The sequence below is a fragment of the Roseomonas marmotae genome (assembly GCF_017654485.1).
In the GTDB taxonomy this organism is placed as follows: Bacteria; Pseudomonadota; Alphaproteobacteria; order Acetobacterales; family Acetobacteraceae; genus Pseudoroseomonas; species Pseudoroseomonas marmotae.
This window is the reverse complement of the sequence record NZ_CP061091.1, coordinates 2108370-2332444: the sequence shown is the minus strand read 5'-3', so window position 1 is coordinate 2332444 and position 224075 is coordinate 2108370. Positions and strand designations below refer to the sequence as shown.

214 protein-coding genes, 2 pseudogenes and 1 riboswitch (1 of these 217 only partly in view) are annotated in these 224075 nt (G+C 68.4%); of the genes and pseudogenes, 118 read left to right on the top strand and 98 right to left on the bottom strand.

Annotated features, from left to right (window positions below; all coding sequences use genetic code 11):
• The first annotated feature begins 40 nt into the window (after positions 1-40).
• The 3 genes from IAI58_RS11040 to IAI58_RS11030 are packed head-to-tail and all read left to right on the top strand — an operon-like array spanning position 41 to position 2123.
• Complete coding sequence (locus tag IAI58_RS11040; RefSeq protein WP_207446080.1) at positions 41-316, top strand: phosphonate C-P lyase system PhnL family protein; 276 nt, start codon at positions 41-43, stop codon at positions 314-316.
• Positions 313-1449, top strand: coding sequence for an alpha-D-ribose 1-methylphosphonate 5-triphosphate diphosphatase (locus IAI58_RS11035; protein WP_207446079.1), 1137 nt, complete (start codon positions 313-315; stop codon positions 1447-1449). Before IAI58_RS11040 ends, IAI58_RS11035 begins: the two co-directional genes overlap by 4 nt.
• The gene (locus IAI58_RS11030; RefSeq protein ID WP_237182841.1) at positions 1446-2123 is read left to right on the top strand and encodes a DUF1045 domain-containing protein; all 678 of its coding nucleotides are present in this window, start codon (positions 1446-1448) and stop codon (positions 2121-2123) included. The genes IAI58_RS11035 and IAI58_RS11030 overlap by 4 nt, the downstream gene beginning before the upstream one ends.
• Here IAI58_RS11030 and phnN read toward each other — a convergent pair.
• Positions 2120-2677 (bottom strand): phosphonate metabolism protein/1,5-bisphosphokinase (PRPP-forming) PhnN, encoded by a 558-nt coding sequence (gene phnN, locus IAI58_RS11025; protein ID WP_207446078.1) that lies wholly within the window; start codon positions 2675-2677, stop codon positions 2120-2122. The two genes, IAI58_RS11030 and phnN, sit on opposite strands and share 4 nt — an antisense overlap.
• A 97-nt stretch (positions 2678-2774) precedes the next feature.
• Here phnN and IAI58_RS11020 point away from each other — a divergent pair, with 97 nt between their 5' ends.
• Positions 2775-4556 (top strand): gamma-glutamyltransferase family protein, encoded by a 1782-nt coding sequence (locus tag IAI58_RS11020; protein ID WP_207446077.1) that lies wholly within the window; start codon positions 2775-2777, stop codon positions 4554-4556.
• A 39-nt stretch (positions 4557-4595) separates the two neighbouring features.
• On the opposite strand, the gene IAI58_RS11015 is transcribed toward IAI58_RS11020, so the two are convergent.
• The gene (locus IAI58_RS11015; protein ID WP_207446076.1) at positions 4596-5672 is read right to left on the bottom strand and encodes an AI-2E family transporter; all 1077 of its coding nucleotides are present in this window, start codon (positions 5670-5672) and stop codon (positions 4596-4598) included.
• 118 nt (positions 5673-5790) lie between these two features.
• Between IAI58_RS11015 and otnI the strand changes: the two genes are divergently transcribed.
• Together otnI and IAI58_RS11005 are read left to right on the top strand one after the other, a co-directional pair.
• Positions 5791-6570: a 2-oxo-tetronate isomerase gene (otnI, locus tag IAI58_RS11010; RefSeq protein ID WP_207446075.1), complete on the top strand. Its 780-nt coding sequence runs from the start codon at positions 5791-5793 to the stop codon at positions 6568-6570.
• A gap of 159 nt (positions 6571-6729) precedes the next feature.
• Positions 6730-7602, top strand: coding sequence for a helix-turn-helix domain-containing protein (locus IAI58_RS11005; protein ID WP_207446074.1), 873 nt, complete (start codon positions 6730-6732; stop codon positions 7600-7602).
• Here the strand turns inward: IAI58_RS11005 and IAI58_RS11000 are convergent.
• From IAI58_RS11000 to IAI58_RS10940, 13 genes are all read right to left on the bottom strand, one after another.
• Positions 7599-10247, bottom strand: coding sequence for a bifunctional acetate--CoA ligase family protein/GNAT family N-acetyltransferase (locus IAI58_RS11000; RefSeq protein WP_207446073.1), 2649 nt, complete (start codon positions 10245-10247; stop codon positions 7599-7601). The genes IAI58_RS11005 and IAI58_RS11000 overlap by 4 nt on opposite strands.
• A 48-nt stretch (positions 10248-10295) precedes the next feature.
• The gene (locus tag IAI58_RS10995) at positions 10296-11276 is read right to left on the bottom strand and encodes an ATP-grasp domain-containing protein (protein ID WP_207446072.1); all 981 of its coding nucleotides are present in this window, start codon (positions 11274-11276) and stop codon (positions 10296-10298) included.
• Between the two features lie 119 nt (positions 11277-11395).
• Complete coding sequence (locus IAI58_RS10990; RefSeq protein WP_237182312.1) at positions 11396-11917, bottom strand: cysteine dioxygenase family protein; 522 nt, start codon at positions 11915-11917, stop codon at positions 11396-11398.
• Positions 11918-12592 (bottom strand): GntR family transcriptional regulator, encoded by a 675-nt coding sequence (locus IAI58_RS10985; protein WP_237182311.1) that lies wholly within the window; start codon positions 12590-12592, stop codon positions 11918-11920.
• 144 nt (positions 12593-12736) lie between these two features.
• Positions 12737-13540: a cold-shock protein gene (locus IAI58_RS10980; protein ID WP_237182310.1), complete on the bottom strand. Its 804-nt coding sequence runs from the start codon at positions 13538-13540 to the stop codon at positions 12737-12739.
• A 190-nt stretch (positions 13541-13730) separates the two neighbouring features.
• A complete protein-coding gene (locus IAI58_RS10975) occupies positions 13731-14525 on the bottom strand; it encodes an FAD binding domain-containing protein (protein ID WP_207446069.1) in 795 nt (264 codons plus the stop codon).
• Between the two features lie 18 nt (positions 14526-14543).
• A complete protein-coding gene (locus IAI58_RS10970) occupies positions 14544-15047 on the bottom strand; it encodes a (2Fe-2S)-binding protein (RefSeq protein WP_207446068.1) in 504 nt (167 codons plus the stop codon).
• 191 nt (positions 15048-15238) lie between these two features.
• Positions 15239-16309, bottom strand: a complete 1071-nt coding sequence (locus IAI58_RS10965; RefSeq protein ID WP_207446067.1) for an ABC transporter ATP-binding protein — start codon at positions 16307-16309, stop codon at positions 15239-15241.
• Positions 16306-17295, bottom strand: a complete 990-nt coding sequence (locus IAI58_RS10960) for an ABC transporter ATP-binding protein (RefSeq protein ID WP_207446066.1) — start codon at positions 17293-17295, stop codon at positions 16306-16308. The genes IAI58_RS10965 and IAI58_RS10960 overlap by 4 nt, the downstream gene beginning before the upstream one ends.
• 4 nt (positions 17296-17299) lie before the next feature.
• Complete coding sequence (locus IAI58_RS10955) at positions 17300-18214, bottom strand: ABC transporter permease (protein ID WP_207446065.1); 915 nt, start codon at positions 18212-18214, stop codon at positions 17300-17302.
• Positions 18211-19152 (bottom strand): ABC transporter permease, encoded by a 942-nt coding sequence (locus IAI58_RS10950; RefSeq protein WP_207446064.1) that lies wholly within the window; start codon positions 19150-19152, stop codon positions 18211-18213. The genes IAI58_RS10955 and IAI58_RS10950 overlap by 4 nt, the downstream gene beginning before the upstream one ends.
• 10 nt (positions 19153-19162) lie before the next feature.
• Complete coding sequence (locus IAI58_RS10945) at positions 19163-20764, bottom strand: ABC transporter substrate-binding protein (RefSeq protein WP_207446063.1); 1602 nt, start codon at positions 20762-20764, stop codon at positions 19163-19165.
• Between the two features lie 171 nt (positions 20765-20935).
• Positions 20936-22528, bottom strand: a complete 1593-nt coding sequence (locus IAI58_RS10940) for an ABC transporter substrate-binding protein (protein ID WP_207446062.1) — start codon at positions 22526-22528, stop codon at positions 20936-20938.
• A 128-nt stretch (positions 22529-22656) separates the two neighbouring features.
• Here IAI58_RS10940 and IAI58_RS10935 point away from each other — a divergent pair, with 128 nt between their 5' ends.
• From IAI58_RS10935 to IAI58_RS10920, 4 genes are all read left to right on the top strand, one after another.
• The gene (locus IAI58_RS10935; protein WP_237182309.1) at positions 22657-23133 is read left to right on the top strand and encodes a GtrA family protein; all 477 of its coding nucleotides are present in this window, start codon (positions 22657-22659) and stop codon (positions 23131-23133) included.
• A gap of 258 nt (positions 23134-23391) precedes the next feature.
• Entirely contained in the window at positions 23392-25158 is a 1767-nt protein-coding gene (locus IAI58_RS10930; RefSeq protein ID WP_207446061.1) for a type I secretion system permease/ATPase, read from the top strand.
• On the top strand, positions 25155-26528 hold the full coding sequence (locus IAI58_RS10925; protein ID WP_207446060.1) for an HlyD family type I secretion periplasmic adaptor subunit: 1374 nt from the start codon (positions 25155-25157) through the stop codon (positions 26526-26528). Before IAI58_RS10930 ends, IAI58_RS10925 begins: the two co-directional genes overlap by 4 nt.
• Before the next feature lie 15 nt (positions 26529-26543).
• Positions 26544-26822 (top strand): hypothetical protein, encoded by a 279-nt coding sequence (locus IAI58_RS10920; RefSeq protein ID WP_207446059.1) that lies wholly within the window; start codon positions 26544-26546, stop codon positions 26820-26822.
• A 22-nt stretch (positions 26823-26844) separates the two neighbouring features.
• On the opposite strand, the gene rfbA is transcribed toward IAI58_RS10920, so the two are convergent.
• The gene (gene rfbA / locus IAI58_RS10915) at positions 26845-27744 is read right to left on the bottom strand and encodes a glucose-1-phosphate thymidylyltransferase RfbA (RefSeq protein WP_207446058.1); all 900 of its coding nucleotides are present in this window, start codon (positions 27742-27744) and stop codon (positions 26845-26847) included.
• The gene (locus IAI58_RS23290) at positions 27726-27860 is read right to left on the bottom strand and encodes a hypothetical protein (protein WP_272874815.1); all 135 of its coding nucleotides are present in this window, start codon (positions 27858-27860) and stop codon (positions 27726-27728) included. The genes rfbA and IAI58_RS23290 overlap by 19 nt, the downstream gene beginning before the upstream one ends.
• Here IAI58_RS23290 and mepA point away from each other — a divergent pair.
• The gene (gene mepA, locus IAI58_RS10910) at positions 27859-28689 is read left to right on the top strand and encodes a penicillin-insensitive murein endopeptidase (RefSeq protein ID WP_207446057.1); all 831 of its coding nucleotides are present in this window, start codon (positions 27859-27861) and stop codon (positions 28687-28689) included. The genes IAI58_RS23290 and mepA overlap by 2 nt on opposite strands.
• On the opposite strand, the gene IAI58_RS10905 is transcribed toward mepA, so the two are convergent.
• A complete protein-coding gene (locus IAI58_RS10905) occupies positions 28690-29427 on the bottom strand; it encodes a glycerophosphodiester phosphodiesterase (RefSeq protein ID WP_207446056.1) in 738 nt (245 codons plus the stop codon). It lies immediately after the preceding gene.
• A gap of 300 nt (positions 29428-29727) precedes the next feature.
• Here IAI58_RS10905 and IAI58_RS10900 point away from each other — a divergent pair, with 300 nt between their 5' ends.
• Positions 29728-30654 (top strand): TRAP transporter substrate-binding protein, encoded by a 927-nt coding sequence (locus IAI58_RS10900; protein ID WP_237182840.1) that lies wholly within the window; start codon positions 29728-29730, stop codon positions 30652-30654.
• A 1-nt stretch (position 30655) separates the two neighbouring features.
• Positions 30656-33586, top strand: a complete 2931-nt coding sequence (locus IAI58_RS10895; protein ID WP_207446054.1) for an ATP-binding protein — start codon at positions 30656-30658, stop codon at positions 33584-33586.
• Here the strand turns inward: IAI58_RS10895 and IAI58_RS10890 are convergent.
• Entirely contained in the window at positions 33583-34509 is a 927-nt protein-coding gene (locus tag IAI58_RS10890; protein ID WP_207446053.1) for a nucleoside hydrolase, read from the bottom strand. The genes IAI58_RS10895 and IAI58_RS10890 overlap by 4 nt on opposite strands.
• Positions 34506-35684, bottom strand: a complete 1179-nt coding sequence (locus IAI58_RS10885; RefSeq protein WP_237182307.1) for a M20 aminoacylase family protein — start codon at positions 35682-35684, stop codon at positions 34506-34508. Before IAI58_RS10885 ends, IAI58_RS10890 begins: the two co-directional genes overlap by 4 nt.
• Before the next feature lie 123 nt (positions 35685-35807).
• Here IAI58_RS10885 and IAI58_RS10880 point away from each other — a divergent pair, with 123 nt between their 5' ends.
• Positions 35808-37379, top strand: coding sequence for an ABC transporter substrate-binding protein (locus IAI58_RS10880; protein WP_207446052.1), 1572 nt, complete (start codon positions 35808-35810; stop codon positions 37377-37379).
• Between the two features lie 17 nt (positions 37380-37396).
• Positions 37397-38224, top strand: a complete 828-nt coding sequence (locus IAI58_RS10875) for a FadR/GntR family transcriptional regulator (RefSeq protein ID WP_207446051.1) — start codon at positions 37397-37399, stop codon at positions 38222-38224.
• On the opposite strand, the gene IAI58_RS10870 is transcribed toward IAI58_RS10875, so the two are convergent.
• Positions 38218-39507, bottom strand: a complete 1290-nt coding sequence (locus tag IAI58_RS10870) for a M20 family metallopeptidase (RefSeq protein WP_207446050.1) — start codon at positions 39505-39507, stop codon at positions 38218-38220. The genes IAI58_RS10875 and IAI58_RS10870 overlap by 7 nt on opposite strands.
• Before the next feature lie 200 nt (positions 39508-39707).
• Positions 39708-41366, bottom strand: coding sequence for a DEAD/DEAH box helicase (locus tag IAI58_RS10865; RefSeq protein WP_207446049.1), 1659 nt, complete (start codon positions 41364-41366; stop codon positions 39708-39710).
• A 434-nt stretch (positions 41367-41800) separates the two neighbouring features.
• On the opposite strand from IAI58_RS10865, the gene IAI58_RS10860 reads away from it, so the two are divergent.
• From IAI58_RS10860 to IAI58_RS10845, 4 genes are read left to right on the top strand one after another with little or no spacing between them, the layout of a single operon-like run.
• Complete coding sequence (locus tag IAI58_RS10860; protein WP_207446048.1) at positions 41801-42883, top strand: methionine ABC transporter ATP-binding protein; 1083 nt, start codon at positions 41801-41803, stop codon at positions 42881-42883.
• A gap of 2 nt (positions 42884-42885) precedes the next feature.
• Positions 42886-43551: a methionine ABC transporter permease gene (locus IAI58_RS10855; RefSeq protein ID WP_207446047.1), complete on the top strand. Its 666-nt coding sequence runs from the start codon at positions 42886-42888 to the stop codon at positions 43549-43551.
• 23 nt (positions 43552-43574) lie between these two features.
• Positions 43575-44387 (top strand): MetQ/NlpA family ABC transporter substrate-binding protein, encoded by an 813-nt coding sequence (locus IAI58_RS10850; protein ID WP_207446046.1) that lies wholly within the window; start codon positions 43575-43577, stop codon positions 44385-44387.
• A gap of 18 nt (positions 44388-44405) precedes the next feature.
• The gene (locus tag IAI58_RS10845; RefSeq protein ID WP_207446045.1) at positions 44406-45218 is read left to right on the top strand and encodes a MetQ/NlpA family ABC transporter substrate-binding protein; all 813 of its coding nucleotides are present in this window, start codon (positions 44406-44408) and stop codon (positions 45216-45218) included.
• On the opposite strand, the gene IAI58_RS10840 is transcribed toward IAI58_RS10845, so the two are convergent.
• Positions 45219-46475: a D-amino acid dehydrogenase gene (locus IAI58_RS10840; protein ID WP_207446044.1), complete on the bottom strand. Its 1257-nt coding sequence runs from the start codon at positions 46473-46475 to the stop codon at positions 45219-45221.
• A 129-nt stretch (positions 46476-46604) separates the two neighbouring features.
• Here IAI58_RS10840 and IAI58_RS10835 point away from each other — a divergent pair, with 129 nt between their 5' ends.
• A complete protein-coding gene (locus tag IAI58_RS10835; RefSeq protein ID WP_207446043.1) occupies positions 46605-47096 on the top strand; it encodes an Lrp/AsnC family transcriptional regulator in 492 nt (163 codons plus the stop codon).
• Here the strand turns inward: IAI58_RS10835 and IAI58_RS10830 are convergent.
• Complete coding sequence (locus tag IAI58_RS10830; RefSeq protein ID WP_207446042.1) at positions 47093-47935, bottom strand: squalene/phytoene synthase family protein; 843 nt, start codon at positions 47933-47935, stop codon at positions 47093-47095. The genes IAI58_RS10835 and IAI58_RS10830 overlap by 4 nt on opposite strands.
• 151 nt (positions 47936-48086) lie before the next feature.
• Between IAI58_RS10830 and IAI58_RS10825 the strand changes: the two genes are divergently transcribed.
• Positions 48087-48725: a superoxide dismutase gene (locus IAI58_RS10825; RefSeq protein WP_207446041.1), complete on the top strand. Its 639-nt coding sequence runs from the start codon at positions 48087-48089 to the stop codon at positions 48723-48725.
• An 80-nt stretch (positions 48726-48805) separates the two neighbouring features.
• Here IAI58_RS10825 and yajC read toward each other — a convergent pair whose 3' ends face one another.
• Positions 48806-49147 (bottom strand): preprotein translocase subunit YajC, encoded by a 342-nt coding sequence (gene yajC, locus IAI58_RS10820; RefSeq protein ID WP_207446040.1) that lies wholly within the window; start codon positions 49145-49147, stop codon positions 48806-48808.
• Between the two features lie 183 nt (positions 49148-49330).
• On the opposite strand from yajC, the gene IAI58_RS10815 reads away from it, so the two are divergent.
• Together IAI58_RS10815 and IAI58_RS10810 are read left to right on the top strand one after the other, a co-directional pair.
• On the top strand, positions 49331-50140 hold the full coding sequence (locus tag IAI58_RS10815) for an ATP-binding protein (RefSeq protein WP_237182323.1): 810 nt from the start codon (positions 49331-49333) through the stop codon (positions 50138-50140).
• The gene (locus IAI58_RS10810) at positions 50137-51162 is read left to right on the top strand and encodes an MBL fold metallo-hydrolase (RefSeq protein WP_237182306.1); all 1026 of its coding nucleotides are present in this window, start codon (positions 50137-50139) and stop codon (positions 51160-51162) included. Before IAI58_RS10815 ends, IAI58_RS10810 begins: the two co-directional genes overlap by 4 nt.
• On the opposite strand, the gene IAI58_RS10805 is transcribed toward IAI58_RS10810, so the two are convergent.
• Positions 51159-51626, bottom strand: coding sequence for a DUF192 domain-containing protein (locus IAI58_RS10805; protein ID WP_207446038.1), 468 nt, complete (start codon positions 51624-51626; stop codon positions 51159-51161). The genes IAI58_RS10810 and IAI58_RS10805 overlap by 4 nt on opposite strands.
• Positions 51627-51634: 8 nt before the next feature.
• On the bottom strand, positions 51635-52762 hold the full coding sequence (locus IAI58_RS10800) for an acetoin utilization protein AcuC (protein WP_207446037.1): 1128 nt from the start codon (positions 52760-52762) through the stop codon (positions 51635-51637).
• A gap of 74 nt (positions 52763-52836) precedes the next feature.
• Positions 52837-52947, top strand: a riboswitch (TPP riboswitch).
• Between IAI58_RS10800 and IAI58_RS10795 the strand changes: the two genes are divergently transcribed.
• From IAI58_RS10795 to IAI58_RS10785, 3 genes are all read left to right on the top strand, one after another.
• On the top strand, positions 52943-53686 hold the full coding sequence (locus IAI58_RS10795) for an ABC transporter ATP-binding protein (protein ID WP_207446036.1): 744 nt from the start codon (positions 52943-52945) through the stop codon (positions 53684-53686). It overlaps the preceding riboswitch by 5 nt.
• Positions 53683-54435 (top strand): ABC transporter permease, encoded by a 753-nt coding sequence (locus tag IAI58_RS10790; protein ID WP_207446035.1) that lies wholly within the window; start codon positions 53683-53685, stop codon positions 54433-54435. Before IAI58_RS10795 ends, IAI58_RS10790 begins: the two co-directional genes overlap by 4 nt.
• Positions 54432-55412, top strand: coding sequence for an ABC transporter substrate-binding protein (locus tag IAI58_RS10785; protein ID WP_207446034.1), 981 nt, complete (start codon positions 54432-54434; stop codon positions 55410-55412). Before IAI58_RS10790 ends, IAI58_RS10785 begins: the two co-directional genes overlap by 4 nt.
• Before the next feature lie 18 nt (positions 55413-55430).
• On the opposite strand, the gene prpB is transcribed toward IAI58_RS10785, so the two are convergent.
• Positions 55431-56354, bottom strand: a complete 924-nt coding sequence (prpB, locus tag IAI58_RS10780; RefSeq protein WP_207446033.1) for a methylisocitrate lyase — start codon at positions 56352-56354, stop codon at positions 55431-55433.
• Positions 56355-56495: 141 nt separating this feature from the next.
• Between prpB and IAI58_RS10775 the strand changes: the two genes are divergently transcribed.
• From IAI58_RS10775 to acpS, 10 genes are all read left to right on the top strand, one after another.
• Positions 56496-57281, top strand: a complete 786-nt coding sequence (locus IAI58_RS10775) for an SRPBCC family protein (protein WP_207446032.1) — start codon at positions 56496-56498, stop codon at positions 57279-57281.
• A complete protein-coding gene (locus tag IAI58_RS10770; protein WP_207446031.1) occupies positions 57274-58191 on the top strand; it encodes an AAA family ATPase in 918 nt (305 codons plus the stop codon). Before IAI58_RS10775 ends, IAI58_RS10770 begins: the two co-directional genes overlap by 8 nt.
• Positions 58192-58286: 95 nt before the next feature.
• A complete protein-coding gene (locus IAI58_RS10765) occupies positions 58287-59348 on the top strand; it encodes a vWA domain-containing protein (protein ID WP_237182839.1) in 1062 nt (353 codons plus the stop codon).
• On the top strand, positions 59345-59665 hold the full coding sequence (locus IAI58_RS10760; RefSeq protein ID WP_207446030.1) for an XdhC family protein: 321 nt from the start codon (positions 59345-59347) through the stop codon (positions 59663-59665). Before IAI58_RS10765 ends, IAI58_RS10760 begins: the two co-directional genes overlap by 4 nt.
• Positions 59662-60360: an XdhC family protein gene (locus IAI58_RS10755; RefSeq protein ID WP_207446029.1), complete on the top strand. Its 699-nt coding sequence runs from the start codon at positions 59662-59664 to the stop codon at positions 60358-60360. The genes IAI58_RS10760 and IAI58_RS10755 overlap by 4 nt, the downstream gene beginning before the upstream one ends.
• Entirely contained in the window at positions 60357-62003 is a 1647-nt protein-coding gene (locus IAI58_RS10750) for an NTP transferase domain-containing protein (RefSeq protein WP_207446028.1), read from the top strand. Before IAI58_RS10755 ends, IAI58_RS10750 begins: the two co-directional genes overlap by 4 nt.
• The gene (folK, locus tag IAI58_RS10745; protein WP_207446027.1) at positions 62004-62495 is read left to right on the top strand and encodes a 2-amino-4-hydroxy-6-hydroxymethyldihydropteridine diphosphokinase; all 492 of its coding nucleotides are present in this window, start codon (positions 62004-62006) and stop codon (positions 62493-62495) included.
• Between the two features lie 69 nt (positions 62496-62564).
• Positions 62565-62957: a DNA-directed RNA polymerase subunit omega gene (rpoZ, locus tag IAI58_RS10740; RefSeq protein ID WP_207446026.1), complete on the top strand. Its 393-nt coding sequence runs from the start codon at positions 62565-62567 to the stop codon at positions 62955-62957.
• Positions 62958-62973: 16 nt separating this feature from the next.
• On the top strand, positions 62974-65256 hold the full coding sequence (locus tag IAI58_RS10735; protein ID WP_207446025.1) for a RelA/SpoT family protein: 2283 nt from the start codon (positions 62974-62976) through the stop codon (positions 65254-65256).
• A gap of 15 nt (positions 65257-65271) precedes the next feature.
• Positions 65272-65682 (top strand): holo-ACP synthase, encoded by a 411-nt coding sequence (gene acpS / locus IAI58_RS10730; RefSeq protein ID WP_207446024.1) that lies wholly within the window; start codon positions 65272-65274, stop codon positions 65680-65682.
• Here the strand turns inward: acpS and IAI58_RS10725 are convergent.
• A complete protein-coding gene (locus IAI58_RS10725) occupies positions 65679-66071 on the bottom strand; it encodes a YraN family protein (RefSeq protein WP_237182304.1) in 393 nt (130 codons plus the stop codon). The two genes, acpS and IAI58_RS10725, sit on opposite strands and share 4 nt — an antisense overlap.
• A 67-nt stretch (positions 66072-66138) precedes the next feature.
• On the opposite strand from IAI58_RS10725, the gene IAI58_RS10720 reads away from it, so the two are divergent.
• Positions 66139-68568, top strand: a complete 2430-nt coding sequence (locus IAI58_RS10720) for a penicillin acylase family protein (RefSeq protein ID WP_207446023.1) — start codon at positions 66139-66141, stop codon at positions 68566-68568.
• A 69-nt stretch (positions 68569-68637) separates the two neighbouring features.
• Entirely contained in the window at positions 68638-69384 is a 747-nt protein-coding gene (locus IAI58_RS10715) for an arginyltransferase (protein WP_207446022.1), read from the top strand.
• Here the strand turns inward: IAI58_RS10715 and epmA are convergent.
• Complete coding sequence (epmA, locus tag IAI58_RS10710; RefSeq protein ID WP_207446099.1) at positions 69369-70430, bottom strand: EF-P lysine aminoacylase EpmA; 1062 nt, start codon at positions 70428-70430, stop codon at positions 69369-69371. The two genes, IAI58_RS10715 and epmA, sit on opposite strands and share 16 nt — an antisense overlap.
• A gap of 37 nt (positions 70431-70467) precedes the next feature.
• Here epmA and IAI58_RS10705 point away from each other — a divergent pair, with 37 nt between their 5' ends.
• The 7 genes from IAI58_RS10705 (at position 70468) to IAI58_RS10675 (ending at position 76375) form a co-directional block, all read left to right on the top strand.
• Positions 70468-71556, top strand: coding sequence for a lysine-2,3-aminomutase-like protein (locus IAI58_RS10705; RefSeq protein ID WP_207446021.1), 1089 nt, complete (start codon positions 70468-70470; stop codon positions 71554-71556).
• 82 nt (positions 71557-71638) lie between these two features.
• On the top strand, positions 71639-72664 hold the full coding sequence (locus tag IAI58_RS10700) for an LLM class flavin-dependent oxidoreductase (protein WP_207446020.1): 1026 nt from the start codon (positions 71639-71641) through the stop codon (positions 72662-72664).
• 92 nt (positions 72665-72756) lie between these two features.
• Positions 72757-73515, top strand: a complete 759-nt coding sequence (lepB, locus tag IAI58_RS10695) for a signal peptidase I (RefSeq protein ID WP_207446019.1) — start codon at positions 72757-72759, stop codon at positions 73513-73515.
• Positions 73467-74177, top strand: coding sequence for a ribonuclease III (rnc, locus tag IAI58_RS10690; protein WP_207446018.1), 711 nt, complete (start codon positions 73467-73469; stop codon positions 74175-74177). The genes lepB and rnc overlap by 49 nt, the downstream gene beginning before the upstream one ends.
• A 9-nt stretch (positions 74178-74186) precedes the next feature.
• The gene (era, locus tag IAI58_RS10685; protein WP_207446017.1) at positions 74187-75116 is read left to right on the top strand and encodes a GTPase Era; all 930 of its coding nucleotides are present in this window, start codon (positions 74187-74189) and stop codon (positions 75114-75116) included.
• A gap of 9 nt (positions 75117-75125) precedes the next feature.
• On the top strand, positions 75126-75857 hold the full coding sequence (gene recO, locus IAI58_RS10680; RefSeq protein WP_207446016.1) for a DNA repair protein RecO: 732 nt from the start codon (positions 75126-75128) through the stop codon (positions 75855-75857).
• Entirely contained in the window at positions 75854-76375 is a 522-nt protein-coding gene (locus IAI58_RS10675) for a mismatch-specific DNA-glycosylase (protein WP_207446015.1), read from the top strand. The genes recO and IAI58_RS10675 overlap by 4 nt, the downstream gene beginning before the upstream one ends.
• Here IAI58_RS10675 and IAI58_RS10670 read toward each other — a convergent pair.
• Positions 76372-76836, bottom strand: a complete 465-nt coding sequence (locus IAI58_RS10670; RefSeq protein WP_207446014.1) for a DUF3597 domain-containing protein — start codon at positions 76834-76836, stop codon at positions 76372-76374. The genes IAI58_RS10675 and IAI58_RS10670 overlap by 4 nt on opposite strands.
• Before the next feature lie 208 nt (positions 76837-77044).
• Between IAI58_RS10670 and parC the strand changes: the two genes are divergently transcribed.
• Positions 77045-79279, top strand: coding sequence for a DNA topoisomerase IV subunit A (parC, locus tag IAI58_RS10665; protein ID WP_207446013.1), 2235 nt, complete (start codon positions 77045-77047; stop codon positions 79277-79279).
• A 15-nt stretch (positions 79280-79294) separates the two neighbouring features.
• Here the strand turns inward: parC and IAI58_RS10660 are convergent, their stop codons facing one another.
• The 3 genes from IAI58_RS10660 to IAI58_RS10650 all read right to left on the bottom strand — a co-directional run bounded on the left by IAI58_RS10660 (position 79295) and on the right by IAI58_RS10650 (position 81829).
• Positions 79295-80557, bottom strand: a complete 1263-nt coding sequence (locus tag IAI58_RS10660) for an MFS transporter (protein ID WP_207446012.1) — start codon at positions 80555-80557, stop codon at positions 79295-79297.
• A gap of 104 nt (positions 80558-80661) precedes the next feature.
• Positions 80662-81180, bottom strand: a complete 519-nt coding sequence (locus tag IAI58_RS10655) for a glutathione peroxidase (protein ID WP_207446011.1) — start codon at positions 81178-81180, stop codon at positions 80662-80664.
• On the bottom strand, positions 81173-81829 hold the full coding sequence (locus IAI58_RS10650) for a sulfite oxidase-like oxidoreductase (RefSeq protein ID WP_207446010.1): 657 nt from the start codon (positions 81827-81829) through the stop codon (positions 81173-81175). Before IAI58_RS10650 ends, IAI58_RS10655 begins: the two co-directional genes overlap by 8 nt.
• An 83-nt stretch (positions 81830-81912) precedes the next feature.
• On the opposite strand from IAI58_RS10650, the gene ggt reads away from it, so the two are divergent.
• On the top strand, positions 81913-83634 hold the full coding sequence (gene ggt, locus IAI58_RS10645) for a gamma-glutamyltransferase (protein WP_207446009.1): 1722 nt from the start codon (positions 81913-81915) through the stop codon (positions 83632-83634).
• A 10-nt stretch (positions 83635-83644) separates the two neighbouring features.
• On the opposite strand, the gene IAI58_RS10640 is transcribed toward ggt, so the two are convergent.
• Positions 83645-85336: a thiamine pyrophosphate-dependent enzyme gene (locus IAI58_RS10640; RefSeq protein WP_207446008.1), complete on the bottom strand. Its 1692-nt coding sequence runs from the start codon at positions 85334-85336 to the stop codon at positions 83645-83647.
• 73 nt (positions 85337-85409) lie between these two features.
• Positions 85410-86651 (bottom strand): MFS transporter, encoded by a 1242-nt coding sequence (locus IAI58_RS10635; protein WP_207446007.1) that lies wholly within the window; start codon positions 86649-86651, stop codon positions 85410-85412.
• Positions 86652-86744: 93 nt separating this feature from the next.
• Between IAI58_RS10635 and IAI58_RS10630 the strand changes: the two genes are divergently transcribed.
• Entirely contained in the window at positions 86745-86999 is a 255-nt protein-coding gene (locus IAI58_RS10630) for an Lrp/AsnC family transcriptional regulator (protein WP_207446006.1), read from the top strand.
• Between the two features lie 107 nt (positions 87000-87106).
• Positions 87107-87418, top strand: coding sequence for a hypothetical protein (locus tag IAI58_RS10625; protein WP_207446005.1), 312 nt, complete (start codon positions 87107-87109; stop codon positions 87416-87418).
• Positions 87419-87424: 6 nt separating this feature from the next.
• On the opposite strand, the gene IAI58_RS10620 is transcribed toward IAI58_RS10625, so the two are convergent.
• A complete protein-coding gene (locus IAI58_RS10620) occupies positions 87425-89152 on the bottom strand; it encodes an ABC transporter ATP-binding protein (protein ID WP_207446004.1) in 1728 nt (575 codons plus the stop codon).
• Between the two features lie 193 nt (positions 89153-89345).
• On the opposite strand from IAI58_RS10620, the gene IAI58_RS10615 reads away from it, so the two are divergent.
• The 4 genes from IAI58_RS10615 to IAI58_RS10600 all read left to right on the top strand — a co-directional run bounded on the left by IAI58_RS10615 (position 89346) and on the right by IAI58_RS10600 (position 93122).
• Entirely contained in the window at positions 89346-90557 is a 1212-nt protein-coding gene (locus tag IAI58_RS10615) for an NADP-dependent isocitrate dehydrogenase (RefSeq protein WP_207446003.1), read from the top strand.
• Positions 90558-90660: 103 nt separating this feature from the next.
• Positions 90661-91356, top strand: coding sequence for a DUF599 domain-containing protein (locus tag IAI58_RS10610; protein WP_207446002.1), 696 nt, complete (start codon positions 90661-90663; stop codon positions 91354-91356).
• A 139-nt stretch (positions 91357-91495) separates the two neighbouring features.
• Positions 91496-92512, top strand: a complete 1017-nt coding sequence (locus IAI58_RS10605; RefSeq protein ID WP_207446001.1) for an ABC transporter substrate-binding protein — start codon at positions 91496-91498, stop codon at positions 92510-92512.
• A gap of 67 nt (positions 92513-92579) precedes the next feature.
• Positions 92580-93122 (top strand): hypothetical protein, encoded by a 543-nt coding sequence (locus tag IAI58_RS10600; RefSeq protein ID WP_207446000.1) that lies wholly within the window; start codon positions 92580-92582, stop codon positions 93120-93122.
• 26 nt (positions 93123-93148) lie between these two features.
• Here the strand turns inward: IAI58_RS10600 and IAI58_RS10595 are convergent, their stop codons facing one another.
• Positions 93149-94627, bottom strand: a complete 1479-nt coding sequence (locus IAI58_RS10595; RefSeq protein ID WP_207445999.1) for an ATP-binding protein — start codon at positions 94625-94627, stop codon at positions 93149-93151.
• A gap of 83 nt (positions 94628-94710) precedes the next feature.
• Between IAI58_RS10595 and IAI58_RS10590 the strand changes: the two genes are divergently transcribed.
• The gene (locus IAI58_RS10590) at positions 94711-96198 is read left to right on the top strand and encodes an amidohydrolase family protein (RefSeq protein WP_207445998.1); all 1488 of its coding nucleotides are present in this window, start codon (positions 94711-94713) and stop codon (positions 96196-96198) included.
• 169 nt (positions 96199-96367) lie between these two features.
• Here IAI58_RS10590 and fusA read toward each other — a convergent pair whose 3' ends face one another.
• From fusA to IAI58_RS10560, 6 genes are all read right to left on the bottom strand, one after another.
• On the bottom strand, positions 96368-98461 hold the full coding sequence (fusA, locus tag IAI58_RS10585) for an elongation factor G (RefSeq protein WP_237182321.1): 2094 nt from the start codon (positions 98459-98461) through the stop codon (positions 96368-96370).
• Positions 98462-99037: 576 nt separating this feature from the next.
• Positions 99038-99451, bottom strand: coding sequence for an RNA polymerase-binding protein DksA (dksA, locus tag IAI58_RS10580; RefSeq protein ID WP_207446098.1), 414 nt, complete (start codon positions 99449-99451; stop codon positions 99038-99040).
• 207 nt (positions 99452-99658) lie between these two features.
• Complete coding sequence (locus IAI58_RS10575) at positions 99659-100633, bottom strand: beta-ketoacyl-ACP synthase III (protein ID WP_237182303.1); 975 nt, start codon at positions 100631-100633, stop codon at positions 99659-99661.
• 43 nt (positions 100634-100676) lie between these two features.
• On the bottom strand, positions 100677-101699 hold the full coding sequence (gene plsX, locus IAI58_RS10570) for a phosphate acyltransferase PlsX (protein WP_272877188.1): 1023 nt from the start codon (positions 101697-101699) through the stop codon (positions 100677-100679).
• Between the two features lie 113 nt (positions 101700-101812).
• On the bottom strand, positions 101813-102016 hold the full coding sequence (rpmF, locus tag IAI58_RS10565) for a 50S ribosomal protein L32 (RefSeq protein ID WP_207445996.1): 204 nt from the start codon (positions 102014-102016) through the stop codon (positions 101813-101815).
• A gap of 121 nt (positions 102017-102137) precedes the next feature.
• Positions 102138-102878 (bottom strand): GntR family transcriptional regulator, encoded by a 741-nt coding sequence (locus IAI58_RS10560; RefSeq protein WP_207445995.1) that lies wholly within the window; start codon positions 102876-102878, stop codon positions 102138-102140.
• 474 nt (positions 102879-103352) lie between these two features.
• Here IAI58_RS10560 and IAI58_RS10555 point away from each other — a divergent pair, with 474 nt between their 5' ends.
• Positions 103353-104840 carry a SulP family inorganic anion transporter gene (locus tag IAI58_RS10555; protein ID WP_207445994.1) on the top strand — a complete coding sequence of 496 codons (1488 nt, stop codon included), beginning with the start codon at positions 103353-103355 and terminating at the stop codon, positions 104838-104840.
• An 18-nt stretch (positions 104841-104858) separates the two neighbouring features.
• On the opposite strand, the gene msrA is transcribed toward IAI58_RS10555, so the two are convergent.
• The gene (gene msrA, locus IAI58_RS10550) at positions 104859-105416 is read right to left on the bottom strand and encodes a peptide-methionine (S)-S-oxide reductase MsrA (RefSeq protein ID WP_207445993.1); all 558 of its coding nucleotides are present in this window, start codon (positions 105414-105416) and stop codon (positions 104859-104861) included.
• Here msrA and IAI58_RS10545 point away from each other — a divergent pair.
• Together IAI58_RS10545 and IAI58_RS10540 are read left to right on the top strand one after the other, a co-directional pair.
• Positions 105415-106602 (top strand): serine hydrolase domain-containing protein, encoded by a 1188-nt coding sequence (locus IAI58_RS10545; RefSeq protein ID WP_237182302.1) that lies wholly within the window; start codon positions 105415-105417, stop codon positions 106600-106602. The two genes, msrA and IAI58_RS10545, sit on opposite strands and share 2 nt — an antisense overlap.
• An 80-nt stretch (positions 106603-106682) precedes the next feature.
• On the top strand, positions 106683-107699 hold the full coding sequence (locus IAI58_RS10540) for a dipeptidase (RefSeq protein WP_207445992.1): 1017 nt from the start codon (positions 106683-106685) through the stop codon (positions 107697-107699).
• On the opposite strand, the gene IAI58_RS10535 is transcribed toward IAI58_RS10540, so the two are convergent.
• Together IAI58_RS10535 and IAI58_RS10530 are read right to left on the bottom strand one after the other, a co-directional pair.
• Positions 107700-108539, bottom strand: coding sequence for a GNAT family N-acetyltransferase (locus tag IAI58_RS10535; RefSeq protein WP_207445991.1), 840 nt, complete (start codon positions 108537-108539; stop codon positions 107700-107702). It lies immediately after the preceding gene.
• Complete coding sequence (locus tag IAI58_RS10530; RefSeq protein ID WP_207445990.1) at positions 108536-109915, bottom strand: formimidoylglutamate deiminase; 1380 nt, start codon at positions 109913-109915, stop codon at positions 108536-108538. Before IAI58_RS10530 ends, IAI58_RS10535 begins: the two co-directional genes overlap by 4 nt.
• Before the next feature lie 77 nt (positions 109916-109992).
• Here IAI58_RS10530 and hutC point away from each other — a divergent pair, with 77 nt between their 5' ends.
• The 13 genes from hutC to IAI58_RS10465 all read left to right on the top strand — a co-directional run bounded on the left by hutC (position 109993) and on the right by IAI58_RS10465 (position 124033).
• Positions 109993-110709 (top strand): histidine utilization repressor, encoded by a 717-nt coding sequence (gene hutC / locus IAI58_RS10525; protein WP_207445989.1) that lies wholly within the window; start codon positions 109993-109995, stop codon positions 110707-110709.
• Between the two features lie 13 nt (positions 110710-110722).
• The gene (gene hutU, locus IAI58_RS10520) at positions 110723-112399 is read left to right on the top strand and encodes a urocanate hydratase (protein ID WP_207445988.1); all 1677 of its coding nucleotides are present in this window, start codon (positions 110723-110725) and stop codon (positions 112397-112399) included.
• A complete protein-coding gene (gene hutH, locus IAI58_RS10515) occupies positions 112396-113898 on the top strand; it encodes a histidine ammonia-lyase (protein WP_207445987.1) in 1503 nt (500 codons plus the stop codon). The genes hutU and hutH overlap by 4 nt, the downstream gene beginning before the upstream one ends.
• Positions 113899-113901: 3 nt before the next feature.
• Entirely contained in the window at positions 113902-115119 is a 1218-nt protein-coding gene (gene hutI, locus IAI58_RS10510) for an imidazolonepropionase (protein WP_207445986.1), read from the top strand.
• A 251-nt stretch (positions 115120-115370) separates the two neighbouring features.
• On the top strand, positions 115371-116411 hold the full coding sequence (pdhA, locus tag IAI58_RS10505; RefSeq protein ID WP_207445985.1) for a pyruvate dehydrogenase (acetyl-transferring) E1 component subunit alpha: 1041 nt from the start codon (positions 115371-115373) through the stop codon (positions 116409-116411).
• A gap of 1 nt (position 116412) precedes the next feature.
• The gene (locus IAI58_RS10500; protein WP_207445984.1) at positions 116413-117828 is read left to right on the top strand and encodes a pyruvate dehydrogenase complex E1 component subunit beta; all 1416 of its coding nucleotides are present in this window, start codon (positions 116413-116415) and stop codon (positions 117826-117828) included.
• 14 nt (positions 117829-117842) lie between these two features.
• Positions 117843-119147 (top strand): pyruvate dehydrogenase complex dihydrolipoamide acetyltransferase, encoded by a 1305-nt coding sequence (locus IAI58_RS10495; RefSeq protein WP_207445983.1) that lies wholly within the window; start codon positions 117843-117845, stop codon positions 119145-119147.
• Positions 119144-119632, top strand: a complete 489-nt coding sequence (locus IAI58_RS10490; RefSeq protein ID WP_207445982.1) for a GNAT family N-acetyltransferase — start codon at positions 119144-119146, stop codon at positions 119630-119632. Before IAI58_RS10495 ends, IAI58_RS10490 begins: the two co-directional genes overlap by 4 nt.
• A 15-nt stretch (positions 119633-119647) precedes the next feature.
• The gene (gene lpdA / locus IAI58_RS10485) at positions 119648-121042 is read left to right on the top strand and encodes a dihydrolipoyl dehydrogenase (RefSeq protein ID WP_207445981.1); all 1395 of its coding nucleotides are present in this window, start codon (positions 119648-119650) and stop codon (positions 121040-121042) included.
• 104 nt (positions 121043-121146) lie between these two features.
• On the top strand, positions 121147-122160 hold the full coding sequence (gene lipA, locus IAI58_RS10480) for a lipoyl synthase (RefSeq protein ID WP_207445980.1): 1014 nt from the start codon (positions 121147-121149) through the stop codon (positions 122158-122160).
• A complete protein-coding gene (locus IAI58_RS10475; protein ID WP_207445979.1) occupies positions 122160-122639 on the top strand; it encodes a type II toxin-antitoxin system RatA family toxin in 480 nt (159 codons plus the stop codon). Before lipA ends, IAI58_RS10475 begins: the two co-directional genes overlap by 1 nt.
• A 41-nt stretch (positions 122640-122680) precedes the next feature.
• Entirely contained in the window at positions 122681-122908 is a 228-nt protein-coding gene (locus IAI58_RS10470; protein ID WP_207445978.1) for a hypothetical protein, read from the top strand.
• A gap of 57 nt (positions 122909-122965) precedes the next feature.
• Positions 122966-124033: a threonine aldolase family protein gene (locus tag IAI58_RS10465; RefSeq protein WP_207445977.1), complete on the top strand. Its 1068-nt coding sequence runs from the start codon at positions 122966-122968 to the stop codon at positions 124031-124033.
• A 76-nt stretch (positions 124034-124109) separates the two neighbouring features.
• On the opposite strand, the gene IAI58_RS10460 is transcribed toward IAI58_RS10465, so the two are convergent.
• Both IAI58_RS10460 and tpiA read right to left on the bottom strand, forming a co-directional pair.
• Entirely contained in the window at positions 124110-125507 is a 1398-nt protein-coding gene (locus tag IAI58_RS10460; protein WP_207445976.1) for a dipeptidase, read from the bottom strand.
• Between the two features lie 59 nt (positions 125508-125566).
• A complete protein-coding gene (gene tpiA, locus IAI58_RS10455) occupies positions 125567-126301 on the bottom strand; it encodes a triose-phosphate isomerase (RefSeq protein WP_207446094.1) in 735 nt (244 codons plus the stop codon).
• A 130-nt stretch (positions 126302-126431) separates the two neighbouring features.
• On the opposite strand from tpiA, the gene IAI58_RS10450 reads away from it, so the two are divergent.
• From IAI58_RS10450 to lexA, 8 genes are all read left to right on the top strand, one after another.
• Positions 126432-128339 (top strand): peptidylprolyl isomerase, encoded by a 1908-nt coding sequence (locus IAI58_RS10450; RefSeq protein WP_207445975.1) that lies wholly within the window; start codon positions 126432-126434, stop codon positions 128337-128339.
• Complete coding sequence (gene trpE, locus IAI58_RS10445) at positions 128336-129844, top strand: anthranilate synthase component I (protein WP_207445974.1); 1509 nt, start codon at positions 128336-128338, stop codon at positions 129842-129844. The genes IAI58_RS10450 and trpE overlap by 4 nt, the downstream gene beginning before the upstream one ends.
• A 49-nt stretch (positions 129845-129893) precedes the next feature.
• Positions 129894-130496, top strand: coding sequence for an anthranilate synthase component II (locus tag IAI58_RS10440; protein ID WP_208775927.1), 603 nt, complete (start codon positions 129894-129896; stop codon positions 130494-130496).
• A complete protein-coding gene (gene trpD, locus IAI58_RS10435) occupies positions 130496-131515 on the top strand; it encodes an anthranilate phosphoribosyltransferase (protein ID WP_207445972.1) in 1020 nt (339 codons plus the stop codon). Before IAI58_RS10440 ends, trpD begins: the two co-directional genes overlap by 1 nt.
• A gap of 56 nt (positions 131516-131571) precedes the next feature.
• Complete coding sequence (gene trpC, locus IAI58_RS10430) at positions 131572-132378, top strand: indole-3-glycerol phosphate synthase TrpC (RefSeq protein WP_207445971.1); 807 nt, start codon at positions 131572-131574, stop codon at positions 132376-132378.
• Complete coding sequence (gene moaC / locus IAI58_RS10425; RefSeq protein WP_207445970.1) at positions 132379-132891, top strand: cyclic pyranopterin monophosphate synthase MoaC; 513 nt, start codon at positions 132379-132381, stop codon at positions 132889-132891.
• Positions 132891-134096 carry a molybdopterin molybdotransferase MoeA gene (locus tag IAI58_RS10420; protein WP_207445969.1) on the top strand — a complete coding sequence of 402 codons (1206 nt, stop codon included), beginning with the start codon at positions 132891-132893 and terminating at the stop codon, positions 134094-134096. The genes moaC and IAI58_RS10420 overlap by 1 nt, the downstream gene beginning before the upstream one ends.
• A 104-nt stretch (positions 134097-134200) precedes the next feature.
• The gene (lexA, locus tag IAI58_RS10415) at positions 134201-134920 is read left to right on the top strand and encodes a transcriptional repressor LexA (RefSeq protein ID WP_207445968.1); all 720 of its coding nucleotides are present in this window, start codon (positions 134201-134203) and stop codon (positions 134918-134920) included.
• Here the strand turns inward: lexA and IAI58_RS10410 are convergent.
• Complete coding sequence (locus tag IAI58_RS10410; protein WP_237182300.1) at positions 134914-136983, bottom strand: ComEC/Rec2 family competence protein; 2070 nt, start codon at positions 136981-136983, stop codon at positions 134914-134916. The two genes, lexA and IAI58_RS10410, sit on opposite strands and share 7 nt — an antisense overlap.
• 265 nt (positions 136984-137248) lie before the next feature.
• Here IAI58_RS10410 and gltX point away from each other — a divergent pair, with 265 nt between their 5' ends.
• The 3 genes from gltX to IAI58_RS10395 all read left to right on the top strand — a co-directional run bounded on the left by gltX (position 137249) and on the right by IAI58_RS10395 (position 140677).
• Positions 137249-138640 carry a glutamate--tRNA ligase gene (gltX, locus tag IAI58_RS10405; RefSeq protein ID WP_207445967.1) on the top strand — a complete coding sequence of 464 codons (1392 nt, stop codon included), beginning with the start codon at positions 137249-137251 and terminating at the stop codon, positions 138638-138640.
• A gap of 18 nt (positions 138641-138658) precedes the next feature.
• Positions 138659-139852, top strand: coding sequence for a M20 aminoacylase family protein (locus IAI58_RS10400; RefSeq protein WP_207445966.1), 1194 nt, complete (start codon positions 138659-138661; stop codon positions 139850-139852).
• A 66-nt stretch (positions 139853-139918) separates the two neighbouring features.
• Entirely contained in the window at positions 139919-140677 is a 759-nt protein-coding gene (locus IAI58_RS10395; protein ID WP_207445965.1) for a DUF6065 family protein, read from the top strand.
• Here IAI58_RS10395 and IAI58_RS10390 read toward each other — a convergent pair.
• Positions 140674-142014 carry an ATP-binding protein gene (locus IAI58_RS10390; protein ID WP_207445964.1) on the bottom strand — a complete coding sequence of 447 codons (1341 nt, stop codon included), beginning with the start codon at positions 142012-142014 and terminating at the stop codon, positions 140674-140676. The genes IAI58_RS10395 and IAI58_RS10390 overlap by 4 nt on opposite strands.
• 7 nt (positions 142015-142021) lie before the next feature.
• Entirely contained in the window at positions 142022-142768 is a 747-nt protein-coding gene (locus IAI58_RS10385) for a response regulator (RefSeq protein ID WP_207445963.1), read from the bottom strand.
• Between the two features lie 105 nt (positions 142769-142873).
• On the opposite strand from IAI58_RS10385, the gene IAI58_RS10380 reads away from it, so the two are divergent.
• Together IAI58_RS10380 and IAI58_RS10375 are read left to right on the top strand one after the other, a co-directional pair.
• Positions 142874-143518, top strand: a complete 645-nt coding sequence (locus IAI58_RS10380; protein ID WP_207445962.1) for a DNA-3-methyladenine glycosylase family protein — start codon at positions 142874-142876, stop codon at positions 143516-143518.
• Between the two features lie 22 nt (positions 143519-143540).
• Complete coding sequence (locus IAI58_RS10375; protein ID WP_207445961.1) at positions 143541-144728, top strand: aminotransferase; 1188 nt, start codon at positions 143541-143543, stop codon at positions 144726-144728.
• Between the two features lie 128 nt (positions 144729-144856).
• On the opposite strand, the gene IAI58_RS10370 is transcribed toward IAI58_RS10375, so the two are convergent.
• The 5 genes from IAI58_RS10370 to IAI58_RS10350 form a co-directional block, all read right to left on the bottom strand.
• Positions 144857-145090 carry a hypothetical protein gene (locus tag IAI58_RS10370; protein ID WP_207445960.1) on the bottom strand — a complete coding sequence of 78 codons (234 nt, stop codon included), beginning with the start codon at positions 145088-145090 and terminating at the stop codon, positions 144857-144859.
• A 109-nt stretch (positions 145091-145199) separates the two neighbouring features.
• Positions 145200-146513, bottom strand: a complete 1314-nt coding sequence (locus IAI58_RS10365) for an aspartate aminotransferase family protein (RefSeq protein ID WP_207446092.1) — start codon at positions 146511-146513, stop codon at positions 145200-145202.
• A 2-nt stretch (positions 146514-146515) separates the two neighbouring features.
• Entirely contained in the window at positions 146516-147577 is a 1062-nt protein-coding gene (locus IAI58_RS10360) for a phosphotransferase (RefSeq protein ID WP_207445959.1), read from the bottom strand.
• Positions 147578-147729: 152 nt separating this feature from the next.
• Positions 147730-149322 carry a PhoX family protein gene (locus tag IAI58_RS10355; RefSeq protein WP_237182298.1) on the bottom strand — a complete coding sequence of 531 codons (1593 nt, stop codon included), beginning with the start codon at positions 149320-149322 and terminating at the stop codon, positions 147730-147732.
• The gene (locus IAI58_RS10350) at positions 149319-151616 is read right to left on the bottom strand and encodes a molybdopterin-dependent oxidoreductase (RefSeq protein WP_207445958.1); all 2298 of its coding nucleotides are present in this window, start codon (positions 151614-151616) and stop codon (positions 149319-149321) included. Before IAI58_RS10350 ends, IAI58_RS10355 begins: the two co-directional genes overlap by 4 nt.
• Before the next feature lie 137 nt (positions 151617-151753).
• Here IAI58_RS10350 and IAI58_RS10345 point away from each other — a divergent pair, with 137 nt between their 5' ends.
• A complete protein-coding gene (locus IAI58_RS10345) occupies positions 151754-152989 on the top strand; it encodes an O-antigen ligase family protein (RefSeq protein WP_207445957.1) in 1236 nt (411 codons plus the stop codon).
• A gap of 4 nt (positions 152990-152993) precedes the next feature.
• Here IAI58_RS10345 and IAI58_RS10340 read toward each other — a convergent pair whose 3' ends face one another.
• From IAI58_RS10340 to IAI58_RS10320, 5 genes are read right to left on the bottom strand one after another with little or no spacing between them, the layout of a single operon-like run.
• Entirely contained in the window at positions 152994-153818 is an 825-nt protein-coding gene (locus IAI58_RS10340; RefSeq protein ID WP_237182838.1) for a creatininase family protein, read from the bottom strand.
• A 37-nt stretch (positions 153819-153855) separates the two neighbouring features.
• On the bottom strand, positions 153856-154830 hold the full coding sequence (locus IAI58_RS10335; protein ID WP_207445956.1) for an ABC transporter ATP-binding protein: 975 nt from the start codon (positions 154828-154830) through the stop codon (positions 153856-153858).
• Positions 154827-156686, bottom strand: coding sequence for a dipeptide/oligopeptide/nickel ABC transporter permease/ATP-binding protein (locus IAI58_RS23285; protein WP_207445955.1), 1860 nt, complete (start codon positions 156684-156686; stop codon positions 154827-154829). The genes IAI58_RS10335 and IAI58_RS23285 overlap by 4 nt, the downstream gene beginning before the upstream one ends.
• Entirely contained in the window at positions 156683-157633 is a 951-nt protein-coding gene (locus tag IAI58_RS10325) for an ABC transporter permease (RefSeq protein WP_207445954.1), read from the bottom strand. Before IAI58_RS10325 ends, IAI58_RS23285 begins: the two co-directional genes overlap by 4 nt.
• Positions 157633-159147, bottom strand: coding sequence for an ABC transporter substrate-binding protein (locus tag IAI58_RS10320; protein ID WP_207445953.1), 1515 nt, complete (start codon positions 159145-159147; stop codon positions 157633-157635). The genes IAI58_RS10325 and IAI58_RS10320 overlap by 1 nt, the downstream gene beginning before the upstream one ends.
• A 390-nt stretch (positions 159148-159537) precedes the next feature.
• On the opposite strand from IAI58_RS10320, the gene IAI58_RS10315 reads away from it, so the two are divergent.
• The gene (locus IAI58_RS10315) at positions 159538-159933 is read left to right on the top strand and encodes a VOC family protein (RefSeq protein WP_207445952.1); all 396 of its coding nucleotides are present in this window, start codon (positions 159538-159540) and stop codon (positions 159931-159933) included.
• Between the two features lie 15 nt (positions 159934-159948).
• Here the strand turns inward: IAI58_RS10315 and IAI58_RS10310 are convergent, their stop codons facing one another.
• Together IAI58_RS10310 and IAI58_RS10305 are read right to left on the bottom strand one after the other, a co-directional pair.
• On the bottom strand, positions 159949-160884 hold the full coding sequence (locus IAI58_RS10310) for a dihydrodipicolinate synthase family protein (protein ID WP_207445951.1): 936 nt from the start codon (positions 160882-160884) through the stop codon (positions 159949-159951).
• 34 nt (positions 160885-160918) lie between these two features.
• On the bottom strand, positions 160919-161902 hold the full coding sequence (locus IAI58_RS10305; protein ID WP_207445950.1) for a Gfo/Idh/MocA family protein: 984 nt from the start codon (positions 161900-161902) through the stop codon (positions 160919-160921).
• Between the two features lie 126 nt (positions 161903-162028).
• Here IAI58_RS10305 and secD point away from each other — a divergent pair, with 126 nt between their 5' ends.
• The 3 genes from secD (at position 162029) to IAI58_RS10290 (ending at position 165978) form a co-directional block, all read left to right on the top strand.
• Entirely contained in the window at positions 162029-163615 is a 1587-nt protein-coding gene (gene secD / locus IAI58_RS10300; protein ID WP_207445949.1) for a protein translocase subunit SecD, read from the top strand.
• A gap of 14 nt (positions 163616-163629) precedes the next feature.
• Entirely contained in the window at positions 163630-164586 is a 957-nt protein-coding gene (secF, locus tag IAI58_RS10295; RefSeq protein WP_207445948.1) for a protein translocase subunit SecF, read from the top strand.
• Positions 164587-164793: 207 nt separating this feature from the next.
• Positions 164794-165978, top strand: coding sequence for an EAL domain-containing protein (locus IAI58_RS10290; RefSeq protein ID WP_207445947.1), 1185 nt, complete (start codon positions 164794-164796; stop codon positions 165976-165978).
• 9 nt (positions 165979-165987) lie between these two features.
• Here the strand turns inward: IAI58_RS10290 and IAI58_RS10285 are convergent, their stop codons facing one another.
• Positions 165988-167160, bottom strand: a complete 1173-nt coding sequence (locus tag IAI58_RS10285; RefSeq protein ID WP_207445946.1) for an iron-containing alcohol dehydrogenase — start codon at positions 167158-167160, stop codon at positions 165988-165990.
• Positions 167161-167278: 118 nt separating this feature from the next.
• Between IAI58_RS10285 and IAI58_RS10280 the strand changes: the two genes are divergently transcribed.
• Both IAI58_RS10280 and bluB read left to right on the top strand, forming a co-directional pair.
• Positions 167279-167608, top strand: a complete 330-nt coding sequence (locus IAI58_RS10280) for a YnfA family protein (protein WP_207446089.1) — start codon at positions 167279-167281, stop codon at positions 167606-167608.
• A 55-nt stretch (positions 167609-167663) separates the two neighbouring features.
• Positions 167664-168323 carry a 5,6-dimethylbenzimidazole synthase gene (bluB, locus tag IAI58_RS10275; RefSeq protein WP_408906192.1) on the top strand — a complete coding sequence of 220 codons (660 nt, stop codon included), beginning with the start codon at positions 167664-167666 and terminating at the stop codon, positions 168321-168323.
• Positions 168324-168330: 7 nt separating this feature from the next.
• Here bluB and IAI58_RS10270 read toward each other — a convergent pair whose 3' ends face one another.
• Positions 168331-169596, bottom strand: coding sequence for an MFS transporter (locus IAI58_RS10270; RefSeq protein WP_207445945.1), 1266 nt, complete (start codon positions 169594-169596; stop codon positions 168331-168333).
• 27 nt (positions 169597-169623) lie between these two features.
• Here IAI58_RS10270 and IAI58_RS23035 point away from each other — a divergent pair.
• Positions 169624-169893 (top strand): annotated as a pseudogene (locus IAI58_RS23035) (helix-turn-helix domain-containing protein); the annotation flags it as partial.
• A gap of 230 nt (positions 169894-170123) precedes the next feature.
• Here IAI58_RS23035 and IAI58_RS10260 read toward each other — a convergent pair.
• Positions 170124-171343, bottom strand: a pseudogene (locus tag IAI58_RS10260) (IS256 family transposase).
• A 66-nt stretch (positions 171344-171409) separates the two neighbouring features.
• On the opposite strand from IAI58_RS10260, the gene IAI58_RS10255 reads away from it, so the two are divergent.
• On the top strand, positions 171410-171952 hold the full coding sequence (locus IAI58_RS10255; RefSeq protein ID WP_272877175.1) for a LysR family substrate-binding domain-containing protein: 543 nt from the start codon (positions 171410-171412) through the stop codon (positions 171950-171952).
• Here IAI58_RS10255 and IAI58_RS10250 read toward each other — a convergent pair.
• Together IAI58_RS10250 and IAI58_RS10245 are read right to left on the bottom strand one after the other, a co-directional pair.
• Positions 171949-173112 carry a hypothetical protein gene (locus tag IAI58_RS10250; protein WP_207445944.1) on the bottom strand — a complete coding sequence of 388 codons (1164 nt, stop codon included), beginning with the start codon at positions 173110-173112 and terminating at the stop codon, positions 171949-171951. The two genes, IAI58_RS10255 and IAI58_RS10250, sit on opposite strands and share 4 nt — an antisense overlap.
• A 114-nt stretch (positions 173113-173226) precedes the next feature.
• Positions 173227-174696: an MFS transporter gene (locus IAI58_RS10245; protein WP_207445943.1), complete on the bottom strand. Its 1470-nt coding sequence runs from the start codon at positions 174694-174696 to the stop codon at positions 173227-173229.
• A 126-nt stretch (positions 174697-174822) separates the two neighbouring features.
• On the opposite strand from IAI58_RS10245, the gene IAI58_RS10240 reads away from it, so the two are divergent.
• A complete protein-coding gene (locus tag IAI58_RS10240) occupies positions 174823-175497 on the top strand; it encodes a DNA-3-methyladenine glycosylase family protein (protein ID WP_207445942.1) in 675 nt (224 codons plus the stop codon).
• Here the strand turns inward: IAI58_RS10240 and IAI58_RS10235 are convergent.
• The 5 genes from IAI58_RS10235 to IAI58_RS10215 all read right to left on the bottom strand — a co-directional run bounded on the left by IAI58_RS10235 (position 175494) and on the right by IAI58_RS10215 (position 181134).
• Positions 175494-176279, bottom strand: coding sequence for an alpha/beta fold hydrolase (locus IAI58_RS10235; protein ID WP_207445941.1), 786 nt, complete (start codon positions 176277-176279; stop codon positions 175494-175496). The two genes, IAI58_RS10240 and IAI58_RS10235, sit on opposite strands and share 4 nt — an antisense overlap.
• Before the next feature lie 17 nt (positions 176280-176296).
• Entirely contained in the window at positions 176297-177169 is an 873-nt protein-coding gene (locus tag IAI58_RS10230) for a DMT family transporter (RefSeq protein WP_207445940.1), read from the bottom strand.
• Entirely contained in the window at positions 177166-178182 is a 1017-nt protein-coding gene (locus tag IAI58_RS10225; RefSeq protein WP_207445939.1) for an NAD(P)H-quinone oxidoreductase, read from the bottom strand. The genes IAI58_RS10230 and IAI58_RS10225 overlap by 4 nt, the downstream gene beginning before the upstream one ends.
• A gap of 278 nt (positions 178183-178460) precedes the next feature.
• The gene (locus IAI58_RS10220) at positions 178461-179441 is read right to left on the bottom strand and encodes a Bug family tripartite tricarboxylate transporter substrate binding protein (protein WP_207445938.1); all 981 of its coding nucleotides are present in this window, start codon (positions 179439-179441) and stop codon (positions 178461-178463) included.
• Between the two features lie 502 nt (positions 179442-179943).
• A complete protein-coding gene (locus tag IAI58_RS10215; protein WP_237182836.1) occupies positions 179944-181134 on the bottom strand; it encodes a diaminopropionate ammonia-lyase in 1191 nt (396 codons plus the stop codon).
• Between the two features lie 360 nt (positions 181135-181494).
• Between IAI58_RS10215 and IAI58_RS10210 the strand changes: the two genes are divergently transcribed.
• The 3 genes from IAI58_RS10210 (at position 181495) to sugE (ending at position 184081) form a co-directional block, all read left to right on the top strand.
• Positions 181495-182064 (top strand): fasciclin domain-containing protein, encoded by a 570-nt coding sequence (locus IAI58_RS10210; RefSeq protein ID WP_207445937.1) that lies wholly within the window; start codon positions 181495-181497, stop codon positions 182062-182064.
• A gap of 132 nt (positions 182065-182196) precedes the next feature.
• Positions 182197-183621 (top strand): amidase, encoded by a 1425-nt coding sequence (locus IAI58_RS10205; RefSeq protein ID WP_207445936.1) that lies wholly within the window; start codon positions 182197-182199, stop codon positions 183619-183621.
• Between the two features lie 142 nt (positions 183622-183763).
• Complete coding sequence (sugE, locus tag IAI58_RS10200; protein WP_237182296.1) at positions 183764-184081, top strand: quaternary ammonium compound efflux SMR transporter SugE; 318 nt, start codon at positions 183764-183766, stop codon at positions 184079-184081.
• Positions 184082-184133: 52 nt separating this feature from the next.
• On the opposite strand, the gene IAI58_RS10195 is transcribed toward sugE, so the two are convergent.
• From IAI58_RS10195 to IAI58_RS10180, 4 genes are all read right to left on the bottom strand, one after another.
• The gene (locus IAI58_RS10195) at positions 184134-184718 is read right to left on the bottom strand and encodes a YcbK family protein (protein WP_207445935.1); all 585 of its coding nucleotides are present in this window, start codon (positions 184716-184718) and stop codon (positions 184134-184136) included.
• Positions 184718-186292: a L,D-transpeptidase family protein gene (locus IAI58_RS10190; protein WP_207445934.1), complete on the bottom strand. Its 1575-nt coding sequence runs from the start codon at positions 186290-186292 to the stop codon at positions 184718-184720. The genes IAI58_RS10195 and IAI58_RS10190 overlap by 1 nt, the downstream gene beginning before the upstream one ends.
• A 129-nt stretch (positions 186293-186421) precedes the next feature.
• Positions 186422-186955: a YceD family protein gene (locus IAI58_RS10185; protein ID WP_207445933.1), complete on the bottom strand. Its 534-nt coding sequence runs from the start codon at positions 186953-186955 to the stop codon at positions 186422-186424.
• Positions 186952-187497 (bottom strand): ubiquinol-cytochrome C chaperone family protein, encoded by a 546-nt coding sequence (locus IAI58_RS10180; protein WP_207445932.1) that lies wholly within the window; start codon positions 187495-187497, stop codon positions 186952-186954. Before IAI58_RS10180 ends, IAI58_RS10185 begins: the two co-directional genes overlap by 4 nt.
• Before the next feature lie 170 nt (positions 187498-187667).
• Here IAI58_RS10180 and IAI58_RS10175 point away from each other — a divergent pair, with 170 nt between their 5' ends.
• The 6 genes from IAI58_RS10175 (at position 187668) to IAI58_RS10150 (ending at position 190793) form a co-directional block, all read left to right on the top strand.
• The gene (locus IAI58_RS10175) at positions 187668-188204 is read left to right on the top strand and encodes an outer membrane protein assembly factor BamE (protein WP_207445931.1); all 537 of its coding nucleotides are present in this window, start codon (positions 187668-187670) and stop codon (positions 188202-188204) included.
• 148 nt (positions 188205-188352) lie between these two features.
• On the top strand, positions 188353-188607 hold the full coding sequence (locus IAI58_RS10170) for a hypothetical protein (RefSeq protein WP_208775926.1): 255 nt from the start codon (positions 188353-188355) through the stop codon (positions 188605-188607).
• A 62-nt stretch (positions 188608-188669) separates the two neighbouring features.
• Positions 188670-188867, top strand: a complete 198-nt coding sequence (locus tag IAI58_RS10165; protein ID WP_207445929.1) for a hypothetical protein — start codon at positions 188670-188672, stop codon at positions 188865-188867.
• Between the two features lie 51 nt (positions 188868-188918).
• Positions 188919-189305, top strand: coding sequence for a DUF2171 domain-containing protein (locus IAI58_RS10160; protein WP_207445928.1), 387 nt, complete (start codon positions 188919-188921; stop codon positions 189303-189305).
• Between the two features lie 11 nt (positions 189306-189316).
• Positions 189317-189502: a hypothetical protein gene (locus IAI58_RS10155; RefSeq protein WP_207445927.1), complete on the top strand. Its 186-nt coding sequence runs from the start codon at positions 189317-189319 to the stop codon at positions 189500-189502.
• Positions 189503-189581: 79 nt separating this feature from the next.
• Positions 189582-190793 (top strand): MFS transporter, encoded by a 1212-nt coding sequence (locus IAI58_RS10150; protein ID WP_207445926.1) that lies wholly within the window; start codon positions 189582-189584, stop codon positions 190791-190793.
• A gap of 53 nt (positions 190794-190846) precedes the next feature.
• Here the strand turns inward: IAI58_RS10150 and thiL are convergent, their stop codons facing one another.
• Genes thiL through rpiB form a run of 10 tightly spaced genes read right to left on the bottom strand, consistent with a single transcriptional unit; the run spans position 190847 to position 198606 of the window.
• On the bottom strand, positions 190847-191815 hold the full coding sequence (gene thiL, locus IAI58_RS10145) for a thiamine-phosphate kinase (protein WP_207445925.1): 969 nt from the start codon (positions 191813-191815) through the stop codon (positions 190847-190849).
• A gap of 57 nt (positions 191816-191872) precedes the next feature.
• Positions 191873-192376 (bottom strand): transcription antitermination factor NusB, encoded by a 504-nt coding sequence (gene nusB / locus IAI58_RS10140; protein ID WP_207445924.1) that lies wholly within the window; start codon positions 192374-192376, stop codon positions 191873-191875.
• On the bottom strand, positions 192373-192855 hold the full coding sequence (gene ribH, locus IAI58_RS10135) for a 6,7-dimethyl-8-ribityllumazine synthase (protein WP_207445923.1): 483 nt from the start codon (positions 192853-192855) through the stop codon (positions 192373-192375). Before ribH ends, nusB begins: the two co-directional genes overlap by 4 nt.
• Positions 192852-193997, bottom strand: coding sequence for a 3,4-dihydroxy-2-butanone-4-phosphate synthase (gene ribB / locus IAI58_RS10130; protein ID WP_207445922.1), 1146 nt, complete (start codon positions 193995-193997; stop codon positions 192852-192854). Before ribB ends, ribH begins: the two co-directional genes overlap by 4 nt.
• Positions 193994-194596 carry a riboflavin synthase gene (locus IAI58_RS10125; protein WP_207445921.1) on the bottom strand — a complete coding sequence of 201 codons (603 nt, stop codon included), beginning with the start codon at positions 194594-194596 and terminating at the stop codon, positions 193994-193996. The genes ribB and IAI58_RS10125 overlap by 4 nt, the downstream gene beginning before the upstream one ends.
• A 3-nt stretch (positions 194597-194599) precedes the next feature.
• A complete protein-coding gene (ribD, locus tag IAI58_RS10120; RefSeq protein WP_207445920.1) occupies positions 194600-195673 on the bottom strand; it encodes a bifunctional diaminohydroxyphosphoribosylaminopyrimidine deaminase/5-amino-6-(5-phosphoribosylamino)uracil reductase RibD in 1074 nt (357 codons plus the stop codon).
• A gap of 43 nt (positions 195674-195716) precedes the next feature.
• Positions 195717-196316, bottom strand: a complete 600-nt coding sequence (locus IAI58_RS10115) for a GNAT family N-acetyltransferase (RefSeq protein WP_207445919.1) — start codon at positions 196314-196316, stop codon at positions 195717-195719.
• Positions 196317-196325: 9 nt separating this feature from the next.
• Complete coding sequence (gene nrdR, locus IAI58_RS10110) at positions 196326-196796, bottom strand: transcriptional regulator NrdR (RefSeq protein WP_207445918.1); 471 nt, start codon at positions 196794-196796, stop codon at positions 196326-196328.
• A gap of 24 nt (positions 196797-196820) precedes the next feature.
• The gene (gene glyA, locus IAI58_RS10105) at positions 196821-198125 is read right to left on the bottom strand and encodes a serine hydroxymethyltransferase (protein WP_207445917.1); all 1305 of its coding nucleotides are present in this window, start codon (positions 198123-198125) and stop codon (positions 196821-196823) included.
• 4 nt (positions 198126-198129) lie between these two features.
• On the bottom strand, positions 198130-198606 hold the full coding sequence (rpiB, locus tag IAI58_RS10100; RefSeq protein WP_207445916.1) for a ribose 5-phosphate isomerase B: 477 nt from the start codon (positions 198604-198606) through the stop codon (positions 198130-198132).
• Between the two features lie 158 nt (positions 198607-198764).
• Between rpiB and hemB the strand changes: the two genes are divergently transcribed.
• Positions 198765-199763: a porphobilinogen synthase gene (gene hemB / locus IAI58_RS10095; protein ID WP_207446084.1), complete on the top strand. Its 999-nt coding sequence runs from the start codon at positions 198765-198767 to the stop codon at positions 199761-199763.
• Positions 199764-199978: 215 nt separating this feature from the next.
• Positions 199979-200386, top strand: coding sequence for a DUF302 domain-containing protein (locus IAI58_RS10090; protein WP_207445915.1), 408 nt, complete (start codon positions 199979-199981; stop codon positions 200384-200386).
• A 4-nt stretch (positions 200387-200390) separates the two neighbouring features.
• On the opposite strand, the gene IAI58_RS10085 is transcribed toward IAI58_RS10090, so the two are convergent.
• From IAI58_RS10085 to IAI58_RS10065, 5 genes are all read right to left on the bottom strand, one after another.
• On the bottom strand, positions 200391-201236 hold the full coding sequence (locus tag IAI58_RS10085) for an alpha/beta fold hydrolase (RefSeq protein WP_207445914.1): 846 nt from the start codon (positions 201234-201236) through the stop codon (positions 200391-200393).
• Entirely contained in the window at positions 201229-202431 is a 1203-nt protein-coding gene (locus tag IAI58_RS10080) for a CaiB/BaiF CoA transferase family protein (protein ID WP_207445913.1), read from the bottom strand. The genes IAI58_RS10085 and IAI58_RS10080 overlap by 8 nt, the downstream gene beginning before the upstream one ends.
• A 32-nt stretch (positions 202432-202463) precedes the next feature.
• Positions 202464-203783, bottom strand: a complete 1320-nt coding sequence (locus tag IAI58_RS10075; RefSeq protein ID WP_237182835.1) for an SLC13 family permease — start codon at positions 203781-203783, stop codon at positions 202464-202466.
• Positions 203784-203837: 54 nt separating this feature from the next.
• Entirely contained in the window at positions 203838-205310 is a 1473-nt protein-coding gene (locus IAI58_RS10070) for a malonyl-CoA decarboxylase (protein ID WP_207445912.1), read from the bottom strand.
• Positions 205311-205424: 114 nt separating this feature from the next.
• A complete protein-coding gene (locus IAI58_RS10065) occupies positions 205425-206075 on the bottom strand; it encodes a GntR family transcriptional regulator (RefSeq protein ID WP_207445911.1) in 651 nt (216 codons plus the stop codon).
• Positions 206076-206191: 116 nt separating this feature from the next.
• Between IAI58_RS10065 and IAI58_RS10060 the strand changes: the two genes are divergently transcribed.
• From IAI58_RS10060 to cuyA, 4 genes are all read left to right on the top strand, one after another.
• The gene (locus IAI58_RS10060) at positions 206192-207703 is read left to right on the top strand and encodes an aldehyde dehydrogenase family protein (protein WP_207445910.1); all 1512 of its coding nucleotides are present in this window, start codon (positions 206192-206194) and stop codon (positions 207701-207703) included.
• A gap of 64 nt (positions 207704-207767) precedes the next feature.
• The gene (locus IAI58_RS10055; RefSeq protein WP_207445909.1) at positions 207768-209048 is read left to right on the top strand and encodes an AmpG family muropeptide MFS transporter; all 1281 of its coding nucleotides are present in this window, start codon (positions 207768-207770) and stop codon (positions 209046-209048) included.
• Positions 209049-209152: 104 nt separating this feature from the next.
• Positions 209153-209842: a CBS domain-containing protein gene (locus IAI58_RS10050; protein ID WP_207445908.1), complete on the top strand. Its 690-nt coding sequence runs from the start codon at positions 209153-209155 to the stop codon at positions 209840-209842.
• A 164-nt stretch (positions 209843-210006) separates the two neighbouring features.
• Positions 210007-211017, top strand: coding sequence for a D-cysteate sulfo-lyase (cuyA, locus tag IAI58_RS10045; RefSeq protein ID WP_207445907.1), 1011 nt, complete (start codon positions 210007-210009; stop codon positions 211015-211017).
• 43 nt (positions 211018-211060) lie between these two features.
• On the opposite strand, the gene IAI58_RS10040 is transcribed toward cuyA, so the two are convergent.
• The 4 genes from IAI58_RS10040 to dapA form a co-directional block, all read right to left on the bottom strand.
• Positions 211061-212251 (bottom strand): GAF domain-containing sensor histidine kinase, encoded by a 1191-nt coding sequence (locus IAI58_RS10040; protein WP_207445906.1) that lies wholly within the window; start codon positions 212249-212251, stop codon positions 211061-211063.
• 61 nt (positions 212252-212312) lie between these two features.
• Positions 212313-213248: an AEC family transporter gene (locus IAI58_RS10035; RefSeq protein ID WP_207445905.1), complete on the bottom strand. Its 936-nt coding sequence runs from the start codon at positions 213246-213248 to the stop codon at positions 212313-212315.
• A gap of 50 nt (positions 213249-213298) precedes the next feature.
• On the bottom strand, positions 213299-213793 hold the full coding sequence (gene smpB / locus IAI58_RS10030; protein WP_207445904.1) for an SsrA-binding protein SmpB: 495 nt from the start codon (positions 213791-213793) through the stop codon (positions 213299-213301).
• Between the two features lie 7 nt (positions 213794-213800).
• Positions 213801-214679, bottom strand: coding sequence for a 4-hydroxy-tetrahydrodipicolinate synthase (dapA, locus tag IAI58_RS10025; RefSeq protein ID WP_208775925.1), 879 nt, complete (start codon positions 214677-214679; stop codon positions 213801-213803).
• A gap of 174 nt (positions 214680-214853) precedes the next feature.
• Here dapA and IAI58_RS10020 point away from each other — a divergent pair, with 174 nt between their 5' ends.
• The 9 genes from IAI58_RS10020 (at position 214854) to IAI58_RS09980 (ending at position 222959) form a co-directional block, all read left to right on the top strand.
• Positions 214854-216902, top strand: coding sequence for a lytic transglycosylase domain-containing protein (locus tag IAI58_RS10020; protein WP_207445902.1), 2049 nt, complete (start codon positions 214854-214856; stop codon positions 216900-216902).
• A complete protein-coding gene (locus IAI58_RS10015) occupies positions 216899-217399 on the top strand; it encodes a phosphatidylglycerophosphatase A family protein (RefSeq protein ID WP_207445901.1) in 501 nt (166 codons plus the stop codon). The genes IAI58_RS10020 and IAI58_RS10015 overlap by 4 nt, the downstream gene beginning before the upstream one ends.
• 2 nt (positions 217400-217401) lie before the next feature.
• Positions 217402-217917, top strand: coding sequence for a CinA family protein (locus IAI58_RS10010; protein ID WP_207446082.1), 516 nt, complete (start codon positions 217402-217404; stop codon positions 217915-217917).
• Positions 217918-217940: 23 nt separating this feature from the next.
• Complete coding sequence (secG, locus tag IAI58_RS10005) at positions 217941-218321, top strand: preprotein translocase subunit SecG (RefSeq protein ID WP_207445900.1); 381 nt, start codon at positions 217941-217943, stop codon at positions 218319-218321.
• A gap of 168 nt (positions 218322-218489) precedes the next feature.
• A complete protein-coding gene (locus tag IAI58_RS10000) occupies positions 218490-220118 on the top strand; it encodes a CTP synthase (protein ID WP_207445899.1) in 1629 nt (542 codons plus the stop codon).
• Between the two features lie 156 nt (positions 220119-220274).
• Positions 220275-220661, top strand: a complete 387-nt coding sequence (locus tag IAI58_RS09995) for a DUF6152 family protein (RefSeq protein WP_207445898.1) — start codon at positions 220275-220277, stop codon at positions 220659-220661.
• Between the two features lie 7 nt (positions 220662-220668).
• Positions 220669-221139: a DUF2214 domain-containing protein gene (locus tag IAI58_RS09990; protein WP_207445897.1), complete on the top strand. Its 471-nt coding sequence runs from the start codon at positions 220669-220671 to the stop codon at positions 221137-221139.
• 96 nt (positions 221140-221235) lie between these two features.
• Positions 221236-222513: a phosphopyruvate hydratase gene (gene eno, locus IAI58_RS09985; protein WP_207445896.1), complete on the top strand. Its 1278-nt coding sequence runs from the start codon at positions 221236-221238 to the stop codon at positions 222511-222513.
• Positions 222514-222635: 122 nt separating this feature from the next.
• Positions 222636-222959: an FtsB family cell division protein gene (locus tag IAI58_RS09980; RefSeq protein ID WP_207445895.1), complete on the top strand. Its 324-nt coding sequence runs from the start codon at positions 222636-222638 to the stop codon at positions 222957-222959.
• Positions 222960-222963: 4 nt separating this feature from the next.
• Here IAI58_RS09980 and IAI58_RS09975 read toward each other — a convergent pair whose 3' ends face one another.
• A complete protein-coding gene (locus tag IAI58_RS09975; protein WP_207445894.1) occupies positions 222964-223845 on the bottom strand; it encodes a LysR substrate-binding domain-containing protein in 882 nt (293 codons plus the stop codon).
• A gap of 105 nt (positions 223846-223950) precedes the next feature.
• Between IAI58_RS09975 and IAI58_RS09970 the strand changes: the two genes are divergently transcribed.
• Positions 223951-224075, top strand: partial view of a YeiH family protein gene (locus tag IAI58_RS09970; RefSeq protein ID WP_207445893.1) — the start only. The gene runs 922 nt beyond the window's last position; only the first 125 of its 1047 coding nucleotides appear in the window; its start codon is at positions 223951-223953; its stop codon lies off the right edge, out of view.

The window sequence follows — 224075 nt, the reverse complement described above, 5'->3', positions numbered from 1 at the left end:
CCTCTGATGGCCAAGGGCAGCCGAGGCCTCGCGGGAATGGATGGCGGAGAGGCCGACGCGCCTGAACCTGCCGCCCGCCACCATCTCCGCCGATGAGCGGCGGCGGGTGAATCTTGCCCATGGCTTCGCTCCCGGCTACCCCATCCTGCTGCTGGATGAGCCAACCGCCAGTCTTGACGACGCCGACCGCAAGGTGGCGATCACGTTGATCGCCGGGGGCAAGGCCGCCATCATCGGCACCTTCCGCGATCTGGACGCGCGGAACCGCGCCGCCGACTGCCTTTTCGAAGCTTTGCCCATTCAGGACGCCGCATGACCACTGAGACCATCCTGACCAATGCCCTGCTGGTCCTTCCGGACACGATGCAGCCCGGTACTCTGGTGCTGCGGGAGGGCCGGATCGCGGATCTGCAGCCTGGTCGCAGCCATGCTCCGGGTGCCATCGACCTGGACGGGGACCATCTCATCCCCGGCGTCATCGACGTCCATACCGATAACCTGGAGCGACAGGTACAGCCGCGTGCCACGGCGCGGTGGCCCTCCCGCTCGGCCTTTCTGGCGCATGACGCGCAGACGGCGGCGGCGGGCGTGACCACGGTGCTGGACGCGCTCTGTCTTGGCGACCTCGGCTTCGATGCGGAGCGGACGGAAACCTTCCTGAACGGCGTGAAGGATCTGGATGCGCTTGCCCCGACCGGGCTGCTGAAGAGCGAGCACTTCCTTCATCTGCGCTGCGAACTTCCGGCTGCCGACCTGCTGCCTTTGCTGGAGACGGTGGCCGACCACCCGGCGGTGCGTATGGTCAGCCTGATGGACCATTCGCCCGGCGTTGGCCAGTACGTGGATATCGAGCGATACCGCAAGATGCGCGCCCGCTCCATGCCGCTGCCTGAGGTCGAGAAGCGGATCGACAAGCTGTTGACCCAGCGGGAGCGCCTGCGCGGCCCGCAGCGCCGCGCGCTGCTCGAACGAATCGCCCACCGCAACCTGCCACTGGCCAGCCATGACGACTGGCGGGAGGACGAGATCGCCGAGAATGCAGCCGAGGGCATCATGATCTCGGAATTCCCGGTGTCGTTGATGGCGGCGGAGGCGGCGCGCCGGCATGGCATGCAGATCATCGGCGGCGCCCCCAACCTGGTGCGTGGCGGAAGCCATTCGGGCAATGTCGCGGTGGTGGATCTGGTTCGGTCCGGGCTGGTCGATGTTCTCGCCAGCGACTATGTGCCGCCGGCCATGATTGAGGCCGCCTGGCGCGCCGCGGCCGACACCGGCATCTCTCTTCCGGCGGCGGTGGCCACCATCACCGCCACACCGGCGCGCATGCTGAAGATGGAGGATCGCGGGCGCATCGAGGTTGGCCGCCGGGCCGATCTGGTTCGCATCCGCCCCCTGGGCCAGATGCCCGTCGTCCGTGCCGTCTGGCGCGCCGGAGAGCGCGTGGCGTGACGGCGCGCCTCGCCCTCTACTGGGCGCCTGAGCTGGCCGACCCGCTGCATGAGGCAGCCTCCCGCTGGCTGGGGCGCGATGCGGAGACAGGCGCGGCCTTGCCGCAGCCCGCCCTGCCCGGCCTCAATATCGCCGAGTTGACGGCCGATGCGCGCCGCTACGGCTTCCATGCCACGCTGAAACCGCCTTTCCACCTCCTCACCTCCTATGCGGCGGCACGTGCGACGGCGGAGAAACTGGCGGCCGCGACGGCACCCTTCGAGCTTCCGCCGCTCGAGGTGGCCGACCTGACAGGCTTCCTGGCCTTACGGGAAAGCGTGCCCTGCCCGGCCCTGCATACCTTCGCCGATGCCTGCGTCACGGCGCTGGATGCGCATCGCGCACCGGCCACCGAGGCTGAGATCGCCCGCAGGCGCCCGGAGCGCATGACCGCGCGGCAGCGGGAGATGCTGGACCGCTGGGGATATCCCTACGTTTTCTCGGAATGGCGCTTCCACCTGACGCTCTCGCGCAGGCTTTCGGAGCGGGAGAAGGACATCATGATGCCGGCGGTGCGGGAAGCCGTCTCCGCGGCGGCGGACAAGCCGCGGATGGTGCGGGAACTCTGCCTCTTCACCCAAGCGGAGCCGGGCGCGCCCTTCCTGATCGCGGAGCGGCTGCCGCTGGGCTGTTAACCGGCGACGGCGCGGAGCACCTGCAACAGCCGCGCCGCGCCTTCCTCCGGTGTCGAGTCATTGGTGATCCGCACGACATCCAGCCCCGGCGGCAACTCGGCCGAGCGGGACAGGCGCTCGATGATTTCCTCCGCCGTCTCTCGCCCGCGCCCGGAGAGGCGCTGCGCCAGCACCGCCGGCGGCGCAGTTACCAGGATCACCCGCAGCCGGTAGCGCGCATGCGCCTCCGCCAATACGGCACGGGAGAGATTCGCGATCACGACCCGCCCCGCGTCGAGGTCGGCCTCGATGCCCCGGGGAACTCCATATCGCAGCCCATGCGCCTGCCAATGCAGCGCGAAGACGCCCCGGTCCCGCGCGGCGGCGAATTCCGCCTCGCTCATCGGCAGGTGGTCCTCGGTGCCGGCATGGTGGCTGGACTCGGCCGGGCGGGTGATGGCGCGGCGGGCGAAGACGAAGCGCGAGTCCCCCTTCAGCTCGGCGCGGGCAGCGCCCAGAAGGGTGTCTTTTCCGGCCCCTGAAGGGCCTACGACCGTCACCAGCCAGCCGGGCATCGCCATCCCTCGATTGACCACCCGCTTTTCCGCGCGCAGAGGAAATGACGCAAGCCGCTAAGGCGTATTTTGCCCGCCCTTCGCCTGGAGCAACCGAATGTTCACCACTCGCCCTGAAATCGCCGGCACTTTCGGCGCCGTCGGCAGCACCCACTGGATCGCCAGTCAGGTCGGCATGGCCGTGCTGGAACGCGGGGGCAACGCCTTCGACGCCGCCGCCGCCGCCGGCTTCACCCTGCAGGTGGCGGAGCCACACCTGAACGGCCCCCTGGGCGACTGCCCGATCATCATCCACGATGCCAGGACCGGGCAGCAGAAGGTCATCTGTGGCCAGGGCGTGGCTCCGGCCGGGCTGAGCGTGGCGAAGGTGAAGGGCGAACTCGGGCTGGACCTGATTCCCGGCACAGGCCTGCTGGCCGCCATGGTGCCGGGCGCCTTCGATGCCTGGGCCACGATGCTGCGGGACTGGGGCACCTGGACGCTGGCGGATGTGCTCTCCTTCGCCATCGGCTATGCGGAGCGCGGCATCCATTACGTCCCGCGCATCTGCGCCACGATCCAGACCGTGAAGCCGCTCTTCGAGGAGGAGTGGAAGAGCTCGGCCGCGCTCTGGCTGCGCGATGGCGGGCCGAAGCCGGGCGCCCTCTGGGCCAATCCGACGCTCGGCGCCACCTATAGCCGCGTGCTGAAGGAAGCCGCCGCCGCCGGCTCCGACCGCGTGGCGCAGATCGATGCCGCCCGCCGCGCCTGGTACCAGGGCTTCGTGGCCGAGGCGATCGACCGCTTCTGCCGTGAGAATGAGGTGATGGATGCCTCCGGCCGCCGCCATCGTGGCGTGCTGACGGGCGAGGACATGGCGCGCTGGCAGGCGCCGGTCGAGGCGCCGCTGTCCTATGACTATCGCGGCACGACCCTGCTGAAATGCGGCCCCTGGAGCCAGGGCCCGGCCATGTTGCAGACGATGGCCATCCTGGCCGGCTTCGACATCGCCGCCATGGACCCGGTGGGCGATGAATTCGTCCACACCGTCATCGAGGCCATGAAGCTCGGCTTCGCGGACCGCGAGGCATTCTACGGTGACCCGGACTTCGTGGATGTGCCGATGGAGGCGCTGCTCTCCGAGGCCTACAACATCGAGCGGCGCAAGCTGATCGGCCCGCAGGCTTCGATGGAACTGCGCCCCGGCAGCGTGAACGGGCGCACCCCCTGGGTGGACCATGCGGCGGAGGAGCGGCTTTCCATGCTCGGCGCCGCCGGCGCGGGCGAGCCGACCGTCTCCCGCCTGGGCGTCTCCGGTGCCGATACCTGCCATGTCGATGTCATCGACTGCTGGGGCAACATGGTCTCGGCCACGCCCTCCGGTGGCTGGCTGCAATCCTCGCCGGCCATTCCGGAACTCGGCTTCGCCCTGGGCACCCGTGGGCAGATGTTCTGGCTGGACGAGTCGCTGCCCAATGGCCTGAAGCCGGGCAAGCGGCCGCGCACCACGCTCTCTCCCGGCATGGCCCTGCGCGACGGCAAGCCCTGGATGGCCTTCGGCACCCCGGGCGGAGAGCAGCAGGACCAGTGGCAGCCGATCATGATCGCGCGCATGCTCGACCACGGGCTGAACATCCAGCAGGCGATCGATGCGCCCGCCTTCCATAGCGAGCACTGGCCTTCCTCCTTCTGGCCCCGCGTGGCGCGGCCGGGCAAGGCGGTGCTGGAAGGCCGCCTCGGCAAATCGGTGCTGGAGGCCATGCTGGCGCGCGGCCACAAGGCCGAGCTTGGCGGCGACTGGTCCGAGGGCCGCCTTTCTGCCGCGCGGCAGGAGCCGGATGGGCAGATCTTCGCCGGCGCCAACCCGCGCGGGATGCAGGGCTACGCCGTCGGGCGGTGATGCCGGGCGGGCCTGGTCAAGGCCAGGCCCGCCACGGGATCAGCGCAGGATCGGCGGCTCCTCCTCCGCCCAGTCGCGGAGGAGGGTGAAGCCGACTGCGAGAAGCACCGGCCCCAGGAAAAGACCCAGGAAGCCAAAGGCGAAAACCCCGCCCAGGGCACCCAGGATGGTCAGCAGCAGCGGCAGGTCGGCGCCACGGCTGATCAGCCAGGGACGGATGACATTGTCCACGCTGCTGATACCCAGCGCGCCGTAGAGCAACAGGGCGATGCCCCAGAAGGTCGAGCCCTGGAACAGCAGCCAGAGCGCCGCGGGCAACCAGACCACGGGCGCGCCCACCGGAAGGATGGAAACGATCCCCGCCAGCACGCCGAAGAGCACCGGCTGCGGCACGCCCGCCACCCAGAGGCCCAGCGCCGTCAGCACGCCCTGGGCGACAGCGGTTCCCAGCAGGCCATAGACCACGCCGACCGTGACCGCCGCCGTCAGCTGCACCAGCCGCTTTGCCTGCTGGCCCGCGATCCGCCCCACCAGCGAATCCAGCACCCGCGCCATGCCGGGGCCGTCCCGGTAGAAGAAGAAGGAAAGCAGGATGGCGACGACCAGTTCCGCCAGCCCGGAAAGCACCGCGAGCAGGAAGCCCAGCAGATTCTGCGCGATGATTCCCGCGTAAGGCCGCAGCAGATTCGTCAGGGGTGAGAAATCGAGTTGCAGCGCCGTCCAGCGATCCTGCAGGAAGCCGCCGATCAGCGGGATATAGGCCAGCTTATCGCCGATGCCCGGCATGCCCCCGGCCAGGAAGCCTTCCACCGAACTGCGTAGTCCCTCGATATCCTCAGCCCGGGTTGGCGTGGCGAAGAGAATGGGCAGGCCGACCAGCAGCATTTCGGCCATGACCATGACCAGCGCCGCGAGGGTGGGTGAGAGGCCGACTCTCTCCCGCAGCATCCGGCAGAGCGGCCAAGTGCAGTAGGACAGGATGGCCGCCCAGAGCAGCGCCGAGATGAAGGGGCGCAGCACGAGCAGGCAGCCGACCATCAGCGCCGCCAGCGCGGCGAGGCCGAGCAGGCGCGCGGGCCGTAGCGAATGATCGTCCGGGTGCGAGGAGGGGCTCATCGCGGTAGCTTGCCCGAGCCGCCTTTCCTCCGCCAGCACCGGGCTTTGCTGTTCCAGAAGGCGTGTCTAGCCTGCCAGTGGATGCGGCTCCCGCCGCCAGGCCCTGAGGAGAGGAAGCATGCCGCGTTTCGCCGCCAACCTGTCAATGATGTTCCAGGAGCTGCCCTTCCTGAGCCGCTTCGCCGCCGCCCGCGCGGCCGGCTTCGCGGCGGTGGAGTTCCTCTTTCCCTATGAGTTCCCGGCTGCCGAGATCGCCCGGCGGCTGGCGGATGAGGGCTTGTCCCAGGTGCTGTTCAACGCGCCGCCGGGAGACCCTGAGCGCGGGGAGCGCGGCACCGCGTGCCTGCCGGGGCGCCAGCAGGAGTTCAGAGACGGTGTACTGAAGGCGCTGGAATATGCTGCCACCCTCTCCTGCCCAAGGCTCCATCTGATGGCGGGCCTGGCCCCAGCGGGCGTGGCCCGGGACACGCTGACAGGCACCTACGCCGCCAACCTGGCCTGGGCCGCGGAGGAATGCGCGAAAGCCGGCGTGAAGCCCCTGATCGAGCCCATCAACCACCGCGACATCCCTGGCATCTTCCTCAACACCACAGATCAGGCCGCGGCCATCATCGCGGCGGTCGGGCCGGAACGGCTCGGGCTGCAATTCGACCTCTACCACTGCCAGGTGACAGAGGGGGACATCGTGAAGCGTGTGGAAAAGCACCTGCCGATCATCACGCATATGCAGGTCGCGGATGTGCCGGGCCGCAATGAACCTGGCACGGGCGAGGTGAAATGGCCTTTCGTATTCAGCCGGATCGATGCACTGGGCTATCGGGGATGGATCGGCTGCGAGTATCGCCCGGCGGGGGAGACGGTGGCGGGCCTTGGCTGGTTCGCCCCCTACCGGAACTGAACCACAGGCGGGAGCGCCAGAAGCGCGATCTTCACCGGAGATTGGACAACACGATCGTGTGTTGCCTTTCTCGGCCCGTGAGCCCATTTTTCAGTCCGTGTCTGATTCACGAGACACTTCTCCTGCGGCGTTCAGCCCCTACCACGGCCGAGAGGTAACATGCGTTTCGCTGATATCGGTCAGCAGTTGCGGGCTTACCGCCTTGAGTCCGGGATGCGCGCGGAAGAAATCGCCGCACGCCTCGGCGTTTCTCGCGCGGCCCTTTATCGCTACGAGAAGGGCGAAGTCATCAAGCTGGACACGATCCGGCGGCTGGCGGAGCTTCTCAAGATCTCTCCCCTGTCGCTCCTTGGGATCGGCGTTGAATATTTCTCCCGGCCGCTCGCCTTTCAGGAGCGGCTGCGGCAGGTGGAGGAGCAGGCCGACCAAATCCTGCAGGTCGGCGGCGCCATCTGCTACCAGACCAGCACGGAAGCCTTTGACGGCGCGCTCGCGGAAGCCTGGGCAGAAGCCGCGGATCAGGCGCAGGAGCGGATTGCCGCCCGCGCCGCGGCCGATCAGGCCATGGGCCTTCTGGCGGCCAGAAAGAAGCTGCATCAGACACGCCGCGCCAACATCATCGCCATGCTGTCCGAAGCGGCGCTGCGGCGCATGTTGACGGAAGGTGTGGCCGCAGGCCTGGGCTCATCCGAGCGCACCCGTAACCGTTGCCGCCTGGCCGCGCGGGCAGAGGCGGAAAGCATCGCCGTGCTGATGGAAAGCGTACCAATCGGCTTGCAGCTCGGCCTGCTGTCCTCCGAACCGGCTGGCAATTTCCTGGTGCTCCGGGGGCGGGAGCGCGCGCATGTCTGCACCAGCCCCTTCGCGCCCGAAATGACGGCGGGGGGTGGAATCGGCGTGGGCAGCATCACCGCGGCGGATGAAGCCGTGGCCGCGCACCAGCGCGTGGCCGAGGCTGCCTGGCGGGATGCGCTGAAGGGTGCTGCCGCAGCCAGCCGCGTACGGGATCTGCTTCGCGAAACCGCGCATTAAAGCAGCAGCTGCGCCTCCATGACCTCCTCGTCATCGGGGGAACGGCGCAGGCTGAAGCCCAGTGCGCGCGCAAAGCCGATCATCGGCCGGTTATCGGACAGGATCTGTCCGATAACCGCATGCAGTCCCTGCCCCCTCGCCCAGTCAAAAAGGCTTTCCATCAGGTGGCGGGCGAGCCCCTGTCCCTTCCAGCCCGGCAGGGTCACGACGGCAAATTCCCCCCTGTCGCTGCCGGGCTCGCGGATCAGGCGCGCGGTGCAGACGATGTGCTCGCCCCCATCCTCCCGCTGCTCGACGGCGACGAGGGCCATCTCGCGATCGTAGTCGATATGCGTCATCCGCACGATCTGCTCCGGCGGCAATGCGCGCAACTGCGTGAAGAAGCGCCAGCGGACATCCTCCGGTGTCAGCTGGCTGAAGGCTTCGGCCTGAGCCGCCGCATCCTCAGGCCTGATCGGGCGGATCGTCAGCTTCTGCCCCTCCCGCGTCGTCCAGCCATGGGTCATTTCGGCCGGATAAGGTGGAATCGCGAGGAAAGAACCCTCCCTTCCCGGCCGCAGGCGGAGCGAGGCATCCAACACCACGACTTCATCGCCCCTTGCCATCAGCGGGTTGATGATCAGGTCCTCGATCTCGGGAAAATCGACGGCGATCTGTGAGAGCCGGACCAGGGTATCCACCACCCTTTCGAGATCGACCGCTGCCAGATCGCGAAAGCCCTCAAGCAGGCGGACGCCCCGGGTGCGGCGGATCATCGCCAGCGCCAGGATGCGGTTCAGCGGCGGCAGGTCAAAGGCGACATCGGGTTCGAAATCGGAGGTGGTGCCGCCGCGCCCAAAGCCGATCCAGGGACCGAACATCGCGTCGTCGCCCAGCCTCAGCCGCAACTCATGGGCCTTCGGCATGCCGAGGCCGAGCATGGGTTGCACCAGGAAGCCCTGCACATGGGTCGCCGGGAAGTCCCGCCGCACCCGCTCCAGCATCCCGGCTGCCGCCTGACGTACCGCCCTGGCATCCGGTAGGTTCAGAACCACCCCACCGACATCCGTCTTGCGCGGCAGATCGGGGCTGGAGAGCTTCAGCACCACAGGAAAGCCGATCCTCTCCGCCACTCTCGCGGCTTCAGCCGGATCGGCTGCCGTCTCTCCGGGCGCCACCGGTTGGCCATAGGCCGCGAGGATGGAAAGCGATTCCTGCTCGGTCAGGCTCAGCCGCCCCTCGGCGCGGGCAAGATCCAGCACCCGCCGCACCACCGCGCGGTCCGGGGTCAGGCGCAACACGCTGCTGGGCGGCAGCTCGGCGGCAGCGGCACGGTTTCGCCGGTCCATCGCGAGGTGCAGCGCCCCACGCACGGCGGCTTCCGGTGATGCGAAGACCGCTACCCCGGCCTGCCCCAGCTTATGCCGTGCAGGACCGGCACTGGCCTGGCCAAGCCAGCTGACCAGAACAGGCGCCCCACGGGTCGCCTTGGCGGCAGCAGCCATGGCAGCCGCCGCCACCCCGTTATCGTCATGCGCCGAGGGTGAATGGATGGCGACGACGGCATCCACCTCCTGCAGGGCCGCCAGCATGGAGGCAGCTTCGGCGAGGCGATGGCTCTGGCCGGACGGCAACAGCAGGGGATTGGTCCCGCTCGCATCCGGCAGAGCCAGGGACAAGGCCCTGTCCGCGGCCTCATTCCAGCGTGCCAGCCGGGCGCCGCCTGCCACCACCGCATCCGCCGCCAGCTGCGCCGGCCCCTGCGCGTTGGAGACGATGGCGATGCGGTCGCCTGCCATGGCGTCGGGCCCGGCGCGACGGGCAGGCCGTGTCCGCGCCAGGGTCTCGGCGGCCGCCAGAAGATCTTCCAGGCCACTGACGCGCAATACGCCGGCACGGCGCAGCGCCGCCTCCATCACCGCGTCGCTGGTGCCGGTGGCATCGCTCTGCCGGCCGCCTGGCCTGATAGCGACGACCGCACGGGTGCGCGCCGCCGCGCGCGCCGCCGAGATGAACATGCGGCGGTTCTTGATACGGCGGATATCCAGCAGCACAGCCCCGGCCAGGGCATCCCGCGCCAGCCAGTCCAGCACCATGGCGAAGCCGGCACCCTGATTGGTGCCGATGCCGACGATATGGCTGAAGCCCAGATTCTCGCCCGCCGCCCAGTCGATGATCGTACGGGCCATGGCCCCCGACTGACACAGCAGCGCCAGCCGCCCTGGCTGGGGCTGAAGATGGGAGAGGCTGGCGTTCAGCCCGATGGAAGGCAGGCACAGGCCGAAGCTATGGGCGCCGAAGGCGTGAACCCCGGTGGCGGCAGAGACTGCCGCGAGATCGGGAGAGGCGACCGGCACGATCGCCGCGAAGCAACCTTTCGAAGCCAGGGCCGTCATGGCGGCCTTTTGTTCGGCAGGTGGCAGGCAGAGGACCGCCAGATCCGGTGCCTCCGGCAGTTCCTCGATGCCTGAGGCCGGGACCAGGCCATGCTGCTGGCAACCAACGCTGTAAAGCTGGCCCTGAAATCCGCCAGCCGCGAGATTGCGGGCGAGAATGGCCGTCTCGTCCAAAGCCGCGTCGCCCAGCAACACCACGGAGCGCGGACGGAACAGGGACGCCGCGCGGAACCTGCGTTGTGGCTGGGAGATCGGGATCGGCAGGGTCATGGCATCAGAGGATGCCGCGCCCCTGCCCTCACCCGCAACTGTTGGTCGTCAGGCAGCCAGCCGCTGCGCGCCTGTCAGTTCGCTGGCCAGGAAATCAGCCAACGCGCCAGGGCCGGATCGGGGCGTCCCCGCCACCCCTGCGACCTCCTCCGCCGCGGCATTGTAGTTGGTGTTGGTATTGACGTCGTAGACCAGCACGCGCCCGGCCTCATCCTGGATGAATTCGATGCCCGCGACGTCGATGCCGCTGCGGGAGAGGAAGTTCTCAAGCAGACCGCGAAGACCGGCATCGATACCGCCCGGCAGAATGCTGAAGCGCGGCGCGGGCGCCGTGACCTGCGTGCCGACGGGGCAGACAGCATCACCAATCGCGCAGACATCGGCCGGGCAGAGTTCGAAGCCCGCGGTGGTATCGACTTCCACGGCATAGACGAAACGGCCGCCCACGAATTCGGCGCGAGTGATCACCGGACGCGGCGCGCGGATGTATTCCTGCAGCAGCCAGATGCCATCCACCGGCGCTTCATCGGCCGGCAGCGTATCCAGCTGATCGGCCAGCGCCTGGGGCGAGCCGAAGAACCGGACGCCGAGCCCCTTACCGCCGCGATTGGGCTTCAGGATGACCGGGCCGCCACCGAAGTGACGGTGCGCGGCTTCAATAAGGGCGGCGGTGTCATCCTGCACCAGCACGGTGCGCGGCACGGTCACCCCTGCTGCTTCCAGAGCGGCATACTGGCGGACCTTGCTGATCTCCAGGTCCAGCGCGGCAGGCCCGTTCACGACACGGCGGCCATGCCGCGTCAACCAAGCCAGCACAGCCGCTGTGAGTTCAGCGGAATAACGATGGCCACGCGTATGAGACGACGCACTCATCCGGTTGTAGTAGACGCCTTCCGGCGGCACCGCGGAGAGATCGAATACGCCACGGGAAAGATCGAGTTCCGCCCAGGGAAGGCGGATGCGGTCAAAGGCTTCCGCCAGTGGCGGCAGCCAGGCCGGATTCTCGTGGATCACATGGACCTTGCTCATGGCACTTCCTTTTCCAGCCAGATGCACTGGCATCGCCGCGCGTCACGTCGGATATAACGTAATGCGCGGTAATTTCGAGTGGAAAAGAACGTGTCCGAGATATATCCCATTTCTGTTCGCTAAAATATGTGATTCACCTCCTGACCGAAGCGGTCAAAATCCGCGCCGTAGACATGAATGGAGATGGCTTCGCTGCTTCCCAGGTTGGCGAGGCGGTGAATGAGATGGAGATCAGCCGGGCCGTGAGAGGTGGAGCCGACAGGCTGCAGCCGGCATTCCTTGTGCCGGGGCAGCTCATTCCCCTCTGGAGGTTCGTAGAATCCCTCCGTAAGTACACCGTGATGCACCCCTAGTGCACACCAAGTCAGGTGTGCATGGACCGGGCTCATCTGTCCGGGGCGCCAGACCAGGGCGACCACGGCGTAATGCTGCTTCGGGTTCGCGTGCAGCAGATGCCGGATATATCCCTGTGGGCAGCTTCGGCGGACTTCCAGCGGCAGCAGGTCTGGACGTCCCAGATAAGGTTGCAAGGCAGCGGCAATGCGCCTGGGGCGGTCATGGCCACCGGCAGTCACGGCATCCTCAATATCATTCAACATCGCCGAGAGGCCGGGGGTGGACGGGGCGAGGCTGTTCATCATCTATACCGCCGTCCTGGCATCGGGCGCCGTCAGCGCCGTGAGCACCATGGCGCGCGAAGCAGCCACCTGCTCCTGCATAATGGCTGCGGCGTCATCCGCATGGCCAAGGGCCAAGGCTTCGATCAGGCTGTGGTGCTCATGCGCCATTTCTCCGGTTCGGTCCCGGCGCCGCAGGCCCAGGGTCAGCATGCGCGTGCTCTCATCCAGCAAGCGGTCGATCTGCCTCGCCAGGCGGCCATTGCCGGAGAGTTCGGCCAGCGCGACATGGAAGGCCTTGTTCGCCGCGAGAAAAGCGTAAGTGCTGTCCTCATCATCCGGCTGGTAGCCACAGGCACAAATCGCATCGAGCCGCCGCAGCAACTCGGCATCCACCCGCCCGGCAGCGAGCCGCGCGGCCTCCGGCTCCAACAAAAGGCGCAGTCCAAAGACTTCATGAATATCGCGGATGGTGACAAGGGAGACTGTCCAGCCGCGACGTGGCACCGCCTGCACCAGGCCTTCCTCCGCCAGGCGCGCCAGCGCTGCCCGCACCGGCGCCTTCCCGAGACCCAGTTGCTGGGCGAGCGTGGCTTCGCTCAGCGTTTCGCCCGGCGCCCGCCTTGTACTCAGGATCTCCCGGCGCAACTGGGCGGCGGCCTGCTCCGTCAATGAAGGAGGCGCCTCCGCGAGGCTCATCAATGACATCGTTCTGACCTATCTCTGACATGTCAGATACTATTGGGCTGCGGCTCACGCCGCAAGCGTAACCAAATACCCAAAAGAAAACCCCCGGCGCCAAAGGCGCCGGGGGCTCTCAAAACCATTCACGAAGTGTGAAGGTTAGTCCTTCATCACCACGGCCTGACGGCCACGCTGACCGTCCTTGACCTCAAGGGCCACCTTCTCGCCCTGCTGCACTTCCTGCTTACCGGCGCGCTGCAGCACGGAGGAATGCAGGAACACGTCCTGTCCACCATCATCCGGCGTCACGAAGCCAAAGCCCCGCACCTGGTCGAACCACTTGACCGTGCCGTTGACCGAGTAGGTCGGGCCACCCTCATCACGGCCGAAGTCACGGCGCGGGCGGTCGCCGAAGGCGCGCGGCGCGCCGAAGCCACCGGGGCTGCCGAAGCGGTCACCACCACCGGGGCCACCGAAGCGGTCGCCACCACCGAAATCGCGGCGCGGCGGCGGACGATCGCCGAAGCCACCACCACCGAAGCGGTCGCCACCACCAAAGTCGCGGCGCGGCGGCGGACGATCGCCGAAGCCACCGGAGAAGCCACCGGCACCGAAGTCACGGCGCGGTGGGCGGTCGCCACCGAAATCGCGGCGCGGCGGGCGGTCACCGAACCGGTCGCCACCGAAGTCACGGCGCGGCGGACGGTCGCCGCCGCCCGGGCCAAGCTTACGCTCAAAGATCTTGATGACCAGCCGGCGGCCCTGCCGATCCGAGCCAATCTCGCAGACCAGCTTGTCGCCGGTCTCAGGGGGTTCAATTCCTGCTTCGGTCAGTGCCGATGCGTGGAAGAACACATCCTGGCCATCAGGGCCCAGCACAAAGCCGAATCCCTTCCGACCATTGTACCACTTCACCTCGGCCTCAATCGGCCCGGTGCCACCCTGCGAATCGTTGTCCGGCAACACTTCGTCTCGTATCCGTAAAAAGCACACGGCCCGACGGGATGCAGGACCGGCACCATCATCCTTGCACCACACGGGGCTGAATGCCAGCCGAATCGATAGGATTCCCGTCACTCAACTCGTTTTTCAGCCCCTCGCGCCAGCAGCGGGGAGGCCTCGCCTCCCCGTCTTCAGCTTGGCTGTCCGGGGCTTAGCCAGCGTCGGCCAGGGCGCGCTTCGCCATGACGCCCACGAGATGTGCGCGGTACTCGGCGCTGCCGTGGATATCGCTGTTCAGATCGTTCGGCGACTGCTTCACACCATCCAGTGCTGCGGCCGACCAGTTGGCGGACAAGGCTGCTTCCATCTCGGTCTGACGGAAGGCGCAGGGGCCGGCGCCATTCACACCGACGCGCACGCCCATCGCTCCGTCCGCCACGAAAACACCCGCCATGGAGTACCGGCTGGCAGGGTTTCGCAGCTTCGCGTAGCCGGCTTTCCGAGGGATCGGGAAAGACACGGCCACCAGCAGCTCGTCCGGCTCCAGCGCCGTCGTGAACATGCCCAGGAAGAAGTCATCGGCGGGAATGCTGCGGCGATTGGTGATGAAGGTCGCGCCCAGCGCCAGGGCTGCAGCCGGGTAATCCGCCGCCGGATCGTTGTTGGCCAGGCTGCCGCCAAGGGTCCCGCGGTTACGCACCTGCGTATCGCCGATGGTCGCGGCCATTCTTGCCAGCGCTGGGATGCCTTCCGTCACAAGCGGGTCGGTAGCAACCTCGTAATGCGTGGCCATCGCGCCGATGTCCACCGCATCCCCTTCCCGCTTCACGCCCCGCAGCTCCGCGATGCCCCCCAGGTCAACGAGGGCGCTCGGCTTATTGAGGCGGTGCTTCAGCGCCGGCAGCAGCGTCATGCCGCCGGAGATCGGCTTGGCATCAGGGTCCGCCGCCAGGATCTTCACCGCGTCGGCGACACTTGTGGGCCGGTGATATTCGAAATCATACATGTTGCGCGCTCCTGTCCGTCAGCCAGCAGCCGGCGCCAGTTCGGCGCGCTTGCCATGCATCACTTCCGCCGCGGCCCCGATGGCCTTGACGATGTTATGGTAGCCGGTGCAGCGGCAGATATTGCCGTCCAGCCCCTCCCGGATCTCGTGTTCCGTCAGGCCCTGGGGGTTCTTCTGCACCAGGTCGATGGCGCTCATCACCATGCCTGGCGTGCAGAAGCCGCACTGCAACGCATGATATTCGCGGAAGGCCTCCTGCATCGGGTGCAGGGTACCGTCCGGTTGGGCCAGCCCCTCGATGGTCGTGATCGCCGCACCTTCCGCCTGGACCGCCAGGATCGTGCAGGCCTTCACGCTGTCGCCATCGATATGGACCACGCAGGCGCCACACTGGCTGGTATCACAGCCGACATGGGTTCCGGTCAGGCGCAGCTTCTCCCGCAGCAACTCGACGAGCAGCGTGCGGCCCTCGACCTCGACCTTATGGGTCTGGCCGTTTACGGTCAGGGTGACCTGCGGCATGGCACATCCTCCGAAGCGAATACGCCGCGACGCGCGGCGACTTGAGGCAGCAAGCCTCATCCAAGCCTATGCTAGCCGTCAAGTCGGGCCTGCGGCCGGAACTTCCTTTAATCTCCCGAAGTATTTGCGATTGCGATGCGTTCTCAAGAAGAAGGCCAAGAGAAGGGGCCGAAGCCCCTTCCCTCCACAACTCAGGAATACTGAGGTGCGTTGCGCGCCAGCGGGTTCTGGCTCTCCGGCAGATCATGCAGGTGGCAGGCGGCCCAATGGCCCGTGACCGTCTGCTGCAGCCGCGGCTCATCGGACTTGCAGCGGTCGAAGGCATAGGGGCAGCGGGTATGGAACCGGCACCCACTGGGCGGCCGGATTGGACTCGGTACATCACCCTTCAGGATGATGCGTTCGCGCGCCGCGCCGGGCTCCGGCACCGGCACCGCCGAAAGCAGCGCCTCGGTATACGGATGCTTGGGTGCGGCGAAGAGGCTGCGCTTCGGTGCGATCTCCACGATCTTACCGAGGTACATCACCGCCACGCGGTGGGTCATATGCTCGACGATGGCGAGGTCATGGCTGATGAAGAGAAGCGCCAGCCCCAGTTCCCGCTGCAGATCCTGCAGCAGATTGACGATCTGCGCCTTGACCGAAACGTCGAGGGCGGAGACCGCCTCATCGCAGATGATGAGTTCGGGCTCCCCTGCCAGAGCGCGTGCGATGCAGATGCGCTGCCGCTGCCCGCCGGAGAATTCGTGCGGAAAGCGGCTCACCGCGTCGCGCGGCAACCGCACGGTGTCCATCAGCTTGCCCAGCCGCTCATCCAGATCGGCGGAGTTCTTCGCCAGGCCGTAGTTGCGGATAGGCTCGGCCAGCAGGTCCCGCACGCGCATGCGCGGGTTCAGGCTGCTGAAGGGGTCCTGGAACACCACCCCGATGCGGCGGCGGACAGGGCGCAGAGCGCTATTGGAAAGGTCGTCGATGCGCTGCCCGTCCAGCACCACCTGTCCCCCCGTGGGGTTGTAGAGGCGCAGGATGGTCTTGCCGACGGTCGATTTGCCGCAGCCCGATTCACCCACCAGCGAAAGTGTTTCGCCCTTGTCAACGTGGAATGAAACGCCGTCCACCGCATAGACATAGCCGGTGGTGCCTCCGAAGAAGCCGGCCTTGATCGGGAAATGCTTCTTGAGGTCGTTGACCTCAAGAAGCGGCCGCCCGGCCTGGGCAGAATGGCCTTCGGCGGGACGATCGATGGTCGCGCTCGTGCTCATGCCGCGACGGTCTCCTTTACCGCGTAATGGCAGGCGGCCGTATGGCGAGGCGCCTTTTCCTCCAGTGCCGGCGCGATTTCCAGGCACAGTTCGGTCGATTGCGAGCAGCGGCTGGCGAAGACGCAGCCCTGGATGCGCTTCTTGAGGCTCGGCACCAGGCCCGGGATCTCAGCGAGGCGCGTGCTCTCCCCATCCAGTGACGAGCCAAGCTTCGGCACCGCGCCCAGCAAGCCGCGGGTATAGGGGTGCTTGGGATTGCTGAAGAGTTCGCGAACCGGCGCCTCCTCCACCTTGCGGCCGGCATACATCACGATCACCCGCTCCGCGACCTCGGCCACCACGCCGAGATCATGGGTGATCAGGACGATGGCCGCACCGACACGACGCTTCAGATCGCGCATCAGGTCGAGGATCTGCGCCTGGATCGTCACGTCGAGCGCGGTCGTCGGCTCATCCGCGATGAGCAGCTTCGGGTTGCAGGCCAGGGCGATGGCGATCATCACGCGCTGCCGCATGCCGCCGGAGAGCTGGTGCGGGTAGTCCTTCACACGCTTCTCGGGCGCGGGGATGCCGACGAGGCGCAGCATCTCCACCGCCCTTGCCTCAGCTTCCCGCTTGTTCAACCCCTGGTGCAGGCGCAGTGCCTCACCGATCTGCTGGGCGACGGACAGCACCGGGTTCAGCGAGGTCATCGGCTCCTGGAAGATCATGCTGATCTCGTTGCCGCGGATGGCGCGCATCTCGCGCTCTGAGAGCTTCAGCAGGTCCTTGCCATTGAAGCGGATGGAGCCGGCGATTTTGCCCGGCGGCTCCGGGATCAGCCGCAGGATGGACATGGAGGTGACGGATTTGCCGCAGCCGGACTCACCGACGATGGCGACCGTCTCCCCCGCCTCCACGGAGAAGGAGAGGCCATCCACCGCACGGTTCACACCGTCGGCGGTCGCGAAATGGGTCTGGAGGTTTTCGACTTCGAGCAGAGCCATCAGATCACACCCGCTTGGCAAGGCGCGGGTCGAGCGAATCCCGCAGGCCATCGCCCAGCAGGTTCACCGCCAGCACGGTGATGGAAAGGAAGATGGCGGGGAAGAAGACGATATACGGCTTCACCTGCCAAAGGGCCCGGCCCTCGGCCATGATATTGCCCCAGGAGGGGATGATCGGCGGCGTGCCCGCGCCGATGAAGCTCAGGATGGCTTCGGCGATCATGGCGCTGGCGCAGATATAGGTTGCCTGCACCGTCATCGGCGCCAGGGTATTGGGCAGGATGTGCCGCCAGATGATAACGGGCGTGCGGGTGCCGGAGGCGACGGCGGCCTCCACATAAGGCTGCTCCCTCAGGCTCAGCACGACGCCACGGACAAGGCGGGACACGCGTGGAATCTCAGCCACCGTGATGGCGAGGATAACATTGCCGACCGAGCCCCGCGTCAGTGCCATCAGCGCGATGGCCAGCAGGATGGACGGGATGGACATCAGCCCGTCCATGATCCGCATGATGATGCTGTCAGCCACGCGGATGAAGCCGGCCACCAGCCCGATCGCCAGCCCCACGATAGAGGACGCGATGGCGACACCGAAGCCCACGGTGAGCGAGACGCGGGCGCCGTAGAGGACGCGGGAATAGACGTCACGCCCCAGCATGTCCGTGCCGAACCACCAGCGCCCGGAGGGATCGCGCGTACGCATCGCCGGCGCCAGGGCCGTGGGGTCCTTGGTCCAGAGGTAGGGGGCGAAGATGGCGACGGCCACCATCAGCAGCAGCAAAAAGCCACCGATGGCGATGGTCGGGTAGCGCATCAGGAAGCCGATGGCACCCTTTCGCGCACGGCGATCGGGCAGGATGTCCGGCAGTTCTGGGGCGGCCGCGGGGATTCCCCCGGGAGGAAGGGCGCTGGTGCTCAATACCGGATCCTCGGGTCGAACAGAGTGTAGCTCAGGTCAATCAGCAGATTGACCAGCACATAAACGAAGCTGAACAGCAGGATCACGCCCTGGATGACCGGATAGTCCCGCCGCAGGATGGCGTCCACCGTCAGCCGGCCCAGGCCGGGGATGGCGAAGACGCTCTCGGTCACCACCGCACCACCGATCAGCAGCGCCACGCCGATGCCGATGACCGTGACGATGGGCACCGCGGCATTCTTCAGCGCATGCAGGAAGAGGATGGTGCGCTGCCCGGCGCCCTTGGCGCGGGCCGTGCGGATATAGTCCTGCTGCAGGATTTCCAGCATGGTCGCGCGGGTAATGCGGGCGATCAGCGCGATATAGACGCCGCCGAGTGCCACAGCCGGCAGAATCAGATTCTGCAGCCACGGCCAAACGCCGTTGGAGATGGGCGTGTATCCCTGCACCGGCAGCCAGTCCAGTTGGAGCGCAAAGATATATGCGAGCAGATAGCCTACCACGAAGACCGGCACGGAGAAGCCGAGGACGGCAAAGCCCATGACCAGGCGGTCCAGCCAGGAGCCCGACTTCCAGGCCGCCAACACGCCCATCGGCACGGCGATGCCCACGGCCAGGATGAGCGTCACGACCATCAGCGACAGGGTGGGCTCGATCCGCTGCGCGATCATCCGCGTCACCGGCAGGTTGGTGAAGATCGACAGGCCGAGGTCGCCTTGCAGGATCCGCCAGGACCATTCGCCAAAGCGCACAAGGAAGGGACGGTCCAGGCCGAGGCTTGCCCGGATACGCTCGACATCCGCGGGCGTCGCCTGGTCACCGGCGATCACTGCCGCAGGGTCGCCTGGCGCCAGATAGAGCAAGCTGAACACAAAGAGCGCGACGATCGCCATGACTGGGATCGTCGCCAGAATACGTCGGATGATATAGGCGAGCATGAGGATCCGATCAGGTTTTGGAGACGCCCCAGAAGAAAGGCGCCGGCGCTTTTACCACACCAGATATGTTCTTACGCCATGCCTGATACGACAAGAAGAATCCCGTCGGCGCAAAAAGTCCGAAATCTGCCGCCGCAGCGTTCATTTTATCCACCGCCGCCCGCTCGGCCGGCAGATCTTCGGCTGCGAACCATGCGTCCCGCGCAGCCTCGACGGCATCGCTCTTGGGCCAGCCGAACCAGGCATTCTCGCCATTGGCGCGCAGGGCTGTGTAGGGGGCGGGATTGATGCAATCGGCCCCGGCGTGCCAGGTGTGGAAGATATGCCACCCCCCCTGGGACGGCGGAGACTTGACGGCGCGGCGGGCGCCGACCGTGCCCCAGTCGGTTGCCACGAAATCCACCGTCATGCCGATACGCTTCAGCAGGTCGGCACTGACATCGCCAAAGGCCTTGGTGATCGGCTGATCCTGCGCCACCAGGATGGTGATGGGCTGGCCGTCGTAGCCTGCTTCGCGCACCAGCCTCCTGGCGCCATCGATGTCGCGGCGGCCCTTCAGGATCTCGCCGCCGGCTTCGCTGTAGAGAGGGGTATTGGGCGTGAAGAACCCGCCCATCACCTTCCAGAGCCTCTCATCGTCACCGACCAGCGCCCGCATGTAGTCCTCCTGATCCAGCGCCATCAGGACGGCACGGCGGGCGCGCGGGTCATTGAAGGGCGGATGGAGGTGGTTCATCCGGAAGCTGCCGACATTCCCGAGAGGGTCGGCGATGTCCACCTCGATGTTGCGGTTCGCACGGAGCATCGGAACCAGGTCGGCGATGGGGTTCTCCCACCAGTCCACCTCGCCGTTCTGCAGGGCGGCGGAGGCTGTGGCAGGGTCGGGCATGATCATCCATTCCACCCGGTCCACCATGACGCGCTTGCCGCCTGCCAGCCAGCTCGGCGCCTCGTCGCGCGGCACGTATCCGTCGAATTTGGCGAAGACGGCCTTGGCCCCGGGCACCCATTCTTCCCGCACGAAGCGGAAAGGTCCGGAACCCACATACTCCGTGATCTGCTGGAAAGGATCGGTGCGGGCGATCCGCTCCGGCATAATGAAGGCACAAGGCGCGTTGTTCTTGCCCAGTGCGAGCAGAAGCTTCGGATAAGGCGCCTTCAGCGACCAGCGGAATGTGGTGTCATTGACCGCGACCAATTCGTTCTGCAGGCTGCGGATCATCTGCCCCATGGGATCCCGCACCGCCCAGCGGGTCAGGCTGGCGACAACATCCTTCGCCAGCACAGGTGTATTGTCGTGGAACTTCAGGCCGGGGCGCAGCCTGAAGACCCAGGTGAGGCCGTCGGCCGAGACTTCCTCGGATTCCACCATCTGCCGCTGGGGCACGATATTGGCGTCGACACCGTAGAGCGTGTCCCAGACCAGCAGTGAGGCATTCCGCACCACATACTGCGTGCCCCAGATCGGATCGAAATTGGCCAGGTTGGCCTGAGGCACGAAGCGGAGCGTCCGCGCCGCGGCGCCTTGCGACAGGGCCGGCATCGCGACACCCCCCGCCGATGCCGCCACCCCGCCAATGACTGCCGCCTTGAGAAAAGTCCTTCTCTCCATGGTCGTACGCTCCCTGCCGAAGCCCCTGCGCCATGCGAAATGCATGGCCGGTGTCACGATGGCCAAGCACAGGCCGTGCCAGGAGACAGCATTGCGGAGCTTCAACGAAGCAGAGGGGCGGCTCCGCTAAGGAGCCGCCGTCACTGCCCACGGAAACGGCAAAGCCGTGGCTCAGGCGCGGCGAACGTTCCAGAACAGGGGCAGGCCCTTCAGGACGCCAGTCAGGTCCCGCCGATAGGCCGTTGCCTGGAAATATTGCCCGACGGGCAGATAGGGGACGTCCTGGAAGGCCTGCAGCTGGATCTGCCGGCCCACCTCTTTCTGCGCCTCCGGGTCTGGGGCCTCGAACCAGGCGGTGCGGAGCTCTTCCAGCTTCGGTGCGGTTGGCCAGCCGAACCAGGCCGCCTGCCCATGGCCGCGCAGGGCCTGCTGGACGCCGGGATTGAACATGTCCAGCCCGGACCAGAAGGTGAAGAACATGCTCCACCCGCCCTTCTCCGGCGCCTCCCGGCTCGCGCGCCGCTGGACCACCGTGCCCCAGTCGGCGGTGATGAAGTCCACATTCATGCCGGACTTCACCAGCATGTCGTTGCCGACCTGCGCCAGGGCGTTCAACGAGGGGAAGTCGCTGGCCGCGATCAGCACCACCTTCTCGCCGTTATATCCGGCAGCGGCCAGATCCCGCTTGACCTTCTCATAGTCGCGCGGGCTGGTCAGCGCCTCCATCCCGGCATCGCTCGCCAGCGGCGTCTCCGGCGGGAAGAAGCCCACCTGGTCGCGCCAGAGGCTCCGGTCGGTGCCGATCACCGCCGTCATGTAGTCTTCCTGGCTGACCGCCCCCAGCAGAGCCCGGCGGATCGCCGGGTTATTGAAGGGCGGGTGCAGGTGGTTGAAGCGCGCCATACCGCAGAGCCCGGTCGGGTCCGGATTCTCCAGGACGATGTCGCGGGAGCGGCGCAGAACCGGCTGCAGGTCGCCTGTCGGCTGCTCCCACCAATCGAACTCCCCGCTCTGGAGCGCGGCGGCGGCCGTCGCGGCATCGGGTATCACATGCCACTCGACGCGGTCGAAATGCACGTGCTTCGGCCCGGCGGTCCAACTCGCCACCCCATCAGCGCGGGGCACATAACCGGCGAATTTCTCATAGACGATGAGGCTGCCGGGGACCCGCTCATTATGGTTGAACCGGAAGGGCCCTGAGCCGACGACCTCCGTGACCGGGGTTCCAGGGTCGCTCTTCGCCAGCCGCTCCGGCATGATGAAGCAGACGGGGGTCGAAGGCTTCGCCAGCGCCTCGAACAGCAGCGGGAAGGGCCTCCTCAGGCGGAACAGGATGGTCCTGTCGTCGGGCGCCGAGAGTTCGTCCAGTACCGAGAACAGCACCTGGCCCAGCGCGTCCCGCGCGCCCCAGCGGCGGATCGAGGCTACCGCGTCGCGCGCGCGCACCGGCTCCCCGTCATGGAATTTGAGCCCGTCGCGCAACGTCATGGTGACGCGCCTGCCGTCCTCATCGACGGTATGGCCATCCACCATCTGCGGCTGGGGCCGGTAATTCTCGTCGAAGCCGTACAGCGTGTCCCAGACCATATAGGCATGGTTCCGGCTGACATAGGCGGTGGTCACGATGGGATCGACCACGGCCAGATCGGCCTGCGCGATGAACTTCAGCGGCCTCGTATTGGCGCGCTGGGCGATCGCGAAGCGAGGGAGGGCCGAGCCCATGGCGGCGCCGGCGGCGCCGGTAAATAACTGCCGTCTCAACATGTCCGTGGTCTCCCCCCCGGGGCTCTGCCGAATCTGTGAAGAGGGAAGCCGAGCCCCCAGGCAGGCGCAAGAGGGAATCGGCCCCTCCCCCTCTTGGCAGCACGGCCATCAGTGCCTATGCGCCGGGCATGCCCCTGCCCGCCCTTCTCTCCCGCCTCCCGCCACGCCATGCGGGCTTGTTCGGAGAACTCTTCCGTTTCGGCGTGGTCGGGACCCTGGGCTTCCTGATCGACACTGTCACGCTCTACGCGGCGCTCTCGCTCGGCGCCGGTCTCTATCTGGGCCGGGCGCTTTCCTACCTGACGGCGGCCTCGGCCAATTGGGCACTGAACCGGGCATGGACATTCCGTGACGCCGACAGGAGCAGCCGCGGCCGGCAATGGGCCATGTTCCTCCTGGTCAATCTTTTTGGTTTCGTCATCAATTACGGCACTTACAGTCTGCTGGTGAGCACCTGGGCGCTGGCCCATACGCATCCCGTCATCGGCGTCGCGGCCGGCTCAATCGCCGGCCTGGGCGGCAACTTTTTGCTAAGCCGGCGCTTTGTCTTTCGGTCCGGCAGGGCAGCACCCGGCCCCGCGCGAGATGACACGACACCGATTTGAGAAATGCAGGTCTGGCTTTGCGGCTTTTTCCATTATCAGACGCGTGCTTATTTGCCCGCGCCCGGCAACCAGACAACTGCCGCCAGAATTCCTGCTCCACTCCGTAGCAGCACTGATAAAGCTCCGGAGATTTACATGATCTTTGAAAGCCGCGGTCCATGATATACCTCGCCGCGGTCCATGGAGTTCCCAGACGCATGACGACGCACCACCGCTCCGCTGACGCCGGGCGCCAGGGCTGATACGGCCGAGACCACGATGGCCGTATTCCGTCAGCCTGGCACCGAAGGTGCCTCCGACACTCTCCTCTCCCGCGCCATCCGGGCGTGCCGGCGTGAGTTCGTGGCCGTTGGCCTGTTCAGCGGTGTGGTGAACCTGCTGCAGCTTACCGTGTCACTCTATATGATGCAGGTGTTCGACCGCGTCCTGGCGACCCGCAGCCTGGACACGCTGATCTTCCTCACCATCATCGCCGTCAGCGCCGTCCTGCTGCTGGCGGTGCTGGAGGCGGTCCGCGGCCAGGTGATGCAGCGGGTGGCGGGCTGGATCGAAGCCCGTGTCGCGCCGGAGGGCTTCGAGCGCGCGCTGGAATCTCAGTTGCGGGGACGCCCCTACCGGATGGAGGCGCTGCGGGACCTTGCGGTCTGCCGGTCCTGGCTGGGCTCCCCAGGCGCGCTGGCGGTCTATGACGTGCCCTGGGTGCCCATCTATCTCGGCGCCATTTTCCTGCTGCATCCCCTGATGGGCTTCGTCGCCCTCGCGGGCGCGGTGATGCTGTTCGGCCTGACGCTCCTCAATGAGTTCACCACCTCCTCCCTGCTGCGGCAGGCCAGCACGGCGGCCATGGCCAGCCAGCGGCGGGCCGATGCGGTCGCCCGCAATGCCGAGGTGATCGACAGCATGGGCATGAGCAACGCTGTCCTGCGGCATTGGCGGGAGGGCGTCGCCCAGGTCACGGCCCCGCAGCAGAAGGCGGCGGACCGGGCGGCCATCCTGCTCTCCGCCACCAAGTTCTTCCGCCTCGCGGTGCAGCTGGCCGTGCTGGGCATCGGTGCCTATCTTGTGCTGCGGCAGGAGATTACCTCCGGCGCCTCCATCGCAGGCTCCATCATCATGGGGCGGGCGCTGGCGCCGGTGGAGCAGCTGATCGGCGGCTGGAAAGGGCTGGTGCAGACGCGTCAGGCGCTGCGGCGGCTGAACATCTTTCTCGCCCTGCCGCGCATCCGGCCACCGGGCCTGGCCATGCCGGAGCCTACCGGCCGGGTCGCGGCCGAGCGGGTGACCTACGGCGTCCCCGGCCAGCCGATGGCCATCATCAAGGGCGTTTCCTTCGGGCTGGAGCCGGGGGAAAGCCTGGCCGTCATCGGCCCCTCGGCCGCCGGCAAGACCACGCTGATCCGGCTGATGATCGGCACCCTCGCGCCCAGTTCCGGGAACGTCAGGCTCGATGGCGCCGATGTCTATACCTGGAAGCGTGAGGATTTCGGCCGCCATGTCGGCTACCTGCCCCAGGATGTGGAATTGTTTGACGGCACTGTCTTCCAGAACATCGCCCGCATGGCGGATGCCGAGCCGGAGGCTGTCTTCGCCGCCGCCCGCCTCGCGGGCTGCCACGAGATGATCCTCCGCCTGCCGCAGGGCTATGAGACCGAGATCGGCGAGGGCGGCCAGCACCTCTCCGGCGGGCAGAGGCAGCTGGTGGGCCTGGCCCGCGCCATGTTCGGCAATCCGAAGCTGGTGGTCCTGGATGAACCCAACTCGAACCTGGACGGTGATGCCGAGGCCGCGCTGCAACGGGCCGTGGACACCCTGAAGAGCCGGGGCACGACCGTGGTGCTCGTGTCCCACCGCCCCACCCTGGTCCAGGGCGTCGACAAGGTCCTGCTGCTGAAGGACGGCGCCGTGGAGATGTTCGGCCCGCGGGCCGAGGTGCTGCGCCGCTTGATGCCGCAGCCCCGCCCGGCCGCGGCCCCCGCCGTGGCTGCCACCGCCACAGGCCGTCTCGCACCGGGAGGTAACGCATGAGCATCACGACCGCTCCGGCCGGCTCCCCTCCCGCTCCGGTGGGCCAGACGGGCATGCCGCCGCTCGCCCCCGGCCAGTTGGATACGCCACGCCCCCGCACCAGCGGAGCCATGTGGCTGGGCATCCTGGCCATCCTCGTCTTCTTCGGCGGCTTCCTGCTCTGGTCGGCGCTGGCACCACTGGCAGAGGCTGCCATCGCCCCTGGCCAGATCCGCAGCGAAGGGAGCCGTCGCACCATCCAGCACCTGGAAGGCGGGATCGTGCGGGAAATCCTGGCCCGTGACGGCGACAAGGTGAAGGCAGGCCAGGTCCTGATGCGGCTGGATGATGCCCAGTCCGCCGCCAGCCTGGAGATGCTGCGTGGGCAGCACTGGGCGCTGATGGCGCAGTTCGCCCGCCTGGAAGCCGAGCGGCACGGCGCGAGCGAGATCACCTTCCCACAGAAACTGCTGGAAGCGGGCGATCCGCGGTCGCTGGAGGCGATGACGGGGCAACGGACGCTTTTCGCCGCCCGTCAGGCCAGCCTGATCAGCCAGATCCAGGTGCTGGAGGCCCGTATCGCCCAGCATGAAGCCACCGCATCCTCCGCCCGCGCCCAGATCGGCAGCCAGCAGCGGCAGCTGGAGCTGATCAAGCGGGAGGAGCAGGACGTCCGAACCCTGGTCGCACAGGGGCTGGAGCGGATGCCGCGCCTGCTGGCCCTGCAGCGCAACGTCGCCTCCCTGGAAGGCAACATGCAGGACCTGATCGGCCAGACCGAGCGGGCCGCCGCCGCCGCCGCGGAAGCGCGCAGCCAGATGCAGCAGGTGCGTGACCAGCGCCTGGCCGATGTATCCACTGAATCGCGCGAGGTGCGCAGCAGGCTCAATGAGACGGAGGAGAAGCTCGGCGCTGCCCAGGACGTGGTGACGCGCCGGGAAATCGTGGCGCCGGAGGATGGCACGATCCTCGGCAGCCGTTTCTTCAACCTCGGGGCGGTGGTGAAGCCCGGGGAGCCCGTCATGGAGCTGGTCCCGAGCCGCGACCGGCTGGTGGCGGAGGTCGAGCTATCCCCCACTGACATCGACGTGGTCTATCCTGGGCTGGAGGCCGAGGTTCGCCTGCCTGCCTTCAAGCAGCGCCTGGTGCCCTTCCTGCACGGACACGTCACCTATGTCGCCAGCGACGTGACAGTGGATGAGCGCACGCGCGCCAGCCATTATCGCGTGCAGATCGTGGTGGACGAGGACCAGTTGGCCAAGCTGGAGAATGTGGCCCTGCGCGCGGGTATGCCTGTGGAAGCACAGATCCAGACCGGCAGCCGCAGCTTCCTTCGCTATATGATCCAGCCGGTGCTCGACAGCTTCCACCGCGCCTTCCGCGAACAATAAGGACCTAGGAACGCAATGCCCGACCAACCCACCGTCTTCGCGGACGGCATCCTGGACGCGAACGTCAATTTCGGCGTCGCGCGGCTGACCCTGGTGCAGACGAAGCCGGACGGCACGCCTGCCCCCTGCGGCCAGCTGATCATACCCGTGGTCCAGCTGCCTACCTTCACCAACGGCATGGTGACGCTGCTGAAGCAGATCGAGAGCAAGATGAAGCAGGCGCAGCAGGAGGCCGCTGCCCCCGCGTCGGACGCTCAGCCGATACCGGGCGCCTTCCGCTTCTCCGGAAGCTAGGGCGCCCCGGGCCGCGCCAGACTTACGGGCCCTGGCGCGGCAGGCCCTCGAGATAGGCGCCGTAGCCGCTATTCCGGAGCGGCACGGCCAGCGCCATAAGCTGCGCTTCGTCGATGAAACCCATCCGCCAAGCCACTTCCTCGACGGCGGCAATCTTCTGGCCTGTCCGTTTCTCGATGGCCCGGACGAACTCACCGGCCTCCAGCAGGCTGTCATGCGTGCCCGTGTCCAGCCAGGCAAAGCCACGGCCCAGTTGCAGCACGCTGAGCTGCCCTTCCTCCAGATAGCGGCGGTTCAGGTCCGTGATCTCGATCTCACCCCGCGCCGAGGGTTCGAGCTGGCCTGCCAGGGAGGATGCCCGGCCGTCATAGAAGTAAAGTCCCGTCACCGCCCAGTCCGATCGCGGCAGCTTCGGCTTCTCCTCCAGGCTCAATGCGCGGTTGGAGGCATCGAACTCCACGACACCGTAACGCTGGGGGTCCGCCACCCGGTAGGCGAAGACAACCGCCCCCGCCTCGCCTTTGGCCAGGGTTTCATGTGCGATGGCAAGGTGCCTGTCCAAGTCGTTGCCATAGAACATATTATCGCCCAGTATCAGTGCCGCCGGGCTACCGTCCAGGAAGGTTTCCGCGAGGGTCAGGGCCTGCGCGATGCCACGCGGCCGATCCTGCTCCGCATAAGTAAAGGAAAGACCCCATTGCCTGCCATCACCCAGAAGGCGCCGGAACAGCGGCAGGTCGTGAGGGGTGGAGATGATCATGATCTCCCGGATGCCCGCGAGCATCAGCACGGAGAGCGGGTAATAGACCATGGGCTTATCGTAGACCGGCAGAAGCTGCTTCGATATCGCCAGGGTCGCGGGATGCAGACGCGTGCCGGCGCCGCCGGCTAGCAGGATACCCTTCAAACCACCATCTCCCATGCATGCCGCACGCCAAGGTTGCGGCAGCCTTGACTGTGCAGTTTCCCCAGGAACATGGCGGCGGAATGGCGGCGCGCCGCTGTCGCCACGCCCAATCCGAGCAGGATACCGAGCATGCGCCTGTTTCGCGTCCTCCATTGTCTTGTTCTGCTGCCGCTGGCCTTCCCGGCCTCCGCCGCCGATACCAGCGCGCCAGGCTGGGCGGCGGCGGGCCATCCGACGGTTGAGGCGCCCCGTGTGATTGGCAGCCACGGCCTCGGTTGCATCGCCGGCGCGGTGGCCATGCCGCCCGAGGGGCCGGGGTGGGAAGTGGTGCGGTTATCCCGCAATCGCTTCTGGGGGCATCCGGCGATGATCGACACGCTGGCATCCCTCGCTGCCGCGGCAACCGGGGCGGGACTGCCGCCGATCTGGATCGGCGATGTCAGCCAGCCGCGTGGCGGGCCGATGCCCTGGGGCCACGCCAGCCACCAGATCGGGCTGGATGCCGATGTCTGGCTGGATGTGGCGCCCCGTCCCGCTCGGCCCCGGCCTGCGCGGGAGAGGCTCAACGTCCCCTCCCTTGTGCGACCGGACGGTCAGGATATCGATCCCGACGTCTATTCGCCGGGGCACGAGGCACTCATCCGGTCAGCGGCCCAAATGCCAGAAATTGACCGCGTGCTCGTGAATCCCGCCATCAAGCGCGCATTGTGCCGCAATCATGGTGGTGAGGCGTGGTTGCGGCGCATCCGTCCCTGGGCCGGACACGACTCCCACATGCATCTGCGCCTGCGCTGCCCGCGGGGCCAGGCAGGCTGCCAGGATCAGGCCCCCGTTCCCTTGGGCGACGGCTGCGATGCCAGTCTGGAGTGGTGGTTCAGAGGGGAAGCCAGGCGCCCTGCCCCTGCCCGCCCGCCGCGGCTGCTGCCGGCTAACTGCGCGGGGGTCTTGGCCGCGCCATAGTCAGGCACGCAGACGAAGCGCCAATACGGGATCGTCAGTAGCCACCGCATCCAGGCCAAGTCCGAAGGCCTTGGCCAGAGCATCGGCCCGACTGGCGCCCCAGGCTCCCAGCCGAAGCCCGGCCTGCCGGAAGCGCGAACAGAGTGGCGCATCCAGCACGTCGATTTCCGTCTCGATCATCTTGAAGCCATGGTCCAGGGCCAGGGCAATCACGCCATCGACGCCGACATGCTCCAGCAGATGTCGCTCGAAGAGCCAGATCACCCCTGCCAGTCCTCCAGCCACCTGGGCATCGGCGGCTATGCCGGCATCGAAGGCGATGATGTGGGACTGGCCGCGAATCCCCGCGGCATCCAGCACGGCCAGGCTGCGGTTCAGCGCCGCGGGTCGGGATCCGTCCTGCGGCCCGCCCTTGATTTCAACCTGAAGTTGTGTCAACTTGCCCGAGAACAGCGCCGCCACCTCGGCCAGGGTCGGGACAGAGGCATGCGGCGCATGACGCAGCCGCAGCTGCGACAGTTCCCGCGCGGTCAGGGCGGAGACCGCCCCTTGCCCCAGGGTGGTCCGCTGCACCGTATGGTCATGGATCACCACGGGCACGCCATCGGCGGAGAGACGCACGTCGCATTCCACCTGCTCGACGGGAAGCGCAAGGCTGTTCCGAAAGGCCTCCAGGCTGTTTTCCGGCCAGAGTAGGGCGCCCCCGCGATGGCTTACGATATCAGTATGCCCGACCATGGCCATCGTTCCGCATCATCCTCTGCAGAATTAACGAAAGAGCGCCTGGAATCAGCGAACGATGCCTCTGCGGTTGGTTCCGCGCACAAGATCTTGTAATCTGCTATCTCGATATCTTACGGCCGATGCGGCGAGAGGATTGAGGCGATGTTTGCAACCCTGCCGGTCCGCATGCGTCCTTGGTGCCATATTCTCGGAGCCGCCGGTATCCTGGCGGCACTCCTGTTGTCATCCGGGGCCAAAGCAGAAGAGCCGCTTCGGCTGAAGGTGGTTGGAGGCCTGGCAGACGTCTCCCAATATGTGCGCTACGAGGAGCCGTTCTGGCGCAAGCGCATCTCGGAGCTGACCAACGGCCGCGTGGTAGGCGAGATCGCGCCGTTCGACCGCGCGGGTTTCCGGGCCGAGGAGATGCTGCAGCTGATGCGCCTGGGGGTCGTGCCCTTCGGCACCGCTCTGCTGGCAATCGTCTCTTCCGAGGAGCCGGAATTCAATGCCGTCGACCTGCCGGCCCTGAACCCGGATTTCGCCAACCTGCGCCAGACCGTGCGCCTCTACCGCCCGCATCTGAAGCGGCTGTTGCAGGAACGCTACGGGACGGAACTCCTGGCGGTCTACACCTACCCGGCCCAGGTCACCTGGTGCCGCCGGCCTTTCACGGGCCTCGCGGACCTGGCGGGCCGCCGAATCCGCGCCTCCTCCGTCGGTCAGGCGGAGATGTTCGAGGCGCTGGGCGCCACCCCGGTGGTCATTCCCTTCGCCGGCATTGTCGAAGCCATGAAGGCAGGCGTGGTCGAATGCGCTGTCACCGGCACATTATCCGGCAATGCCGTCGGGCTGCAGGAAGTGACGTCGCATATCCATTCCATGGCCCTGACATGGGGGGTCTCGGTGTTCGGTGCCAACCAGGAAGCCTGGCGAGCCTTGCCCCAGGATATTCGCGAGGTCATCCAGAAAGGCCTCACGGATCTGGAGGAGAGCATCTGGGAAGCCGCGGCGCGCGAGACGGGCGAAGGTCTGGACTGCAGCGCCGGCAAGCCGGGCTGCACGACTGATGCGCGGGGCAGCCTCACCATCGTACCGGTGACCCCCGCCGACGATGCCCGCCGGCGCAGCCTGCTGGTACAGACGGTCTTGCCGCGCTGGGTGGATCGCTGCGGGCCGGATTGTGCCGATGCCTGGAACCGGTATCTGGGTCCCACGCTGGGCATCCCGGCCTATGCGCATTGAAATGCTGCATTCCCGGCGTCTGCGGCTTGCTGTCATTCTGGGTGCCGCCGTGCTGCTGGCGGCGCAGTGGGTCACCACCGGCCTTCTGGTAAGCCGCGCGCGGGAGGCGGCGATGACAGCCGCTTCCGAGACGGTCCAGCGGATCGCGCGCGCGGTGGAAGCCTCGCTCAATCGCAACCTCGTTTCCGTGGACGCCATGCTCGCGGGCATGCCGGCGATCCTCGCGCCGCTCTCGGCGCGTGGCTCGCTGGATATGCAGCAGGTCGAGAAAGTGCTGCGGGAGCTGAACAACCAGAACTTCACCTTCCGCGACGTGCTGCTGGTGAGGCCGGATGGCATCCCGGTGGCGACCGGCCTCGCCGTCTCCCGCCGGCGGCCTCTGCCCTCCTCGCTCACGGCGGCCTTTTTCGACAGCGGCTCACGCGCGGGGGCCGTGATGATCGGCGGCCCCTTCCGCAACCCGGCCACGGGAGAATGGGCGCTGTTCATGGCACGCCGGATCACGCTGCCGGAAACCGGGCCGCTGGTCGCGGTGGCGGAGGTGCCGGTTCCCGTCATCAGCACGCTTCTGGCGGTCAGCGGCGAAGGCGGCGGGCTGCGCATCAGCCTGGAGCGCGACGACGGCACGCTGATGGCCAGCCTGCCGCATGACGAGACGCTGATCGGGCACAAGCTGCTGCCGCCGTCCTTCGCGCGCCTCTCCCGCCCCGATGGCACGGAGATCTTCCAGTCCACCAGCCGCTTCAACGGCGACAACATCATCTCGGCCGTCCGGCCGACGCTCTATCCGACCCTGTCCCTCGCCGTCAGCATGCAGCTCGACGCGGCACTGGCGGGGTGGGAGAAGGAGCGCACCCGCGCCTACATGATTTCCGCCGGTTTCGCCGTGCTCGTCATGGTGATCGCCGCCACGTTGATCCTGGCCCTGCGGCAGCGGGAAAAGGTGGAGGCCGAGCGCAGCCGCTGGCGCTCCATGCTTGAAAGCGCCATCGATTCGATGACCGATGGCTTCGTCATGTGGGATGCGGACGACCGGCTCATCGCCTGCAACAGCCGCTACAAGGATTTCTATCGCGCCAGCGCACCGTTCATCAAACCCGGCGCGCATTTCGACGACATCATGCGGGAAGGCTTCAAGCGCGGCCAGTATCCGCAGGCTGGCAACGACGTCGACACCTTCCTGGAAGAGATGCGGCTCTGGCACCGGGGCGAGAACCGCCCGATGGAGCGCCTGCTGCCCGATGGCCGCTGGGTGCTGGTGACGGAGCGTGCCACGCCCGGCGGCGGCACCGTCGGCATCCGCACCGATATCACGGAGATCAAGCGCACCATCGATGATCTGGCGGCCGCCCGTGACGCCGCCGCCGCCGCCGGTGAGGCCAAAAGCCAGTTCCTGGCACGTATGAGCCACGAGCTACGCACGCCCCTGAACAGCATCCTCGGCTTCGCGCAGGTGTTGCTGAACGACCCGCGCGTGACAGCAGACCAGAAGGAACAGTTGCAGACGCTGCATGACGCGGCCCGGCACCTGCTGGATCTGGTCAATGGTTTGCTGGACCTTTCCAAGATCGCCGCCGGTCGGCTGGAGATACGCCCGGCGCCCACCGAGTTGCGCCCGCTGCTGGAACGCTGCGTGACGCTGATGGGACCGGAGATCGTCCGCAAGCAGCAATCCTTCCATATGGATGTGGAGATCGGCACGCCGGAAGCGGTGCTGGTCGACCCCATGCGGCTGCGCCAGCTATTGCTGAACCTGCTCTCAAACGCCGTGAAATTCACGCCCGAGCGTGGCGAGATCTGGCTGCGCGCGGGGCCGCTTCAGAACGACAAGGGCCTGCGGCTGGAGGTGCAGGACAGTGGCCCGGGCGTGCCGCCCGACAAGCAGCACATGCTGTTCCAGGATTTTGTCCAGCTCGCCGCACCCACCACCGGAAACGATGTCGGTACTGGCACCGGGCTCGGCCTGGCCATCGCTTCGCAGCTGGCGGCACTCATGGACGGCCGCATCGGCTATGACAGCCCGCCCGAGGGTGGCGCATTGTTCTGGGTCGAGCTGCCGCTGCCGGAGGCGGAGCTGCCCTGGCCGGCCAAGTCCGGCGCGCCCGGCAAGGAGCTGGAGCCACAGCCCGCCTCCCTCCCGCCGCCTCTGCCGGCGCGGGTGACGCCTCTCCGGGTGCTGGTGGTGGACGATGTGGCGGCCAACCGGCTGGTGGCCCGCGCCATGCTGACCAGCGCGGGCCATCATGTCACCCTTGTCGAGGACGGCGCCGCGGCACTGGCCGCGGTGCAGGCCGAGGATTTCGACCTGGTGCTGATGGATCTGCAGATGCCGGTGATGGATGGCCTGGAATCCACCCGCCGTATCCGGCAGTTGCCGCCGCCCCGCAACCAGGTTCCGATTGTCGCCGTGACGGCCTCCGTGCTGCCTGAGCAGGTCGCGGCCTGCACCGCGGCCGGCATGAACGCGCATCTTTCCAAGCCGATCGACCGCGAGAACCTGCTGCGGGTCGTTATCGAATTCGGCGGGGCGGCGGCATCCTCCGCCTCCGCCGCGGCGGTGCTGGCACCCGCGCTGGACATGGCAGCGTTCGAGGCGCTGACCCGTGACCTGGGTGCGGCCGCCCCGGCGGTGATGGCCGAGTTTGTTGTCGAGCTGCGCCGTGGGGCCGAAACCTTGGCGGCCATGAACAGCACGACCGATGCCGCGCAGCTCCGCGCCCTCGTGCATCGGCTTGCCGGCGTGTCCCGCACACTGGGCGCCACGCGCCTGGTGCGGGCGCTGGAGGCACTGAACCGAAGCGTCATTGCCGGCGACCATGTCGAGGACACACTGGAACAGGCCCGGACGGCGTTGCAGGACACCCTGCCCGAGATCCTGCGCTGGCTGGACGCGTTACCGATGATGGAGACGGCCCGGGAGGCCGAGACCTAGGGAAGGCGCGTCAGCCGCTCGCCGAGAAGCGCGAAGAAGCCGTCAGGATCGATGGTTTCCAGCAACCGGGCATGCGGTGGGACGCCGCTGCGGCCCCAGCGGTCGATATGGGTGCGGCCACGTCCGGGCCCGGTGCCGCATTCCACCTGCACCGCGACATCCCGTGCCGTGAAGAGCCTGGGCGCGATGATCCAGGCCACTGCGCAGGGGTCGTGCAGAGGATGCCCCCGGTGATTCAGGCGCCGCGAGGGTGGCACGGCGTCCATGATGTCGCAGCAGGCCGCCAGGCAGAGCCCGCCTTCCAGGGACCGCAGGGCCGCGATGCGTTCCTCTGTCACCAATGCCTGGGCGGTCAGTTCCAGTGTCGTCAGGGTGACGGGGCGGCCGGACGCCAGCAGGATGGCCAGCGCCTCCGGGTCCATGGCTGCGTTGAACTCGGCACCCGGGGTCCAGTTTCCCTCGCCCACGGCTCCCGTCATCAGCACGATCTCCTCCACCCGGTCGGCCAGGGCCGGCTCTGTGGCGAGAGCAAGGGCCAGGTTCGTCGCGGCGGCGATGCCCAGCAAGGTCACGGAGGCCGGGGCGGCGTTCCGCAATTGCTCCCGGATCGCATCGGCCGCCACGCCCGGCGCGGGTGCCGGCCCGTCCGGCAGCTTCACGCCGGCCAGGCCATCCATGCCATGCACCCGCACATCAGCCCTGAAGGCGCCGAGCAAGGGGCGGTCGGCGCCGGCCACGATGGGCAGCGGCCGCCCTGCCAGGCCCACCACGGCGCTGGCATTCGCCAGGGTGCTCGCGAGCCCCGCATTGCCGCCGGCCACCGTGACCAGGGAAACCTCGATTTCGGGTGACGCAAGGGCTAGCCAAAGGGCGATGGCGTCGTCCGTGCCGGGGTCGCAGTCGATGATCACGCGGCGGGTCATGCCGGCAGTTCCGCCTCGACGATGCTTGCCAGGAATGCGGCACCGGTCGCCAGGGCGGCGTCATTGAAGTCGAAATGCGGGTTGTGGTGGAAGCCTTCGGGATGCGCGGGCGCACCGGTGCCAAGCCATGCATAGGCTCCTGGCCGCGCCTCCAGCATGGCTGAGAAATCCTCGCCCGCCGTGATAGGAGGATAGTCGTCCAGAGCCCGCTCCGCGCCCACGGTGGCGCCGGCGGCGCGGTGCATCAGGGCGGCCTGGGCCGTGTGGTTCACGGTCGGCGAGAGGCGCCGGGTATAGAGGTAATCCGCCGCCACGCCATGGGTCGCCGCCATGCCCTGGGCGATGGCACCGATACGGGCTTCCAGCAGGTCACGGGTATCGGCCGTCAGGGCGCGGGCTGTGCCGCGCAGCAGGACCTCAGCAGGGATGACATTGGGGGCAGCGGGGTTGCCGGCCGCCATATGGCCGACGCTGACCACGCCGACGCCCATTGGGTCCAGGTCCCGCGCCACGATGGTCTGCAGCGCGGCGATGAACTGAGCCGCCGCCAGGGTCGCATCACTTCCCAGATGTGGCTTGGCGCCATGGGTGCCACGCCCACGGAACACCACCTGCCAGGTATCCGACGATGCCAGAACAGGCCCCTTGGGGACCGCTATGGTGCCAAGCGGAAGGCCCGGCAGGTTGTGCAGCGCATAGACCGCATCGGCCGGAAAGCGCTGGAACAGCCCCTCCTCCACCATGCGCTGGCCGCCGCCACGGGATTCCTCGGCGGGCTGGAAGATGAAATGGACGGTCCCGGCGAAGCGGTCCGGATGGCTGGCCAGCCATTTCGCGGCGCCCAGCAGCATGGCTGTATGGCCGTCATGGCCGCAGGCATGCATCTTTCCCGGCGTAATGCTGGAATAAGCGGCACCCGTTGCCTCCGTCATGGCCAGCGCGTCCATATCGGCGCGCAGGGCGACGGCGCGGTTGCCTGGCCGGCCCTGTAGCGTGCCCACCACGCCTGTCACAGCAAGGCCTTCCTCGACAGCGATACCCGCTGCGCGCAGCTCGGCGGCGACGAAGGCCGCGGTGCGTGTTTCCTCAAAGCCCAGTTCGGGATGCGCGTGCAGGTCGCGCCGCCAGGCGGTCATCGGGGGGGCTAGGGCAGCAAGTGCCTCGGGCGTGGGCATCAGTCATCCTCAGGACAGTTCCGCTCTGCGGTGTCATGCGTTGCGGCTGGCGGGCCACCATGCCAGTTTGCGGCCCCGCGGACCACCCGCCCCCCTTCCTATCTTCCGGAGACCGCCGTTCCGATGTCTCGCCTGCGCACCGGCCTGCTTACGGCCGCCCTCGCCGCCTTTCCCCTCGTCACCGCTCAGGCGCAGGACACCTTACGGATCGGCATGGAATCCGGGCCGACCAGCCTGGACCCGCACTACGCCAGCATCATCACCAACATCGCCTTCAGCCGGCACGTCTTCCAGCCGTTGATGGAGCAGGATGCGCGGCAGGTGCTGAAGCCCGCCATCGCCAAGAGCTGGCGGGTGCTGGATGACCTGACCTGGGAAATCGCCCTCGACCCCGCCGCCCGTTTCCACGACGGCGCGCCGGTGACGGCGGAGGATGTGGCCTTCACGCTGTCCCGCGCCGGCGACGTGCCGAACTCGCCTTCCTCCTTCCGCGTCTATACGCGCCCGATCCAGTCGGTGGAGGCCGTGGATGCGACGACCATCCGCATCCGCACCAGCGCGCCCACGCCGCTGCTGCCGAACTACCTTTCCCTGATCATGATCGTGTCCAAGAAGCACGGAGAGGGCGCGACCACCAACGACTACAATTCCGGCAAGGCGATGATCGGCACCGGGCCCTATCGCCATATCTCCTGGCAACCGGGCAGCCCGCTGGTGATGGAGCGCAACCCCGCCTTCCCCGGCAGGTCCCCCGCCTATGGGCGGGTGGAGTTCCGGCCGCTGGCCAATGCGGGTTCCCGCGTGGCGGCGCTCAACGCCGGCGATGTCGACCTGATCGAGATCGTGCCGCCGGACCAGTTCAACAAGTTCCAGGCCGATCCGCGATTCAACGTGGCGGAAAGCCCCTCCAACCGCCTGCTCTTCCTGACCCTGGACAGCGACCGGGAGAACAGCCCGCATATCCGCGGACGCGACGGCTCCGTCATCCCCAACCCGCTCCGCGATCCGCGCGTGCGAAAGGCGCTCTCCAAGGCCATCAACCGGGAGGCGCTGACCTCCCGCGTGCTGCAGGGACAGGGGAAGCCGGCGGGGGACCTGGGGCCGGAGGGATATTTCGGCGCCTCTCCTGACATGACGCCTGAGCCCTTCGATCTGGATGGCGCCAGGAAACTGCTGGCCGAAGCAGGCTTCCCCAATGGCTTCGCGGTGCAGCTGAACGGCCCGAACGACCGTTTCGTCAATGACGAGCAGGTGGTGCAGGCCATCGCCCAGATGTGGACCCGCGCCGGCTTGCAGACGACCGTGGAGACGCGCCCGCGCGGCGTCTGGCTCACCGAGGCTTCCCAGTTGAAGTATTCCGTCAACTTCGCCGGCTTCTCGCCCAACCCCGAGCTGCTGGGCATGCTGGAGACGCAGATCCATACCTGGGACACCAAGCTTGGCCTGGGCACGGCCAACCGTGGCCGCTTCAGCAATGCCGAAATCGACGCCATTATCCAGCGCGCCCGGCAGACCATGGATAATGCCGAGCGTGAGAAGCTGACGCAGCAGGCGACCCGGATGGCTCTCAAGGACCACACGGCCCTGATTCCGCTTTACTTCGCGGTGAATAGCTGGGCCATGAAGCAGGGGCTGTCCTACGAGGCGCGCACGGACGAGATGACGCTCGCCACCAGCGTCTCCCGCGCGCCCTGATGAAGGGGACGGGCGGCATGCCGAGAGACAACGTCACGGTGCGTCAGCAGCGAAAGGCGAAGGAGGCGTTACCGGTAGCCCGGCGCCCCGTGCCGGAGCTGGTGCAGGGCATCGAACTGGCGCCGCTCTCGCCGCCCGCCAATCTGACGGCGGAACTTGTGCGGCGGCTGGCGGCGGAGATCCGCGCCGGCCGGCTCAGCCCGGGTGACCGTCTGCCGACCGAACAGGCGCTGATGCGCCAGGCCGGGGTCTCCCGCACCGTGGTGCGGGAGGCCGTCTCGGCCCTGCGTGCCGAGGGTCTGGTGACGACACGGCAGGGCGTGGGCGCCTTCGTGGCCGATCCTTCGGCGCGGGGGCAGGTGCGGATCGATCCGGCGGAGATGCGGTCCCTGACCGACGTGCTGCAGGTCATCGAACTCCGCATCGCCATCGAGAGCGAGGCTGCGGGCCTCGCCGCCGCACGGCGCGGCGAGCCGGACATCGAGCGCATTCAGGCTGCGGCAGATGCCTTCGCCCTTGCCGTGAGCGCCGGCGACAGTGCCGTCACGCAGGATCTGGAATTCCACCGCGCCATCTTCGCCGCCACGGGCAATGGCTTCTTCCCGCGCTTCCTGGAATTCCTCGGGCCGATGCTGATCCCGCGCCAGACCATCACCCCCTTCCTGGAGGATGGGGCGGACAGCGCCGCCTATCTCTCCCGCGTGCGGGATGAGCATGCCCGGATCGCCGCCGCCATCGCCGCGGGGCAGCCCGGGGCGGCGCGCAGCGCGATGCGCCGCCATCTCACCGCCAGCCGCGACCGTTATGCCCGCTTGGCGCAGCAGGCAGTCGGCGGGGATCAGTAGCCCGGGATTTCCGTCACGTCGGCCAGATAGGCCAGGACGGCGCGGGCCAGGGATTCCACATCCTCGATGGTGGTGAACTCGTCGGGGCCATGTGGCGCCGAGTTCGGGTGGTGCAGGCCGCCCTGCAGGATCTCGGAGACGCCTGCCTGCTGCACAAAGCCCATGGGCGAGCCTTCCTGGCTGGTCCAGCGCCGCAGCCGGGTTGTGGGATAGCCGAAGCCCCAGCTCAGCGCCTGTTTCCAGCGGGGCCAGTTCGGACCCTGATCGGGGCTGCTGACCGGCGGGCAGTGACCCACCAGCCTGGTCTGTAGTTTCAGGTAGGCGCTTTCGCCGAAGCCCTCGCGCACGGCGTCCTGGAGTTCCGCCAGGACCTTACCGAACTCTTCCTGAGCTCCATAGCTGCGGTCCAGAACCAGGTCACATGTGTCGGGCCATATTGCGCCCGTCTTGCCACCATGGATCGAGGACATGGAAAGCGCCGGGAAAGGTTCATCCGCCGATTGCCCCACGGAGCAGCGGGCCTCAATCTCCTCCTTCAGCTCCGTCAGGCGGGCGACGACTGGCGCCATCGCCTCAATTGGGTTTACTGCGGGGCGTTGCTGATCGGGCTCTGTTCCGCTGAGGGTGATGGCCAGGCGGATGCTCCCGAGGCTTCCGGCCCAGATACGCGGCGCGGCCGGGCCGTCCAGGCACATGGCATGCCCCTCTACCGCGCCCTCAGCGACCAGATGCCGGAGGCCGGGATGCAGCCCGTCTTCGCGATCGGCACAGAACAGCAGCACGGGATCGTAGCTCAGACCCAGTCCTACCGCATCGGCCGCCCTCAGCGCGGCCCATACGGCGGCGACGGCGCCCTTCATGCCGGTGGTGCCGCGCCCATACAGCCGGCTGCTCTGGCGCGTCAGGGCAAAGGGGGGGCGCGTCCAGCCGTCACCGGCGGGAAAGGTGTCCGTGCGGAAATAGATGGTGCAGACCCGGCGGCCGGTGCGGCGTGCCGCGACCATGCTGACCGCCTCGGCGGCGCCCTTGGCCCGCCCGTGCTGCTCGCCAGGGGCGTGAAGGCGGCGGAAACTGAAACCCAGCGGGGCAAACATGTCCTGCAGGGTGTCGGCATAGGCCTGGGTCTGGATCTTGGACGAGCCCGATGTGTCGATGGCGATCAGCCGCGACAGACCGTCGATCCAGCCGGTGGCACCCAGCAGAGGCGTCGCGAGGGCGAGGCGATCAAGATCGGCATGATCATAGAATGAATCGCCGGCCGAGAAGTCGTCGTCATCCGACACCGCCCCTGCTCGCCCCTCTCTTATCTTCTGCGCCACACCACCCTGTCCTTGGGCCAGCGGGATGTCCCTGCTGCCTCAATTCGGTTTAGCGGCTCCGGAAAAGGGCGCGCAGCCTCCTTGCCGTGAAGCACGGGCATTTGAAGGAGGTCAAGTCCGCCTTGGCATGTCACTCCCGAAGGATGACATGCCAAGCCCGGCGGTCAGTGGGAATGGCGGCGCTGGCGGCCTTCCTGGCGGCGGCCGTGGTCCTCACCGGCACCCGGCGGCAGCGGCTCGACGCGAATGTGCGGCTCGGCCGGATCCGGCCGGCGCGCCGCGGCGGCGAAGCGGGCAGCGGCATGGCCGGCCACTTCGAATCGCGTCTCACGCCCGAGAATGCGGATACGGCCGATTTCGTCCCGCGCCACATGGCCGCGGCGGCAAAGGAAGGGCAGGATCCAACGCGGATCGGCCTGGCCATCGCGCCCGACATTCATGCGGAACCAGGCGCCCTCACCTTCCTGCGTGGCGCGGGGCGCGCGCGGCGGGCGGCGGTCCTCAACGACCGGAGACAGCTCTTCGGCAGCCGGAAGGGGCGCGCGCAGCACGCGCAGCAGTGCCGCCGCCAGTGCTTCCGCGCTGCTTTCAGCCAGCAGCGCCCGGGCGGCTTCCAGCTCTTCGGCCGTGGGCTCCTCGGCAGCCAGGGCCTTGGCTTCCACCGCCAGCCGCTCGGCATCCTGGGCACGGATCTCTTCGGCGTTCGGAGCCTCGCCCCAGGTCGCCTTCAGCCGGGCGGCGGCCAGTAGACGCTCCGCGATCCGGCGGCGGCTCGCGGGGACAACCAGGACACTGACGCCCTTCCGCCCGGCGCGGCCGGTGCGGCCACTGCGATGCAGCAGCGTCTCCGGCTCCTTGGGCAGTTCGGCGTGAATGACCAGGCCGAGATCCGGCAGATCGATGCCACGCGCCGCCACATCGGTGGCGACGCAGACCCTCGCCTTGCCATCGCGCAGGCCTTGCAAGGCGCGGCTGCGCTCAGCCTGCGTCAATTCGCCTGAGAGGGCCACGGCCAGAAAGCCGCGCTCGTTCAGGTTGCCATGCAGGCGCGCCACGGCGGCACGGGTCGAGCAGAAGACGATGGCACGCGGGGAATCGGAGGCGCGCAGCAGGTTCACGACGGCGCGCTCGACATCATGCGGCGCCACTACGGCAACCTTGTATTCGATATCGCCGTGCTGCCCGCCTTCCTGGCTGGCAGCGATACGCAGCGCGTCACGCTGGTAGCTCTCGGCCAGCACCGCGATCGCGCGCGGCACGGTGGCCGAGAAGAGCAAGGTGCGGCGCCCTTCCGGGGCCGCGTCCAGGATGGCCTCAAGCTCCTCCCGGAAACCGAGGTCGAGCATCTCGTCGGCCTCGTCCAGCACCACGGCGCGGAGGGCATCCGGCACGAGGTTGCCGCGCTCCAGGTGGTCGCGCAGGCGGCCGGGGGTGCCGACAACGATATGCGCGCCCTGCGAGAGCGCCCGGCGCTCGGCGACCGGGTCCATGCCGCCGACGCAGCTGACCACCCGGCCACCCGCAGGCGCATAGAGCCAGGCGAGTTCGGTCTTCACCTGCAAGGCAAGTTCACGCGTCGGCGCCACCACCAGGGCCAGAGGGGTGCGGGCCTGCGGCAGGTGGTCGGCCTCGCCCATCAGGTCGGGCGCGATGGCCAGACCGAAGGCAACGGTCTTGCCCGATCCGGTCTGCGCCGAGACCAGCAGGTCGCGGCCACGTGTCTCGGCGTCGAGTACAGCGGACTGGACTGAAGTGGGCTCGTCATATCCGCGCTCATGGAGGGCGCGCAGCAGCACGGCGGGCAAGGAGTCAGAAAACGGCATTGGTAATGGAAAATCCGGCAGCAGGGCGTGAAAGGAGCAGCATCGGCCGCGGCAGGTGCGGTGCCATGTGCACATCGTCCCCTGCGATACGGCGCCTTCTATATGGGTTTGCGGAACTTTGCATCTTTGTCATGCGTATAGGGATGGAGATATGCAGACAGTGCATGGGTTTAAACACCCACGACCCGCTTGCGTGAGAACAAGACACCCGCCATTGTGGATAGTGGAAATGCACGCCGTTTCCCGCGGAATTTGACGCATGCAGCTTGCGCCGCGACACCAACCGCTAAAGCGCCAGGACGCCGGTGAAGATGATGTGCCGCCCTTGTCGAAACTAGATTTCGACTGATCACCTAGGGGCAGACCGCGCAACGCGCCAGCCCCGGATCGTTCCGCCTTCACCGAGTCCTCTCGGTCTGCCTTCCGGAAATCATATGTCGACATCCCTGCCCGGACGACCCGGGCCTGCCATACAGTTGAATGGCCTGATCCGCCATTTCCCTGGCCGTGATGGTGCCGTCACCCGCGCGCTGGATGGCGTCTCCCTCCAGGTCGCGGAGGGCGAGATCTTCGGCATCGTCGGCCGCTCCGGCGCCGGCAAATCCACTCTGATCCGTTGCGTGAACCTGCTGGAGCGGCCGCAGCAGGGCGAGGTTCGCGTGCTGGGCGAGGACCTGATGCTGCTGGGCGACCGCGCGCTGCGCCAGCGCCGGCGCGGCATCGGCATGGTGTTCCAGCACTTCAACCTGCTCTCCTCGCGCACCGTCGCTGAGAACGTGGCCTTCCCGCTTGAAGTCGCCGGCGTATCGAAGGATGAGCGCGAGGCGCGGGTGGCCGAGGTGCTCTCCCTGGTCGGCCTCTCACAGAAGGCGGATGCCTATCCGGCGCAGCTTTCGGGTGGCCAGAAGCAGCGGGTGGGAATCGCCCGTGCCCTGGCGCCCCGTCCCCGCATCCTGCTCTGCGACGAGGCGACCAGCGCGCTGGACCCGGAGACGACGCACGACATCCTCGGCCTGATCCGCCGCCTGCGGGACAAGCTGGACCTGACGGTGCTGCTCATTACGCATGAGATGGCGGTGGTGAAGGAAATCTGCGACCGCGTCGCTGTGATGGAAGCCGGAAAGGTGCTGGAAGAAGGCCGCGTCTTCGACGTCTTCACCCGCCCCGCCCATCCGACCACGCGCAGCTTCATCGCCAGCACCATCGGCCATTCCGTGCCGCGCGGCACCGTGGCACGGCTGCCGGAGGGGCGGCCGGGCGAGGAGAAGCGGCTGCTGCAGGTTCTCTTCGCCGGCCCCAACAGCACGCGCGCCGTGATCAGCGAGGCGTCCCGCCGCTTCGGCATCGATCTCGACATCATATCCGGCCGCATCGACGAGATCGCGGGGGAGCCTTTCGGGTTGATGGCATTGGCGGCCTACGGCCCCGCCGCGAAGCTCGATGAGGCGGTGGCCTGGTTCGAGGAGCTGGGCCTGACCGTGACCCCGCTGGACATCCCCTTGGCGGAGGCGATCTGACCATGATCCCCTGGCTGACCCCGACCCTGCAGGACCTCTTCATCGAGGCCGCCTGGGAAACGCTGATGATGGTCGGCGGCGCGGCGCTGATCGCCGTCGCCTGCGGACTGCCGCTCGCGCTGCTGCTGCACGCGACCTCACCGGGCGGGCTGGCGCGGAACGGCTTCATCAACCGGCCCCTGGGCCTGCTGGTCAATGCCGTGCGCTCGACGCCGTTCATCATCCTGATGGTGGCCATCGTCCCCTTCACCCGCATGGTGGCCGGCACCTCGATCGGCACCACCGCGGCCATCGTCCCGCTGGCTCTGGCGGCCACGGCCTTCATCGCACGCCTGTTCGAAAGCGCCTTCAGCGAGGTGGACCGCGGTGTCGTGGAGGCTGCCCGCGCGATGGGCGCGACGCGCATGCAGATCCTCTGGAAGGTCCTGGTTCCGGAAGCCATGCCGGGCCTGATCGCGGCGGTGACGGTTACCCTGGTCAGCCTGGTGGGCTTTTCCGCCATGGCCGGCGCGGTGGGCGGCGGCGGCCTGGGCGACCTGGGTATCCGCTTCGGCTACCAGCGCTTCATGCCGGAGGTGATGGCCAGCGTCGTGCTGGTGCTGATTTTGTTCGTTCAGGGTCTGCAGTCCCTGGGCGACTGGCTTGTGCGGCGCGTCCGCCGCCGTTGATCGACTTAGAAGGAAGCCGCCAGATGACCATCAATCGCCGTGTCCTGCTCGGTGCCGGCCTCGCCCTGCCCTTCGCCGCCGCGGCCACCGCGCAGAAGCCCGAGATCGGCACCGCCGCGCGCCCGCTGACCGTCGGCGCTACCGCTGGCCCCCACAGCCAGGTGATGGAGAAGGTGCAGGAGATTGCCGCCCGCGACGGGCTGGTGATCAAGATCGTGCCTTTCACGGACTACATCACGCCGAATGCCGCCGTCGCGGATGGCGACCTGGATGCCAACAGCTACCAGCACCAGCCCTTCCTCGACCAGACGGTGCGGGACCGCCGCCTGCCGCTGGTGGCCGTGGGCAAGACTCTGGTCTTCCCGATGGGCATCTATTCCCGCAAGCACAAGGCGGTCGCGGATATCCCGAATGGCACCCGCATCGCCATTCCGAACGATCCCACCAATGGCGGCCGCGCCCTGGTGCTGCTGGCGGCCAATGGCGCCTTCAAGCTGCGCGACGGCGCCGATTTCCGCGCCACGGTGGCCGACGTGACGGAGAACCCGAAGCGCCTGCGTATCCTGGAGCTGGAAGCCGCCCAGATTCCCCGCGCGCTGGATGAGGTGGAAGCCGCCGCCATCAACACCAACTTCGCCATCCCTGCCGGCCTGAATCCGGTGAAGGACTCGATCGCGCTCGAGAGCGCGGACAGCCCCTATGCCAACCTCATCGCCGTGCATCGCGACAACGCGAACGCGCCCTGGGTGAAGAAGCTGCTGGCCGCCTACCAGAATGACGAGATCAAGGATTTCGTGCGTGTGACCTTCCAGGGCTCGGTCGTTCCGGCCTTCTGACACAAAGGAATCTGAGCCATGCTGACCAAACGCTCCCTGACCCTGACCGGTGCCGCCGCGCTGCTACTGCCTTCGGTCCTTCGTGCGCAGGCAGCGGAGGTCGGCACGACTGCCCGCCCGTTGCGCGTCGGAGTAACCTCCGGCGTGCACGCGCAGGTGCTGGAAGTGGCTCGCGACGTGCTCGCGCGCGAGAACTTCGTGATCAAGATCACGGAGTTCTCCGACTTCATCCAGCCGAATGCCGCGCTCGCCGCGGGCGAGATCGATATCAACACCTATCAGCACCAGCCCTTCCTGGACGCGCAGAAGCAGCAGCGCGGCTTCGACTTCGTTCCGGTGGGCAGGACGGTGCTGACGGTGATGGGCGTCTTCAGCCGCAAGGTGAAGACGCTGACGGATCTGCCAAACGGCGCCCGCGTCGCCATTCCCAACGATCCGACCAATGGCGGACGCGCGCTGCTGTTGCTGGCCAAGGCTGGCGTCTTCAAGCTGCGTGACGGCGCAGACTTCAGGGCGACGGTGGCCGATATCGCCGAGAATCCGAAGCGCATCCGCATCGTGGAACTGGAGGCGGCTTCGATCGCGCGCAGCCTGGACGATGTCGATGCCGCCGCCATCACCGGCAACTATGCCGTGCCGGCCGGGCTGAACCCTGTGAAGGAAGCCCTGGCGGTGGAAGGCGCAGACAGCGTCTACACCGTGCTGGTGGTGACGCGCCGCGGCGATGAGGCCAAGCCCTGGGCGCAGAAGCTGGCCCGCGCCTATGCCGATCCCGCCGTGAAGGACTTCGTGGAGAAGACCTTCGGCGGCGCGGTCATCGTGGGTGCCTGATCAGGCGGCGTAGCGCGACAGCGCCAGGTCCGCGTATTCGATATTCGGCCGCTGGCCGCCGACCAGATCGGCGGCCAGCTTTCCGCTGCCGCAGGACATGGTCCAGCCCAGCGTGCCATGGCCGGTGTTCAGGAACAGGCTGGGATAAGTGGTGCCGCCGATGATCGGCGTGCCGTCCGGCGTCATCGGCCGCAGCCCCGTCCAGAACTTCGCCTCCTCGAAGCGGCCCCCCTCCGGGTAGAGGTCACGCACGGAATGGAGCAGCGTCTCCTTCCGCTCCTCATGCAGCGTCATGTCGAAGCCGGCGATTTCGGCCGTGCCGCCGACGCGGATGCGGTCGCCCAGGCGGGTGATGGCAATCTTGTAGGTTTCGTCCATCACGGTAGACGCCGGCGCGGCCGCATCCTCGGCGACCGGCAGCGTGATGGAATAGCCCTTCACTGGATAGACCGGCACCTTCAGCCCCAGCGGCGCCGCGAGCATGGGCGAATAGCTGCCCATGGCCAGCAGGTAGCGGTCGGCCTTCAGCACGCCCGCGCTGGTCTGCACGCCGGCGATGTCGCCGCCTTCCACCAGGAAACGGTCCACTGAGGTGCCATAGCGGAAGCGCACCCCCCTCTCCTCGCAGAGCGCCGCCAGACGCTGCGTGAAGATATGGGCGTCGCCCGTCTCGTCGCCCGGCAGATACAGGCCTCCGACGAACTTCTCCCGGACGCGGGCCAGCGCAGGCTCGACCGAGATGCAGCCGGCGGGGTCCAGCACCTGGAAGGGGACATCATACTGCTTCAGCACCCGAAGGTCGTCACCGACATGGTCGAGCTGCTGCTGCGTGCGGAAGAGCTGCAAGGTGCCGCGCTCCCGGTGGTCATACTGGATGCCCGTCTCCGCGCGCAGATCGGCCAGGGCGCTGCGGCTGTATTCCGCCACCCGCACCATCCGGGACTTGTTGGTCTGGTAGGCGGTCTCGGTGCAGTTCCGCAGCATCTGCCACAGCCAGGACCACTGCGCCGGGTCCATGCGCGGGCGGATCACCAGCGGGCTGTGCTGCATGAACATCCATTTCAGCGCCTTCAACGGGATGCCTGGCCCGGCCCAGGGCGAGGAATAGCCGAAGGACACCTGGCCGGCATTGGCGAAGCTCGTCTCCAGCCCCGCGCCCGACTGGCGGTCTACCACCTCCACCTCATGCCCCGCGCGAGCCAGGTACCAAGCCGAGGTGGTGCCGACGACGCCAGCACCGAGAACCAGAACCTTCATCTCAAGCCATGCTCCGACGCGCGCCGGATCCCGGCGCGAACACCTGAGCCTAGGCCCGATCAGGCAGCAGGTGCTTGCGATCACTGGCAGGGAATGCGATTTCCACCAGGCGCATAAGAAGAATCTGCGGTGACAAACAAGATTCTGTACTCCCCGGCCCTCGACGGCATCGACCGTAAGATCCTGCGCCTGCTGCGGGCCAACGGGCGGATGAGCAATGCCGATCTGGCGGAGGCCGTGGGCCTCTCGCCCTCCGCCTGCCTGCGGCGGCACCGGCATCTGGAGAGCAGCGGCATCATCCGCGGCTATACGGCCATCATCGAGGACCCGGCGCCCCAGGCCCGCACCGTGGTCATCGTGCAGATCACGCTCGAGAAGCAGACCGAGGACGCCTTCAACCGCTTCGAGGCCGCCGTCCGGCAATGCCCGGAGGTCTGCGAATGCTATCTGATGACCGGAGCCTCCGACTATCAGCTACGTGTCGAGGCGCGGGACGCCGCGGATTACGAGCGTATCCACAAGGAACAGCTTTCCCGGATGCCAGGGGTGGCGCGGATTCAGTCAGCCTTCGCGATACGCACGGTCGTGCATGGCGTGTCACCCGCCTGGGTGGAGGATTAGAGGCCCCGCCAGCCGCCCCAGATGACGGCCAGACGGTCTCCCAGACCGCGCGGAGGCGGCGGTTCCGCCGGGTTCCAGCTGGCGGAGAGGATGAAGCGCAGGTCCCGCGACGCCAGCCGGCCCGGCAGGGCTGCCGCCACGGCGCCGCGCGGCAGGGTCCCGGACAGGCTCGCGCGCGCATGCCGCAGCGATTCCAGCGCACCGGCCGCCATGTGCCTGCCGAGCTTCGAGATAGCGGGGGCGCGTGGGTCCCGCACCACATCGGCCGGCGTCAGGCCGTGCTGCCCCAGCAGATCCACCGGCAACAGGCAGCGTCCCTGGGCTGCCAGGCTCGCGGTGCCGCGCAGCAGGCTGGCCATGCCATAGGCCGCGCCCATCGCCTGAAGGCCGGGCATGGCCGCCGGCGGTGCCGCCAGTATTCGACCCGCGATGACGGCATAGCCCCCCGCGGTGCCGCGCAGGAAGGCCTGCAGCGCCTCCAGGCTGGGCACCTCCTCCTCCATCTCCGGCTCTCGCGCATCGATCAGAAGCATCAGCTCCTCGGGCTGCAGGCGCCCTGCGCGGATCGCTTCGGCCAGCGGCAAGGCGATCTCGTGCCGCCGGGGAGGTGTATTCGCGGCGGCCTGCTCCACTACCTCTCGCCACCATTGCAGGCGGATCAGCCCGGTCATGGTGTTGGTGGTTGCGGCACGGGCGCGCGCCAGTTCATGGTTGAAGGCGGTGAGCAGGAAAAGCGTTTCCCGCGCTTCCGGCGGCGCGAAGAGGGCGCAGAGGAATCGGTCGGGATCATTGCGCCGCGCGAAGGCGGCAAGCTCGGACAGCGGCGCGGCATCAGGCATGCCGGCGTTATGAACGGACCGCGCCAGCACGCAAGCTCCGGCTTGCTTGACGAGCCAGGGGGTGGAGCCTAGCTCTCAATGCGGTTACGAATCGCCCCATCGGCCCCGGCACTTGCCGCGGCCTCTTCACCCAGTTCGGGAGTATCGCGCCATGGCCTTCAGCCTGCCTCCGCTGCCTTATGACACCTCCGCCCTCGCCTCCTCCGGCATGTGCCAGGAGACGCTGGAGCTGCACCACGGCAAGCACCATCAGGCCTATGTGACCGCGCTGAACGGCCTGATCGAGAGCAAGGGTCTGGCCGGGAAGTCGCTGGAGCAGATCGTCGCCGACGCCGGCAAGGCGGGCGCCGATGGCCTGCCGGTGCTCAACCAGGCCGGCCAGCACTGGAACCACATCCTGTTCTGGCAGGTGATGAAGCCAAACGGGGGCGGCGACAGCCTGCCGGGCAAGATCGGCGCCAAGATCAACGAGGATTTCGGTGGCCTCGCGCAGTTCAAGGAAGCCTTCAAGCAGGCGGGCGTGACGCAGTTCGGCTCCGGCTGGGCCTGGCTCGTCATGGACAACAGCGGCAAGCTGAAGGTGACCAAGACGCCGAACGGCTCCAACCCGATCGCGACGGGCGAAGGCACGCCGATCCTGGGCGCGGATGTGTGGGAGCACTCCTACTACCTGGACTTCCGCAACGTCCGGCCGAACTACCTGGATAACTTCCTGAACAAGCTGGTGAACTGGGAAGTTGTCGAGGGCCTGATGAACCAGGGCGGCCTGAAGTCCGGCCAGTCTGCCTGATCTCCGCCGCAGACCGCGGATACGAGAAGGGCGCCGGGGGTTTTCCCCCGGCGCCCTTTTTCGTGCCTCGAAGCCTGAGCTCAGCCGGCCTTGACGTCGTTGGCCGCGGTTGGGCGGATGACGCTGGCGATGGTGCTGCGCACCACGCTCAGGCGCACATTCTGAGCAACCTCGACCTCGATCTCGTCGTTGCCGTCCTTCACCTTGGTCACGGTGCCGAGGATACCGCCGCCGGTGATGACGCGATCACCACGCTTCAGAGAGGTCAGCATGTTACGGTGTTCCTTGGCGCGCTTCTGCTGGGGGCGGATCAGCAGGAAGTAGAACACCACGAAAATCAGGATCAGGGGGGCCAGCTGCATGATCATGGCGCTGGCGCCACCGGCAACTGCGTCCTGAGCATAGGCGGGGGAGATGAACATTGTGCGGGGCTTCCGTCTTGCCGGGTGACGGGCGCGAAACTAGCTTGCCGGCCTGTGCAGTCAACCTTGCCTGAGTTTCATCTTCAGAGTGCCGGAGTGCAGCCAGTGTCCGAGACCGCCCCCCATCCGCTGCTTCCGGCCCTGGCACGCATCGCCGCCGCGCTCGAGCGGCTGGCCCCGCCCATGGCCGTAAAGCCCGACCTGACGGCCGCCGACGCCTACGTCTGGCACCCGTTGGGCAGCCACGGCGCTCCGGCGCATCTGGCACCGGTCAAGCGTGTGGCGGCGGTCGGGATAGGCCTGCTCCAGGGGGTCGAGCAGCAGAAGCGGCTGCTGATGGAGAATACGCTGCGCTTCGCCCGCGGGCTGCCGGCCAACAACGCCATGCTCTGGGGCGCGCGCGGGATGGGCAAGTCCTCGCTGGTCAAGGCCGCGCACGCGGCCGCGAATGCGGAGGTGCCGGGCGCCCTGGTGCTGGTGGAGATCCAGCGGGAGGATATCCGCACGCTCCCCGAGCTGCTGAACCTGCTGCGCGAGAGCCCGCGCCGCTTTCTGGTCTTCTGCGACGACCTCTCCTTCGAGCGGGAGGATCAGGACTACAAGGCGCTGAAATCCGTGCTGGATGGCGGCATCGAGGGGCGCCCGGCCAACGTGCTCTTCTATGCCACCAGCAACCGCCGGCACCTGATGCCGCGTGACATGATCGAGAACGAGCGCAGCACTGCCATCAACCCGGCCGAGGCCGTGGAGGAGAAGGTCTCCCTCAGCGACCGCTTCGGCCTCTGGATCGGCTTCCATAACGCCGACCAGTCCACCTTCTTCGCCATGATCGAGGCCTATGCTGCCGATCTGGGCCTGGACGTGGCGCCGGAGGAGCTGCGGCGGCAGGCGGTGGAATGGTCCGTCACGCGGGGCGGGCGCTCCGGCCGCGTGGCCTGGCAGTTCATCATGGACCTCGCCGGGCGGCTGGGCGTGGCGTTACCGGCCCGATGAACGGATCCCCCCAGGAGCCGCCTGGGCCGAGGCAGCCCGCGCGGCCGCGCCCGAAGGGCGCCGTCCGCCGGAACGGACTTTTCCTCAACCCCGATGGCAGCCACGCCGGACCGACCTCGGCCCAGGTCTGGCGGCTGATGCGGGAGAGGAACCAGGGCACGCCATGGCCTGCCTGGGTGGAAGACCCGCCCTACCCCGCCCCGGCGCCGCCCCCGGAGGGGCATGTATCCGTGACCTTCATCGGCCACGCCACCTTCCTCATCCGCTTCCACGGCGGCCCGACGCTGCTGACCGACCCGATCTGGAGCGAGCGTTGCAGTCCCTTCCGCTTCGCCGGCCCGAAGCGTGTGCGCCGTCCCGGGCTGGATTTCGACGCCCTGCCCCATATCGACGCCGTCCTGCTCAGCCACAACCATTACGACCATTGCGACATTCCGACCTTGCAGCGCCTGCGGGACCGTTTCGCGCCCCCTATCCTGACGGGGCTGGCGAATGGCGCCCTGCTGGCACGGCATGGCCTCAAGGATGTGGTTGAGCTGGACTGGTGGCAGGAGGCGCCGCTGCCGGGAGGTGCGACCGCCACCTACCTGCCCGCGCGTCATGTCGGCGCGCGGACGCTCCTCGACCGGGGGCGCACGCTCTGGGGCGGCTTCGGCCTGCACGCCGGCGGAGGGGGGCATGTCTGTTTCGCCGGGGATTCGGCCTGGGGCGCCCATTTCGAGGAGATCGGCCATTTCGCCGGTCCCTTCGACCTCGCGCTGCTGCCGATCGGCGCCTATGAGCCGCGCTGGTTCATGCAGCAGGTGCATATGAACCCGGAGGAATCTGTCCGTGCCTTCCAGGCCCTGCGCACCCGCCAGGCCCTGGCCATGCATTTCGGCACCTTCAGGCTGACGCAGGAGGCGATCGACGAGCCCCCGCGCGCCCTGGCCGCCGCCCTGGCCGCCGCTGGCATCCCGGAGGAGGATTTCGTGGTGCCTGGCTGCGGCCAGACCTTCGTCGTGCCGCTGACGACGAATTAAGGCGCGTTACCGAAGATCCGCTGCAGCACCTGGTCACCCGGGCGCAGGTTCAGGCGCTCCGCCGTGCCGGCGGCCAATTCCAGCGTCGCGCGCACAGGGCCATGGCTCTCGATGGTCGCCAGGCTCTGCGGCACCGTCCGCTCCGCGATCCGGCGGACGCGCCCATCCGCGTTGATGAAGACCATGTCCAGCGAGGTGATGGTGTTACGCATCCACATCGCGCTTTCCCGCGGCGTGCCCCAGTCGAAGAGCATTCCCTCATCGGGCTTCACCTCCGGCCGGAACATCAGGCCGACGGTCTGCTGGTCCGGAGACAATGCCATCTCCACCGTGAAGCCGTGCCTCTTGCCGTCACGGGTGACGATCACCAGCGGCTCGGTCGGCAGGCGTGGCTGCGGCCCGGTCTGGGCTCGGGCGGCGGTGGCGAGAAGGGCTGGCAAGGCCAGCAGGAGGCGGCGGCGCATGGTAAGGCTTATGCCATACCACCAGCCGGTTGGGGCAGCCCTTCCAGCGTCGCCTCGGCGAGATGGCGGATTTCTAATCGGATCGGGCCGGGCCGGGGTAGGTCGCGCAGCGTGGTGAACCAGTGCTCCGGCGGGCTGCGCCCGGCCGCGCGGTTGTAGACCAGGGCCCGCAGCACCGCCTCGGCTTCCGGCGGCAGGCGCTCGGGCGGATGGTGGCCATCCAGCACGCCCCAGATACCGGCCCAGCAGCGCCCGACCGACCAGGGATTATAGCCCCCGCCCCCCAGCACGATGAGCCTGGGCGCGGCGTCCCTGACGGCCCGCGCGACGGCCCAGTAGGCGTTGTTGGAGAGGGAAAGCCGGGCCAGCGGGTCTTCCTCCAGCGCATCGGCGCCGCATTGAAGCATGATGGCCTGCGGGCGCAGATGGCGGATGAGAGGCAGGATGGCATGGTGCAGCAGCCAGTCCATCTCGCTGTCATTCAGTTCCTGCGGCACCGGGATGTTGCGGGCATGGCCGCCGGCCCTGTCCTCCAGCCGCCCCGTGAAGGGCCAGCGGTTCCCCTCATGCACTGAGAGGGTGAAGACGCGCGGGTCGTTGTGGAAAGCGTCCTGCACCCCATCGCCGTGATGCGCGTCGATATCAAGGTAGAGGATGTTCGTCAGGCCCTGCTCCAGCCAGGCCAGCAACCCCAGCACCGGGTCGTTCAGGTAGCAGAAGCCGCTGGCGCGATCAGGGCGGCCGTGATGGGTGCCGCCGCCCGGCACATGCACGATGCCCCCCTCCGCCGTCAGCGCGGCGGCCAGCAAGACGCCGCCGGCGCCGGTCGCGGGGCGGCGGAAGATCTCCTTGTAGACCGGATTCCCATGGGCGCCGATGTGATGCCGGGACCGGACTTCCGCCGGAACATCCCGCTCCGCCTCCGCCGCCTTCAGGGCCGCGATGTACGCCGGGGTATGGAAGCGCGTCAGCTGCGCCACCGTGGCCATGGGGCTGTCCAGCGTGCGTGCGGGGTCCATCCAGCCGAGGGTGCGGATCAGATCCAGTGTGGTGGAGACGCGCGGGATCGCCAGGGGATGTTTCGGACCATAGGTGGAGTTCCGGTAGATCTCGGACCCGATCAGCAGCGGCTTCATATGTCCTCTTCGGCGCCTTCGGTCATGGCTGCCTGCCTTCCTCTTGCATCCGCCCGGAGCGCATGCATAGAAGCACGATATCCGGGGGGAGCCTTTCAATAAGGCTGAGAGGCAGGGATGGGCCCTGCGACCCCTTGAACCTGATCCGGGTCATACCGGCGAAGGGATCGGAGGTATCGCATGGCCGTTGACCCGGCCCCTGGCCTGCGCGTGGCCCTTCCTGTCATCCGCCTCGGCGGCCGGCCCGTGCTGGGTGCCTGCGACCTGCATTTCGGCGCGGGCGAGGTGACGGCGCTGCTGGGGCCTTCGGGCGTCGGTAAATCCACCCTTCTGCGGCTGCTCGCCGGCCTCATGCCGCCGCCGCCAGGCACAAGGCTCGACCCGGAGGATGGCCGCCCCCTGCCCGGCCGTGTCGCCTGGATGGGGCAGCAGGATCTGCTGCTCCCCTGGCTGGACCTGCGCGGCAACCTCACCCTCGGCGCCCGGCTGCGTGGCGAGAAGCCGGACCTTGAACGTGCCGCCGCACTGATCGAGGCGGTCGGGCTGGCGGGGCGGGAAGATTCCCGCCCCGCCGAGCTCTCGGGTGGCATGCGCCAGCGCGCGGCGCTGGCCCGCACGCTGATGGAAGACCGCCCCTTCGTGCTGATGGACGAGCCCTTCAGCGCGGTGGATGCGCCGACCCGGCATCGCCTGCAGGGGCTGGCCGCCGGGCTGCTGGGCGGGCGCACCGTCCTGCTGGTCACGCATGACCCGTTGGAGGCCCTGCGCATGGCCCACCGCGTCCTGGTACTGCGGCCGGGCCCGGAAGGCGCGGTTGCGGAGGAACTGCCCCTCCCCGCCTCCCCGCCGCTGCGCGCCGCGACAGATCCGGCAGTGCTGGCTGCGCAGGCCGAGTTGCTGGACCGCCTGGCGGAAGCGGCATGAGAGGGCTGATCGCGGCCCTCGGCCTGCTGCTGGGCTGGGAGGGATTCGTCCGCTGGACCGGCGTGCCGCCCTTCCTGCTGCCGTCACCGCTGCGGGTCTGGAACGCCTTGCTGGGGCGTTGGGATATCCTGCTGGGCCATGCCGCCACCACGCTCACGGAAATCCTCCTCGGGCTGTTCTTCGGCACGGTGCTGGGCATCGCGACGGCCCTGCTGCTGACCGCCTGGCGCAGCGGGCGGCGCTGGCTGCTGCCGCTGCTGATCGCCAGCCAGGCCATTCCGGTCTTCGCCATCGCACCCTTGCTGACGCTCTGGCTGGGCTTCGGCCTGGCCAGCAAGGTCGCCATGGCCACCATCATCATCTTCTTCCCCGTGGCCACTGCCTTTTACGATGGGCTGCGCCGGACGGAGCCGGGGTGGCTGGACCTGGCCAGCACCATGGGCGCCTCCCGCGCCGCCATGCTGTGGCGAGTACGGGTGCCGGCCGCACTGCCTGGACTGGCTTCCGGCCTGCGCGTGGCCGCTGCCGTGGCGCCGATCGGTGCCGTGGTCGGGGAATGGGTCGGGGCCTCGGCCGGGCTGGGCTACGTCATGCTGCAGGCCAATGGCCGCAGCCAGACCGACATGATGTTCGCCGCCCTCGCCATCCTGGCCGCCATGGCCATGGCCCTGTGGTTCATGATCGACCTTCTGCTGCGCCGGATGCTGCCCTGGCAGCCCGATGCGCTTCTCGATGGAGACACCGAATGACGCACCTTCCTCGCCGTGCCTTGCCGGCGCTGGCGGCACTCGCCATGCCGGCGGTGGCCGCCCGGGCGCAGAATACGGCGGCCACGGCCGCGCCGGCGAAGCTGACACTGATGCTGGACTGGTTCGTGAACCCCGACCACGCGCCGATCATCGTCGCCCAGGAGGGCGGCCATTTCGCCCGCGCCGGGCTGGAGATACGCATCGTCGCGCCGGCCGACCCGACCGATCCGCCCCGGCTGGTGGCGGCGAAGCAGGCCGATCTCGGCGTCTATTATCAGAAGAACCTCTATCTGGCGGTGGATCAGGGCCTGCCCCTGGCGCGGGTCGGCACGCTGGTGGCGACGCCGCTCTCCACCCTGACGGTGCTGCAGGACGGGCCTATCCGGCAATTGTCGGATCTGAAGGGCAGAAAGATCGGCTTCAGCGTTGCCGGGTTCGAGGAAGTCTCGATCGACGTTGTGCTTGGCTCCGTCGGCCTTTCCTCGCGCGACGTGACGCTGGTGAACGTCAATTTCGGCCTCTCCTCGGCGCTGATGTCAGGCCAGGTGGACGCCATCCTCGGCGGCTTCCGGAACTTCGAACTGCATCAGCTGGAGCTGGAAGGCCGTCCGGGCCGTGCCTTCTTCCCCGAGCAGCACGGCATGCCGATCTATGACGAGCTGATCTACGTCACGCACCGGGACCGAGCGCGGGACCCGGTTCTGCGCCGCTTCATGGACGCGATGGAGAGCGCGACCACCTTCCTCATCAACAACCGTGAGGAAAGCTGGAAGATGTTCATCGCCGGCCAGCGCCGCGAGCTGGACAACGAGCTGAACCGCCGCGCCTTCGCGGATACGGCGGACCGTTTCTCCCTCAGCCCGGCGGCGCTGGACCGCAACCGCTATGAGCGCTTCGCGCGCTTCCTGCACCAGCGGAAGCTGATCGGAAGCCCGCCGGCTCTGGACAGCTACGCGGTCGAGCTTCCGCCGGCCTGACGCTGGGCGGCAGTGCCGTCAGCTCCGCTGCGGCATCGCCTCCGGCACGATGGTCTGCACCAGCGTGGCATCCAGCGCCTCGTAGGCGTGGTAGTCGATGGTTTCGTAGAGCTCGGCGCGGGTCTGCATCCGGTCCACCATCTTGTGGGTGCCGCTGTCGCGCTGGATGGCGGCATACAGCTCCTCCATCGACTTCGCGGCGACGCGCAGGTGGCTGACCGGCCAGATCACCATGGAGTATCCCATCTCCTGGAACTCCTCCGCCGTGAAGAAGGGCGTACGGCCGAACTCCGTCATGTTCGCCAGCAGCTTCACGCCGGGCATGCGGCGGGCGAATTCGCGGAACATCTCGGCATTCGTCAGCGCTTCCGGGAAGATCGCGTCGGCGCCAGCTTCGAGGTAGAGCCTGGCGCGCGCCACGGCGCCGTCGATGCCCTCGCTCGCCGCGGCATCCGTCCGGGCGATCAGGTAGAGATGCCGCCGGGCCTTGCGCGCTGCCGCGACCTTGGCCGCCATATCGCGCGCATCGGCCAGCTTCTTGTCGTTGAGGTGCCCGCACTTCTTCGGCAGCAGCTGGTCTTCCAGATGCACGGCGGCGGCGCCAGCTTCCTCGAAGCTCCGGACCATGTGCATGACGTTCAGCGCCTCGCCATAGCCGGTATCGCCATCGACCAGCACGGGCAGCGCGCTGGCGCGCGTGACCTGGCGGATGTGCCAGGCGACGTCATCCACGGTAATCATGCCGAGGTCCGGCAGCCCCATGGTGGCGGACATCGCGGCACCGGACATGTAGAGCGCCTCGAACCCCGCCTTCTTCGCCAGCAATGCGGCGATGCCGAGATGCGCGCCGGGCATACGGAGGATCTCGGGCCGGTCCAGCAGGGCCCGGAACCGCTGGCCCGCGGGGGCGTCCGGCAGATCATCGGCAATGACGTAGGGCATGCTTCTCTCCTCGACGTTTCGGCGCCTTCCTACACCCGCGACCGAGTCGCCGCCATTGCCGCGCCCGCGAGCCCTTTCCGTAGGAACCATCACGCCCTAGCTTTGTTCCTGCACTCATCGATGGCCTCAGGGAGACCCCGCATGGAAATGACCGGCGAACGGCGAATCGAGGCGCCGCGCGAAACCGTCTGGCAAGCGCTGAACGACCCCGAGGTGCTGCGGCAGTCCATTCCGGGCTGCGAGACGGTCGAGCGTACAGGCGATGACAGCTTCCAGGCTCGTGTCGCCGTGAAGCTCGGCCCGATGGCGGCGCGCTTCGCCGGCAAGGTGCAGCTGACGAACATCAACGCGCCGGTGTCCTACACGATCGGCGGCGAGGGCAATGGCGGGGCCATGGGCTTCGCCAAGGGCGGCGCGGATGTCAGCCTGGAAGAGCTCTCCCAGACCGAGACCCTGCTGAAATACGCGGTCAAGGCACAGGTCGGCGGCAAGATGGCGCAACTGGGCGGTCGCCTGATCGACAGCACGGCCAAGCAGATGGCGGACCAATTCTTCGACCGTTTCGCCGCGCTGGTCTCCGCCCCCGCCCCGGATGAGGTCAGGCCCTCGGAAGTCGCGGCGCTGCCCCCCGGCACCCGCCCCACCCCTGCCCCCGGCACCCTGGTCGGGAATGCCACGCCCGAGGAGCGGCTGGGCGCCGCCACGCTGGTGGGCGCCGGGCTGGTGGAACATGCCGGCGGCACGCCCCCCGGCACCACGCAGGATGATGTCGCCGGCCGCCCGAACATCCCGGCGACCCCGGCCCGTCCGGTGCCCGTGAACCTGATGGCCATGGCGCCGACCGAGATCTTTGGCCTGCCGCTGACCTTCTGGATCGGCAGCGCGGTGTGGCTGGTGCTGCTGGTGGTGCTCTTCCTGAATGGCTGACGCCGCATTCCCGGCCTCCGTCGAGGCCACCGAGCGCCTGCTCGCCGAAGGCGGCTATGTCGCCGACCGCGCGCTGGCGACCACGGTGCACCTGGCCCTCACCATGGGCCGGCCGCTGTTCCTGGAGGGAGAGCCGGGCACGGGCAAGACCGAGATCGCGAAGGTGCTGGCGGGCGGCCTCGGCCGCCGGCTGGTGCGCCTGCAATGCTACGACGGGCTGGACCTCTCGGCCGCCGCCTATGAATGGAACCACGCGCGGCAGCTGATGGCCATCCGCTTGGCGGAGGCCGCTGGCGAGACCGACCGGCAGGCGCTGGAGGCCGGCATCTACGACCGCCGCTTCCTGCAGGAGCGGCCGCTGCTCTCCGCGCTCACCGGCAGCCCCGCCGTATTGCTGATCGATGAGCTCGACCGGGCGGACGAGCCTTTCGAGGCCTTCCTGCTGGAGATCCTCGCGGATTTCCAGCTCTCGATCCCCGAACTCGGTACCATCCGCGCCGAGACACCCCCCATCGTCGTGCTGACGAGCAACCGGACGCGGGAGGTGCATGACGCCATCCGCCGCCGCTGCCTCTATCACTGGGTGGATTACCCGGATGCGGCGCGGGAGCGGGCCATCCTCGACCGCCGCGCACCGGGTCTGCCAGCCAGGCTCTCCGCCCAGGTGGTCGCTTTCGTCCAGCAGGTCCGGCAGGGCGACTTCTTCAAATATCCGGGCGTGGCCGAGACCATCGACTGGGCCGCGGCCCTGAGCGCGCTGAACGCCACGGAACTGGAACCGGCACTGGTGGACGACACGCTGGGCGCCCTGCTCAAATACCAGGACGACATCGCCAAGCTGCGTGGCGCTGAGGCGGCGAAGCTGCTGGAGGCTGTCAAGGCACCTCCAACGGTGCCGGTGCCGTTCTGAACGCCTTCGCCGGCAATCTGCTCGGCTTCGGCCGACTGCTGCGCCGGGCGGGGCTGCCGATTGGCCCCACCGAGATGCTGGCCGGCGCGGAGGCTTTGTCCCTGGTCGATCTGGGGGACCGCCGGCAAGCCAAGGCCGCGCTGCGCGCCACCCTGGTCCACCGGCGCGAGCATTTCGAGGTTTTCGACCAGGCCTTCGCCCTCTACTGGCGCGCGCCGCCGCGCCCCGAAGACGCGGAGCAGCAGGAGCTGGAGCCGCTGGAGAAGGCCCCGGCCGCCGCGCGCCGGGTGTCCGAGGCGATGGGCGCCAATTCTTCCTCCGCGCCGCCGAGGGCGGAAGCCCGGCCCGATGCCGCGCTGACCGTCAGTGCCGGCGAGCAGTTGAGGAAGATGGATTTCGAGGCGATGGGCGCCGCCGAGATCGACGAGGCCAAGCGCGAGATCCGCCGCCTCACCCTGCCGCTGGATGCCCGTCCGACACGCCGCTTCCGTCCCGACACCGCCGGCAGCCGTGTCGATCTGCGCGCCACGCTGAAGGAAAGCCTGCGCCAGGGCGGCGAAGTGCTGGAGCTTCGCCGTTCCGAGCGCGTGGTGCGCCCACCACCCCTGGTAGCAATCTGCGATATCTCTGGAAGTATGGCCCGTTACGCGCAGATTCTGTTACATTTTCTGCACGCAGCCGCCAATGACCGCGACCGTGTCTCCACCTTCCTCTTCGGCACCCGGCTGACCAATATCACCCGCCAGCTCCGGCACCGCGACGCCGAGGCCGCATTCGAGATGGTCAGTCATATCGTGCCGGACTGGTCCGGCGGCACCCGGATCGGGGAGGCCCTGGAACGCTTCAACCATGACTGGTCGCGCCGCGTGCTGGGCCAGGGGGCGGTGGTCCTCCTGATCACGGACGGGCTCGAACGTGGCGGGCCGGAGGAGCTGGCCCGGCTGGCGGCGGCCACGGACCGGCTGCGCCATTCCTGCCGGCGGCTGATCTGGCTGAACCCGCTCTTGCGCTATGCCGGGTTCCAGCCGAAATCCCAGGGGGTGAGGACGATGTTGCCGCTGGTGCACGAGCATCGCCCGGTCCACAACATCGAGAGCCTGCGGTCGCTGGTGGAAACCCTCTCGGCGCCGCAGTCCCGCGGGAGGATGCCATCATGAGTGATCGGGAAGACATTCTGGCGACCGCCGCCGGCTGGCTGGCGCAGGGCGAGGCCGTGGCACTGGCGACGGTGGTGGAGACCTGGGGCAGCTCGCCCCGCCCTCCCGGCTCCCGGCTGGCCGTGACGGCTTCAGGCCGCATGGCCGGCAGCGTCTCCGGCGGCTGCATCGAGGGCGCCGTGGCCGATGCCGCACGGCAGACCATGGAGAGCGGCACCCCCCAGCTGCTGGATTTCGGTATCAGCGATGAGCGCGCCTGGGAGGTCGGCCTGGCCTGTGGCGGCAAGCTCAAGGTCTTCGTGGAGAAGCTGGCATGAAGGCCAGCCTGCTGGAGCGGCTGCAGGCGGCGCGCGGCGCTGGGCAGCCGATCGCCCTGCTGACGCGCCTCACGGATGGCGAGCAGTTCCTCTTTCCCGGCGATGCCCCTCCAGCGCCTCTCCAGGAAGCCGCCGAGGCCGCGCTGCGGGACGACAAGTCCGCGCATCTGACGGTGGAGGGCGCGGAATGGTTCATCCACCCGCACAACCCGCCGCTGCGCCTGATCATCGTGGGTGCGGTGCATGTGGCGCAGGCGCTGGTGCCCATGGCCGTCGGGCTCGGTTTCGCGGTGACGGTGATCGACCCTCGCCGCGCCTTCGCGACCGAGGATCGCTTCGGCAGCGTGACCCTGCGTGACGAATGGCCGGATGAGGCGATGCAGGCTCTGGCGCCGGATACCCGCACCGCCGTCGTCACCCTAACCCATGACCCCAAGCTGGACGACCCCGCGCTGGAAGTGGCTCTGCGGAGTCCTGCCTTCTACATCGGCGCGCTGGGTAGCCGGCGCACCCACGCCAAGCGGGTGGCGCGCCTGCAGGAAGCCGGCTTCGGCGAAGAGGCCATCGCCCGCATCGCGGCCCCGATCGGGCTGGATATCGGCGCGGTGACGGCGCCGGAAATCGCCCTTTCCATCCTCGCGGAGATCGTGGCCCGCCGCAGGGGCGTGCCACTGGGCAGGCGGGCGGCGGCATGATCTTCGGCCCCACCCCGCTCTCCCAGGCCAAGGGCGCCATCCTCGCCCATACCGTCCGCTTGGAAGGGCGGGTGCTGAAGAAGGGCACACTGCTGGATGAGGGCGCGGTCGCGGCCCTGACGGCGGCCGGACACCAGGAGGTCGTCGCTGCCCAGCTGGAGCCCGGCGACGTCACGGAGGATGAAGCCGCCCACCGCATGGGCGAACTGCTGCTCGGCCCGCACCTGACCCGTACGCGCGCCGCGACCGGCCGCGTGAACCTGCGCGCCGACGCCGCCGGGCTGCTGGTGGTCGATGTGGCGCTGGTGGACCGGCTGAACGCGCTGGATGAAAGCCTGACCCTGGCCACCCTGCCCAACTTCACCCCGGTCTCGGCCGGGGAGATGCTGGCGACGGTGAAGATCATCCCCTTCGCCATGTCCGGCGAGGTGCTGGAAGTGGCAGAGGCGGTGATCAGCGGCGGGCGGCTGCTGACCGTCCATCCCTTCCGGGCGCTGAAGGTGGGGCTGGTGCTGACCGAGCTTCCGGGCCTCAAGGAAAGCATCATGGAAGGCGCGGTGGAGGCGACGGCAGCGCGCGTCGCCGGCTTGACCGGCACGCTGCTGCCACCCGAGCGCTGCGCGCATGAGGAAGCGCCTATCGCCGAGGCACTGGCCCGGCTGCGGCGGGCGGGCGCGGAGTTGCTGCTGATCGCCGGGGCCTCGGCCGTGGTCGACCGGCGGGATGCGGGGCCGGCCGCGATCGTGCGGGCTGGCGGGCGGATCGAGCATTTCGGCATGCCGGTGGACCCGGGCAACCTGATCTGCCTGGGGCAGGTCGAGGATGTTCCCGCCATGGTGCTGCCGGGCTGCGCCCGCAGCCCCAAGCTCAATGGCTTCGACTGGGTGTTGCAGCGCATCTTCGCCGGGATCAGCGTGAAATCACGTGACATCATGCGGATGGGCGTGGGCGGGCTGTTAAAGGAGATCGAGAGCCGCCCCCTGCCCCGCGCCGAGGCCGCGAAATCCCGCGGCGGCAGCCCGAGGCCGCGCCGGCCCCGACAGGTGGCAGCCCTGGTGCTGGCTGCCGGCCGCTCCAGCCGCATGGCCCCGCTGAACAAGCTGCTGGTGCGGGACGCGGAAGGCCGGCCCATGGTGGCGCGGGTGGTGGACAATATCCTGGCCTCCGGTGCGCGGCCGGTTGTCGTGGTGACCGGCCATGAGCGCCAGCAGGTCGAGGCCGCGCTGGCTGGCAAGGCCGTGACGCTGGTGCCGGCGGAGGACTTTGCCTCCGGCCTCTCGGCCTCGTTGAAGGCCGGGCTGGCCGCGCTGCCGCCGCAGGCGGAGGGTGTCGTGATCTGCCTGGGCGACATGCCATTGGTTCCCGGCGCCGCGATCGACCGCATGCTGGCCGCTTTCGACCCTGAGGAGGGCCGGGCCATCGTGCAGCCCAGCTATCAGGGCCGGCCGGGCAATCCGGTGCTCTGGTCGCGCGAGTTCCTGCCGGAGATGATGGCGCTCACCGGCGACACCGGCGCCCGCCGCCTGTTGGTCCGGCACGCCGAACGGGTGGCGGAAGTCGAGATGCCTGATGACGCCGTGCTGCGGGACTTCGATACGCCCGAGGCCCTTGCGGCCCAGCCGGATTTCGCCGGAAAACGCTGAATGATCCTGATCGCCCTGGGGGCCAACCTGCCAGGCCCTGACGGCACGGCCCCTCGCGCCACCTGCGAGGCGGCGGCCCGTGCGCTGGACGGGATCCCCGGCCTGCGGCTGCTTGCCCTGTCCCGCTGGTGGTCCACGGCCCCGGAGCCACCGCTCCCGGGCGCGCCCTGGTATGTGAACGGCGTCGCCCGTTGCGAGGGCGAGCTGGCGCCGGAAGAGCTGCTGGCGGCCCTTCAGGGGCTGGAGGACGCGGCCGGGCGCGTGCGGCCCTATCCCAACGCGCCCCGGACCCTGGACCTGGACATCATCGCCATGGGCCAGCTGGTGCGGGAGGCGCCCGATCCGGTCCTGCCGCACCCCCGCGCGCATCTCCGGCGATTCGTGCTGCAGCCGCTGGCCGAGGTCGCGCCAGGCTGGCGGCACCCCGTTTTTGGGAAGAGCGTGGAAGATCTGCTGCTTACCTTGCCTCCGGCGGGGATGGAACCGTTCTGACCTTGTCTTTCGCAGCTGCGGTGGCTATCTGGAGGGTTCCGCGAAGCTGATCGATTTGGAGGCCGCACCATGGCCCGCGTCACCGTCGAAGACTGCATCCTGAAGGTTCCCAACCGGTTCGAGCTGGTTTTGTTGGCCGCACAGCGCGCCCGCAACATCAGCCGGGGCGAGGAGCTGACCATCGATCGCGACAACGACAAGAACCCCGTCGTCGCCCTGCGAGAGATCGCGGATGAGACGGTCGAGCTGCCTGCCCTGGAGCAGGACCTGATCAAGTCTCTGCTGCGCGCCCCGGAGCCGGAGCCCGTCGAGGAAGAAGTCATCGACCTGATCGCGACGGACGAGAATATCTTCGGCGTCATGGACGTGAACGACGAGCCGCTGCCGGAAGTCAGCGCCGACGACATGTCCGGCGACGATATCGAGGCTGCCATCGCTGCCGAGCTCGGCGGCCGCCGCTGACCGGCCGGAGGCAGGCTTGAAACCGGGCGCCGGGACGGGATTCTACCCGGCGCCGCGCGCGCCCGAGGGACTTACTGAGTCCAGCCTGCTTCCCCGCGTTGAAACGCCGGGCACGGAACTGGCCCGGCGCGTCGCCGCCTATGACCCGCGCGCCGATGTGGCGCTGCTGGAAGCCGCCTATAATCTCGCGGCGACCGCGCATGCCAGCCAGGCGCGGGAAAACGGCGACCCCTATATCACCCACCCCGTGGCTGTCGCCGGCATCCTCGCCGGATACCGGCTGGATACCGCGACCATCGCCACGGCGCTGCTGCACGACGTGGTTGAGGATACCAGCGTCACGCTGGCCGAGATCGAGAAGCGCTTCGGCGGCGATATCGCCAAACTGGTGGATGGCGTCACGAAGCTGACCCGGCTGGAACTCCAGTCCGAGCGCACCAAGCAGGCCGAGAACTTCCGCAAGCTGGTGCTGGCCATGAGTGAGGACATCCGTGTCCTGCTCGTGAAGCTCGCCGACCGCACCCACAACATGCGTACCCTCCACTACGTGCCGAAGCCCGAGAAACGGGCCAAGACGGCACGGGAGACTATGGAGATCTATGCGCCGCTGGCGCAGCGCATCGGCATGGATGCGGTCAAGACCGAGCTGCAGTCCCTCTCCTTCCGCGAGCTGCAGCCGGACGCCTATCAGACCATCACCGCGCGCCTGGCCTTCCTGCGCGGCCAGGGCGCCGACCTGATCGACGATATCGCGGCCGATCTGCGCGCCAAGCTGGCGGAGGCCGGCGTGCCGCTGCTGGAAGTGACGGGCCGGGAGAAGTCGCCCTATTCGATCTGGCTGAAGATGCACGAGAAGAAGGTCGAGTTCGAGCAGCTCTCGGACATCATGGCCTTCCGCGTCGTCACCACGGATAAGGCGAATTGCTACGCGGCGCTGGGCGCCATCCACTCGGCCTATCGCGTGGTGCCCGGGCGCTTCAAGGACTATATCAGCACCCCGAAATCCAACGGCTATCAGAGCCTGCATACCGGCGTCTCCGTGCCCGAGCGCCGGAACGCGAAGATCGAGGTGCAGATCCGCACGCCGGAGATGCATGAGGTCGCCGAATTCGGCGTGGCCGCGCACTGGATGTACAAGCAGGGCGCTGCGGGCGATGGCGCGCAGCCCGTCCAGAAGCGCCGCTATCCCTGGGTCCGGGAGTTGCTGGAGCTGCTGGAGACGGCCTCGGAGCCCCAGGAATTCCTGGAGCACACGAAGCTTGCCCTGCACCAGGATCAGGTCTTCTGCTTCACCCCCAAGGGGGATCTGATCGCCCTGCCCCGTGGCGCCACCCCGGTGGACTTCGCCTATCAGGTGCACAGCCAGGTCGGCGATACCTGTGTCGGCGCCAAGATCAACGGCCGCATCGTCCCCCTCCGCCATGTGCTGGAGAATGGCGACCAGGTCGAGATCATCACGGCGCGCGGCGGCACGCCGAACCCGGCATGGGAACGTTTCGTCGTCACCGGCAAGGCCAAGGCGCGCATCAAGCGCTTCGCCCTGGCCCGCCAGCGCTCCGAGTTCCAGGAACAGGGCCGCAGCGCCATTGCCAAGGCCTTCCGGCAGGAAGGACTGGATTTCTCGGAAAAGCTCGTCGAGCCGGCGCTCAAGGCCTTCAAGCAGCCGGCTTTCGAGGATCTCTGCGTCGCCGTCGGCAATGGCAATATCTCGCCGCGTGAAGTGCTGCACGCCGCCGTTCCTGAACTGCGCGGGCCGCCACGGCCGCACGACCACATGCCGCTGGCCCGTGCACGAGGCAAGCCGGGCGCGACGGTCATGCGGACCGGCAACGAGCGGCGGCGGGATACGGCCTCGGGCATCACCGGGCTGGTGCCGGGCATGGCCGTGCAATTCGCCGGTTGCTGCCACCCGGTGCCGGGGGACCGGATCGTTGGCATCGTCACCACCGGCAAGGGCGTGACGGTGCACAAGAATGACTGCCACAGCCTGGAGGCTTTCGCGGCCACGCCGGAGCGCTTCATCGACATCGACTGGGATCACGAGGCCGGCGTCTCGGGTGCCCATGTGGCGCGGTTGCAGATCGTCACCAGCAACGAGGATGCGGCCATCGCCGCGATGACGGTGGCTATCGCCAAGCAGAACGGCAAGCTGCACAACCTGCGCTTCGCCCATCGCGCCGCCGATTTCGCCGAGGTGGTCGTGGACCTGGAGGTTGCGGACCTGCGGCACCTGTCGCAGGTGGTCGCGGCGCTGCGCACCTGCCCTGGCATCGACCAGGTGGACCGGGCGAAGAGCTGAGGCTATCCCGTCAGCATGATCATCGGCCTTGGCAACGACATCGTGGATATCCGGCGGATCGAGCAGGTGCTGGCGCGCCACGGGGATCGCTTCATCGAGCGGATCTTCACGCCGCTGGAGCGGCGCAAGGCCGACAGCCGAAATGAGAAGCTGCGCGCCGCCACCTATGCGAAGCGCTTCGCGGCGAAGGAGGCGGCTTCCAAGGCGCTTGGCACCGGGTTCCGGCAGGGCGTCTTCTGGAAGGATCTGGGGGTGGTGAACCTCTCCTCCGGCCAGCCCTCCCTGAGGCTGACCGGCGGCGCGGCCAAGCGGCTGGATGCCATCACCCCGACCGGCTATGGCTCGCAGATCAGCCTGACCATGACCGACGAATATCCCTACGCCCAGGCGGTCGTGATCATCTCCGCGGTGAAGCTGACGCTCTAATCGCCCAGCCGGAAGGCGTCCGCGATCCGCCTCATCCGCCCGGCGGCGTCCAGCAGCAGCAGATCGAAGCGGATACCCGCCGCGCCATGGCCGGGATGTTCGCCGAGCCAGATCTCGGCAGCCCTCAGAAGCCGCTGGCGCTGCCGCGCGCCGAGGGCATAGGCGGCGTCGGTCAGGCCGGGCCTCGCCTTGACCTCGATGAAGACCAGCAACCCTTCCCGCTCCACCACCAGATCGATCTCCCCGGCAGGGGTGCGGGCGCGTCGGTCCAGCACCTGCCACCCTTCCTCCTCCAGGCGGGCCGCGACGCGATCCTCGGCGGAGCGGCCACGGGCCTCCGCCGCGGCGCGCAGGACGAAATCCTTCGACGGAGCATGCATGGCCGGCATGATCTCGTGACCTGATCGCGGTCGCAAGCTGCTGGCCCCGCCGCGCGTGCCATCCTAGAGGGAAGAGATGCAACGACGCCCCGGCCGCTTCCGCCGCTTCTTCCTGCGTGGCCTGATATGGGCCGCTGCGCTGGTTGTCCTGGCCTCGGCGGGCACGGCGGCGCTGCTTTGGGCGACGATGCCGCAGAAGGAAGGCAAGCTCGCGCTGCGCGGCCTGTCCGCCCCGGTCGAGATCCTGCAGGACGAACACGGCATTCCCCGCATCACCGCCGCGACGGAGCTGGACGCGGCCGTGGCCCTGGGCTGGCTGCACGCGCGTGACCGTATGTTCCAGATGGAGATGATGCGCCGGGGTGCCTCCGGGCGTCTGGCCGAACTGGCCGGGCCGGCTGCCCTACGGATGGACCGCTTCAGCCGCACCCTGGGCCTCGCCCGGAGCGCGCGGGCGGATTACCAGGCCCTGCCCGAGCCCACCCGTGCCATGCTCGAAGCCTATGCCCGGGGTATGAATGCCTGGATCGAGGCACGCGGGCGGCTGGCGGCGCCGGAGTTCCTGGTATTCGGCGTGCCGGAACCATGGGAACCCTGGCAGAGCCTGCTCTGGGCCAAGGTGATGGGCCTTTGGCTCTCGGGCAACTGGCGGCTGGAGCTGGACCGCGCGCGCCTCGCCGGGCTCCTCCCGCCCGAGCGGCTGGCCGAACTCTGGCCCGCCGATGAGAGTGCCGGCCGGCCTGACCTGGCCGCCCTTCCCTCCACTGACAGCCTTACGCGCCTGGCCGCGGCGGTGCCGGAGTTCCCGCTCGATGCGCCCCTGCCCTCCAGTGCCTCGAATGCCTGGGCGGTTGCCGCGTCGCGTTCGGTGACCGGTGGCGCGCTGCTGGCATCCGACCCTCACCTCGGCTTCCAGGCACCGATCCTCTGGTATCTGGCCCGCATCGAGATCGCGGCGGTAGCGAGTCAACCCTCCCGCTTCCTGGCTGGCGCGACCTCGCCTGGGGTGCCCTTCATGGTGATCGGCCGGAATGAAAAACTGGCCTGGGGCTTCACCACCACCCATTCCGATACCCAGGACGTCTTCATCGAGCGTCCTGCGGGGAGCGGTTCCTATCAGAGCCCCGACGGACCCCGCATGTTCGCCGAGCGCGAGGAGACCATCCGCATCCGTGGCCAGGAGCCCGAGATCCTGCGGGTGCGGGAGACGCGGCACGGGCCGGTGATCAGTGACCTGGACGGAACGACGCGCGGCGAAAACCTGCTGGCGGTGGCCATGGCCAATCTGGCTGAGGCCGATACCGCCGCTGCTGGCCTCCATGCGCTGAACCGTGCCGGCAACCTGGCCGAGGCACGCGCCGCCGCCGCGCAAATCACTTCTCCGGCGCAGAACCTGATGGTCGCCGCACCCGATGGCATCGCCCTCTATCTGACCGGCCGCGCGCCGCTGCGCAGTGCGGGCGACGGTACGCAGCCGGCGCCGGGCTGGGACGGCAGCCACGACTGGATTGGCTGGGTTCCCTTCGATGAGATGCCGCATGCCGAGAACCCGCCCGGCGGCGTCCTCGTCAATGCCAATAACCGCGTGCAGCCTGCCGGGGTGGAACCCTATCTCGGCCGCGACTGGTTCGGTGACTGGCGCTTCCGACGCATCCATGCCCTGCTTGCCCAGCGCGACCAGCATTCGCCGCAGGAGATGGCGATGCTTCAGCGGGATGAGCTGAGCCTCTTCGCGCAGGAACTGCTGCCGGCCCTGCGCGCCATTCCTCGCCCCAGCGGCCCGGCCGGTGCCGCGCGGGACCTGCTGCTCGGCTGGGACGGGGAGATGCGGGGCGATGCGCCGCAGCCATTGATCTTCAACGCCTGGTGGCCGCTGGCGGCGCGGATGGCGCTGGACCGGGGCGGCGTGCCGGCCGGCGCCTGGCCCTCCACACCGGAGTTCCTGACTTTCGTACTGGGCCCTCAGGGGCGCGGCGCTCATTGGTGCCAGGCGACCGGAGAGGCCGATACGTCCGAAGACCGGCCGGTGAATGGCCGCGCCCCGATTCTCACGGAGGCCTGCGCCGCGCTGGTGGCAGAGGCGCTGCAACAGGCCACGGCGCGGCTGCTCGAGCAGCACGGCCCGGACCTCAATGCCTGGCGCTGGGATCAGGCGCATCATGCCCGCTTCGAGCACCCGCTGCTGCGCTTCCTGCCGGTGCTGGGGAGATGGACGCGGGTCGAAATCCCGACTGGCGGCGATGACCAGACGGTCAATCGTGGCGGCATGGCGGGGCGTGGCTTCGCGCATGTCCATGGGCCCGGCCTGCGGGCGGTCTTCGACCTCTCGGCGCCGGCCGGGGTCGCGGCGGTGATCGGTACGGGGCAGTCGGGCCATCCGCTCTCCCGCCACTGGGCGGACCAGACCCCAATATGGGCCGGGCGTGCCCCGGATGGCGCCTTGCTGCTGCCTTTAGGGCCGGTGCCGGGCCAGAGCAGCGGTGTCCTGCGCCTGGAACCGGGCTGAAGCGCTGTTCCGCCGCATCTCGACTGTTGCTTCGGCGCCTGCGGGCGGGGAGACTATGGCTGAAAAGACATGCTCCACCGCACCACGCGCCGCCCGCAATTCTTCTACACGACCGCCCCGATGCCCTGCCCTTATCTGGCCGGACGGACGGAGCGGAAGGTCGTGACCGAATTGACAGGCGTGGAATCCGAGGCGCTGCACGACCGCCTCTCCCGCGCCGGGTTCCGGCGCAGTCACAACATCGCCTATTCTCCGGTCTGTCCGGGCTGCCAGGCCTGCATCCCCATCCGCATCGTCTGCGCGCGCTTCCAGCCTGACCGCACCCAGCGGCGCGTGGCCCGCGCCAATGCCGACCTGACGGCATATGAGGTCGCGCCGCGGGCCACGGCGGAGCAGTTCAACCTTTTCCAGCGCTACCAGCAGGCCCGCCATAACGACGGCGACATGGCCTCGATGGGCTTCTACGACTACCGCGCCATGATCGAGGATACGCCGATCACCACCCATGTCGCGGAGTTCCGCGACCCCGACGGCCGCTTGGTGGCCGCCTGCCTGACCGACCGGCTGAGCGACGGGCTCTCCGCCGTCTATTCCTTCTACGATCCTCTGCTGGAACGCCGCTCCCTCGGCACCCATGCCGTGCTGTGGCTGGTGCAGGAAGCTCTGCGGATAGGCCTGCCCTTTGTCTATCTCGGCTACTGGGTGCCCCAGAGCCGCAAGATGGCCTACAAGGCCCGCTTCCAGCCGAGCGAGATCCTCACGGGCGGCCATTGGCGTGAGATGGACCAAAGCGACATTCTTCAGTTTGTGGAATAGGGCCAGCGCCCCAACCACAAGGTGTCGGTGATGTTGTCCGCACCGGCCCGCAGCATGGCCAGCCGGTCGAAGCCCAGAGCGATGCCCGCGGTCGCGGGCATGCCGTGGCGCAGGGCCTCCAGGAAATCCTCATCCACTGGCCAGCCCTCGCCATAGAGTCGATGGCGCTCCGCCACGTCGTGGGCGAAGCGGCCGGCCTGCTCCTCAGCATCCGTCAGTTCATCGAAAGCATTGGCCAGCTCGATGCCGGCCACGAAGAGCTCGAAGCGTAGGGCGGCACGCGGGTCTGCCGGGTCCCGCCGCGCCAGGGCGGCCTGGGGTGCCGGCCAGTGCGTGAGAAAGGTCGGCCTCGCCCGGCCCAACTGCGGCTCCACGCGCTCCAGCACCAGGCGGAAGAACAGATCCTCCCAACTCTCCTGCTCGCGTGGCGGCATGCCGGCCCTGGCAGCCGCATCCCGCAGCAGCGCCGCATCGCCCGTTCCGCTCCCGTCGAGGGTCGCCAGGATGTCCAGCCCCTCACAGTGTCGCCGGAAAGCCTCGGCGACAGTCAGCCGCTCGAAAGGCCCTGAGAGATCCGTCTCCACACCGCCATGGGACACGCGCGGCGGCAGCGTGGCGCGCAGGAAGGCTTCGGTTTCCTCCATCAGCGATTCCAGCGAGGCCGCCGGACGATACCATTCCAGCATGGTGAATTCGGGGTGGTGCCGGGGCGAGACCTCGCCGTTGCGCCAGACACGCGCGATCTCGAAGACCGGCCCGGCCCCCGCCACAAGCAGCCGCTTGATGGCCAGTTCTGGCGAAGTCCGCAGCCAGAGTGGCTGCTCCCCTTCGCCCAGCATGGGGCGGAACAGGGTTCTGAAGGCAGCCAGATGGACCTCCATCCCCGGTGCGGGCACGAGGGCCGGTGTCTCGACCTCGGTATAGCCGCGGGCGGTGAAGAAGGCGCGGGTTTGGGCCAGCAGCTCGGCCCGCTGACGCAGCGCCGGCAGGCGGGCGGCCAGCCGGTCTGGGTGCCATTCTGGCGGCAGGGATGATGGATCGGGCATTGCGGTCATAGAGGTCCAGGCGTAAGGCCGCGCGACCATGCCTGACGGTGACCCGCAATTGAAGCCGCGCACGTTGCGCGACCCCGCATCCCTGGTCCAGGCCGGCCTGGCGCGACCTGAGGCGGAGCCGGGCCTGCGCCGCGTGGCGGAACACTTCGCCATGGCGATCACCCCCGCCGTCCAGGCCCTGATCGACCGTGACGACCCCGCCGATCCTATCGCCCGTCAGTACGTCCCCGACGTCGCGGAACTGGTGACACGGCCGGATGAGCGCAGCGACCCCACCAGCGACGCACCCTTCACTCCCGTGAAGGGCGTTGTGCATCGCTACCCCGATCGCGCGCTGCTGAAGCCCCTGCTCGCCTGCCCGGTCTATTGCCGCTTCTGTTTCCGTCGCGAGGTGGTGGGACCGGATGGCGGGTTGCTGACCGAAGCCGAACTGGAGACGGCGCTGGACTGGTTCGCCGCTACCCCGACCGTGCGGGAGGCGATCCTGACAGGCGGCGACCCGCTGATGCTTTCGGCCCGGCGCCTCGCGCATATCATGGGCCGCCTCTCCGCCATTCCGCATCTGGACATCATCCGCCTGCACTCGCGGGTGCCCGTGACGGCGCCGGAGCGGGTGGACGATCGCCTTATTGCTGCATTATCAACGGATAAAGCAGCATTCCTCTGTGTTCATGCCAATCATGCCCGCGAGTTCTCTCCGGCCGCGAAGGTGGCGCTGCGTCGCCTGAGCCAAGCTGGCGTCACTTTGCTGGGGCAAAGCGTTCTGCTGCGCGGCGTGAACGACTCCTCCCAGGCCCTTGAAAACTTGTTCCGCGCCATGTTGTCGACCCAGGTGAAGCCTTACTACCTGCATCAACTGGATCGTGCCCCCGGCACCGCCCGCTTCGAGGTGCCGATCGAGGAAGGGCGCGCCTTGCTGCGTGGGCTGCGGGGCCGCATCTCCGGCCTGGCTTGGCCCACCTATGTGCTGGACCTTCCCGATGGGGCCGGCAAGGCCCCCCTGGGGCCAGATTTCGCCGCGATCAAGGATGGTGAGTGGCAGGTCGAAGGGCCGCTGGATGGCGTGCCTTATCAGCACCATAGCCGCCACACCAACTCAGAAAATTCTGATAGCTAATTGTTATTGAAGTTTTTTCGTCGGATAACTCAACCGCACTTCCGTGACTTCCCATGATCTGTCAATGCGCTAGGCTCATGCTATGGCGCTGACCCTTTCCATCCTGGACCAATCCACCATCGCCTCTGGCCGGAACGCCGCTGAGGCGGTGCAAGAGACGCTGGAACTTGCGCGGCTGGCTGACCGGCTGGGCTTTGCCCGCTACTGGCTGGCCGAGCACCACAACAGCGCCAGCCATGCCGGCGCGGCGCCGGAGGTGCTGATCGCCGCCATCGCCGCTACTACCCGCCGCATCCGTGTCGGCTCGGCCGGCATCATGCTGCCCCACTATGCCAGCCTGAAGGTGGCGGAGCAGTTCCGCATGCTGGAGGCCATCGCCCCAGGCCGCATCGACCTCGGCGTGGGACGCGCGCCGGGAAGCGACGGCCGCACCGCCTTCGCGCTCAACCCCGCCGCCGCCCAGTCGGCCGACCGCTTCCCGCAGCAGGTTCAGGAGGTGCTGGGCTGGCTGGGGGAAGGCCTGCCGGTGGACCACCCCTTCCGCGCCATCCGGGCCCAGCCGGAAGTGCCGACGACGCCGCAGGTCTGGGTGCTCGGCAGCTCCGACTATGGCGCGCAACTCGCCGCCTATCTGGGCCTGCCCTACTGCTTCGCCTATTTCATCACCGAGGGCGCGGGCGCCGCCGAGGCCATCGCGCAGTACCGGCACGGTTTCCGGGCGGACGCCGGGCGTCTGCCCGCGCCGCACGCCGCCATCGGCATCTTCGCCCTCTGCGCAGAGACGGAGGCCGAGGCCCGCCGCCTCTTCCGCTCCCGCGAGCTGTGGCGGCTCTCCCGCGACCGCGGCATCTTCCCACCCCTGCCGAGCGTCGAGGAAGCCGAAGCCTACCACTATTCCGACGCTGAACTGGCTAGGCTGGAGCGGATACGCCAGCGCGCCATCATCGGCACGCCTGAACAGGTACGGACCCGCCTGGAGGCGCTGGCGGCGGAACTTGGGGTGGAGGAAGTCGCGGTGCTGACGCCCCTGCACGACCCTGAAGCCCGGCGCCGCTCCTTCCGCCTGCTGGCCGAAGCCTTCGGCCTGCCCGGCGAAGCGGTTCCTTGACATGCGACCTCACAGCAGGCTCTACCCCCTCAACATCGTGGTCGCGGCGGCTGGCGCGGCGTACCGAAGCAAGGCCTCGCCGTAAACCTCTCATGACGACACAGAAGAAGCCGGGTGGCTGGCTGGAAAGCCTCAAGACCATCGTCTATGCCGTCCTGATCGCCGTCGGCATCCGTACCGTGGCTTTCGAGCCGTTCAACATTCCCTCCGGCAGCATGATTCCGACGCTACAGGTGGGTGATTACCTGTTCGTCTCGAAATACGCCTACGGATACTCGCGCTATTCCCTGCCCTTCGGCCCCGACCTGTTCGAGGGCCGTATCTTCGGCGCCGTGCCGAAGCGGGGGGATGTGGCGGTCTTCAAGTTCCCCCGGGACAACAGCACCGACTACATCAAGCGCATCATCGGCCTGCCCGGTGACCGCGTGCAGGTGCGAAATGGCCGCCTGTTCCTGAACGGCCAGGAAGTGCCACGCGAGGCCCTCGGCCTTTACACCGTGGAGGGGGACGGCCCGCGCATCACCGTCCGCCTGTTCCGGGAAACGCTTCCTCCCTCTCCCGGCGAAGGGCCGAGGCAGCATGAGATCCTGGAAGCGTCCGATAACCAGGCATATGACAATACGCCGGAGTATCTGGTGCCCCCCGGCCATGTCTTCGCCATGGGCGACAACCGCGACAACAGCCTCGACAGCCGCGACATGACCGTGGGCGTCGGCTTCGTGCCGCTGGAGAATCTGGTCGGCCGGGCCGAGATGATCTTCTTCTCCGTTGATGGTTCCGCGGCCTGGTGGCAGGTCTGGGCATGGCCTTCCGCCGTCCGCTGGAACCGGCTGTTCATGGCGGTACGGTGAATACCAACTTCAAGGAACGCATCGGCTACAGCTTCGTCAATCCGGCGCTGTTGACGCACGCCATGACGCATCGTTCCGCCGCCGACCCGCGGCGGGACATGTTGGATTCGAACGAGCGGCTGGAATTCCTGGGCGACCGCGTGCTGGCGCTGGTGATGGCCGAATGGCTCTCCGAACGCTTCCCGCAGGAGCGGGAGGGCGCGCTGGGCAAGCGGCTTTCGGTGCTGGTGGCGGCCGAGACCCTGGCGAAGGTAGGGGATGCCATCGGCCTGCCGGCCGCGCTGCGCATCCCGCCCGCCGAAGGGCGCACGGGGCTGCGGGGCCGCGCGACGGTGATCGCCGACGCGACCGAGGCGCTGATCGGCGCCCTCTATCTGGATGGCGGGCTCGAGGCCGCGCGTGGCTTCGTCCGCCGCGAGTGGGCTGGCCATATCGAGGCCGATCCGACGCCGCCGATGTCGGCCAAGAGCCGGCTGCAAGAGTATACTTTGGGCCGGGCGGAGGGGCTGCCGGAGTATCGGCTGGTTTCCACCACCGGGCCCTCCCATATGCCTGTCTTCGTGGTGGCCGTGCACGCCGGTGGGCGGGAAGCGGAGGGCCGCGGCGAATCGAAGCGGGCAGCCGAGCAGGCCGCCGCCGAAGCCTGGCTGGCAGGACTGTGAATTAACGAAATGAGCGAAACCCCCATTCCCCCCCCCGAGGGCGACCAGCGGACCCGCTGCGGCATCATCGCCGTGGTGGGCGCGCCCAATGCCGGCAAATCCACCCTGGTGAACCGGCTGGCCGGCAGCAAGGTCTCCATCGTCTCCCCGAAGCCGCAGACGACGCGCTTCCGTATCCGCGCCGTCGTGATGCACAAGGGGGCGCAGCTGGTCCTGGCCGACACCCCCGGCATCTTCAGCCCCCGCCGGCGGCTGGACCGCGCGATGGTGGCCGCAGCCTGGGAGAGCACTCAGGATGCCGATCTGGCCCTGCTGGTGGTCGATGCCCGCGCTGGCCTGACCGAGGCGCTGCAATCCATCCTGTCCGTGCTGAAGCGTAGCAAGGCGCCGGTCTGGCTGATCCTGAACAAGACCGACCTGATCGACACCAAGCGCCTGCTGCCGCTCACCGCCGCGCTGAACGAGCAGATCTCCTTCGCCGAGACGCTGATGATCAGCGCCGAGACCGGCGATGGGGTGGAGCGTCTGCTGGACATGATGGCCAGCCACGTCCCCCAGGGCCCCTACCTCTTCCCGGAGGACGACCTCTCCGACCTGCCCGACCGCATGCTGGCGGCCGAGATCGTGCGCGAGCAGATCCTGCGCCAGACGCATGAGGAGGTGCCCCACCACGCCACGGTGGAAACCGAGCAGTGGGAGGAGCGGCGCGATGGCTCCGTGCGGATCGACTGCACCATCTATGTCGGCCGCGCCTCGCAGAAGGCCATCGTGATCGGTGACAAAGGCGCGCGGATCAAGGAGATCGGCCGCCGTGCGCGATCAGAGCTGGAGGCACTGCTGGAGCGGCGCGTCCATCTCTTCCTGAACGTCAAGGAGCGTTCGGGCTGGGACGAGGAACGCGCCCGCATTCGGGCCATTGGTCTGGAAGATATCGGCTAGTTTCCTTTCATGGAATGGGAAGCCCCCGCCATCGTGCTGGAGGCCCGCCCTTATGGCGAAGGCGGCGCCATCCTCTCCGTGCTGACCGAGCAGCATGGGCGCTATGCGGGGCTCGCCAAGGGGGGCTCCTCCCGCGCCCAGTCGGGGCTCTGGCAACCCGGCAACCTTGTGGAGGTGCGCTGGGTGGGCCGGCTGGCCGATCAGCTCGGCCACCTCACGGGGGAGATGGTGCATCCCACCGCCGCCCTGGCCATGGACGATCCGCTCGCGCTGGCACTGCTGCAATCCGCCTGCGCCCTGGCGGCGGATGCACTGCCGGAACGCGAGCCGCAACCGCGGGTCTTCTCGGCCCTGCTGCCGATCCTGGCGCATCTCCATGCCGGCGCCGAGCAGGTGGTGGACGACTATATCCGCTGGGAGCTGCTGCTGCTGGAGGGCCTGGGCTACGGCCTCGATCTATCCCGCTGCGCCGCCACGGGCACCACGGATGAGCTGGACTGGGTTTCCCCCCGCACCGGCCGCGCCGTCTGCTCCGAGGCGGCGGCGCCCTATGCCGACCGGCTGCTTCCACTGCCGAGCTTCCTGCACGGCGCCCAGGCCGAGCGTGACCCGAAGGCCTGGCTGCAAGGCCTCAGGTTGGCCGGCCATTTCCTGACGCGAGATGCTTTCGGCGCGCGGCACCGCCCCCTGCCCCCTGCGCGGGAGAGGCTGGAGCACCGCGTGGCAGACCTGGCTGCATGAGGGACGACGAACCGGTATTGCCGGACCTTCTGCGCCCCGGCCTGCGGCTGGTCTTCTGTGGCAGCGCGCCCGGCGCGGTTTCGGCGGCGCGTGGGGCCTATTACGCGCATCCCGGCAACCGTTTCTGGTCGATCCTGGCGGAGGCGGGCTTCACGCCCGGGCGCTGGGCACCGCATGAATACCCGCGCCTGCTGGAGCTGGGCATCGGCCTGACGGACCTGGCCAAGCACGCATCCGGCAATGACGCCGACCTGCCACCGGATGCCTATGACGTGGCGGGGCTGGAGCGGCGTATCAGGGCCGCTCGCCCGGCCATGCTGGCCTTCACGGCCAAGGCACCGGCGGCGGCCTTCCTGGGCCGCCGTACCGGCGCCATCGGCTATGGCCGGGTGGAAGGGCGGCTGGATTTTCCGCCCATCTGGGTGCTGCCTTCCACATCCGGCTCCGGCGCACGCCACTGGGACCCGCGCCCCTGGCTGGCGCTGGGTGCCTGGTTCAAGGGCGAGGCTCCGGGCTAGTCGCGCAGCTCGGCCGGGACCTTGCCGCCATTTTCGGCCAGCTTCCGCATGACCTGCTTGTGCAGCCAGATATTCATGGTGGCGGTATCATCGGTGTCGCCGGCGTAGTTCAGTTCTCTCGCCAGTTCCTTCCGGGCCTTCAGGCTGCTGTCCATGTCGAGCAGGTTCATCAGGTCGACAATGGACTGGCGCCAGTTCAGCCGCCGCCCGCTTTGTGACGCCATCTCCGTCAACACCGCCTCAACATCCACTGTCTGGGCGGAGACGGTGGCGGTTGCCGCCGCTGGCGGTGTCTCGGCTGTGGGCACCGATGGCGTGGCGGCGGAAGGCGCCTGGGCCGCAGCCGGCGTGGCGGGTGCGGGTGCGTTGGTGGTGTCCAGGGAAGATGGTATCGCGGCATCCCGAGCGGCCTGCGGCTTATGCCCAAGAACCTTAGACATGATCGAGCTGAAGATGCTCATGCGCCTGACTCCTGTCCCGTGGCCTCCGGCGGAGGCCGCTGGTTTCTAACGCCCGGCGGCATGGCGGAGTTGGCGACCTGCGCAACCGGCCTCGGCGACAGGGGTCATGTTTCTGATCTGTTCTTCCGCTCTGGCGTTTGCGGCCCCGATGCGCTAGCCCGTCAGCACCTGGACCATCGCGAATATCTGACCTGCCGGGGAGCGCACCATGCCTGATGACCTGACTCTTCTGCCGCAGGACGGCGAGGTGCCGACCAATTTCTCGGCCGCCTTGTCCGAGCGGTACCTTGCCTATGCCATGTCCACCATCACGGCGCGCTCCCTGCCGGATGTGCGGGATGGGTTGAAGCCGGTGCATCGGCGCCTGCTCTGGGCAATGCATCAGCTGCGGCTGGACCCCAGCGGCGGCTTCAAGAAATGCGCCCGCATCGTCGGCGATGTGATGGGTAAGTATCACCCGCATGGCGATGCCTCGATCTACGAGGCGATGGTGCGGCTCGCGCAGGAATTCGCCGCCCGGTACACGCTGGTTGAGGGCCAGGGCAACTTCGGCAATATCGACGGCGATAACGCCGCGGCGATGCGCTACACCGAGGCCCGGCTGACCGCCATCGCCCAGGCGCTGCTGGAAGGCATCGAAGACAACGCGGTCGATTTCCGCGCGACCTACGATGGTGAGGAGCAGGAGCCGATCGTCCTGCCGGCGGCCTTCCCCAATCTGCTGGCTAATGGCGCCAATGGAATTGCCGTCGGCATGGCCACCTCTATCCCGCCGCACAATGCGGGTGAGCTTTGCGCGGCGGCGATTGAGCTGATCCGTAACCCTAAGGCCGAGCTCGACGACCTGCTGCGGCATGTGCCGGGCCCCGATTTCCCTACTGGCGGCGTGCTGGTAGAAAGCCCTGAATCGGTGCGGGAGGCCTATGCCACCGGCCGGGGCGGCTTCCGCGTCCGGGCGCGGTGGGAAAAGGAGGCGCTGAAGAACGGCACTTGGCAGGTGGTGGTCACCGAGATCCCCTATCAGGTCCAGAAGTCCCGCCTGATCGAGCAGATCGCTCTGCTGCTGGAGGAAAAGAAGCTTCCCCTGCTGGGCGACGTGCGGGACGAGAGTACGGATGTCGTCCGCATTGTGCTGGAGCCGAAGAGCCGCACCGTCGATCCGGCCATGCTGATGGAGACGCTGTTCCGCGCGACGCAGCTGGAGAACCGCATCTCCCTCAACATGAACGTGCTGGATGCCAGCCGCACCCCGCAGGTGATGGGGCTGAAGCAGGTGCTGCGCGCATGGCTGGACCATCGGCACGTGGTGCTGGTGCGCCGCAGTCAGCACCGGCTGGACGCCATCGCCCGGCGGCTGGAGATCCTGGACGGCTATCTCATCGTCTACCTCAACCTCGATGAGGTCATCCGCATCGTGCGGGAAGAGGACCATCCGAAGCAGGCGCTGATCGCGGCCTTCGATCTGACGGAGATGCAGGCCGAGGCCATCCTGAACATGCGGCTGCGCGCCCTGCGCAAGCTGGAGGAGATGGAGATCCGCAAGGAGCACAAGAAGCTCTCGACGGAGCAGAAATCCCTCCAGGGCCTGCTGGCCAGCGAGACCAAGCGCTGGAACCGGATTGCCGATGAAATCGCGGCGACGCGGGAGAAATTCGGCGAGGGGACGCAGATCGGCCGCCGCCGCACGACCCTGGAAGCCGCGCCTTCCGCCATGGTGATCGACGAGCGCGCCTTCGTGGAGAAGGAGCCCATCACCGTCATCCTCTCCGAGAAGGGCTGGATCCGCGCGCTGAAGGGGCATGTGCCGCCCGAGAACGAGCAGAAGTTCAAGGAAGGCGACAAGCTCAAGTTCTTCCTGCACGCGCAGACCACGGACCGGCTCTGCCTCTTCGCCACCAACGGCAAGTGCTTCACGCTGAAGGCCGATACCCTGCCCCGTGGCCGTGGCGACGGGCAGCCGGTGCGGCTGATGGTGGACCTGACGAATGAGGATGATGTCGTCACGCTTTTCGTCTGGAAGGAAGGCGTGAAGCATCTCGTCGCCTCGACCGACGGGCGCGGCTTCATCGTCAAGAGCGAGGATCTGGTGGCCGAGAAGCGCACGGGCAAGCAGGTGCTGGTTGTCGATGGCGGCAACGAGGCCGCCTGCCTGATTCCGGCCGAGGGCGATAGCGTCGCCGTCATCGGCCAGAACCGGAAGCTGCTGGTCTTCCCGATGGAGCAGCTGCCGGAGATGACGCGTGGCCGTGGCGTGGCCTTGCAGGGCTACCGCGATGGCGGCATGGCTGATGTGAAAGTCTTCACCGCCAGCGCCGGACTGACCTGGAAGATCGGTGAACGCGTGCGGCTTGAGACGGATCTGACCACCTGGCGCGGCAACCGCGCGGGCGCCGGCCGCCAGCCCCCGAACGGCTTCCCGAAGAGCAACCGCTTCGGCGACTGAGGCTCAGGAGGTGGCTCAGGCCACCTCCTCATCCAGCCGTTGCAGGTCACGGAGCTTGGGGAAGAGCCGCATCCACAGCCCGGCCACGATGATCGTGCCGATGCCGCCCAGCACCACGGCCGCCACGGGGCCGGTGACGGCGGCCAGCGTCCCGCTGCGGAACTCCCCAAGCTGGTTGGAGGTGCCGATGAACAGCATGTTCACCGCCGCCACTCGCCCGCGCATCTCATCGGGCGTCCGGAGCTGAACCAGGGTGGAGCGCACCACGACGCTCACCACATCGGCCCCGCCCAGCACCGCCAGAGCCAGGGCGGAGAGCGGCAGCCAGGTGGAGAGGCCGAAGACAACCGTTGCCAGCCCGAAGACAGCCACGGAGGCGAACATCAGGAGCCCGGCGTGACGGCGGATGGGCCGCCGCGCCAGCCAGACCGAGACCAGCAGCGCCCCCACGGCCGGTGCGCCGCGCAGCACGCCAAGGCCCCATGGGCCGGCATGCAGGATGTCATGCGCGTAGAGCGGCATCATCGCCGTGGCACCGCCCAGCAGCACGGCGAAAAGATCCAGTGAGATGGCGCCCATGATTTCCGGGCGGGAGCGGATGAAATGGAGCCCGCCGAAGACTGCGGCGAGCGTCACCTTCTCCCTCACCCGCTCCGGCTGGCGGTGGCGGATCAGGAATGAGGCCAGCGCCGCCGTGGCGGCGATGGCGGCGACGATGGAATAGACCACACCCGCGCCCAGCCCGTAGAGCAGCCCGCCCGCCGACGGCCCGATGATGGTCACCGTCTGGAAAGCGGAGGAGGAGAGCGCGGCGGCGCGCGAGAAGAGCGAAGCCGGCACCAGGGCCGGCAGGAGGGCCTGGAGGCTCGGTCCCTCGAAGGCCCTGGCGGCGCCGAAGATGGCGATGAGGGTGTAGATCATCGCCGGGGTGACGGCTCCGGCGAAGGACGCGAAGGCGAAGGTCGCGGCGCAAAGGGCCGAGACGATCTGGCAGCAGGCCGCGATGCGTCGGCGGTCGAAGCGGTCCACCACCTGCCCTGAGACGAAGACCAGCAGGACCATCGGCAGGAATTGCGCCAGGCCCACCAGCCCCAGGGCCAGGGGGCTGCGGGTCAGTTCATAGATCTGCCAGCCCACGGCCACGGTTTGCATCTGGTAGGCCAGAGCCGAAAGGCTGCGGCTGCCCAGGAAGGCCATAAGGCCGGGGTGCCGGAGAAGCCGCTGCTCCTCCGGTGAAGCGGCCGCATCAGCGGGTGCGGCGCCGGAACTCTGCTGCATGGATACACGAAGCCTGCTATCGCCGGGGCACGGTGCCCGTTGCGGCACCATAAGCACAGCCGGGTCGATATCACCGCATTACCAAGCGGACAGACAGGCTGGCTTCAGGCCATGGCGGCCCGGATCGCCAGGACGACCTCGGGTGAATCGGGCTCCAGCTTGCTCGGGAAGACGCCAAGCAGGCGGCCATTGGCCCCGACGAGGTATTTGTAGAAGTTCCAGCGCGGCGCTCCGGCCCAGGCGAAGAAAGGATGCGCCTCAGGCCCCTTCACATGGCTGATGGCGGCCATCGGGAAGGTGACGCCGAACTCGGCCTCGCAGAAGGCCTTCACCTCCGCATTGCCCTTGGCTTCCTGGTTAAAGTCGTTGGAGGGCACCCCCAACACCAGCAGGCCGCGCGGCGAGAAGCGTTCATGCATCTTCTGAAGCGCCGAGAATTGCGGGGCGAAGCCACAGAAGCTGGCGGTATTCACCACCAGCATCGGCTTGCCCCTGTACTGCCCGAGATCGATCTCGCCGCCGTCGATGCCGGGGAAACGGAAGTCATACGCGCTCTGCGCCGGGGCCGCCGCCAGAAGCAGCGGCGCGGAGGCCAGCAAGAGGCGTCGTGTCAGCTCAGCCATAGCGTTCCTCCAACCAGGGGTCGCCACGATCGTGATAGCCGCGCACTTCCCAGAAGCCGGGCTTATTCTGCGACAGAAAGCTGATCTTCCGCACCCATTTAGTGCTCTTCCAAAGATAAAGATGCGGCACCACCACCCGCAGAGGGCCGCCATGCTGCCGCGTCAGCGGTTGCCCCTCCCAGGAATGGGCCAGCAGGTTCTCCGGCCGGGCGAAGTCTTCCATCGTCAGGTTGGTGGTGTAGCCATCATGTGCCTCGAAGCTGACAAAGCGCGCACCAGGCTTCAACCGCACCAGATCCAGCAGCGCCTGCACAGGCACGCCCGTCCAACTGTTGTCGTAGCGTGACCACTGCGTGACGCAGTGGATGTCGTTGCGGCGCTCTTCCTGCGGCAGCTCATTCAGCCAGGCCCAATCGATCGTGACGGGGTTCTCGACGAGACCATCCACCGTCAGGCGGAAGGTCTCCTTGGCGACATCCGGCTGAATACCGAGGTCCAGAACCGGGAAATCCGTCACCAGCCGCTGCCCCGGCGGCAGCCGCTGCTCAGGGGTGGCGGTTTGTCCGGTCAACAGGCGGCCTGCCCTGGCCCAGGCCTGCTTCGTCTCCACCAGCTTCTGCCGGATGCCGCTTGGCTCTTCGTCTGCCATTTGCCGATGTCTCCTGTTGGCGCAGAAAGTGACATCGGGCAGCCCGAATGCAAGCTTGCCCGGCCAAGACAGTGGAGACGACTATGACGCGACGCCTAACCCTGCCCCTCCTGCTGTCGCTGTGCCTCCTGCTCCCGGTCACCGTCCTGGGCCAGGAGCAGATCGAGCCTCGCCAGCCAGCCAGGGCCAGCCGGCAGATGGTCGCCGCCGCGCATCCCCTCGCGGCCGGAGCCGGGCTGGAGATGCTGCGCCAGGGTGGCACGGCCGTCGACGCCGCCATTGCCGTGCAGGCGGTGCTGACCCTGGTGGAACCACAATCCTCCGGCATCGGCGGAGGCGCGCTCCTGATGCACTGGGATGCGGCGCAACGCCGCGTCTCCGCCTGGGACGGGCGGGAGACGGCGCCTGCCGCCGCCACCCCTTCCCTTTTCCTGAAGCCGGACGGGACGCCGCTGTCCTTCTATGACGCCGTCCTCTCGGGGCGCAGCGTCGGCGTGCCCGGCGTCATGCCGATGCTGGCGGCCGCGCATGCCGCCGGGGGCCGCCTCTCCTGGGCCGAGCTTTTCGCACCAGCGATCCGACTGGCCGAGGAAGGCTTCCCCATCTCGCCTCGCCTGGCGGCGCTGATCGCGTCGGATGCCGAACGCCTGAAACGGGACAGCGCCGCGGCCGCCTATTTCCTGACCGAGGACGGCAAGCCGCGGCCGGAGGGCTACGTCCTCAAGAATCCTGCCCTGGCGCAGACGCTGCGCGCCCTGGCGGAGCGCGGCGCCGCCGCCTTGCAGACCGGCCCCATCGCCGCCGCCATCGTCGAGGCGGTGCAGAAGCATGGAGGACAGGGGAATGGCATGACCACCGCCGATCTCGCGGCCTATGCGCCGAAGCGGCGTGACCCCGTCTGCGGACCCTATCGCATCTGGACGGTCTGCGGCTTTCCGCCGCCCAGTTCCGGCGGCGTGGCGGTGGGGCAGATCCTCGGCGTGCTGGAGCACTTCCCGCTCTCCCGGCTCGACCCGCGGAGCGTGGATGCCGCGCATCTGATCGGCGAGGCCGGGCGGCTGGCCTTCGCTGACCGTGGCCTCTACCTCGCGGATACCGACTTCGTGCCCGTGCCGCTGCGGGGATTGCTGGAGCCTGGCTATGTGAGCGGACGGGCGCAGCTGGTGGACCTGGACCATGCCATCGTCAATCCGCGTCCCGGCAACCCGCGCTGGCGCGAGGCCGGGCTGGCGCCGCAACCGTTTCAGCCCGAATACGGCACCAGCCACGTCTCCATCATCGACGCGGCCGGCAACGCCGTGTCGATGACCACCACGGTCGAGGACGCTTTCGGCGCCAGGCTGATGGTCGGCGGCTTCTTCCTGAACAACGAGCTGACCGACTTTTCCTTCATCCCGGAGGTGAGCGGCCGCCCGGTGGCGAACCGGGTGGAAGGACGGAAGCGCCCCCGCTCCTCCATGTCGCCGACCCTGGTCTTCAACCGGGACGGCACGCTCTATGCCGTGGTCGGCTCACCGGGTGGGGCACGCATCATCGGCTTCGTGGCACAGGCGCTGGTCGGCGTGCTGGACTGGAAGCTGGACCCGCAGGCCGCGGTGTCCCTCCCCCATGTCGGCACCGTCGGGGCGGGCCTGGAACTGGAGGCCAACACCCCTGCCGCCGCGCATGCACCGGCGTTGGAGGCACGCGGCCACACGGTGGCTGTCCGGCCGATGGATTCCGGCCTGCAGGCCATCGTGGTGACGCCGTCCGGTCTGCTGGGCGGCGCCGATCCACGGCGGGAGGGGGTGGCGATCGGGGACTGAGCCTTACGGCTCAGCCCTTCTTCGCCGCCTGCTGGCGGAGGTCGGAAATGGTGGCGCGGTTCGTCACCTGCTCCGGGTTCATCCGCACCTCGATGATCGCCGGCTTCCCGCTGGCCAGGGCCCGCTGATAGGCGGGGACCAGTTCGCCATCACGCTGCACTAGCTCGCCATAGCCGCCGAAGCTCTCGATGAACTTCACGAAGTCCGGGTTGGTCAGCTTGGTGCCGGAGACGCGGCCCGGATAGGCGCGCTCCTGATACATGCGGATGGTGCCGTACATGCCGTTGTTGAAGACCAGCACGATCGGCGCCACGCCCGCCTGGAAGGCCGTCGCGATTTCCTGTCCCGTCATCAGGAAGCCGCCGTCGCCCACCAGCGCGATGGTGACGCGGTCGGGGCAGGTGATCTTGGCGCCGATGGCCGAGGGCACCGCATAGCCCATGGCGCCGTTGGTCGGCCCCAGGAAATCCTGCTTCTCCGCCACATGCATGAAGCGGTTGGGCCAGGTGGCGAAGTTACCGGCATCGCAGGTGAAGATCGTGTCGTCCGGCAGCACCTTCTCAAGTGCCTGCAGCTCGCGGGCGAGGTTCAGCGGGCCTTCATACTGCGGCGCTTCGGCCTGCTTCATGCGCGCGGCATGCAGTTCCTGCGTCCAGGCGGACCAGCGCGGCTGGCCGGATGGCGCTGGCAGCTTGGCCAGGGCCTGCGCGAAGGCGTTGATCTCGGCGGTGATACCCAGCGCAGGGCGATAGACGCGGCCGATCTCCGCCTGATCAGGGTAGACATGCACGATCGGCGTCGCGCCGGCCATGTCGAACAGGGTGTAGCCCTGGCTCACCGGCTCGCCGATCCGGGTACCGAAGGCCAGGATCAGGTCGGCCTGCTTCGCCTTGGCGACCAGCCCGGCATCGGCGCCCACGCCCAGGTCGCCAGCGTAGTTCGGCAGGCGGCAGTCGTACAGGCTCTGGCGCCGGAAGGCGACAGCGACCGGCAGGTCCCGGGCGACGCAGAAATCGCGGATGACGCGCCGCGTCTCATCCGTCCAGCGGGAGCCGCCGAGCACCACCAGCGGCCGCTCCGCGCGGTCCAGCATCGCCAGCATCTTGTCCAGCGCGGCGGGGGATGGATAGGCGGCGGCGACATCGGCGGGACCAAGATCCGGCACGGCGACACGGCGCTTCTGCATCTCCTCGCTGATCGCCACCACCACCGGGCCGGGACGGCCGGAGGTCGCGACATCGAAGGCATGCGCCATCAGTTCCGGGATGCGGGCGGCATCGTCGATCTGCGTCACCCACTTGGCCACCGAGCCGAACATCCGGCGGTAGTCCACTTCCTGAAAGCTCTCGCGGTCGGTTTCCTCGAAGGGAATCTGGCCGACGATCAGCACCAGCGGGGTGCTGTCCTGCATCGCGATATGCACGCCGATGGCGGCATGGCACGCGCCGGGGCCACGGGTGACCAGCGCCACGCCGGGCCGGCCGGTCAGCTTGCCATGGGCCTCCGCCATGTTGACGGCACCGGCCTCGAACCGGCAGGTCACCAGCTCGATCTTGTCGCTGTTGGCGTAGAGGCCGTCCAGGACATCCAGATAGGATTCACCGGGCACGCAGAAGGCATGGGTCACGCCTTGCGCCACCAGGGCGTCGGCCAGGATCTGCCCCCCGGTGCGGGTATGAGTGTCTGTGCTGATCGTATCCATGATCCGATGCGTCCTCCGCGACTTCTGCGCCGGAAGCTAACCTGACGGGCGCCCGTGAGCCACCCTGCCGCCGTCACCCAGCGCGGCTTGCGCGCAGCACGGGGAGCAGGACGATGGCGCCGGTCACGGCGAGCTGTCCGGAAGCCAGCAGCAACGGCAATGTCCAGCCTCCCGACACCGCCACCAGGACGGCGAAAGCCGCCGGCGCCAGGACACAGCCCAGGAAGCAGAGCGTGCTGGAACCGGCCGTCGCCTCGATGACGCGTTCCGGCGGCACCAGGCGGGCGACCTCGGCATTGTAGATGCCGTTCCAGCTTGCGGCCACGCCGCCGGTCAGCGTGCAGAGCAGTAACAGCAGCCAGAACGGCGCATCGAGGGGCAGCAGCGTCAGCACCGCGACCAGCAGCGCGGCCGCCATGGCCTGCACCACCAGCGCCAGTGCCGGGCGCCCGGTGCGGTCGGCCAGCCAGCCCAGGCCGATACGGGCCACCGCGCCGCCGGCCTGCATTCCCGCGAAAGCGGTGCCCGCCTGCACCAGCGCCAGGCCCCGCGCCTCGGTGATCCAGGTGACGGTGAAGGCAAACAGGCTGCCCTGCACGATGGCGAAGGAGAAGGCCAGGAGCGTGAGCGGCGGCAGCAGCCGGTGCAGGCGCAGCGCGGTGAAAGGCCCCGCCAGGCTGCCGAGGCTGAACAAGGTCCCGAAGCCGATGGGCTGGCCAGGGTCGCGCTCCACATCCAGCATGGCGCGCTGGGGCTGCACGAGGCAGCAGGCCACGACGGCCGCGCCGATGCCGAGCCAGAGCGAAGCTTGCCAGCCTGCAATCACCGCCAGAGGTGCGGCGGCCAGTCCGGCCAGGGAGGCACCCAGCGGCGCTCCGGCCTGCTTGATGGAAAAGATCAGCGTCCGGTGCCGCGGTGGCGCCGTGGCGGCCAGGATGCGGCTGCCCGCTGGCGGCGTGGGTCCATAGCCGATGCCCAGCAACAAGGAAGCCAGCAACAGAGCCGGCAGCGAGCCCAGCATCGCCACGGCCAGCCCGAGGCCGGCCAGGACGGCGCCGCCCTGCAGGCTTCGCACAGGCCCCATCCGCTTCAGCAACGGGCCGCCGAAGATCAGGAAGATCACCACCCCCACCGCGTTCAGCGCGGCGAAGTGGCCGACATTCTCCGGCCGCAGCCCGGCATCCCGCGTCATGACGGGGGCCAGCACGGGCAGCATCTGGCCCATGAAGGCGGCCACCGTCTGCATCAGCAGCGTGGTGCCAAGGGCGGCCGTCCAGGTGGCCTTTGGGGGAGCAGGGGGAAGGACTTGAAGCATCGGCAGGCGCGGGCATCTTCCGCGCCAGGCCGTGCTGTGGCAACAGCACCCCTGGCGCCGCAATTCATTGGCGCATCCAGCAGGAGGCCCGCGATGCGCGCGATCTTCGTCCTCATCAAGTGCGAAATGGGTCAAGCCTACCGCGTGGCGCGGGAAATGGCGGACGGCATCGAGGAGCTATCGGAAATGCATTCCGTTTCCGGCCAGTATGACCTTCTGGGAAAGTTCTATCTGGATGCCGAGCAGGATATCGGCCTCTTCGTGGTGGAGAAGGTGCAGACAGTGGCGGGGGTGAAGGACACCTACACGATCCAGACCTTCAATGCCTTCACGGCAGGGCATGCCTGACCCCACAAGCGTCGCAATTGCCGCAATTCACCACCGAATCGCCCTGATCACGACGACGAAACGCCTTGCGGGACTGTCACGTTTCTCCAGGTAGGAGGAACAGTCTCATGTTCAGCCGTCGCATTCTCTCCGTCTTCGCCTTGGCTGGCAGCCTTGCCGTTGCCGGTTGCCAGAACCCGGATGGCTCGACCGACTGGGGCAGCACCCTGGCGCTCGGGGCGGGTGCCGGCTTGGCCACGGCCCTGATCGCCGGTTCCGTCAATGACGATCGCCCGCACTACCACCGTGGCCCGCGCTATTACGGGGGCCGCGGTTATGGCCCGCGGCCGGGCTATGGGCCTCCCCCGCGCTACTACGGCCCCCGGCCCGGCTATGGCGCGCCCCCTCCGGGTTACCGCTATGGACGCCGTGGCTGGTAGGCAGGCTCAGGAGGCGCGGGCGGTATCCTGCTGCGCCTCATGCAGCCGCCGGTAGAGACCCCCCGCGGCAACCAGTTCCTGATGCCGCCCCTGCTCGGCGATGCCGTTCCGGTCCACCACGACGATGCGGTCGGCATCGCGGATGGTGGCGAGGCGGTGCGCGATGACCAGCGTGGTGCGGCCGCGTGACAACTCCGCCAGGGACTGTTGGATGGCGCGCTCCGTCTCGGTATCCAGCGCGCTCGTCGCCTCGTCCAGAATCAGGATCGGCGGATTTTTCAGGAAGATGCGGGCGATGGCCAGCCGCTGCTTCTGCCCGCCCGAAAGCTTGACCCCCCGCTCCCCCACCACGGTATCCAGCCCGGCCGGCAGGCCGGCGATGACCGTGTCCAGCCTGGCGCGGCGGGCGGCTTCCAGGATCTCGGCCTCGCTCGCGCCGAGGCGGCCGTAGGCGATATTCTCCCGCATCGTGCCCGCAAAGAGGAAGACGTCCTGCTGGACGATGCCGATCTGCCCGCGCAGGGAGGCGAGCGTCATCTTGCGGATGTCGATACCATCGATGGTGATGCGGCCGGCATCGGCCTCGTAGAAGCGCGGCAGCAGAGAGCAGATGGTCGTCTTCCCCGCGCCGGAAGGGCCAACGAAGGCCACCGTCTCACCTGCCCTGATCTCCAGCGAGACGTCATCCAGCACCGCCTTGCCACTACCATAGCCGAAGCTGACATGCTCATAGCGGATATCGCCGCGAAGCCCGGAGACAGCCACGGCATCCGGCGCGTCGTTGATATCGGGCTCGGTATCCAGCAACTCGGTATAGCGGCGGAACCCGGCGATTCCCTTAGGATAGGTCTCCAGCACCGCGTTGATCTTCTCGACCGGGCGGAAGAATACGCCGACGAGGAGCAGGAAGCCCACGAAGCCGCCGGCCGTCAGGTCACCACGCAGCACGAAGTAGCTGCCGGCGATCATGACCACCATCTGCGTCAGCCGCATGCCGAGGTAGGAGATGGACATGCTGGCGGCCATGATCCTGTAGGCCTCCAGCTTGGTGCTGCGGTATCTCGCGTTGTCCTCGGCGAAGAGGCGCCGCTCATGCTCCTCATTGGCGAAGGCCTGCACCACGCGCATGCCGCCGACATTCTCCTCGATGCGTGCATTGAACGCTCCGACACGGCCGTAGATGGCGCGCCATGTCGCGGTCATGCGGCTGCCGTAGTGGGTGGACAGCCAGCCGGTCACCGGCACGATGATGGCCGTCAGGATCGCCAGCTGCGGATGCACCATGAACATCAGCGCGAAAGCGCCGAGGAAGGTCATGATGGCGATGAACAGGTCCTCGGGCCCGTGATGGGCCACCTCCCCCACCTCCTCCAGGTCCTTGGTGACACGGGCGACGAGATGGCCGGTCTTCTGGTTGTCGTAGAAGCGGAAGGAGAGTTTCTGGAGATGGTCGAAGGCCTTCCGGCGCATCTCCGTCTCGATATTGATGCCGAGCATGTGGCCCCAGTAGGCGACCACGGCCATGAGCCCGGTATTCAGCAGATAGACCACGAGCAGGCCGGCGGAGGCCAGCAGGATCAGCCCCCAGTCCTGCCCGGGCAACAGATGGTCCACGAAGCCGCGCACAGCCAGCGGGAAGCCAAGTTCCAGCACGCCGGAGAGTACGGCGCAGGAGAAATCGAGCAGGAAGAGCCCTCGGTGCGGCCGGTAATAGGCAAGGAATCGCTTGAGCATGATGAACACCGGAGGGAGGGGGGAAGCGGCTGATTAAAGGGTTTTTGCGGCCGCTGGAACCGCCTGCGTCGTCCCCTGCCCTTGCCGCGCCCGGCTGCCGGTGCGATGGTCCGCGCGACCGGACCGCCAGCCGCCGGGGTATCTGGCGCGGGCGGCAGGGCGGATGCGCAAAACTGTCCAGACGAGGATCAGCATGGCCAAGATCAAGGTAAAGAACCCCGTCGTCGAACTCGACGGCGATGAGATGACCCGCATCATCTGGGGGTTCATCAAGGACAAGCTGATCACCCCCTACCTGGACGTCGACCTGAAGTATTACGACCTCGGCATCCAGTATCGTGACCAGACCGACGACCAGGTGACGGTCGATGCCGCCAATGCCATCAAGCAGTACGGCGTGGGCGTGAAGTGCGCCACCATCACCCCCGACGAGGCGCGGGTGAAGGAATTTGGCCTGAAGAAGATGTGGAAGTCCCCCAACGGGACCATCCGCAACATCCTGGACGGCACGATCTTCCGCGAGCCGATCATCTGCCAGAACGTGCCCCGCCTGGTGCCGCACTGGACCAAGCCGATCGTCGTCGGCCGCCATGCCTATGGCGACATCTACCGCGCGGTCGAGATGAAGGTGCCGGGCCCCGGCACGGTCAAGATGACCTACATCGCCGAGAACGGCGAGGTGCAGGAAATCGGCCAGTTCGACTTCAAGGGCCCTGGCGCTGCCATGATGCAGCACAACCTGAACAAGTCGATCGAGGGCTTCGCGCGCGCCTCCTTCAATTACGGCCTGGCCCGAAACTACTCGGTGTACTTCTCGCACAAGAACACCATCCTCAAGGCCTATGACGGCAACTTCAAGGACATCTTCCGCGCCATCTACGACGCCGAGTTCAAGGCGGAGTTCGAGAAGCGCGGCCTGACCTATGAGGACCGCCTGATCGACGACATGGTGGCCTCCGCCCTGAAGTGGGAAGGCGGCTATATCTGGGCCTGCAAGAACTACGATGGCGACGTGCAGTCCGACATCGTGGCACAGGGCTTCGGCTCGCTCGGCCTGATGACCTCCGTGCTGCTCTCCCCGGACGGCAACACGGTCGAGTCCGAGGCGGCGCACGGCACGGTGACGCGCCACTACCGCGAGCACCAGAAGGGCCGCGAGACCTCGACCAACCCGATCGCCTCGATCTTCGCCTGGACCCGTGGCCTGGCCTATCGCGGCAAGTTCGACGGCACGCAGGACGTGGTGGACTTCGCCAATGCCCTGGAGCAGGTCTGCATCGAGACGGTCGAGAGCGGCTACATGACCAAGGACCTGGCCGTGCTGATCGGCAAGGACCAGCCCTGGCTGAACACCCAGAACTTCCTGGCCAAGCTGGACGAGAACCTGAAGAAGAAGATGGGCTGAACCAGCCCCGGCTTCTGACTCTCAGGGCGGGGCGCTTCGGCGCCCCGCTTTTTTTTTGTTCTGCCCCGCGTCGGCCGTGGCCGCGCGTGATATGCGCCCTGACATGACCCTTCCGCTGAACACACTGGACTGGATCGCCCTGGCCGTTTTCGCCCTCTGCTGGGCAGGCTATGCCGCGGTGGTGGACCGGGTGCCTTCCATCCACGCCCGCAGCGTGATCGCCGCGATGGACGAGCATCGCCGGCGATGGATGCGCATGGCGCTTCAGCGTGACAATCGCATCGCCGATGTCAGCATCATCGGCAATCTCATGACCAGCACTTCCTTCCTCGCCAATACAAGCATCTTCATCCTGGGTGGCCTGGTGGCGCTGCTGGGCGCGCCGGAACTGGGGGAACGTATCTTCGGCTCCGTCCCCTTCGCGGCGGTGCCGGGGGACGCGGTCGCCTGGGAGATCCGCCTCTTCCTGCTGATCTTCATCTTCATCCGCGCCTTTTTTGAGCTGACCTGGGCGCTCAGGCAGTTCAACTACGCCAGCACCTGCCTCGGGGCACTGGGATACGGCCCCGAATGGGGCGCGCAGGCGGACGTCGCGGCGGAGGTTGCCAGCCGCGGGGCACGCCACTTCAATACGGGGCTGCGGGCCTACTATTTCGGCCTGGCTGCCCTCGCCTGGATCGTCCACCCGGTGGCACTGATGCTCAGCAGCATCCTCGTACTGTCCGAGTTGCACCGGCGGGAGTTCCGCTCGGTGGTGCGGGATGCGCTGCATGTTCCACCGCCGCCTGACAGCCAGTGACCACGTCACAGGCAGCCGAACCCCGGGTTCTGCCTTCCTTTAAGGCGACACCCGCCTAGCCGACTGTTTTAGCGTCATTTCTCTGCTTGCGTGCAGCCTCGCTCTCGCATTTGCTTCACGCAAACGGAGGCCCACAACCATGCAACGTCGCCATCTCATGCTCGCTGCCGGCGCGGCGCTCGCCATGCCCGCCATCCGCCCCGCCGCAGCGCAGGGCGGTTCGGTCCGCTTCGCCCTCGACTGGGCGCTGCAGGGTAACCACGGCATGTGGATCCTGGCCGATGACAAGGGCTTCTTCCGCGACGCCGGCCTCTCAGTGAAGATCGACCGGGGCTTCGGCTCTGGTGACACGGCCGTGAAAGTGGCCTCCGGTGCCTATGAAATGGGCTTCACCGATATCAGCACCGCCGTGAAGCTGAACGCCGATAACCCGGACAAGCGCCTCGTCTCCATCTATCAGGTGTTCGACCGCACCGCGACGGCCCTGATCACGCTGAAGGGTCGCGGCATCACCAACCCCAGGGAAGCCGCCGGCAAGAAGCTGGGCGCGCCGGAGGGTGAAGCCAGCCGCATGATCTTCCCGGCTTTTGCCCAGGCGGCGGGCATCGACGCCGGGAAGATCAACTGGACCAGCATGGCCGCCAGTCTGCGCGACACCATGCTGGCCCAGGGTCAGGTGGACGCGGTCACGGGCTTCCTCTTCACCACCTATTTCAACCTGGTGGGCGTCGGTATCCCCGAAGACAACATCCTTGCCTGGCCCTATGCCGAGAATGGGCTGGATCTCTATGGCAGCGCCATCGTCGCCCGGGCCGACTGGCTGGAGAAGAACCCGCAGGTAGCTGCATCTTTCGTGAAGGCCTCGATGCTCGGGCTGCGCGCCCTGCTTGCCGATGTGCCCGGTGGCATGGCGGCGATCAAGAAGCGCGAACCACTGTTCGACGAGGCGCTGGAAGCCCGCCGCTTCGCCATGACGCGCGACCGGTCCATCCTGACGCCGAATGTCAGGCAGCACGGGCTTGGCTACCTGGATATGGCGCGTGCCGAGACGCTGATCCGCGTCAATGCCGAAGCCTATGGGGTGAAGAACCCACCCAGCGCCGCCAGCATGTTCACCGACAAATTCCTGCCGCCGGCGGCTGATCGGCAGGTCTGACCTGTGTAGGCGGCCGCAACCCCCGGGCAGCGGCCGCCCTTTCTCCTGTACCGACGGGAGAATGACCATGAGATTGCGGATATTCGGCCTCGCGGCATGGCTTCTGGCGACTGCCGCCCAGGCCGCCCCCCTGCGCGACCCCGGAACAGGCCTCACCGTCAATCCGCCGCCCGGTTATGTGGCTACAGCCAAGCCACCGGATCAGCGGCATGCCGCCACCATTTCGATCAAGCGGTCGGGCGATTCCGACGAAGGCTGCGAGGTCGGCTTCCTGCCAGCGGCAGGAAATGCCCGCTTCTCCCAGGAGCAGATCAATACGCTGGTCGGGACCCCCGCCTGGCGCGATGCCATCGTCGCCCGGCTCGCTCCGGTCTATGAGGTGACGGACACCGCGCTGGTCGAGGTGAACGGCATCCGCGGCATGGTGCTGCTGGGTGACTTCAAGCCCCGCCGGGATCTGCCCCCCCGCGCCCGGCAGATGCGGAACTTTTTCGCCGTTCTGGAAACGCCGCGGGGCCACACCAACATCGTCTGCGTCGCGGAGAAGGACAGCTTCCGGCAGCGGCAGCCCGAGTTCGAGGGCGTGGTGCGCGGCACTACTGCACCCTGACGCGAAACATAACGCTGCCTTTGTTTTCAGATGGCGTTCGGGTCGCCCGGAGCGGTTTCCCAGCCCAGTTCCACCAGCGCGACAATACGGCGCCCCACCGCGTCAGGCCGGCAGACGATGGCGCCCTGCTCCTCCATGTAGGAGAGCAGCCGCCGTGCACGGCCCACCGAGCGGGTGCCATAGGCCTGCGCGATCACGGCATCCGAAGGACAGGGCTGTCGCTCCAGCGCCGCCCGGCCCAGCAGCAGGAAGACACCCTGCACATCCTCCGGCAAGGTCCCCGCACGGGTCAGGATCTGCTGCCACTCCTCGCCTTCGGCCGCCTCCGCGCTGACGCCGGCGCGGGCCACCGCCAGCATGCGGCGGAAGGCCGGAATTTCCGGCGGCTTGCCCGGCACGGCATGAATCCGCAGCCGCACCAGGAAATCCTGGTAGAGGACGGAGACGCTGCGGAAAGCGGCCTCGGGCTCGGCCAGGATCTGCCGCAGGATCTTTTCGAGCTGCGCCTTGCGAGCCGCCAATTCCTCCGGGCTGGGTGGAGCCTCGGCACGGGGCTGCTGCATGGCAGGGCGCGCCTGGGCGAGCTGCGCCAGAATATCCGGCGGAGGCGCGGGCGGAAGGCGACGGGCTGGCCGGACCGGTGCAGGCTCGGTGGCGGCGCTCATCACCAGTTCCCGCGCCTCTTCCGGCGCGGTCTGCGGCAGGGGAACCAGGGACGGGTTCGTGCCGCGCGATTCCGTTTGCACCGCCCCGATCCGGATCGGCAGTGGGCGGCGCGACAGGGCCGGGCCCAGCGCCACGAAGCTGCCCCGCGGCAGGTCGCGGAACATCTCCGCCTGCCGCCGCTCCATGCCCAGCAGGTCGGCGGCCCGGGCCATGTCGATGTCCAGGAAGGTGCGGCCCATCAGGAAGTTGGAAGCCTCGGCCGCCACGTTCTTCGCCAGCTTCGCCAGCCGCTGCGTGGCGATGATCCCGGCCAGCCCGCGCTTGCGCCCGCGCGACATCAGATTGGCCATGGCGCCCAGAGAGGCGCGGCGCGCTTCGTCCGAAACCTCGCCGGCGGCGGCAGGCGCGAAAAGCTGCGCCTCGTCCACCACCACCAGCATGGGCGCCCAGTGATCCCGGTCCGCGTCGAAGAGCCCGCCCAGGAAGGCGGCGGCATGCCGCATCTGGCCATCGGCATCCAGGCCTTCCAGGTTCAGCACGACGGAGACACGGTGTGCCCGCGCCTTGTCGGCGGCCCGTTGCAGGGCGGCTTCCGTATGCTCCGCCGCGTCGATCACCAGATGGCCGAAGCGGTCCGCGAGGGTCACGAAGTCACCCTCCGGGTCGATCACGGCCTGCTGCACCCAGGGTGCCGATTGTTCTAGCAGGCGGCGCAGCAGATGGGATTTGCCGGAACCGGAATTGCCCTGCACCAGCAGCCGCGTGGCCAGTAACTCCTCCAGGTCGAGGGTCGCCGGCTGGCCGGTAGTGGTGCTGCCCATTTCGATGCCGACTGTCATTCCCGTCTCCGTTGCGAGGGAGCGGTATAGCGGCGCGAGGCCGGGCTTGCCATTCACGGCGGGCTCTGGCCCATGCTGTAAACATGAACCGACTGCTCATAACTGGCGCCCGGGTGCTCACACCCGAGGCCACCGACGCCCCCCTTGCCTCCATCCTGATCGAGGATGGACGCATCGCCGCCATCCTGCCGCCGGACGCGACCGTGGAGGACGCCGCCCGGCACGACGCCACGGGGCGGCTGGTCATCCCCGGGCTGGTTAACAGCCATACCCATGGCCATGGGGGCTTGGCGAAGGGCGCTGGCGACAAGTGGGATCTGGCGCTGCTGCTGGCCCATGCCCCCTGGGTCGGTGGCGGGCGCGGCCTTGCGGAGAAGCGCCTGTCCACCACCCTGGCTGCGGTGGAGATGCTGAAGAAGGGCTGCACCGCCAGCTTCGACCTGACCGCCGAATTCCCGGGCCCGACGCTGGACGGCCTGGACAGCATGGCCGAGGCCTATGCCGAGGTGGGTCTCCGCGCGGTGCTGGCGCCCATGGTGGCCGACCGCAGCTTCTTCCAGGCCACGCCTGGCCTGATCGAAGCACTCCCCGAGCCTCATCAGGGCCGCGCCGCCGCCATCCGCATGGCGGAAAGCGGGGAGATCCTGGCGACCATTGGCGCCGCCGCGAAGGCCTGGCGCCATGGCCCGGCAGGCGTGGCGCTGGGCATCGCGCCGACCATCCCGCTGCACTGCTCCGATGACTTCATGCGCGGATGCCAGCAGCTCGCAGGAGAACATGGCTTGCGGATGCAGACGCATGTCTCCGAGGCCCGCTATCAGGCAGCCGGCGGAGAGGTACTCTACGGCTCCACCCTGCTCGCCCATATGGACCGGCTGGGGCTGGTGACGCCACGGTTCAGCGTGGCCCATGGCGTCTGGCTCACCCCACAGGATCTCGACCTGCTGGCTGCGCGGGGCGCTGGCCTTGCCCATAATCCCGGTGCCAATATGCGGCTCGCCTCAGGCATCGCTCCGGTCCGGGCCGCCATCCGCGCAGGCGTCACCGTGGGCATCGGCACCGACGGCTCCTCCTCCTCCGACAACCAGAACATGTTCGAGTCCATGCGCCTGGCTGCCTTCGCCTCGCGCCTGTGGGATGGCGCGGAAGATGACGACTGGCTCGGCACCGCCGAGACGGTGCGGCTGGCCACGGAAGGCTCCGCCGCCATCATGGGGCTGGAGGCGGGCAGCATCGCGCCAGGGCGGCTGGCGGATCTGGTCTTCCTGGATCTCGACCATATCAATTGGCTGCCGCTGAACAACGTGGCGAACCAGTTGGTCTGGACTGAGGACAGCAGCGCCGTCCGGGACGTGATGGTGGGGGGTTCCTGGAAGCTGCGGCAGGGCCGTGTGCTGGGGCTGGACGAAGCCAGGCTGGCCACTGAGGCACGGGAGGCTGCCGCCCGCCTGCTCACGGCGAATGCGGAGGTCCGCCGCTGGTGCGAGGCCATCGCGCCTCATGTCGCCTGCCACTGCCGGGCCCTGGCCGGGCGCTTCACCCGCGTCCAGCGCCTGCTGAAAGCGGATTAGCGCGGGCATCGCTGCGGCGCCCCGCCGGAACGGGGCGCCAAAACGAACGACGCGGGCGATAGGCTCGCCCGCGTCGTCTCAACCCATCTGCCCCGGCCTGAGAGGATGTTCGATCCCCCAGGCCGGATCTTTGGCGCGGCCTCGCCGAAGGCGGGCCGCGCCTGAGGCTTTAGGCGCTCTGCTTCATGATCTCGTCGGCCACGTTGCGCGGCACGGGATCGTAGTGGTGGAACTGCATGGAGAAGGACGCACGGCCCTTCGTCATGCCACGCAGGTTGGAGATGTAGCCGAACATCTCCTTCAGCGGCACATGGGCACGAACGATGACCGAGGTGCCAGCCATGTCCTGGCTCTGGATGATGCCGCGGCGGCGGTTCAGGTCGCCGACGACGTCACCGACATGGTCCTGAGGCGTGGTCACCTCGACATCCATGATCGGCTCCAGGATCACCGGGCCGGCCTTCTTCATGCCTTCGCGGAAGCAGGCCTTGGCGGCGATCTCGAAGGCCAGGGCCGAGGAGTCGACGTCGTGGTACTTGCCGTCCACCAGGGAGAACTTGAAGTCCACCGTGGGGAAGCCGGCCAGCACGCCCGTCTCGGCCTGGACCTTGATGCCCTTGTCGACGGCCGGGATGTATTCCTTCGGCACCGAACCGCCAACGACGGCGTTGACGAACTCGATGCCCTCGTTCCGCTCCTTCGGCTCGAAGGTGATCTTCACCTCGGCGTACTGGCCCGAACCGCCCGACTGCTTCTTGTGGGTGTAGGTCTCGGTGTGGGACTTCGTGATCGTCTCACGATAGGCCACCTGCGGCGCGCCGATATTGGCATCCACGCCATACTCGCGGCGCAGACGGTCGATGATGATCTCGAGGTGCAGCTCGCCCATGCCGGACAGGATGGTCTGGCCGGTTTCCTGGTCGGTCTTCAGGCGCAGCGAGGGGTCCTCACCGGCCAGCTTCTGCAGGCCGAGCGTCATCTTCTCGACGCCGTCCTTGGTCTTCGGCTCGACGGAGATGTCGATGACCGGGATCGGGAAGGCCATGCGCTCGAGCACGACGGGGTCTGCCGGGTCGGCCAGGGTGTCGCCCGTCAGGGTGTCCTTCAGGCCCACGATGGCGACGATGTCGCCCGCGTACACTTCCTTCACTTCTTCACGCTTGTCGGCGTGCATCTGGAACATGCGGCCGATGCGTTCCTTGTTGCCCTTGGCCGTGTTCAGGACGGTGTCGCCCTGGCGCACGACACCGGCATAAACGCGGATGAAGGTCAGGTTGCCGTACTTGTCGTTGATCATCTTGAAGGCGAGCGCGGAGAAGGGCGCGGTCTCGCTCACTTCGATGATGCGGCGCGGCGTGGTCTCATCCTGGCCTTCCTCGGGGGCGACCATGATGCCTTCGACTTCCACCGGGCTCGGCAGGTAGTCGCAGACGGCGTCCAGCAGCGGCTGCACGCCCTTGTTCTTGAACGAGGAGCCGCAGACGACCGGACGGAAGGTGCCGGCGATCGTGCCCTTCTTGATGCACTTCTTCAGGGTCTCGACGGAGACGTCGCCCTTGTCGAAATACTCTTCCATCGCCGCGTCATCGACGGACAGGGCGGTGTCGAGCAGGATCTGGCGATACTCGGCCGCCTTCTCCTTCAGATCGTCGGGGATCGGGGCGTCGTGGTACTTGGCGCCGAGCTCGTCGCCTTCCCAGATCAGGGCCTTCATCTCGACCAGGTCGACGATGCCCTTCAGGCTGTCCTCGATGCCGATCGGCAGCTGCAGGGCAACCCAGTTGATGCCCAGCTTCTCGGTCAGCGTCGCGGCCGCGCGGTAGAAGTCAGCGCCGGTGCGGTCCAGCTTGTTGACATAGATGATGCGCGGGACGTTGTAACGGTCGGCCAGGCGCCAGTTGGTCTCGGACTGCGGCTGCACGCCGGCCACGCCCTCGATCACGAAGACCGCGCCATCGAGCACGCGCAGCGAGCGGTTCACCTCGATGTTGAAGTCGATGTGGCCCGGGGTGTCGATGACGTTGATCCGGTGGCCCTTCCACTCTGCCGTCACGGCAGCGGAAGTGATCGTGATGCCACGCTCACGCTCCTGCTCCATGTAGTCGGTGGTGGTGTTGCCTTCGTGAACCTCACCAATCCGGTGAGACTTACCGGTGTAGTAGAGGATCCGCTCAGTCGTCGTGGTCTTGCCGGCGTCGATATGCGCCGTGATGCCGATATTGCGAATCTTGTCGAGCGGGGTGCGCGCCACAGGGGCCTCCATACGCATCGCGGCGCCTGCCGCGTGGAAAAATCATGCGGCGCCTGCCGCGTGAAACATCTCTGCGGCGCAAGCCGCGCAGGAATCATAGTGCGGGCCAGCCGCGGCTCTCCGTCCCGCGTACTCGCCCTGGCTATCTCAAGCCCGGTCGCCGCGTCCGTCGCATCGGCCCCACCGATCTGGCGGGGGCCGCACGGACCAGGAGGAAAGAACCCTGGCGCGATGAATGCAGATGACGGCCGCTGCGGCCCGTTTGGCCCCGGAAGCCCCGCACCGCGATTCTTCCGGCGCCGGCCGTTGCGGGCGGCAGATGCACCGGATCGCCGGTCATTGCAAGCGATAAGACTATGAAGCAGCCGCAGTAGCGCCAGCTTAAGCTTAACGCCCTGCTCATCCGCCCGACCCAGGGAGCCTCAGTGCCGGAGTTCCGACACAAACGCCATCAGGCAGGGCATGAAGTTCATGCCGCAGCAGAACAGAATCAATAAAAAAAGTGCGAAAGCTCAGTCTGGACTGAGCTTTCGCACCTCATCAATCCGATGAGCCGGGAAGCCGTTGCCCCTCGACGGGAGACGGCCTTCAGTCGTCGCGGTGAATACGCTCCATCCGCTCATGCCGTTCCTGGGCCTCGATCGAGAGCGTGGCAATCGGGCGGGCCTGCAGCCTGCGCAGGCCGATCGGCTCTCCGGTCTCCTCGCAGTAGCCGTAGCTGCCGTTGGCGATGCGCTCCAGGGCCTGGTCAATCTTCGAGATGAGCTTGCGTGCCCGGTCGCGGGTGCGCAGTTCCAGAGCCCTGTCGGTTTCCACGCTGGCCCGATCCGTCAGGTCGGCCTCAGCAATACCACCCTCGCCCAAACTGGCCAGAGTATCTCCGGCCTCACGCAACAGGTCCTGCCGCCAGCGCAAAAGCTTCTGGCGAAAATATGCCTGCTGCAGGGGGTTCATGAACTCCTCGGTTTCCGAGGGCAGGTAGTCAGGCGGCAACGTGATCAGCATTGAACTCGATCCCCCGACCAGGACAGGGGCAGTTTACTAGACCCGCCACCCCCTGGGCGGGCGGAACATAACGTTGGGCATTCCTCAACGCAAACGGGACTTGCAACGTTTCTATCGCCCATCTCTGCCACCGCCGCGCCATTATGCCTTATTTGCCAACACCGTGACCGTTTCGGCGGCAGCATCGTTTGTTCTGCCCTGTTCTTAGAAGCGCGCCAATGCCGCGCCCCAGGTCAATCCCCCGCCGATGGCCTCCATCAGCACCAGCTCTCCAGGCTTGATGCGGCCATCCCGCGTGGCCTCAGCCAGCGCCAGGGGGATGGAGGCGGCGGAGGTATTGGCGTGGCGGTCTACGGTGCAGACCACCCGTTCCGGCGGCAGGCCGAGCTTGCGGCCCATGGCGTCGATGATGCGCTGATTGGCCTGATGGGGAACCAGCCAGGAGACCTGGGAGCGGTCGAGGCCATTGGCGTCCAGGGCCTCATCCACCACCGCCGCCAGCTTGGAGACGGCGTGGCGGAAGACCTCACGCCCCGTCATCCGCACGACCTGCGTGGCGGGGTCGACACTCAGGATATCGCCCTGGGTGCCATCGGCATGAAGATGGGTGGAAAGGATGCCGCGATCTCCGGCCTCCGCGGCAGGCACGGCCCGCAGCACGACGGCCCCTGCCCCATCCCCGAAGAGCACGCAGGTACCCCGGTCGGTCCAGTCCAGCAGGCGGGTGAAGACCTCGGCGCCGATGACCAGGGCACAGCGGGCCTGGCCAGCCCGCAGCATCGCATCCGCGATGGAAAGGGCATAGACGAAGCCGGTGCAGGCGGCCGAGATGTCGAAGGCAAAGCCGCGCGTGACACCGAGCTTCGCCTGGATCCGGGCGGCGGTGGAGGGGAAGACGGAGTCCGGCGTGGCCGTGGCCACAATGATCGCATCCACCTCGGCCACGGCGATCCCGGCCTGCTCCAGCGCGGCCTTCGCGGCTTCGGCGCCCATATCGCCAGCGGTCTGGCCCGGCGCCGCCAGATGGCGCTGGCGAATGCCGGTGCGCTCGACGATCCAGGCATCGGAGGTATCAAGGCCATGCCGCCGGGCAATGGCCTCGTTGTCCAGGACTTCCGCCGGCAGATAGCCGCCGGTTCCTGCGATGACGGCGCGAATATCCGAAGCGGAGGAAGTCATGGAAGGATGATGTCCGAAAGGCAGGTTCAGCGACGGGCCGGCGTCACTCTGTGGTCACGCTGGCGGGCGTGGGGGCGCTGCTCGGCATGGCGGCAAGCCCCTCACGAATCCGGTCATTCACCCGGTGCGCCACCATATCCATGGCCACGTCAACCGCATGAGCGAAGCCGAGGGCATCGGTGCCGCCATGGCTCTTTACCACCAGGCCATTGAGGCCGATCAGCACGGCACCGTTGTAGCGGCGGGGGTCCATCCACTCCCGCAGCCGGTCGAGCGCGGGCTTGGCCAGAAGATAGCCCAACTTGGCGGCAAGGGAGGAGGTAAAGGCCTGCTTCAGCAGGCCACCTACCAGCTTCAGGGCGCCCTCACCGGTCTTCAGTGCGACATTGCCGGTGAAGCCATCCGTCACCACCACATCGACGGTGCCGGAGGTGATATCATGCCCTTCGATGAATCCGTGGAAATTGGCGGCAAGAGGCGAGAGCTTCAGCAGTTCGGCAGCCTGCCGCACCCGCTCATCGCCCTTCAGCTCTTCGCTGCCGACATTCATCAGCCCGATGGAGGGGTTCGGCAGGCCCAGCACCGCGCGGGCGAAGGCATCGCCCATCACCGCGAACTCGACGAGGTTGCGGGCGTCGCAGGTGATATTGGCCCCGAGGTCGAGCAGGACAACATCCCCCCGCGCCGAGGGACCGATGGCCGCCAGGGCGGGACGATCGATCTCGGGCAAGGTCTTCACGACGATCTTGCCCAAGGCCATCAAGGCGCCGGTATTGCCCGCCGAGACAACGCCCGCGGCCTCACCTGCCGCCACGGCGTCGATGGCGATGCGCATGGACGAATGCCGCATACGCAGGGCAGCCGTGGGCTTCATATCACCCGAGACGGCATCCGGGGCATGGCGCATGGCGCAGGCCTTGGCCACCCGCGGACGCCTCGCCAGCAGAGGGGTGAGGCGCGCCTCGTCCCCCACTAGCAAGAATCGCGCCTTCGGGTGGCGCTCGACCGCCAACTCAAGCCCGTCCAGCACCGCTTCCGGCGCATGGTCGCCCCCCATCGCGTCGATGGCGAGGTCGAAGCTACCGGGAACGGGCTTGCTGGCCTCGCCCTTGAGAGAAGCGACCCGGGAGGAATCCGCCTGGGACAATATCGCTGCTTCCGTTGGGCGTGCCGAGGGTATCAGACGCGGACCGCGGCCTTCAGGGCCTTACCGGCCGGCACGACCTCACGGCCATCGTAATGGCCGCAGGAGGCGCAGATATGGTGCGGCCGCTTCAGCTCACCACAATTCGGGCAGTCGTGGTGCGCCTCGGTCGACAGAGCCGCGTGGCTGCGTCGCATACCACGGCGGGACGGCGAAACTTTTTTCTTCGGAACGGCCATGGCGCCGGGCCTCTCTCTGATCGTGCTGTAGTCGTCAGCGGTCAATAAGGAAGGCGGCGCATTACCACCCCACCCCCCACGGCGCAAGCATTGCGGCGGGAGTCGTAGCCAGAAGAGCGGCTTAATCCAGCCGGACGGCGTAGCGGTAGTGTTCGGTATCGATCAGAGACACGCGGTGCTCCACCACCCTGCGGGCGATGTCGAAAGCCAGGCGCTGCACCATCAGCAAGGGCTTGCCCTCTGGCAGCCCGAGCACCTCCGCCTCCTCCGGCCCGGCGGGCTGGGCGGAGAGGTCCTCCTCCGCGTGCTCGATGGTCACGCCATGGGCGCGCTGGAGATGCACGTAGAGTTCGGTGGTCAGGTCGCCCTGAGGCAGGTGGAAGCCGGGCAGCCGTTCCGCCACCAGGGTGCAGCGTTCGAAGATCCGCGGGGTGTCCTCGACCAGCCGCAGCCGGCGGAGGCGGAAAACCGGTGTGCCCTGGGGCAGCCTGAGATTGGCGGCCTCGGCCGCGTCCGCCTCCCCCGCCTCACAGGAGAGCACGACGATGCGGGATACCACGGCCGTGCCCTCCAGGTCCCGCAGGCGGAAGAAATGGAAGCGGGCGGTATCACCGGTATGGCGCAGCACCGTGGTGCCGCGCCCCTGCCGGCGCTCAATCAGATTGCGACGCTCCAGCTCCGCCAGCGCCTTCCGCACCGTCCCCTGGGAAACGCCCAGTTCCGCCGCCAACTCGGGCTCGGCCGGCAGGGCGTGGCCCGGCGGCCATTCTCCGCCGGCGATCCGGTCGATCAGCACCGATTCGACCTGCTGGTAGAGCGGGCGCGCATCGAGCCTCTCCCGAGGCTTGGGGGGGATACTCATGGACATAAGTGCTGATGGCCTTCCGGCGATCCGTCGGCGATTCGGGAACGTCAGCACGCTGTTTTCCCGATCCTCGCGGCAGGATCAAGAGAGGCGGCAAATCAGACTTGTGTCTTATACAAGACTTCGATAGACAGAGGCTCTCGGTATTGCTTCGCAGGCCGAGTTTGGGGGGGGAAGATCCCGTAATGGGACGCGCGTTCGACGGCGCCGGGCATCACTGCCCCTGGCGCCGTCCGCGTTTTCAGCGCCTGGCGCTTCCCTGCCGGCGCCCTGCCCCTTGCGTTAAATGAATTGCGGCACCCGTTTCATCGGGCTACCTGTGCGCCGTAGCACGATGGCAGGAAGGCCAATGTAGGCTTCGCGCATCTCCCGGCCGACCTTCGGAAACCCGTAGCCCCTGCTGCCGCGTCACCGAGGGCGCCGACCTGCTCCGCCGCGAATCCTGCTCTGCCTGCCTATAGAGTATCTCACATGCCTGTATTCGACCTCGGCCGTCTGCGCGCCGAATGGTTCGGCAATGTCCGTGCCGACCTGCTTTCCGGCCTTGTCGTCGCCCTGGCCTTGATCCCCGAAGCAATTGCCTTCTCCATCATCGCCGGCGTGGACCCGAAGGTAGGGCTCTACGCCTCCTTCTCCATCGCGGTCATCACCGCCATTGCGGGCGGGCGTCCCGCCATGATCTCGGCCGCCACGGCCGCGATGGCCGTGGTGGTCGTCGACCTGGTGAAGGATCACGGCCTGCAGTACCTGCTCGCCGCCACGATCCTGACTGGGCTCCTGCAGATCCTCGCGGGCGCGGCACGACTCGGGCGGCTGATGCGATTCGTCTCCCGCTCCGTGCTCACCGGCTTCATGAATGCGCTGGCCATCCTGATCTTCATGGCGCAGTTGCCGGAACTGATCGGCGTGCCGCCGCTGACCTACGTGATGGTCGCCGCCGGACTCGCCATCATCTACCTGCTGCCGCGCGCCACCAGGATCGTCCCTTCCCCGCTCGTCTGCATCGTGGTGCTGACGGCACTTTCGCTCTCGCTCGGGCTCGATCTGCGCACCGTAGGCGACATGGGGGCGCTGCCGGACAGCCTGCCGTCCTTCCTGATCCCCGACGTTCCGCTGAACTGGGAAACGCTGGAGATCATTTTCCCCTACTCCGCCACGCTCGCGGCGGTGGGGCTGCTGGAATCGCTGCTGACGGCCGCCGTGGTGGATGAGCTGACGGATACCCCCAGCCAGCGCAACCGGGAATGCGTCGGGCAGGGCCTGGCCAATTTCGCCACGGGCTTCCTGGGCGGCATGGCCGGTTGCGCCATGATCGGCCAGTCCGTGATCAACGTCACCTCCGGCGGTCGCGGGCGGCTTTCTACCTTCATTGCCGGAACGGTGCTGCTACTGCTGGTTGTGCCGCTTGGCAATGTCGTCGCGCATATACCCATGGCGGCGCTCGTCGCGGTGATGATCATGGTCTCCATCAACACCTTCCAGTGGTCCTCGCTGAAGACGCTGGTGACGCATCCCCGCAGTTCCTCCGTCGTGATGGTGGCCACCGTCCTGGTGGTGGTGCTGACGCATGACCTGGCGCGGGGCGTGCTGGTGGGCGTTCTGCTCAGCGGCATCTTCTTCGCCGGCAAGGTGCGGCGCCTCTTCGCCGTGACCTCCACCCTGGCCGAAGACGGGCAGTACCGCCGCTACACCGTCACCGGCCAGGTCTTCTTCGCCTCGGCCGAGGATTTCCTCGCCGCTTTCGACCTGAAGGAAGGGCTGCGGCGGGTGGAGATCGACGTTTCCGCCGCGCATTTCTGGGATATCAGCAGCATCGGCGCCCTGGACCGTGTGGTGCTGACCCTCCGCGCGCGTGGCGCGGAGGTCGAGCTGCTGGGCCTCAACGAGGCCAGCGCCACGCTGGTCGAGCGTCTCGGCCAGCATGACAAGCCGGGCTCCGCCCGGTCCGCCAGCCACTGAGGCCGACCCTGCGCCGCCTCAGGCGGCGTGGGTCTTCAACCGGTCGGCGAAGCTCTTGCGGAACTTGGCAACCTTCGGCGCCACCACGACACGGCAATAGCCGGACCAGGGGTTGCGCACGAAGTAGTCCTGATGCTCCGGCTCCGCTGGCCAGAAGGGGCCGGCGGGCACCACTTCGGTGACGATAGGCGCGGGCCACAGGCCCTGCGCATCCAATTCCGCGATGACCTCGCGAGCGGTCCGCTCCTGCTCCTCGTTCAAGGTCAGGATGATGCTGCGATACTGCGGGCCGACATCGGCGCCCTGGCGGTCCTTGGTGGTCGGGTCGTGCAGGGTGAAGAAGATCCGCAGGATATCGGCATAGCTGACCACGGCGGGGTCGAAGGTCAGCTTAACCACCTCCGCATGGCCTGTCTGCTTGCCGCAGACCTGTTCATAGCTGGGATTCGGGACATGGCCGCCGGCATAGCCGGAGACCACCTCGGTCACGCCGGTCAGCTCACGGAACGCCGCATCGATGCACCAGAAGCAGCCACCGCCCAGGATGGCGGTCTCGGTCGAGGATGTATTCGGCATGAGCGTCTCTCCATCGGGGAAGCGGGCGGTGATGGAATATGGTGTCGGCGAAGACGTGCCGCACCCCCTTGCCGGCAGGCGCCCTGACCGTCACCGTGTCGTCATGACGAGCCTTACCACCGACTCCCCCGCCGCCGCTCAGGCCGGCTTCGACCCCAGCGCCCTGGCTGAGGCCGCTGCCTTCGCCGAGGCGCATGATTCCCCCTTCCCGCGCGACCTGCTCGCCCATCTGGAAGGCGGCTACTTCGAGCCGCCGCCGGATAACGAGGTGCTCGGCCCGGTCTTCCCGCGCGGCGCGCCGAACGGCCTGCTGATGCGCCGGGGCCAGCGGGTGGTGTCCTGGGGCGACACCCGCCAGGCGGACATGACCTTCAGCGTCGCCAAGAGCTACCTGGCCCTGCTGGCCGGGCTGGCCCTGGGCGACGGGCTCATCACTGACCTCGACGCACCCGTTTCCGCCAGCGTCACCGACCCCGCCTTCTCTGGCCCGCGCAATGGCGCCATTACCTGGCGGATGCTGCTGGACCAGACCAGCGAATGGGAAGGCACGCTGTTCGGCAAGGCCGACCGCATCGACCGCGGGCGCGACCTGCGGCGTGAGGGTGCCGGGCCGAAGGGTATCGACCGCCCCCTCGCCCCACCGGGCGAGTACTGGGAATACAACGATGTGCGGGTCAATGCCCTGGCGCTGGCCCTGCTGCACCGATTCCGCCGCCCGCTGCCCGAAGTCTTCGCCGAGCGGATCATGGACCCGATCGGCGGCAGCCAGGACTGGCGCTGGGCGGGCTATTCGACCAGCTTCGTCGAGATCGACGGCAAGCGCATGCCCTCCGTCTCCGGTGGCGGCCACTGGGGTGGCGGCGTGGTGACCCATGCCGAGGATCAGGCGCTGATCGGCCAACTGATGCTGCAGGACGGCGTCTGGAATGGCCGGCGGGTCCTGCCGGAAGGCTGGGTCGCCGCCTGCACGACCCCCTGCCGGCTGAACGCGGATTACGGGCTGCTCTGGTGGCTGAACGGCCAGGGCCGCTATCCCGGCGCCAGCCGCGAGAGCGTCTTCGCCCAGGGGGCCGGCGGCAATGTCATCTGGATCGACCCCGCGCATGAGATCGTCGGCGTCTTCCGCTGGCTGAACTCGGCCGCCTTGCCGGAAATGCTGGCCCGCGTGACCTCCGCGCTGCGCTGACCTGCTTGGCGGACAGTTGACGGGCGGCCCGCCGAGGGGAAGGCTGGTCGCCCTGAACTGTCCGCCTGGACCCTGCCCGCATGACCGATACCGCCGATCTGCACGCCAAGACCCTCTGCCTCGATACCCATGTCGATATCCCCTGGCCGGAGCCGCCGGACCCCCGCGGCCAGACCGACCGCTGCGTCGACTATCCCAAGATGGCCGCAGGCGGGATGGATGGCGTGGTTTTCGCGGCCTATGTGCCCCAGGGCCCGCGCACCCCGCATGCCCATGAGGCCGCCGCCCTGCGCGCCGAGGCCATGTTGCGGTCCATCCGCGCCTCGGCCGCCGGTGCGGGCCGCCGCATCGCCAGCCGCGCCGCCGATGTCGAGGCTGCCTTCACCGCAGGTGAGACGGCAGTGCTGCTCGCGGTGGAGAACGGCTACGGGATGGGCGAGGAACTCTCACGCCTCGCGCTCTGGCGGGGGCTCGGCGTCTGCTACCTGACGCTGACCCATAACGGCCACAACCTGATCTCGGATTCCGCCATCCCTGTCCCGGCCCTGGGCGATGCGCCCAGCCTGCATGGCGGGCTTTCGGAACTGGGCCGCGCCGTCGTCGCCGAGATGAATGCCCTCGGCATCATGGTCGATGTCTCCCATGTCGCGAAAAGTGGCATGATGCAGGCGGTGGAGATCTCCCGCTCCCCGGTCGTGGCGACGCATACCTGCTGCCGCGCGCTGCGCGACCATCCGCGCAACCTGGATGATGAGCAGATGGACGCGCTCCGGGCCTCCGGCGGCCTCATGCAGATCACCGCCGTCCCGGCCTTCCTTCGCAATGCCGATGCCGATGGGCGGTTCCGCGCCAGCGTGGCCGATATCGCCGACCACGTGGATTACGCCGTGAAGCGCATGGGCATCGAGCATGTCGGGCTTTCCTCCGACTTCGATGGCGGCGGCGGTGTGGAAGGCTGGCGCAACGCGGCCGAGACGCCGAACCTCACGGCCGAGCTGGCGCGCCGTGGTTATGACGCGGAGCAGATCGGCCTGCTGTGGTCCGGTAACTTCCTGCGGCTGATGCGCGCCGCGGAGGCCGTGGCCTCGCGCGGCTGATCAGCCCAGCTCGAAGCTGGCGAGGCCGAAGATCCGGTCCAGTGCCAGCGCGGGCTGCGGGCCGGCATACATGCGTGCGGTCTCGAAGACCGGCGTCATGCCGGCGGCTTCGGCCAGTTCCCTGGCCATCTGGTTGGGTTCGGGCAGGTCCAGGAAGACCGGCCCGTCCTGCCCTTCGATCAGGGCATCGAAAAGGGCGCGGGCGGCGCAGGCATCCGTCGCGGTCAGCGGTCCGATCCTTGCCCCTTCATGGCTGGGGCGGAGGGTTCCGAAGGCCACGGGCGCGCCATGCCTCAGGGCCACGAGGCTGCGATGTTGCGGCGCATCGAGCCAGGCACGCAGGAAAGCCTCGCGCGGCGCGGGCAGGACAGAGGCATCCAGCTCCAGCACGGCGCTGAACGGCAGGCTGGAGACTGGGACGATCTCCCCCGCCCACCGCCGGACAGGCCGCGGATGGACGGCGCCATAGCGGATGTTCCGCCAGCCCATCTGGAAGCCCGACCGCGCGTAATTCGCCTGCTGCGCCACCACACCATCCAGCCCGATCACCCGGCCAGCCAGCCGCGCCATGGCTTCCTGCCACAACTTCAGGCCGATGCCCTGGCCACGCCGGTCTTCGCGGACGATGTAGAAGCCGATGAAGCCGTGGCCCGGCCCCTGCCTCACGGCGGAGATGCAGCCCACGGCCTCGCCGGCATCCTCCGCCAGCAGGTAGCCGCCGGGATCGGCGGCATGGAAGGCCAGCGCATCGGAAAGGCCTGGGTTCCAGCCCTCCCGCGCCGCCCATTCGCTCATCAGGGTCAGGCCCTCGCGGCCTGCAGCGCGGATGGTGACTGTCACGCGGTGAGCCTCCTCATGGCCTGCCGGTAGCGTTCGGCGATGGCCTCCCGCCGATGATGCCGGCCGTCGCTAACGACTTCCCGCCCGCCCACGACCACACGGCGCACCGGGTTGCCCTGGCCGCTGAAGACCCAGGCATCCAGCAGGGTATCGCCGGAAAGGCCCGTCAGCGAGGGGTGGTCGGGGTCCAGTTCCACCAGATCGCACCGATAGCCGGGCGCGATGGCGCCGATGCGCCGTGCGCTGACCTGCCCGCCCCCGGCCAGGGCCGCTTCCAGCAGGTTCCGGCCGGGATGCGGGCGGGCGGCATCCGTCACCATCGAGCGCAGATGGCGAGCCAGACGCTGGCTGGTCTCCAGTTGCCGCATCTCATCCCTCGGGGAGACGCCGACATGGCTATCTGTCCCGAAACCAAACCTGCCCTTTGCTTTCGCATGGGCAGGGTAGTTGAAGATGCCGTCCCCGAGCGAAGCCTCGGTGCTCGGGCAGAGCCCCACGACCGCGCCTGTGCGGGCCAGGCTGGCGGCTTCGTCATCGGTCATATGGGTGGCGTGGATCAGGCACCAGCGCGCATCCACGGGCATCTGGTCCAGCAGCCACTGGACCGGGCGGGCGCCGGTCGCGGCCTCGCATTCCGCGACCTCCCGAAGCTGCTCGGCCGCATGGATGTGAATGGGGCCATCGAACCGCGATACCTCCCGCAGCATCTCCGGCGTCACGGCGCGGAGCGAATGGGGCGCGAGCCCCAGCCCGGCCTGCGGATCGCCGGCAATGGCCGTGCGGACCTCCTCGACAATCCGCCAGTAGGAGTTGAGGTCGTTCAGGAAGCGCCGCTGGCCCGGCACCGGGTCTTTCCCGAAGATGCCGCCATGGCGGTAGAGGCTGGGCAGCATCGTGATGCCGATGCCGGCCTCCCGCGCCGCCGCGAGATGGCGCAGCGCCATTTCCGCCGGTGCCGCATAGGGCGTGCCATCGGGCTGGTGATGCAGGTAGTGGAACTCGGCGATGCTGGTGAAGCCCCATTCCAGGCATTCGGCATAGAGCTGCGCCGCCACGGCCTCCGCATCCTCCGGCGTCAGCCGGTGAACGAAGCGATACATGGTCTGCCGCCAGGTCCAGAAGGAATCCTCCCCTCCCTCGGCGTCGCGTGCTTCCGGAGGGGAACGGCGCTCGGTCAGCCCGGCCATGGCGCGCTGGAAGGCATGCGAATGCAGGTTCGGCACGCCTGGAATGACCGGGCCGGCAAGCCGTTCCGCACCCGCCACGCTGGCCGAAGGGGCCACAGAGAGGATGGTTCCGTCCCCATCGACCTCCAGCAGCACGTCGCTTGCCCACCCCTCCGGCAACAGGGCGTGGGCAGCGTGGAATCGCGACATGGCGGGCCTCCTGGGACAGCTGGCGGCTTATCCTTTTCAGGTTGACTATGGTTGTCAATACAACCAGCATGAACGCCATGCCGCAGCCCGCATTCAACCCCACGGAACCGCGCTACCAGCAGATCAAGCGCTTCATCATGGACCGCGTGCGCAGCGGCGAATGGTCGGTCGAGGACCGGGTGCCCTCGGAGAATGAACTGGTCCGGCTGACCGGCCATTCCCGCGTGACCGTCGGCCGGGCGCTGCGGGAGCTGGCGGACGCCGGCCTGCTGAAGCGGGTTCAGGGCGTCGGCACCTTCGTTGCCGGGGGGCCGCCGCAATCGGCACTGCTGGAACTGCGGGACATCGCCCAGGAGGTCACGGGGCGCGGCAATACGCACTCGACCCGCGTGGAGGAGCTGGACCGCCGCGCCGCCGAGGCCGAGCACGCCATCGCCTTCGGCGTGCCGGAGGGAAGTCTCCTCTTCCACAGCCGCATCGTGCATCTGGAGAACGGCGTTCCCGTGCAGCTGGAGGACCGGCTGGTGAACCCGCTCATCGCCCCCGACTACCTGGCGCAGGATTTCACCCGCCTCACCCCCTATGCCCATCTGATGGCCTGCGCGCCGGCCGAGCGTGTGGAGCATGTGGTGGAAGCCATCCGCCCCGATCACGCGGCCGCGGCGTCACTGGGCATCACTTCCGACGAGCCATGCCTGCTCATCCACCGCCGCACCTGGTCGCGGCGGATGGTGGCGACGCGCGCCTGGCTGACCCATCCCGGAAGCCGCTATCGCCTTGGCGGCGCCTTCTGAAAGAAGCAGATTCATGCAGGACCGTTTCCGCAACGCCCCGGCTATCCGCGCACCGCGCGGCAATGTGCTGAGCGCCCGCCAATGGACCACCGAGGCGGCGATGCGCATGCTGATGAACAACCTGGATGACGAGGTCGCTGAGCGCCCGGGCGAATTGGTCGTCTATGGCGGCATCGGTCGCGCGGCCCGCGACTGGAAGAGCTACGAGACCATCGTCTCCGTGCTGAAGCGCCTGACGGAAAGCCAGACGCTGCTGGTGCAGTCGGGCAAGCCGGTGGGCGTCTTCGAAACGCATGCCGATGCGCCGCGCGTGCTGATCGCCAATTCCAACCTCGTGCCGAACTGGGCAAGCTGGGAGCACTTCAATAAGCTCGATCGCGCCGGGCTGATGATGTACGGCCAGATGACGGCCGGCTCCTGGATCTACATCGGCACGCAGGGCATCGTCCAAGGCACTTTCGAAACTTTTGCCGAGGCCGGGCGGCAGCACTTCAATGGCGACCTGGCGGGGCGCTGGATCCTGACGGCGGGCCTCGGCGGCATGGGCGGCGCGCAGCCGCTGGCGGGTGTCTTCGCCGGCGCCTGCGTGCTGGCGGTGGAATGCCAGCCCAGCCGGATCGAGAAGCGCCTGGAGACCGGCTACCTCGATCAGCGCGCCGATAGCCTGGACGAGGCCCTGGCCATTATCCGCCGCGCCTGCGACGAGAAGCGCGCCATCAGCGTCGGCCTGCTCGGCAATGCCGCCGAGATCTTTCCGGAACTGGTGCGGCGCGGCGTCGTGCCGGATATCGTCACGGATCAGACCAGCGCGCATGATCCGTCCAACGGCTATCTGCCCGCTGGCTGGACGCTGGCGGAATGGGAGGCGAAGCGCCAGAGCGACCCCGCCGGCGTCGCCGCCGCTGCCCGGCGCAGCATGGTTACGCATGTACAGGCCATGCTGGACTTCAAGAAGATGGGCAGCGCCGTGCTCGACTACGGCAACAACATCCGCCAGATGGCCAAGGATGAGGGCCTGGCCAATGCCTTCGACTTCCCCGGCTTCGTCCCCGCCTATATCCGGCCGCTCTTCTGCCGGGGCGTCGGCCCCTTCCGTTGGGCCGCGCTCTCCGGCGACCCGGAGGATATCCGCAAGACCGATGACAAGGTGCGGGAACTGATCCCCGAGGACAGGCACCTGCACCGCTGGCTGGACATGGCGGAGGCGCGCATCAGGTTCCAGGGCCTGCCCGCGCGCATCTGCTGGGTCGGGTTGGGGCAAAGGCACCGGCTGGGGCTGGCGTTCAATGAGATGGTGGCGAAGGGCGAGCTTTCCGCCCCTGTCGTGATCGGCCGCGACCACCTCGATTCCGGCTCCGTCGCCTCCCCCAACCGGGAGACGGAAGCGATGCGTGACGGATCGGATGCCGTCTCAGACTGGCCACTTCTGAACGCCTTGCTGAACACGGCTTCCGGCGCCACCTGGGTATCGCTGCATCACGGCGGCGGCGTCGGCATGGGGTATTCCCAACATGCCGGCATGGTGATCGTCGCTGACGGCACGGAAGATGCGGCCCGGCGCCTGAAGCGGGTGCTGTGGAACGACCCGGCCACGGGCGTGATGCGCCATGCCGATGCCGGCTATGACATCGCCATCGACTGCGCGCGGGAATTCGGCCTGGACCTGCCGATGATCGGCGGCGCGGAATGATCGTCGAGCCCGGCGCCGCAAGCCTGGAAACCTTGCAGGCCATCCTGCAGGGCGAGCCGCTGGAACTGCCGCAAGGCTGGCAGGTCCAGGTCGAGACCTCCGTCGCTGCCCTCGCCGCGCGGATCGCCGAAGGCGAGGCGCTCTATGGCGTCAATACCGGCTTCGGAAAGCTGGCCAGCCAGCGGATCGGCAGCGCCGATCTGGCAAAACTGCAACTGAACCTGCTGCGCAGCCATGCCGCCGGTACAGGCCCCCTGCTACCCGCCCCGGTGGTGCGGCTGATCCTGGCCCTGAAAGCCCTGTCCTTGGCACGTGGCGCCTCCGCGGTGCGACCGGTGGTCGTCGAGGCCCTGCTGGCCCTGCTGAACGCCGACGCGCTGCCCGCCATTCCGGCGAAAGGCTCGGTCGGCGCCTCTGGCGACCTGGCGCCGCTGGCGCATCTGGCGCTGGTGCTGATCGGCGAGGGTGAGGCTCTGGTCGGAGGCGCGGTGGTACCCGGCGCCGAGGCGCTGCGGCATGCCGGCATCCCGCCGCTCGCCCTCGGGCCGAAGGAGGGGCTGGCGCTGCTGAACGGAACGCAGGTCTCCACCGCCCTGGCGCTGACCGGCCTTTTCACCACGCGCATGTTGCTGCGCACCGCGCTGACCTCCGGCGCCATGAGCGTGGATGCCGCGCGCGGCTCCGACACCCCTTTCGACCCGCGGATCCACGCGCTCCGGGGCCAGCCCGGGCAGATCCGCGTCGCCGCCGCGCTGCGCGCCGTGCTGGCCGGCAGCGCCATCCGCGAGAGTCACCGGCAAGGCGATACCCGCGTGCAGGACCCCTATTGCCTGCGCTGCCAGCCCCAGGTGATGGGAGCCTGCCTCGACCAGCTCGACCATGCCGCGCAGGTGCTGGAGCGGGAGGCGAATGCCGTCACGGACAATCCGCTGGTGACGCCGGAGGGCGAAGTTCTGTCCGGCGGCAACTTCCATGCGGAACCCGTGGCCTTCGCCGCCGATAACATCGCCCTCGCCATGGCCGAGATCGGCGCATTGGCGGAACGGCGGATAGCGCTGCTGACGGACCCCGCACTCTCAGGCCTGCCGGCCTTCCTGGTGCGGGAGGGCGGGCTGAATTCCGGCTTCATGATCGCCCAGGTGACCGCTGCCGCGCTGGCCAGCGAGAACAAGTCCCTCGCCCATCCCCGCAGCGTGGACAGCCTGCCCACCAGCGCCAATCAGGAAGACCATGTCAGCATGGCGACCGGCGCCGCGCTGCGCCTCGCGGAGATGGCGGAGAATACCGCGGTTATCCTGGCCATAGAGCTGCTGGCGGCGGCGCAGGGTATCGAATTCCACCGCCCGCTGACATCCTCGGCACCGCTGGAGGATGCACTGGCCCTGGTGCGGGAACATGCGGCACCCTGGGAGGAGGACCGTCACATGGCGCCCGATATCGCGGCGGTGAAACGGTTGGTCGAACGCGGCACCTTCGCCGGCTTTGTCGAAAAGGTCTGAGGCATGTTCGACCGTGTCTGGATGAACGCCCATCTCGCGACCATGAACGGACCGCCAGAAGCGCCGCTGGGGCTGATCGAGGATGGCGCGGTCGCGTGCCGGGGCGGTCGCATCGCCTGGGTAGGGCGCCGCGCCGACCTGCCGGAAGCGGCGGGCGAGACGGTGGATTGTGGCGGCGCCTGGATCCTGCCCGGCCTGATCGACTGCCATACGCATCTGGTCTTCGGCGGCAACCGCGCCGCCGAATTCGAGCAGCGCTTGGCCGGCGCCACCTACGAGCAGATCGCCCGGGCGGGCGGCGGTATCTTCTCCAGCGTACGCGCCACCCGTGCCGCCAGCAGCAGGGAGTTGTTCGAGGGCGCCCTTCTCCGCCTCCAGGGCCTGATGTCGGAAGGCGTCACCACGGTCGAGATCAAGTCCGGCTACGGGCTCCAGCTGGAGAGCGAGTTGAAGATGCTGCGCGTGGCGCGGCGGCTCGGTGAGGTCCTGCCGGTGGAGGTGGTGACAACCCTGCTGGCCGCCCATGCCGTGCCGCCGGAATTTCCCGGCGGGGCCGAAGCCTACGCACGTCACGTGGCTGAGGACATCATCCCCGCCTCCGTCGGGCTGGCGGATGCGGTGGATGCCTTCTGCGAGGGCATCGCCTTCTCACCCGCGCAGACCGCCCGCGTCTTCGCAGCGGCGCGCGCGGCCGGGCTGCCGGTGAAGCTTCATGCCGACCAGCTCTCCGACCTCGGCGGCGCGGCCCTGGCAGCGGCGCATGGCGCGCTCTCGGCGGATCATCTGGAACACGCCAATCCGCAGGGGCTGAAGGCCATGGCGGAGGCCGGCACGGTGGCCGTGCTGCTGCCGGGGGCGACCTACTTCCTCCGCGAAGCCAGGCTTCCGGATATCGCGGCCATGCGGGAGGCGGGGCTCCGCATGGCGCTCTCCACCGACATGAACCCCGGCTCCTCCCCCGCCCGATCGTTGCTGCTGATGCTGAACATGGGGTGCACCCTGTTCCGGCTGACGGTGGAGGAGGCCCTGCTTGGCGTCACGCGCCATGCGGCGGCTGCCCTGGGCCTCCGGGACCGCGGAATGCTCCGCCCGGGGTTGCGCTGCGATCTGTCATTGTTCCAGATCGCCCGGCCAGCGGAGCTTTGTTACTGGCTCGGCGGCAATCCGTGCCAGGGGCGGGTGCTCGGGGGCCGTGAGGCTGCAAGTTCAACCGGAGAATAGGCGGGCGCCTTGTATGCGTCCGGAAGGCCGGCGCTCCGGCTCAATTCCGCGAAAGCAACCTTTTAGCGATAAGATATCTTATACAAGACTCTCGCTCATCTTTAACCGAAATGTGGTTAATATCAATATTGCAGCGCACCATCAAAGACTTAGATGGCGGCGGATGCTTGCAGTCATGACTTCAGCCACGTATCTGCGTCTTGCGGCGCCGCCAATATCGCGCAGCGCAGCCATCATGCAGGAGCAGCCGTATGGTTCAGGGCGCCGAAGCGGCCACCACCAAGCGTCGCGGCAAGGCAAGGGCGGCACCTTCCCCCGGGAAGGAAGCTCTGTCGCAGGAGCAGCTGCTCCAGGCCTATCGTGACATGCTCCTTATCCGACGGTTCGAGGAAAAGGCGGGCCAGCTCTACGGCATGGGGCTGATCGGCGGCTTCTGCCACCTCTATATCGGCCAGGAGGCTGTGGTGGTGGGCATGCAGATGTGCCTGGAGCCCGGTGACCAGGTCATCACCTCCTACCGCGACCACGGGCATATGCTGGCGACCGGCATGGAATCGCGCGGCGTGATGGCAGAGCTGACCGGACGTAGCGGCGGCTACTCCAAGGGCAAGGGCGGCTCCATGCACATGTTCAGCCGCGAGAAGGGCTTCTACGGTGGCCATGGCATCGTGGGCGCACAGGTGTCGCTGGGCACCGGCCTGGCCTTCGCCAATATGTATCGCAACGACGGCAGGGTCTGCCTGACCTATTACGGCGATGGCGCCGCCAACCAGGGCCAGGTCTTCGAGAGCTACAACCTCGCCGCCCTGATGAAGCTGCCGGTCGTCTTCATCATCGAGAACAACAAATACGGCATGGGCACCAGCGCCGAGCGTGCCTCGGCCTCCAAGGACCGCTCGAAGGATGGTGCGCCCTGGGGCATCCCGGGCGAGCAGGTGGACGGCATGGATGTGCGGGCGGTCCGCGAGGCCGGAAAGCGCGCCGTGGCACACTGCCGCGCCGGCAACGGCCCCTACATCCTCGAGATGAAGACCTACCGCTACCGCGGCCACTCCATGTCCGACCCCGCGAAATACCGCACGCGCGAGGAAGTGCAGAAGATGCGCGAGCTGCACGACCCGATCGAGACTGTGCGGAAGATCCTGCTTGAAGGCGGCATGGACGAAGCCGCCATCAAGAAGGTCGACGACGAGATCAAGGCTATCGTGGCCGATGCCGCGGAATTCGCACAAACCTCGCCCGAGCCGGACGAGAGCGAACTCTGGACCGACGTTCTGCTGGAGGCCCGCTGAGATGGGTGCGACGATCCTGATGCCCGCCCTCTCCCCCACCATGACGGAGGGAAAGCTGGCCCGGTGGCTGAAGAAGGAAGGCGACACCGTTGCCGCCGGTGACGTGATCGCCGAGATCGAGACGGACAAGGCGACCATGGAAGTGGAAGCCGTCGATGAGGGCCAGATCACCAAGCTCCTGGTGCCGGAGGGCACTGAAGGCGTGCAGGTGAATTCCGCGATCGCCGAACTGGATGGCGGCGACAGCCAGAAGGCTGGCCAGGGGCCGGAACAGCCGGTCTCCAACGCCACCCGCGCCGGTGGCGAGCTCGGCCAGATCGCGAAGGATGCCGAGGATTCCGGCGCCGTGGCGGCCCGCGGCACGGAGCGCAATGAAGGTGCTGCGGCCGAGACCAAGGCGGCCACGCCGGAGCCAGAGCGCGATTGGGGCGAGACCAAGAGCATTACCGTGCGCGAGGCACTGCGCGATGCCATGGCCGCCGAGATGCGGCGCGACGAGAATGTCTTCCTGCTGGGCGAGGAAGTCGCGCAGTACCAGGGTGCCTACAAGATCTCCCAGGGCCTGCTGGAAGAGTTCGGCCCGAAGCGCGTGGTGGATACCCCCATCACCGAACACGGCTTCACCGGCATGGCGGTGGGCGCGGCGATGTCGGGCCTGCGCCCGATCGTCGAGTTCATGACCTTCAACTTCTCCATGCAGGCCATCGACCAGATCATCAACAGCGCTGCCAAGACGCTGTACATGTCCGGTGGCCAGCTCGGTTGCCCCATCGTCTTCCGCGGGCCGAACGGCGCGGCGGCGCGCGTGGCGGCGCAGCACTCCCAGTGCTACGCCTCCTGGTACGCGCATGTGCCGGGCCTGAAGGTGGTGGCGCCCTGGTCCGCGGCCGATGCCAAGGGCCTGCTGCGCGCCGCCATCCGCGACCCGAACCCGGTGGTCTTCCTGGAGAACGAGATCCTCTACGGGCAGAGCTTCGAATGCCCGGTGGACGAGGATTTCATCCTGCCCATCGGCAAGGCCAAGATCGAGCGGAAGGGCAAGGACGTCACCATCGTCGCCTTCTCCATCGAGGTCGGGCTGGCGCTGAAGGCGGCCGAGAAGCTGGCCGAGGAAGGCATCGAGGCCGAGGTCATCAACCTCCGCACCATCCGCCCGCTGGACATCGACACCATCGTGGAGTCGGTAAAGAAGACCAACCGGCTGGTCACGGTCGAGGAAGGCTGGGCTTTCTCCGGCATCGGCGGCGAGGTGGCCATGCAGGTCATCGAGAACGCCTTCGACTACCTCGACGCGCCCCCGGTGCGCGTGGCGGGCCTGGACGTGCCGATGCCCTATGCGGCAAACCTTGAGAAGCTTGCGCTGCCGACCGTGGAACACGTGGTCAACGCGGCCAAGAGCGTTACTTACAAGAAGTAAGAGGAAGCGGGACGATGGCCACCAACATCCTGATGCCCGCCCTCTCCCCGACCATGACGGAGGGGACGCTGGCGCGCTGGCTGAAGAAAGAAGGCGAGGCGGTCAAGGCCGGCGATGTGATCGCCGAGATCGAGACCGACAAGGCCACCATGGAATTCGAGGCCGTGGACGAAGGCGTCCTCGGCAAGATCCTGGTGCCGGACGGCACGGAAGGCGTGAAGGTCAACGACCCGATCGGCATCCTGGTCGAGGAAGGCGAGGAAGTTCCCTCCGGCGATGCGCCCAAGGCGGCGCCGAAGCAGGAAGCCACGCCGGAGAGCAAGCCTGCCCCCGCCGAGCAGCCCAAGGCGGCCGCGACCCCGGAGAGCAAGCCGGCCCCGACCGCGCAGGCTTCGGGCGACCGCGTCTTCGCCTCCCCGCTCGCGAAGCGGATGGCCCAGCAGGCGGGCATTGACCTTTCAGGCATCAAGGGCTCCGGCCCCAATGGCCGCATCGTGAAGGCGGATGTGGAGGGAGCTTCCTCCTCGCCCAGGCCGGCGGCGCAGCCGCAGGCGGCAGCGCCCACCGCCCAGCCGCAGGCTGCCGCCCCGGCGCCGAAGGCCCCTGCCCCCGCCATCACGGCGCCTCACACCGCCGTGCCGAACAGCAGCATACGCAAGGTGATCGCGCGGCGGCTGAGCGAGAGCAAATCCACCGTCCCGCATTTCTACGTCACGATGGATATCGAGATCGACGCGCTGCTGAAGCTGCGCGCCGACCTCAATTCCCGCGCGCCGAAGGACGGCCCGGGCGCCTTCAAGCTCTCGGTCAACGACCTCATCATCAAGGCGGCGGCGCGGGTGCTGCGGCAGTTCCCGAACGTCAATGCCTCCTGGACCGACGACGCGATCATCCAGTACCACGACGTCGATATCTCGGTGGCCGTGTCCATCCCGGACGGGCTGATCACGCCGATCATCCGCAAGGCCGACCAGAAGGGCCTGGCCGCCATCTCCAACGAGATGAAGGACCTGGCTTCCCGCGCCAAGGCCGGCAAGCTGAAGCCCGAGGAATTCCAGGGCGGCGGCTTCTCCATCTCGAACATGGGGATGTACGGGGTGCGCGACTTCTCGGCCATCATCAACCCGCCGCAGGCCGGGATCCTGGCGGTTTCCGCCGGGGAGCAGCGCCCGGTGGTGAAGGATGGCGCGCTGGCCATCGCGACGGTGATGACCTGCACGTTGTCGGTCGATCATCGCGTGGTCGATGGCGCGCTGGCCGCCGAGTTCATCGCCGCCTTCAAGAAGGTGGTCGAGGATCCGCTGAGCCTGATGCTGTGAACGGGGGCTCCGGCTTCTCCCTCCGCGAGATCCGGCCGCGTGACGCCGAGGCGGTGCTCCGCCTCGTCACCGCCCTGGCGGAATATGAGAAGCTGGCCCATGAGGTGAGGGCCACGGCGCAGGATTACTACGGCGCCCTGGCCGGCAAGCGTATCCAGGGATTGATCGCGGAGGTCGATGGCGAAGCCGTCGGCCTTTGCCTCTGGTACCCGACTTTCAGCACCTTTGCCGGTAAGGCCGGGCTCTGGATCGAGGATGTCTATGTCGATCCGGCCCATCGGCGGCGCGGCATCGGCCTGGCCTTCTTCAAGGCGGCGGCGCGGCATGCGCTGGAAGCCGGCCATGCCTGGGTAGAGTGGAACGTGCTCGACTGGAACGAACCCGCCATTACCTTCTACCGGAGGATCGGCGCGGTCGGGCGCGCGGAATGGACGGATCAACGGCTCTCCGGCCCGGCGCTTCGCGCCCTGGCCGCCGAGGCCTGACGGGGACAATCAGACATGGCCGAGCAGTTCGACCTGGTAGTGGTGGGTGGCGGCCCCGGCGGCTATGTCGCCGCCATCCGCGCGTCACAGCTCAAGATGAAGGTTGCGCTGGTGGAGCGCGAGCACCTCGGCGGCATCTGCCTGAACTGGGGCTGCATCCCCACCAAGGCGCTGCTGCGGGCCAGCGAGATCAACCACCTGCTGCACAGCCTGGATCAGTATGGTTTCGCGGCGGATAATATCCGCTACGACTTCGCCAAGGTCGTGAAGCGGTCCCGCCAAGTGGCCGGCCAGCTTTCCGCCGGCGTGAAGGGATTGCTGAAGAAGAACAAGGTCACGGTCTTCGATGGCCACGGCAAGCTGGCCGGCAAGGGCAAGCTCTCCGTCGCCAAGGACGGCAAGCCGGTCGCGGAGATCGAGGCCAGGCACATCATCCTGGCCACCGGCGCCCGTGCCCGCGTCATTCCCGGCATCGAGCCGGACGGCAAGCTGATCTGGTCCTATCGCGAGGCTCTGGCCCCCGACATCATGCCGAAGCGGCTGGTGGTGATCGGCTCCGGCGCCATCGGCTCGGAATTCGCCTCCTTCTTCCTCAACATGGGCGCCGAGGTCACGCTGGTCGAGGCGATGGACCGCGTACTGCCGGTCGAGGACGCGGAAGTCTCCGCCTTCGTCAGGAAGTCCTTCGAGAAGCAGAAGATGAAGATCCTCACCTCCGCCAAGGTGCAGGGTGTCCGCAAGAATGGCGACAGCATCACCACCATTATCGAGGTGGATGGCAAGGTGCAGGAGATCGTGGCCGACCGCCTGATCTCCGCCGTCGGCATCGTCGGCAATGTCGAGGATCTCGGCCTGGAAGGCACCAAGGTGAAGGTCGAACGGACCCATATCGTCACCGACGAATATGGCCGCACCGGCGAGGATGGCGTCTATGCCATTGGCGACCTGACCGGCGCCCCCTGGCTGGCGCATAAGGCCAGCCATGAGGGCGTCATCGTGGTGGAGGCTATCGCCGGTCAGCACCCGCACCCGATGGACGTCAGCAACATCCCGGGCTGCACCTATTGCCGCCCGCAGGTCGCTTCCGTCGGCATGACCGAGGCCCGCGCCAAGGAAGCCGGCCACGATGTGAAGGTCGGCCGCTTCCCCTTCATCGGCAATGGCAAGGCCATCGCTCTGGGCGAGCCTGAAGGCTTCGTGAAGACGGTCTTCGACGCCAAGACCGGGGCCCTGCTGGGCGCCCATATGGTCGGGCCGGAGGTGACCGAGATGATCCAGGGCTACACCATTGCCCGGACGCTGGAAACGACAGAGGCGGAGCTGATGCATACGGTCTTCCCCCACCCCACGGTCTCGGAAGCCATGCATGAGTCGGTGCTTGATGCCTTCGGTCGGGTGATCCACATCTAGGCCCCGTTGGAGGGATGCGCCTCGCCTTCCGGGGCGCATCCGCTCTATAGACAGCCAGCCGGGCGCCTCTCTTCCCCGGCCGAGGAAGGACCAGGATTCCCCGCATGGCCACCCGCATCCTGATCGACCACCGTGCCGGCGGCGCCGTTTCCAGCACCGTGGAAGCGCCCAAGCCCCTCCGGCACCCGGAGAAGGCGCATCGGCCAGACAACCCGATCAAGCGCAAGCCCGACTGGATCCGCGTCAAGGCGCCGACGCACCCGATCTACCATGAGACGCGCAACCTGATGCGCGACAACAAGCTGGTGACGGTCTGCGAGGAAGCGGCCTGCCCGAATATCGGCGAATGCTGGTCCCAGCGTCACGCCACCATGATGATCATGGGCGAGATCTGCACCCGCGCCTGCTCCTTCTGCAACATCACCACCGGCATGCCGAAGGCGCTCGACCACGACGAGCCGCGCCGGGTGGCGGATGCGGTAGCGCAGCTTGGCCTGCGGCACGTGGTCATCACGAGCGTGGACCGGGACGACCTGAAGGACGGCGGCGCGGCGCATTTCGCCGCCGTCATCCGCGCGATCCGCGCCGCGGCGCCGGAAACCACGATCGAGATCCTGACCCCCGACTTCCTCCGCAAGGATGGCGCCCTGGAAGTGGTGGTGGAAGCCCGCCCCGATGTCTTCAACCACAATCTGGAGACGGTGCCGAGGCTCTACCCCACCATCCGGCCGGGCGCGCGGTACTTCCATTCCCTGCGCCTGCTGGACCGGGTGAAGGAGCTGGACCCGTCCATCTTCACCAAGTCCGGCCTGATGGCGGGCCTGGGCGAGCAGAAGATCGAGGTGCTGCAGGTCATGGACGACATGCGCAGCGCCGACATCGATTTCCTGACGATCGGCCAGTATCTGCAGCCCACGGTCAAGCATGCGGCGGTGGACCGCTTCGTGGAACCCGCCGAGTTCGAGGATTACGCGCGGCTGGCGCGTGGCAAGGGCTTCCTGCTGGTCTCGGCCACCCCTCTCACCCGCTCCTCCTACCACGCGGACCGTGACTTCGCGGCGCTGCGCGATGCCCGTCATGCGAAGCTGCAGGCGACTGCCCGGATCAGCGCGGCCTGATGCCCACACATGCCGAGAAGCGCATCCTGCGCTATACGCCTGACCAACTGTTCGACCTGGTCGCCGATGTCCGCCGCTACCCGGAGTTCCTCCCCTGGTGCGTAGGGGCCCGGGTTATCAGCCAGAGCGAGACGGAACTGATCGCCGATCTCACCATCGGCTTCAAGATGTTCCGGGAGAGCTTCCGCTCCCGCGTGCAGCTGAACCGGCCGCATGAAGTCCGGGTGCAATACGAGAATGGCCCCTTCCGGTATCTGAACAACACCTGGAAGTTCAAGCCGATCGAGGGCGGCACCGAGGTCGATTTCTTCGTCGATTTCGAGTTTAGGAGCGGACTGCTGCAGGCGGTGATCGGTGTCGTCTTCAACGAGGCCGTCCGACTGATGGTCCGCAGCTTCGAGCGCCGCGCCATGATCCTCTACGGCCGTAACCCCCCAGCCACGGCGGCGGCGGCACCAAAGCCTTCCACCGGGGTCTAGGCCTTGCTCCGCGTTCTGGAAGGGATATGAATGGCATAACCATGCTGAAATATCTCTTCCTCTGCGGCTTTTTCGCTCTGAGTCTTTATTGGATCGAGCCTCTCATCCGCGGCTTGCGCGAGACGGTGCCTCAACTGGCATGGCTGCCGGATTATGACGCGAGGATCTGGGAGAATATTGGCGCTGTCCTGCTCGCCGGGACAGTGATCGCTGGCATCATCTTCATCATCAAGCTCGCGCTTTATCTTTGGCGCGAGGTGTACGACTGACCCCAACGGCCGGCATGGGCCGGCCTCTGCTGCCCTAGCGCGAAGGTCATCCGCCTCATGGTCCATGCTCCCGCCCGCCCGCCCGCCGGCGCACCTCCCGTCCGCATCAACCTCTATTCCGACACCCAGACCCGTCCCACCGCCGCCATGCGGGAGGCGATGATGGCGGCCGAGGTCGGAGACGAGCAGTTCGGCGACGACCCGACGGTCAATGCCCTGTGCGACAGGATGGCGGCGCTGATGGGCAAGGAGGCGGCGGTATTCCTGCCTTCCGGCACCATGTGCAATGTCGTCGCCATCCTCACGCACTGCCGCCCCGGCGAGGAGGTGCTGGCGCATGAAACCGCGCATATCCTCTCCAGCGAGGGCGGCGTGCATGCCGCGCTGGCGGGGGTGCAGATCCATCCGCTCCAGGGCCCGCGCGGCATGTTCAGCGCCGAGACCCTGCGTGCTGCCATCCGCCCGGCCACCCGCTATGCGCCGCCGCAGCGCCTGCTGGAGGTGGAGCAGACGGCCAATATCGGCGGCGGCGCCGTCTGGCCGCAGGCGGAACTGGATGCCGTCGTCGCGGTGGCGCGCGAGCAGGGCTGGTCCACGCATATGGATGGCGCCCGGCTTATGAACGCCGTGGTGGCCAGCGGCATTCCGGCGGACGAGATGGTGACCGGTTTCGATTCGGTCTGGCTGGACTTCACCAAGGGCCTCGGCGCACCCCTGGGCGCCGTACTGGCGGGCTCGGCCGAATTCATCGACCAGGCGTGGCGCTGGAAACAGCGGCTGGGCGGCTCCATGCGCCAGGCCGGCATCTGCGCCGCCGCCTGCATCCATGCGCTGGACCACCATATCGACCGGCTGGCGGAAGACCATGCCAATGCCAAGGCCCTGGCGCGTGGCCTGCGGCAGGTTCCCGGCGTCGTGGTGGAAGAGCCTGACACCAACCTCGTCTTCTTCGACCCCGCGGGTGCCGGCATGGACGCCGCGACGCTCGTGACGAGGTTGCGGATGCAGGGCGTGCAGATCTCCATGCTCGGCGGCCGCATCCGCGCCTGCCTGCATCTCGACGTCACGGCGCCGATGGTTGACGAAACCCTGTCCATCATTCGTGGGGAACTGGCGCAGGCCTGACCCTCGCCGGCGCCGGAAGGCCGCCCCCAGGCGGCCTTCCGGCCGGGTGCGGCGGCCTCTGAAGCGCCGCTCCCTTTCAGACCCGGGCCGCGAGTCGGGCCAGCAGCCGGGCATGGCTGCGGGCACCGGCATGGAGGCAGGTCAGCTCGAACTTCTCGTTCGGGCTATGCACCTGGTCGTCATCCAGGCCGAAGCCCATGAGCAGGCTGTCCAGCCCGAGGATCCGCTTGAAGCTCTCCACCACCGGAATCGAGCCGCCGCCGCCCGTCAGCACGGGCGGCTTGCCGAATTCATCCTCCAGCGCCGCCCTGGCCGCCGCCAGATAGGGCGAGTCGGTCGGTATCGACAGGCCGGGGGTGCTCGCGAAGCTCCGCAGTTCGAAGCTGGCATCGGCGGGGATGCGCGCCTGCACGAACTGCCGGATACCCTCCAGGATCTTCTCCGGGTCCTGCCCCGGCACAAGACGGCAGGAGAGCTTGGCATGCCCCTCGCAGGCGATGACCGTTTTGGAGCCCTCCCCCATGTAGCCGCCCCAGATCCCGTTGATATCGGCGGTGGGGCGGGCCCAGAGCCGTTCCAGGGCACCGCGCCCCTTCTCGCCACCCGGCACGGAAAGGCCGTTCTGGCCCAGGAAGGCGGCCTCGTCGAAGTTCAGCGCCTCCCATTCGGCGCGCTGGTTGGCGCCGGGCTCGATCACGCCGTCATAGAAGCCGGGAATCTTGATGCGGCCGTTCTCGTCCTTCAGGTCGCCCAGCACGCGGGTCAGGATGTTCAGGGCGTTGCCGGCCGAATTGCCGTAGAGGCCGGAATGCAGATCCCGGCTGCCGACCCGCAGGTCGATCTGCGTATAGACCATGCCGCGCAGGCTGACGGTCAGGGCCGGCGCGCCCGGCGCCCACATATTCGTGTCGCTGACCACGATGACGTCGGCGGCCAGCAGATCCTTCTCGGCCTTCAGCACGGCGTCGAGGTTGGGGCTGCCCACCTCTTCCTCGCCCTCCACCAGCACCGTCACCCGCACGGGCGGGCCGCCGGCCACCGCGTGCCAGGCACGCAGTGCGGAAAGCCAGGTCATGCACTGGCCCTTGTCGTCCACCGCGCCGCGCGCCACCACGCGCCGGCCGCGCGGCCCGGCGACAATCACGGGGTCGAAGGGCGGGCTGGTCCAGAGCTCCAGCGGCTCCGGCGGCTGCACGTCGTAATGGCCGTAGATCAACACATGCGGCGCATTCGGGCCGGGACCGGGATGGGTGGCCATCACGACAGGGTGCGTCGGCGTCTCACGCAGCCCGACGGAGAAGCCCAGGGCTTCGAGCTGGCTGCCGATCCAGGTCGCGGCGCTGCGACAATCCGGCGCATGGGCCGGCTGGGCGCTGATGCTGGGAATACGCAGCCATTCGATGAGGCTGGCTTCCGTCTCGGCCCGCGCCGCGTCGAGCGCGGCGAGAACCTGATCGATCTGTGTATGGGTCATGGTGCGGCTGAATGTCGCGCCGTGGATGGCCAGGACGCAAGGCCATCCACGGTCCGCGCTCAGACCGCCATGGCGATTCCCAGGAAGTCGGCGGCCACCAGGCTGGCGCCACCCACCAGGGCACCGTCCACATGCGGCAGCGCCAGGATGGCCTTGGCATTGCCCGGCTTGACCGAGCCGCCATAGAGGATGCGCAGCTTGCCGCCGGCTTCGCCGAAGCGGGCCTGAAGCTCGGCGCGGATGCGGGCATGCATGGCGGCGATGTCGCCCTCGGTCGGCGTGCGGCCGGTGCCGATGGCCCAGACGGGCTCATAGGCCACCACGCCGCCGGCAGCGGCGAAGCCCTCCGGCAGGCTGCCGGCCAGTTGGCCCGCCACCACCGCCTCGGCCTCACCCGCGACACGCTGGGCTTCGCTCTCGCCCACGCAGACCACCGGGGTCAGGCCAGCGGCCAGGGCTGCCTCGGCCTTGGCCAGCACCACGGCGTCGCTTTCGCCATGGTCGGAGCGGCGCTCCGAATGGCCGAGGATGACGAAGCGGGCGCCCAGATCGGCCAACATGGGCGCGGAGACATCACCGGTATGTGCGCCCTTGGCTGCGGCATGGCAGTCCTGCGCACCGAGCGCGACGCTGCTGCCGCCCAACACCCCGGCCACGGGGGCCAGATGAACGAAGGGGGGGCACACCAGCAGATCGGCCCCGGACGCGACGCCAGAGGCAACGCCGGAGGCCAGCTCCCGCGCGGAGTCCAGGGTGCCGTGCATCTTCCAGTTGCCTGCGATCAGGGGGCGCACACCAGGGGTCATCCGGCTACCTCTTCAGGGTTAATTCGCTGATCCAAGCCGCTACCCGTGCCAGTGGCGTTTGGCAACCGTCACCCTTTTCCCTATGGTCCGGCGTACTTCTCTATTTTCGCGGGACACAATGCTCACTGCGCTGCGCCGCCTCGCCGGCACCTGGCTCGCCAAGGCCCTCTTCCTGCTGCTGATCCTCTCCTTCGGCATCTGGGGAATTGAGGATGTCGTGCGGAACTTCGGCACCGACCACGCGGTCGCCCGGGTCAATGGCGACCCCGTGGAACTGCCGGAGGCGCAAACGGCCACCCGGCGGGAAATCGCGCGCATCCAGCGCCAGCTGGGCAGCGGCTTCGACATCACGCCGCAGATCTCCGAGGGCGTGGCGCGCCGCGCCGTCGAAAGCCTGATCATGGACCGCGTGCAGCGCCAGGAAGCCGCGCGTCTGGGCGTCGTGGCGCCGGACCAGGCGCTGCAGGAGTATGTCTGGAGCATCCCTGCCTTCCATGGTTCAGATGGCCGGTTCAGCCGTGCGCTGCTGGATAACTTCCTGCGCAACAACGGCCTGACGGAGCCTGAATTCCTCGCCCTGCTGCAGGCCGACCTGCAGCGCCAGCAGATGATCGGCGCCGTTCGCTCCGGTGCCGCCGGCCCGGATGCCATGACCAAGCCCTTGCTGAAGTGGCAGCAGGAGCGCCGCGTCGCCGATGTCGTCACGCTGCCCCTGGCCGATGCCAGGGAACCCGCGGCCCCGGATGAGGCGCAGCTGCGCCGCTACCACGAAAATAATCCCGACCGCTTCTCGGCCCCCGAATACCGCCGCCTCGTGCTGGCCACCCTCTCGCCCGCCGTCGTCGCCAGCGAGATCCAGCCGACCGAGGAGGAACTTCATGCCGCTTTCGAGGCCCGCCGCGCCCAGTTCGAGACGCCCGAGCGCCGGGAGATCGAGCAGGCGGTGATGCCGAGCCGTGAGGCCGCCGAGGCCATCGCCCGGCAGTGGCGCGACGGGGCGAGCTTCGCCTCCATCGAGGAGGCCGCGCAGGCCGCGGGCGGCCAGGCCATCAACCTCGGCAGCCTGGACCGCGCGGCGCTGCCGGTACCGGCGCTGGCGGATGCCGCCTTCAGCCTGCCCGCCGATGGGGTCAGCGAGCCCGTGCAGACGGCATTCGGCTGGCATGTGCTGAAGGTCACGGGCATCGAGCCGGGCCATGCCCGCAGTTTCGATGAGGTGCGCCCGGAGCTGACCGCCGAGCTGGTCCGGGAAAAGGCCGCCGACCTGGCCTATGAGCGCGCCAACGAGGTCGAGGATGCCCTGGGCGGCGGCGCGACGCTCGAGGAAGCTGCCCAGCGTTTCGGCCTTCCTCTGTCCAGGCTGACCATCGATTCGCGCGGCCTGACCCAGGACGGCACGCCGGCGGACCTGCATCTGAGCAGCGCCGGCCGCGATGCGGCGCTGCAGGCCATCTTCGCCGCCGAGCCTGGCCAGGCGCCACGCCTCGCCGAGGCCGGGCAATCCGGCCTCTTCGCCTTCGAGCTGCAGGAAGTCATCCCCGCCACCCTGAAGGCCTTCGAGGCAGTCGAGCCGGAGGTTCGCGCCGCCTGGATGCAGGATGCCCGTCGCCGCAGCCAGGAGGAGCGCGCCGCCGCGCTGCTGAGCGCCGTGAAGGGCGGCAAGAGCCTGCCGGAAGCGGCTCGCGAGGCCGGGCTGGAAGCCCGCCGTGTCGGCCCCTTCCCGCGCCAGCCGGATGCGCAGGGCGATGGCCGCAACAGTCCCCCGCCCGAGTTGCTGGAGCGGCTTTTCACCGTGCCGTCCAATGACGCGACCATGGCCGAAACTGCCGATGGCTTCGCCATCGGTCAGCCCATGGAGATCCTCCGCGTCGATCCCGACGCCGATCCGCTCGGCCTCGGCCGGGTCCGTACGGAAGTCGAGCAGGCGATGCTCGGCGATCTCGAGGCCCAGTATCTTGAGGCGCTGCGTCGCAGTGCCGACGTCACTCTCAACCCCACCATGATGGGACAGGTCACCGCCCGATGAACGCGCACCGCAACCTCGATTTCGCCACCTTCGCTGCCGGCCTCGCCGCCTGGCAGGGGCAGATGCTGTGGCGGGAGCGGGTCGCGGATCTCGACACCCCGGTCGGCACTTTCCTGAAGCTGGCGAAGGATCGCCCCAACGCCTTCCTGCTCGAAAGCGTGGAAGGCGGCGCCGCGCGCGGCCGCTATTCCGCCATCGGCCTGGCGCCGGACCTGATCTGGCGCAGCCGGGATGGCCGCGCGGAGATCAACCGTCACGCCCTCTCCGCCCCCCACGCCTTCGTGCCGGTGGAGAAGCCGGTGATGGAGAGCCTGGCCGAGCAGATCGATGCCAGCCGCCTGCCGCTTCCGGCCGGCCTGCCGCCCATCGTGGCGGGCCTCTTCGGCTATCTCGGCTACGACATGGTGCGGCATATCGAGAGCCTGCCCAGTCTGAAGCCCGACGTCATTGGCATCCCCGAGGCAGTGATGATCCGCCCGACGCTCGTCCTGGTCTTCGACCATGTGCGGGACACCATGATCATCTCCACCCCGGTCTGGGCCGACGGCACTGACCCGCAGGCGGCCTGGGACGCCGCCCAGGCACGGCTGGATGAGGCCGAGGCCGCGCTGGACCGGCCGGTGCCCCGCCCTGCCCCGCCCGCCCGGCTGCCGCCGCTGCCCGAACCTTCCTCCAACTTCACCAAGGAGGAATTCGTCTCCGTCGTGGAGCGAGCGAAGGAATACATCCGCGCCGGCGACTGCTTCCAGATCGTGCCGAGCCAGCGCTTCTCCATCCCGTTCGCGCTGCCACCCTTCGCGCTGTATCGCGCGCTGCGGCGGATCAACCCGGCGCCGTTCCTGGTGTATTTCGACTTCGGCGGCTACGCCGTGGTCGCGGCCAGCCCGGAGATCCTGGTGCGGCTGCGCGATGGCGAGGTGACGGTGCGGCCCCTGGCCGGCACCCGCCCCCGTGGCGCGACGCCCGAGCAGGACAAGGCGCTGGAGGTGGAGCTGTTGGCTGACGAAAAGGAGCGCGCCGAGCATCTGATGCTGCTCGACCTCGGCCGCAACGATGTCGGCCGGGTGTCCGAGATCGGTTCGGTGAAGGTCACGCAGAGCTTCAATGTCGAGCGCTACAGCCAGGTCATGCACATCGCCAGCGAGGTGCGCGGCAAGCTGCGGGAAGGGCTGACGGCGCTGGACGCGCTCTCGGCCGGCTTCCCCGCCGGCACCCTCTCCGGCGCGCCCAAGGTCCGGGCCATGCAGATCATCGAGGAATTGGAGCCCTCCCGCCGCGGCCTCTACGCGGGCGGCATCGGCTATTTCGGCGCTGATGGCGGGATGGATACCTGCATCGCCCTTCGCACTGCGTTGGTGAAGGATGGCGTCATGCATATCCAGGCCGGCTGCGGCGTGGTGGCGGATTCCGACCCCCTGGCGGAATACGAGGAGACGAGGGCCAAGGCGCGCGGCCTGGTACGCGCCGCAGAGGAGGCGGTGCGCTTTGCCGCTGGCGGCCAATGAACCCGGCCGCCCCCACCGCTCCCCTCAGCCGCCCGAAGGATTGCCAGCCATGATCCTGCTGATCGACAACTACGACAGCTTCACCTTCAACCTCTACCACTTCCTGGGCGATCTGGGCGCGCAGATCGAGGTGCGCCGCAACGACGCGCTGACGGTCCAGGAAGCCATGGACCTGAAGCCCGAGGCCATTCTGCTCTCCCCCGGCCCCTGCACGCCGAAGGAAGCTGGCATCTGCCTGCCGCTGATCGAGGCCGCCGCCGCCGCGCGGGTGCCGCTGATGGGCGTCTGCCTGGGCCACCAGGCCATCGGCCAGGCCTTCGGTGGCGTGGTGGAGCGCGCGCCCACCCCGATCCATGGCAAGGTCTGGGAGATGCGGCACCGGAACACCGATCTCTTCGCCGGCCTGCCCGACCCCTTCAGGGCCACCCGCTACCACTCGCTGGTAGTGCGGCGCGAGGGGTTGCCCGAGGCGCTGGAGGTCACGGCATGGACGGAGGACGGGCTGATCATGGGCCTCGCGCACCGCGATCTGCCGATCTGGGGCGTGCAGTTCCATCCCGAGAGCATCGCAAGCGAGCACGGCCACGATCTGCTGCGTAATTTCCTCACCATGGCGGGCGTCGCGCTGCCGGCACAGGCCCGGGCTGCCTGATGTCGCTGAAGCCTGTCCTGGCGCGGCTGGCGCTGGGTGAGACCCTGACCGAGGATGAGTCCGAGAAGGCCTTCGGCATCATCATGGAGGGCGAGGCCACCCCCGCCCAGATCGCCGGCCTGCTGATGGCCATGCGCGTGCGTGGCGAGACGGTGGCCGAGATGACCGGCGCCGTCCGTGCCATGCGTGCGCGCATGACCGCCATCGAGGCACCTCCCGGTGCCATCGACCTCGTCGGCACCGGTGGCGATGGCGCCGGCACGCTGAATATCTCGACCGCCGCGGCGATCGTGGTGGCGGCCTGCGGCGTGCCGGTGGCCAAGCACGGCAATAAGGCGCTCTCCTCCAGATCCGGCGCCTCGGACGTCCTGGCGGCGCTGGGCGTCAACCTCGACATGCCGATCCCGGCCCTGGCCGAGGTGCTGCGGCGCGTCGGCATGGTCTTCCTGGCGGCGCCGCGCCACCACGCGGCGCTCCGCCACGCTGCCGGCCCCCGGGTGGAGCTCGCCACGCGCACGATCTTCAACCTCCTGGGCCCGCTCAGCAGCCCTGCCCGCGTGAAGCGGCAGATGACCGGCGCCTTCGCACCGCAATGGCTGCGCCCAATGGCCGAGACCCTGGCGCGGACCGGCACCGAGCATGCCTGGCTGGTGCATGGCCAGGGCCTGGATGAACTCACCCTCGCCGGCCCCAGCAACGTGGTGGAGGTGAAGAACGGCAGCATCCGTGAATTCACCGTCACGCCCGAGGATGCCGGGCTGCCCCGCGCCCCAGCCGAGGCGCTGTTGGGCGGCAACCCCGCCGAGAACGCGGCTGCGCTGATCGCGCTTCTGCGGGGCACGCGTAACGCCTATCGTGACTGCGTCCTGCTGAATGCCGCCGCCGCCCTTATCGTCGCAGGCAAGACGGATGATCTCCCCGCGGCGGCGGGACGCGCGGCACGCGCCATCGACGATGGCGCGGCGCTGGATATGCTGGAGCGGCTGCGTGCCGCCTCCATCGCCACGACGGCTCCATGACTACCTCTTCCGCACCGAATGCCGCGCGCCCGCCCGCGCGAGAAAGAGTCCCGACCATGAATGCCCCACCCCTTCCCGACACGCTGCTGCGGATCCTGGTCGACAAGGAGGTGGAGGTGCGAACCCGCTCCGCCGCCACCCCGCTGGATGAGATGGAGCGCCGGGCGCGTGGTGCCGGCAAGCCTCGCGACTTCACCGGCGCCCTCTGCACTGCCGTCGCAGAGGGACGGATCGGCCTGATCTCCGAGATCAAGCGCGCCTCTCCGTCCGGCGGACTCATCCGCGACCCCTTCGAGCCCGCGACCATTGCCCGGGCCTACGAAGCCGCCGGCGCCTCCTGCCTCTCCGTGCTGACGGATGCCCCATACTTCCAGGGCGCGCCGGAGCATCTGATGGAGGCCCGCGCCGCCTGCGGCCTGCCGGTGCTCCGCAAGGACTTCATCATCGACCCCTGGCAGGTCTTCGAGACGCGGGCCATGGGCGGCGACTGCATCCTGCTGATCCTGGCCGCGCTCTCCGACGCACAGGCGAATGAGCTGGAGGATGTGGCGCGTACCCTGGATATGTCGGTCCTGGCCGAGGTGCATGACGAGCGGGAGCTGGAACGCGCGCTGGGCCTGAACACCCGCCTGATCGGCATCAACAACCGTGACCTGCGGACTCTGCGGACCGATCTCTCCACGACCGAACGGCTGGCACAGCTGGTACCGGCCGACCGCATCCCGGTGGCAGAGAGCGGGCTTCGCGACCCGGAGGATGTGCGGCGCATGGCGCGTGTCGGCGCCCACTGCATCCTGGTGGGCGAGCATCTGCTGCGCCAGCCTGACCTCACCGCCGCCGCCCGCGCCATGGTCGAGGCCTGAATGTCCGCCAAGGACCAGGACAGGCCGCCGGGCGGGACGGCTGGCGGCCTCACGCATTTCGATGCCGAGGGCAAGGCGGTGATGGTCGATGTCTCAGCCAAGCCCGCCACCACCCGCATCGCCGTGGCACGCGGGCGCGTCATGATGGCGCCCGCGACGCTGGAGACCATCTTGCAGGGCGGCATCGGCAAGGGGGATGTGTTGGGCGTGGCGCGGCTGGCGGGCATCATGGGCGCCAAGCGGACGGCGGACCTCATCCCTCTCTGCCACCCCCTGCCCCTGTCCTCCGTGAAGGTGGATCTGGTTCCGGTGTCGCCCGATACGGTTGAGATCGAGGCGACGGCCAAGACAACGGGACAGACGGGGGTGGAGATGGAAGCCCTGACGGCGGTCACGGTCGCGGCGCTGACGGTCTATGACATGTGCAAGGCCATCGACCGCGGCATGCGCGTGGAGGCTGTACGCCTGACGCGCAAGGAAGGCGGCAAGTCCGGGCTCTGGGAGGCTGTCTGATGCTCTCGGTCGAGGAGGCCCTTAACCGCATTCTCGGCGCTTTACAGCCCGTAGGGGCGGAGACCGTCGCCCTCTCGGAAGGCTGGGGCCGGGTGCTGGCATCTCCGGTATTGGCCCGGCTGACCCAGCCACCCGCCGATGTCTCGGCCATGGACGGCTATGCCGTACGCGCGGCGGACGCGACGGAAGGCGCGCGCCTGACCGTGATCGGCGCAGCTCCGGCCGGGCACCCCTTTGCCGGTAAAATTGGCCCGGGGCAGGCCGTGCGTATCTTTACCGGTGCCGTACTGCCTGCCGGCGCAGATGGAATTCTGCTGCAGGAGGATGCCGAGGCCAGCGGTGACGAGGTCGCGGCAAAGGAAGCCGTCCAGCCCGGCCGCTGGATCCGTCGTGCCGGGCTGGACTTCCAGCTCGGCGAGGAGCTGTTGCCCGCGGGCCGCAAGCTGACCGCGCGCGACATCGGGCTGGCGGCGGCGGCCAACCACCCCTGGCTGGGCGTTCATCGCGCGCCGCGCATCGGCATCCTGGCGACCGGCGACGAGATCTCCCTGCCCGGCGAGCCCCTGGCGCCGGGGGGCATCGTCTCTTCCAACGCCCATGCGCTGGCGGCGCTGGTGCGCTCGGCCGGCGGTGCGCCGCTGATCCTGCCCATCGCTCCCGATGATGCCCCGGCTATCGCCGCGACAGCACGGGCGGCGCGCGGCTGCGACCTGCTGGTCACCACGGGAGGCGCCAGCGTGGGCGAGCATGATCTGGTGCAGAAGGCGCTGGGCCCGGAGGGTTTCGCCCTCGATTTCTGGAAGATCGCTATGCGGCCCGGAAAGCCGCTGATCTGGGGCCGCCTGGGCGACACGCCGCTGCTGGGTCTCCCCGGCAACCCGGTTTCCAGCCTGGTCTGTGGCATCGTCTTCCTGTGGCCCGCCATCGCGGCCCTGGGCGGCCGCCCTGGCCTGTCGCCCCCGGTGCGGCGCGCCATCCTGGGAGCGCCCCTGGCCGGGAATGACCGCCGGGCCGATTATCTGCGCGCGTCGCTCTCCACCGATGCGGGAGGAGGCTGGATCGCCACGGCCTTTCCGCGCCAGGATAGCTCCATGCTCAAGACCATGGCGCGGGCGGATGCCCTGCTGCTGCGTCAGCCCCATGCACCGCCCCTGGAGGCCGGCGAGACGGTGGACGTGTTGATTTTGGCCGAGTTAGGGGTCTGAAACCCGTGAAAACCGGTTGACCCGGGCAAGAGAACTTCCGTAGAACATTTGGACAGTTTCCGGTTTGTTCGCAGGCCGGCTCCGATTCTAGGGAAGGTCTCCGCATGCTCACGCGCAAGCAGCACGAGCTGTTGATGTTCATCGACCAGCACCTGCGCGATACCGGATTCTCCCCTTCGTTCGAGGAGATGAAGGAGGCGCTGAAGCTGCGCTCCAAGTCCGGTATCCATCGCCTGATCACGGCACTGGAAGAGCGCGGCTTCCTGAAGCGGCGCGCGCACCGCGCCCGTGCCCTGGAGGTGCTGCGCCTGCCGGACAGCGTGGCGCCGCGCGCTGCCGATGCCATCTCGCGCACGACCGCGCCCAATTACCCCGCCAATGTCATTCGCGGCAATTTCGCCCCGCATCTGCATGGGGTGCAGAAGGGCGCCGCCGATGCCGCGGCGGTGCAGCTGCCGCTCTATGGCCGCATCGCAGCCGGCCAGCCGATCGAGGCGCTGCGTGACCAGGGCAGCAGCGTCGAGGTCCCGGCCGCGCTGCTCCATTCCGGCGACCACTACGCGCTGGAGGTGGCCGGCGATTCCATGACCGGCCTCGGTATACTGGATGGCGATACCGTCATCATCCGCCGGGGCGAGGTCGCGGAGAACGGCGATGTGGTGGTCGCGCTGGTGGACGACAGCGAGGTCACGCTGAAGAAGCTGCGCCGCAACCGCAATTCCATCGCTCTGGAGGCCGCCAATCCGGCTTATGAGACCCGCATCTTTGGCCCGGACCGGGTGAAGGTGCAGGGGAAACTGGTGGGGCTGCTGCGCCGCTACTGAGCGGCGGCCTTTTCCCAGGCCGGGCGCGGCGGCGGCGGCATCCAGGGCCGCTGGCCACGCCATGCCCGATCGGACAGGATGCGCGGTCCTGCCGCATCCAGCCAGATGGCCTGCGGTCCATCGCGCCAGACGGTGAAGCGGTCGACCTTGGCGGTGTCGCGGCATCTGCCACGGATCGGCTCGGGCGACAGCAGTAAGGCCGCCTTGCTGCAATACGCTGCCGCCTGGATGGGTGGCGGTGTCTCCTTCCGGCGTGTCTTTTCAGGACGCAGCAGCATGGCGGCAGGCCCCTCCGGCGCAGGTTGGAAGCGGCAGGCTGTCGGAGTGCAATCCAGTGCGCCATCCGCCGTGCGCCCTTCCATGGGAACTGGAACCGCTTCCTCCTCCGCCCAGCTACGCAGCCAGCTTTCTCGCACCAGACTGGAAGCACCAGTGGCACGTTGCAGGTAGACCGCCTCTGACGTTCGGAAGGCGATCAGCCGTGCATCGGATGAGACGAGGATATCCGGCGGGGCCGCCCACCCCGCGGAGAGGCTGCCGGCCAGAAGCATCGGCAGCCCCAGCAGGCGCCAGGACCCTCGCCAGAGGCAGAGCCACAGCATCCCGAGGCTGGTCAGCGCCAGCCCCCAGGCCGGAATGGGCCTGGCCAGCAGCGCGGCGCCGGGCCAGCCGGCGACGGCGTGGGCCACACGCAGAATACCCTCCACCCCCCAGCCCATGGGGGCCAGAGCCCAACTCTCCAGCCCCAGCGGCATCAGGACCATGGCTGCCATGCCCGCCGGCATGACCAGGATGGAGGTCAGCGGCACCGCGATACCATTGGCGATCACGCCATAGAGCTGCAGCCGGCCGAAGTGGTGCAGCCCGTAGGGCGTGGTTGCCAGCCCGGCCAGCAGCGACGTCATCACCAGCCCGATGAGTATCAGGCCCGGCTTGCGCCACCATTCCTTCCCTGACCGCCATCGGGCCATCCAAGGTCCAGCCCCCTCGTTCGCGGCGATCAGCACCAGGACCGCGGCGAAGCTCATCTGAAAGGAGGGGCCCATCACCGCATGGGGCTGCATCAGCATCACGGCGGTCGCGGCGACGGCCAGGGTCCGAAGCGACAAGGCCCGGCGCCCCAGCAGGATTCCCAGCGTTACCAGCGCCGCCATGGCGAAGCTGCGGAGCATCGGCACCTGCGCGCCAGTCATCAACACGTAGCAGAGCCCGACGACGAGGCTGGCCGGCCCCGCCACCACCTTGCCGTCGCAGCGCAGGGCGAGCCATGGCGACAGCGCCAGCAGAAAGCGCACGAGCCCGAAGCTCAGTCCCATCACGATGGCGATGTGCAAACCGGAGACGGAGAGCAGATGCGCCAGCCCGGAATCGCGCATCGCCACCATATCGTCTTCAGGGATAGCGGTTTGCGATCCGGTCAGCAGCGCCGCCGCGACGGCCCCCGCGCCACCGGGGACCTGACGCGCGATCCTGCCCTCCACCAGGCCGCGCAACCGGGCGAATGGCGAGGCGGGCAAAGGGTCCCCCAGCCGTTCAGCCATGCCGATGGCGAAGCCGGAGCCTCCCAGCCCCTGAAGGAAGGCATTGCGCTGGAAGTCCCAGGCACCGGGGAAGGCGGGCATGGCAGGCTCCCGCACCAGGGCCCTCACCCGCAGACGATCACCCGGAACGGGTAGAAGTGGGTCGTTCTTGCGAAGGCGGAGGCGGATGGAGCGTTCCAGCTCCGGACCTTCGGCGGCGAGGCGCGGCCCGGTCAGGGTCACCCGCAGGCCTTCTGGAAGCCTGTCCACGCTCCCGACCACGCCTTCGGCGATCACGGCTTTGGAGGGCAGGTCCAGACGGGGCGGCAGGCGCTGCACATGCCATGAGGCGATACCGAAGCCCAAAGCGCCCATGCCCAGCATGGCGACGGCCCAGGCTGCCAGTGGCCAGCGGCGCACCAGTGAAAGCGCGGAGGCCAGCAGCGGCAGCGCCAGCCACAGGGCGGGAAAGTCGGGCTCATGGCGCAGGCTGAAATAAGCCAGGATGCCGATCCCCATGGCGACCGGCAGCCAAAGCGGCAACCTCTGCCATTCCGGCGCCAGCGCTTCGGACAAGGTATGGAGCAGGCGCGCTATCGTAGCGGATGGAAGGGGGCGGATGGCCTCGCGCATCCGGTTCCAGAAGCCTGGGGCCGGCGCCACGCTTGAAGCGATCAAAACACGCACGGCATCTCAACCTCCACGCGCACTCTACAGCGGGAATGCGGCGTGGTAGAAGCGGTAACTCCTAGGAAATCTCGCGAGCCAGGGCGTAATCGTCTGGCTTCAAGGAACTTGGCCGAGCCCCATGACAGTCCGCACCCGCTTCGCCCCCTCCCCGACCGGGTATCTGCACATCGGAGGCGCGCGCACCGCCCTCTTCAACTACCTTTTTGCCCGCCATCACGGCGGCCAGTACCTGCTGCGGATCGAGGATACCGATAAGGCCCGCAGCACGAAGGAAGCGGTGGACCAGATCCTCGAGAGCCTGGACTGGCTCGGCCTCTCCCCCGACGAACCTGCGGTGATGCAGAGTGCACGGGAGGCGCGCCATGCCGAGGTGGCGCGGGGGCTGCTAGCGACAGGCAAGGCCTACCAGTGCTTCTGCACCCCGGAAGAGCTGACGGAGATGCGGGAGAAGGCCGCCGCCGAAGGGCGCCCGCCGCGCTATGACGGCCGCTGGCGTGACCGCGACCCGGCCGAGGCGCCGGCCGGCGTAAAGCCCGTCATCCGCATCAAGGCCCCGCGCGATGGCGAGACGGTGATCCACGACCTGGTGCAGGGCGAGGTGCGGGTCAGGAACAGCGAACTGGATGACATGATCATCCTGCGTTCGGACGGGACGCCGACCTATCTGCATGCGGTGGTCGTGGATGACCATGACATGGCCATCACCCATGTCATCCGTGGCGATGACCACCTGACGAACACCTTCCGCCAGGTGATGATCTACGATGCCATGGGTTGGACGCGGCCGCATTTCGCGCATATCCCGCTGATCCATGGCGCCGATGGAGCCAAGCTGTCCAAGCGCCACGGCGCGGTGGGCGCTCTGGAGTTCCGTGACCAGGGCTTCCTGCCGGAAGCCGTCTGCAATTACCTGCTGCGTCTGGGCTGGGGCCATGGCGACGAGGAATTCGTCCCCCGCGACCGCGCCATCGAGCTTTTCGAACTGAAGGATGTCGGCCGCGCCGCCAGCCGGATGGACTATGCCAAGCTGACGCATCTGAACGCGCAGTACTTGCGCCAGAAGGACGCCGATGCCGTCACCGGCGATGTGCTGGCCATTCTGCGGGGCCGTGGCGCGGTCTTGCCGGAAGGCGCGGTCACCACGATCCGCGCGCTGATGCCGGATATCCAGCCGCGTGCCCGCACGCTGGTGGAAGCCGCGGATATGTGCGGCTTCGCCATCGCCACTATCCCGCTGAACTTTGAGCCCAAGGCCGCCGCCCAGCTGACGCCCGAGGCCAAGGAGCGGCTGCGCGACCTGGCGGATTTCCTGGAGGAAGCGCCCTGGGAGCGGGCCGACCTCGACAAGTGGCTGCGCGACTATGCCGAGGTAAAGAGCCTGAAGCTCGGCGCCGTGGCCCAGCCGTTGCGCGCCGCGCTGACCGGCAGCACGCAATCCCCGCCGATTGATGCCGTGCTCTTCGCCCTCGGCAAGGGCGAGGCCCTCGCACGCATCCGCGCCGCCGCCTGACGCAAAAGGACCGCCTTCATGGACGAAACGCTGCTCGCCTCCCTGCGCGAGATGCAACCCGAGCTGGCGGCGATCCGCCAGGACATCCATGCCCATCCCGAGATCGGGATGGAGGAGGAGCGGACCTCCGCCCTGGTTGCCGCCAAGCTGCGGGAATACGGGCTGCAGGTGGAGGAGGGCATCGGCAAGTATGGCGTGGTGGCCACGCTGAAGGGCCGCCTGCCGGGCCAGCGCGCCATCGGCCTTCGGGCCGATATGGATGCGCTGCTGATCAACGAGGCGACGGGCCTGCCCTATGCCTCAAGGCACCAGGGCAAGATGCATGCCTGCGGCCATGACGGCCATACCACCATGCTGCTGGGCGCGGCGAAATACCTGGCCCGGCATCCGGATTTCGGCGGCACCGTGCATTTCATCTTCCAGCCGGCCGAGGAAGGCCGTGGCGGCGCCGTCGCCATGCTGGAGGACGGCCTCTTCGACCGTTTCCCGGTCGATGCCGTCTATGGCCTGCACAACGATCCGGGCCTGCCGCTTGGCACCTTCTCCACCCGCGTCGGGCCGGCCCTGGCGGCCAGCGACCGCTGGTTCGTCACCTTCCGCGGCACGGGCGGGCATGGTGGCGCCGCGCCGCATCTCTCCACCGACGTCACGGTGGTCCAGGCGCAATTCATCATGGCGCTACAGACCATCGTCAGCCGGAATGTGGCCGCGGTGGATGCGGCGGTGATCAGCGTGGGCGCTGTCGCGGGCGGGTCCTTCGGCTCGGTCAATGTGATGCCGTCGGAAATCCGTATTGGCGGCACCTCGCGCAGCTATGTGCCTGCCGTGCGGGACCTGATGGAGAAGCGGCTCGCGGAACTGGCGCATAGCGTCGCCGCCAGCTTCGGCTGCACGGCGGAACCGGAATACCTGCGCGGCACTACTGCCCTGGTGAACCATGCCGAGCAGACCGGCATCGCCCTGGCCGCCGCCGGCGCCTTGGTGGGCAACGGCCGCGTGGATCCGAACGCCCCTCAGACCACCGGTGGCGAGGATTTCGCCCATATGCTGGAGGCCCGCCCCGGCGCCTTCATGTTCATGGGTCAGGGTGCCGGCGGCGCGACCTCGGAAGGGCTGCACACGCCCACCTACAACTTCAACGACGACGCCATTCCCTTCGGCGCCGGTTATTGGGTGAGCCTGGTGCGGCAGGAGATGGGCGCGGCGGCCTGAGGTCCGCCTTCACCGCCTGTTAATCCGGGGCCTCTATCCTCTCCGCATGTGTGGAGGGAGGCCAGAATGGCCAATGATGCCTCGGACCGGCGCCTGATCGCCTATACTCTCGACCAGGCCTTGCCGCCCATCCAGCCTGCCCCGGTTCGCCGGGACTGGATGGATGGCGGCCAGGGTTTTCCCTATCGCTGCCTGCCGCTGACCATCGCCAATAGCCATGGCTGGGTGGTGCTGGGGGAATGCACCTTCGATGCCGTCTGGAATGGCGGCAACGGCGCCAACGACATCGCGATCAAGATGATCGACCAGGCGGGGCCGCCACCGCTGAGCCATTTCGGCATGGGCGTGCTGACCTTCCATGTCAGTGCGCTGTTCCGAACGCCGCCGGGCATCAACCTCTGGGTTTCCGGCCCGCCCAATACGCCGACGGACGGGATAGCCCCTCTCTCTGGCGTGGTGGAGACGGATTGGGCGCCAATGACCTTCACCATGAACTGGCGATTCACCCGCCCCTTCCACAGCGTGCGATTCACGGCGGGGGAACCGATCTGCTTCTTTTTTCCCGTCCCGCGTGACATCGTCGCAGGCATGCGGCCCGAGACACGCCCGCTGTCCGAGGACGCCGCCCTGCATGCCGCCCATCACATCTGGCGGCAGCAGAGGACCAGCTTCAATGCCGATTTGAAGCGAAGCGGCAGCCCGGCGCAGGCACAGGGCTGGCAGCGCCACTATCATCGCGGGCAGGCCCCGGCTGGCGAGGGCGCCATCCACGGCCATGCGACGAAGGTGCAGGCCCGCCCCTTTCCGGAGGTGGCGCCCGGCTAGACCGGCAGCGTCACCACCGCGACAAGCCCGCCCTCAGGGCGGTTCCGCAGCACGACATCGCCACCGTGGGCGCGCAGGATATTGCGGGCGATCGGGAGGCCAAGCCCGGTGCCGCCGGTCTCCCGGTTGCGGCTGACCTCCAGCCTGCGGAAGGGCTGGAACACGGCTTCCAGCGCATCCTCCGGGATGCCGTGGCCATCATCCTCCACCCGCAGCGTCAGCAGGCCATTGGAAGGGGGTTCCAGGACCACACAGGCGTTGCCGGCATAGTTCAGCGCGTTCGCCACGAGATTGGACAGCGCCCGCTTCAGGGCGATAGGGCGACCACGGATGCGCTGGCGGTCCGGCCCCTTGTAGGAAATCGCCTCCGCCGGCAGTTCCGGCCGGGCATCCGCGGCCTCGTCCAGCACGGTGCGGCACAACGCCGCCAGGTCCACCGCGACCGAGGGCTCCGTGGCGGAATCGTCACGGGCGAAGGCAAGGGTCGCATTCACCATCGCCTCCATCTCGTCCAGGTCAGCCAGCATCTTCCGGCGCTGCTCATCGTCGTCCATGAATTCGGCGCGCAGCCGCAGCCGGGTGATCGGCGTCCGCAGGTCATGGCCGATGGCGGCCAGCATCTGCGTCCGGTCACCCACGAAACGGCGAATACGCTCAGCCATGGTGTTGAAGGCCCTGGCAGCGGTGACGACCTCGCTGGGGCCGGTCTCCGGCAGCGGAGGCGCATTGACGTCGCGGCCCAGCCGGTCCGCCGCCGAGGCCAGGGCGGAGACCGGGCGCACCATTCGCCGTGTCGCCCAGAGGATCAGCGCCAGCGCCGCGCCGGTCATCAGCACGAAGGCGACCAGGAAGGTCTCGGAATGCCAGGGGCGGGGCGGCGGCAGGGTCAGCCACATATTCAGCCACGGGCCGTCGGGCAGGCGCATGGCCAGAATCAGCACGCCCGGGCGCGGGCCGCTGGCCACCAGGGCCTCGCGCGGCCGGAAGCGCGGCGGGCTGGAGGCGATCAGGTCCAGCTGGAACAGCCGCACCAGCGCCAGCGGCGCGCGGGGCATACCCGGCCGCACCGCCGGCATGTCCGAAAGATCGGCCGCCAGTCCCTCCGGCAGCTCGATATCGAAGAGCATGGCTTCGCGCCGGTCCGACGGCGCCAGCAGCACGGTCCGCCAGATGCCGAAGGCACGCGCGCTGATCTCGCGCGAGACGCCGAGGCGCTGCAGGTCGACCCGGTCCAGAGCATGGATGGTGAGTCCGGCTGCCTGGACCAGCATCAGGGCCAGCGTCAGAAAGACCGCCGTGCGGCCGGCCAAGCTGTGCGGCAGAAGGCGCCGCATCATCGGCAGATCACCCTGTGGCGCCCTCGACACGCTCCGAGGTCTTCTCCACCGTCGCGGCCAGCACATAACCGCCACCGCGCACCGTCTTGATGAGGCTGGGGTTGCGCCCGTCATCCTCAAGCTTGCGCCGCAGGCGGGAGACGGCGACATCGATGGCGCGGTCGAAGGGCCCGGCCTGGCGGCCACGCAGAAGGTCCATCAGCATGTCGCGGGTCAGCACCCGGTTGGGCCGCTCCACCAACACCATCAGCAATTCGTACTCGCCGCCGGTCAGCGGCACCTCCACCCCATCGGGGTTCAGCAGGCGGCGGCGCGCTGGCTCCAGCGTCCAGCCGGCGAAGCGGATGGCCTTGGGTGGTGGCTCCTGGCTGTTGCCACTCTCCCCGCTCGCCCGGCGCAGCACGGCGCGGATGCGCGCCAGCAGCTCACGCGGGTTGAAAGGCTTGGCGACATAGTCGTCGGCGCCCAGCTCCAGGCCGACGATCCGGTCGGTCTCCTCGCTCATCGCCGTCAGCATGACGATAGGCACGTCGGAGTGGCTGCGCAGCCAGCGGGCGAAATCCAGCCCGGACTCGCCGGGCATCATCAGGTCCAGCACCACCAGGTGGTAGCGACCCAGCGGCCAGAGGCGGCGGGCCTCCCGGGCATCGCGCGCGGCGGTGACCCGGCAGGATTGCCGTTCGAGGAATTTCGACAGCAGATCGCGGATTTCCCGATCATCGTCGACAACCAGGATATGCGGAGGCGGTTCCATGACTTCGACCATAACAATGATATGGCGCGTATGCCGGCGACCATTGTTACAGGCTTTTGCCGCCTTGCGCTCGGTTTCCTTTCGTTTCAATTCGGTAAGCCCCACGTGACCGGCGCCGCTCCGCCGCCCTGGTTCCGGGCGGGAATCGAGGCCCTCTGCCGCCTGGACCCGGATTTCACCCGCATCGAGCCCGCTGCGGGCCCCCTGCCCTGGCGCTGGCGGCCGCGCGGCTTCGCCGGGCTGGCGCGAACCATCCTGGGGCAGCAGATCAGCAACCAGGCGGCCGGAGCCATCTGGCGACGGTTCTCCGCCCTTCCCGGAGCGCTTGAACCTTCGGGAATGCTGCTCCTGACCGACGAGCAACTGCGCGCCGCCGGCCTCTCCCGCCCCAAGGTGGTGCATCTCCGTGCCCTGGCGAAAGCCTGCCTGGACGGCGGATTGAAGCTGGACGCCCTGCCGGAGATGACGGATGCCGAAGCTGTCGCCCATCTGGCCGCACAACGCGGTCTCGGGCCATGGACGGCGCAGGTCCACCTGATCTTCGCCGAGGCGCGGCCTGATGTCTTTCCCCATGGGGATGTCGCGCTGGCGGGCGCGCTGGCGCATCTGAAGGGCCTGCCGCAGCGCCCGGGCCCGCGTGAGCTCACCCTGGCGGCGGAGCAATGGAGCCCCTGGCGCTCGCTGGCGGCACGATTGCTCTGGCACCACTGGCGGCATGCGACCGGCCGGCCCGTTGGCGAGTCGGACTAGGCATGTCACCTTGTCCGCCATCATGCCAAGCTTTCGCCTCTCGCCCCGCGCCGCCGCCACCGCCGCGCCGCCCATCCCCACCGCCCGCGCCTGGGCGGCCCGCTATGCCGGCGACGCCGGGCCCATGATCGACCTGACGCAGGCGGTGCCCGGCTATCCGCCGCATCCCGGGATGCTGGAGCGGCTGGCCAGCGCCGCCGGCAGCCTCGCCTGCGCCGGCTACGGGCCGATCGATGGCGAAGCGCCGCTGCGGGAAGCGCTGGCGGAGGATCTGTCCCGCTTCTACGGCGCCGGCATTGGCGCCGCCGAGGTCGCGATCACCGCCGGCTGCAACCTTGCCTTCACCATGACCATGACGGTGCTGGCCGGTATCGGCGATGCCGTGCTGCTGCCGACACCCTGGTATTTCAACCAGCGCATGGCGCTGGAGCTTCTGGGCATCGATGCCCTGCCCTTCGAGACCCGTGCCGAGGAGGGCTTCGTGCCCGACCCGGAGCGGCTGGAAGCCGCATTGACGCCCCGGGTGCGCGCGGTAGTGCTGGTCAGCCCCAACAACCCGACCGGCGCCATCTATCCCCCGGAGATCATCGCGCGGATCGCCGATACCTGCCGCCGCAAGGGCATCTGGCTGGTGCTGGACGAGACGTATCGCGATTTCCTGCCGGAAGGCGCTCCGCCACCGCACCAGCTGTTCCAGGACCCGGACTGGCAGGATCGCGTGGTGCAGCTCTATTCCTTCGCCAAGGCCTATTGCATCCCCGGCCACCGCGTCGGCGCCATTCTCGGCGGCGGGGCCTTCCGCGCGGAACTGGCGAAGCTGCTGGACACCATGCAGATCTGCCCCCCGCGCGCCGCGCAGACGGCCCTCGCCTGGGCCGTGCCGGCTCTGCGCGACTGGCGCCGTGGCAACCGCGCCATCATGGCTGAGCGGGCCCGCGCCTTCCGTGCCGCCATGACTGAGGCGCCGGATTGGAAGATCGATGCGCTGGGCACGTATTTCGCGTATCTGCGGCTGCCGGCAAACATGCCGGATGCCCTGGAAGCCGCCGAGGCCCTGGCTTCCAGGCATGGTCTGCTCACCCTCCCCGGTCCCTTCTTCGGGCCGGGCCAGCAGCGCCACCTGCGCCTGGCCTTCGCCAATGCCGAAGTAGCAACCCTGGCGGCGGTCCCGCTCCGCCTGTCTCAGGCCGAGAAGCTGGTCACTGCCTGACGGCGGAACCTTGCTCCGCCCATGACGGTCAGGTGGCGGCCCAGTTCCTGGAGGAAGGGTAAAGGTGCGGGCGCGTCACCCTGCCGACGGCCGGGCGGAACAACAAGCCGGGCCTCAGCACCCGGCTGTCAGGGGGCTGTCAGCCAAAGCGCGGCATAGGCGGCAACCCATCCGCCCATGATGCCGAGGATGCCCCCCACCATTCCTTCCCGAAGCCAGGGATGCAGCCGCACCTGCGCGACGCCGCGCCGCAGGCGGCGAAGGGGAGATACCCGCGCGACCTGCCAAGACGCGCGGGGCGACCATTGCGGCCGCTGCCGCAGCGGGGGGGTAGCGAGGGAGAAGGCAGGTTGCTGCGGCATGGGAAGAACATGAACATATCATGAACTCTTCCGTCAAGCAGATGATGGACCCTTTTTGTTCTTTCTGGAAGTGTGTGGTGGTGGCACCGGAACGCCACCGCCACCTGCTTCAGCCGATCTCGGCCAGCACGGCGTCCACGCCCTCCAGGAACAGATCGGCATGCTCCTTCCGGAAGACCAGCGGGGGGCGGATCTTCAGCACATTGGCATGGGGCCCCGCTGCGCTGATCAGGATGCGGCGCTCCCGCAGCCCGTTCACCAGCCGGGCCGTGGTCTCGCCGTCCGGCTCCTTCGTCTCCCGGTCGCGCACCAGCTCGACACCGATGAAGAGGCCGGCGCCCCGCACGTCGCCGATCATGGGGTGCCGCGCCGCCAGCGCCCGCAGGCCGTCCTGCAGATAGGCACCGACCGCCTTCGCATTGGCGACGATGCCTTCCTGCTCGATCACTTCCAGCACGGCCTGCCCGACGGCGCAGGAGACCGGATTGCCGCCGAAGGTGTTGAAGTAACGCGTGCGCTCCCCGAAAGCCTGCAGGATCTCGGGCCGCGCCACCATGGCGGCGATGGGGTGGCCGTTACCCATGGGCTTGCCCATGGTGACCATGTCAGGCACCACCCCGTGCCGCATGAAGCCCCACATGCCTTCCCCCGTGCGGCCGAAGCCCGGCTGCACCTCATCGGCGATGAAGAGCCCGCCGGCCTCGCGGATGGCCGCCACCGCCGGCGCCAGGAAGCCGGCCGGATCGGCGAAGACACCATCGCTGGAGAAGATGGTATCCACCAGCAGCGCCGCGGGCCGGATGCCATGCGCCGCCATATCAGCGATGGCCCCTCGCACCGCGCTGGCGAATGCCTGGCCGACATCCTGCCCGCCGGACCGGTAGAGGTCCGGCGCCGGCACGGTGCGCACATGCGCGCCCAGCGTGATGCCACCGCCCAGCGAGGGCGACATCTCCGAGATCGCCACCGTCACGCCGTGATAGGCCAGCCGCGTCACGATCATGCCGGTGCCGCCAGTGAAGCTGCGGGCGGCACGGTAGGCAAGGTCATTGGCCTCGCTCCCCGTGCAGGTGAACATGACCTGCGACAGCTCGGGCGGGAAATGGCCCAGGAGCTTCTCGGCATAATCCAGGATGGTGTCGTTCAGGTAGCGCGTATGGGTGTTCAGCACCGCCGCCTGCCGGGACAGCGCCGCCACCACATGCGGGTGGCAGTGCCCGACGCTGGCGACGTTGTTGTAGACATCGAGATAGGCATTGCCTTCGGGGTCGTAGAGCCAGACCCCCTCGCCCCGGACGATATGGACGGGATTGGCGTAGAAGAGCCGGTAGGCCGGACCCAGCAGCTTCTGCCGCCGTTCGATCAGCGCCTGTTCGCGCGGTGCGACGCCATTGGTGGCCTTGGCATCGAAGGCATTGATCATCGTCACGGGGCGGGTGTCCTTCCGCAGGCAGCGTGGAAGATGGCGCGGGCTTCCTCACGCGGGATGGCGGCCAGGCGCTCAAGCCCGGCCCAGGCGCGAGGATAGTTCCGCAGGATATAGGGCGCGTTCTCCGGCTGCCGCTGCGCGCGCCAGCCGCTGATCGCCACGCTGATGACGCCGCGCACCGCGATTAGATCGAAGAGGATGTCCAGTTCCTCGGGCTGCAGCGGGCAGACGGCATGGAACCCGGCGGCGATCTCCGCCGGCCCACGAAGCGGATGCCCGTCGGGCTGGATGTGATAGGCGCAGGCGGTGGCGAGGTCCTGCACCAGGGGCGCATGCACCATGTCGCCGAAGTCGATGACGCCGGCGATGTGGGAATCATCCACGGCATCGGCCAGCACGTTATGCGGGTTGAAGTCATTATGGATCACCTGCCGCCGCAATCCGCGCATGACCGGAAGCGCCTGCCGCTCGAAAACATCCAGCAGGCTTCCGGGGATGGCGCGCCGCGCCGGGTCCTCGATGTGCGACAGCAATCCGCGCACGCGTGCGGCATGTTGAATGTCCCAGAGCAGCACATGGTGCTGCGCCGGATGGCCGAAGCCACGCAGCGCGAGGTCCAGGCGCCCGAGCATGGCGCCCAATGCGCGCCGCTGTTCCACGCCCGACGCCGCGAGGTGCAGCGGCCGGCCCGCGAGCCAGGAATAGACCCGCACGAGCCGTACCGGCTGCCCCGGAACCTCCCAGCGCACCGCCAGCGGCGGATGCACGCGCGGCACCGGTAGTCCCGGGTCCGAGCATGCCAGGCGCAGCAGCGCCTGGTTCTGGAAATCGGTCACGGACGGGTCCTCGGCCGGATGGACCACCTTCAGCACGTATTCCGCGCCGTCGCGCGCGGTAAGATGAAAGTTCCGGTCGCGTTCGCCAGCCAGCGGCCTCGCCACCGCCTCGAGGTCGAAATAGGTCCGCGCCAGTTCCAGCGCGTCCTCCGTGGAAGCTGGTGGAGGTGGCGCATCCAGGATCTCGCCCAGGTGGTCGGGCGGGACGACAGCGGGCTGCATCAGTGCGGCGATCCTCAGTCTGGCAAGACTGCGCTAGTCTCGGGGGCAATCCCCGCGCATGCAACCCGGCCACCGATCCATCCCTGCCGGTCCGGCACAGGGAAGGCCGCCAACCGCATGGCGGCGGCCGAGGAGGGCCAGGGCGCTGCGGCTCAGCCCCCCACCGCCCCGCCGTCCTGCCGCGCGACGGACATGAGCGTGCTGCGCGGCGGCAATGCCGGGTCGAACTGCGGCCAGCGGGTGCCGGGGTTGACGAAGCTCGCTCCGGGCTCGGCGCCCGGGGTGCGTGCCACCGCGAAGAGGGCCTGGCCATCGGGGCTCAGTGCTGCACCGCCGATCGCCGCGCCGCGTGGCGCCCCATAGAGCGGCAGGGGGAAACCCCGCCCCGGCCCCTGCGTGTCGCAGCCCCAGAGCGTATCCGGCGCCGCCCCCACCCATCCGGCATGATCGGTGCCGATCCAGAGCCGCCCGCGCTGATCCACCGTCAGCGTGGACGGCGCGTCCGGCCAGGCGCCGGGCGGCAGGCCGAACCGTGCCGGGGGATGGCCGCCCAGCAGCAACAGGCTGGCCGAGGCACGCCCCCCGGCGTGGTCGCCGCCTTCCGGCACGATCTCGACGATATGGCCGCCGCTGCTGCCTGCGCGCGGGTTCAGCGCATCCACCTGCTCCGGCCGGCGCGCCGCATTTCCCCGGCACGCCATGTAGAGGCGTCCGGAGCGCGGGTCGATCGCGAGGCCGGAGGGCAGATCGAAGGGGGTGGCCGCCACTTGCGAGGCGGCGGTGACGGCATTCAGCGCGGTTCCGGCACCCTCGGGCAGCGGCGTCCAGGTCAGGCCGGCGCCTTCCAGCCTCGCGACGGCGAGGGTTCCGGCATCCAGCGCGTCCGGCGCATTGGCCGGCCCGGTGGAGACAAAGCGGAACAGATAACCGAAGGCGCGCCGGTCCGTCATATAGACCACCGCGCGCCCGTCCGGCGCCAGAGCGGCTGCCAGATCCCCCCGCGGGAAACGGCCGGGCGCAGTGCGCTTGGCCGGGATCGACTGCGGATCCAGCGGGTCCAGCTCCGCCACCCAGCCGAAGCGGAGGCCATCGGAGAAGCGGGCATCCAGGTTCCGCAGCCGGGTCAGCCAGGGTGCCGGATCATCCTCACCCAGCAGCAACGTGCCCCATGGAGTGGCGCAGCCACCGGTAATGCCCAGCAGCCCCTGCACCGTGCTCCCCACCGTATCGGCCGCCGGGCCAGAGATGCGGCAAAGCGTTTCCGCGGTCAGTCGCCGCGACTGGTAGCCACCGTCCACGACGATCCAGCGCCCGCCCTGCCTCTCCAGGTTCAGCAGCGAGGCACCCTGCATGGCCGCCGCCACCGCCGGGCGGTCGCGGCCATCGGGAAAGGCCATGGCGGGGTCGACGGTCGGATGAGCCACGGCGAGCACCGCCCGCGCCACCCCATCGGCGGCGGGCGGCGACTGCACCAGGGCGCAGATGCGCGCGTCCCATCCGAATTGCGCCGCGGCGCCCTGCGGCGTCGGCTGCAAGGGGTTCCAGTCCGGCGCGTCGAAAATAACTCGGTCGCCCCAGCGGATCAGCACGCTGCGCCGGTAGCCCGCCGCAATGGAATCATCCGGCTTCACCGGCATGGCACCCGGCCGCATGTCCAGCGTCGTGACCTGCGCGCGCCCGGCGGCGGGCAGCAATGGCAGAGCGGCGGCAGTGGCCGCGAGCCATGCCCGGCGACGCATCATCATGCCGCGGCCTCCGCGATGGCGGGCGGTTCCGTCACCGCCACCGGTGGCAGCGCCGCATCGAAGCGTTCGACCTGCACCAGGCAGGACTGCGCCGAGCAGCCCTGGCCCAGGCGGGAGGTGCCGACATCCTGCGTCAGCACATTCGGATTGCCATGCCGGTCCAGGCCATCCCCGGCCGGGTCCCACCAGGCGCCGGTGGCCATGGCCACCACGCCGGGGCGGATGCCTTCCGAGATCCGCAGGCCGCCGAGGCAGGCGCCACGCTCATTGAAGATACGCACCACGTCGCCGTCCGAGAGGCCGCGCGCCACAGCGTCCTGCGGGCTCATCAGGATCGGCTCGCGCCCCTGGATCTTGTCGGCGGCGGCAACCCGACCCTGGTCCAGCTGCCCGTGCAGCCGCGTGGCGGGCTGGTAGGAGAGCAGATGCAGCGGCCACTGCGCGGCCTTCTCCGCGCCGAGATACTCGCGCGGCGCCCGCCAGGCCGGATGCCCGCCGATCTCCTCATAGCCGAAGCCGGCGATGGTTTCGGAGAAGATCTCCACCTTGCCCGAAGGCGTGTTCAGCGGGTGCGCCTCGGCATCACGGGCGAAGTCGGAGAAGAGGACGAATTCCCGGTCCGGCTTCGGGGTCTCCACGTAGCCTTCCGCCCAGAAGCGGTCGAAGTCCGGCGCCTCGAATCCCATACGGCCACAGGCGGCGCACCAGCGGTCATAGAGGTGACGCAGCCAGGCATCCTCGTTGCGCTGCTCGGTGAAGCGGTCGCGGAAGCCCAGCGCCTCGGCCATGTCGGCCAGCATGTCGTGGTCGTTGCGGGCCTGGGCCTGCGGCGGGATGGCCTGATGCATGGCGCGCACGAAGCGGTCATGGGAGGAGGAGCCGATGTCGTTCCGCTCCAGCGTCGTGGTGGCCGGCAGCACGATATCGGCATGACGGGCCGGCGCGGTCCACCATGGCTCCTGCACCACCACGGTATCGGCCCGGCACCAGCCCCGCAGCAGCCGGTTGAGGTCCTGGTGGTGATGGAAGGGATTGCCGCCGGCCCACCAGATCATGCGGATATCCGGCAGGGTAATGTCGCGGCCGTTGTACTGCAGCACCTCGCCCGGCCGTTCCAGCAGCTCCGTCACGCGGGCGACGGGGATGGCGACACCGCCTGGGTTGCGCGTCCCGGGCATGGAGACGGAGGGCAGGTCGACGCGCGGCGTGCCCATGCCGTTGATACTGCCATAGCCGAAGACCACGCCCTGCCCCGGCTTGCCGATGCCGCCCAGCATGGCCGCCAGCGCCACCAGCATCCACCAGGGCTGCTCGCCATTCTCGGCGCGCTGGGTGGACCATGTGGCGGTCAGCATGCTCGGCACGCCGGCGGCTTCCAGCGCCAGCCGGCGTATGGTTCCGGCCGGAACCTCGGTGATGGCGGCGGCCCATTCCGGTGTCTTCGGCGTGCCGTCGGTTTCGCCGAGGATATAGGGGCGCAGCTTGTCCCAGCCCACGCAATGCGAGGCCAGGAAGCCATGATCCTCCAGTCCCGCCGCCAGGATGGCGTGAGCCATGCCCAGGATCAGCGCCGTGTCTGTATTCGGGCGGATCGGCACCCATTCGGCTTCCAGGAAGTCCGGCGTATCGCCGCGGAAAGGCGAGATATTGACGAAGCGCACGCCGGCCCCGGCCACCTGCCGCAGCCAGGGCACATATTCATGCGCCCCCGCCCCGCCGGCCGTCACCAGCGCGTTCTTCAGCGGCAGCCCGCCGAAGCAGAGCATCAGCCGCGTATGCCGGGCGATGCTGGGCCAGTCCGTCACATGGCCCTGGATCGGCTCGTTTGTGCCGAGGATATGCGGCATCAGCGTCATGCCGGCGCCGTAGGAATAGTTCGTCACCTGCGTGGTGAAGCCACCGCCCAGGCCGAGGAAGCGCTGCAACTGGCTGCGGGCATGATGGAAGCGGCCAGCGGAGGACCAGCCATAGGAGCCGCCGAGGATCGCATCATGGCCGAACTCGCCACGGACCCGCGCCGTTTCCTCCGCCACCAGCCGGACGGCATGGTCCCAGGATACCGGAACGAAGGCATCGCTGCCGCGGAGCGAGCCACGCCGCTCCCCCTTCAGCCATCCGGCCCGGACATAAGGACGGTCGATCCGCACACGGGAATGAACGGCATCCGGCACCGAATGGATCAGCGCGCCAGGATGAGGGTCGTGCGCGAAAGGGCGCACGGCGACGACGCGCCCATTCTCCACCACGGCATCGAAGCTGCCCCAATGCGCAGCATGCGGCTTGGTTTCGACCATCAGGCCCTCCTTCAGGCGGGCAGAATGCGCCTCCCGTGCGTGGGGAGCAAATTTCCCGGCCGAGTGCTGGCGGCAGGTTTCAGGCGGCGCCGGGCCGCGCTTGCATCATGGAACCCGATGTGGCCCAAGGCAGTATCATGACCTCTTCCAGCGCCCCGGACGCTCCCTTCCGCTGGGCCACGCCCAGCCTGCCCCTGATGGCGGGTGCTCTGCTGGCGCCCCTGGCGGCAGTGCTGCAATCCAAGGCCATGACTCCACTGGGGCTGCTCAGCCTGGTGGCCTGCATCGCCCTGGCACGCTGGCGCGGTGGCCGCTGGCCCTGGCCAGGTGGCGCGCCGCTCTGGGCCGGGCTGGCGCTGGGCGGCTGGGGAATGCTCTCGGCCCTCTGGGCCATCGACCCGCGCCGCAGCCTTTCGGAAGGCGCCGTGCTGGCCGGCATGGTGCTGCTGGCCGGCGCAGCCGCCGCAGCGGTGCGGCAGGATGAGCCTGGGCAGCGCCGCCGCCTGGGGCTGGCGGTGCTGCTCGGCCTCGCCATCGGCCTGGGCGCCGCCCTCTTCGACCACCTCAGCGGCAATGCGCTCCGCGCCGCCGTACGGGGGCTGCGAGAGGTGCCGCCCGAGCTCGCATTCGGCCTGAAGCCCGCCGCTTCCGTGATGGCCCTGATGCTGCCATTGCTGGCGGGCGCCGCCCTGCCGGGCCGCTGGCGCGCCGCCGCGCTGTTGCTGGGCATGGCCATCCTGCTGGCGCTTCCGGGCGATACCGCGAAGCTGGCGGCCCTGGCCGGCGTCGCCACCGCCGCGCTGGTGGCGCTGTGGCCACGGACGATGCCCCGCTTCCTGGCCTGGGCGCTCGCAGCGGTGGTGCTGGCGACGCCGCCACTGCTGGGGCCCGCGACGGGGCTCCTCGGGCCAAGGGTGGAAAGCCTGCCGCCATCCGGCATCCACCGGTTGCTGATCTGGGATTTCGCGCTCCAGCGCGCCGCGGAAAAGCCGCTGGCGGGATGGGGGATGGAATCCTCCCGCGCCATCCCCGGTGGCCAGGGGCAGCCGGACCCGTCCCGCCTCGCCGTCACGCGCGCGGATCTGCGGGCCTGGTTCGCCCAGCCGCATCTCCGCCTGCTGCCGCTGCACCCGCATAACGGGCCATTGCAGATCCGGCTGGAACTGGGATGGATCGGCACGCTGATCGCGGCGGCGGGGCTGTTGCTGCTGGGGCTTGCCGCCGCGCGTTGCGCGATGCCGGCTGCCGCGACCGGTGCCCTGGCCTCGGGCTTCGTCACCTTCTATGCCAGTTTCGGCGTCTGGCAGAACTGGTGGCTCTGCGTGGCGGCGATGGCGCTGGCCATCGCCGCCGGGCTGCCGGTGCGGCGCTAGACGTTCAGGCCTTCACCTTGCTGGCGAAATGCTGCGCGAAGCGGGCGCAGATATCGGTCAGCTTCTCCACCAGCGCGGCGCCGGTCTCGGCCGAACAGAGCTTCGGATCTCCCTTGGCGACACCGAGATGGTAGGTGTCGTCGTATTCCATCGGCAGGCCGACCTCCGCCCCGTCGAAGCTGGCGGTGCCCAGGCCCGTATAGGGCAGGCCCAGCACGCTGTCGTTCTTCAGCGCCTTGCCCTCGGGGATCAGGTCCTGGCGGATCAGCTCGGGGAAGAGATGCATGCCGATGCTGGTCAGCGGGTCCGCGCCGTGGCCGGAGACAGCCTTGGCCTTCTCGGCACCGACGATGCCTGGCAGCAGCCCGTAGCCGATGCGCCAGAGATAGAGGCTGGGCAGCACCAGCTTCTTCTCCTGCCAGAGCGTGCGGGCGACCTCGGCGATGGGGCCGACATTGCCGCCATGGCCGTTGATGACGATGATCCGCGTCAGCCCATTGCGGTGCAGGCTGGCCACCATATCCGTGATGACGCTGGTCAGCGTCGCCTGGCTGATGGCGATGCCGCCGATCATCGGCCCGAACCAGTCGGCACCACCGAAGGGCAGCACAGGCGCGACAAAGGTCGGCGTGCCGGCCTCGGTGGCGCGGATGGCGGCCAGCTCGGCCACTTTCTCGGCCAGCAGGTAGTCGCCCATCGGGGCATGCGGGCCCTGGTCCTCATGGCTGCCCATGGGCAAGAGGATGATGGGGTTCTTCGCATAGGCCTCACGGCCCTCTCCCCCAGTCAGCGTGCCCATATGAACCTTGGGCTTCGTCAGTGCGACCACGCGTTGATACTCCATCGTCGGTGTAGGGAACGGGCGTTCAGGCGATCTCTTCCGCCCGGATGCAGGCGACCCGCCGGTCGGGGCCGTCAAAGGCCCGCAGTTCCGGAACCACCTCGGCGCAGGCGTCGCGCGCATGGGCGCAGCGCGTGCGGAAGACGCAGCCGGAGGGCGGGTTGGACGGGCTGGGCGGATCGCCAGGCAACAGGATGCGCTTGGCACGCCGCGCCGGGTCCAGCATCGGCGTCGCGGAAAGCAGCGCGCGGGTATAGGGATGCACGGGACTGGCGAAGATGCGGCGTGCCGGCCCCTCCTCCATGACCCGCCCGAGATACATCACCATCACACGGTCGCAGAGATTGGCGACGACGGGCAGGTCATGACTGATGAAGAGCATCGCCAGCCCGAGATCCCGCCGCAGCTCGCCCAGCAGCTGGATGACCTGCGCCTGGATGGAGACGTCGAGCGCCGAGACCGGCTCATCCGCGACCAGGAAGTCGGGCCCGGTGGACAGCGCGCGGGCGATGCCGATGCGCTGCCGCTGTCCGCCGGAGAATTCATGCGGGAAGCGCTGTGCATGGGCGGCTTCCAGCCCGACCTTGTTCAGCAGCTCCGCCACGCGCTGCCGCCGCTTCTCCGCCGGCAGCAGGCCGTGGATGGACATGCCATCCGCGATCTGCTCGCCCACGCGGCGGCGCGGGTCCAGGCTGCCATAGGGGTCCTGGAAGACGATCTGCATCCGCCGGCGCAACCGCCGCCATTCGGCGCGGGAGGCATCGTTCATCGACTTCCCGTCGAAGCGGACGGTGCCCTCTGTGGCCGGCATCAGGCCAAGCATCATGCGGCCCAGCGTGCTCTTGCCGGAACCGCTCTCCCCCACCACCCCGACGGCCTCGCCGCGCGCGACGGTGGCGTCGATATGCTTCACCGCCTGCACGGGCTTGCTCTTGCGGAAGAAGCCCTTGCCCGCGAAGGTCTTGGACAGCCCGACGGCTTCGATCAGCGGCGCGTTCATGCCACGGCCTCCGTGGGCGTCAGTTCATGCCAGCGGATGCAGCGCACCTGCCGTTCCTCGCGGAGGTCTTCCAGCGGCGGCGGAGCGGCCTCGCAGGCGGCGGTGGCGAAGGAGCAGCGTGGCGCGAAACGGCAGCCGATGGGAAAGGCATGGGGCGGCGGCACGATGCCGGGAATGCCGGCCGGTGGTTCCTCGCCCTCCGGCACCGCCGCCAGAAGCGCACGGGTATAGGGGTGCAGCGGGTTGACGAAGACCTCCTCCACGCTCCCCTGCTCGACCACCTGGCCGGCATACATCACCGCCACGCGGTCGGCGACTTCCGCCACGACGCCCAGGCTGTGGGTGATGAAGATCATCCCCATGCCGGTCTCGCGCTTCAGGTCGTTCAGCAGGTCGAGGATCTGCGCCTGCACCGTCACGTCCAGCGCCGTGGTCGGCTCATCGCAGATCAGCAGCTTCGGCCTGTTGGCAATGGCCATGGCGATCATCACGCGCTGCCGCATGCCGCCGGACATCTCATGCGGATAGACCCGCAGCCGCTTGACCGGATCGGCGATGCCGACGCGCCTGAAGAGTTCCTCGGCCTTGGCCCAGGCCTCAGCCGAGGAAATCCTCTGATGGGCCTGGATGGCCTCGACCACCTGGGCACCGACGGTGTGCACGGGGTTCAGGCTGCTCATCGGGTCCTGGAAGACCATGGCCATCGCGCCACCACGCAAAGCGCGCAACTCCGGCTCCGCAAGCCGCAGCAGGTCCTTGCCTTCGAGCCAGGCATGGCCTTCCACCGGCACCGCCACGGGCGGCAGCAGGCCCATCACCGCCGTGGCGGTCACCGACTTGCCGGAGCCGCTCTCGCCCACGATGGCCAGCGTCTCGCCAGGACGGACCGAGAGCGAGACTTCCTGCACCGGACGGATCGGACCGCGCGGGGTGTCGATCTGCACCGTCAGGTTCTGCACCTCCAGCACCGCATCCGTCCGCGGCGCGGGGGCCGGCAGCAGACCCGGCAACACGCGGTCGATCAGCCGCGTGCGGCGGCCGGCGGCGGGGGTGCGGGGATCGACGGCGTCACGCAGCCCGTCACAGAGCAGGTTCATGGCCAGGATGGTCAGCGTCAGCGCCGCGCAGGGCCAGAGCAGCAGCATCGGCGCCTGCTCCATGGTCGCGCGCGCGCCGCGGATCATCAGGCCCCAGGAGGGAGCCGGCGGCACCACGCCCAGGCCGAGGAAGGAAAGGCCGCTCTCCAGCACCACGGCGGAGGCCACGGCCAGCGACAACTGCACCAGCACCGGGCCGGCGACATTGGGCAGCACGGTGCGGAACAGGATGCGCGGCGTCGGCGCACCCAGCGCCCGCACAGCCTCCACATAGTCGAGGCTGCGGGCGGAGAGCACTTCCGCATAGGTCACGCGCGCGAAGCCCGGCAGGTAGAGGATGGAGAGCACCAGGACCAGCGTGCCCGCGCCCGGCCCCATCAGCGTCACCACCAGCAGCGCCAGCAGCACGGGCGGGAAGCAGAGGATGATATCCATGCTCCGCACGGTCAGGATCTCGCCCAGCCCCCTGAACCAGCCGCCGATCAGCCCGAAGGCCGTGCCGATGATGCCGGCGATCAGCGCCGAGGCGAAGGCGACCCCCAGGCTGGTGCGCGCGCCCCAGATGAGGCGGGAGAGCACATCACGGCCGAATTCGTCCCGGCCTAGCGGAGAGCCGGGCGAAGGTCCGGCCAGGCGGTTGGCGATATCCTGCCGCACCGGATCGGCGAGACCCAGGACGGGCGCGGCGATGGCCAGGAGGAGGATGATCCCGACAATGGCGCCCGGGATCAGCAGCCTGTTCTTCCAGAGCATCTTCATGCCGTGCGGATCCTCGGGTCCAGGGCGGCGTAGAGCAGGTCCATGACCAGGTTGATCAGCAGGAACAGCCCGGAAATCGTCAGCACGATGCCGACGACCATCGGATAGTCCCGCGCTTCCACCGCGCGCAGCAGCGGGGTGGAAAGGCCGGGCCAGTTGAAGACGTATTCCACCAGCACCGTACCGCCGAGCAGCGTGCCCATATGCAGGCCGAGCACCGTGAGGACCGGCGTCAGCGCGTTCCGCACCACATGCTTCACCAGCACGCGACGGGGCGAGATACCCTTGGCCCGCGCCGTCCGCACATAATCACGTGACAGCGCATCCAGCACCGAGGCACGGGTCATGCGGAAGACCACGGCCGAGAGGCCCTTGGCGATGGCCAGCGCCGGCAGAGCCAGCAGCGTCAGGTGCTGCATCGGGTCCTGCGCCAGCGGCACGTAGCCGCCGGCGGGCATCCATCGCAGCATCTGCGCCAGCACCAGCACCAGCAGTGTGCCAACGACGAAGATGGGCACTGCGAGCAGCAACGCGGCCACGCCCGAGGCAATGCGGTCGAAAGCGCCACCACGGTGCAGCGCCGCGTAGGTGCCGGCCGGGATCGCGATCACCACCGCGATCAGCGTGCCGGCCAGGATCAGCTCCAGCGTGCGCGGCAGGCGCAGCGCGATCTCGTCCAGCACCGGATATTCATCGACCAGCGAGGTGCCGAGGTCGCCTTTCGTCAGCCCCAGGAGGAAGCTGCCGTATTGATCCAGCAGAGGCCGCTCCAGCCCCAGCCGCTCCCGCAGTTCCGCCACCGAGGCGGGGTCCGGCGCGACGCCGCCGGTGGAGAGCAGGATCTCCGCCGGATCGCCGGGCACCATGTGCAGGGTCATGAAAACGATCGTGGCCACGATCCAGGCCAGCGCAAAAGAAATGCCGATCCGGCGAAGAAGCCAGCGCATCAGCCGAAGAAGACCTGTTCCAGCATGCCGCCGGAGGATGTGGTGAGGGCGCCGGGCAGGTTCGTGAAGCCCTGCACGCGCCTGTCCATGCCATAGCCCTGGCTGCGCCAGGCCAGGCCAACCAGCGGCACTTCCTCCAGCGCCGCCCGCTGGAATTCCTTGTAGGCCTCCACACGCTTCTCCTGATCGAACTCTGCCCGGCCCTTGGCCAGCGCCGCCACCGTGCGCGGTGCCTGCACGCCGAAGGACCGCCCATGCGATGGGGAGAGCGTCGTATCGAAATAGGGCGTCAGCCCGTCGGGATCGTTGTTCTCCGCCGACGTGCCGTGGATGGCGATCTCGTACTGGCCGCGCGTGCCCAGGCTGACGCGGGTGGACCAGTCCGGCAGCCGCAGCTCGCACTGGATGCCGACGGCCGCCAGATGCTGCTGCACGACCTCGGCGGTGTCCTTGTGCATCCCGTATTGCGCGGTGGCGAGCAGCGTCGTCTGGAAGCCGTTCGCGTGGCCCGCCTCAGCCAGCAGCGCCTTGGCACGGGCGGGGTCATAGGCCCAGCCCTTCGCCAACTCGGCGTCGTACCAGGGAGTGCCCTCGATCACCGGGACGCCTTCCAGCGGCCTGCCGCGTCCGAAGAAGGCGGCCTTGACGATATCCTCGCGCTTCACGGCATGGGCCACGGCACGCCGTACCCGCGCATCGGCGAAGGGGCCGCGCGTGCCGTTGAAGAGGATGTCCATGAAAGGGCCCTCCACCGCATCCAGCTTCAGGCGCGGGTCAGCCTCCACGGCATTCATGGACTGCCAGGGCACGTATTCAATCATGTCCACGTCGCCGGATTGCAGCGCCGCGGCGCGCAGATTCTCGTCGGCATAGACGGTCATGCGGATGCGTTTCAGCTTCGGCAGGCCCTGCCAGTGGTTCGGCACGGCTTCCAGCTCGATCGAACTGCCCCGCTCCTGCGCCGCCACGCGGAACGGGCCGGCGCCGACCGGTTCCCGCGCATCCGACTTCCGCCAGATCATGGGCATGTTGTAGCCGGTGAACCAGTGCGGCAGCGCCGCCACCGGCTCCTTCATCCGGATGCGGATCGTGTGCGCGTCCGGCGTCTCGATCATCGCCACGCCCTGGAACTGCGTGCGCATGTAGGCCGTCGATTTCGTGTCGGCGATCTGCTCGATATTCCAACGGATATCCTCGGAGGTCACCGGCTCCCCGTTCTGGAACCTGGCATCCTTCCGCAGCCGGAAGACCCAGGCACCATCCGGCTCATTCGCCCAGGATTTGGCCAGTTCCCCGCGCAGCTCGCCCTTCTCATCGTAGGAGATCAGCCGGCGGTGGATCAGCATCTTCACGGTGCCGGCCGAAGCGCCGGTGCTGGGCCATGGCTGCAGATTGGGCGGGAAAGTCGAAAGGCCAAAGCGCAGGACCCCCTCGGCGGGCTGCGCGCGAAGTGGGCTGCGGAGAAACGGCAGGGTGGCACCGGCGGCGAGCAAGGCGCGGCGTGTCGGGGTCATTGGCGGATCTCCAGGCCAGACGGCAGCACGAAGCAGCACGATGGATGCCGGGTGGGCCGCTCGGCCTCTGGCGGGGCGAGCTTTTTCACACGGCTCTTCGCAACGATGGGTCCAAGGCATCCATGCCAGCATTCCCCCGGAATGCGGTCCACTGCTTTTTTGGCCCAGATCCCGCCGCACGGGCGGCGTCCCGACAAGAACGCACAGAAAACCAGCACTTAATGATGTACTGGCAGGCGGAAATGCAGCGCGCGGGTGTTTCGCAGGATGAAACTCACGACAGTCTCCGTGCGGGGACGATTCGTGCCTGCTTCCTGCGTCTGTCCTGATGGCGGCGCCCTGGGCTAGGAGAGCCGCTCCGGAAGCCCATCAACTCAGCGGGAAATAGCCATGGCCAAGCTAGTCCACAGCATGATCCGCGTCCTCGACGAGGCGCGGTCGCTGGATTTCTACCATCGTGCCTTCGGTCTGGAGATCGCGCAGCGCGCGGATTTCGCGGAATTCTCGCTCATCTACCTACGTGGCGAGGAGGGAGATTTCGAGCTAGAGCTGACCGTCAACCACGGCCGCGCCGAACCTTATGCGCTGGGGGATGGCTATGGCCATCTGGCGGTGGTGGTGCAGGACCTGGCCGCCGCCCATGCCCGCATGACGGAAGAAGGGCTGAACCCGGGTCCGCTGCGCGAGATGCAGCATGCCGGGCAGCCCTTCGCCCGCTTCTTCTTCATCGCGGACCCCGATGGCTATCGCATCGAGGTCCTGGAGCGCTTCGGCCGCTTCCGCTGAGGCGGCCGGCGCCGATCAGGCCGGCGGCAGCTTGGCGCGCGCGTCGTAACGCGCCACGCGGCTCAGCAGATACTCGACCTCCGCCTTGGCCAGCGCGCTCATGCTGGCGCCTGGCTTGCGCTGCGCGTCGGAAGCGATGATGCCGCGCCGGGCCATCAGGTATTTCCGCACCGCCAGCCCGACCACCGGCTGCTGCTCGTAGCGCAGCAGCGGCAGGTGGGCGTCGAAGAGGTCATGCGCCGCGTCGCGCTCGCCGGAGCTGGAAAGGCGCACCAGATCCACCAGCATGTCCGGGAAGGCATAGCCGGTCATGGCACCGTCGGCGCCGCGCTCCACTTCGAAATCCAGGAATGAGCCGCCATTGCCGCAGAGGATGGAGACATGGCGCATCCCTTCCTTCTCGAAGCTCCGCAGCGCGGAGATCTTCTCCAGGCCCGGCCAGTCCTCATGCTTCACCATGACGCAGGACGGGTTGTCATTGATGATGCGGCGCAGCACGCCTGGCGTCATCACCACCGAGAAGGTCAGCGGGAAATCCTGCACCACGAAGGGAATGTCCTCGCCGATCGCCTCCACCGCCTGGCGGTAGTAGGTGACGATCTGGTCATCGGTGCGCAGCGTGTTCGGGGGCGCGATCATCACGCCCGCCGCGCCGGCATCCATGGAGGCCCGGGCCAGGGAGCGCATGGCCGCGAAGCCCGGGGCCGAGACGCCCACCACCACCGGAATGGAGGAAGCGCGCTTCACGAAACGCTGGGCCAGGGCCAGGGCCTCGGTGCCGTCCAGCTTGGGTGCCTCGCCCATGACGCCCAGCACCGTCATGCCGGTGCTGCCGCATTCCAGGTAGAAATCCGTCATGCGGTCGACGGAGGCCTCATCGATACGGCCATCGGCATGGAAAGGTGTCGGCGCGATGGGGAAGACGCCCTTGGCGGTATTGTCGAGCAGCATACGGAACTCTCCTGAGGGATTCGGGGCAGCCTAGTCAGGCGGCGGCGAAGGGCAAGCCCGCCGCGGTCAGGGAGGCGGCGATCGCCGCCTCGACCCGGAGTGCGGCATCCAGCGCGGCGCGGCCGGCGCGCCCGTCCACGACGGCGGGCGTTCCCTCGCCGCAGGCGCGGATGAAGGCCGCCTGCTCGGCCTCCAGGTTATCATGGTCCTGCCAGGACAGGGTCTCGATGCCGTGGCCGGGCAACTGCTCCAGCGCCGCCCCCTGCCCCTTGCGGACCAGCTTTATCTCGCGGGCGAGGAAATCCAGGCTCGCATAGCCCTCGGTGCCGAAGACGCGGAGGCGCCGCTCCATTTTCAGGCTGGCGCGGCTGGCGGTGATGGTGGCCTGGGCGCCGCCGGCGAAGCGCAGCCGGGCATTGGCAATGTCCACCCGGTCCGAGCAGACGGCGGCGCCGACCGCCTGCACCTCCTCAAGCGCCCCGCCGGCCAGGGAGAGGACGAGATCCAGGTCGTGGATCATCAGGTCCAGCACCACGGAGACGTCGAGCCCCCGGGGGCGGAACGGCGCGATCCGCACGGCCTCCATATAGAGCGGCCGCCCCAGGCCGGCCGAGGAGAGCAGCGTGGCGAAGCCCGCCCCGAAACGCTCCACATGCCCGACCTGCAGCACCCGCCCGGCCTCGGCGGCCAGAGCTACCAACGCATCGGCCTCCGCCAGGGTGGCGGCGATGGGCTTTTCCACAAAGACGTGGCGCCCGGCCCGCAGCACCGCGCTGGCGAGGTCGAAATGAAAGGCGGTGGGTGCGGCCACGATCAAGGCATCTGCGGCGGCGATCAGCTCGGGCGCCTGCCAGACGCGGGTCCCCGCCTCCGAGGCCACCAGGGCCGCGCGCTCAGCGCTGGCATCGGCCAGGCCGAGGAACTCGACCCGCCCCTCACCCGCCGCCTTGGCCGCCTTCAGCGCGTGGAAACGGCCGAAATGCCCGGCTCCCAGGATCCCCAGCTTCAGCATCGCCATCCACTCCGTGCCACCTCGTCTGCCTGCGGCCTGTAGCAGAGTGTGGCACGGCATGCATGATGGGTTGCGTCCCGCGCGGCGGGACAGCATGTTCCGCACCCTCTAAACTGGGGGGCCATTCCGGCCATGCTGTACTTCGCGCGGTGGAAGGTCGCCGCCATTCTGGGCGTCATCCTGCTGGGCGTGCTGCTCACGCTGCCCAATTTCTTTCCGCGTGGCTCCATCCCGTCCTGGCTGCCGGCAAGGCAGATCTCGCTGGGGCTAGACCTGCGCGGCGGCTCCTACCTGCTGCTGGAGGTCGATACCGCCGCAGTGGTGCGGGAACGGCTGGAGAGCCTCGCCGATGCCACCCGCACCAAGCTGCGGCAGGCCAATATCGGCTATCTCAACCTCACGACGCAGCCGGAGGAACGCCGCCTGTCCTTCCGCCTGCGGGATCCTGGCCAGAGCCAGGCCGCGATCGAGGCGATGCGGGAGCTGGCGAATCCCGTGGCCATCGGCGGTGGCGCCACCGCCCCGGACCTGGACATCGCCGTCAGCCCCGAGGGGCTCGTGACCGCCACGCTGAGCGAGGCGGCGCTGCGCGCCAGGGCCGCCGCTGCCGTGGAACAGTCGGTCGAAATCGTCCGCCGCCGCATCGACGAGAGCGGCACCTCCGAGGCCCTGATCGCCCGCCAGGGCAGCAACCGCGTGCTGGTGCAGCTGCCGGGAGTCGAGGACCCCAACCGGATCAAGGAACTGCTGGGCCGTACCGCCCGCATGACCTTCCGCCTGCTCGACGAGACGGCCAACATGCAGGCCGCCACCCCGCCGCCGGGCGTCGAGTTCCTGGAGGGCGAGCAGCCCGGCCAGCGCTATCCCGTGCGCCGGCGCATCGAGGTCGATGGCGCCAACCTCTCCGACGCCCGCGCCGGCCAGAACCCGCAGACCGGCGAATGGGTGGTGAACTTCACCTTCGACTCCGCGGGCACCCGCCGCTTCGCCGAGATCACGCGCCAGAACGTCGGCCGTCCTTTCGCGGTGGTGCTGGACAACAAGGTAATCACCGCGCCGGTGATCCGTGAGCCGATCACGGGCGGCAGCGGCCAGATCAGCGGCAGCTTCAATGCCGCCAGCGCCAATGAGCTGGCGGTGCTGCTGCGCGCCGGCGCCCTGCCAGCCCCCCTCACGGTGGTCGAGGAACGCACGGTGGGGCCCGAACTGGGCGCGGACGCCATCCGCGCCGGGCTGCTGAGCCTGGCCGTCGGCGCCACATTCGTCTTCCTCTACATGGGCTTGGCCTATGGCCTGTTCGGCTGGTTCGCCAATGTCGCGCTGCTGGTCAACCTGCTGCTGATGGCGGCAGCCCTCTCGGTGCTGGAGGCGACGCTGACCCTGCCGGGTATCGCCGGCGTGGTCCTGACCCTCGGCACAGCGCTGGACGCCAATATCCTGATCAACGAGCGTATCCGAGAAGAAACAAAACTGGGCCGCCCGCCGGCCAGCGCGCTGGAAGCCGGCTTCACCAAGGCTTCCGGCACGATCATGGATAGCAACCTGACAAACCTGATCGCCATGGCCTGTCTCTATGGCCTCGGCTCCGGACCGGTGCGCGGCTTCGCCATCACCGTCGCCATCGGCACGGTGGTGCAGATGTGGACGGCGACGACGCTGGTGCGCCTGCTCGTCTCCTGGTGGTACCGGGCGCGCCGGCCACGCGAACTGCCGGTGTAAAGGGGTTCCCGCAGATGTTCCTTGCTCGCCCCCTCTTCCGGCTGGTGCCGGACAATACGCACATCCCCTTCATGAAGGGCCGCAAGATCGGTATAGCCATATCGATCCTGCTCTCCATCGCCTCCATCATCCTGGGTTTCTACCCCGGCCTGGAGAAGGGCATCGACTTCCGCGGCGGCATCGTCATGGAGGTCCGCACCCCCAGCCCTGCCAATATCGGCGAGTTGCGCAACGCCACCGGCAGGCTTGGCCTTGGCGATGTCGGCTTGCAGGAATTCGGCGACGCCAGCACCGTTCTGATCCGCCTGCCCGTGCAGGGTGATGAAGCCGCGACCCAGGATGCCGTGATCAAGGTGCGCAACGCACTGGAATCCGTCTCTCCCGGGGCGCGCATCCTGCGGACGGAAGCCGTCGGCAACCGCGTCAGCGGCGAGCTTTTCACCGGCAGCCTGATCGCCCTCGGCATCTCGATGCTGGCGATGATGATCTATATCTGGGTGCGCTTCGAATGGCAGTTCGCTGTTGGCGCGATTGTCACGCTGTTGCTGGAGACCACCAAGGTCGTCGGCTTCTTGGCCATCACGCGAATCGAGTTCAACCTGACGACCGTGGCGGCTGTGCTGACCATCATCGGCTTCTCGGTCAACGATAAGGTCGTGGTCTATGACCGCATGCGCGAGAACCTGCGCAAGTACAAGACCATGCCCCTGCGGGACCTGATCGATCGCTCGATCAATGAGACGCTGAATCGCACCCTCGGGACATCCATGACGCTGCTGCTCTCGGCAGTGCCGCTGGCGCTGTTCGGGGGCGACGCCTTGTCGGGCTTTGCCATCACCATGGTCTTCGGCATCATCGCCTCGACCTCTTCCTCCATTTTCATCGCTGCGCCGATGCTTCTGTTCCTGGGAGATAACCGGCTGCGCCGCAGCGCAGATCCGGTGAAAGCACCAGCGGCCGCTCCGCGCTGAAATGAGCTTCTCCTCCGGCATGCGCCGGAGGAGAGTTCTCGGGAAAATTTCTCATTTAATAGAAATTGACCAAAATATTCTCATAACACCGGATGTCGCGCCGGGCTTTTCCAGCATTCCGAAAGCATGCGTGGAATCTGAGACGAGTCTTGGCGCTGGCGGGGACGCTGCATTAAAACAGGTGGTGGCTCCTCTGGAGATCTGCCTATGCCCATGCGCTTCCGCCCGGCCCCGCCGGGCGAAGCTTCAATGCTGCTGCTGGCGCGTGACCCTGAGGTCATCGCAGCAACGCAGGAGGCGGCGCGCGGACTGGAGCGTGGCCCTCCTATTCTCCTGAACAATGGCTGGGAGGTCCTGGCGCGGCTTTTCTCAGCCGGAGAATGGCCGCATCAGGTCATCTGCCAGATCTCGGCGGCAGGCCCGAGTTGGCCAGCCCTTCTGGCCACAGCCGGCGATCCCTTCGGCGATACCGGCATGGTGGTGGTGGTGGAGCAGCCGGGCACCGAAGCCGCCGGGAGGATGATCCCCCCTGGCTTGACCTGGGCGGCGGCGGAGCCGGTTTCCCTCGCCCGCGCGCTGCAACAGGCGGCGCAGGTGCGGCGGCAGGTTCCGACCGACAATCCCATGGACCTCGCCATCGGCTTGCAGCGGGGTGAGATCACGGTCCGCTACCAGCCTGTGGTCCGTATCGCTGACCGTCGCCCGGTCCTGCTCGAAGGCCTGGCCCGGTGGCAGCGGCGTGACGACGCACCACTGCGCCCAGACGCCTTCGTACCGCTGGCCGAGCGAAACGGCCTTGGCAGGGCCCTCTCCATCGCCGTCGCACACCGCGCCTTCAGCGAACTCGCCACCCCTGCCAGCCGGGTGGGAGCATCACTTGCCCTGAACCTGCCGCTGAACGTACTGCTCGAACGTGATCTCCTGGCTTGGTTACGGGATCTGCAAGAAAAGACCCGGTTTCCTTTCTCCGCCCTGGTTCTGGAGATGACCGAGACCTCTCCTGTACAGGATAGCGTCACGCTGCGGCGGGCATTGGAGCGGCTCCGCGGCGCCGGCGTCACAGTGCTGATCGACGACATGGGGCTGGAGGAAGACCGCTCCTGGCTGATCTCCCTGCCCTTCTCCGGCATCAAGCTGGACCGCCACCTCGTGGCGGCCATGCCGACGCGGCGGCGGGCGCGGGCCGAGGTGCAGCGCCTCGTCCGCATGGCCCATGCCGCCCGGATGACCGTGACGGCCGAAGGCGTTTCGGATGCCCGGCTCTGGCACGCGGTGGCGGCGGCGGGCGTGGATCACGCACAAGGCTATGCCATCGCCCGCCCTCTGCCCGCTATCGCTCTGCCGGCGTGGCGAAACGCCTGGCAGAGCCTGTCCTTGCGCCCGCGGCAGTAGGCCTGCGCTTCAGTCCCCGTAAACCTCGCGGTAGAGCGCGATGATCTGCGCCGCGTCCGGAACGCGCGGGTTGTTGCCCGGGCTGCCGGAGGCCAGCGCCTGCTCCGCCATCAGCTCCAGCAGCGATTCAAACCGGTCCTGCGCGACGCCGTAGGCACGCGGGCTGGGCACGCCCAGTTCCTGGTTCAGCGCGCGCAGTTCTTTCAGCAGCAACTGCCCGGCTTCCTGATCGGAGCTTCCCGCCGGCGCTACGCCCATGACGCGCGCCGCCTCGGCATAGCGCGCCAGCCCGGCTTCCAGGCCGAAGGCGGTGATAGCCGGCAGCAACATGGCGTTGGAAAGGCCGTGGGGCACATGGAAATGCGCGCCCAGGGGGCGGCTCATGCCATGCACCAGCGCGACGGAGCTGTTGGAGAAAGCCAGGCCCGCCAGCGTCGCGCCCTCCATCATTGCGGCGCGGGCGGCGCGGTTCTGCGGCTCGGCATAGGCGGTGCGGAGATTGGCGGCGATCAGCCGCATCGCCGCCTGGGCATAGATGTCGGAGACGCTATTCGCCCGGGCACTGACATAGGCTTCCAGCGCATGGGTCAGGCTGTCGATGCCGGTATCGGCGGTCACGCGCGGCGGCACGCTGAAGGTCAGCTCGTAGTCGACCACGGCGGCCAGCGGCAGCGCGCCCAGCCCGGCGATCAGCATCTTCTCGTCATGCTTCGTGTCGGTGACGATGGTGAAGCGCGTCGCCTCGCTACCCGTGCCGGCGGTGGTGGGCACGCAGATCACCGGCAGCGCCGCCCGGTCCGCCGAGGCCGGCACCTTGAAATCCCGCATGCTCTGTCCCGGCGCCGCGGCGGCCAGGATGGCGATGGCCTTGGCGGTATCCATGGGGCTGCCGCCGCCGAAGCCCACCAGGCAGTCGAAATCGCCCGCCTTCAGTGCGGCCACGCCGGCCTCGACCACGGTGTCGGTGGGGTCGGGCACCGTCTCGGAGAAGACCTGGGCGGTCATGCCCGCGGCCTTCAGCGGCTCCAGCGCGCGGTTGACCGTGCCGGAGGAGACCATCCAGGGGTCCGTGACCACCAGCGGGCGGGAGAGGCCGAATTCCGCCAGCAGCGCCGGAAGCCGGGCCAGCGAGCCGCCGCCGATCAGCAGCTTCCTTGGTGCCACGAGGGAGATGGGGTTCATGACTGTCATTCCTCCTGCCGCGGGCGAGAGTCGCCCGCGCCCTAATGTCGCCAGGATCGGGCAGAATGCGGGAGAGGTCCACTTGCCGCCGGCCGGATCACGCGCGACCCTGGCCGGCATGTCCCGCACCTTCCTGCTCTATGCCGCCGCAGCCCTGGCGGAGATCGCCGGCTGCTTCGGCTTCTGGGCCTGGCTGCGGCTGGGGCGCCATCCGCTCTGGGCAGCGGGGGGTATGATTTGCCTGATTGCCTTTGCCTGGCTGCTGACTCGCGCAGAGACGGATGCCGCGGGCCGGGCCTATGCGGCTTATGGCGGGGTCTATGTCGCGGCCTCACTGCTCTGGCTCTGGACCGCCGAGGGCGTGCGGCCGGATCGCTGGGACGTGCTGGGGGTCAGCCTGTGCATCGCCGGCACAGCAGTTATCCTTCTGGCGCCTCGCGGCGGCTAGGCCGGGGCTCGGTTCCCATCAGGCATCCCCGCGCCCCGGCGGATGGCGTAAGATCATGCGCATGGAAATGCCGCATTCCCCCGCGCCAGCCTTCGATGAGCGCTTTCGCGAGGACCTCAGGGCCTTGTTCCGCTGGCGCCGCGACGTCCGCAGCTTCCGCACCGATCCCCTGCCGCCCGGGCTGCTGGACGAGTTGCTCGCGGTCGCGAGTCTCGCCCCCTCCGTGGGTCTCAGCCAGCCCTGGCGCTTCGTGCTGGTGGATGAGCCCGCCCGCCGCGCCGCCATCCGCGCGAGCTTCGAGGCTTGCAATGCGGAGGCTCTTTCCAGCCAGAGAGGCGCGCGTGCCTCTCTCTACGCGCGACTGAAGCTTTCGGGGCTTGATCAGGCGCCCTGCCACCTCGCCGTCCTTTCGGTCCCCGATCCGTCCCAGGGACACGGGCTGGGGCGCCGCACCATGCCGGAAACCACCGCCTATTCGACGGTGATGGCGGTGCATACGCTCTGGCTGGCAGCCAGGGCCGCGGGCCTCGGGCTGGGCTGGGTGTCCATCCTGGACCCGGCGGCGGTCACGGCCGCCCTGGAGGTGCCGCCGGACTGGCGGTTCATCGGCTATTTCTGCCTCGGCTATCCCGAGGCGGATCAGGAGACGCCGGAACTGGAACGCCTGGGCTGGGAACGCCGTCGACCGGCCGCGGCCGCGTTGATCCGGCGCTGAACCGCCGCTAGCCCTGCGGCAGCGGCTGCAGCCGTGCCAGCCGCAGCCCAGCCACCAGTGCCAGCGCCAGGCAGCCGCCCACCACCAGCGTCACACCCGGCCAGCCGCCGGACGACCAGGCCAGCCCGCCCACGGCGCCGACGATGCTGGAACCCATGTAGTAGCAGAAGAGGTAGAGGGAGGAGGCCTGCGCCCGCGCCATCCGCGCCCGCCGCCCGACCCAGGAACTGGCCATGGAATGGGCGCCGAAGAAGCAGAAGGTGACGATGGCGATGCCGGCCATAATGGCCGGCAGCGAATCCACCGCCATCAGCCCCAGCCCTCCCAGCATGGCCAGCAGCACGATCCAGAGCAGCCGCCTCCGTCCGAAACGGTCCGCCAGCCCGCCGACGAAGGTCGAGCTGCCGATGCCCACCAGATAGACCGTGAAGACCAGCCCGACCGTGGCGTGGCTGAGGGTGAAGGGCGGCGCCAGCAGGCGGTAGCCAATGTAGTTGTAGACGGTGACGAAGGACCCCATCAGCAGGAAGCCTTCCAGGAACAGCCAGCGCAGCCCGCCATCGCGCAGGTGCAGGGCGAAGTTCTCCGCCAGCCCTCGCAACGCCAGGGGCCGCGCCTGGAAATGCCGGGAGGGCGGCAGGCAGCGCCAGAAGATCACCGCCGCCAGCAGTCCCAGCATACCCACGCCCCCCAAGGCCAGCCGCCAGCCGCCCCATTCCATCAGCAGGCCGGTGATGACGCGCCCGAGCATGCCGCCCATGGCGGAGCCGCTGATATAGAGGCCCATCGCGAAGCCGGAGGATCGCGGATGCACTTCCTCCGCGATGAAGGCCATGGCCACCGCCGGCAGGCCGCTGAGCAGGATGCCCTGGAGCATCCGCAACGCCAGGAAGCTGTTCCAGCCCGGCATGAAGGCACAGGCGATGGTGATGGCCGCCGAAGCGAAGACCGAGACCAGCATCACCGGCTTGCGCCCCACCGCTTCGGAGATGGCGCTGGCCACCAGCATGCAGACCGCCATCGACGCCGTGGCCAGTGACAGCGACAGGCTGCTGGCTGCGGGGCTGACGCCGAATTCCGCAGTGAAGACGGGCATCAGCGGCTGCACGCAGTAGAGCAGCGCGAAGGTGGCGATGCCGGCGCAGAGAAAGGCGAGGTTGGTCCGCAGGAAAGCCGGCGTGCCCCGCTCGATATACAGCGCCTCGGCCGGGTCCGTGGCGGCGCTGGCCAGGGTCGGTGCCGCGGGCGGGTTGGAGGAGGCAAGCTGGTTCATCGGTCGTCCAGGATTTCGCACTGCAACATGCGCCCGCCACCGGCCTTGCCGCCATATGGCAGGTGCGATGAAATAATTCGGTCAAGCCGAATACTGTCTTCCCGACATTCACAGGAGGCTGTCCTGGAGCTGCGTCATCTCAGAGCCTTCCTGGCCGTCGCCGAGACGCTGCATTTCAGCCGCGCGGCTGAGCGGCTGGGCATCTCCCCTCCCGCGCTGACAGAGCAGGTGCAGGGGCTGGAGGTCCTGCTGGGCGTGCGCCTGTTCCGCCGCACCAAGCGCTCGGTCGCGCTGACGGATGCGGGCCAGCTCTTCCTGCGTGACGCCGGGCCGGCACTGGAACAGGTGGAGCGCGCCGAGCGCACGGGGCGGCTGGCCGGGCGTGCGGAGCTGGGCATCGTCAATGTCGGCTTCGCTGCCTCGGCGGCTTTCTCAGGCCTGCTCGGGGCCAGCGTCGCCGCCTGGCGGCAGGCGCAGCCGCAGGGGACTGTCAGGAATTTCGTGTGCGGCGGAGCGGTTGAACATGCTCAGGCCATGGCGCGAGTGAAGCGCTCGCCGAACAGAACGGCGAACTGCGCCTTAGCCATGGACCATTCCCGCGGCGGCATGGTCCACTCCTTCTCCGCCCGGTGCAAGACCAGAAACAGCAGCTTCAGGGCGGCCTCATCCGTGGGGAAGTGCCCTCGGCTTCGAACTGCACGGCGCAGCTTCGCGTTCAGCGCCTCAATGGCATTGGTGGTGTAGAGGAACCGTCTGATTTCGACGCTGAATGCGTAGAACGGCACGACCTCGGTCCAGGCGCGGCGCCAGCTCTGGCCAATGGCGGGATATTTCTGGCCCCAGAATTCTGCTTCAAAGGCAGTCAGGGCCGCTTCGCGGCGGCGGCATCCACGGCCTGGTAGATCGCCTTCAGCGCCGCGGCCACGGGCTTGCGGTCCTTGTAGGCGACGAAGTCCAGGCTCTGGCGCAGGAGGTGAACAATGCAAGTCTGCACCACGGCCTCCGGGAACACTGCCAGGATGGCCTCAGGGAAGCCCTTCAGCCCGTCTACCACCGCCAGCAGCAGGTCCTCGACACCGCGGCCGCGCAGCTCGTTCATCACCCGCAGCCAGAACTTCGCACCCTCATTCTGCTCCAGCCACAGGCCCAGGATCTCCTTGCCACCGTCGGCCCGGACGCCCAGCGCGATGTGCACCGCCTTGTTGCGGACAAGGCCCTCATCCCGGATCTTCACCCGCAGGGCATCGAAGAACACCACCGGGTAGACGGGCTCCAGCGGCCGGTTCTGCCAGGCGCTGATCTCGTCGAGCACGGCATCCGTGACAGCGCTGATCAGGTCGGGCGAGACCTCGATGCCGTAGAGTTCGCGCAGGTGGCCCACGATCTCCCGCGCGCTCATGCCGCGGGCGTACATCGAGATGACCTTGTCATCGAAGCCAGGGAAGCGCCGCTGGTACTTGGCGATCAGCTGCGGATCGAAGCTCGCCTGCCGGTCGCGTGGGATCTCCAGCGCCAGCTTGCCACTGTCAGTGACCACCGACTTCCGGCCATAGCCGTTGCGGCTGTTGCCTTCACCACCCTCTCCGGCCAAGTGGTGGTCCATCTCGGCGTTCAGCGCCCGCTCGGTGAACGCCTTCTTCAGCTCATCCAGCAGGCCGCCCTGCTCGAAGGCCGTTCTGGCGTCCGCACCGGCCAGCAACTGGTCCAGGATCGCATCCGGGATCCGCGGCTCTTTCCGTCGGGCCATAGGGGGTCTCCTTCTTCCCTACTATGCCCCGCCACACACGAAATTCCTGACAGTCCCCAGCCGCAGGTGGAGCTGCGGTTGCAGGAGCTCGAGAGCATTCCGCAACTGGAGGCATTGGGCGAAGGCCGGCTCGATATCGGCTTCATCCGCCCGCCGCCCGTCCTGCCTGATGGCGTCGCCACCCTGGTCCTGCTGCGGGAACCGCTCTGGCTCGCCCTGCCGCAGCAGCACCCCCTCAGCGCCCAGACCGCGATCCGGGTGGAGGAGCTCGCGGATGAGCCTTTCGTCACCCCGGATGCGGAGATGAGCACGGGCTTCTATCACCACACCCTCTCGCTGGGGCGGCGGGCGGGCTTCACGCCGCGCCTGGTGCATCACGGCCGCGATCTGGTGGCCGTGGCGGCGCTGGTGGCGCTCGGCATCGGCGTGGCACTGGTCCCGGACTCGCTGCGGGAGAGCCTCCGGCTGCCTGGGCTGACCTATCGGCCGCTGGCCGGAGAGCCCCTTCACGCCGAACTCGCCGCCGCCTTCCGCCGCAACGAGGCCGCGCCCGCGACCCGCGCCTTCATCCGCCAGCTGCGCCGCCAGGCCCGGTCGGCCGCCGGCTAGGCGCGGGCCGCCACCGCCGCGGCAATCACCTCCGCCCCACGTCGCGCGGCCCCTTCGATGTCACCGAAGGCCTGGCGCAGCGCGGCCTGCTGCCGCTGCACCACGCCGGGATGCGAGTGCACAGCACGGTCGAGCATAGGCATGATCTCCTCCACGCTCTCCGCGACCTCGCCCAGTTCCCAGCCGGCGAAGCGCGGGTCGCCCTTCCAGGCGACGCGATGCGCGTTGAGGAAGGCCACCGGCCTGGGCCGCGCCAGGAACTCGTAGAGCTGGCTGGATATGTCGCCGAGGTAGATATCCGCCGCCAGTACGTAGCTCATGTCGATCAGGCGCTCGGAGCCGAGGTCGACGATGATGCTGCCGGGACGCGCCAGGGCCTCCCACTCCGCCCGCTCCGCCGCCTCCATGTTCTCGGCCGCGCGGATATGCGGCGCGAAGATCAGGTTGTAGCGGGACTGAGCGGCGAAGCACTCGATGACCTGGCGCGCGAGCGGCCAGGATGAGGTGGCCGCGTCGAAATGCGGGTTGTAGAGCACCGTGGGCCGGCCATTCTCGAAGAGAGGCGGCGCGTTCCTGGCGAGGCGTGTGCAGAATTCCAGTTTCACATAGCCGCAGGCACGCATCTTGGCGGCGGGCATGTAGCCCTTTTCCTGCGCGCGCCGCAGATCCTTTTCGCCCGGCACCACCACCAGATCGAAGGCTGACTGGCGCTGCTCGGAGCGAGGCGCGCGATCCCCTGCCCCGTGCCGGAAATGGATCATCAGCTTATGGCGCAGGCCCATCATCCGCAGCTGGGCCGACGTCCGCTCGGGTGTCACGATGGCGGCGGCCCGGCGCAGGCGGGGGCTGAGCGAGAGCAGCAGCGGCATCTTTGTCGAGCTGTGGCGCCCGGTCACGGCCGAGAGCAGCCGCCCCCAGAGCGGCACGCGGACGGGCTCGATCCGCAGGGCCGGCACCTCCAGCACCGCGCGCACCCGCTCCAGCGCGGCGCTCGTCTCTGCACTGCAGGAAAGACAGGTGACGGAGTGGCCTGGCAGCAGCCGCGTCAGTTCCGCGGCGACGGGGGCGAGGTGGTAGACATGATGGGCCCCGCCGATGAAGAGGAAGATGATTTCGGTATTGGCCGGCCTGGGGCGGCCAGCGACGTCAGGGCTGGGCATCCACGAAGATCCATTATCCGCAGGAATGGCCTGAACCTGGCGGCCAACGGAAATGCCCCTCACTAACACGCCACACCGGCCGCGAGCAGGCCGATGTGGCGTTATTGCGCGATGCTAGCGCGTGGCGGGCCCGGCATCATCCTGATGCAGGGAAAGCGGCGCCGAGACATCCTCCAGCGCGCGCCGCTCTGCCGCGAAGCCCAGGCGCCATTCCGTGGCCGCCGCCACCAGCATCAGCACCGCCGCCAGCAGGAAGCCCCAGAAAATATCGCCCCGCTGCCCGCCTTCGATCAGCCAGCCGAAGAGCGCCGGCCCGGCGACGCCGCCGATGGCGGTGCCGAAGGCATAGAACAGCGCGATGGCGATCGCCCGCATCTCCAGCGGAAAGGCCTCGCCCACCGTCAGATAGGCGGCCGATGCCGCGGGAGAGGCGAAGAAGAAGATCACCGTCCAGGCCAGCGTCTGCTCCCAGGCCGAGAGCCAGCCCTGCAGGAAGGCATAGCCGGAGATGGCCATCAGGATACCCGCCACCGCATAGGTCAGCGTGATCATGGTCTTGCGGCCGATGCTGTCGAAGAGCGGCCCCAGCAGCAGCGGGCCCAGCAGGTTGCCCAGGGCGAAGGGAAGAAGATACCAGCCGATATGCTGCGACTGGATGCCGTAGAACTTCGTCAGCACCAGCGCATAGGTGAAGAAGATCGCGTTATAGCAGAAGGCTTGGCAGGCCATCAGCGTGATGCCCAGCACGGTGCGCCGCCGCTGGCGGTGCAGCATGATCTCGATGACATCGTCGAGCGAGGTATGGCCGCGCCGGCGCATCCGCACCGGGCCGTATTGCGGCGGCGGCAGCGGCCCGTGGCGGGAGGCCACCCCTGCCTCGATCTCCGCCACGATGCGGCTGGCTTTGTCGGCATGGCCGTGCGTCATCAGCCAGCGCGGGCTTTCCGGCACCCAGTTCCGCAACAGCATGATGACGAAGGCGAGCAATCCGCCGGCGATGAAGGCGGCGCGCCAGCCGATTTCGGGGTCCACCACCGCCGGGTCCAGTACCACCAGCGCCGAGGCCGCGCCCAGTGCCGCACCAGCCCAGAAGGTGCCATTGACGGCCAGGTCCACCGTGCCGCGCTTGCGGGCGGGGATCATCTCCTGGATCGCCGAGTTCACCGCCGCGTATTCGCCGCCGATGCCGGCGCCCGTCAGCGCGCGGAAGAAGGCGAAGGACCAGAAATCCCAGGAGAAGCCCGTGGCGACGCTGGAAACCAGATAGAGGCCCACGGTGATGAAGAAGAGCTTGCGCCGGCCCCAGCGGTCCGTCAGCCAGCCGAAGACCACCGCGCCCAGCACGGCGCCGATCAGGTAGGCCGAGGCCGAAAGCCCGACCTGCGTCTCACTCAGGGCCAGGCTCGGGCTTTCGTGGATGGCGGCGGCCAGGGAGCCGACCAGGGTGACTTCCAGACCGTCCAGCGCCCAGGTGATACCCAGCGCGATGACGATCAGCCAGTGGAAGCGGTCCCAGGGTAGCCGGTCCAACCGCGCCGGGACATCGGTCTCGAAGACCTCCCCCTTGGCGACCTGCCGTTCCATGCACGCCTCCCTCCTGCACGCACTTCCGGCCAACGCCGTGGCAGCGGCGGCGTTGCAGCGCGGATCTTGCTGCCGGGGCGGGAGCATGCTTGTTGTTCGCAGGATGTTCCGGAGGATTCGGTCCCGATGCTGCCGCCTGGCAAATCCGTCCCCAAGGGCCTTGGCGGCCGTGCCGCGCGCACGCATCTGGCGGCCGATCCAGTCCTGGGGCCGGTGGTCAGGCAGGTCGGGGCCTTCACGCTGAAGCCCGAGAGGCGCGAACCTTATGAGGCGCTGGTGCGTGCCATCGCCCACCAGCAGGTGCATGGCCGCGCGGCGGAAGCCATGTTGCGGCGGCTCATCGGCCTTTTCCCTGAGCACGACTTCCCCCCCGCCACCGCCATCCTCACGTTGGAGGATGGCGCGCTGAGGGGCTGCGGCTTCTCCGGCGCCAAAGCCGCCGCCATCCGCGACATCGCGCAGAAGACGGTGGGCGGGCTGGTGCCGACACTCCGCGCCGCCACGCGCCTCCCGGACGAGGAACTGGTCCAGCGGCTGGTGGCGCTGCGCGGTGTCGGCCGCTGGACGGTGGAGATGCTGCTGATCTTCACCCTCGGCCGCCCCGATATCCTTCCTTTGGACGATTTCGGGGTACGGGAGGGCTATCGCCACGCGGCGGGCCTCGATGCCCAGCCGAAGCCGAAGGAACTGGCGGCGATCGGCGCCGCCTGGGCACCTTATCGCTCGGCCGCCGCCTGGTATCTCTGGCGCGCGGCCGATCTGGCGAAGGACGGGCGCTTCAAGGCACCGACCGCGCTCTAGCCGGCCTGGGGCGGGCCCAGGAAAGTGCCCAGCGCGGCCAGGAAGCCCTCGGGCTGCTCGGCATGGACCCAGTGGCCGGCGCCCTTTACGCGGCCGAAACGCAGGGCGGGAAAGAGTGCGCGGAAAAGCGGACGGTGCTCTTCGCGGATGTAGTCCGAGTTCTCACCCGCCAGTACCAGCACCGGGCTGTCGAAGCGCGCGCCGGGCGGAAAATCCGGCGCGGCCTCGATCTGTGGCAGGGCCGCCGCGATCTCGGCCAGGCCGATGCGCCAGCCCGGATGCTCCCCGAGGCGCAGATTCTGCAGCAGGAAGCCGCGCACGCCGGCCGAGGGCACCGCGCCGGCCAGTACCGCATCGGCCTCCCGCCGCGTCAGGCCGGGGCGCATTTCCATCGCCAGCATGGCCTCCGCATAGGGTCGGTAGGCAGGTGGGTAATCGACGGGGGCGATGTCCACGACGATCAGCCGCGCCACCAGCTCGGGCCGGGTGAGCGCCAGCATCATCGCGACCTTGCCGCCCATGGAATGGCCCACCACGTCGGCGGGCGCGGCACCGTGGGCCTGCAAGGTCTCAGCCACATCGGCGGCCATCTCGGCATAGCCCATGACGGGGTCATGCGGAGAGGCGCCGTGGTTGCGGAGATCCAGCGCCAGCACGCGCCGGCCCTGGGCGGCCAGCGCCTTCTGTACCGCGCCGAAATTGCCGGCCTGCCCGAAAAGCCCGTGCAGCAGCACCAGCGGAGCGCCACCGCCCTGCCCCATCTCGATCAGGTTCAGCCGCATGCAGCCCTGCCCTCTTCTCAGCCCGAGGCTGCCACTACCACACTAGCGCAGATCAGTGCTCCGCCGATGATCACGTCCCAGCCCAGCGCCTCGCCCAGCCAGAGGGTGGAGACCACCACGCCGATGGCCGGCGCCAGCAGAAAGCCGACGGAGGAGACCGCACCGGGCAACCGCCGCCCGGCCTCGATCACGGCCCAGGTGCCCAGCGGCGCCACCAGGCAGCCGATCACCACCACCTGCCACAACGCGCCGGGGCCGATGCCCCCGCCAAGCCCCAGCGGCTCCCGTATCAGTGCCAGCGGCACCAGGACCACCCCGCCCAGCAGGAAGCCCCAGGGTAGGTTCATCAGCATCGGGCGTTCCGAGGGGTAGAGCCGCGTGATGATGATGGTGCAGGACCACAGGAAGGCCGCCGCCAGCAGCATCAGATGCCCGATGAAAGTGCTGGTCTCGCCCGGGCCCATGGCCCAGGGCCCGGCCAGGGCCAGCACGCCCGCCAGACCCAGGCCAGCCGCCAGCCAGCGGCGGCCCGGCACCTTCTCCTTCAGCACGATGACCGAGAGCGGCACCAGCCAGAAGATGGTGACATTGGCCAGCACCGCCGTACGGCCGGCCGGCACGAGCGCCACCGCCAGATGCGTCAGGGCGAAATAGGCGCCGAGTTGCAGGAAGCCGACGGCCAGCACCGAAGGCCAGTCCCGGCGCCTCGGCAGGCGCAACTCGCCCCTGAAGGCCAGGAGCAGGCCGATCACCAGCGCCCCCAGCAACGTGCGGCTGACGGCGAACCAAAGCGGCGTGGCATCCGCCAGCGCCGACTTGGTGATCGGCCAGGCGCCGCCGAACAGGGTGACGGCGACCAGCAGCAGCCGCAGGTCAGCGAGTCGGATCATGTGGCGCCGTGATCCGCGACCCGCAGCATGATCTTGCCGATATGCGCGCTGCTCTCCATCAGCCGGTGCGCCGCGGCGGCATCCTCCAGCGGGAAAGTCGCGTGGATGACAGGGGCGCATTCACCACGGGACAGCAGCGGCCAGACCTTCTCTTCCAGCGCGCGGGCGATCCCGGCCTTCTCCGCATCGGTGCGGGGCCGCATGGTGCTGCCCGTCACGGTCAGGCGCTTGAGCATGATGGGGCGCAGATCCGCCTTCTCCGCCTCATGGCCGCCGAGGAAGGCGATCAGCACCAGACGGCCATCCCTGGCCAGGCAGCGCAGGTTGCGCTGGAAATACGCCGCGCCGACCATGTCGAGGACGATATCGGCGCCCTGGGGCGCCAGCCGCTTCACCTCGGTCACGAAATCCTGCTGGCGGTAGTCAATCGCCGCGTCGGCGCCGAGATCCAGGATAGCCTGGCATTTCGCGGAGCTTCCCGCCGTGGCGAAGACCCGTGCACCGAAGGCCTTCGCCAGCTTGATGGCGGTGACACCGATACCAGAGGTGCCGCCATGCACCAGCACCGTCTCGCCCGCCGCCAGCCGCCCATGGCCGAACAGATTGGCCCAGACGGTGAAGTAGGTTTCCGGCAGCGCCGCGGCGCGAAGAGCATCGAATCCGGCGGGCCAGGGCAGCGCCTGCCCCTCGGGCACAGCGCAGTATTCGGCATAGCCACCGCCATTGGCGAGGGCGCAGACCCTGTCGCCAAGGGAGAAGCGGGCAGCACCGGCGCCCAGCGCCACGACCTCGCCCGCCACTTCCAGGCCAAGGATGGGGCTGGCGCCGGGGGGCGGCGGATAGAGCCCTTTGCGCTGCTGCACGTCCGGACGGTTCACGCCCGCCGCCATCACGCGGATCAGGACCTCTCCCGGGGCTGGCTCAGGCAGGGGGCCCCGCGTCGGCGCCAGCACCTCCGGCGCACCGCCTTCGCCATGGGCGATATACTTCATGCTGTCCGGAAACCCCGCCATGTCCAGATACCTCCCTCACGGCAGCGCGAGGGTCGGCGTCTGAGCGCATTCCGTCAAGCCGTGCACGAACCCGTGTGGGCGCCCTATGGCACAAGGCGCGGCCCCCGGGCCATGATCCCGATGAGGAGGCCATCCGGATTTCAGCGATTCCCCGTGGCTGTCTCCGGAACGACACCATTCCCGCCGCGGAGCTGGCCCGTCCGGTGGGAAGGCAAAGAAAAACCCCGCGGCGACAGCGCCCCGGGGTGATTCATGGCTTCGGCGCTATCGGCCGGAGTTCAGCCGGCCTTGATGCCGGCCGCCTGGATGATCGGAGTCCACTTGGCGATCTCATCGTCCAGGAACTTGGCCGCGCTGGCCGGCGTGCTGTTGCTGCGGGTCTGCATGGTCAGGTCGGACAGGCGCGCCTTCACGCTGTCCATGGCCATGACCTTGTTCAGCGCCTCGTTGAACTGCTTGACGACGGGCTCGGGCGTGCCGGCCGGGAGCAGCACCATGTGCCAGGTATAGGCCTCGTAGCCTGGAACGCCGACTTCCTGGAAGGTCGGGATCTCCGGCACCTGCGCCAGCCGCTCAGCCGAGGAAATGGCCAGGCCCTTGACCTCGCCGCGCTGCACGAAAGGCAGCGCGCTGTTGGCGACGTCCAGCATCATCGCGACGCTGCCGTTCAGCAGGTCCGGCATCGCTGCGGCGGAGCCACGATAGGGCACGTGGTTCACCTTCAGGTCGCCCGCCTGCTTCAGGAAGAGCTCGGAAGCCAGGTGCAGGGCCGCGCCATTACCCGTGCTGGCATAGTCGTATTTGCCGGGGTTCTTCTTGAGGAGCTCGATCAGCTCCGGCAGCGAATTGACCGGCAGGTCCTTGTTGACCATCAGCAGCATCGGAATGACGCCGGTCACGGCGACGGGCGTGAAGTCCTTGATGGGGTCAAAGGGAAGGCTCGGGAAGATCTCGCGCAGTGCCGCGTGGGCGATGGTGGTGTAGAGCGCGGTATGGCCATCCTTCGACTTGGCCACGGCATCGGAGCCGACCACCACGCCGGCGCCCGTACGGTTCTCGACGACAACCCGCTGCGGCAGCATCTTGGACAATTCATCCGCGATCAGGCGCGCCGGCACATCGGTCGGGCCACCGGCCGCGAAGGGCACCACCAGGCGGATCGGCTGGCTGGGCCAGCTGGCCTGTGCGCTGGCGGCGGCGGGAAGCACGCCAGGCAGAGCGGCGGCAGCACCAAGGGCGAGGAAATCACGGCGATTCATGAGCTTCTCCAGTGCGTCCCGTCAGCGGGCTTGTCGAGCGCTTGCTCTCATATGGCGTTCAACCACGAGAGCGTCAACGCGCGCGACGGACGCGGGCAGACGCGCACCGCCCCGCGCGAAAAGCCGCACACAGTCTGCCGGAAACACGATTCCCCGGTCGTGGATCGGCGCAGCGCATCCTTCACGGTCAACCAGCAAAGGAAGCAGTTCCAAAAATACGTGCTGACGTCGCAATGTTTCGGATTCGCTTCGTTCATCCTCTCGCCACGCGAAGCCGGCGGCACCTCTTCCACATCACCCGCACTGCGCTCCGGCCACAGGCCCTCCACGCGGCAGGACGGTCATCGTCATCGGCGCCGCCTTCACTCGTCAGCTTGCGCGAATCGAGAGACGGATCGGCGTCGTGTCAGGATCACTGCCACCGCCAGCGGCATCATGGGGCACCACAAGAGTCGCCCCCGATCCCAGCGGGTTTGCTGACGAAGCTGCTGCCTCCGCGGAGCTAGGAAGGTGCTCCCACAAGCGCGGCATAGAGTGCCGGGTCCGTCGCCCCCTCCGTGCCGAAGACCAGGACGCGGGAAGCCTCGTCCAGCCCCAGTGCCGCCCGGGCCTGCTGATCGGCGGCGGCCAGAAGCAGCCCGGCCAAGCCGGCCACGGCGCTTTCGCCGGCTGTCACGGCAGGGTCGCGGCGGGCCAGCAGGCGCATGGCCTCCGGCACCACCGCATCCGGCACCGCCATGAAGGCGAAGGTGGATCTCTCCAGTTCCTGCCACGCCAGCAGGCTCGGCTCGCCGCAGGCCAGGCCCGCCATCATCGTGTCCAGGTCACCCGGCACGGCTACTGGCGCACCGGCCTCGGCGCTGGCCAGCAGGCAGGCGGCGGCCTCGGGCTCCACCACGACGATGCGCGGCCCGGTGCCGCAGAGCGCGCGGGTCTGCACGGCCACCGCTGCCGCCACGCCGCCCACGCCGCCCTGGATGAAGACATGCGTCGGCGGCGCCGGCAGCGCGGTCAGGGCCTCCTCCGCCATCAGCCGGTAGCCCTGCATCACGTCGCGGGGCACCTCGGTATAGCCCGGCCAGGCGGTGTCGGAGACGACGAACCATCCCTCCCGCGTCGCCACCGCCGCGGCTTCCCGCACGGCATCGTCGTAATGGCCGGGTACCACACGGATCTCGGCGCCATATGCGGCGATGGCATCCCGCCGGCCCTGACTGACGCCCTCATGCACGAAGATCACGCAGCGGGCACCGAAGCGGGAGGCGCCCCAGGCGACGGCGCGGCCGTGGTTTCCATCGGTGGCGCAAGTGACGGTGATCTGCCGCGTCGCCGCGGCATGGGTGCCGGCCGCCAGGGCGGCGGTGCCTTCCACCCTGATCCCACGGCGCGCCAGCTCAGCCGTCAGCAGCCGGGCCACGGCATAGGCACCGCCCAGGGCCTTGAAGCTGCCCAGGCCGAAGCGCCCTGCCTCGTCCTTGTAATGCAGCGCGCCAATACGGGCTGAAGCCGCCAGTTCCGGCAGGGGCACCAGCGGCGTGGGGGCATAGCCTTCCCAGCTCTGGATCTCAGCCCTGGCACGGCGGAAGCCGGCATCGGGCAGGACGACCACGCCGGGCACGCCCTGGCGGGGATTGATGAACAGGCGGAAGGGATGCGACGCGATCATGCGCGCCAGCTTGGCCCCGGCCCACACGGGCGGCAATCTCCGCCACGTCAGAAAGCAGCGGCCTGGTTCACCGCCGGAAAGCCGGTCTTTCCAGGTCATCGCCAGAACGAGAAGCCGGGACTGCGCCCGGACGACCCCACTCCATCCGCGGTTCGTGCGGAACCCGCATTGGTTTCATTTAGCCTTCCTTTTTATACCAGATACTTGCGACGTGTCCTTGGCGGCCTCGATCAACTTCCTGCCGTGGAAATGCAGAGCCATCTGGCTTGGCATCCGGTTTCAGGTTATGGCGCGAACGGACCATGGCCGAGATTTCCGGCCTTGTGTTCGAACCGGCGACCAGCGTGCCGCGTCAGCCTGCCGGCACCAAGGATGAGGATCAGCAACTTGATTTCCCGACGCACCATCATGCTGGCGGGCGGCATGCTGCCCCTTCTGCTCGCCGCCTGCCAGAATCTGCAAAGCCCCGGCAGGCCGTTACCAGAAGACGGCACCATCGATCTGATGACGCTGCTCTCGGCGCGTCCGGACACCAAGATCTTCACTGCGGCGCTGAAGCGCTCAGGCCTCGATTCCCGCATCACCCCGGCCAATGGCCCGGCCACCGTCTTCGCACCGACCGACGCGGCCATCCAGGCGCTGCCGGCGGACCGGCGCTCCGTCCTGACCGACAGCTCCACCGACCAGGCGGTGCTGCGCGCGGCCGTGGGCGGACTGGTTGCTTCCGGCCAGCTGCGGCTGGAGAGCATCGTCATGCGCAACGGCCTGATCAACACCTGGACAGCGGGCCAGCAGCTGCGTGTCACCGGCGCGCCCGCGCCCACCGCCAAGGTGCAGCGCGCGGTGCTGGTCAATGGCCGCAGCAGCAATGTCGGGCCGCAGGTCGGCTTCGTGCGGACCGATATCCTGGCCAGCAATGGCGTGATCCAGGTGCTGGACGGCGCGCTGCTGCCCTGACCGGACGGGCCGGGGGGACCAACTGCCCGGCCCATTCCTTTTCCGCCCGGCGGCGCCGGCGGCAGGTCGGCCTTTCCTCCCGCCGGCCATCGGCTCATGCTGTGGCGCATTGAAGCCTCTGCGGAACCTGGCATGTCCGATACCGATCCGGCCCTGATGTCGGCCGAACAGCTCCTCGCATCCTATGCCCGCCGCCGGCTTTCCCCGGTCGAGGCGCTACAGGCGATCATGGAGCGGGTGGCGCGCTACAATCCCTGGGTCAATGCCTTTGCCATGCTGAACCCCCGTGCCCTGGCCGAAGCCGGGGCCAGCGAGGCGCGTTGGGCCGCCGGGCGCCCGATCGGCCCGCTGGACGGCGTGCCGGTGACGGTGAAGGACCTGCTGAACGTGCAGGGCATGCCGACCCGCCGCGGCAGCAAGACCACCGACAGCAGGCCCGCCACCGAGGATGCGCCCGCGGTCATCGGCCTGAAGGCGGCCGGTGCGGTCATCCTCGGCAAGACCACCACCACCGAATTCGGCTGGAAGACCCCGGGCGACAGCCCGCTGCATGGCATCAGCCGCAATGCCTGGAACCCCGAGCGGACGGTGGGCGGCTCCTCCTGCGGTGCCGGCGCGGCGGGGGCGGCCAATTTCGGGCCCATGCATGTCGGCACCGATGCCGGCGGCTCCATCCGTATTCCGGCCGCCTATTGCGGGCTGGTGGGGCTGAAGCCCAGCTATGGCCGCATCCCGCAATGGCCACACAGCGCCTTCGGCCAGGTCTCCTGCGCCGGCCCCATGACGCGCAGCGTGCGCGATGCGGCGCTGATGTTCTCGGCCATGGCCCAGGCGGACCTGCGCGACCCCTATTGCATGCCCGACGACCCGCGTGACTGGCGTCACGGCATCGAGGACGGCGTGGCGGGGCTGCGCGTCGCCGTGGTGAAGCAGCTGGGCTATGCCCCGCCCGTGGATGCCGAGGGCGAGGCGGCGGTGGAACTGGCGGCGCGCCTGCTGGCCGAGCAGGGCGCCATCGTCGAGTATGCCGACCCCGACTTGCCGGACACCCGCCAGATCTTCGGCCGCGTCTGGGGCGTGGCGCTGGCGCGCCTGGTCGCCACCACCCCGCCCGAACAGCGCGAATTGCTGGACAAGGGGCTGGAGGAGGTCGCGGAGCGCGAGGGCGGCATGTCCGCCATCGACTTCCTGGGCGCCGAGGCCATGCGTACGCAGGCCGCCCATGCCATGGCGCGCTTCCATCTGAAATACGACCTGGTGCTGACGCCGACCACGCCCACCGCCGCCTTCGCGGCCGATGCGCCGACGCTGAAGCCGACCGAGGCGCTGTGGCGGGACTGGGCGCCCTGGACCTTCACCTTCAACCTGACGCGCCAGCCCGCCATCACCGTGCCGATCGGTATGGATGAGAGCGGCATGCCGCGCGGCGTCCAATTCGCCGCCGCCCAGTTGCGGGACGACCTCTGCCTCCGGGCCGCACGCGCCATCGAGCGCGCGGTGACCCTGCCCTCGGCCCGGGCGGAGGAAGCCCATAGCTGCGCGCATCATCATCACTGAGGCAGCCGCCCAAGCCTGAGGGCGGGGCCGTGGCGCATCCTTGACCACGGCCCCTGCCCGTCCCAGCTTACGGGCGGAAGGACGACCTTCCGCGATCCCCTCTCCACGCCGGGACGGCCCGGCCTACTAGGACAGGATCGCCATGATTTCCTGGATTGCCCTTTTCGTCGCCGGCCTGCTGGAAGTGGGCTGGGCCGCCGGCCTGAAGCAGAGCGAGGGCTTTACCCGCCTCGTCCCCTCCATCTTGACGATCATCGCGATGATCGGCAGCTTCATACTGCTGGCCTTCGCCATGCGCGCCCTGCCGCTTGGCACCGCCTATGCGGTGTGGACCGGCATCGGCACGGTGGGCGCCGCCATCCTGGGTATGCTCATCTTCGGCGAAGCCGTGACACCGATGCGCATCCTCTGCATCGGGCTGATCGTCGCGGGCATCGCCGGGCTGAAGCTGACCGCCTGAGGCCGAGCAGGAGCCGGCGCGCGGCACGGCCCGGCCGGCCGCGCGCCCGGCATCACCAGCGGCGTGGCGGGCCGCAGTCCAGATGCACGAAGCCCTCACGGTAATAGCCGACGCCGCCCACCTGCATCTGCGCGGCGGTGCGCGCCACGCCACGGCCGTCGCGCCCGGGCAGGCGGAAATCCGCCGCCATGCCCGACATATGCAGGCTGGCGGTCGAGACGGCGCGGGAGCGGCGGGCGTTCTTCGCATTGTGCTCCGGCGTGCGGTAGCCGCTCATGATCCGGTAGGTCTCGTCGCTATCGAGCCGGTCGGCCACGGCGCTCAGCACATCGAACAGCCGCGGGTCCATTGGCGTCACCTCGGCGGCAGAGAGGTCGCGGAAGACCCAGTCCAGTTTGTGCAGGGCCTCGCGGTCGTATTTTCCGTCGCGGAAATAGACGCCGTCGAAGCTGTCATCCGTCGGCACGCGCACGGCGCGCAGGCGGCGCACCGGCGGTAGCTGCACGGCCTGCGCCGTGGAGGAGAGCGCGCCGGCCCCGGCCAGGGCGCCGAGGCCGAAGCCCAGGATCTTGCGCCGGCTGAAGACGCCGCCCTCGCAGCAGGGGCAAGGGCCGGGGCGGTTGAACAGGTCCAGCATCAACGCACCACCACCGCACCGGAAAGTTTCTCCGCCCGCGCGGGCGCTTCCGGCTGCAAGCGCGGAACACCCGTTGTCAGCAGCGGCGCACCGGTGTTGCCACGCTGGTCCAGCGCCTTGGCATAGGCCGCGTCGAGCCCGTAGATGTCGGAATAGAGCCGCATTTTGCCCTGTTCGATCGTCACTGTCTGATAGGAGAGGCGCACCGGAAGGGGGCGGCGTAGGCCGACCGCGGTGGTCTGCCTCGATTCCAGGACCCTGTTCGCGCGGGCGCGATCCCAGTCCGGAGTGCCGTTGAGCACAATATCCAGCAATTCCATGGGGCGCTCCAACCGTATGCAACCGGAGGAGAAGGCACGGCTCGCCCGGTTGAAGAGATGGCGGTCCGGAGTATCGTGCAGATAGATGTCATCGCTATTGGGCATGATGAACTTGATACGGCCGAGAGCGTTGGAATCGCCGGCGTCCTGGCGGAAAATATAAGGGACGCGTTCAGGATTGACCGCCGCCCAGTTGACGGTGAGCGGATCGATTTCCACCCGCTCTCCGCCCACATACTGGTAGACGCGGAAGCCCTTCTCGATCATCGCGCGGGGATCGCGGCGGAACTTCGGCAGCAGGTCTTCCCGCGCATTGCGCTCCGGCACGCCCCAGGGCGGGTTGAACTGCACCGTGGTCATGGTGACCGCCAGCATCGGCGTGGCGCGTGCGGGTTTGCCGACGATCACCGCCATGTCCAGCAGCCGCTTCTCCCCTTCCAGCACGCGCAGCCGGTATTCCGGGACGTTCACTTCCACCCGGCGGCCAGGCTGCGGACGCGGCATGGCACGCCGCATATCCATCGCCACCCGGATCTGGGTGAGGCGCTGCTCGGCCGGGCGGTTCAACAGGCGCAGCGTCGCGGGGCCGACGCGGCCGTCCGGCTCCAGCGCGTTGGCGCTCTGCCAGCGCCGCACCGCATAGAGCAGGGGGTCGTCGTAAATCTCCGGGTCGAAGGGCGTCGTCGCCGCCAGCTCCGGGTCCTCGGCCGCCAGCCGGGCACGCAGCGCCGGCACCCGCTCCGGGTCCACCGCTCCCGGCTCGATGGTTCCGGTGCCCATGGGCACCTTCGGCCAGCCACCGGCGGCGACGAGGGCGCGGGCCTCCATCAATCCCTGGCGCAGGACCGCCATGCCCGGCGGCAGCAAGGCCGCCTGCTCGATCACCTCGGCCGGTTCGGCGCTGCCATAGAGCCGGGCCTGCCATGCGGCCATGGGCACCGTGTCCCGCCGCAGGTCCGGGCGGCCGGGCAGGCCGCGCACACGGCCCTGCAGCAGGTCGCCCAGCGCTACCAGGGCGGCGGCATAAAGCGCGGAGGTATAGCCCTGCGGGTCGCCCGATGCGCGGCTATCGGCGGGGATCGCATAATGCGACGGGTTCAGCCCATCCTGATCCAGCGCCCGCAGCCGTGCCGAGAGGCGCAACAGGGCTTCCCATCCCGGTTGTACGGCCTGCACGCGGACAGGGCCGGCTCCCAGTGCCGGGAGCGGCAGGGCGGAAGCCAGGAGCGACAGGCAGATATCACGTCGGCGCATGCTATGGTCATACAACCGCAGCGCGCTGTGTTCCACCCATCATTGCGCTGCAGCTTGCCAGAGCCGCGTCGGGTAAACAGGTGATGTTTCCGTCACATGCGAGCAACATTTACCATGCGATGGAAGCTTCTACCGCTTGCTGTCCTTCAGCGCCGCAAGCTTGGCGAAGGGGTTGGGGCGTGCCGGCGCCTCTTCCGGCTCCGCCTCTTCCTCCTGCACGAAGCTGATATCCAGCTCGGCGCCCGGCGCACGGGGATAGGGGTCGAGCGCGAGGGCGAGTTGCTCGGCCATGGCCTCCCCGAGTTCGAGCGCCTGGCCTTCCGTCAGGATTTCGTCCGGGCCGTCCGGGTCGTCATCCGGCTCCGCGTCCTTGGGCAGGAAGCGCAGATCCACCGGCTCATCGACATGCTGGGGCACCGGCTCCAGCGTCACCACGCAGGCCTGCACCACGTCCGCGGTCAGGCGCCCGCGCACGCGTATGGCGCCGCCGGGTTCCTGCCGCAGCCGCAGATTGGCCTTCAGCGCGTCTATCGCCAGGATGTTGAAGCGCTTCGCCAGGGCATCGCGCTCCTGCTGCGTCGCCTCCAGCTCCTCCCGCTTCTCCTGCCGTCCCACCGTACCCCAGGGCAGGGTCCGGGAGAATTCCGGCACCACCTCACTCATGCCACCACCTCCGGGAAATGCGCCTGTCCTTTGAGCAGCCTCTCGAGCGGCTGGCCCGCCAGCGCGTCATCGGCGGCGAAGGCGAGATCCGCCAGCCGGCGCGCCGCCGCGTCCCCGGCCTCCCGGCTGCCGCGCCAGACATTGCGGGCCAGCGCCTCGGCCAGGCCAGCACGGTCCCCCGCTGTCAGCGGCGCCTCGTAAGCCTGGGCGCGGCCGTGGAAGGCCTCCCACATATTTTTCACCCGCTTGGCAATGGACATGTCGCCCACTCCCATCTCACGCAGATTGGTATCCATATCCGCGAACATCGCGTCGAAGACGGCCTGCGCCAGCGCGGCGCCGCGCGGATCGGCATCCCGGTGCAGGCGGCGGATCAGCAGGGCGACATGCAGGCCCACCAGGTCGAAACGCCCGTCCAGCGTGTCCGGCACGCCCAGTTCGGCGAAAAAATAAGGCTGCCGCGCAGCGCGCACGGCGGCGCCGTACAATTCGAAGCCCCGGCGTTCATGCGGACGGCGGCGGAACAGGCCGAACAGGGCCATGATGTGCTGCGGCTCCTCTTTGATACAGCGCCAGACAGCAGGCGCCGGTTGACCCCGATGCGGGGCAGTGGCAATCGACCGAGCAGATGGACCGCAACCCGCCCCTGGTCAATCGTGGCGCAGGCGCCACGGCGGGCGCGGGTGAACCAGACCAGAGGACCGGCGCTCACATGGCCAGCAGCCAGAACCACCCTGCCCCGCCTGCGCGCCAGCCTTCGGCGCGCGCCGGGCTGCTCGTACCAGGATTGCTGGCCATCGGCCTGGCCGTGGCCGGCTGTTCGGTCTTCGAGGCGCCGCCGACCCAGCGCGGCAACCGCGTGGAACCGGAGCTGATCACCCAGCTCAACCCCGGCGTACAGACCAAGGCCGATGTGCGGGCGCTGCTGGGCTCGCCCAGCGCCACCGGCACTTTCGATGATTCGGAATGGTACTACATCAGCGCCGTCACCCGCATGCGCCCGGGCCGGAGCGAGGGGGTGGAGCAGCAGCGGGTGGTCGCCATGCAGTTCGACGCGGGCGGCGTGCTGCGGAATATCCGTGAACTGGGCCCCAGTGACATGCGGGACGTGCCTGTCGTCGAGCGCACCACCCCGGTGCCCGGCACCGACCGGACTCTGCTTCAGGCGCTGTTCGGCAATATCGGCCGCGTCGGCGGGCCCGGCATGAGCGCCGCCGATCAGGGCCCGGGCGCCGGCCCCGGCCGCTAGCCCGTGACAGGCGGGGCGCAGGGCGGCCACGGCTTTCCTGTGCCCGTCAGACAGGCCTTCCGGCCATAGTCGCCACGCATCCCTCAGGCCCGCCGCCGGGAACCAGTGTCCTTTCCCTGCGTTTATGACAGGCAGCTTGAGGGAGCGGATGATGACGAGTTCCAAGCATGCCAAAGGCGACCTGATCCACCGCGAGACCGAGCGGGGGCTGATGAGCGACACGCCCCGCCCGCCCGGTGACCTGGAGCGTGACCCCGGCATCAACTCCTCCAAGGGAGTTTTCGGGCGCGGCACCGACCCGATGGTGCTGCGGGGTGGGAATACCGATGAGGGGGACACGATGAACGATACCACCCCCCAGGGTGCCGCCGACCCCAGCCACCGGGGCCGCACCAACAAGTAACCCATGCATGGCGCGGCCAGCCGCGCCCTCCGGGCCAAGAGCCAGAACAGCGGAGCTACGCCATGGAACAACCGAACCAGGTCACCATCCATATCGGCGACACCGTCTATACCGGCAGCTACCGGGTCGAGGGCGGGCTCGTCCATGTCACCGCCGATGACTATGGCAGCGAGGAGAGCGCGCGTATCGACGACGCCGACCCGCACGACCTCGCCCAGATGCTGCTGCGGGAGATGGTCCGCCGCAAGGAAGACCTGTAGCCGGGTGCCTGCCCCGCTTTCTGGGAACCAGAACCGATCGGGAGACTTCGCATGGCTGATGCAACACGCATCGAGAAAGGCGAGATACAGGACCACATGCCCGTGGTGGGCAGCGATGGTCAGCCTTTCGGCACCGTCGATCATCTGGCGGGTGACTATATCAAGCTGAGCCGCAACGACCCGCAGGCGAATGGTCAGCACCATTATGTGCCGCTGAGCACCGTGACCGGGCTGGACGGGGGCGTGGTGCGTCTGTCCATGGACCCCGACGAGGCCGCCCGCTTCGGCCAGCCACGCGACGATGAACCCCATGGCAGCCGCGCGAAGGCCCGTGGCGCCATAGGTGAGCGCCAGCATGGCACCAGCGGACAGGCGCCTGGTCCTGGCGGCCGCCTCTCCTTCGGCGCACGCAATGTCGGCAGTGGCACATCATCCTGAAGGAGGGACGCATGCAGGACGGGATCGACCCCGCCATGGCTCATGACCCCGGCGACTCCGTGCCGGAGGGGGTCGCGGTGCAACAGCCCGCTCCTCTCACCGAGGAGGATCGGGCGGTGAAGAAGAAGCTTGAGGAACTGGGCGGAGACCCCCCGCCCGGAGGCGCATCGGAGCCGCAGAGGAAAGCCGGTGGCTGACACGCCCCAGGAGCCTTTGCTCCTTCCGGAAAATTCCACAGCCCTGGGCCGGGAATCGGAAAAGCGCCTATAAGGCGGCATGACCAAGGAAGCCAAAACCGCTCCGCCAGATGACCTGGTGAATGAGCGGGGAAACGTCGCGCGCCTCGCCATCGCCCAGGCCCTGGCCGGAGCCAATGCCACCGTCATCTATGCCACGGGTTCCGTCATCGGGAACACGCTGGCGCCCGATAAGGCGCTGGCCACCCTTCCCATCACGATCTTCGTGGTGGGGATGGCCACCTGCACCCTGCCCGCGGGGTTTGTCGCGCACCGCTTTGGCCGCCGGGCGGCATTCCTGCTCGGCACGGCCTTCGGTGTGACCGTCGGCCTGCTCGGCGCGCTGGCGGTGCTGCTGGGCTCCTTCTGGCTGTTCTGCGCGGCCACCTTCTTCGGCGGCGCCTATGCGGCCGTGGTGCTGAGCTTCCGCTTCGCCGCCGCCGACTGCGCCCCGCCGGAGCGCCGGGCGCGGGCGATCTCCGCGGTCATGGCGGGCGGTGTCTTTGCGGGCATCCTTGGGCCACAGCTCGTCACCCATACGATGTATCTGTGGCCGCCCTATCTCTTCGCGGCGACCTACCTCATCCAGGCCGGGGTGGCCGTGCTCTGCGCGCTGGTGCTGCTCGGCGTCCGCCTCCCCAGGCCGAAGGCCAGCGAGAGCGGCAGTGGCCGCCCCCTCGGCCTCATCGCGCGTGAGCCACGCTTCGTCAGCGCCGTGATGGTCGGCGCGGTCTCCTACCTCGTCATGAACTTTGTCATGACCTCCGCGCCGCTGGCGATGCGGCTCTGCGGCCTGTCACAGGATGACGCCAACCTGGGCCTGCAATGGCATGTCATCGCGATGTACGGCCCGTCCTTCTTCACCGGGCGCATCATCGCGCGCTTCGGCGCCCCCCGCGTCGTGCTCGCCGGCCTCCTTCTGCTCGCCTCCGCGGCGGCGGTAGGCCTGACGGGGCTGACCGTCGGCCACTTCTGGTTTTCCCTGATCCTGCTCGGCCTCGGCTGGAATTTCGGCTTCGTCGGCGCTTCCGCCATGGTGGTCGAATGCCACCGCCCAGAGGAACGGACCAAGGTGCAGGGCCTGAACGACTTCCTGGTCTTCGGCCTGATGGTGGTCGGCTCCTTCGCCTCGGGCGGGCTGCTGAACAGCTACGGTTGGGAGATGGTCTGCTGGGTCTCCATCCCGCCGCTTCTGGTCGCCGCCGCCACGCTCTGGGTAACGCGAGCCGCCCGGTTGCAGCCGGCCTCCTGAAGGCCGGCGCCGCCGTCAGCCATCAGGGCTGGCGGCGGCAGACCGCGATGCGGTCAGAAATGGCTCCATCCGCCATGATGGATGGGAAGCACGCCCCCTTCCGCATCCCGCACCACCACCTCAGGCTCACCGGTCAGGAAGCGGCCGATCCGCGTCACCGCTACGCCACAGGCGGCGGCGCGGGCCTCGATCTCAGCCGCTGCCTCGGGCGGGGCGGCGAAGAGAAGCTCGTAGTCGTCGCCACCGGTCAGTACGCGCGGCAGAAGGGCCGGCCGGTCCGCCAGCAGCGCCGCCGCCTCGGCCGAGAGCGGCACGCGGCCGGCCCCGATCTCGGCACCGCAACCGGAAGCGCGGCAGAGATGGCCGAGATCCTGCACCAGCCCGTCCGAGACATCCATTGCAGCGGTCGCCAGCCCCACCAGTGCCTGCCCGAGCGCCAGGCGCGGGCGCGGCAGGCGGTAACGGCCGGCGAGATGGCCCGTCGCCCCGCCCGGCACCTCTCCCAGCAGCACCGCCAGGCCCAGCGCGCCATCGCCGATAGTGCCGGAAACCCAGACATCCTGCCCGGGCCCTGCTCCCACCCGGCGGATGGCCTGCCCGGGCGCCACATGGCCGAGGATGGTCAGGGAGAGCGAGATGGGCCCGGGGGTGGAGGTGGTGTCGCCGCCCAGCAGGACGACCCCGAATTCCTTCTGATCCTCGGCCAGCCCGGCGGCGAAGCCTTCCAGCCAGCCGGGCGTGATCCCGCGCGGCAGGATGGTGGTCAGCAGATAGCCCAGGGGCGCCGCGCCCATGGCGGCGAGGTCGGAAAGATTGGTACGGAGCAGCTTGCGGCCGATGGTTTCCGGCGGGTCGTCCGGCAGGAAATGCACGCCGGAGACCATGGCATCGGCGGCCAGCACCATCTCCCGTCCCGGCGGCGGGGCCAGCACAGCGGCATCGTCCGAGAGATCGAGCGCGCCAGGGCCGGCGAGCGGGCGGAAATGGCGGGCGATCAGGGCGAATTCGGGCGGCAGGGTCATCGGGCGCCGTTCATGGCACGAAAACGCCCTTCTGCCAGCCCGGTTCGGGCTTGCACCCTAGCGCTGGAACTCCGCCCCGCGCAGGTGGCGGGCCAGGGCGTCCAGCACGCCATTGGCGAAGCGCGGCTCCTCACCCCCGAAGAAGCCGTGGGCGATGTCCATGTATTCGTTGATGACGACGCGCGCCGGCGGCTCCGCGGCCGAGGAGAATTCATAGGCTGCCGCGCGCAGCAGGGCGCGCAGCACCGGGTCCAGCCGGGCCACTGTCCAGTCCCGCGCCAGATGGCCGGCGATGACGCCGTCCAGCGTCTCCGCCTGCCCTGCCACGCCACGAACGATCCGGGTGAAGAGCGGCACGTCGACCGTGGGCACGCGCCCATCCTCGAACCCGCCGCCATCGGGGCCGAGGCGGTGGCGGACGAACTGGTCGATGACCGCCTCGGGGCTCTCGCCGCTCTGGTCGCTCTGAAACAGGGCCTGGATGGCGGCGACGCGCGCGCCGGTGCGCGGCCGGCCCGGCGGTGGCGCCGGGCGGGACTTCTTCTGGGCAGGGGTATTCATTTGATGCCCCATCTGCGCGCCAGCGCGATCTGGGTCAACAGCGCAAAGGCCGCCTCCCCGCCTTTGTTGTGGCGGTCGTCGGCGCTGCGGGCCTCGGCCTGGTCCAGGCTTTCTACCGTCAGCAGCCCGAAGCCCAGCGGCACGCCAGTCTCGCCGCTGATATCCATGACGCCCTGGCAGACCGCCTCGCAGATGAACTGGTAGTGGTCGGTCTCGCCCTTCACGACGCAGCCGTGCAGCAGGAAGCCGTCCCAGCCGGGGGCGACCTTCAGCGCCATCCGCAGCGCCGCCGGCAGCTCGTAAGCACCGGCCACGTCCACCACCTCCAGGTGGCAGCCCGCTTCCGTCAGCATCTTCTCGGCGCCCCGGCGCATGCCGGAGACCACGCCCTCGTAATAGGGGGCCTGGATCAGCAGGATGCGCGGCGCGGGGCCGGGAATGGCGGGGGTGCTGCGCTCGGGCGCGTCGACGGTGCTCATGCCGCGCCTTCCTCGTTCTCGGCGCCACCGTCAATGGGGCGGGTTTCCAGCACGGCCAGACCGTAACCCTCCAGCCCGACGATGGCCTTGGGGTGGTTGGAGAGGAGGATCATCTCCTTCACGCCCAGATCGGCCAGGATCTGCGCGCCGATGCCGTAGTCCCGCAGCTCCGGCGGCGCCGTGCGGTCGCGCCCGGCGCGGACGCGCTCGGAGATCGCGGTGGGCTTGATGTCGCGGATGATCACCACCGCGCCGCGTCCGGCGGCCGAGATCTCGGCCATCGAGCGCTGCAGGTCATGCGGGCCCTTCATGCCGATGATGTCCTGCAGCACGTTCACGGCATGCATCCGCACCAGCGTCGGGCCGGGGCGGGAGAGGTCGCCCTTCACCAGCGCCACATGCTCCCCGTAGTCCAGGGTATTGGCATAGACGATCAGCCGCCACTCGCCCTGGCCATGGGGGTCCGGCATCCGGCCTTCCTCGACGCGCTTCACCAGCCGCTCCGTGCGGCGGCGGTGCGCGATGAGGTCGGCGATGGTGCCGAGCTTCAGGCCATGGTGCTGCGCGAAGGACACCAGGTCCGGCAGCCGCGCCATGGTGCCGTCCTCGTTCATGATCTCGCAGATCACGCCGGCCGGGTTCAGCCCGGCCATGCGGGCGAAATCCACTGCCGCCTCGGTATGCCCGGCGCGGACCAGCGTGCCGCCCTCCCGCGCCACCAGCGGGAAGACATGGCCGGGGGTGACGATATCCTCCCGCTTGGTCTCCGGATTGACGGCGACCGCGATGGTGCGGGCGCGGTCGGCGGCGGAAATGCCGGTGGTCACCCCTTCCCGCGCCTCGATCGAGACGGTGAAGGCGGTCTGGTGCCGGGTGCCATTGGCCTGGGCCATCAGCGGCAGGCCCAGCTGCTCCACCCGGTTGCGCGTCATGGCCAGGCAGATCAGGCCACGGGCGAAGCGGGCCATGAAGTTGATGGCATCCGGCGTCGCGAACTGGGCGGGGATGACCAGGTCGCCCTCGTTTTCCCGGTCCTCGTCATCGACCAGGATGAACATGCGGCCGCGCCGTGCCTCCTCCAGCAGCTCCTCGGTGGGACTGAGAAACTGCTGGTAGGAGGTCTGGTGGGTGGCGATGCTCATGAGTTGAACTCCCGCAGCCGGGCGACGTAGCGCGCCAGCATGTCGATCTCGATATTCACGCGCCGGCCCGGCGCCAGTTCCCCGAGGGTGGTGACGGAGGTGGTGTGGGGGATGACATTCACCCCGAAGCTGGCGCCCTCCACCTCATTCACCGTCAGCGAGACGCCGTCCACCGTCACGGAGCCCTTGGGCGCCACGAAGCGCGCCAGCCCCTCCGGCAGCTGGAAGCGCCAGCGGGTGGAGCCATTCTCCGGCGTGCCGGACAGCACCTCGGCCATCCCGTCGACATGGCCGGAGACGACATGGCCGCCCATCTCGTCGCCCATCTTCAGCGCGCGCTCCAGATTGATGCGCGAGCCGGGCTTCCAGCTACCCAGAGAGGTCTTGGAGAGGCTCTCGGCCGAGACATCGGCCGTGAAACGGTCTTCCTCCAGCGTCACCACCGTCAGGCAGCAGCCGGAACAGGCGATGGAAGCGCCGATCTCCGCCCCCTTCAGCCAGCCCTGAGGCGTCTCGATGGCCAGGCGCATGTCCTGACCTTCCCCGATAGGGTCGATGGCGGCGACGACGCCGATGGCGGTGATGATGCCGGTGAACATTCTTCAGGCAGCCTCGAATTCGCTGAGCAGGTCGGGACCCAGCGCGGCGGCGGAGACCCGGCGGAATCTGGGCATGGCGGAGAGCATGTCCAGCGGAAGCGCGTCTGCGGCCGGCCGTCCATCCGCGCCCATGACGGCGGGAGCATGGAACCAGGCCAGCCGGTCCACCAGCCCCGCGCGCAGCAGCCCGGCAGCCAGCGCCGCGCCGCCCTCCGCGAAGACGCGGGTGACGCCGCGTACGGCCAGGGCGCGCAGCAGGGCGGGCAGGTCCAGCCCGGCGCCGGATTCCGCCGCCGGCAGCTCGACGATCTCGGCCCCGCGGGCACGCAGCGCCGCCAGGGCATCATCCGGCTGGCCGGGCCGCGTGGCGATCCAGACCGGCGCGGGATGGTCGAACAGCCGCGCGGTGGGCGGCGTGCGCAGCCGCGCATCGGCCACCACGCGGACCGTCGGCGTAGGGGCGGCGCCTGGCAGGCGGCAGCGCAGATCAGGGTCGTCCGCCAGCAGCGTGCCGCTGCCGACCAGCACGGCATCATGCCGCGCCCGCAGCGCATGCACGGCGCGGCGCGCCTGGGGGCCAGTGATCCAGCGGCTCTCCCCCGTACGGGTGGCGATACGGCCATCCAACGTGCTGGCCAGCTTCAGCGTCACCAGGGGCAGCCCGGCCGAGACACGCTTGATGAAGCCGGCGGCCAGGGCGGCAGCTTCAGCCTCCAGCACCCCGGCCTCAACGGCGATGCCGGCATCCTGCAGCAGGCGCAGGCCACGGCCATCGACGCGCGGATCGGGGTCGCGCAGCGCCACCACGACGCGGGCGACGCCGGCCGCGATCAGCGCATCCGTGCAGGGCGGCGTACGGCCCCAGTGGCAGCAGGGCTCCAGGGTCACATAGGCGGTGGCGCCACGGGCGGCCTCGCCCGCGCGGCGCAGGGCTTCTGTCTCGGCATGGGGGCGGCCGCCGGGGGCGGTCCAGCCGCGCCCGACCACCACGCCGTCCCGCACGATGACGCAGCCCACCGCCGGGTTCGGCCAAGTATTGCCGAGGCCACGCGCCGCCAGTGACAAGGCCGCGCGCATATGCGCCTCGTCCTCCACCCGATGTCGTGAGGCGGCGTCCATCTCAGGCCGCGAGCGGAGCCGGAGGGGTGGCCATGGGCGTGGACAGCGGTTTGGCCAGCACGCTGTGGCGCAGCATGGCCTCCAGCACCGGTTCCGGCCGCAGGCCCGCGTCCTGCAGCACATAGCCACGACGGCGGAACAGCCCCAGGGCGCGCAGCTGGCCGCTCGGCACCCGCACCCGCAGGCGGGAGGCGCCGTGGCTCGCCAGATGCGTTTCCATCGCCCTCAGCAGGGCCGAGCCAGCGCCCTGGCCCATGGCGCTTGGCGCGACCCAGAGGCCCAGCAGCCGGGCCGGCGGATCACTGTCGGTCGGCAGGACAGCCAGGGCACAGCCGAGCGACACGCCGCCGGCCTCGGCCAGCAGCAGCGGACCGGGGGTGCTGGCGAAGAAGCAGTTGAAGCGCGCCGCATCGGCCCGCTGGCGCAGCTCGGGGGGCAGCAGCGCCGCCAGCCCCTGTGCATAGGCAGCGGCGGAGAGCGTCGCCAGCGCCGGGCGGTCAGCCAGCGTCGCCGGGCGGATAGCGAAAGCCCCGTCCGAATGAAAAGCCGCGATGCGGCCGGCGACGCGCGGGAGAGGCACCGCCGGAAATGCGAAATTCACCACGTGTTCTCAGCCGTTATCGGGGTCTGTGGACTTGCCGAGGGCCCCCAGGAATGCCTGGAAGTCCTTGGCCTCACGAAAATTGCGGTAGACGGAGGCGAAGCGGACATAAGCGACGGGGTCCAGTTCCTTCAACGTCTCCATCACCATTTCACCGATGGCGCGACTGGCGATCTCGCTCTCGCCCTCAGCTTCCAGGCGGCGCTGGATGCCGTTGACGATGCGTTCCACCCGGTCCTCGTCGACCGGCCGCTTCCGCAGGGCCACGCGGATGGAGCGGGCCAGCTTCTCCCGGTCGAAGGGCACGCGGCGGTTGTCCGACTTCACCACCGTCAGCTCGCGCAATGTCACGCGTTCGAAGGTAGTGAAGCGGGCGCCGCAGGAGGGGCAGGACCGACGGCGACGGATGGACGCCCCGTCATCGGCCGGGCGGCTGTCCTTCACTTGCGTATCCTCGCTGCCGCAGAAGGGACAGCGCATTTCCCCCGTCCCCTTCCCGCCGCCTCAGGCCTTGTAGATCGGGAAGCGGGCGCAGAGATCGAGCACCTGCTGCCCGACCGCCTTTTCCACCGCCTCGTTGGCTTCCGGCGCATTGGCCTGGGCCAGGCCCTTCAGCACCTGCCCGATCAGGCGGCCGATCTCGCGGAACTCCGCCTCGCCCAGCCCGCGGGTCGTGCCGGCGGGGCTGCCGAGCCGGATGCCGGAGGTGACCGCCGGCTTCGCCGGGTCGAAGGGAATGGCGTTCTTGTTGCAGGTCAGGTGGGCGCGGCCCAGCGCGGCCTCGGCGGCCTTGCCGGTCAGGTTCATCGGCCGCAGGTCCACCAGCATCAGGTGGTTGTCGGTGCCGCCGGTGACGATGCCGGCGCCCTGGGCCTTCAGCTCCTCGGCCAGGGCCTTGGCATTGGCCACCACCTGCCGGGCATAGACGCGGAACTCGGGGCGCAGCGCCTCCGCGAAGGCAACGGCCTTGGCGGCGATCACATGCATCAGCGGCCCGCCCTGCAGGCCAGGGAAGACGGCGCTGTTGATCTTCTTCGCCAGCGCCTCGTCATTCGTCATGATCATGCCGCCGCGCGGGCCCCGCAGGGTCTTGTGCGTGGTGGTGGTGACGATATGGGCGTGCGGCACCGGGCTCTCATGCGCGCCGCCGGCCACGAGGCCGGCGAAATGCGCCATGTCCACCATGAAATAGGCGCCGACCTCATCGGCGATCTGGCGGAAGCGGGCGAAATCCCAGGCGCGGGAATAGGCGGAACCACCGGCCACGATGACCTTGGGGCGGGATTCGCGCGCGATGCGGGCGACCTCGTCCATATCGATCATCTGGTCTTCCTGCCGCACCGTGTAGGGCGCGACCTTGAACCACTTGCCGGACTGGTTGGCGGCGGAGCCATGGGTCAGGTGGCCGCCGGCGGCCAGATCCAGGCCCATGAAAGTATCGCCCGGCTGCATCAGGGCGAAGAAGACGGCCTGATTGGCCTGGGCGCCGCTATGCGGCTGCACATTGACGAAGTTCACGCCGAAGAGCTGCTTGGCGCGCTCGATCGCCAGCGTCTCGACCACGTCCACATACTCGCAGCCGCCGTAGTAGCGGCGGCCCGGATAGCCCTCGGCATATTTATTGGTCAGGACTGAGCCCTGGGCTTCCAGCACGGCGCGGGAGACGATGTTCTCGCTGGCGATCAGCTCGATGCCGTCCTGCTGCCGCACCAGCTCCTGCCCGATGGCCTCCAGGATCTGCGGATCGGCCGCCGAAAGCGGAGCGGAGAAGAAGCGGCTGACGCCAGCCAGGGGAGAGAGGTCGTTCATCGGCTCAGGCCTCCTGGCCCGTGGAAGAAGCAGCGTCGGGAAGGTTGATCTTGGCAACCCGGCGCGCGTGGCGCCCACCCTCGTAGGGCGTGCTCAGGAAGGCTGCGAGGCTGTCCAGCACCACTTCCGGCCCCGTGGTGCGGGCGCCGAAGCAGGCGATATTGGCATCGTTATGGGCCCGGGTCAGGCGGGCCTCGGTGGTGTTGTGCACGACCACGGCGCGGATGCCCGGGTGGCGGTTGGCGGCGATGGACATGCCGATGCCCGTGCCGCAGACCAGAACGCCGAAGGCGGCGTCGCCCTTGGTCACGGACTGCGCCACCTGATGGGCGAAGTCCGGGTAGTCGACGCTGCCGTCGCCATGGGTACCGAAGTCGCGGACCGGGTGGCCCGCGGCTTCGAGCGCCGCGCGCAGGCTGTCCTTGAGGGCGACGCCGGCATGGTCGGCGCCGATGGCGATGGGGGTCTCGGCCGGATTCATGGCGCCTCCGTTACCACGGCTCGGGGCTTCGTGAAACATGGACCACCAGAGCTTGGGTGCAAGGCCGAAGCGCAGGGCTGGCATGGCCTTCTTGTCTTTCCCCGCCGGCGGAGCCGTGGCACTGAGCCACTCTCCTGCCGAGAGGACCCGTGATGACCATGCCAACCGGCGCTTTTCCCCAGCTGCGCCCCCGCCGAAACCGCTACGATGCCTGGACCCGCCGGCTGGTGGCGGAGAACCGCCTTTCGGTGGATGACCTGATCTGGCCGATCTTCGTCATGGAAGGCAGCGGCGCGCGGGTTTCCGATGTCGGCTCCATGCCCGGCGTGCAGCGGGTGACGCTGGAGGCGCTGGCGCGCCATGTGGCGCCAGCGGCGGAGCTGGGCATCCCGGCCATTGCCCTCTTCCCCATGACCCCCGCGGAGAAGAAGGACGCCGAAGGCACCGAGGCCAAGAACCCGGACAACCTGATGTGCCGGGCAGCGCGACTGCTGAAGCAGGAGTTCCCGGACCTCGGCCTGATCGGCGACGTGGCGCTGGACCCCTATACCGACCATGGCCATGACGGCGTGATCCGTGACGGCTATGTCGCCAATGACGAGTCCCTGGAGGTGCTGGCCGCCCAGGCCGTGGTGCAGGCCGAGGCCGGGATCGACGTCATCGCCCCCTCGGACATGATGGACGGGCGCGTGGGCGCCATCCGCGGCGCGCTGGATGCCAAGGGGCTGATCCATACCCGCATCATGTCCTACGCGGCCAAATACGCATCGGCCTTCTACGGCCCCTTCCGGGATGCCGTCGGCTCCGGCGGCGCGCTGAAGGGCGACAAGAAGACCTACCAGATGAACCCCGCCAATTCCGACGAGGCCCTGCGCGAGGTGGCGCTGGATCTTTCGGAAGGTGCGGATATGGTCATGGTCAAGCCCGGCATGCCTTATCTGGACATCGTCCAGCGGGTGAAGGCGGAATTCCGGGTGCCGACCTTCGCCTACCAGGTCAGCGGCGAATACGCGATGATCATGGCCGCCGTGCAGAACGGCTGGCTGGACCGGGAAAAGGCCATGCTGGAAAGCCTGATGGCCTTCAAGCGGGCCGGGGCCGACGGAGTGCTGAGCTATTTCGCGGTGGACGCGGCCCGCGCCCTGCGCGACCGCTGAGGCTGGGGCGGGCCCGCGCCGGGCCCGCCATGCGCTGCCGCCACGCCACCGCCGGCAGCCTCCGGGGCGCCAGACCATCGGGGTCCGGGGCCCTGAACTCCGCCTGGACCACCCGGAGCCGGGTGGATTAGCCTGCCGTGCTCTGCCCAGCATCGAAGGCAAGCCTGGCGTTGCCGACCCATGACGACTAGAGCCTGGAACCCGGAGGTGGCGAGATGACGCGTCGCGATCCAGAGATCGTACGTCTTCCGAGCGCCCATGCCTTCGCCGACACGCTCGGGCGCCTGCGGGCGGCATTGGAGAGTAAGGGTTACAGGATCTTTGCCACGATCGACCATTGCGCCGCCGCGCGGTCGGTCGGGCTCGATATGCCGCCGACGACCGTGCTGATCTTCGGCAATCCGCGAGGCGGTACGGCCTTGATGCTGGCCGCGCCGGATTTCGCGCTGGAGCTTCCGCTCCGGGTCCTCGTCAGGGAGGACGAGACCGGGCAGACCTGGGTGGCCTACAACTCCGCCGGAACCCTTGAGGGCCGGCACGGCCTGCCGCCCGGGATGACCGAGCGGCTGGCGCCCGCGGGCAAGGCCATCGCCGAGGCAGTGGCAGCCCCGGCCGGGCCGTGATCCGCTAGCCCCTCAGGAAGCCCCGGATCATGCCGGTCTGCGCCGGGTCCATCAGCGCGGGCGCATGGCCGCAGCCTGGAATCGTCTCCAGCACCACGCCCGGTTTGGTGGCCATACGGGTGGCCGTGGCCTCCGAGAGCAGCGTGCTCTGGGCGCCGCGCAGCAGCAGCACAGGCAGGTTCAGAGAGTCCCAGAGCGGCCACATCACCGCATCCTGAGGCCGGGGCGCCGCCTTGAACGGCACGGCGATGGCGGGGTCGTAATGCTGCACGACCCGCCCCTGCGGCGTCATTCGCGCGGAGGTCTCCGCCAGATGTCGCCATTCGGCGGGCGAAAGCTGGCCGAAGCCGGCATGGATGACGCGCAGATGCGCCTCCAGCGCCGCGATATCGGCGAATTCCTTCCGGTTGCCGATATAGGCGCCGATCATCGCCAGGGAAAATGCGGGAATCTCCGCGCCCACATCGTTCAGCACCATGCGGCGCATGGCGTGGTTCGGCAGGCTGGCGAGCCCCATGCCGATCAACCCGCCCATGGAGGTTCCGACCCAGTCATACTGGCCCAGTTCTGCCAGCAGCGGCGACAGCACGGCGATGTAGGTGGGAACGGCATAGAGATGGCCATCCGGCAGCCAGGAGGAGAGGCCGCGCCCCGGGATATCCGGGCAGATGACGCGGCGCCCATCCTCGGCCAGTTCACGGGCCAGGGTGTCGAAGTCCCGCCCCGTGCGCGTCAGGCCATGGACACAGACCACCGGCGGGCCGTCTGCCGGCCCCCATTCGGCCCAGCGGAGATCCACCGGGCCGAAAGGCAGTGCGACGCGCAGCGCGCCGATGCGGGGGTCAGACAATCCTGTCCGCCTTGAGCTTCTCGATCTCCGCCGCGCTCATGCCGATGGAGGCCAGCACCTCCTCCGTATGCTGCCCCAGCAACGGGGCGGCGGAACGGTAGTCCGGCGGCGTGGCGGAGAGCTTCACGGGGTTGGCGATGACCGTGACATCCTGGCCGGAGGCATGCGGCATCGTCACCAGCATCTCCCGCGCCTTCACATGCGGATCGGCGAAGACGCGGTCCAGCGTGTTGATCGGGCCGCAGCCGATCTTCAGCGCCTCCAGCTTCGCGATCCATTCGTCGGTCGGCTTGGTCTTCGTCAGCGCCGTCAGCGTCTCCGTCACCAGGGCGCGGTTGCCGACGCGCGCGGCATTGGTGGCGTAACGCTCATCGGCCAGCAGGTGTTCCAGGCCGAAGTTCTTGCAGAAGCGCTCGAAGGTCGGGTCGTTGCCGATGGAGAGCACCATGTAGCCATCAGCCGTCGGGAAGACCTGGTAGGGCACGATGTTCGGGTGCTGGTTGCCCAGGCGCGGCGGGTTCTGGCCGGTGGCCAGGTAGTTCATGCCCTGGTTGGCCAGCCAGGCCACATGGGTGTCCAGCATGCCGATATCGATCTGCTGCCCCTGCCCCGTCGCCTGCTTGTGCCGCAGCGCCGCCAGGATGCCGATGGTGCCGTAGAGGCCGGCGAAGAGGTCGGCGACGGGAATGCCGACCTTCTGCGGTTCGCCCTCCGGCTCGCCGGTCAGGGACATGACGCCACCCATCGCCTGGATCAGCGCGTCGTAGCCCGGACGCGGCGCATAGGGGCCGGTCTGGCCGAAGCCGGTGATGGAGCAGTAGATCAGCCCGGGATACTTCTCCTTCAGCTGGTCGTAGCCCAGGCCGTACTTGGCCAGGGCGCCAACCTTGAAGTTCTCCACCAGAATATCCGCCGTCTCCAGCAGCTTATGGACAATCGCCTGAGCTTCGGGCTTGGCGATGTCGAGGGTGATGGACTTCTTGTTGCGGTTGACGCCGACGAAATAGGCGCTCTCCCGCGTGTCGGGCATGTAGGGGGGCGCGAAGCCGCGCGTGTCGTCGCCAGCCTCGGGGCGCTCGATCTTGATCACCTCGGCACCCAGGTCGCCCAGCATCTGGGTGCAGGTGGGGCCGGCCAGCACGCGGGTCAGGTCAACGACGCGCAGGCCCTTCAGCGGTCCGGTCGGTTCGGTCATGGCATCCACTTCTTTCTGATTCGGTATCGACTTCACAGCCAGCCCGGCACGATCAGCACCGCCCAGGCCAGAGCCGGACCCGCCACGACGACCAGACCACTATAGATCAGGAATCGCCGGAACAACCGCTCACGCTCACCTTCCGGCGCATTGGCCAGGACCAGCGCGCCATTGGTCGAGAAGGGGCTGACATCGACGATGGTCGCCGAAATGGCAAGGGAGGCGATCATCCCGACAGCGCCGATCTCTCCGCCCGCCAGGAAGGGCACGGCCAGCGGAATGATGGCACCGAGCACGCCGGTCGAGGAAGCGAAGGCCGAGACAACGCCGCCGATATAGCAGAGCAGCAAAGCGGCCATCAGCGGCGAGCCCAGCCCGGCCACGCCGTTGGAGACGCTGTCGATGGCCCCGGATGTCTGCAGCACGCCGACATAGGTGATGACGCCGGCGATCAGCAGCACGGTGGACCAGCTGACCTTGTCGATGGCGCCCTTCTGCGCGTTGGGCGCCAGCAGCGCCAGAAGGACGGCGATGGTGATGGCGACCATGCCGACATTCAGCCCGAAGGCCAGCGAGCCCACGCCCAGGATCACCAGCCCGATCAGCGTCAGGATCTGCTCGCGCGTCGCGCCCTTGGGGATGTGGTGCTCGGCATTCGGCGCGGCGGGGACGCCGCCATGGCCGGTCATGGGCAGAGAGGCACGGTCGCCCTCCTCCAGTTCCCCATCCGTCCCGGTATCGCGCCGGCCGATCAGCCTGGCGCCGCCGAAGACGAAGAAGACGGCGATGGCCACGACAAGGTTGAAGATGAGGCTGGCCAGGAACAACGCCGTCTCATCGCCCGGCAGGCCGGCGCGGTTGACGATCTGGTTGGTGATGCCGCCATAGATGCTGATGGGCGAGAAGCCGCCGCCCTGGGCGCCATGCACCACCAGCAGGCCCATCATCAGCGGGTCGATCCGGTAGTGTCGGGCGAAGCGCAGGGCGATGGGGGCGATGATCGCCACCGCCGCCGGGCTGACCGCGCCGATGGACGTCAGCACCGCCGCCACGCCGAACATCACCCAGGGAATGGCTGCGATATGCCCGCGCACCATCCGCACGGCCCAGTGCACCAGCAGGTCGATGGTGCCGTTCTTCTGCGCGATGGCGAAGAGATAGGTGATACCCACGAGCGTCACGAAAAGATCGCCGGGAAAACCAGCCAGGATGGCATTGGCGCTCATCCCGACGAAAAAGGTACCGACCAGGAATGCCAGCGCGAAGGCCAGGGCACCCATGTTGATCGGTAGCGCCGTGCCCACGATGAACATGACGACCAGCCCCAGGATCGAGGCGATGGCAGGAGACACAGCGGACGTTCCTTATCTTGCTCTCACTCAGGTCTTCGGCACCGTGGCCCGCCCTCAGGCGGCGGGCTTCTCGCCAGTCTCGGCACCACCGAGCAGCCGGGGCAGATAGCCAGCGCGCCCCTTCGGCGGCGTCAGCGCGGGCAGTGCCAGCATGGCATCCACCGCCGCCGAGCGCGCCACGGCGCCGGAGCGGGTGAAGGCCTCGTGGTTGGCCTCGATGCTATCGGGGTCGTAGAGGTAGTTCACCATGATCCCGTAGGACTCGGTCATGCCACGGGGGGCGGTATTACCCAGCCAGTTGATTCGCTCAAGCCGCGCGCCGTTACCCAGATGAAAGCGTGCCACCGGGTCGATCGCGCCGATGCCGGAATTCGGCCGGGTCAGGTATTCGGCGGCGAGGCGCATCAGCGCCGGGCGCAGCGCGGCCTCCCTCGCAGGGTCCAGCCACCATTCGCCCGAAGCCAGTTCCTCCAGCAGCACCGCGATGGCGGGCGCCTCGGCGCCCTCTTCCGGCGTCCGCAGGGCCAGGATGGCCGCTTCCTCCTCCGCGCGCAGGGTATCTCCGCTGCGCTCCAGCCGCCGCTTCAACCAGCGGCGGAAGCCCGGCACGGGTGAGAGGGTGGAGAAAGCCTTCAACTGCGGTAGCTCGGCTTTCAGCTCCTCCACCACCTGCTTGATCAGGAAGTTGCCGAAGCTGATGCCGCGCAGCCCCTCCTGGCAGTTGGAGATGGAATAGAAGATGGCGGTATCGACATCCGGCGTCATGCCATCGGCGGGGGCCAGCAGCGGCTGGATGGCGCTGGCCAGGCCCTTCACCAGCGCGACCTCGACGAAGATCAGCGGCTCGCCCGGCAACGCCCGGTGGAAGAAGGCGAAGCAGCGGCGGTCCGGCGCCAGCCGGCGGCGCAGGTCTTCCCACCCCTGGATCTCATGCACCGCCTCATAGGTGATGAGCTTCTCCAGGATCGAGGCCGGCGTCTCCCAGTCGATCCGCCGCAGTTCCAGGAATCCGCGGTTGAACCAGGAGAGGAAGAGGTGCTGCAGGTCGGCGTCCAGCGGCTTCAGCTCGGGCTGCCGCTTCAGTTCCGCCAGCAGCTCCCGCCGCATCTCCACCAGGGAGGCGGTCCCGCCGGGCGCCATGTTCATCCGGCGCAGCACTTCCTGCCGGGGCGGCTCCGCCTTCTCGAAGAGGGTCATGGCGCGGGCGGCGGAGGGTTCTTCCAGATAGGCCTGGGCGGCGGCGCGCAGCGTGGCCTCGTCCGGCACGAATTCGGTGGCCAGGAAGCGGCAGAAGGCGGAGCGGTCCTCGGCGTTCAGGCTATGCAGCACCGAGAGCAGCTCGCGCGCCACGGCGGCACCGGAGGCCTCGCCCCGCTCCGAGAGCAGGGAGCGCGCCAGCAGCTCGGCCCGGACCAGGGGCGGGCGGGCAATGCCGGGCACATCCGCATAGGGGCGGCCACGATCAGCGATGCTGGACCACAGCCGCTCCAGCCAAGTGCGGGCGCCCAGGGTGATGGAGATCGGCACGAGCTTTGTTTCCCCGTGATGGTGGCGTCGCGGACACTATCCGACACATTTCGCGATCAACGGAACGCAAATATGCGGGCGCAGCACAAAAATGCCGTTGCGAATGCAGATCAGCTAGGTTTTGGCCCGCCGCATATACTGAGCCAGGGCAGCGCTGGCCGTCAGCATATGCATCCGCATCAGCTGGGCGGCCTCCTCTCCCGCTCCGCGCAGAACCTGTTCCAGGATCGCGCCATGCTCGGTGAAGCTGCGCTGGATGCGCCGGTCCTCATGGAACTGAGCGCGGCGGTAAGGCGCGAGGCGCAGGCGCAGCGCCATGGCATGTTCGGCCAGCACGCCGTTATGGGTGCCGCGATAGAGCAGGTTGTGGAAGGCGCGGTTATAGGCGTCATAGGCGTCCAGCGCATCCTCGCTGGGGTGGAAGTCCGCGTGCAGGGATTGCAGCGCGAAACGCTCCGTCGCCGTCATGCGGAAGGTCGAGAGGCGGGCGCACATCGCCTCCGTCTCGGCCATCAGCTCGAAAAGCTCGGCCAACTGCTCCAGGGTGACGGTGGCGACGCGGGCGCCGCGACGCGGCTCGATGACCACCAGCCCGGCAGCGGCCAGTTCCCGCAGCGCCTCGCGCGCCGGGGTGCGGGAGGCACCGAAGCGCTCGGCCAGCGCGCTTTCGTCAATGACGCTGCCGGGGGCCAGGCGCCCGGCGGTGATGTCGTCGGCCAGCCGCAGGCGGATGGTCTCGGCCAATGTGGTTGCGATACGGGTCATGCTGGCGTGATGCTGCCCCGGCCAGGGCCGCAACGAAAGAGGCCGGTGGCCCAGCTTGCGATCATGCTCTCTCCGGCGCATGGTCCGCGACCTGTTACAATCCGGAAGGAACATCCATGCTCGACCATCCGAACCCCGCTCCGGAGAGCCCGACCCTCGATCCCTTCGCCCTGGCGAAGGCGATCTCCGGGTATCATTTCATTGGTGGGCGCTACACCCCGGCCCGATCCGGCCGCCGTTTCGACGTGGTGAACCCCGCGACCGGCGAGGCCGTGGCCCAGGCCGCCGATGGCGATGCCACCGATGTGGAAGCCGCTGTCACCGACGCGGCGCGGGCGCAGAAGGAATGGGCCAGGGTGCCCGCCCGCAAGCGCGGGGCGATGGTTTATCAGGCCGCCAGCCTGATCCGCGAGCATGTCGAGGAACTGGCCCGGCTGGTGGCGCTGGAGACCGGCAAGGCGCTGCGCACCGAAAGCCGCGTGGAAGCCAATAACGTCGCCGACATCTTCGAGTTCTTCGGCGGGCTGGGCGGCGAGCTGAAGGGCGAGACGGTGCCCTTCGGCCCCGAGGTGCTGAACATCACGGTGCGGGAGCCGCTGGGCGTGGTGGGCGCCATCATCCCCTGGAACATCCCGATGATGCTTATGGCGCTGAAGGCCGCGCCGGCCATCGTCGCCGGCAATACGGTTGTGGTGAAGTCGGCCGAGGAAGCGCCGCTGGCCGTGCTGCGCATCGTGGAGCTGATGAACCGCGTGCTGCCGCCGGGCGTGTTCAACATCCTCTCCGGCCAGGGCCCGGAATGCGGCGCGCCGCTGGTGGCCCATAAGCTGGTGAAGAAAGTGACCTTCACCGGCTCCGTCGAGACCGGCAAGATCATCGCCCGCGGCTGCGCCGACAAGCTGATCCCGGTGACGCTGGAGCTGGGCGGCAAGTCTCCCATGATCGTCTTCGCCGATTGCGACTTCGAGAAGACGGTGGCCGGCGCCCTTACCTCTATGCGCTTCACCCGCCAGGGGCAGAGCTGCACGGCGGCTTCCCGCATTTTCGTCGAGCGCCCGATCTACGAGAAGTTCGTGGCCGAGATGGCCAGGCGCGTCGACGCCATGGTGATGGGCGACCCGCTGGACGAGAAGACGGATATCGGCACCATCATCTCGCCCGAGCAGTTCTCCAAGGTGCGCGGCTTCATCGAGGAAGGCGAGAAGACCGCCGGCGCCACCGGCCGCGCCTGCTCCGCCATGCCTGAGGACCCGGCGCTGAAGAAGGGCCTGTTCATCCAGCCTTATATCTTCACAGGCCTGGACAAGAGCAGCCGCCTGGTGCGCGAGGAGATCTTCGGCCCCGTCACCGTCGTCTTCCCCTTCCACGACGCGGAAGCCGTGCTGGCCGAGGCCAATGACAGCGAGTTCGGCCTCGCCGCCACGGTCTGGACCAACAACATGAAGATCGCGCTGCGCTTCGCCCATGCGCTGGAGGCCGGGCTGGTGCAGGTGAACCAGAACCTGGTGGTGCAGCCGAACCTCTCCTATGGCGGCGTCAAGGCCTCAGGCCTCGGCAAGGAAGCCAGCCTGGAATCCATGCTGGAGCACTTCACGCACAAGAAGACCATCATGGTGAACATGGCCTGAGGGCCGGATTGTCCCGGCGCGCGGCGGTATCCAACCCGCCGCGCGCATGGCAGTTTGCGCGCCGATGCGCACGCTCGACATGCTGAAGAATCCCCGCTTCCTGGTCATGCTCGCCCTCGGCTTCTCCGCCGGGGCGCCGCTACCGCTGGTGCTGGGCATCCTGCGGCGCTGGATGACGGAATCCGGCATCTCGCTGACCGAGATCGGCCTGACGGCACTGATCGGCCTTCCCTATTCGCTGAAGTTCATCTGGTCCCCGCTGCTGGACAACGCCATGCCCCCGGCCTTCCGCGCCTGGGGCCGGCGGCGCGGCTGGCTGGCGGTGATCCAGCCGCTGCTGATGATCGCCATCCTGGCGATGGGCGCCTCCGACCCGGTGGTGGCGCCGCTCGTCACCGTCAGCGCCGCCATCGCCGTCGCCTTTCTCTCGGCCAGCCAGGACATCGTCATCGATGCCTATCGCATCGAGATGCTGGACGAGCGTGAGCAGGGCCTGGGCCTGGCCTTCTATGTCTGGGGCTACCGGCTGGCGCTGCTGGCGGTGGGCGCGGGCGTGCTGGCGCTGTCCGATTACACGGGTTGGTTCTGGGCTTTCGTCTATGCGGCGGCGCTGGTCCTGGTGGGTTTCGCTGCCGTCTGGCTCGGACCGGACGTGGTCTCCCCGCGGGCGCCCGGCGCCGTGTCGGGGCTTGGCACCCGCCTCCGCACGGCGGTGGTCGAACCCTTCGCGGATTTCATGCGCCGGCCCTACTGGCTGGCCATCCTGCTCTTCGTCGCCCTGTTCAAGCTGGGTGAGGCCCTGGCCGCCGTGATGGTCACGCCGTTCCAGGCACAGCTGGGCTTCACCCGCATGGAGGTGGCGCAGGTCGGCAGCGTCTTCGGCCTTTTCGCCACGCTGCTCGGCGCCCTGGCCGGGGGCTGGCTGGTGGCGCGCATCGGCACCGCGCGGGCGTTGATCCTGACCGGGCTGGCCCAGATGCTCTCCAACGGCATGTATATCTGGCTGGCCTATGCCGGCCACGACATGACCGTCTTCTACCTCCAGACGGGGGTAGAGAACTTCACCGATGGCTTGGCCGATGCCGCCTTCCTGACCTACCTCTCGGCCCTGACCAGCCGGGCCTTCACCGCCACGCAGTATGCGCTGCTATCCTCCCTGGCGGCGGTGGCCAGCCGCACCGTGGGCGCCTTCAGCGGCCCGCTGGCCGAGGGGCTGGGCTGGCCCGGCTTCTTCGCCCTGACCATGGCCGCCGCCCTGCCCGCCATGTGCGTGATGATCTTCCTGCTGAAGCGGCTGCCGCCTGGCGAGTTGAAGGCGCGTCCCGCGGCAGCCATGGCGGAGTAGGTCCTCCCCTCCCGCATGCGGCGAATAAGCCGGGCTCCGGGTCTAGCATCCCGGTCGGGCCGGACAGATATGAAGGGAGATGGACAAAAGGTAAGGATCGCCCCATGCGCGTGAACGACATCATGACCAAGACCCTGGTCACCATCCCGCCTGAAGCCCCGGTCTCCGCCATCGCCGCGGTCTTCGCCGACCGTGGCATCTCCGGCGCGCCTGTCGTGGACCCGGACGGCAAGCTGCTGGGCATGGTCACTGAGGGCGACCTGACCCGCGGCCTGGCAGCGACGGAGGACAAGCCGCAGTCCTGGCTCTGGGGCCTGTTCAGCTCCAGGACGCGTCAGGCCGAGCATTATGCTCGCACGCATGGCCGCCGCGCCCAGGACATCATGACGACCTCGGTGGCCACGGTGTCCGAGGACGACACCGTCGAGCATGTCGCGAGTATTCTTGAGAAGCGCCACATCCGCCGCGTCCCGGTGGTGCGGGACGGCAAGCTGCAGGGCGTCGTCTCGCGGGCCGACCTGATCCGCGCGCTGCTCTCCTCGCCCGAGCAGATCGCCGCGGACGTGCCGGATACCGAGATCCGCCGCCAGGTGCGGGCCGCGATGCGCGACCAGCCCTGGGCCGATATCCACCTGACCTTCGTCAATGTGGTGGATGGTGTCGTGACCTTCCATGGCTTCTGCCGCTCGGAGGAGGTCAAGAGGGCGCTGCGCGTCCTGGCTCTGAAGGTGCCGGGGGTGAAGGAAGTCCGCTTCGACGTCGCCCCGACGCCGCGCTTCATGCTGGGCGGCTGACGCGCCAGCGGCACGGAGGGACGGTGGCTTCCTCCGTCCCCCTGGGCCATTGCGGGGGCGTGAGGAGGCGCCTGCCCCAGGGCACGGCGGGCTGGCCCAGCCAATGGCTAGCCTCGCGCCGAAGCTGGGTGCAAATAAGGTCCGGCACAATAAGGAACCGCCCCATGAACCTGGCCCGCTTCCCCCGCATCCGGCTCGGCCACATGCCGACGCCGCTGGAGCCGATGGAGAATCTGACCCGCCACCTCGGTGGTCCGCGCCTCTGGATCAAGCGGGATGACTGCACCGGGCTCTCCACCGGCGGCAACAAGACCCGCAAGCTGGAATTCCTGATGGCCGAGGCCCTGGCGCAGGGCGCGGATACCGTTATCACCCAGGGCGCCACGCAGTCCAACCACGCGCGGCAGACGGCCGCAGCGGCGGCGAAGCTGGGCCTCACCTGCCATATCCTGCTGGAAGACCGCACGGGCTTCCGTGACGAGGCCTATACCAAGTCCGGCAACGTGCTGCTGGACCGGCTCCATGGCGCCCATATCTCCCACCGCGCCGACGGCGCGGACATGCAGGCGGAGATGGAAATCCTGGCCGAGGAACTGCGCGCTTCCGGCCGCAAGCCCTATGTCATCCCGGGCGGCGGCTCCAATGCCGTCGGCGCGCTGGGCTACGTGAACGCGGCGCTGGAACTGGTGGCGCAGGCGGCGGAAATGGGCCTGCGGATCGACCATGTGGTGCATGCCACCGGCAGCGCCGGCACCCAGGCCGGGCTGGTCACCGGCCTGGTGGCGCTGAATTCCGGCATTCCCGTGCTCGGCATCGGCGTGCGCGCGCCGAAGGCGAAGCAGGAGGCCAATGTCCTGGCCCTGGCGGAGAAGGTGGCGACGCATCTGGGCCTGCCCGGCATCGTCAAGGCCGAGCATGTGGTGGCCAATACCGACTATGTCGGCCAGGGCTACGGCATCCCGACCCATGGCATGGTCGAAGCGGTGAAGCTGCTGGCAGAGAAGGAAGGCATCCTTCTGGACCCCGTCTATTCCGGCAAGGGCATGGCCGGTTTGATCGACCTGATCGGCAAGGGCCATTTCCGCAAGGATGAGAATGTCGTCTTCATCCATACCGGCGGCGCGGTCGGCCTCTTCGGCTATCCCGATGCGCTGGAGCTGAAGGCCGAAGCCTGAGGCATCCGCCCCTGGCCGCAACCGGCCAGGGGTCCCACGCCGGTCAGGTCACCCGCATGCGGAAGGTGAAGCACGTCTCCTCGGCATCCGAAGTGACCTCCAGCGTCCCGCCATGGGCGCGGGCGATCTGGTGGGCGATGTAAAGGCCGAGTCCCAGCCCTTCCTGGTTCATGCCGCTGGAGGCGCGGAAGAAGGGCTTGAACAGTTCGGAGCGCAGCGTCTCCGGGATCGGCTCCCCGGCATTGGCGACCGAGAGCACGAACTCCTTCCCCGCCCGGGCCGTCACCCGCACCGGACTTTCCGATGCGCCATGCGTCAGGGCGTTTCCGACGAGGTTCGAGAGCATTTGCCCGATCCGGCCGGGATCGCAGCGCAACCGGTCCACGCTGCCCAGGTCGGCATCGATGACGCTGTCGGGGTGGGAGGCACGCAGTTCGGCGATCACCTGCTCCAGGATCGGCCGCAGCGGCGCCTTCGGGCGCGTCTCCAGAGGCAGCCCGCCACCAAGCCGGCCCCGGGCGAAATCCAGGACATTGTCGATCATCCCGGACATCCGGGACACGCTGCTCTGCAGCAGGCCGATGATCGGGTAAGCCTGTTCCGGCAGCGGCATGCGCCCCAGCACGCGGGAGGCCGAGGCGATGGATGCCAGCGGGTTGCGCAGGTCGTGGCCGAGCACGGCGATGAACTGCTCGCGCAGCCCGGCATCATGCTGCTCGTTCAGCAGGCTCGCCTCGCTCATCTCCAGCCGCCGTTGGGCATCGAGGTGGAAGGCGATCAGGTCGGCGAAGAGTTTGAACATGCCGGTGGTTTCCGGGGTGCTCAGGCGCATCGGGCGCGGATCGATGGCGCAGAGCGTGCCGAAGAAGCTGCCATCCGGCAGCGTCACGGGCATGGAGATATAGCTCTGGAAGCCGTAGATCCGGGGCGTGTGGTGCCCGCGGAAGGTTTCGTCCTGCGCCACATGGTCGATCACCACGGGCTGCCGGCTGTCGCGGATCTCGTTGCAGATGGTGGACTCGACCTTCAGCTCGTCGCCCGGCTTCAGGCCGAAGCCGATGTCGTCCCGCACGCTGCAGGCGATCCAGCGCGTCTCCGTGACCCGCGCGACGGCTGCGAATCCCATGCCGGTGGTGCGGCAGACGACATCGAGAATGGTCGGTACCACATCGAGGCGCCGGATCGCCGCGACGTCGACAGCATATTCATCGCCATCATCTTTGATTTCAACCATCACGGTATCGATCCTAGCCTGCCCTCGCCCGCCGCGTCACCCTTGACGTTCCCGGTGGCGTTCAGCCGATCCAGGCCAGATAGGCAGCGACGGTCAGAACGGAGGTCAGCGTGCTGATCAGCACGGTGGCGGAGGTGATCCGCGCGTCCCGCCGGTAGTATTCCGCCAGCATGAATGGCCCGGTGCCCGTGGGAAGCGCCGCCAGCAGCACCGCCGTATGGGTGGCCAGCGGACCGAGGCGGAAGACCTGCGCGGCCAGCAGCCAGACCAGCGCCGGCAGCGCCAGCAGCTTCAGCGGCACCAGCAGCAGGGTACCCTGCAGGTCTCGCCCCCGCACCATGCCCTGCTGCGCCAGGAAGACGCCCAGCGCCACCAGCGCGCAGGGCGAGGCAGCGGCGCCCAGCAGCTTCAGCAGGGAATCCAGTGCCTCCGGCAGCGGCAGCCCGGTGCCGGAAACCAGGGCACCCATCGCCGGCGCCACCAGCAGCGGGTTCTTCGCCAGGGCAAGCCCGACCTTGGCCGCCAGACGCGCGGGGCGCCGCTCCTCCTGCAGGCCGATCTCGATGCAGACCACGGCCAGCGCGAAGAGCACGCAGACCGTCATGATCATGCCGATGGTGACCAAGGGCAGGCTCTGCGGCCCCAGCGCCATCAGGCAGAGCGGGAAGCCCATGTAGCCGCTATTGGGATAGGCGGCGTTCAGCCCCTCGATGCTGGCATCCGGCAGGGGCCGCGCCGCGCGCAGGCGTAGCGCCAGCGTGACGGCGAAAAGCCCCATGCTGGCCAGCCCGAAGGCTGCGACGAAGCCGGGCTGCCACAGGATGGACCAGGCGGTATGCGCCATGACGTGGAAGAGCATGGCTGGCAGCGCCAGCCAGACGACGAAGCGGTTCAGCTCCGCCATGGTATTCGGCCCCAGCCAGCCGCCCCGCCGCGCCAGGAAGCCCAGCAGGATCAGCCCGAAGACCGGCAGGACGACGCCGAGGATGGAGCCCATCGCGCCCTAGCGCCGCCCGGTGGGCAGGCCCCGCCCCTGCCGCCGCGGCACTAGAACTTGTCGCCGCGCAGGACCCGGGACTTGTCGCGCTGCCAGTCCCGCTCGGCGATCGCGTGGCGCTTGTCGGCCTTGGACTTGCCCTCGCCCACGCCCAGCACGACCTTGGCCAGGCCGCGGTCGTTGAACAGGATCTCCAGCGGCACCAGCGTGACGCCTTCGCGTGTGATGGCGCCGGTCAGTGATTCCACCTGCTTCTTGTGCAGCAGCAGCTTGCGCGGCCGGCGCGGCTCGAAATGCGCCATGAAGCTGCCGGCCTGCCATTCCGGGATGTAGCAGTTGAACAGCCACATCTCGCCGTCCCGCTCGCCGGCCCAGGCATCGGCCAGGGCCGCGCGGCCGGAGCGGAGGGACTTCACCTCCGGCCCCACCAGCACGATGCCGGCCTCGAAGGTTTCGCCGATCTTGTAGTCGAAGCGGGCCTTGCGGTTCTGCGCGGCCGTGCCGTGGGCGATCAGCGACGACTTCTTCTTGTCCTTGGCGGCCATGGCCCCCTCAGTTCAGCAGGCCGGCGGAGACCATGGCGGTCTTCACCCGGGCGCGGGTGGATTCCGCCACCGGCGCCAGCGGCAGGCGGCAGCGCGGCGTGGACTTGGCCAGCAGGCTGGCGGCGTATTTCACCGGCCCGGGCGAGGTCTCGCAGAACATCGCGTCATGCACCGGCAGCAGCCGGTCCTGGATGGCGATGGCCTCGGCGAAGTTGCCGGCCGCCCAGGCGGCATGCATCTCGGCGCAGAGGCGCGGGGCGATATTGGCGGTGACGCTGATGCAGCCATGGCCGCCGGCGGCCAGGAAGGCCAGGGCGGTGTGGTCCTCGCCCGAGAGCTGGCAGAAATCCGGGCCGATGGCGGCGCGGGTATGCAGCGGGCGGGTCAGGTTGGCGGTCGCGTCCTTCACGCCCACGATGTTCGGATGCTTCGCCAGCCGCGCCATCGTCTCGACGGACATGTCGACGACGCTGCGCGGGGGGATATTGTAGATGATGACCGGCAGGTCCACGGCATCGGCGATGGCCGTGAAGTGCAGATACATCCCCTCCTGCGTCGGCTTGTTGTAGTACGGCGTCACGATCAGCGCCGCATCGGCGCCCGCCTCCTTGGCGTGGCGCGTCAGCTCGATCGCTTCCTCGGTGCTGTTGCTGCCGGTGCCGGCGATGACGGGCACGCGGCCACCCGCGGCCTCCACGCACATCTTCACCACGCGGCGGTGCTCATAATGCGAGAGCGTCGGGCTCTCGCCCGTGGTGCCGACGGGAATCAGGCCCTGGGTGCCTTCCGCCACCTGCCATTCCACGAATTCCTGGAAGGCTTTGGCATCCAGCGACCCATCCTCGGCCATCGGCGTGATCAGCGCGACGAGGGATCCCTTGAACATCGGGGCAGCTTTCCTTCCGGGGGGGCAAAGAGTTCCGCCGGCCATCTGGCCAGCGAAGGCCGGAAGCTAGGCGCGACGGAGGCGCGCGACAAGCGTTGCGGAAATGTTTCACGCGCAGGGAGGCCCCGATGGCTTCGGGACAAGCATGATCCGATCCGCTAGGGTTCGGCGGCCATGCGCTGTCCTTCCCGCGTTCCCACATGCTTCCTCCCCCGCCGCCGCGCCCGTGCCCTGCTGCTGGCGCCGCTGCTCTTCGGCCTGGCGCTGCCGGCCGCGGCACAGCCCTGGGCCAGCGAGAGCGCCCGCGCCTCCGGCCGCGCCGCCATCGGCGCCGCCAATGCCGGTCGGTGGACGGATGCCGCCGCCCTGGCGGTGATGGCGGACCCGCTGGCAGCCAAGCTGGTGAACTGGATGCGGATGCAGGTGCGTGGCATGGCCACGGCCGAGGAGATCGCCGCCTTCCTGGCCGCCAACCCGGACTGGCCCATGCGTGCCACCCTGCTGGCGCGGGCGGAGGAGCTGCTGCCCGTACTGCCGAACGACGCGCTGGTGTCGCAGCTCTATGGGCACGAACTGCCGCGCGGCCTGAGCGGCGCCCAGGCCCTGGCCGATGTGCAGCAGCGCCAGGGGCGCGACCCCGTGCCGGGCCTGCGCCGCGCCTGGCGCGACGGCCCGGCCGAAGCCATCGAGGAAGCCGCCTTCCTCAGCCGCAATGCCGCTGTCCTGACGCCGGAGGATCATCTGGCGCGCTTCGAGAGGCTGGCCTGGACGCGGCAGTTCGCCGCCGCCGGCCGGTTGCTGCCGTTGCTGCCCGCCGCCGGCCAGGCCGCAGCCTCCCGGCGGCTGGCCCTGGCCGGAGATCAGCCGGGGGCCGAAGCCGGCCTGCCTGCCAACCCCGGCGACCTCGGCCTCGCGGCCGAATGGGCACGCTACCTCCGCCGCAAGGACCGCGACCAGGAGGCCGCCGCCGTCTGGCAGGCCGCCGAGCCCCTGCAGCGGGACCTGACGCCGCAGGCGGCCAGCGCCGTCTGGACGGAGCGGCAGGTGCTGGCCCGCAAGCTGCTGCGGCTGGGGGACGCGGCCTCGGCCTGGCGCATAGCGGCGTATCACGGGCAGCCCGCCGATAGCGCCGGGCTGCATGACGCCGAGTTCCTGGCCGGCTTCATCGCCCTGCGGAAGCTGGACGACCCGGCCCGGGCGGCGCGGCACTTCGCGGTGCTGGGTCGGGACAGCAGCAGCATCATCACCCGCTCCCGCGCCTCCTACTGGCGCGGCCGGGCGGCTGAGGCGCAGGGCCGCGCGGCCGAGGCGCGCGAGCACTACGCGGAGGCCGCCACCCTGCCGACCGGCTTCTACGGCCAGCTGGCTGCCCTGGCGCTGGGGGAGCGCGCGCCGCAGGTCTCGGCACGCATCAGCGGCGTGGTGCCGGCAGTGCCCAGCCCCGCCGCCGCTGCCGCCTTCCTGGACATGGAACTGGCGCGCGCCGTTGTGACCCTGGCCGATCTCGGCGATACCGGCCGCGCCCGCACCTTCCTGCTGCGGATCGAGGATCTGGCGGCCGACCCCGCCACCCAGGTGCTGGCGGCACGGCTGGCCCATAGCATCGGCCGCCCCGACCATGCCGTCTGGATCGCCCGGCGCGCGGGCATCGACGGCGTGATGCTGCTGCCGGAAGGCTTCCCGGCCCCCTACCCCGCCCCCGCGACGGGCGAGGCCGAACCGGCCTTCATCAATGCCATCAGCCGGCAGGAAAGCAATTTCGACACCACCGCCGTCTCGCCGGCCAATGCACGGGGGCTGATGCAGCTCCTGCCCGGCACGGCGGCGCAGGTGGCGCGGCAGCTGGGCGTCCCGACCCAGACGGGCTGGCTGACCTCCCAGCCCCTCCACAATATCCAGCTCGGCTCGCAGTATCTGGCGGATCAGATCGCCCGCTTCGGCAATCTGGCCATGGCCGCAGCCGCCTATAATGCCGGGCCGCGCCGGGTGGATGAATGGGTCTCCACCTATGGCGACCCGCGTCTGGGCCCGGTGGCCGGCGGTGCCGACATGATCGACTGGATGGAGATGATCCCCTTCAACGAGACCCGCAACTACGTGCAGCGGGTAGTGGAGAACGCGGTGATCTACCGCGCCCTGGATGCCGGCACGGCGGGGCTGGACCATCCGCTGAAGCCTTGGCTGCCGGTTGGCGCGCCCCTCAGCGCCACCGCTGCCCGATGAGCGAGCAGGCCGAGCTTCCCGCCAACCTGCCGGAAAGTGCTCCTTCCGCCATCTCCGCCACCCTGCCCCGTTTCGTGGCCAGCCTGGGCGGGGTAGGCTTCCTGCGGCCGGCGCCAGGCACCTGGGGATCGCTGCTGGTGCTGCCGGTGGCTCTGGCCGGGCCGGAGGCCAGCCTGTCGCTGGCCCTGGCGCTCTCGATCCTGGGCTGGTGGGCGCTGACGCGGCTGCCGGAGGCGCAGCGCGACCCCGGCTGGGTGGTGGTGGATGAAGGCGCCGGGCAGTCCCTTGCCCTGGCGGCGCTGCCCGTGGCGACGGGCATCGCCGGGGTGCTGCTGGCCTTCCTGCTGTTCCGTGCCTTCGATATCCTGAAGCCCGGCCCCGTCGGCTGGGCGGACCGCCGCAAGGGCCCCGCCGGCGTCATGCTGGACGATATCATCGCTGGCGCCCTGGCCGCCGCCCTCCTGCTAGCCGCCCGCTGGATGGGAGTGACGCTGTGACCATGCTGCCCGAGGAGACCCTGGAACAGGCCGCGCTGCTACTGCGGATCCTGCAATCGCGCGGACTGACGCTGGCCACCGCCGAGTCCTGCACGGGTGGGCTGGTGGCGGCGGCCGTGACGGCGGTCCCCGGCTCCTCCGCCACGCTGCTGGGGGGCTATGTCACCTATTCCAACGAAGCCAAGAGCAAGTCGGTCGGCGTGGACCCTGCGCTGATCGCGCGGCTTGGCGCCGTCAGCGCCGAGGTCGCGGCGGCGATGGCCGAGGGCGCGGCGCGCGAGTCGGGTGCCTCCATGGGCATTTCCACCACGGGAATCGCCGGGCCGGGCGGCGGCACCGCCTCCAAGCCGGTCGGGCTGGTCTATGTGGGCGTGGCGCTGGCCGGGCAGCCGGCCAGGGTGGAAGGCCATGTTTTCCCGGGCGATCGCACGGCTGTCAGGGCCGCGACCGTCGCCACGGCCTTCCGCATGGCGGCGGAGGAAGCGGCGAGTGTTACTTCCGCTGGCAAATCCGTCTGATCGCGGTTAGAAGCGGCCCCGCCATGATGACAGTCCTGCTGGTCCTGCACCTTTTCGTCACCCTCGCGATGATCGGCGTCGTTTTGCTGCAGCGCAGCGAGGGCGGCGGCCTCGGCATCGGCTCCTCCCAGGGCATGGGGTCCTTCATGAGCGGGCGCGGCACGGCCAACCTGCTGACGCGCACCACCGGCGTGCTGGCTACCCTTTTCATGGTGCTGGCTCTGGCCATGGCCCTTCTGGGGCGCGGCCAGTCCCGGCCTGGCTCCATCCTGGACCTGCCGCCCGGCCCGGCCATTCCGTCCGTGCCGAGCAGCGAGGCCCCGGGGATCAACTCCGGCGCCACCCAGCAGCCGGCACCCGCGCTGCCGGCCACTCCGGCGCAGCCTTCGGTGCCGACGAACTAAGGCCGCCACGACACGGCACTTGGTCCGGGCGCGGGAGGCGATGCCTCCGGCGCCCTTTTTGTATGAGCAGACTGCTTTGGGCCTCGGGAGCCCCCAGCAGTGCAGCAGAGCAGTGATGCCGTCCTGGCGGGTTCCCGATGCCCCGACGGCTTGGTAGAAAGGCGGCCCATGACGCGGTTTGTTTTCATCACCGGCGGCGTGGTTTCCTCCCTCGGCAAGGGCATCGCGGCGGCTAGCCTCGGCGCGCTGTTGCAGGCACGGGGCTACAAGGTCCGCCTTCGTAAGCTCGACCCCTATCTCAACGTCGATCCGGGCACCATGAGCCCGTATCAGCACGGTGAGGTCTTCGTCACCGACGACGGTGCCGAGACCGACCTCGACCTCGGCCACTACGAGCGCTTCACCGGCGTGCATGCCCACCAGTCCGACGCCTGGACCTCGGGCCGCATCTATGCCGACGTGATCGCGAAGGAGCGGCGGGGCGACTACCTGGGTGGCACCGTCCAGGTGATCCCGCATATCACCGACGCCATCAAGGAAGCCGCCACGGCCGGCACCGACGGGCTGGACTTCGTGCTGATCGAGGTCGGCGGCACGGTGGGCGACATCGAGTCCCTGCCCTTCCTGGAAGCCCTGCGCCAGCTGAACAACGAGCTGGGCCCGCAGCGCAGCCTCTTCATGCACCTGACGCTGGTGCCCTACATCCGCTCGGCCGGGGAGCTGAAGACCAAGCCGACGCAGCACAGCGTGAAGGAACTGCTGGGCCTGGGCATCCAGCCGCAGATCCTGCTCTGCCGTTGTGACCGGCCGATCCCGGAGAACGAGCGCCGCAAGATCGCGCTCTTCTGCAACGTGCGGCCGGAGAGCGTGATCCCGGCGCTGGATACCTCGCCCATCTATGGCGTGCCGCTGCAGTATCACGCCGAGGGCCTCGACCGCGAAGTGCTGCGCCATTTCGGCCTCTCCGCCTATGGCGAGCCGAACCTGGACGAGTGGAAGCGTATCGTGAACCGCCTGACCAACCCGGAAGGCGAGGTCAATATCGCGGTGGTCGGCAAGTACATCTCGCTGCTGGATGCCTATAAGTCGCTGGCGGAAGCCCTGGTGCATGGCGGTATCCAGCACGGGGTGAAGGTCAACCTGGACTGGGTGGACAGCCAGGTCTTCGAGACCCCGGCGGCGGTGGAGCGGCTGGAGGGCGTGCACGGCATCCTCGTGCCCGGCGGATTCGGTGAGCGTGGGGCCGAGGGCAAGATCGAAGCCGTGCGCTTCGCGCGCGAGAAGAAGGTGCCTTTCCTCGGCATCTGCTTCGGGATGCAGATGGCCGTCATCGAGGCGGCGCGGAACCTGGTGGGGCTGGAGAAGGCATCCTCCACCGAATTCGGCCCGACCGAGGAGCCTGTGGTTGGCCTGCTGACCGAGTGGCTGCGCGGCAATGAGCGTGAGAAGCGGAACAAGGAAGGCGACCTGGGCGGTACGATGCGCCTCGGTTCCTATCCCGCGTCGCTGGCCGAGGGATCGCTCGTGCGGCAGGTCTATGGCACCGGTGAGATCACCGAGCGCCACCGCCACCGTTACGAGGTGAATATCGGCTACCGGGACCGGTTGGAGCAGGCCGGGCTGCGCTTCTCCGGCCTCTCGCCGGATGGGCTGCTGCCGGAGATCGTCGAATATCCCGACCATCCCTGGTTCATCGGCGTGCAGTACCACCCGGAGCTGAAGTCGAAGCCCTTCGAGCCGCATCCCCTCTTCGCCGGCTTTATCGGCGCGGCGGTCAAGCAGGCCCGGATGGTCTGAGCGGCCTGGACTGAACCGGATATCGAGGGCGGCCCCAGGCCGCCCTTTCCATGTCCGGCCTCAATTTGCCGTGACGCCCCTCGGCGTGCGGGCCATGCCCAGCATCTCCTGGAAAGCAGGCGCGGAACCCCTGCCTGCGGAACCGGGAGCACGACAATGACCCTACTGGCCCGACGCCTTGTCCTGACGGCTGCGGCAACAGGGCTTTTCGCCGGCGGAACCGCCTCCGCCCATCATGGCTGGTCCTGGGCCGAGGATGAGCAGATCACCTTGCAAGGACAGGTCCAGGCCGTTTCCATGGCGCCGCCGCATCCGACGCTGCGGGTGCGCGCGGCGGATGGGCAGCTCTGGCAGATCGACCTCGGCAATCCCGGCCAGACGCAGCGTTCCGGCTTCACCGCCGAGACGGTCAAGCCTGGCGATGCGATCACCATCCTCGGCAACCGCTCACGCGAGGCGGGGGCGCGGCACATGAAGGCCGTGCGCGTCACGGTCGCCGACCGGAACTTCGACATGTATCCGGAGCGGATCGGCAGCCGCTGAAGCCTGGATGGAGGCCGTTCAGGCACTGGCGGACTGGCCGGGCGCGGTCTGGCTGCGGCATTCCGGCACGGCCTACCTTTTCGTCAATGCCGCGCATATCCTGGGGATCGGGCTGGTGCTGGGCGCCATCCTGCCGCTGGACCTGCGACTGATGGGCTTCTTCCGGCAGGTGCCGCTGGCGGTGCTGGGGCCCTTCCTGACCCGCGCCGCGGCCGCCGGGCTGGCGCTGGCCCTGCTCACGGGCTTCTGGCTCTTCACCGTCCGCCCCCCGCATTATCTCGGCAATGCGGCCTTCCTGGCCAAGCTGGCCCTGCTGGCCTGCGCCTTGCTGAACATCGGCCTGCAGCACGGCGCCGGCTTCTACCGGCTGGCGGTGGACGGCGGTGCCGTGGCCATGCCGGTGCGCGTCATGGCCGCGGCCTCGGCCATCCTTTGGCTGGCGGCACTGGTCGCGGGGCGATGGATCGGCTTCCTGTGACCGGCACCCCGCCTCTTCACATCACCGCCCCTACCCTTGCCCTCGGCCGAATACCGTCCTATCGCGCGGTGACTTCCATCACAGGAGATCGCCGGAATGACTTCCATTGCCGACATCATCGCGCGCGAAATACTTGATTCGCGTGGCAACCCGACCGTCGAGGTCGATGTCGTGCTGGATTCGGGCGCGATGGGCCGCGCTGCCGTTCCCTCCGGCGCCTCGACCGGCGCACATGAGGCCGTCGAACTGCGTGACGGCGACAAGGCCCGATATCACGGCAAGGGCGTGCTGAAGGCCGTCGCCAATGTCGAGGGCGAGATCTTCGACGCCCTCTCCGGCATGGACGCCACCGAGCAGGTCAAGATCGACGAGACCATGCTGGAGCTGGACGGAACGCCGAACAAGTCGCGCCTGGGCGCGAACGCCATCCTCGCCGTCAGCCTCGCCACCGCCAAGGCCTCGGCCGAGCATTACGGCGTGCCGCTGTATCGCTATGTCGGCGGTGTCTTCGCCCGCACGCTGCCGGTGCCGATGATGAACATCATCAATGGCGGTCAGCATGCCGATAACCCCATCGACATCCAGGAATTCATGATCATGCCGGTGGCGGCCGGCACCGTGGCCGATGCCGTGCGTATCGGCGCCGAGGTCTTCACCAGCCTGAAGAAGGCGCTGCGCGACGCCGGCCACAACACCAATGTCGGCGACGAGGGCGGCTTCGCCCCGAACCTGAAGTCGGCCGAGGAAGCGCTGGGCTTCATCGCCAAGGCCTGCGAGGCCGCTGGCCACCGCGTGGGCGAGGACATCATGTTCGCCCTCGACTGCGCCTCCACAGAGTTCTTCAAGGACGGCGTCTACGACATGGAAGGCGAGGGCAAGAAGCTCGACGCCGCCGGCATGGTGGACTACCTGGCCGACCTCTGCGGCCGGTATCCCATTATCTCGATCGAGGATGGCTGCGCCGAGGATGACTGGGCCGGCTGGAAGCTGCTGACCGACAAGCTCGGCGCCAAGGTGCAACTGGTTGGCGACGACCTCTTCGTCACCAACCCCGAGCGCCTGCGCCAGGGCATCGAGAAGAAGACCGCCAACTCGATCCTGGTGAAGGTAAACCAGATCGGCACCCTGACGGAGACGCTGGAAGCGGTCGAGACCGCGCATCGCGCCGGCTATACCGCCGTCATGTCCCACCGCTCCGGCGAGACCGAGGACACGACCATCGCCGACCTGGCCGTTGCCACCAACTGCGGCCAGATCAAGACCGGCTCGCTCAGCCGCTCCGACCGTCTGGCGAAGTACAACCAGCTGATCCGCATCGAGCAGGGCCTCGGCCCCTCGGCGCGTTACGCCGGCCGCACTATCCTGCGGCGCTGATGCCACAGCCGGGCGCATTGATGATGCGCCCGGCAATCCCGCCTTGCGCCGGCCGTAAACCTCTCCTCTGGTGAGCATGGGGAGCGGCCGGGGGGAATCGGCCGTTCGAGGGGATTTTTTGGATGCGCGCGATCAAGCGGGCGATCAGTGTACTCTTCGTCCCGGTGATCTTCGCCGGGCTGTGCTGGCATTTCGCCTGGTATGCCGTGCATGGTCCGCGCGTGGGCTCCCTGGCGCGGGAGGCCAAGGCCGTGGAGATTTCCGCCGCCAGGATCGAGCTGGCCAGGGTGGAGGCGGAGCGTGACAGCATGGAACGCCGCGTCGCCGGTCTGCGCGGCGACCTGATCGACCGCGACCAGCTTGATGAACGTGCCCGCGCCCTGTTGAACATGGTGGGCAAGGACGAGATCGTGGCACCCTACGGCCCGGGCAAGCAGCTCTTCTGACCTCTTAAGCGCCGGCGGCAAGCTCCAGCAGCGCCCGCGCCGCAGCGGTGGCATAGCGTTCCCTGTGCCGCAGCGCCTTGAAGCTGCGCGGCGGGAGATCGACCCCAGCCCTCGCCAGCAGACCGGCGGCCAGATGCGGCGCCGCCGCGCGTTCCGATACCACCGCCGCGCCGCCACCGCCTTCCACCGCCGCCAGCACCGCCTCGTTGGACGGTAGCTCCAGCGCCGTCTCCACCTCCTCGGGCGACAGGCCAAGGCGCGGCAGCAACTGCTCGAAGGCCGCGCGGGTGCCGGAACCGGGCTCACGCATGATCCAGACGCTCTCCGGCAGGCGGGAGAATGAAATGGGCTCCCCGGTCGCCCAGGGATGGTCCAGCCCCACGACGATGATCAGCTGGTCGGAGGCGAGCGGCGTCTGCACCAGGGCCGGCTCCTCCACCTCACCTTCCACGAAGCCAAGCTCCGCCGTGCCGTCCAGCAGCGCCTGCACGACGCTGGTGGTATTGCCGGCCGTCATCCGCAGTTGCACGCCGGGATGCCGGGCGCGGAAGCGCACCAGCAGCGGCGGCAGCCAGTAGCTGGCCACCGTCTGGCTGGCCTGCACCGCCAGGATGCCGCGCTGCACCCCGCCAAGCTCCGCCAGCACCAACTCCGCCGCCTGGGCACGGCCCAGCACCGCTTCGGCCTCCGCGCGGAAGATATGCCCCGCCTCACTCAGCTCGATCCGGCGGCCGATGCGGTGGAACAGCGCGATGCCATGCCGTGCCTCCAGCGCGCGGATAGCGGCACTCACAGCGGATTGCGTCAGGTTCAGTGCGTGGGCGGCGCGGGTGACATGCTCCCGTTCGGCCACAGCCAGGAAGATGCGAAGCTGGTCGAGCGTCATGCCCCAATCATTCGTTTTTCTCGAACGGAATGACAAGAACATCGCGTTGGATCACTGAATGGCCAAGGGCCAGAAGCATGGCCGATACGTTCCGGATACAGATTTATGCCTTCCCCACAAGCGCAGGCCCCTATTGCCCATGCGGGCATCATCGGCCGCCTCCGCGTTCTGATGCCTGGCCTTCTGCTCTGCGCCGCGGTTGTCATCGCCGCCGAGATCCTGGAGTGGGT

Coding starts and splice junctions, on each gene's coding strand:
- IAI58_RS10280 (WP_207446089.1), top strand. CDS start 167,279: ATGTCCCGCACCTTCCTGCTCTATGCCGCCGCAGCCCTGGCGGAGATC.
- IAI58_RS10630 (WP_207446006.1), top strand. CDS start 86,745: ATGCGCGCGATCTTCGTCCTCATCAAGTGCGAAATGGGTCAAGCCTAC.
- IAI58_RS10370 (WP_207445960.1), bottom strand. CDS start 145,090: ATGCCGCAGCAACCTGCCTTCTCCCTCGCTACCCCCCCGCTGCGGCAG.
- IAI58_RS09980 (WP_207445895.1), top strand. CDS start 222,636: ATGCGCGCGATCAAGCGGGCGATCAGTGTACTCTTCGTCCCGGTGATC.
- IAI58_RS10925 (WP_207446060.1), top strand. CDS start 25,155: ATGAGCATCACGACCGCTCCGGCCGGCTCCCCTCCCGCTCCGGTGGGC.
- IAI58_RS10335 (WP_207445956.1), bottom strand. CDS start 154,830: ATGAACGCGCCGCTGATCGAAGCCGTCGGGCTGTCCAAGACCTTCGCG.
- ggt (WP_207446009.1), top strand. CDS start 81,913: ATGACGCGACGCCTAACCCTGCCCCTCCTGCTGTCGCTGTGCCTCCTG.
- IAI58_RS10560 (WP_207445995.1), bottom strand. CDS start 102,878: ATGAGTATCCCCCCCAAGCCTCGGGAGAGGCTCGATGCGCGCCCGCTC.
- IAI58_RS10160 (WP_207445928.1), top strand. CDS start 188,919: ATGGCTGATGCAACACGCATCGAGAAAGGCGAGATACAGGACCACATG.
- IAI58_RS10365 (WP_207446092.1), bottom strand. CDS start 146,513: ATGATCAATGCCTTCGATGCCAAGGCCACCAATGGCGTCGCACCGCGC.
- IAI58_RS10240 (WP_207445942.1), top strand. CDS start 174,823: ATGCTGCCGCCTGGCAAATCCGTCCCCAAGGGCCTTGGCGGCCGTGCC.
- IAI58_RS10860 (WP_207446048.1), top strand. CDS start 41,801: ATGTCGACATCCCTGCCCGGACGACCCGGGCCTGCCATACAGTTGAAT.
- IAI58_RS10385 (WP_207445963.1), bottom strand. CDS start 142,768: ATGGAACCGCCTCCGCATATCCTGGTTGTCGACGATGATCGGGAAATC.
- moaC (WP_207445970.1), top strand. CDS start 132,379: ATGTCCGCCAAGGACCAGGACAGGCCGCCGGGCGGGACGGCTGGCGGC.
- IAI58_RS10920 (WP_207446059.1), top strand. CDS start 26,544: ATGCCCGACCAACCCACCGTCTTCGCGGACGGCATCCTGGACGCGAAC.
- IAI58_RS10450 (WP_207445975.1), top strand. CDS start 126,432: ATGCTCACTGCGCTGCGCCGCCTCGCCGGCACCTGGCTCGCCAAGGCC.
- IAI58_RS10250 (WP_207445944.1), bottom strand. CDS start 173,112: ATGCCCAGCCCTGACGTCGCTGGCCGCCCCAGGCCGGCCAATACCGAA.
- folK (WP_207446027.1), top strand. CDS start 62,004: ATGATCCTGATCGCCCTGGGGGCCAACCTGCCAGGCCCTGACGGCACG.
- IAI58_RS10355 (WP_237182298.1), bottom strand. CDS start 149,322: ATGATGATGCGTCGCCGGGCATGGCTCGCGGCCACTGCCGCCGCTCTG.
- IAI58_RS10290 (WP_207445947.1), top strand. CDS start 164,794: ATGCCCATGCGCTTCCGCCCGGCCCCGCCGGGCGAAGCTTCAATGCTG.
- IAI58_RS10840 (WP_207446044.1), bottom strand. CDS start 46,475: ATGAAGGTTCTGGTTCTCGGTGCTGGCGTCGTCGGCACCACCTCGGCT.
- IAI58_RS10470 (WP_207445978.1), top strand. CDS start 122,681: ATGCTGAAATATCTCTTCCTCTGCGGCTTTTTCGCTCTGAGTCTTTAT.
- bluB (WP_408906192.1), top strand. CDS start 167,664: ATGCGCATGGAAATGCCGCATTCCCCCGCGCCAGCCTTCGATGAGCGC.
- IAI58_RS10155 (WP_207445927.1), top strand. CDS start 189,317: ATGCAGGACGGGATCGACCCCGCCATGGCTCATGACCCCGGCGACTCC.
- IAI58_RS10190 (WP_207445934.1), bottom strand. CDS start 186,292: ATGCGCCGACGTGATATCTGCCTGTCGCTCCTGGCTTCCGCCCTGCCG.
- IAI58_RS10600 (WP_207446000.1), top strand. CDS start 92,580: ATGAGATTGCGGATATTCGGCCTCGCGGCATGGCTTCTGGCGACTGCC.
- IAI58_RS10995 (WP_207446072.1), bottom strand. CDS start 11,276: ATGAGCAAGGTCCATGTGATCCACGAGAATCCGGCCTGGCTGCCGCCA.
- hutH (WP_207445987.1), top strand. CDS start 112,396: ATGATCGTCGAGCCCGGCGCCGCAAGCCTGGAAACCTTGCAGGCCATC.
- IAI58_RS23285 (WP_207445955.1), bottom strand. CDS start 156,686: ATGAAGATGCTCTGGAAGAACAGGCTGCTGATCCCGGGCGCCATTGTC.
- IAI58_RS10985 (WP_237182311.1), bottom strand. CDS start 12,592: ATGAGCCTCGCGGAGGCGCCTCCTTCATTGACGGAGCAGGCCGCCGCC.
- sugE (WP_237182296.1), top strand. CDS start 183,764: ATGATTTCCTGGATTGCCCTTTTCGTCGCCGGCCTGCTGGAAGTGGGC.
- IAI58_RS10305 (WP_207445950.1), bottom strand. CDS start 161,902: ATGGCGATGCTGAAGCTGGGGATCCTGGGAGCCGGGCATTTCGGCCGT.
- IAI58_RS10090 (WP_207445915.1), top strand. CDS start 199,979: ATGACGCGTCGCGATCCAGAGATCGTACGTCTTCCGAGCGCCCATGCC.
- IAI58_RS10675 (WP_207446015.1), top strand. CDS start 75,854: ATGAGGGACGACGAACCGGTATTGCCGGACCTTCTGCGCCCCGGCCTG.
- IAI58_RS10795 (WP_207446036.1), top strand. CDS start 52,943: ATGGCCGTTGACCCGGCCCCTGGCCTGCGCGTGGCCCTTCCTGTCATC.
- trpC (WP_207445971.1), top strand. CDS start 131,572: ATGAATGCCCCACCCCTTCCCGACACGCTGCTGCGGATCCTGGTCGAC.
- IAI58_RS10635 (WP_207446007.1), bottom strand. CDS start 86,651: ATGCTTCAAGTCCTTCCCCCTGCTCCCCCAAAGGCCACCTGGACGGCC.
- IAI58_RS10615 (WP_207446003.1), top strand. CDS start 89,346: ATGGCCAAGATCAAGGTAAAGAACCCCGTCGTCGAACTCGACGGCGAT.
- IAI58_RS10390 (WP_207445964.1), bottom strand. CDS start 142,014: ATGATGCGGCGCCTTCTGCCGCACAGCTTGGCCGGCCGCACGGCGGTC.
- IAI58_RS10990 (WP_237182312.1), bottom strand. CDS start 11,917: ATGATGAACAGCCTCGCCCCGTCCACCCCCGGCCTCTCGGCGATGTTG.
- IAI58_RS10065 (WP_207445911.1), bottom strand. CDS start 206,075: ATGACCCGTATCGCAACCACATTGGCCGAGACCATCCGCCTGCGGCTG.
- IAI58_RS09990 (WP_207445897.1), top strand. CDS start 220,669: ATGGAGGCCGTTCAGGCACTGGCGGACTGGCCGGGCGCGGTCTGGCTG.
- IAI58_RS10420 (WP_207445969.1), top strand. CDS start 132,891: ATGCTCTCGGTCGAGGAGGCCCTTAACCGCATTCTCGGCGCTTTACAG.
- IAI58_RS10865 (WP_207446049.1), bottom strand. CDS start 41,366: ATGCCGTTTTCTGACTCCTTGCCCGCCGTGCTGCTGCGCGCCCTCCAT.
- IAI58_RS10640 (WP_207446008.1), bottom strand. CDS start 85,336: ATGGATACGATCAGCACAGACACTCATACCCGCACCGGGGGGCAGATC.
- rnc (WP_207446018.1), top strand. CDS start 73,467: ATGGCCTTCCGCCGTCCGCTGGAACCGGCTGTTCATGGCGGTACGGTG.
- lipA (WP_207445980.1), top strand. CDS start 121,147: ATGGCCACCCGCATCCTGATCGACCACCGTGCCGGCGGCGCCGTTTCC.
- IAI58_RS10235 (WP_207445941.1), bottom strand. CDS start 176,279: ATGCGGCTGAACCTGATCGAGATGGGGCAGGGCGGTGGCGCTCCGCTG.
- IAI58_RS10060 (WP_207445910.1), top strand. CDS start 206,192: ATGCTCGACCATCCGAACCCCGCTCCGGAGAGCCCGACCCTCGATCCC.
- IAI58_RS10555 (WP_207445994.1), top strand. CDS start 103,353: ATGCCTGTATTCGACCTCGGCCGTCTGCGCGCCGAATGGTTCGGCAAT.
- IAI58_RS10325 (WP_207445954.1), bottom strand. CDS start 157,633: ATGCGCTGGCTTCTTCGCCGGATCGGCATTTCTTTTGCGCTGGCCTGG.
- glyA (WP_207445917.1), bottom strand. CDS start 198,125: ATGAACGACCTCTCTCCCCTGGCTGGCGTCAGCCGCTTCTTCTCCGCT.
- IAI58_RS10750 (WP_207446028.1), top strand. CDS start 60,357: ATGATCTTCGGCCCCACCCCGCTCTCCCAGGCCAAGGGCGCCATCCTC.
- IAI58_RS10040 (WP_207445906.1), bottom strand. CDS start 212,251: ATGGTTGAAATCAAAGATGATGGCGATGAATATGCTGTCGACGTCGCG.
- hemB (WP_207446084.1), top strand. CDS start 198,765: ATGCCAACCGGCGCTTTTCCCCAGCTGCGCCCCCGCCGAAACCGCTAC.
- trpD (WP_207445972.1), top strand. CDS start 130,496: ATGTCGCTGAAGCCTGTCCTGGCGCGGCTGGCGCTGGGTGAGACCCTG.
- IAI58_RS10785 (WP_207446034.1), top strand. CDS start 54,432: ATGACGCACCTTCCTCGCCGTGCCTTGCCGGCGCTGGCGGCACTCGCC.
- IAI58_RS10320 (WP_207445953.1), bottom strand. CDS start 159,147: ATGACCCCGACACGCCGCGCCTTGCTCGCCGCCGGTGCCACCCTGCCG.
- IAI58_RS10205 (WP_207445936.1), top strand. CDS start 182,197: ATGTCCGATACCGATCCGGCCCTGATGTCGGCCGAACAGCTCCTCGCA.
- IAI58_RS10755 (WP_207446029.1), top strand. CDS start 59,662: ATGAAGGCCAGCCTGCTGGAGCGGCTGCAGGCGGCGCGCGGCGCTGGG.
- rpmF (WP_207445996.1), bottom strand. CDS start 102,016: ATGGCCGTTCCGAAGAAAAAAGTTTCGCCGTCCCGCCGTGGTATGCGA.
- IAI58_RS10175 (WP_207445931.1), top strand. CDS start 187,668: ATGGCCAGCAGCCAGAACCACCCTGCCCCGCCTGCGCGCCAGCCTTCG.
- hutI (WP_207445986.1), top strand. CDS start 113,902: ATGTTCGACCGTGTCTGGATGAACGCCCATCTCGCGACCATGAACGGA.
- IAI58_RS10700 (WP_207446020.1), top strand. CDS start 71,639: ATGGCGCTGACCCTTTCCATCCTGGACCAATCCACCATCGCCTCTGGC.
- IAI58_RS23290 (WP_272874815.1), bottom strand. CDS start 27,860: ATGCTCGGTATCCTGCTCGGATTGGGCGTGGCGACAGCGGCGCGCCGC.
- IAI58_RS10055 (WP_207445909.1), top strand. CDS start 207,768: ATGCGCACGCTCGACATGCTGAAGAATCCCCGCTTCCTGGTCATGCTC.
- IAI58_RS10605 (WP_207446001.1), top strand. CDS start 91,496: ATGCAACGTCGCCATCTCATGCTCGCTGCCGGCGCGGCGCTCGCCATG.
- IAI58_RS11020 (WP_207446077.1), top strand. CDS start 2,775: ATGTTCACCACTCGCCCTGAAATCGCCGGCACTTTCGGCGCCGTCGGC.
- cuyA (WP_207445907.1), top strand. CDS start 210,007: ATGAACCTGGCCCGCTTCCCCCGCATCCGGCTCGGCCACATGCCGACG.
- IAI58_RS11015 (WP_207446076.1), bottom strand. CDS start 5,672: ATGAGCCCCTCCTCGCACCCGGACGATCATTCGCTACGGCCCGCGCGC.
- IAI58_RS10620 (WP_207446004.1), bottom strand. CDS start 89,152: ATGCTCAAGCGATTCCTTGCCTATTACCGGCCGCACCGAGGGCTCTTC.
- IAI58_RS11035 (WP_207446079.1), top strand. CDS start 313: ATGACCACTGAGACCATCCTGACCAATGCCCTGCTGGTCCTTCCGGAC.
- IAI58_RS10230 (WP_207445940.1), bottom strand. CDS start 177,169: ATGATCCGACTCGCTGACCTGCGGCTGCTGCTGGTCGCCGTCACCCTG.
- IAI58_RS10935 (WP_237182309.1), top strand. CDS start 22,657: ATGCCCCTGCCCGCCCTTCTCTCCCGCCTCCCGCCACGCCATGCGGGC.
- IAI58_RS10170 (WP_208775926.1), top strand. CDS start 188,353: ATGATGACGAGTTCCAAGCATGCCAAAGGCGACCTGATCCACCGCGAG.
- IAI58_RS10610 (WP_207446002.1), top strand. CDS start 90,661: ATGACCCTTCCGCTGAACACACTGGACTGGATCGCCCTGGCCGTTTTC.
- rpiB (WP_207445916.1), bottom strand. CDS start 198,606: ATGAATCCGGCCGAGACCCCCATCGCCATCGGCGCCGACCATGCCGGC.
- IAI58_RS10960 (WP_207446066.1), bottom strand. CDS start 17,295: ATGGCTCTGCTCGAAGTCGAAAACCTCCAGACCCATTTCGCGACCGCC.
- lepB (WP_207446019.1), top strand. CDS start 72,757: ATGACGACACAGAAGAAGCCGGGTGGCTGGCTGGAAAGCCTCAAGACC.
- pdhA (WP_207445985.1), top strand. CDS start 115,371: ATGGTTCAGGGCGCCGAAGCGGCCACCACCAAGCGTCGCGGCAAGGCA.
- IAI58_RS11000 (WP_207446073.1), bottom strand. CDS start 10,247: ATGACCCTGCCGATCCCGATCTCCCAGCCACAACGCAGGTTCCGCGCG.
- parC (WP_207446013.1), top strand. CDS start 77,045: ATGCCTGATGACCTGACTCTTCTGCCGCAGGACGGCGAGGTGCCGACC.
- trpE (WP_207445974.1), top strand. CDS start 128,336: ATGAACGCGCACCGCAACCTCGATTTCGCCACCTTCGCTGCCGGCCTC.
- IAI58_RS10545 (WP_237182302.1), top strand. CDS start 105,415: ATGAGCGTCTCTCCATCGGGGAAGCGGGCGGTGATGGAATATGGTGTC.
- IAI58_RS10165 (WP_207445929.1), top strand. CDS start 188,670: ATGGAACAACCGAACCAGGTCACCATCCATATCGGCGACACCGTCTAT.
- IAI58_RS10825 (WP_207446041.1), top strand. CDS start 48,087: ATGGCCTTCAGCCTGCCTCCGCTGCCTTATGACACCTCCGCCCTCGCC.
- secD (WP_207445949.1), top strand. CDS start 162,029: ATGCTGTACTTCGCGCGGTGGAAGGTCGCCGCCATTCTGGGCGTCATC.
- rpoZ (WP_207446026.1), top strand. CDS start 62,565: ATGGCCCGCGTCACCGTCGAAGACTGCATCCTGAAGGTTCCCAACCGG.
- IAI58_RS10970 (WP_207446068.1), bottom strand. CDS start 15,047: ATGCCGCAGGTCACCCTGACCGTAAACGGCCAGACCCATAAGGTCGAG.
- IAI58_RS09995 (WP_207445898.1), top strand. CDS start 220,275: ATGACCCTACTGGCCCGACGCCTTGTCCTGACGGCTGCGGCAACAGGG.
- IAI58_RS10035 (WP_207445905.1), bottom strand. CDS start 213,248: ATGGGCTCCATCCTCGGCGTCGTCCTGCCGGTCTTCGGGCTGATCCTG.
- IAI58_RS10465 (WP_207445977.1), top strand. CDS start 122,966: ATGGTCCATGCTCCCGCCCGCCCGCCCGCCGGCGCACCTCCCGTCCGC.
- IAI58_RS10885 (WP_237182307.1), bottom strand. CDS start 35,684: ATGCCCACGCCCGAGGCACTTGCTGCCCTAGCCCCCCCGATGACCGCC.
- prpB (WP_207446033.1), bottom strand. CDS start 56,354: ATGCCCTACGTCATTGCCGATGATCTGCCGGACGCCCCCGCGGGCCAG.
- yajC (WP_207446040.1), bottom strand. CDS start 49,147: ATGTTCATCTCCCCCGCCTATGCTCAGGACGCAGTTGCCGGTGGCGCC.
- IAI58_RS10245 (WP_207445943.1), bottom strand. CDS start 174,696: ATGGAACGGCAGGTCGCCAAGGGGGAGGTCTTCGAGACCGATGTCCCG.
- hutC (WP_207445989.1), top strand. CDS start 109,993: ATGCCGCAGCCCGCATTCAACCCCACGGAACCGCGCTACCAGCAGATC.
- IAI58_RS10195 (WP_207445935.1), bottom strand. CDS start 184,718: ATGCTGGACCTGTTCAACCGCCCCGGCCCTTGCCCCTGCTGCGAGGGC.
- IAI58_RS10540 (WP_207445992.1), top strand. CDS start 106,683: ATGACCGATACCGCCGATCTGCACGCCAAGACCCTCTGCCTCGATACC.
- IAI58_RS10800 (WP_207446037.1), bottom strand. CDS start 52,762: ATGAAGCCGCTGCTGATCGGGTCCGAGATCTACCGGAACTCCACCTAT.
- IAI58_RS10975 (WP_207446069.1), bottom strand. CDS start 14,525: ATGTATGATTTCGAATATCACCGGCCCACAAGTGTCGCCGACGCGGTG.
- ribB (WP_207445922.1), bottom strand. CDS start 193,997: ATGAGCATCGCCACCCACCAGACCTCCTACCAGCAGTTTCTCAGTCCC.
- lexA (WP_207445968.1), top strand. CDS start 134,201: ATGCTCACGCGCAAGCAGCACGAGCTGTTGATGTTCATCGACCAGCAC.
- IAI58_RS10460 (WP_207445976.1), bottom strand. CDS start 125,507: ATGACCCATACACAGATCGATCAGGTTCTCGCCGCGCTCGACGCGGCG.
- IAI58_RS10705 (WP_207446021.1), top strand. CDS start 70,468: ATGCCTGACGGTGACCCGCAATTGAAGCCGCGCACGTTGCGCGACCCC.
- secF (WP_207445948.1), top strand. CDS start 163,630: ATGTTCCTTGCTCGCCCCCTCTTCCGGCTGGTGCCGGACAATACGCAC.
- IAI58_RS10010 (WP_207446082.1), top strand. CDS start 217,402: ATGCTGCCCGAGGAGACCCTGGAACAGGCCGCGCTGCTACTGCGGATC.
- era (WP_207446017.1), top strand. CDS start 74,187: ATGAGCGAAACCCCCATTCCCCCCCCCGAGGGCGACCAGCGGACCCGC.
- IAI58_RS10285 (WP_207445946.1), bottom strand. CDS start 167,160: ATGAACCCCATCTCCCTCGTGGCACCAAGGAAGCTGCTGATCGGCGGC.
- IAI58_RS10760 (WP_207446030.1), top strand. CDS start 59,345: ATGAGTGATCGGGAAGACATTCTGGCGACCGCCGCCGGCTGGCTGGCG.
- IAI58_RS10905 (WP_207446056.1), bottom strand. CDS start 29,427: ATGGTCGGGCATACTGATATCGTAAGCCATCGCGGGGGCGCCCTACTC.
- otnI (WP_207446075.1), top strand. CDS start 5,791: ATGCCGCGTTTCGCCGCCAACCTGTCAATGATGTTCCAGGAGCTGCCC.
- IAI58_RS10150 (WP_207445926.1), top strand. CDS start 189,582: ATGACCAAGGAAGCCAAAACCGCTCCGCCAGATGACCTGGTGAATGAG.
- IAI58_RS10475 (WP_207445979.1), top strand. CDS start 122,160: ATGCCCACACATGCCGAGAAGCGCATCCTGCGCTATACGCCTGACCAA.
- IAI58_RS10815 (WP_237182323.1), top strand. CDS start 49,331: ATGGCCGTAAAGCCCGACCTGACGGCCGCCGACGCCTACGTCTGGCAC.
- IAI58_RS10875 (WP_207446051.1), top strand. CDS start 37,397: ATGCCGAGAGACAACGTCACGGTGCGTCAGCAGCGAAAGGCGAAGGAG.
- phnN (WP_207446078.1), bottom strand. CDS start 2,677: ATGCCCGGCTGGCTGGTGACGGTCGTAGGCCCTTCAGGGGCCGGAAAA.
- nrdR (WP_207445918.1), bottom strand. CDS start 196,796: ATGCGCTGTCCCTTCTGCGGCAGCGAGGATACGCAAGTGAAGGACAGC.
- IAI58_RS10495 (WP_207445983.1), top strand. CDS start 117,843: ATGGCCACCAACATCCTGATGCCCGCCCTCTCCCCGACCATGACGGAG.
- IAI58_RS10890 (WP_207446053.1), bottom strand. CDS start 34,509: ATGACCCGCCGCGTGATCATCGACTGCGACCCCGGCACGGACGACGCC.
- IAI58_RS10345 (WP_207445957.1), top strand. CDS start 151,754: ATGACCTCTTCCAGCGCCCCGGACGCTCCCTTCCGCTGGGCCACGCCC.
- IAI58_RS10395 (WP_207445965.1), top strand. CDS start 139,919: ATGGCCAATGATGCCTCGGACCGGCGCCTGATCGCCTATACTCTCGAC.
- IAI58_RS10500 (WP_207445984.1), top strand. CDS start 116,413: ATGGGTGCGACGATCCTGATGCCCGCCCTCTCCCCCACCATGACGGAG.
- IAI58_RS10655 (WP_207446011.1), bottom strand. CDS start 81,180: ATGGCTGAGCTGACACGACGCCTCTTGCTGGCCTCCGCGCCGCTGCTT.
- epmA (WP_207446099.1), bottom strand. CDS start 70,430: ATGCCCGATCCATCATCCCTGCCGCCAGAATGGCACCCAGACCGGCTG.
- IAI58_RS10775 (WP_207446032.1), top strand. CDS start 56,496: ATGGAAATGACCGGCGAACGGCGAATCGAGGCGCCGCGCGAAACCGTC.
- IAI58_RS09975 (WP_207445894.1), bottom strand. CDS start 223,845: ATGACGCTCGACCAGCTTCGCATCTTCCTGGCTGTGGCCGAACGGGAG.
- IAI58_RS11040 (WP_207446080.1), top strand. CDS start 41: ATGGCGGAGAGGCCGACGCGCCTGAACCTGCCGCCCGCCACCATCTCC.
- IAI58_RS10000 (WP_207445899.1), top strand. CDS start 218,490: ATGACGCGGTTTGTTTTCATCACCGGCGGCGTGGTTTCCTCCCTCGGC.
- IAI58_RS10880 (WP_207446052.1), top strand. CDS start 35,808: ATGTCTCGCCTGCGCACCGGCCTGCTTACGGCCGCCCTCGCCGCCTTT.
- nusB (WP_207445924.1), bottom strand. CDS start 192,376: ATGAATACCCCTGCCCAGAAGAAGTCCCGCCCGGCGCCACCGCCGGGC.
- dapA (WP_208775925.1), bottom strand. CDS start 214,679: ATGTTCAAGGGATCCCTCGTCGCGCTGATCACGCCGATGGCCGAGGAT.
- IAI58_RS11005 (WP_207446074.1), top strand. CDS start 6,730: ATGCGTTTCGCTGATATCGGTCAGCAGTTGCGGGCTTACCGCCTTGAG.
- IAI58_RS10020 (WP_207445902.1), top strand. CDS start 214,854: ATGCGCTGTCCTTCCCGCGTTCCCACATGCTTCCTCCCCCGCCGCCGC.
- IAI58_RS10315 (WP_207445952.1), top strand. CDS start 159,538: ATGGCCAAGCTAGTCCACAGCATGATCCGCGTCCTCGACGAGGCGCGG.
- IAI58_RS10080 (WP_207445913.1), bottom strand. CDS start 202,431: ATGACCGAACCGACCGGACCGCTGAAGGGCCTGCGCGTCGTTGACCTG.
- smpB (WP_207445904.1), bottom strand. CDS start 213,793: ATGGCCGCCAAGGACAAGAAGAAGTCGTCGCTGATCGCCCACGGCACG.
- IAI58_RS10950 (WP_207446064.1), bottom strand. CDS start 19,152: ATGCTCGCCTATATCATCCGACGTATTCTGGCGACGATCCCAGTCATG.
- rfbA (WP_207446058.1), bottom strand. CDS start 27,744: ATGGGAGATGGTGGTTTGAAGGGTATCCTGCTAGCCGGCGGCGCCGGC.
- IAI58_RS10185 (WP_207445933.1), bottom strand. CDS start 186,955: ATGAGTGAGGTGGTGCCGGAATTCTCCCGGACCCTGCCCTGGGGTACG.
- lpdA (WP_207445981.1), top strand. CDS start 119,648: ATGGCCGAGCAGTTCGACCTGGTAGTGGTGGGTGGCGGCCCCGGCGGC.
- IAI58_RS10595 (WP_207445999.1), bottom strand. CDS start 94,627: ATGACAGTCGGCATCGAAATGGGCAGCACCACTACCGGCCAGCCGGCG.
- IAI58_RS10895 (WP_207446054.1), top strand. CDS start 30,656: ATGCTGCATTCCCGGCGTCTGCGGCTTGCTGTCATTCTGGGTGCCGCC.
- IAI58_RS10965 (WP_207446067.1), bottom strand. CDS start 16,309: ATGAGCACGAGCGCGACCATCGATCGTCCCGCCGAAGGCCATTCTGCC.
- mepA (WP_207446057.1), top strand. CDS start 27,859: ATGCGCCTGTTTCGCGTCCTCCATTGTCTTGTTCTGCTGCCGCTGGCC.
- IAI58_RS10650 (WP_207446010.1), bottom strand. CDS start 81,829: ATGGCAGACGAAGAGCCAAGCGGCATCCGGCAGAAGCTGGTGGAGACG.
- IAI58_RS10360 (WP_207445959.1), bottom strand. CDS start 147,577: ATGCAGCCCGCTGTCGTCCCGCCCGACCACCTGGGCGAGATCCTGGAT.
- IAI58_RS10590 (WP_207445998.1), top strand. CDS start 94,711: ATGAACCGACTGCTCATAACTGGCGCCCGGGTGCTCACACCCGAGGCC.
- IAI58_RS10220 (WP_207445938.1), bottom strand. CDS start 179,441: ATGAATCGCCGTGATTTCCTCGCCCTTGGTGCTGCCGCCGCTCTGCCT.
- IAI58_RS10715 (WP_207446022.1), top strand. CDS start 68,638: ATGCTCCACCGCACCACGCGCCGCCCGCAATTCTTCTACACGACCGCC.
- IAI58_RS10440 (WP_208775927.1), top strand. CDS start 129,894: ATGATCCTGCTGATCGACAACTACGACAGCTTCACCTTCAACCTCTAC.
- IAI58_RS10770 (WP_207446031.1), top strand. CDS start 57,274: ATGGCTGACGCCGCATTCCCGGCCTCCGTCGAGGCCACCGAGCGCCTG.
- IAI58_RS10050 (WP_207445908.1), top strand. CDS start 209,153: ATGCGCGTGAACGACATCATGACCAAGACCCTGGTCACCATCCCGCCT.
- IAI58_RS10660 (WP_207446012.1), bottom strand. CDS start 80,557: ATGCAGCAGAGTTCCGGCGCCGCACCCGCTGATGCGGCCGCTTCACCG.
- secG (WP_207445900.1), top strand. CDS start 217,941: ATGATGACAGTCCTGCTGGTCCTGCACCTTTTCGTCACCCTCGCGATG.
- msrA (WP_207445993.1), bottom strand. CDS start 105,416: ATGCCGAATACATCCTCGACCGAGACCGCCATCCTGGGCGGTGGCTGC.
- IAI58_RS10180 (WP_207445932.1), bottom strand. CDS start 187,497: ATGGCCCTGTTCGGCCTGTTCCGCCGCCGTCCGCATGAACGCCGGGGC.
- IAI58_RS10225 (WP_207445939.1), bottom strand. CDS start 178,182: ATGGCGGGGTTTCCGGACAGCATGAAGTATATCGCCCATGGCGAAGGC.
- IAI58_RS10575 (WP_237182303.1), bottom strand. CDS start 100,633: ATGACTTCCTCCGCTTCGGATATTCGCGCCGTCATCGCAGGAACCGGC.
- IAI58_RS10270 (WP_207445945.1), bottom strand. CDS start 169,596: ATGAACCAGCTTGCCTCCTCCAACCCGCCCGCGGCACCGACCCTGGCC.
- IAI58_RS10790 (WP_207446035.1), top strand. CDS start 53,683: ATGAGAGGGCTGATCGCGGCCCTCGGCCTGCTGCTGGGCTGGGAGGGA.
- recO (WP_207446016.1), top strand. CDS start 75,126: ATGGAATGGGAAGCCCCCGCCATCGTGCTGGAGGCCCGCCCTTATGGC.
- IAI58_RS10945 (WP_207446063.1), bottom strand. CDS start 20,764: ATGGAGAGAAGGACTTTTCTCAAGGCGGCAGTCATTGGCGGGGTGGCG.
- IAI58_RS10400 (WP_207445966.1), top strand. CDS start 138,659: ATGGACGAAACGCTGCTCGCCTCCCTGCGCGAGATGCAACCCGAGCTG.
- IAI58_RS10850 (WP_207446046.1), top strand. CDS start 43,575: ATGACCATCAATCGCCGTGTCCTGCTCGGTGCCGGCCTCGCCCTGCCC.
- IAI58_RS10350 (WP_207445958.1), bottom strand. CDS start 151,616: ATGGTCGAAACCAAGCCGCATGCTGCGCATTGGGGCAGCTTCGATGCC.
- thiL (WP_207445925.1), bottom strand. CDS start 191,815: ATGACCCTGCCGCCCGAATTCGCCCTGATCGCCCGCCATTTCCGCCCG.
- IAI58_RS10625 (WP_207446005.1), top strand. CDS start 87,107: ATGTTCAGCCGTCGCATTCTCTCCGTCTTCGCCTTGGCTGGCAGCCTT.
- IAI58_RS10930 (WP_207446061.1), top strand. CDS start 23,392: ATGGCCGTATTCCGTCAGCCTGGCACCGAAGGTGCCTCCGACACTCTC.
- IAI58_RS10940 (WP_207446062.1), bottom strand. CDS start 22,528: ATGTTGAGACGGCAGTTATTTACCGGCGCCGCCGGCGCCGCCATGGGC.
- IAI58_RS10830 (WP_207446042.1), bottom strand. CDS start 47,935: ATGCCTGATGCCGCGCCGCTGTCCGAGCTTGCCGCCTTCGCGCGGCGC.
- IAI58_RS10805 (WP_207446038.1), bottom strand. CDS start 51,626: ATGCGCCGCCGCCTCCTGCTGGCCTTGCCAGCCCTTCTCGCCACCGCC.
- IAI58_RS10125 (WP_207445921.1), bottom strand. CDS start 194,596: ATGTTCACCGGCATCATCACCGCCATCGGCGTCGTCGCCGCCATCGAC.
- gltX (WP_207445967.1), top strand. CDS start 137,249: ATGACAGTCCGCACCCGCTTCGCCCCCTCCCCGACCGGGTATCTGCAC.
- IAI58_RS10845 (WP_207446045.1), top strand. CDS start 44,406: ATGCTGACCAAACGCTCCCTGACCCTGACCGGTGCCGCCGCGCTGCTA.
- ribD (WP_207445920.1), bottom strand. CDS start 195,673: ATGCGCGCGGCCTTGTCACTGGCGGCGCGTGGCCTCGGCAATACTTGG.
- IAI58_RS10310 (WP_207445951.1), bottom strand. CDS start 160,884: ATGCTGCTCGACAATACCGCCAAGGGCGTCTTCCCCATCGCGCCGACA.
- IAI58_RS10810 (WP_237182306.1), top strand. CDS start 50,137: ATGAACGGATCCCCCCAGGAGCCGCCTGGGCCGAGGCAGCCCGCGCGG.
- hutU (WP_207445988.1), top strand. CDS start 110,723: ATGCAGGACCGTTTCCGCAACGCCCCGGCTATCCGCGCACCGCGCGGC.
- IAI58_RS10720 (WP_207446023.1), top strand. CDS start 66,139: ATGCAACGACGCCCCGGCCGCTTCCGCCGCTTCTTCCTGCGTGGCCTG.
- IAI58_RS10530 (WP_207445990.1), bottom strand. CDS start 109,915: ATGTCGCGATTCCACGCTGCCCACGCCCTGTTGCCGGAGGGGTGGGCA.
- fusA (WP_237182321.1), bottom strand. CDS start 98,461: ATGGAGGCCCCTGTGGCGCGCACCCCGCTCGACAAGATTCGCAATATC.
- IAI58_RS10725 (WP_237182304.1), bottom strand. CDS start 66,071: ATGCCGGCCATGCATGCTCCGTCGAAGGATTTCGTCCTGCGCGCCGCG.
- IAI58_RS10670 (WP_207446014.1), bottom strand. CDS start 76,836: ATGAGCATCTTCAGCTCGATCATGTCTAAGGTTCTTGGGCATAAGCCG.
- IAI58_RS10855 (WP_207446047.1), top strand. CDS start 42,886: ATGATCCCCTGGCTGACCCCGACCCTGCAGGACCTCTTCATCGAGGCC.
- IAI58_RS10015 (WP_207445901.1), top strand. CDS start 216,899: ATGAGCGAGCAGGCCGAGCTTCCCGCCAACCTGCCGGAAAGTGCTCCT.
- eno (WP_207445896.1), top strand. CDS start 221,236: ATGACTTCCATTGCCGACATCATCGCGCGCGAAATACTTGATTCGCGT.
- acpS (WP_207446024.1), top strand. CDS start 65,272: ATGATCATCGGCCTTGGCAACGACATCGTGGATATCCGGCGGATCGAG.
- ribH (WP_207445923.1), bottom strand. CDS start 192,855: ATGAGCACCGTCGACGCGCCCGAGCGCAGCACCCCCGCCATTCCCGGC.
- IAI58_RS10375 (WP_207445961.1), top strand. CDS start 143,541: ATGCCAAGCTTTCGCCTCTCGCCCCGCGCCGCCGCCACCGCCGCGCCG.